The organism is Pararhodospirillum photometricum DSM 122, assembly GCF_000284415.1.
In the GTDB taxonomy this organism is placed as follows: domain Bacteria; phylum Pseudomonadota; class Alphaproteobacteria; order Rhodospirillales; family Rhodospirillaceae; genus Pararhodospirillum; species Pararhodospirillum photometricum.
The window spans coordinates 100,172-327,831 of the sequence record NC_017059.1 but is presented as its reverse complement, the minus strand read 5'-3'; the positions used below and the strand labels follow the sequence as shown (position 1 = coordinate 327,831).

213 protein-coding genes and 8 pseudogenes (2 of these 221 running past the window's edge) are annotated in these 227,660 nt (G+C 64.7%); 98 read left to right on the top strand and 123 right to left on the bottom strand.

The window, feature by feature from the left end; genetic code table 11:
- The 4 genes from RSPPHO_RS01410 to RSPPHO_RS01395 all read left to right on the top strand — a co-directional run.
- Positions 1-459, top strand: the end of a protein-coding gene (locus tag RSPPHO_RS01410) for a polyamine ABC transporter substrate-binding protein (RefSeq protein WP_041796285.1). The gene continues 645 nt to the left of window position 1, outside the view; only the last 459 of its 1,104 coding nucleotides appear in the window; its start codon lies off the left edge, out of view; its stop codon occupies positions 457-459.
- A gap of 159 nt (positions 460-618) precedes the next feature.
- Complete coding sequence (locus tag RSPPHO_RS01405) at positions 619-1,785, top strand: ABC transporter ATP-binding protein (RefSeq protein WP_014413503.1); 1,167 nt, start codon at positions 619-621, stop codon at positions 1,783-1,785.
- Positions 1,782-2,738: an ABC transporter permease subunit gene (locus RSPPHO_RS01400; RefSeq protein ID WP_242390547.1), complete on the top strand. Its 957-nt coding sequence runs from the start codon at positions 1,782-1,784 to the stop codon at positions 2,736-2,738. The genes RSPPHO_RS01405 and RSPPHO_RS01400 overlap by 4 nt, the downstream gene beginning before the upstream one ends.
- Positions 2,735-3,556 (top strand): ABC transporter permease subunit, encoded by an 822-nt coding sequence (locus RSPPHO_RS01395; RefSeq protein WP_014413501.1) that lies wholly within the window; start codon positions 2,735-2,737, stop codon positions 3,554-3,556. The genes RSPPHO_RS01400 and RSPPHO_RS01395 overlap by 4 nt, the downstream gene beginning before the upstream one ends.
- Positions 3,557-3,605: 49 nt before the next feature.
- On the opposite strand, the gene RSPPHO_RS01390 is transcribed toward RSPPHO_RS01395, so the two are convergent.
- Positions 3,606-5,675 carry a methyl-accepting chemotaxis protein gene (locus RSPPHO_RS01390; RefSeq protein ID WP_014413500.1) on the bottom strand — a complete coding sequence of 690 codons (2,070 nt, stop codon included), beginning with the start codon at positions 5,673-5,675 and terminating at the stop codon, positions 3,606-3,608.
- 141 nt (positions 5,676-5,816) lie between these two features.
- Complete coding sequence (locus RSPPHO_RS01385) at positions 5,817-6,590, bottom strand: formylglycine-generating enzyme family protein (RefSeq protein ID WP_157879039.1); 774 nt, start codon at positions 6,588-6,590, stop codon at positions 5,817-5,819.
- Between the two features lie 196 nt (positions 6,591-6,786).
- On the opposite strand from RSPPHO_RS01385, the gene RSPPHO_RS18575 reads away from it, so the two are divergent.
- Entirely contained in the window at positions 6,787-9,732 is a 2,946-nt protein-coding gene (locus RSPPHO_RS18575; protein ID WP_081581615.1) for an ATP-binding cassette domain-containing protein, read from the top strand.
- A gap of 196 nt (positions 9,733-9,928) precedes the next feature.
- On the top strand, positions 9,929-10,966 hold the full coding sequence (locus RSPPHO_RS01375) for a LacI family DNA-binding transcriptional regulator (RefSeq protein WP_014413497.1): 1,038 nt from the start codon (positions 9,929-9,931) through the stop codon (positions 10,964-10,966).
- A 59-nt stretch (positions 10,967-11,025) separates the two neighbouring features.
- Here the strand turns inward: RSPPHO_RS01375 and RSPPHO_RS01370 are convergent, their stop codons facing one another.
- The 5 genes from RSPPHO_RS01370 to tsaE are packed head-to-tail and all read right to left on the bottom strand — an operon-like array spanning position 11,026 to position 15,104.
- Entirely contained in the window at positions 11,026-11,745 is a 720-nt protein-coding gene (locus tag RSPPHO_RS01370; RefSeq protein ID WP_157879038.1) for a tetratricopeptide repeat protein, read from the bottom strand.
- Positions 11,703-12,776, bottom strand: a complete 1,074-nt coding sequence (locus RSPPHO_RS17350; RefSeq protein WP_051013545.1) for a PD-(D/E)XK nuclease family protein — start codon at positions 12,774-12,776, stop codon at positions 11,703-11,705. Before RSPPHO_RS17350 ends, RSPPHO_RS01370 begins: the two co-directional genes overlap by 43 nt.
- 58 nt (positions 12,777-12,834) lie before the next feature.
- Positions 12,835-13,587 (bottom strand): nucleotidyltransferase family protein, encoded by a 753-nt coding sequence (locus tag RSPPHO_RS01365; RefSeq protein WP_041793677.1) that lies wholly within the window; start codon positions 13,585-13,587, stop codon positions 12,835-12,837.
- Positions 13,588-13,597: 10 nt separating this feature from the next.
- Complete coding sequence (locus tag RSPPHO_RS01360) at positions 13,598-14,620, bottom strand: aminoglycoside phosphotransferase family protein (RefSeq protein ID WP_014413494.1); 1,023 nt, start codon at positions 14,618-14,620, stop codon at positions 13,598-13,600.
- A 1-nt stretch (position 14,621) separates the two neighbouring features.
- Positions 14,622-15,104, bottom strand: a complete 483-nt coding sequence (gene tsaE / locus RSPPHO_RS01355; protein ID WP_014413493.1) for a tRNA (adenosine(37)-N6)-threonylcarbamoyltransferase complex ATPase subunit type 1 TsaE — start codon at positions 15,102-15,104, stop codon at positions 14,622-14,624.
- Between the two features lie 250 nt (positions 15,105-15,354).
- Between tsaE and RSPPHO_RS01350 the strand changes: the two genes are divergently transcribed.
- Positions 15,355-16,380, top strand: coding sequence for an NAD(P)/FAD-dependent oxidoreductase (locus tag RSPPHO_RS01350; protein ID WP_041793676.1), 1,026 nt, complete (start codon positions 15,355-15,357; stop codon positions 16,378-16,380).
- Positions 16,381-16,427: 47 nt separating this feature from the next.
- Here the strand turns inward: RSPPHO_RS01350 and RSPPHO_RS22110 are convergent, their stop codons facing one another.
- From RSPPHO_RS22110 to RSPPHO_RS01320, 6 genes are all read right to left on the bottom strand, one after another.
- Entirely contained in the window at positions 16,428-17,822 is a 1,395-nt protein-coding gene (locus RSPPHO_RS22110) for a methyl-accepting chemotaxis protein (RefSeq protein ID WP_014413491.1), read from the bottom strand.
- 12 nt (positions 17,823-17,834) lie between these two features.
- Entirely contained in the window at positions 17,835-18,116 is a 282-nt protein-coding gene (locus RSPPHO_RS22105) for a cache domain-containing protein (protein WP_041793675.1), read from the bottom strand.
- Between the two features lie 367 nt (positions 18,117-18,483).
- Complete coding sequence (locus RSPPHO_RS01335) at positions 18,484-19,806, bottom strand: globin-coupled sensor protein (RefSeq protein WP_041793674.1); 1,323 nt, start codon at positions 19,804-19,806, stop codon at positions 18,484-18,486.
- A 305-nt stretch (positions 19,807-20,111) separates the two neighbouring features.
- The gene (gene ptsP / locus RSPPHO_RS01330; protein WP_014413487.1) at positions 20,112-22,379 is read right to left on the bottom strand and encodes a phosphoenolpyruvate--protein phosphotransferase; all 2,268 of its coding nucleotides are present in this window, start codon (positions 22,377-22,379) and stop codon (positions 20,112-20,114) included.
- A 27-nt stretch (positions 22,380-22,406) separates the two neighbouring features.
- A complete protein-coding gene (locus RSPPHO_RS01325) occupies positions 22,407-23,495 on the bottom strand; it encodes an NAD(P)H-dependent flavin oxidoreductase (protein ID WP_051013544.1) in 1,089 nt (362 codons plus the stop codon).
- Positions 23,496-23,523: 28 nt separating this feature from the next.
- On the bottom strand, positions 23,524-24,744 hold the full coding sequence (locus RSPPHO_RS01320; protein ID WP_014413485.1) for an aspartate kinase: 1,221 nt from the start codon (positions 24,742-24,744) through the stop codon (positions 23,524-23,526).
- 279 nt (positions 24,745-25,023) lie between these two features.
- Between RSPPHO_RS01320 and ubiG the strand changes: the two genes are divergently transcribed.
- Positions 25,024-25,767 carry a bifunctional 2-polyprenyl-6-hydroxyphenol methylase/3-demethylubiquinol 3-O-methyltransferase UbiG gene (ubiG, locus tag RSPPHO_RS01315; RefSeq protein ID WP_041793673.1) on the top strand — a complete coding sequence of 248 codons (744 nt, stop codon included), beginning with the start codon at positions 25,024-25,026 and terminating at the stop codon, positions 25,765-25,767.
- A gap of 150 nt (positions 25,768-25,917) precedes the next feature.
- Here ubiG and siaD read toward each other — a convergent pair whose 3' ends face one another.
- From siaD to siaA, 4 genes are read right to left on the bottom strand one after another with little or no spacing between them, the layout of a single operon-like run.
- The gene (gene siaD / locus RSPPHO_RS01310; protein WP_014413483.1) at positions 25,918-26,706 is read right to left on the bottom strand and encodes a biofilm regulation diguanylate cyclase SiaD; all 789 of its coding nucleotides are present in this window, start codon (positions 26,704-26,706) and stop codon (positions 25,918-25,920) included.
- Positions 26,703-27,089 (bottom strand): biofilm regulation phosphoprotein SiaC, encoded by a 387-nt coding sequence (gene siaC / locus RSPPHO_RS01305; protein ID WP_014413482.1) that lies wholly within the window; start codon positions 27,087-27,089, stop codon positions 26,703-26,705. Before siaC ends, siaD begins: the two co-directional genes overlap by 4 nt.
- Positions 27,047-27,712: a SiaB family protein kinase gene (locus RSPPHO_RS01300; protein ID WP_014413481.1), complete on the bottom strand. Its 666-nt coding sequence runs from the start codon at positions 27,710-27,712 to the stop codon at positions 27,047-27,049. The genes siaC and RSPPHO_RS01300 overlap by 43 nt, the downstream gene beginning before the upstream one ends.
- A gap of 29 nt (positions 27,713-27,741) precedes the next feature.
- A complete protein-coding gene (gene siaA / locus RSPPHO_RS01295) occupies positions 27,742-29,778 on the bottom strand; it encodes a biofilm regulation protein phosphatase SiaA (protein WP_014413480.1) in 2,037 nt (678 codons plus the stop codon).
- Positions 29,779-30,145: 367 nt separating this feature from the next.
- Here siaA and pdhA point away from each other — a divergent pair, with 367 nt between their 5' ends.
- The 4 genes and pseudogenes from pdhA to RSPPHO_RS21855 form a co-directional block, all read left to right on the top strand.
- Positions 30,146-31,135, top strand: a complete 990-nt coding sequence (gene pdhA / locus RSPPHO_RS01290; protein WP_014413479.1) for a pyruvate dehydrogenase (acetyl-transferring) E1 component subunit alpha — start codon at positions 30,146-30,148, stop codon at positions 31,133-31,135.
- The gene (locus tag RSPPHO_RS01285) at positions 31,071-32,213 is read left to right on the top strand and encodes a pyruvate dehydrogenase complex E1 component subunit beta (RefSeq protein WP_014413478.1); all 1,143 of its coding nucleotides are present in this window, start codon (positions 31,071-31,073) and stop codon (positions 32,211-32,213) included. Before pdhA ends, RSPPHO_RS01285 begins: the two co-directional genes overlap by 65 nt.
- A gap of 102 nt (positions 32,214-32,315) precedes the next feature.
- Positions 32,316-33,554, top strand: a pseudogene (locus tag RSPPHO_RS01280) (2-oxo acid dehydrogenase subunit E2); the annotation flags it as partial.
- A 113-nt stretch (positions 33,555-33,667) separates the two neighbouring features.
- Positions 33,668-33,859: pseudogene (locus tag RSPPHO_RS21855) on the top strand (IS5/IS1182 family transposase); the annotation flags it as partial.
- Between the two features lie 94 nt (positions 33,860-33,953).
- Here the strand turns inward: RSPPHO_RS21855 and RSPPHO_RS01275 are convergent.
- From RSPPHO_RS01275 to RSPPHO_RS01245, 7 genes are all read right to left on the bottom strand, one after another.
- Positions 33,954-34,469, bottom strand: a complete 516-nt coding sequence (locus tag RSPPHO_RS01275; protein ID WP_041793672.1) for a Crp/Fnr family transcriptional regulator — start codon at positions 34,467-34,469, stop codon at positions 33,954-33,956.
- A gap of 180 nt (positions 34,470-34,649) precedes the next feature.
- Positions 34,650-35,225, bottom strand: coding sequence for a protein phosphatase CheZ (locus RSPPHO_RS01270; protein ID WP_242390546.1), 576 nt, complete (start codon positions 35,223-35,225; stop codon positions 34,650-34,652).
- Positions 35,226-35,298: 73 nt separating this feature from the next.
- Positions 35,299-35,688, bottom strand: a complete 390-nt coding sequence (locus RSPPHO_RS01265) for a response regulator (protein ID WP_014413474.1) — start codon at positions 35,686-35,688, stop codon at positions 35,299-35,301.
- A gap of 177 nt (positions 35,689-35,865) precedes the next feature.
- Positions 35,866-36,618, bottom strand: coding sequence for a MotE family protein (locus RSPPHO_RS01260; protein ID WP_014413472.1), 753 nt, complete (start codon positions 36,616-36,618; stop codon positions 35,866-35,868).
- 49 nt (positions 36,619-36,667) lie between these two features.
- Complete coding sequence (locus RSPPHO_RS01255) at positions 36,668-37,321, bottom strand: DUF6468 domain-containing protein (protein ID WP_014413471.1); 654 nt, start codon at positions 37,319-37,321, stop codon at positions 36,668-36,670.
- Between the two features lie 3 nt (positions 37,322-37,324).
- The gene (fliM, locus tag RSPPHO_RS01250) at positions 37,325-38,464 is read right to left on the bottom strand and encodes a flagellar motor switch protein FliM (RefSeq protein WP_014413470.1); all 1,140 of its coding nucleotides are present in this window, start codon (positions 38,462-38,464) and stop codon (positions 37,325-37,327) included.
- A 42-nt stretch (positions 38,465-38,506) separates the two neighbouring features.
- Positions 38,507-39,103: a flagellar basal body-associated FliL family protein gene (locus tag RSPPHO_RS01245; protein WP_041796261.1), complete on the bottom strand. Its 597-nt coding sequence runs from the start codon at positions 39,101-39,103 to the stop codon at positions 38,507-38,509.
- 280 nt (positions 39,104-39,383) lie between these two features.
- On the opposite strand from RSPPHO_RS01245, the gene flgF reads away from it, so the two are divergent.
- Genes flgF through RSPPHO_RS01220 form a run of 5 tightly spaced genes read left to right on the top strand, consistent with a single transcriptional unit; the run spans position 39,384 to position 43,231 of the window.
- Positions 39,384-40,124, top strand: coding sequence for a flagellar basal-body rod protein FlgF (gene flgF / locus RSPPHO_RS01240; RefSeq protein WP_041793671.1), 741 nt, complete (start codon positions 39,384-39,386; stop codon positions 40,122-40,124).
- A gap of 37 nt (positions 40,125-40,161) precedes the next feature.
- A complete protein-coding gene (gene flgG, locus RSPPHO_RS01235; RefSeq protein WP_041793670.1) occupies positions 40,162-40,947 on the top strand; it encodes a flagellar basal-body rod protein FlgG in 786 nt (261 codons plus the stop codon).
- A gap of 31 nt (positions 40,948-40,978) precedes the next feature.
- Positions 40,979-42,088, top strand: coding sequence for a flagellar basal body P-ring formation chaperone FlgA (gene flgA, locus RSPPHO_RS01230; protein ID WP_014413466.1), 1,110 nt, complete (start codon positions 40,979-40,981; stop codon positions 42,086-42,088).
- Positions 42,089-42,112: 24 nt separating this feature from the next.
- Entirely contained in the window at positions 42,113-42,880 is a 768-nt protein-coding gene (gene flgH, locus RSPPHO_RS01225) for a flagellar basal body L-ring protein FlgH (protein ID WP_041793669.1), read from the top strand.
- Between the two features lie 12 nt (positions 42,881-42,892).
- On the top strand, positions 42,893-43,231 hold the full coding sequence (locus RSPPHO_RS01220) for a flagellar biosynthesis regulator FlaF (protein WP_014413464.1): 339 nt from the start codon (positions 42,893-42,895) through the stop codon (positions 43,229-43,231).
- A 59-nt stretch (positions 43,232-43,290) separates the two neighbouring features.
- Here RSPPHO_RS01220 and dksA read toward each other — a convergent pair whose 3' ends face one another.
- Complete coding sequence (gene dksA, locus RSPPHO_RS01215) at positions 43,291-43,707, bottom strand: RNA polymerase-binding protein DksA (RefSeq protein ID WP_041793668.1); 417 nt, start codon at positions 43,705-43,707, stop codon at positions 43,291-43,293.
- 195 nt (positions 43,708-43,902) lie between these two features.
- Positions 43,903-44,382, bottom strand: coding sequence for a flagellar assembly protein FliX (locus tag RSPPHO_RS01210; RefSeq protein WP_014413462.1), 480 nt, complete (start codon positions 44,380-44,382; stop codon positions 43,903-43,905).
- A 273-nt stretch (positions 44,383-44,655) separates the two neighbouring features.
- Here RSPPHO_RS01210 and RSPPHO_RS01205 point away from each other — a divergent pair, with 273 nt between their 5' ends.
- The 4 genes from RSPPHO_RS01205 to RSPPHO_RS01190 all read left to right on the top strand — a co-directional run bounded on the left by RSPPHO_RS01205 (position 44,656) and on the right by RSPPHO_RS01190 (position 49,762).
- Complete coding sequence (locus RSPPHO_RS01205; RefSeq protein ID WP_014413461.1) at positions 44,656-45,972, top strand: flagellar basal body P-ring protein FlgI; 1,317 nt, start codon at positions 44,656-44,658, stop codon at positions 45,970-45,972.
- A complete protein-coding gene (locus RSPPHO_RS18565) occupies positions 45,972-46,451 on the top strand; it encodes a rod-binding protein (protein ID WP_051013543.1) in 480 nt (159 codons plus the stop codon). Before RSPPHO_RS01205 ends, RSPPHO_RS18565 begins: the two co-directional genes overlap by 1 nt.
- 436 nt (positions 46,452-46,887) lie before the next feature.
- A complete protein-coding gene (locus RSPPHO_RS01195) occupies positions 46,888-47,460 on the top strand; it encodes a flagellar protein FlgN (RefSeq protein ID WP_157879036.1) in 573 nt (190 codons plus the stop codon).
- A gap of 163 nt (positions 47,461-47,623) precedes the next feature.
- The gene (locus RSPPHO_RS01190) at positions 47,624-49,762 is read left to right on the top strand and encodes a FlgK family flagellar hook-associated protein (protein WP_014413458.1); all 2,139 of its coding nucleotides are present in this window, start codon (positions 47,624-47,626) and stop codon (positions 49,760-49,762) included.
- Positions 49,763-49,827: 65 nt separating this feature from the next.
- On the opposite strand, the gene gph is transcribed toward RSPPHO_RS01190, so the two are convergent.
- Positions 49,828-50,556, bottom strand: a complete 729-nt coding sequence (gene gph / locus RSPPHO_RS01185) for a phosphoglycolate phosphatase (protein ID WP_051013985.1) — start codon at positions 50,554-50,556, stop codon at positions 49,828-49,830.
- Between the two features lie 226 nt (positions 50,557-50,782).
- On the opposite strand from gph, the gene glmU reads away from it, so the two are divergent.
- Entirely contained in the window at positions 50,783-52,117 is a 1,335-nt protein-coding gene (glmU, locus tag RSPPHO_RS01180) for a bifunctional UDP-N-acetylglucosamine diphosphorylase/glucosamine-1-phosphate N-acetyltransferase GlmU (protein ID WP_041793667.1), read from the top strand.
- Positions 52,118-52,199: 82 nt separating this feature from the next.
- Here glmU and RSPPHO_RS01175 read toward each other — a convergent pair whose 3' ends face one another.
- From RSPPHO_RS01175 to RSPPHO_RS01110, 13 genes and pseudogenes are all read right to left on the bottom strand, one after another.
- On the bottom strand, positions 52,200-52,814 hold the full coding sequence (locus tag RSPPHO_RS01175; protein WP_051013541.1) for a hypothetical protein: 615 nt from the start codon (positions 52,812-52,814) through the stop codon (positions 52,200-52,202).
- A 1,147-nt stretch (positions 52,815-53,961) separates the two neighbouring features.
- Positions 53,962-54,699 carry a tRNA (guanosine(46)-N7)-methyltransferase TrmB gene (gene trmB, locus RSPPHO_RS01165; RefSeq protein ID WP_014413454.1) on the bottom strand — a complete coding sequence of 246 codons (738 nt, stop codon included), beginning with the start codon at positions 54,697-54,699 and terminating at the stop codon, positions 53,962-53,964.
- Complete coding sequence (metK, locus tag RSPPHO_RS01160) at positions 54,692-55,861, bottom strand: methionine adenosyltransferase (RefSeq protein WP_041793666.1); 1,170 nt, start codon at positions 55,859-55,861, stop codon at positions 54,692-54,694. The genes trmB and metK overlap by 8 nt, the downstream gene beginning before the upstream one ends.
- Before the next feature lie 141 nt (positions 55,862-56,002).
- Positions 56,003-56,539, bottom strand: a complete 537-nt coding sequence (locus tag RSPPHO_RS01155; protein ID WP_051013984.1) for a helix-turn-helix domain-containing protein — start codon at positions 56,537-56,539, stop codon at positions 56,003-56,005.
- A 176-nt stretch (positions 56,540-56,715) separates the two neighbouring features.
- A complete protein-coding gene (lnt, locus tag RSPPHO_RS01150; RefSeq protein WP_014413451.1) occupies positions 56,716-58,335 on the bottom strand; it encodes an apolipoprotein N-acyltransferase in 1,620 nt (539 codons plus the stop codon).
- A 105-nt stretch (positions 58,336-58,440) separates the two neighbouring features.
- On the bottom strand, positions 58,441-59,388 hold the full coding sequence (locus tag RSPPHO_RS01145; RefSeq protein ID WP_014413450.1) for a hemolysin family protein: 948 nt from the start codon (positions 59,386-59,388) through the stop codon (positions 58,441-58,443).
- Positions 59,385-59,960, bottom strand: a complete 576-nt coding sequence (gene ybeY, locus RSPPHO_RS01140) for an rRNA maturation RNase YbeY (protein ID WP_041793665.1) — start codon at positions 59,958-59,960, stop codon at positions 59,385-59,387. Before ybeY ends, RSPPHO_RS01145 begins: the two co-directional genes overlap by 4 nt.
- Positions 59,950-60,912: a PhoH family protein gene (locus tag RSPPHO_RS01135; RefSeq protein WP_014413448.1), complete on the bottom strand. Its 963-nt coding sequence runs from the start codon at positions 60,910-60,912 to the stop codon at positions 59,950-59,952. Before RSPPHO_RS01135 ends, ybeY begins: the two co-directional genes overlap by 11 nt.
- Positions 60,909-62,226, bottom strand: a pseudogene (miaB, locus tag RSPPHO_RS01130) (tRNA (N6-isopentenyl adenosine(37)-C2)-methylthiotransferase MiaB). The gene RSPPHO_RS01135 and the pseudogene miaB overlap by 4 nt, the downstream one beginning before the upstream one ends.
- Positions 62,227-62,333: 107 nt before the next feature.
- Positions 62,334-63,134, bottom strand: coding sequence for a lysophospholipid acyltransferase family protein (locus RSPPHO_RS01125; RefSeq protein WP_014413446.1), 801 nt, complete (start codon positions 63,132-63,134; stop codon positions 62,334-62,336).
- Between the two features lie 10 nt (positions 63,135-63,144).
- Positions 63,145-63,942: a GNAT family N-acetyltransferase gene (locus RSPPHO_RS01120; protein WP_041793664.1), complete on the bottom strand. Its 798-nt coding sequence runs from the start codon at positions 63,940-63,942 to the stop codon at positions 63,145-63,147.
- 54 nt (positions 63,943-63,996) lie between these two features.
- Positions 63,997-64,413, bottom strand: coding sequence for a Fur family transcriptional regulator (locus tag RSPPHO_RS01115; RefSeq protein WP_041793663.1), 417 nt, complete (start codon positions 64,411-64,413; stop codon positions 63,997-63,999).
- A gap of 264 nt (positions 64,414-64,677) precedes the next feature.
- Positions 64,678-65,100 (bottom strand): Ros/MucR family transcriptional regulator, encoded by a 423-nt coding sequence (locus RSPPHO_RS01110; protein WP_041793662.1) that lies wholly within the window; start codon positions 65,098-65,100, stop codon positions 64,678-64,680.
- A gap of 97 nt (positions 65,101-65,197) precedes the next feature.
- Between RSPPHO_RS01110 and RSPPHO_RS01105 the strand changes: the two genes are divergently transcribed.
- Together RSPPHO_RS01105 and RSPPHO_RS01100 are read left to right on the top strand one after the other, a co-directional pair.
- Positions 65,198-65,509 (top strand): sulfurtransferase TusA family protein, encoded by a 312-nt coding sequence (locus tag RSPPHO_RS01105; RefSeq protein WP_014413442.1) that lies wholly within the window; start codon positions 65,198-65,200, stop codon positions 65,507-65,509.
- A 109-nt stretch (positions 65,510-65,618) separates the two neighbouring features.
- Positions 65,619-65,921, top strand: coding sequence for a hypothetical protein (locus RSPPHO_RS01100; RefSeq protein WP_041793661.1), 303 nt, complete (start codon positions 65,619-65,621; stop codon positions 65,919-65,921).
- Here the strand turns inward: RSPPHO_RS01100 and cbiM are convergent.
- Positions 65,903-67,375 (bottom strand): cobalt transporter CbiM, encoded by a 1,473-nt coding sequence (cbiM, locus tag RSPPHO_RS20700; RefSeq protein WP_242390545.1) that lies wholly within the window; start codon positions 67,373-67,375, stop codon positions 65,903-65,905. The genes RSPPHO_RS01100 and cbiM overlap by 19 nt on opposite strands.
- Before the next feature lie 177 nt (positions 67,376-67,552).
- Between cbiM and RSPPHO_RS01085 the strand changes: the two genes are divergently transcribed.
- The 6 genes from RSPPHO_RS01085 to RSPPHO_RS01060 all read left to right on the top strand — a co-directional run bounded on the left by RSPPHO_RS01085 (position 67,553) and on the right by RSPPHO_RS01060 (position 70,752).
- A complete protein-coding gene (locus tag RSPPHO_RS01085) occupies positions 67,553-67,933 on the top strand; it encodes a bleomycin resistance protein (RefSeq protein ID WP_041796242.1) in 381 nt (126 codons plus the stop codon).
- 179 nt (positions 67,934-68,112) lie between these two features.
- Positions 68,113-68,502, top strand: a complete 390-nt coding sequence (locus RSPPHO_RS01080; protein WP_041793659.1) for an AtpZ/AtpI family protein — start codon at positions 68,113-68,115, stop codon at positions 68,500-68,502.
- Positions 68,486-69,211, top strand: a complete 726-nt coding sequence (locus tag RSPPHO_RS01075; protein ID WP_041793658.1) for a F0F1 ATP synthase subunit A — start codon at positions 68,486-68,488, stop codon at positions 69,209-69,211. The genes RSPPHO_RS01080 and RSPPHO_RS01075 overlap by 17 nt, the downstream gene beginning before the upstream one ends.
- A 64-nt stretch (positions 69,212-69,275) precedes the next feature.
- Positions 69,276-69,503: an ATP synthase subunit C family protein gene (locus RSPPHO_RS01070; protein WP_014413438.1), complete on the top strand. Its 228-nt coding sequence runs from the start codon at positions 69,276-69,278 to the stop codon at positions 69,501-69,503.
- Between the two features lie 212 nt (positions 69,504-69,715).
- Positions 69,716-70,210: a F0F1 ATP synthase subunit B family protein gene (locus RSPPHO_RS01065; protein WP_041793657.1), complete on the top strand. Its 495-nt coding sequence runs from the start codon at positions 69,716-69,718 to the stop codon at positions 70,208-70,210.
- Positions 70,207-70,752 (top strand): F0F1 ATP synthase subunit B family protein, encoded by a 546-nt coding sequence (locus RSPPHO_RS01060; RefSeq protein WP_014413436.1) that lies wholly within the window; start codon positions 70,207-70,209, stop codon positions 70,750-70,752. Before RSPPHO_RS01065 ends, RSPPHO_RS01060 begins: the two co-directional genes overlap by 4 nt.
- Before the next feature lie 41 nt (positions 70,753-70,793).
- Here RSPPHO_RS01060 and RSPPHO_RS01055 read toward each other — a convergent pair whose 3' ends face one another.
- Positions 70,794-72,497 (bottom strand): MATE family efflux transporter, encoded by a 1,704-nt coding sequence (locus RSPPHO_RS01055; RefSeq protein WP_051013540.1) that lies wholly within the window; start codon positions 72,495-72,497, stop codon positions 70,794-70,796.
- Between the two features lie 239 nt (positions 72,498-72,736).
- Here RSPPHO_RS01055 and RSPPHO_RS01050 point away from each other — a divergent pair, with 239 nt between their 5' ends.
- Complete coding sequence (locus tag RSPPHO_RS01050) at positions 72,737-74,491, top strand: sensor domain-containing diguanylate cyclase (RefSeq protein ID WP_081581612.1); 1,755 nt, start codon at positions 72,737-72,739, stop codon at positions 74,489-74,491.
- A gap of 3 nt (positions 74,492-74,494) precedes the next feature.
- Here the strand turns inward: RSPPHO_RS01050 and RSPPHO_RS01045 are convergent, their stop codons facing one another.
- The 8 genes and pseudogenes from RSPPHO_RS01045 to RSPPHO_RS01015 form a co-directional block, all read right to left on the bottom strand.
- Positions 74,495-75,400, bottom strand: coding sequence for a hydroxymethylglutaryl-CoA lyase (locus tag RSPPHO_RS01045; protein ID WP_014413432.1), 906 nt, complete (start codon positions 75,398-75,400; stop codon positions 74,495-74,497).
- The gene (locus tag RSPPHO_RS01040; RefSeq protein WP_014413431.1) at positions 75,397-77,043 is read right to left on the bottom strand and encodes an ATP-binding protein; all 1,647 of its coding nucleotides are present in this window, start codon (positions 77,041-77,043) and stop codon (positions 75,397-75,399) included. The genes RSPPHO_RS01045 and RSPPHO_RS01040 overlap by 4 nt, the downstream gene beginning before the upstream one ends.
- A 109-nt stretch (positions 77,044-77,152) precedes the next feature.
- Positions 77,153-77,422: pseudogene (locus RSPPHO_RS21645) on the bottom strand (biotin carboxylase N-terminal domain-containing protein); the annotation flags it as partial.
- 134 nt (positions 77,423-77,556) lie between these two features.
- Positions 77,557-78,336 carry an enoyl-CoA hydratase-related protein gene (locus RSPPHO_RS01035; protein WP_014413430.1) on the bottom strand — a complete coding sequence of 260 codons (780 nt, stop codon included), beginning with the start codon at positions 78,334-78,336 and terminating at the stop codon, positions 77,557-77,559.
- Between the two features lie 13 nt (positions 78,337-78,349).
- Positions 78,350-79,957 carry a carboxyl transferase domain-containing protein gene (locus RSPPHO_RS01030; RefSeq protein WP_014413429.1) on the bottom strand — a complete coding sequence of 536 codons (1,608 nt, stop codon included), beginning with the start codon at positions 79,955-79,957 and terminating at the stop codon, positions 78,350-78,352.
- 118 nt (positions 79,958-80,075) lie between these two features.
- A complete protein-coding gene (locus RSPPHO_RS01025; protein ID WP_041793655.1) occupies positions 80,076-80,678 on the bottom strand; it encodes a 2-hydroxychromene-2-carboxylate isomerase in 603 nt (200 codons plus the stop codon).
- Positions 80,679-80,682: 4 nt separating this feature from the next.
- Complete coding sequence (locus tag RSPPHO_RS01020; RefSeq protein WP_014413427.1) at positions 80,683-81,357, bottom strand: SDR family oxidoreductase; 675 nt, start codon at positions 81,355-81,357, stop codon at positions 80,683-80,685.
- Positions 81,358-81,410: 53 nt separating this feature from the next.
- Positions 81,411-82,597, bottom strand: a pseudogene (locus tag RSPPHO_RS01015) (acetyl-CoA C-acyltransferase).
- Between the two features lie 41 nt (positions 82,598-82,638).
- Between RSPPHO_RS01015 and RSPPHO_RS01010 the strand changes: the two are divergent.
- Positions 82,639-83,232 (top strand): Gfo/Idh/MocA family protein, encoded by a 594-nt coding sequence (locus RSPPHO_RS01010; protein ID WP_014413425.1) that lies wholly within the window; start codon positions 82,639-82,641, stop codon positions 83,230-83,232.
- A 78-nt stretch (positions 83,233-83,310) separates the two neighbouring features.
- Here the strand turns inward: RSPPHO_RS01010 and lpxB are convergent, their stop codons facing one another.
- The 14 genes from lpxB to rpsB form a co-directional block, all read right to left on the bottom strand.
- Entirely contained in the window at positions 83,311-84,465 is a 1,155-nt protein-coding gene (lpxB, locus tag RSPPHO_RS01005) for a lipid-A-disaccharide synthase (protein ID WP_014413424.1), read from the bottom strand.
- Complete coding sequence (locus RSPPHO_RS01000; protein WP_041793654.1) at positions 84,462-85,316, bottom strand: LpxI family protein; 855 nt, start codon at positions 85,314-85,316, stop codon at positions 84,462-84,464. Before RSPPHO_RS01000 ends, lpxB begins: the two co-directional genes overlap by 4 nt.
- Positions 85,313-86,110 carry an acyl-ACP--UDP-N-acetylglucosamine O-acyltransferase gene (lpxA, locus tag RSPPHO_RS00995; RefSeq protein ID WP_014413422.1) on the bottom strand — a complete coding sequence of 266 codons (798 nt, stop codon included), beginning with the start codon at positions 86,108-86,110 and terminating at the stop codon, positions 85,313-85,315. The genes RSPPHO_RS01000 and lpxA overlap by 4 nt, the downstream gene beginning before the upstream one ends.
- A gap of 57 nt (positions 86,111-86,167) precedes the next feature.
- A complete protein-coding gene (fabZ, locus tag RSPPHO_RS00990; protein WP_014413421.1) occupies positions 86,168-86,659 on the bottom strand; it encodes a 3-hydroxyacyl-ACP dehydratase FabZ in 492 nt (163 codons plus the stop codon).
- Between the two features lie 200 nt (positions 86,660-86,859).
- The gene (locus RSPPHO_RS00985; RefSeq protein WP_014413420.1) at positions 86,860-87,447 is read right to left on the bottom strand and encodes an OmpH/Skp family outer membrane protein; all 588 of its coding nucleotides are present in this window, start codon (positions 87,445-87,447) and stop codon (positions 86,860-86,862) included.
- A gap of 2 nt (positions 87,448-87,449) precedes the next feature.
- Positions 87,450-89,792, bottom strand: a complete 2,343-nt coding sequence (bamA, locus tag RSPPHO_RS00980; RefSeq protein WP_041796236.1) for an outer membrane protein assembly factor BamA — start codon at positions 89,790-89,792, stop codon at positions 87,450-87,452.
- A 60-nt stretch (positions 89,793-89,852) separates the two neighbouring features.
- The gene (gene rseP / locus RSPPHO_RS00975) at positions 89,853-90,965 is read right to left on the bottom strand and encodes an RIP metalloprotease RseP (RefSeq protein WP_041793653.1); all 1,113 of its coding nucleotides are present in this window, start codon (positions 90,963-90,965) and stop codon (positions 89,853-89,855) included.
- Positions 90,966-91,061: 96 nt separating this feature from the next.
- On the bottom strand, positions 91,062-92,267 hold the full coding sequence (locus tag RSPPHO_RS00970) for a 1-deoxy-D-xylulose-5-phosphate reductoisomerase (protein ID WP_014413417.1): 1,206 nt from the start codon (positions 92,265-92,267) through the stop codon (positions 91,062-91,064).
- Positions 92,258-93,043, bottom strand: coding sequence for a phosphatidate cytidylyltransferase (locus RSPPHO_RS00965; protein ID WP_041793652.1), 786 nt, complete (start codon positions 93,041-93,043; stop codon positions 92,258-92,260). The genes RSPPHO_RS00970 and RSPPHO_RS00965 overlap by 10 nt, the downstream gene beginning before the upstream one ends.
- A gap of 61 nt (positions 93,044-93,104) precedes the next feature.
- Positions 93,105-93,839, bottom strand: coding sequence for an isoprenyl transferase (locus tag RSPPHO_RS00960; RefSeq protein WP_014413415.1), 735 nt, complete (start codon positions 93,837-93,839; stop codon positions 93,105-93,107).
- Complete coding sequence (gene frr / locus RSPPHO_RS00955) at positions 93,839-94,360, bottom strand: ribosome recycling factor (protein WP_051013983.1); 522 nt, start codon at positions 94,358-94,360, stop codon at positions 93,839-93,841. The genes RSPPHO_RS00960 and frr overlap by 1 nt, the downstream gene beginning before the upstream one ends.
- Positions 94,361-94,419: 59 nt before the next feature.
- Positions 94,420-95,151 (bottom strand): UMP kinase, encoded by a 732-nt coding sequence (pyrH, locus tag RSPPHO_RS00950; RefSeq protein WP_014413413.1) that lies wholly within the window; start codon positions 95,149-95,151, stop codon positions 94,420-94,422.
- 266 nt (positions 95,152-95,417) lie between these two features.
- Positions 95,418-96,344: a translation elongation factor Ts gene (tsf, locus tag RSPPHO_RS00945; RefSeq protein WP_041793649.1), complete on the bottom strand. Its 927-nt coding sequence runs from the start codon at positions 96,342-96,344 to the stop codon at positions 95,418-95,420.
- Between the two features lie 171 nt (positions 96,345-96,515).
- On the bottom strand, positions 96,516-97,307 hold the full coding sequence (rpsB, locus tag RSPPHO_RS00940; RefSeq protein ID WP_041793648.1) for a 30S ribosomal protein S2: 792 nt from the start codon (positions 97,305-97,307) through the stop codon (positions 96,516-96,518).
- Positions 97,308-97,504: 197 nt separating this feature from the next.
- Between rpsB and RSPPHO_RS00935 the strand changes: the two genes are divergently transcribed.
- The 8 genes from RSPPHO_RS00935 to phoB all read left to right on the top strand — a co-directional run bounded on the left by RSPPHO_RS00935 (position 97,505) and on the right by phoB (position 105,529).
- Positions 97,505-98,356, top strand: a complete 852-nt coding sequence (locus tag RSPPHO_RS00935) for a threonine/serine exporter family protein (protein ID WP_014413410.1) — start codon at positions 97,505-97,507, stop codon at positions 98,354-98,356.
- Between the two features lie 150 nt (positions 98,357-98,506).
- Positions 98,507-98,959 carry a threonine/serine exporter family protein gene (locus RSPPHO_RS00930; RefSeq protein WP_041793647.1) on the top strand — a complete coding sequence of 151 codons (453 nt, stop codon included), beginning with the start codon at positions 98,507-98,509 and terminating at the stop codon, positions 98,957-98,959.
- Between the two features lie 245 nt (positions 98,960-99,204).
- Positions 99,205-100,233, top strand: a complete 1,029-nt coding sequence (locus tag RSPPHO_RS00925) for a PstS family phosphate ABC transporter substrate-binding protein (protein ID WP_041793646.1) — start codon at positions 99,205-99,207, stop codon at positions 100,231-100,233.
- 239 nt (positions 100,234-100,472) lie between these two features.
- Positions 100,473-101,870: a phosphate ABC transporter permease subunit PstC gene (pstC, locus tag RSPPHO_RS00920; RefSeq protein WP_014413407.1), complete on the top strand. Its 1,398-nt coding sequence runs from the start codon at positions 100,473-100,475 to the stop codon at positions 101,868-101,870.
- A gap of 104 nt (positions 101,871-101,974) precedes the next feature.
- Entirely contained in the window at positions 101,975-103,255 is a 1,281-nt protein-coding gene (pstA, locus tag RSPPHO_RS00915; protein ID WP_041793645.1) for a phosphate ABC transporter permease PstA, read from the top strand.
- Positions 103,256-103,260: 5 nt separating this feature from the next.
- Complete coding sequence (gene pstB / locus RSPPHO_RS00910; protein WP_041793644.1) at positions 103,261-104,076, top strand: phosphate ABC transporter ATP-binding protein PstB; 816 nt, start codon at positions 103,261-103,263, stop codon at positions 104,074-104,076.
- A gap of 26 nt (positions 104,077-104,102) precedes the next feature.
- A complete protein-coding gene (gene phoU / locus RSPPHO_RS00905) occupies positions 104,103-104,810 on the top strand; it encodes a phosphate signaling complex protein PhoU (protein ID WP_014413404.1) in 708 nt (235 codons plus the stop codon).
- 17 nt (positions 104,811-104,827) lie between these two features.
- Positions 104,828-105,529, top strand: coding sequence for a phosphate regulon transcriptional regulator PhoB (phoB, locus tag RSPPHO_RS00900; RefSeq protein ID WP_041793643.1), 702 nt, complete (start codon positions 104,828-104,830; stop codon positions 105,527-105,529).
- Positions 105,530-105,607: 78 nt separating this feature from the next.
- On the opposite strand, the gene RSPPHO_RS00895 is transcribed toward phoB, so the two are convergent.
- From RSPPHO_RS00895 to metC, 5 genes are all read right to left on the bottom strand, one after another.
- Positions 105,608-106,123: an adenine phosphoribosyltransferase gene (locus RSPPHO_RS00895; protein ID WP_014413402.1), complete on the bottom strand. Its 516-nt coding sequence runs from the start codon at positions 106,121-106,123 to the stop codon at positions 105,608-105,610.
- Positions 106,124-106,488: 365 nt separating this feature from the next.
- Positions 106,489-107,046, bottom strand: a complete 558-nt coding sequence (locus tag RSPPHO_RS00890) for a DUF1178 family protein (RefSeq protein ID WP_041793642.1) — start codon at positions 107,044-107,046, stop codon at positions 106,489-106,491.
- A 124-nt stretch (positions 107,047-107,170) separates the two neighbouring features.
- Positions 107,171-108,310, bottom strand: a complete 1,140-nt coding sequence (locus tag RSPPHO_RS00885; RefSeq protein ID WP_242390543.1) for a CobW family GTP-binding protein — start codon at positions 108,308-108,310, stop codon at positions 107,171-107,173.
- Entirely contained in the window at positions 108,310-108,732 is a 423-nt protein-coding gene (hisI, locus tag RSPPHO_RS00880) for a phosphoribosyl-AMP cyclohydrolase (protein WP_041793641.1), read from the bottom strand. Before hisI ends, RSPPHO_RS00885 begins: the two co-directional genes overlap by 1 nt.
- Complete coding sequence (gene metC, locus RSPPHO_RS00875) at positions 108,729-109,901, bottom strand: cystathionine beta-lyase (RefSeq protein WP_014413398.1); 1,173 nt, start codon at positions 109,899-109,901, stop codon at positions 108,729-108,731. The genes hisI and metC overlap by 4 nt, the downstream gene beginning before the upstream one ends.
- Before the next feature lie 318 nt (positions 109,902-110,219).
- Between metC and RSPPHO_RS00870 the strand changes: the two genes are divergently transcribed.
- Positions 110,220-110,495: a hypothetical protein gene (locus RSPPHO_RS00870; RefSeq protein ID WP_051013539.1), complete on the top strand. Its 276-nt coding sequence runs from the start codon at positions 110,220-110,222 to the stop codon at positions 110,493-110,495.
- 59 nt (positions 110,496-110,554) lie between these two features.
- Here the strand turns inward: RSPPHO_RS00870 and sseA are convergent, their stop codons facing one another.
- Positions 110,555-111,406 carry a 3-mercaptopyruvate sulfurtransferase gene (gene sseA, locus RSPPHO_RS00865; RefSeq protein WP_014413396.1) on the bottom strand — a complete coding sequence of 284 codons (852 nt, stop codon included), beginning with the start codon at positions 111,404-111,406 and terminating at the stop codon, positions 110,555-110,557.
- Positions 111,407-111,530: 124 nt separating this feature from the next.
- Positions 111,531-112,514 (bottom strand): cysteine synthase A, encoded by a 984-nt coding sequence (locus RSPPHO_RS00860; protein ID WP_014413395.1) that lies wholly within the window; start codon positions 112,512-112,514, stop codon positions 111,531-111,533.
- A gap of 169 nt (positions 112,515-112,683) precedes the next feature.
- Between RSPPHO_RS00860 and RSPPHO_RS00855 the strand changes: the two genes are divergently transcribed.
- The 6 genes from RSPPHO_RS00855 to surE all read left to right on the top strand — a co-directional run bounded on the left by RSPPHO_RS00855 (position 112,684) and on the right by surE (position 117,624).
- The gene (locus tag RSPPHO_RS00855) at positions 112,684-113,613 is read left to right on the top strand and encodes a DUF1289 domain-containing protein (RefSeq protein ID WP_014413394.1); all 930 of its coding nucleotides are present in this window, start codon (positions 112,684-112,686) and stop codon (positions 113,611-113,613) included.
- A 137-nt stretch (positions 113,614-113,750) separates the two neighbouring features.
- Entirely contained in the window at positions 113,751-113,975 is a 225-nt protein-coding gene (locus RSPPHO_RS00850) for a twin-arginine translocase TatA/TatE family subunit (protein WP_014413393.1), read from the top strand.
- A gap of 84 nt (positions 113,976-114,059) precedes the next feature.
- A complete protein-coding gene (gene tatB, locus RSPPHO_RS00845) occupies positions 114,060-114,464 on the top strand; it encodes a Sec-independent protein translocase protein TatB (RefSeq protein WP_014413392.1) in 405 nt (134 codons plus the stop codon).
- Between the two features lie 40 nt (positions 114,465-114,504).
- Entirely contained in the window at positions 114,505-115,446 is a 942-nt protein-coding gene (gene tatC, locus RSPPHO_RS00840) for a twin-arginine translocase subunit TatC (RefSeq protein WP_014413391.1), read from the top strand.
- Positions 115,447-115,567: 121 nt separating this feature from the next.
- Positions 115,568-116,839 carry a serine--tRNA ligase gene (gene serS, locus RSPPHO_RS00835; RefSeq protein WP_041793640.1) on the top strand — a complete coding sequence of 424 codons (1,272 nt, stop codon included), beginning with the start codon at positions 115,568-115,570 and terminating at the stop codon, positions 116,837-116,839.
- A 2-nt stretch (positions 116,840-116,841) separates the two neighbouring features.
- Positions 116,842-117,624, top strand: coding sequence for a 5'/3'-nucleotidase SurE (gene surE, locus RSPPHO_RS00830; RefSeq protein WP_041793639.1), 783 nt, complete (start codon positions 116,842-116,844; stop codon positions 117,622-117,624).
- A 240-nt stretch (positions 117,625-117,864) separates the two neighbouring features.
- Here the strand turns inward: surE and RSPPHO_RS00825 are convergent, their stop codons facing one another.
- The 4 genes from RSPPHO_RS00825 to hflK form a co-directional block, all read right to left on the bottom strand.
- A complete protein-coding gene (locus RSPPHO_RS00825; protein WP_041793638.1) occupies positions 117,865-118,110 on the bottom strand; it encodes a hypothetical protein in 246 nt (81 codons plus the stop codon).
- Between the two features lie 383 nt (positions 118,111-118,493).
- Complete coding sequence (locus tag RSPPHO_RS00820) at positions 118,494-120,008, bottom strand: DegQ family serine endoprotease (protein WP_422610588.1); 1,515 nt, start codon at positions 120,006-120,008, stop codon at positions 118,494-118,496.
- 276 nt (positions 120,009-120,284) lie between these two features.
- Positions 120,285-121,172: a protease modulator HflC gene (gene hflC, locus RSPPHO_RS00815; protein ID WP_014413387.1), complete on the bottom strand. Its 888-nt coding sequence runs from the start codon at positions 121,170-121,172 to the stop codon at positions 120,285-120,287.
- A complete protein-coding gene (hflK, locus tag RSPPHO_RS00810) occupies positions 121,169-122,317 on the bottom strand; it encodes an FtsH protease activity modulator HflK (RefSeq protein ID WP_014413385.1) in 1,149 nt (382 codons plus the stop codon). Before hflK ends, hflC begins: the two co-directional genes overlap by 4 nt.
- A gap of 150 nt (positions 122,318-122,467) precedes the next feature.
- Here hflK and RSPPHO_RS00805 point away from each other — a divergent pair, with 150 nt between their 5' ends.
- The gene (locus RSPPHO_RS00805) at positions 122,468-123,550 is read left to right on the top strand and encodes an Mrp/NBP35 family ATP-binding protein (protein WP_014413384.1); all 1,083 of its coding nucleotides are present in this window, start codon (positions 122,468-122,470) and stop codon (positions 123,548-123,550) included.
- A gap of 48 nt (positions 123,551-123,598) precedes the next feature.
- Here RSPPHO_RS00805 and bchO read toward each other — a convergent pair whose 3' ends face one another.
- Positions 123,599-124,519: an alpha/beta fold hydrolase BchO gene (bchO, locus tag RSPPHO_RS00800; protein ID WP_014413383.1), complete on the bottom strand. Its 921-nt coding sequence runs from the start codon at positions 124,517-124,519 to the stop codon at positions 123,599-123,601.
- Positions 124,520-125,290, bottom strand: coding sequence for a VWA domain-containing protein (locus RSPPHO_RS00795; protein ID WP_157879034.1), 771 nt, complete (start codon positions 125,288-125,290; stop codon positions 124,520-124,522).
- A gap of 395 nt (positions 125,291-125,685) precedes the next feature.
- On the opposite strand from RSPPHO_RS00795, the gene RSPPHO_RS19560 reads away from it, so the two are divergent.
- From RSPPHO_RS19560 to RSPPHO_RS00770, 6 genes are all read left to right on the top strand, one after another.
- The gene (locus RSPPHO_RS19560) at positions 125,686-126,138 is read left to right on the top strand and encodes a hypothetical protein (protein WP_157879033.1); all 453 of its coding nucleotides are present in this window, start codon (positions 125,686-125,688) and stop codon (positions 126,136-126,138) included.
- Between the two features lie 239 nt (positions 126,139-126,377).
- Complete coding sequence (locus RSPPHO_RS00790; RefSeq protein WP_051013537.1) at positions 126,378-126,995, top strand: histidine phosphotransferase family protein; 618 nt, start codon at positions 126,378-126,380, stop codon at positions 126,993-126,995.
- A gap of 202 nt (positions 126,996-127,197) precedes the next feature.
- Complete coding sequence (locus RSPPHO_RS00785; RefSeq protein WP_041793637.1) at positions 127,198-130,017, top strand: hybrid sensor histidine kinase/response regulator; 2,820 nt, start codon at positions 127,198-127,200, stop codon at positions 130,015-130,017.
- 170 nt (positions 130,018-130,187) lie between these two features.
- On the top strand, positions 130,188-130,559 hold the full coding sequence (locus tag RSPPHO_RS00780) for a response regulator (RefSeq protein ID WP_014413379.1): 372 nt from the start codon (positions 130,188-130,190) through the stop codon (positions 130,557-130,559).
- A gap of 86 nt (positions 130,560-130,645) precedes the next feature.
- Positions 130,646-131,740 carry a protein-glutamate methylesterase/protein-glutamine glutaminase gene (locus RSPPHO_RS00775; RefSeq protein WP_157879301.1) on the top strand — a complete coding sequence of 365 codons (1,095 nt, stop codon included), beginning with the start codon at positions 130,646-130,648 and terminating at the stop codon, positions 131,738-131,740.
- A 4-nt stretch (positions 131,741-131,744) separates the two neighbouring features.
- The gene (locus RSPPHO_RS00770; protein ID WP_014413377.1) at positions 131,745-132,587 is read left to right on the top strand and encodes a CheR family methyltransferase; all 843 of its coding nucleotides are present in this window, start codon (positions 131,745-131,747) and stop codon (positions 132,585-132,587) included.
- Between the two features lie 58 nt (positions 132,588-132,645).
- Here RSPPHO_RS00770 and ctrA read toward each other — a convergent pair whose 3' ends face one another.
- Complete coding sequence (gene ctrA, locus RSPPHO_RS00765; RefSeq protein ID WP_041793636.1) at positions 132,646-133,353, bottom strand: response regulator transcription factor CtrA; 708 nt, start codon at positions 133,351-133,353, stop codon at positions 132,646-132,648.
- A 266-nt stretch (positions 133,354-133,619) separates the two neighbouring features.
- On the opposite strand from ctrA, the gene fliI reads away from it, so the two are divergent.
- The 9 genes from fliI to RSPPHO_RS00725 all read left to right on the top strand — a co-directional run bounded on the left by fliI (position 133,620) and on the right by RSPPHO_RS00725 (position 140,537).
- On the top strand, positions 133,620-134,954 hold the full coding sequence (fliI, locus tag RSPPHO_RS00760) for a flagellar protein export ATPase FliI (protein ID WP_041793635.1): 1,335 nt from the start codon (positions 133,620-133,622) through the stop codon (positions 134,952-134,954).
- Between the two features lie 22 nt (positions 134,955-134,976).
- The gene (locus tag RSPPHO_RS00755) at positions 134,977-135,414 is read left to right on the top strand and encodes a hypothetical protein (protein ID WP_014413374.1); all 438 of its coding nucleotides are present in this window, start codon (positions 134,977-134,979) and stop codon (positions 135,412-135,414) included.
- Between the two features lie 216 nt (positions 135,415-135,630).
- Entirely contained in the window at positions 135,631-136,608 is a 978-nt protein-coding gene (locus tag RSPPHO_RS00750; protein WP_041793634.1) for an HpcH/HpaI aldolase/citrate lyase family protein, read from the top strand.
- A 163-nt stretch (positions 136,609-136,771) separates the two neighbouring features.
- Positions 136,772-137,725 carry an acetyl-CoA carboxylase carboxyltransferase subunit alpha gene (locus tag RSPPHO_RS00745; protein WP_041796223.1) on the top strand — a complete coding sequence of 318 codons (954 nt, stop codon included), beginning with the start codon at positions 136,772-136,774 and terminating at the stop codon, positions 137,723-137,725.
- A gap of 1 nt (position 137,726) precedes the next feature.
- Positions 137,727-138,140, top strand: a complete 414-nt coding sequence (locus RSPPHO_RS20695) for a Crp/Fnr family transcriptional regulator (RefSeq protein ID WP_014413371.1) — start codon at positions 137,727-137,729, stop codon at positions 138,138-138,140.
- Positions 138,131-138,394, top strand: coding sequence for a Crp/Fnr family transcriptional regulator (locus RSPPHO_RS20690; RefSeq protein WP_242390542.1), 264 nt, complete (start codon positions 138,131-138,133; stop codon positions 138,392-138,394). The genes RSPPHO_RS20695 and RSPPHO_RS20690 overlap by 10 nt, the downstream gene beginning before the upstream one ends.
- A gap of 266 nt (positions 138,395-138,660) precedes the next feature.
- On the top strand, positions 138,661-138,864 hold the full coding sequence (locus RSPPHO_RS00735; protein WP_014413369.1) for a YgaP family membrane protein: 204 nt from the start codon (positions 138,661-138,663) through the stop codon (positions 138,862-138,864).
- A 165-nt stretch (positions 138,865-139,029) separates the two neighbouring features.
- A complete protein-coding gene (locus RSPPHO_RS00730) occupies positions 139,030-140,232 on the top strand; it encodes an oxygen-binding di-iron domain-containing protein (protein WP_051013536.1) in 1,203 nt (400 codons plus the stop codon).
- Positions 140,205-140,537 carry a LysR substrate-binding domain-containing protein gene (locus tag RSPPHO_RS00725; RefSeq protein ID WP_051013535.1) on the top strand — a complete coding sequence of 111 codons (333 nt, stop codon included), beginning with the start codon at positions 140,205-140,207 and terminating at the stop codon, positions 140,535-140,537. The genes RSPPHO_RS00730 and RSPPHO_RS00725 overlap by 28 nt, the downstream gene beginning before the upstream one ends.
- Positions 140,538-140,591: 54 nt before the next feature.
- On the opposite strand, the gene RSPPHO_RS00720 is transcribed toward RSPPHO_RS00725, so the two are convergent.
- Positions 140,592-141,125: a hypothetical protein gene (locus tag RSPPHO_RS00720; RefSeq protein WP_014413366.1), complete on the bottom strand. Its 534-nt coding sequence runs from the start codon at positions 141,123-141,125 to the stop codon at positions 140,592-140,594.
- A 413-nt stretch (positions 141,126-141,538) separates the two neighbouring features.
- Here RSPPHO_RS00720 and RSPPHO_RS00715 point away from each other — a divergent pair, with 413 nt between their 5' ends.
- Positions 141,539-142,249, top strand: a complete 711-nt coding sequence (locus tag RSPPHO_RS00715) for a Crp/Fnr family transcriptional regulator (protein ID WP_014413365.1) — start codon at positions 141,539-141,541, stop codon at positions 142,247-142,249.
- A 52-nt stretch (positions 142,250-142,301) separates the two neighbouring features.
- On the opposite strand, the gene folD is transcribed toward RSPPHO_RS00715, so the two are convergent.
- Positions 142,302-143,162: a bifunctional methylenetetrahydrofolate dehydrogenase/methenyltetrahydrofolate cyclohydrolase FolD gene (gene folD / locus RSPPHO_RS00710; protein ID WP_014413364.1), complete on the bottom strand. Its 861-nt coding sequence runs from the start codon at positions 143,160-143,162 to the stop codon at positions 142,302-142,304.
- Positions 143,163-143,330: 168 nt separating this feature from the next.
- Between folD and purU the strand changes: the two genes are divergently transcribed.
- The 4 genes from purU (at position 143,331) to RSPPHO_RS00690 (ending at position 147,640) form a co-directional block, all read left to right on the top strand.
- Complete coding sequence (purU, locus tag RSPPHO_RS00705; protein ID WP_014413363.1) at positions 143,331-144,224, top strand: formyltetrahydrofolate deformylase; 894 nt, start codon at positions 143,331-143,333, stop codon at positions 144,222-144,224.
- Between the two features lie 227 nt (positions 144,225-144,451).
- Positions 144,452-144,790: a P-II family nitrogen regulator gene (locus tag RSPPHO_RS00700; RefSeq protein ID WP_041793633.1), complete on the top strand. Its 339-nt coding sequence runs from the start codon at positions 144,452-144,454 to the stop codon at positions 144,788-144,790.
- Between the two features lie 16 nt (positions 144,791-144,806).
- Positions 144,807-146,204, top strand: coding sequence for an ammonium transporter (gene amt / locus RSPPHO_RS00695; protein WP_041796217.1), 1,398 nt, complete (start codon positions 144,807-144,809; stop codon positions 146,202-146,204).
- Between the two features lie 179 nt (positions 146,205-146,383).
- Positions 146,384-147,640 carry a sensor histidine kinase gene (locus RSPPHO_RS00690; RefSeq protein WP_014413360.1) on the top strand — a complete coding sequence of 419 codons (1,257 nt, stop codon included), beginning with the start codon at positions 146,384-146,386 and terminating at the stop codon, positions 147,638-147,640.
- A gap of 114 nt (positions 147,641-147,754) precedes the next feature.
- Here the strand turns inward: RSPPHO_RS00690 and RSPPHO_RS00685 are convergent, their stop codons facing one another.
- The 6 genes from RSPPHO_RS00685 to glgC all read right to left on the bottom strand — a co-directional run bounded on the left by RSPPHO_RS00685 (position 147,755) and on the right by glgC (position 153,687).
- Positions 147,755-148,276 (bottom strand): peroxiredoxin, encoded by a 522-nt coding sequence (locus RSPPHO_RS00685; protein WP_014413359.1) that lies wholly within the window; start codon positions 148,274-148,276, stop codon positions 147,755-147,757.
- A 99-nt stretch (positions 148,277-148,375) separates the two neighbouring features.
- A complete protein-coding gene (locus tag RSPPHO_RS20685) occupies positions 148,376-149,194 on the bottom strand; it encodes a hypothetical protein (RefSeq protein ID WP_242390541.1) in 819 nt (272 codons plus the stop codon).
- Positions 149,155-150,423 (bottom strand): hypothetical protein, encoded by a 1,269-nt coding sequence (locus tag RSPPHO_RS20680; protein WP_014413357.1) that lies wholly within the window; start codon positions 150,421-150,423, stop codon positions 149,155-149,157. Before RSPPHO_RS20680 ends, RSPPHO_RS20685 begins: the two co-directional genes overlap by 40 nt.
- Before the next feature lie 156 nt (positions 150,424-150,579).
- Positions 150,580-151,356 carry an ABC transporter substrate-binding protein gene (locus RSPPHO_RS00675; protein WP_014413356.1) on the bottom strand — a complete coding sequence of 259 codons (777 nt, stop codon included), beginning with the start codon at positions 151,354-151,356 and terminating at the stop codon, positions 150,580-150,582.
- A gap of 21 nt (positions 151,357-151,377) precedes the next feature.
- Entirely contained in the window at positions 151,378-152,166 is a 789-nt protein-coding gene (locus RSPPHO_RS00670) for an ABC transporter ATP-binding protein (RefSeq protein ID WP_041793632.1), read from the bottom strand.
- Positions 152,167-152,415: 249 nt separating this feature from the next.
- Complete coding sequence (glgC, locus tag RSPPHO_RS00665; RefSeq protein WP_041793631.1) at positions 152,416-153,687, bottom strand: glucose-1-phosphate adenylyltransferase; 1,272 nt, start codon at positions 153,685-153,687, stop codon at positions 152,416-152,418.
- 263 nt (positions 153,688-153,950) lie between these two features.
- Here glgC and glgA point away from each other — a divergent pair, with 263 nt between their 5' ends.
- The 3 genes from glgA (at position 153,951) to RSPPHO_RS00650 (ending at position 158,568) form a co-directional block, all read left to right on the top strand.
- Positions 153,951-155,399 carry a glycogen synthase GlgA gene (gene glgA / locus RSPPHO_RS00660; protein ID WP_041793630.1) on the top strand — a complete coding sequence of 483 codons (1,449 nt, stop codon included), beginning with the start codon at positions 153,951-153,953 and terminating at the stop codon, positions 155,397-155,399.
- A 58-nt stretch (positions 155,400-155,457) separates the two neighbouring features.
- On the top strand, positions 155,458-157,941 hold the full coding sequence (locus RSPPHO_RS00655; RefSeq protein ID WP_014413352.1) for a glycogen/starch/alpha-glucan phosphorylase: 2,484 nt from the start codon (positions 155,458-155,460) through the stop codon (positions 157,939-157,941).
- A gap of 75 nt (positions 157,942-158,016) precedes the next feature.
- On the top strand, positions 158,017-158,568 hold the full coding sequence (locus tag RSPPHO_RS00650; RefSeq protein WP_014413351.1) for an NAD(P)H nitroreductase: 552 nt from the start codon (positions 158,017-158,019) through the stop codon (positions 158,566-158,568).
- 67 nt (positions 158,569-158,635) lie between these two features.
- On the opposite strand, the gene RSPPHO_RS00645 is transcribed toward RSPPHO_RS00650, so the two are convergent.
- Positions 158,636-160,507 carry a DUF4175 family protein gene (locus tag RSPPHO_RS00645; protein ID WP_014413349.1) on the bottom strand — a complete coding sequence of 624 codons (1,872 nt, stop codon included), beginning with the start codon at positions 160,505-160,507 and terminating at the stop codon, positions 158,636-158,638.
- Positions 160,508-160,526: 19 nt separating this feature from the next.
- Here RSPPHO_RS00645 and RSPPHO_RS00640 point away from each other — a divergent pair, with 19 nt between their 5' ends.
- From RSPPHO_RS00640 to RSPPHO_RS18545, 4 genes are all read left to right on the top strand, one after another.
- Positions 160,527-161,414 (top strand): methylmalonyl-CoA mutase family protein, encoded by an 888-nt coding sequence (locus RSPPHO_RS00640; protein ID WP_339325394.1) that lies wholly within the window; start codon positions 160,527-160,529, stop codon positions 161,412-161,414.
- A 245-nt stretch (positions 161,415-161,659) separates the two neighbouring features.
- Positions 161,660-162,406, top strand: coding sequence for an SAM-dependent methyltransferase (locus RSPPHO_RS00635; RefSeq protein ID WP_014413347.1), 747 nt, complete (start codon positions 161,660-161,662; stop codon positions 162,404-162,406).
- Between the two features lie 315 nt (positions 162,407-162,721).
- Positions 162,722-164,146, top strand: a complete 1,425-nt coding sequence (locus RSPPHO_RS18550) for an AAA family ATPase (RefSeq protein ID WP_081581608.1) — start codon at positions 162,722-162,724, stop codon at positions 164,144-164,146.
- A 32-nt stretch (positions 164,147-164,178) separates the two neighbouring features.
- A complete protein-coding gene (locus RSPPHO_RS18545) occupies positions 164,179-164,790 on the top strand; it encodes an RloB family protein (RefSeq protein WP_081581607.1) in 612 nt (203 codons plus the stop codon).
- 195 nt (positions 164,791-164,985) lie between these two features.
- Here the strand turns inward: RSPPHO_RS18545 and RSPPHO_RS19555 are convergent.
- The 13 genes and pseudogenes from RSPPHO_RS19555 to RSPPHO_RS00570 form a co-directional block, all read right to left on the bottom strand.
- Positions 164,986-165,283: pseudogene (locus RSPPHO_RS19555) on the bottom strand (IS5/IS1182 family transposase); the annotation flags it as partial.
- Positions 165,284-165,441: 158 nt separating this feature from the next.
- Entirely contained in the window at positions 165,442-167,496 is a 2,055-nt protein-coding gene (locus RSPPHO_RS00625) for a phage terminase large subunit family protein (RefSeq protein ID WP_081581606.1), read from the bottom strand.
- A complete protein-coding gene (locus RSPPHO_RS00620; RefSeq protein WP_014413346.1) occupies positions 167,435-168,019 on the bottom strand; it encodes a hypothetical protein in 585 nt (194 codons plus the stop codon). The genes RSPPHO_RS00625 and RSPPHO_RS00620 overlap by 62 nt, the downstream gene beginning before the upstream one ends.
- A 14-nt stretch (positions 168,020-168,033) precedes the next feature.
- Complete coding sequence (gene nrdD, locus RSPPHO_RS18285; protein ID WP_069187534.1) at positions 168,034-168,273, bottom strand: anaerobic ribonucleoside-triphosphate reductase; 240 nt, start codon at positions 168,271-168,273, stop codon at positions 168,034-168,036.
- Between the two features lie 116 nt (positions 168,274-168,389).
- Complete coding sequence (locus RSPPHO_RS00610; protein ID WP_041793629.1) at positions 168,390-168,893, bottom strand: hypothetical protein; 504 nt, start codon at positions 168,891-168,893, stop codon at positions 168,390-168,392.
- Positions 168,894-168,903: 10 nt separating this feature from the next.
- Positions 168,904-169,374 carry a hypothetical protein gene (locus RSPPHO_RS00605; RefSeq protein WP_157879032.1) on the bottom strand — a complete coding sequence of 157 codons (471 nt, stop codon included), beginning with the start codon at positions 169,372-169,374 and terminating at the stop codon, positions 168,904-168,906.
- Positions 169,375-169,396: 22 nt separating this feature from the next.
- Complete coding sequence (locus tag RSPPHO_RS17340; protein ID WP_051013531.1) at positions 169,397-170,491, bottom strand: hypothetical protein; 1,095 nt, start codon at positions 170,489-170,491, stop codon at positions 169,397-169,399.
- Positions 170,492-170,711: 220 nt separating this feature from the next.
- The gene (locus RSPPHO_RS17335; protein WP_051013530.1) at positions 170,712-171,497 is read right to left on the bottom strand and encodes a hypothetical protein; all 786 of its coding nucleotides are present in this window, start codon (positions 171,495-171,497) and stop codon (positions 170,712-170,714) included.
- 305 nt (positions 171,498-171,802) lie between these two features.
- The gene (locus RSPPHO_RS00590) at positions 171,803-172,507 is read right to left on the bottom strand and encodes an MT-A70 family methyltransferase (protein ID WP_014413343.1); all 705 of its coding nucleotides are present in this window, start codon (positions 172,505-172,507) and stop codon (positions 171,803-171,805) included.
- Complete coding sequence (locus RSPPHO_RS00585; protein WP_041793627.1) at positions 172,504-172,695, bottom strand: hypothetical protein; 192 nt, start codon at positions 172,693-172,695, stop codon at positions 172,504-172,506. Before RSPPHO_RS00585 ends, RSPPHO_RS00590 begins: the two co-directional genes overlap by 4 nt.
- Positions 172,688-173,539, bottom strand: a complete 852-nt coding sequence (locus RSPPHO_RS00580; protein ID WP_041793626.1) for a phosphoadenosine phosphosulfate reductase domain-containing protein — start codon at positions 173,537-173,539, stop codon at positions 172,688-172,690. Before RSPPHO_RS00580 ends, RSPPHO_RS00585 begins: the two co-directional genes overlap by 8 nt.
- Positions 173,536-173,931: a VRR-NUC domain-containing protein gene (locus tag RSPPHO_RS00575; RefSeq protein WP_041793625.1), complete on the bottom strand. Its 396-nt coding sequence runs from the start codon at positions 173,929-173,931 to the stop codon at positions 173,536-173,538. The genes RSPPHO_RS00580 and RSPPHO_RS00575 overlap by 4 nt, the downstream gene beginning before the upstream one ends.
- Positions 173,932-174,015: 84 nt before the next feature.
- Entirely contained in the window at positions 174,016-174,291 is a 276-nt protein-coding gene (locus RSPPHO_RS00570; protein WP_014413340.1) for a hypothetical protein, read from the bottom strand.
- A 204-nt stretch (positions 174,292-174,495) separates the two neighbouring features.
- On the opposite strand from RSPPHO_RS00570, the gene RSPPHO_RS19550 reads away from it, so the two are divergent.
- Positions 174,496-175,014, top strand: a complete 519-nt coding sequence (locus RSPPHO_RS19550; RefSeq protein WP_162138074.1) for a hypothetical protein — start codon at positions 174,496-174,498, stop codon at positions 175,012-175,014.
- A gap of 160 nt (positions 175,015-175,174) precedes the next feature.
- Here RSPPHO_RS19550 and RSPPHO_RS00565 read toward each other — a convergent pair whose 3' ends face one another.
- Entirely contained in the window at positions 175,175-175,486 is a 312-nt protein-coding gene (locus RSPPHO_RS00565) for an addiction module antidote protein (RefSeq protein ID WP_014413339.1), read from the bottom strand.
- Positions 175,479-175,709 (bottom strand): type II toxin-antitoxin system RelE/ParE family toxin, encoded by a 231-nt coding sequence (locus tag RSPPHO_RS18540; RefSeq protein WP_081581605.1) that lies wholly within the window; start codon positions 175,707-175,709, stop codon positions 175,479-175,481. The genes RSPPHO_RS00565 and RSPPHO_RS18540 overlap by 8 nt, the downstream gene beginning before the upstream one ends.
- 547 nt (positions 175,710-176,256) lie before the next feature.
- Here RSPPHO_RS18540 and RSPPHO_RS21850 point away from each other — a divergent pair.
- From RSPPHO_RS21850 to RSPPHO_RS00530, 6 genes are all read left to right on the top strand, one after another.
- Positions 176,257-178,497 (top strand): IS5 family transposase, encoded by a 2,241-nt coding sequence (locus RSPPHO_RS21850; RefSeq protein ID WP_422610579.1) that lies wholly within the window; start codon positions 176,257-176,259, stop codon positions 178,495-178,497.
- A 65-nt stretch (positions 178,498-178,562) separates the two neighbouring features.
- A complete protein-coding gene (locus RSPPHO_RS00550) occupies positions 178,563-178,994 on the top strand; it encodes a hypothetical protein (protein WP_041793624.1) in 432 nt (143 codons plus the stop codon).
- Positions 178,991-180,289, top strand: coding sequence for an ImmA/IrrE family metallo-endopeptidase (locus RSPPHO_RS19545; protein ID WP_014413337.1), 1,299 nt, complete (start codon positions 178,991-178,993; stop codon positions 180,287-180,289). Before RSPPHO_RS00550 ends, RSPPHO_RS19545 begins: the two co-directional genes overlap by 4 nt.
- Positions 180,290-180,399: 110 nt before the next feature.
- A complete protein-coding gene (locus tag RSPPHO_RS00540) occupies positions 180,400-183,153 on the top strand; it encodes a [protein-PII] uridylyltransferase (RefSeq protein WP_014413336.1) in 2,754 nt (917 codons plus the stop codon).
- A gap of 287 nt (positions 183,154-183,440) precedes the next feature.
- Positions 183,441-184,361 (top strand): diguanylate cyclase domain-containing protein, encoded by a 921-nt coding sequence (locus RSPPHO_RS00535; RefSeq protein WP_041793623.1) that lies wholly within the window; start codon positions 183,441-183,443, stop codon positions 184,359-184,361.
- 63 nt (positions 184,362-184,424) lie between these two features.
- Positions 184,425-186,218, top strand: a complete 1,794-nt coding sequence (locus tag RSPPHO_RS00530) for a PHA/PHB synthase family protein (RefSeq protein ID WP_014413334.1) — start codon at positions 184,425-184,427, stop codon at positions 186,216-186,218.
- A 47-nt stretch (positions 186,219-186,265) separates the two neighbouring features.
- On the opposite strand, the gene RSPPHO_RS00525 is transcribed toward RSPPHO_RS00530, so the two are convergent.
- The 4 genes from RSPPHO_RS00525 to RSPPHO_RS00510 are packed head-to-tail and all read right to left on the bottom strand — an operon-like array spanning position 186,266 to position 191,134.
- On the bottom strand, positions 186,266-186,694 hold the full coding sequence (locus RSPPHO_RS00525; RefSeq protein WP_051013528.1) for a DUF2141 domain-containing protein: 429 nt from the start codon (positions 186,692-186,694) through the stop codon (positions 186,266-186,268).
- Positions 186,691-187,698: a M23 family metallopeptidase gene (locus RSPPHO_RS00520; RefSeq protein ID WP_157879030.1), complete on the bottom strand. Its 1,008-nt coding sequence runs from the start codon at positions 187,696-187,698 to the stop codon at positions 186,691-186,693. Before RSPPHO_RS00520 ends, RSPPHO_RS00525 begins: the two co-directional genes overlap by 4 nt.
- A 21-nt stretch (positions 187,699-187,719) precedes the next feature.
- Entirely contained in the window at positions 187,720-189,453 is a 1,734-nt protein-coding gene (locus RSPPHO_RS00515) for an EAL domain-containing protein (RefSeq protein WP_157879029.1), read from the bottom strand.
- A 49-nt stretch (positions 189,454-189,502) separates the two neighbouring features.
- Positions 189,503-191,134 (bottom strand): acyl-CoA synthetase, encoded by a 1,632-nt coding sequence (locus RSPPHO_RS00510; RefSeq protein WP_041793622.1) that lies wholly within the window; start codon positions 191,132-191,134, stop codon positions 189,503-189,505.
- A gap of 248 nt (positions 191,135-191,382) precedes the next feature.
- Between RSPPHO_RS00510 and RSPPHO_RS00505 the strand changes: the two genes are divergently transcribed.
- Entirely contained in the window at positions 191,383-192,522 is a 1,140-nt protein-coding gene (locus RSPPHO_RS00505; protein WP_014413329.1) for an MFS transporter, read from the top strand.
- 53 nt (positions 192,523-192,575) lie between these two features.
- On the opposite strand, the pseudogene RSPPHO_RS00500 reads toward RSPPHO_RS00505, so the two are convergent.
- Positions 192,576-193,542 (bottom strand): annotated as a pseudogene (locus tag RSPPHO_RS00500) (cache domain-containing protein).
- 289 nt (positions 193,543-193,831) lie between these two features.
- On the opposite strand from RSPPHO_RS00500, the gene RSPPHO_RS00495 reads away from it, so the two are divergent.
- Both RSPPHO_RS00495 and eat read left to right on the top strand, forming a co-directional pair.
- Positions 193,832-194,551: an ethanolamine ammonia-lyase light chain EutC gene (locus tag RSPPHO_RS00495; protein ID WP_081581603.1), complete on the top strand. Its 720-nt coding sequence runs from the start codon at positions 193,832-193,834 to the stop codon at positions 194,549-194,551.
- 91 nt (positions 194,552-194,642) lie between these two features.
- A complete protein-coding gene (eat, locus tag RSPPHO_RS00490; RefSeq protein ID WP_041793621.1) occupies positions 194,643-196,049 on the top strand; it encodes an ethanolamine permease in 1,407 nt (468 codons plus the stop codon).
- 55 nt (positions 196,050-196,104) lie between these two features.
- Here the strand turns inward: eat and RSPPHO_RS00485 are convergent, their stop codons facing one another.
- Positions 196,105-198,333, bottom strand: coding sequence for an ATP-dependent helicase (locus tag RSPPHO_RS00485; RefSeq protein WP_041793620.1), 2,229 nt, complete (start codon positions 198,331-198,333; stop codon positions 196,105-196,107).
- Positions 198,334-198,452: 119 nt separating this feature from the next.
- On the opposite strand from RSPPHO_RS00485, the gene RSPPHO_RS00480 reads away from it, so the two are divergent.
- A complete protein-coding gene (locus RSPPHO_RS00480; RefSeq protein WP_041793619.1) occupies positions 198,453-198,806 on the top strand; it encodes a HigA family addiction module antitoxin in 354 nt (117 codons plus the stop codon).
- A gap of 103 nt (positions 198,807-198,909) precedes the next feature.
- Here RSPPHO_RS00480 and RSPPHO_RS00475 read toward each other — a convergent pair whose 3' ends face one another.
- From RSPPHO_RS00475 to fabI, 4 genes are all read right to left on the bottom strand, one after another.
- A complete protein-coding gene (locus tag RSPPHO_RS00475; protein WP_041793618.1) occupies positions 198,910-199,971 on the bottom strand; it encodes a GGDEF domain-containing protein in 1,062 nt (353 codons plus the stop codon).
- Between the two features lie 182 nt (positions 199,972-200,153).
- A complete protein-coding gene (locus RSPPHO_RS00470) occupies positions 200,154-201,929 on the bottom strand; it encodes a S49 family peptidase (RefSeq protein ID WP_014413322.1) in 1,776 nt (591 codons plus the stop codon).
- Between the two features lie 68 nt (positions 201,930-201,997).
- Positions 201,998-203,101 (bottom strand): chorismate synthase, encoded by a 1,104-nt coding sequence (aroC, locus tag RSPPHO_RS00465; RefSeq protein WP_014413321.1) that lies wholly within the window; start codon positions 203,099-203,101, stop codon positions 201,998-202,000.
- A gap of 7 nt (positions 203,102-203,108) precedes the next feature.
- Entirely contained in the window at positions 203,109-203,948 is an 840-nt protein-coding gene (gene fabI / locus RSPPHO_RS00460; protein WP_041793617.1) for an enoyl-ACP reductase FabI, read from the bottom strand.
- A gap of 425 nt (positions 203,949-204,373) precedes the next feature.
- Between fabI and chlG the strand changes: the two genes are divergently transcribed.
- The 4 genes from chlG (at position 204,374) to RSPPHO_RS00440 (ending at position 208,237) form a co-directional block, all read left to right on the top strand.
- Entirely contained in the window at positions 204,374-205,252 is an 879-nt protein-coding gene (chlG, locus tag RSPPHO_RS00455; protein WP_014413319.1) for a chlorophyll synthase ChlG, read from the top strand.
- Positions 205,249-206,622, top strand: coding sequence for a BCD family MFS transporter (locus tag RSPPHO_RS00450; RefSeq protein ID WP_041793616.1), 1,374 nt, complete (start codon positions 205,249-205,251; stop codon positions 206,620-206,622). The genes chlG and RSPPHO_RS00450 overlap by 4 nt, the downstream gene beginning before the upstream one ends.
- Positions 206,619-207,902 (top strand): geranylgeranyl diphosphate reductase, encoded by a 1,284-nt coding sequence (locus RSPPHO_RS00445; protein ID WP_014413317.1) that lies wholly within the window; start codon positions 206,619-206,621, stop codon positions 207,900-207,902. Before RSPPHO_RS00450 ends, RSPPHO_RS00445 begins: the two co-directional genes overlap by 4 nt.
- A 68-nt stretch (positions 207,903-207,970) precedes the next feature.
- A complete protein-coding gene (locus RSPPHO_RS00440) occupies positions 207,971-208,237 on the top strand; it encodes a hypothetical protein (RefSeq protein ID WP_014413316.1) in 267 nt (88 codons plus the stop codon).
- A gap of 57 nt (positions 208,238-208,294) precedes the next feature.
- Here RSPPHO_RS00440 and RSPPHO_RS00435 read toward each other — a convergent pair whose 3' ends face one another.
- Positions 208,295-209,350, bottom strand: a complete 1,056-nt coding sequence (locus RSPPHO_RS00435; protein WP_041793614.1) for a DegT/DnrJ/EryC1/StrS family aminotransferase — start codon at positions 209,348-209,350, stop codon at positions 208,295-208,297.
- A 124-nt stretch (positions 209,351-209,474) separates the two neighbouring features.
- Between RSPPHO_RS00435 and RSPPHO_RS00430 the strand changes: the two genes are divergently transcribed.
- From RSPPHO_RS00430 to RSPPHO_RS00395, 8 genes are all read left to right on the top strand, one after another.
- A complete protein-coding gene (locus RSPPHO_RS00430) occupies positions 209,475-210,053 on the top strand; it encodes a GNAT family N-acetyltransferase (protein ID WP_339325405.1) in 579 nt (192 codons plus the stop codon).
- A 221-nt stretch (positions 210,054-210,274) separates the two neighbouring features.
- Positions 210,275-211,660, top strand: a complete 1,386-nt coding sequence (locus RSPPHO_RS00425; protein ID WP_041793613.1) for a hypothetical protein — start codon at positions 210,275-210,277, stop codon at positions 211,658-211,660.
- Positions 211,623-212,042 carry a flagellar hook-length control protein FliK gene (locus RSPPHO_RS00420; protein WP_041793612.1) on the top strand — a complete coding sequence of 140 codons (420 nt, stop codon included), beginning with the start codon at positions 211,623-211,625 and terminating at the stop codon, positions 212,040-212,042. Before RSPPHO_RS00425 ends, RSPPHO_RS00420 begins: the two co-directional genes overlap by 38 nt.
- Before the next feature lie 83 nt (positions 212,043-212,125).
- A complete protein-coding gene (locus RSPPHO_RS00415; protein ID WP_014413312.1) occupies positions 212,126-212,332 on the top strand; it encodes a hypothetical protein in 207 nt (68 codons plus the stop codon).
- A gap of 145 nt (positions 212,333-212,477) precedes the next feature.
- Entirely contained in the window at positions 212,478-213,788 is a 1,311-nt protein-coding gene (gene proS / locus RSPPHO_RS00410; RefSeq protein WP_014413311.1) for a proline--tRNA ligase, read from the top strand.
- 69 nt (positions 213,789-213,857) lie between these two features.
- A complete protein-coding gene (locus tag RSPPHO_RS00405; protein ID WP_014413310.1) occupies positions 213,858-214,487 on the top strand; it encodes a DJ-1/PfpI family protein in 630 nt (209 codons plus the stop codon).
- Positions 214,484-215,743 carry a lipoprotein-releasing ABC transporter permease subunit gene (locus RSPPHO_RS00400; protein ID WP_041793611.1) on the top strand — a complete coding sequence of 420 codons (1,260 nt, stop codon included), beginning with the start codon at positions 214,484-214,486 and terminating at the stop codon, positions 215,741-215,743. The genes RSPPHO_RS00405 and RSPPHO_RS00400 overlap by 4 nt, the downstream gene beginning before the upstream one ends.
- Positions 215,736-216,416, top strand: coding sequence for an ABC transporter ATP-binding protein (locus RSPPHO_RS00395; RefSeq protein WP_041793610.1), 681 nt, complete (start codon positions 215,736-215,738; stop codon positions 216,414-216,416). Before RSPPHO_RS00400 ends, RSPPHO_RS00395 begins: the two co-directional genes overlap by 8 nt.
- A 63-nt stretch (positions 216,417-216,479) precedes the next feature.
- On the opposite strand, the gene RSPPHO_RS00390 is transcribed toward RSPPHO_RS00395, so the two are convergent.
- From RSPPHO_RS00390 to puhE, 10 genes and pseudogenes are all read right to left on the bottom strand, one after another.
- A complete protein-coding gene (locus RSPPHO_RS00390) occupies positions 216,480-216,866 on the bottom strand; it encodes a response regulator (protein ID WP_041793609.1) in 387 nt (128 codons plus the stop codon).
- A 135-nt stretch (positions 216,867-217,001) separates the two neighbouring features.
- Positions 217,002-217,946, bottom strand: a complete 945-nt coding sequence (locus tag RSPPHO_RS20670) for a methyl-accepting chemotaxis protein (protein WP_157879028.1) — start codon at positions 217,944-217,946, stop codon at positions 217,002-217,004.
- Positions 217,947-218,445: 499 nt separating this feature from the next.
- Complete coding sequence (locus tag RSPPHO_RS17330; RefSeq protein ID WP_051013527.1) at positions 218,446-221,367, bottom strand: ATP-binding protein; 2,922 nt, start codon at positions 221,365-221,367, stop codon at positions 218,446-218,448.
- A gap of 241 nt (positions 221,368-221,608) precedes the next feature.
- Complete coding sequence (gene gatB, locus RSPPHO_RS00375; protein ID WP_014413304.1) at positions 221,609-223,066, bottom strand: Asp-tRNA(Asn)/Glu-tRNA(Gln) amidotransferase subunit GatB; 1,458 nt, start codon at positions 223,064-223,066, stop codon at positions 221,609-221,611.
- A 3-nt stretch (positions 223,067-223,069) separates the two neighbouring features.
- Positions 223,070-224,035, bottom strand: a pseudogene (locus RSPPHO_RS00370) (amidase family protein); the annotation flags it as partial.
- A 12-nt stretch (positions 224,036-224,047) separates the two neighbouring features.
- Complete coding sequence (locus tag RSPPHO_RS00365) at positions 224,048-224,419, bottom strand: DUF4870 family protein (RefSeq protein WP_041793607.1); 372 nt, start codon at positions 224,417-224,419, stop codon at positions 224,048-224,050.
- Positions 224,420-224,562: 143 nt separating this feature from the next.
- Entirely contained in the window at positions 224,563-225,261 is a 699-nt protein-coding gene (radC, locus tag RSPPHO_RS00360) for a RadC family protein (protein ID WP_041793606.1), read from the bottom strand.
- 97 nt (positions 225,262-225,358) lie between these two features.
- On the bottom strand, positions 225,359-226,186 hold the full coding sequence (gene map, locus RSPPHO_RS00355; protein ID WP_041793605.1) for a type I methionyl aminopeptidase: 828 nt from the start codon (positions 226,184-226,186) through the stop codon (positions 225,359-225,361).
- A gap of 50 nt (positions 226,187-226,236) precedes the next feature.
- Entirely contained in the window at positions 226,237-226,965 is a 729-nt protein-coding gene (gene sfsA / locus RSPPHO_RS00350) for a DNA/RNA nuclease SfsA (RefSeq protein WP_041793604.1), read from the bottom strand.
- Positions 226,966-226,993: 28 nt separating this feature from the next.
- A protein-coding gene (gene puhE, locus RSPPHO_RS17325; RefSeq protein ID WP_051013526.1) for a putative photosynthetic complex assembly protein PuhE crosses the window boundary here: on the bottom strand, positions 226,994-227,660 show its end. Its footprint extends 806 nt past the window's final position; 667 of the gene's 1,473 nt are visible here — the last part of the coding sequence; its start codon lies off the right edge, out of view; its stop codon occupies positions 226,994-226,996.

Genomic DNA, 227,660 nt, shown 5'->3' with positions numbered 1-227,660 from the left:
CCCTACATTCAGAAGTTCCATTCCTCCGAGATGATCAACGCCCTGGCCAACGGCGACATCTGTATGGCGTTTGGCTACTCGGGCGACCTGATGCAGGCCAAAAATCGCGCCGAGGAAGCCAAGAATGGGGTTCACATCAAGTACGTGATTCCCAAGGAAGGCACCTTGATGTGGTTTGACAGCATGGTCATTCCCGCTGATGCCMCGCACCCCGAGAACGCTCACGCCTTCATCAACTTTATCTTGAAGCCAGAAATTACCGCCGCCATCAGCAATTTCGTGATGTACCCGAACGGCAGCAAGGCGTCGCTCCCGCTCATCGACGAGGCCGTGCGCAACAACCCCGAGATCTATCCGCCCCAGGCCGTCATGGACAAGCTGTTCGTCCAGACCGCCGTGGATCCCAAGCTGGAGCGCATCCGCACTCGCGCTTGGAACAAGATCAAGACCGGGATCTAAAACGGCCCGGCCTCTGGGCAGAGGCTCCAGGACGGACGGTTCAGAAAAAGGCCGGGGGGGCTTGCCTCCCCGGACCCCTCGGAAAATTTGATGCAATAAGCAGCCGGCAGGACGGGGACGCGCCTCGCCGGCCTTCATGCCAGCAGGAGAACCGGCCCGATGCCGGAGAACACGAAACCACCGGGCGCCAAAGCGGTCAAATCCCCGCCCGATCTCCCCGGCTGCACCAAGAAACTGGGGCCGCCCATCGTTGAAATTGAGAACGTCGTCAAGAAATTCGGCGATTTCACCGCCGTGGACGGGGTGTCGCTTGATGTCTTCGAGGGCGAATTTTTGTGTCTGCTTGGGGGCTCTGGGTGCGGCAAGACGACCTTGTTGCGCATGATGGCCGGATTCGAGCAACCCACCAGCGGCCGCTTGCTCATCGACGGCAAGGACATGACCGGGGTACCGCCCTACGACCGCCCGGTCAACATGATGTTCCAGTCCTATGCCCTGTTCCCCCACATGACGGTGGAGCAAAACATCGCCTTTGGCCTGCGCCAAGATGGCATGGCGCGCAAGCAGCGCGAGGACCGGGTCAAGGAGATGCTGGCCCTGGTCGAACTGGAGCGCTTTGCCAAGCGCAAGCCCAACCAGCTTTCCGGCGGGCAGCGTCAGCGCGTGGCCCTGGCGCGGGCCTTGGCCCGACACCCGCGCGTCTTGCTGTTGGACGAACCCTTGTCGGCGCTTGACAAAAAGCTGCGCGAACGCACCCAGCTCGACTTGGTCAACATCCAAGAGCGCACCGGCATCACCTTTGTGGTGGTGACCCACGACCAGGAAGAGGCCATGACCATGGCCGATCGGGTGGCGATCATGAACCAGGGCTCGATCGTCCAGATCGACGCGCCCCAGGCCATGTACGAGTATCCCAACACCTTGTTCGTGGCCGAGTTTTTCGGCGACGTGAATATCTTCGAAGGCATTTTGGTTGATGACGAGCCCGACCACGTGGCGATTGCCTGCCCCGACCTGCCCGTGCCCATCTTTGTCGGCCACGGCATCAGCGGTCGCGAAGGCTCCACCGTGTGGGCGGCCCTCCGCCCCGAAAAGGTAACGCTCTCGACCGAAAAGCCCACTGGCCCCTCCAACTGGGCCGAGGGGGTCGTGCGCGACATCGTGTATCTTGGCTCCACCTCGACTTACATCGTGCAACTCGAAAGCGGCAAGCGGGTGCGCAGCACGGTCGCCAACCACGCTCGCGATGTGGAATGGACCATCGCCTGGGAGGATCGGGTGTTCGTGTCCTGGACCGAGCGCAGCCCGGTGGTGGTGACGTCGTGAACGCCCGGGCCCTCGACCTGCTGCGCCGGGCCCGCTGGATTGTGGACGAGCGCTTGCATCAAGGCGGGCGCCGCCTGATCCTGGCCGTGCCCTTTGGGTGGCTGCTGCTGTTCTTCTTGCTGCCCTTTGCCCTGGTGCTCAAAATCTCGTTTGCCGAGTATCGTTTGGGCATTCCGCCGTTTACCGACCTGATCACCTACACCGATCAGGCCTATGTCACGATCACGCTGGCCATCTCCAACTATATGAGTCTGCTGGAGGATCGCCAGTACCTGATCGCCTTTCTCAACTCCATCCGTATCGCCAGTATCTCGACTCTGATCACCTTGTTGATTGCCTATCCCATGGCCTACGCCATCGCCCGGGCTCCCAAGGGGCCACGGACGTTTTTGCTGTTCTTGGTGATCTTGCCGTTTTGGACCTCTTTTCTGATCCGGGTCTATGCCTGGGTGGGGTTGCTCAAGGGCAACGGCCTCGTCAACCAAGCCTTGATGGCCCTGGGCCTCATCGACCAACCCTTGCTGATTGCCGGCAGCGACTGGGGGGTGTTCATTGGCATCGTCTACTCCTACCTGCCGTTCATGATCTTGCCCTTGTACTCCACCTTGGAGAAGCTCGATCCCAGCTTGCTCGAAGCGGCCTACGATTTGGGGTGCCGGCCGTGGCAGGCCTTTGTCAAGGTCACCTTGCCGTTGTCCGCGCCGGGCATCATTGCTGGGTGTATGCTGGTGTTTATTCCGGCCGTGGGCGAGTTCGTCATTCCCGAGCTGCTCGGCGGCGCCGATACTTTCATGATTGGCCGGGTGTTGTGGAACGAGTTCTTCTTGAACCGGGACTGGCCTGTGGCGTCGGCCGTGGCCGTTGTCATGCTGATCATGCTGGTTGCTCCCATCATGATCTTCCAATATCTGCAAGCGCGCGAGGCGGCGGCTGACGCGGAGGAAAAGTCATGAGCTGGCGGCGCAATGGCTTTCTCTTCTCGGTGCTGGCGTTCGGTTTTGCCTTTCTCTATGTGCCGATTCTGCTTTTGATCATCTACTCGTTCAACGGTGGGCGGCTGGTCACGGTGTGGGCTGGGTTTTCAACCAAATGGTACGGTGCCCTGCTGCAAAATGACCAGTTGCTGGGTGCGGCCTGGATCTCGCTGCGTATCGCCGTGACCACCGCCTCGGTCGCCACCGCGCTTGGCACCCTGGCCGCCCTGGTCATGGTGCGCTTTGGCCGGTTTCGCGGCCGCACCTTGTTTTCGGGCATGCTCTCGGCCCCCCTGGTCATGCCCGAGGTGATCACCGGCCTTGCGTCCTTGTTGCTGTTCGTGTCCATGGAGCACCTGTTGGGGTGGCCCGAGGGGCGGGGGGTGACCACCATCACCATCGCCCACATCACCTTCTCCACCGCCTACGTTGCGGTGGTGATGCAAGCCCGTCTTCAGGGCATGGATCGCTCCATCGAAGAGGCGGCCATGGATCTGGGGGCGCGGCCGCTGAAGGTGTTCTTCCTCATCACCATCCCGGTGATCGCCCCGGCCCTCATGGCGGGCTGGCTGCTGTCCTTCACCTTGTCCTTGGACGACTTGGTGATCGCCAGCTTCGTTTCCGGCCCGTCGTCCTCGACCTTGCCGATGGTGGTGTTCTCATCGGTGCGGCTTGGCGTCAGTCCCGAGATCAACGCCCTCGCCACCTTGGTGGTCCTCTTGGCCACCCTGGGCATCGCCGTTGCCGGCTGGCTGCAATGGCGCCAGGAGCGCCTGACCGCCCGGGCCGATCCCTAAAAAACGAGGGGTCTGGGGAGGCAAGCCTCCCCAGCCTTCCCCTTCCGGCTCAGGACCGCAACGAGCGGGCAAAGCCCTCCACGGTCTTTTCCACATCCACCGCCGCATCCTGAATCACCTTCAGGTCCCGCGTCAGGGTGCCGATGGCCTCGCCGTCGCGCTGCGCCCCATGGGAGACGCTGGTGATCATCTCGGCCAGGGCGCCCGTGCCTTGCGAGACATCGGCCAGGGCCCGGTTGATTTCGGCGGTGGCGGCGTTTTGCTCCTCGACCGCACCGGCCACCGAGGTGGCAATGTCGGTCAGGGTGCGGATGTGGTCGGCCACCCCCTCGATATCCTGGGCGGCGCGGGCCGTGCTGCTTTGGATCAAGGCGATCTGCCGGGCAATGCGGTCGGTGGCCTGGGCCGTCTGGGTGGCGAGGCTTTTGACTTCGTGGGCCACTACGGCAAAGCCTTTGCCGGCGTCGCCAGCCCGAGCGGCCTCGATGGTCGCGTTCAAGGCCAACAGATTGGTGCTGTTGGCAATGTCGGTGATCAGGGTGACCACGTCGCCGACCTGGGTGGCTGCGTCCACGAGGCCCTGAACCCGCTCGACCGCGCCTTGGGCCTGCTCGCCGCCGACCTGGGCCGCCTGTTGGGCCCGGTGCATCTGCACGCTGATTTCGCCGACCGAGGCGGCCAGTTGCTCCATGGCCGCCGCCACCGTCTCCACATTGGTGGCCACGGTTTCGGTGGTCCGGCGGGCTTCGTCGGAGCGCTCGGCCGAGTCTTGGGCGCCGGCGCGCACGTTCTCCGAGACGTTTTCAATGCGAGAGAGGCTCTGGCGCAAGGTGCGCACCGCCGAATCAATCTCTTTCTCAAAGCGTCCGGCAATCTCCAGGATTCCCCGTTGTCGGCGTTTTTCGGCCTCTTCGTGGTCGCGCTGGCTTTGCTGTTCCAGGTCTTGCCGGGCGACGACGGCCTCGCGGAACGTGGCCACCGCGCGGGCCATGGCGCCCACTTCGTCGGTTCGCCGGAGCTCGGCGCCAATGTTGATCGAGGTGTCCCCGTCGGCAAGGCGGCGCAAGGTGGCGGTAATCGTGATCAACGGGCGAACAACAGTGTTGGACACAAAAGCCAGCGTGCCCACCGTCAAGATCAGGGCGCCCAGGCCAATCAACAACAGCGTGGTGCGCATGGCCCGCGCTTCCGCCATCACGGCGGCTTCGGGCACACTCAACACCAAGGTCCAGCTTTCCTGCGCTCCCGAGAACTTGACCGGGACCGCAACGCGGATCACCGTCTCGTTCGTGGTGCTATCGTGGCCGGTCCAGGCCTGGGGGTGGCCATCGGCGCTTTGTCGGATCAGGGCCTGGAGGTCCGTATCCTTGACCGGGGTCCCAAGAAGGCTGACCTCAGGATGCGCTACCCAGGCACCGTCGCTCGCAACAAGGCCGGCCCAGCCCACGCCATAGGGCCGAACGGCCGCCAGTTCGTGTTGAAGGCCGGCGAGGCTCAGGTCAATGGTCGTCACCCCCGTGGGCTGTCCGCCCTTGCCTTTGATCGGGGCTGCGACGGTGGCCATCAAAATGGTTTGACCACTGGACAAGGTATAGGGAAACGGCGCCGTGACCACCAGCCGGCGCTCGCGCTGGGGCAGGGCAAACCACGCATCGGCCGTGCCGTCTGTCGGGACCACCACCGGCTCGTAGACGATCTCGCCGCTGGTCGAGCGGTAGAAGTAGGGGACAAACCGTCCCGTGGCGTCGGAAAAGTCCTTGCCTTGATGCAAGGCATCGGGATCGGCGAGGCCATCGGCTGCCATGACAACCGAGCCGCCAAAAAATGTCTCATCCGTGCTTGTGGCTTCGCGCACCACGCTTGCCATGCGGGCGCGCTCAAAGCTGCCGTCCTCGATCCAGTGGTTCATGGTGGCCGCCAGAACCTCAACCACAGCAATTGCCCGGTTGACCGTGCGGCCGGCCAAGCGAGTGTCGGCCAGGGCCTCTTGTTCCAGCCGGGCCAGGGCAAGGCTGCGGGCAAAATCGGCCTGAAACGCTAAGGAGGAAAAAACAAGTAAAGACAACCCAGTTAGAACAACCAGAACAGAAGAAACAATAATTTGCAGGCGAAGGGGCATGGCAACCTCCCGGAGCCGTCTTGGGCGTCTACACGGATGCCTGGGACAAGGTGGGAAGCGGGGACGGCTCGTGGTATATCGCTATGGTCGTGGTCCAAGCATTTTAGCGAAAAATGAATGTGGCAGGAAGACTACTCTTGGTCAAGGAATTTCTCTTAAAACGCGAAATCCAACAATATAGCTCCAAACGGGGAGCGGATTTCGGGCACGCGACGCCGACTGCGACACAGCCTTGATGTGATACCACGCCCCCCCGCGGATGGTGCCGTCACGGCAAGGACCCGGCCCCGCCGGCGTTTGATGGTCCGGGGTCCAGCAGTCGGCGACCCACTCCCAAACATTGCCGTGCATGTCAAAAAACCCCCAAGGGTTGGCCGGGTAACTGGCGACCGGGGCGCTGGCATGGTCCTTCCAGGGCTCGGTGACGCAGTGCAGGCAGTTGACCCATCCCGGGCTCAGGGTGTCGCCAAACCACCAGGGCGTCGTGGTTCCGGCCCGGGCCGCGTATTCCCATTCGGCTTCCAAGGGCAGGCGGTAAACGTGGCCGGTGAGGGCACTGAGCCAGCGGGCATAGGCTTGGGCATCGGCGTGGGTCACGTTGATCATGGGCCGCGATCCGCGCCCCCAGCCGTGGTCGTCCTGGCCGCCGGGGCAGGCGCCGGCGGCCACGCAGGCCTGCCACTGGTCGAAGGTCACTTCGGTGCGGCCCAGGGCAAAGGGGCGATCCAGGGTCACCGGGTGGGCCGGGCGGGTCTCCGGGCGCGGGCCGTCCTCGCCCATCACGAAGGTGCCGGCCGGAACGGAGATCATCTCCGGGCACACCGGACAATCGCGAAACACCGGGGCCGGGGCTTGCGCCTGGGCGGTGCCGGCGACCAGTCCAAGGACCAGCAACAAGAAGCGAAGAGCAGACATGGCAGCGGCCTGGGACGAACGAGGAGCATGGGGTCCAGTCTTATCACAGAAGGCCGGGGAGGCGGACCTCCCCAGCCCCCTTCGTCCCTGGGACATCAAGGAAAGAGGGGTCCGGGGAGGCCCGCCTCCCCGGCCTTCTCTTTTCCCGCCCGCAGCGGCCCTTGCGAGCAGGCAGAGGGGCCGGTAGTCTGCGGCCATGGCACCACCGCTTCTTTCCCTGCGCGATGTCGTTCTGGGCTTCGGCGGCCGTCCCCTGTTTCGGGGAGTGGACGTCGATGTGGAACCGCTCGCCCGCCTCTCGCTCGTTGGACGCAACGGCAGCGGCAAATCCACCCTGCTCAAGGTCATGGCCGGCGAGGTCATGGCCGATGGCGGACAGGTCTTCATCCAACCCGGCATCACCACGGCCTATCTGCCGCAAGAGCCTGATCTGGGCCCCTTCGCCAGCGTGCGCGACGCCGTGGCCCAGGGCCTGCCCGGGGGCGAGCGCACCGAAGTGCACCGCGCCGATATCGTGTTGGAGGCCTTGCAGCTCGATCCCGAGCGGTCGCTGGTGGGCTTGTCGGGCGGCGAAGTGCGCCGGGCGGCCCTGGCCCGCGCCCTGGTCGGCGAGCCCGAGGTCCTGCTGCTCGACGAGCCCACCAACCATCTCGACATCCCGGCCATCGCGTGGCTGGAAGAGCGGCTTGCCGCCTATCGGGGCGCCCTGGTGCTGATCTCCCACGACCGCGCCCTCCTCTCACGCCTGACCACCGCCACCTTGTGGCTGGACCGGGGCGTGGTACGCCGGCTCGACCAGGGGTTCAGCGCCTTCGAGGGCTGGCGCGACGACGTGCTGGAAACCGAGGCCCAGGCCGCCCACAAAATGGACCGCCTGATCGCCGAGGAAACCCGCTGGTCGCGTGAGGGCATCTCGGCGCGGCGCAAGCGCAACCAAGGGCGCCTAGCCCGCCTGTATACCTTGCGCGAGGAGAGGGCCGATCAGGTGGCCGTCACCGGTCAGGTCAAGCTCAAGGCGGCGACCGGGACCGTTTCTGGCCGGCTGGTCATTGAGGCCGAGGGGGTCAGCAAGCGCTTTGGCGAGCGGGTGGTGCTCAATGGCTTTACCACCCGCATCCTGCGCGGCGACCGGGTGGGGCTGGTCGGGCCCAACGGTGCGGGCAAGTCCACCTTGCTCAAGATCCTGACCGGCGCCCTGGCGCCCGATGCCGGCACGGTGCGGCTGGGGACCAATCTCTCCACCACCTACCTCGACCAAAACCGCTCCACCCTTGATCCCACCCGCACGCTCAAGGACACCTTGTGCGACATGGGCGGCGACATGGTCTCGGTGCTCGGCAAGCCCCGCCACGTTCACAGCTATTTGCGGGATTTCCTGTTCGAGGACCGGCAGGCCCAAAGCCCCGTTGGCGCCTTGTCGGGGGGCGAGCGCAATCGCTTGCTGCTGGCCAAAGCCCTGGCCCGAGAATCCAACCTGCTGATCCTCGACGAACCGACCAACGATCTTGATGTCGAGACCCTGGATTTGCTCCAGGACCTGCTGGCTGACTTCGAGGGGACGGTTTTGCTCGTCAGCCACGACCGTGACTTTCTCGACCGTGTGGTCGGCTCGACCATTTTGTTGGACGGGCCGACGACGACGACGACGACGACGACGACGCGCGCGNGNGTGTTGGGGGGGGGAACTTTCGGGATTGTGACCCTGGCCGGACTGGCGGTGATCCAGGGGCGGCGCGTGGTGGTTGCTTGGCACGAGCGGCGTGCCCTGGAGCGTCTGACCGAAGCCTACCGTCTGCAAGATCATCTGATCGCTGCCCGTACCGAGCAGCTTTCCGCCGTCAACGCCGCCCTTCTCGAGGAGGTGGCTAAGGTTCAGGCCGTACGGCGCGAGGTTGAAGAAAGCGAAGCGCGGGTCCGGGCTGTCCTGGAGAGCAGCCAAGACGGCATCATGATGGTCCAGGAAGGCAAGATCGTTCTGGCCAACGGGCGCTTGTGCAAAATTTCCGGCTACTCCCAGCACCAACTGGTGGAGCTGCCGCCCTTTGGCCTGATTGCGCCCGAGGACCGGGGCTGGATGGCGACGTTGCACGAACGCCGGTTGCGAGGCGAGGTTGTCCCCATCTCCTATCGCTGTCATTTGCTGCACCGCGACGGTGTGACGCGGCGCTCTGTTGATGTCAGTGTGGTGGTGCGGCCCTGGGGCGGCGAGGGACCGGTCCAGGTCGTGGTCAGCTTCCGCGATGTGACGGAAAAGCTGGTGGCCGAGCGCGATCTCCAGATCGCCGGCGCGGTGTTCGATCATACCGCCGAGGGTATTATTGTCACGGGGGTGGACAATCGCATCGTGCGAGTCAACCCTGCCTTCACCGCCATCACCGGCTATAGCGCCGAAGAGGTGATCGGCCGCGATCCCCTGTTTTTACGCTCGGGCCGGCACGACAAGGGCTTTTTCGACCAGATGTGGGCCACCCTTCGGGAGACGGGCCGCTGGGAGGGCGAGGTCTGGAACCGGCGCAAGAACGGCGATATCTTCGTCGAGTGGCTGCACATCGTCGCCTTGCCCCAAGACGAGGAGAACCACGGGGGCTACGTCGCCACCTTCACGGACATCACCCGGCGCAAGGCCGCCGAGGAAGTCATCTTGCATCAGGCCACCTACGACGCCCTGACCGACCTGCCCAATCGCCGATTGTTCGATGACCGCCTTGATGTCACCTTGGCCTCGGCCCAGCGTCACGGCCGGCAGTTCGCCTTGATCTATGTCGATCTCGATCACTTCAAGGCCGTCAACGATACCCTGGGGCACGCCGCGGGCGATACCTTGCTCTCCGAGGCCGCTCGGCGCATGGTCGGCTGCGTGCGCGGGACCGACACCGTGGCGCGTCTGGGGGGCGACGAGTTTGCCGTGATCCTGACCGATCTTGATCGCTTTGATCGGGTTGATGAGGTGGCCCGACGGGTCCGCTTGGCTGTGGATCAACCGTTTTTTCTGAGCGAGGGGGAGGCCCGGGTTTCGGCCAGCCTGGGCGTTGCCCTTTATCCCAAGGACGGCCTCTCGGCCGCCGACCTGCGCCGCGCCGCCGATCGCGCCTTGTATGCGGCCAAGGCGGCCGGCCGGAATACCGAGTGCTTTGCGTCCTGACCGGGCGGTGGGGCTTTCAGGGGAAAGAAAGAGAAAGCCTAGGGAGGCGGGGCCTTCTTGGACCCCTTGATTCCTGGGGCAGGGGTCGCGCCCCTTGTAGAAAAGTATACGCCCGGAAAAATTGAGCACGCTTTTTTCTTAACAGGCATGTTAACATCCGCCCCGTGATTCCATCGAATCTTTCGGGACCTCTGCCATGACCAACAAAAAAATCCGTAACATGGAGGACTTCGCCCTGGCGACGGGCATCTCTCGCCCAACCCTCTCCAAGTATTTTAACGATCCAGCCTCGGTCCGGCATTCGACCCGAGAAAAGATTGAGCGGGCGCTGAGTGAATTCGACTACCGCCCCAACATGTTTGCCGTGAATATGAACCGGCAAAAGTCGAAAAATATCGGCATTATTGTCCCCAGCATTACTGATCCGTTCTATGCCGAGATTGTGCGCCAGATCGAGATCTTGAGCTTGCGGGAAGGGTATTGGGCTATCGTCCTCAGTTCGCACGGCGAGCAAACCCTGGAAGCCAAGGCCATCGAGACGGCGCTGTCCCTCAAACTCTCAGGCGCCATCATCGCTCCCCTGGGTCAAGCCTCGGATCGGGCTCAGATCGAAAGCCTGGGCCGGACCATGCCCTTGGTCTTTCTCGATTCCCGGATCGGCGATGCCTTGCCCTTCGTGGGCACCGACAACATCCAAAGCATTTCCCTGATGGTGGAGTACCTCTGCCGAACCGGCGAACAGCCCTGCTTCCTGGAAATGCCGCCGCTCAATTCCAACGCCGCCGGGCGCCGCGAGGCCTACGTGATGGCCATGCGCCGGCTGGGCCAGGAGCCCCGGGTGATTCCGGTTGCCTCCCACGCCTGGGATTTCGAGCAGGTGGGCTTTGAGGAAACCTGCCGCCAACTGGACGCCGGCGGCTTTCCTACCCGCACCATTTTGTGTGCCAACGATCGCTTGGCCTTTGGTGTGATGGCGGCGGCGTTCCAACGGGGCTTGCGCATTGGGCGGCGGCCCGAAGACGACGTGCGGGTGGCGGCCCACGACGACCACCCCTTGAGCCGCTACACCTGTCCGCCGCTCACCACGGTGGCCCAGGACTACTCTCAACTGGCGCGCAGTTGCCTGGATCTGCTGCTTGAAGCCATTGGCGACAGCCAGCGCTCGCTATCCCCGCGGCCTCCCGCCCCCCTTACCTTGCTGGAAACCAAACTCATCATGCGCGAGTCCGCCTAAAAGGAAGGGAGGGGTCTGGGGAGGCCTCGCCTCCCCAGCCTTTTCCTCTCTCGCAGCCCTTACTTCGGCAACGCCTCCATCCGAGCCCGGATCTGTCCGGCCAGCGAGGACTCCTTGGGCAACTGCAACAGCAACCGCGACCACAACTCGCGGGCCTTGGCGCCATCGCCCTTGTTGGCCGCCTGGAGACCAACAAAGAACAACGCCTCCTGGTCCTCGGGGCTGTCGCGCAAAATCGACGCCATGACCATGTACAGCGCTTCCGGCGGCTCGCTCTCGCCCTTAGCCTGGGACTCGGCAATCAGCGCAAACGCCATGCCACGTCGCGCTTCCATGTCCCCCGGGCGCAGGCCGAGGGCCTTGCCATAGGACTCGACGGCGTCGGCGTGCTTTTGCAAGACGCGCTGGCTGCGGGCCAGCATCATCCAGGTGTCGAAGTCGTCGGGGCTGGTCTCCAGCTTTTTCTTGAGCCCCCCCACCATCGCTTCGATCGAGGCGCGCTCGGTTTCGCCGATGTCGGTGCGCAGGCTCCCCAGGCCGCCCGCTTCCGGGCTGGCCATCGCCGGGGCCGGCATCGCGGCCGGCGCGTCCTTGGCCGGGGTCCAGCTCTCGGCCGGGAAGGCCAGCGCTGACTGCGGCGCGATGGTTTCCACGTCAACCCCGGCGTTTTTGGCCACCACACTGATCTGTTCGTCGAGCATGGCCGCCCAGGGCGCATCGGCCGGGGTGTCGGCTTTCAGATGACGCCAGATGGCCAGGGCGCCCTTGGCGTCGCCCATCTGCAAGCGCTCCAAGCCCAGGAAAAAGCGCGCCCGTGGCTCGGTGGCGTCAAGGGCCAGCACCGACAAGAACACAGCGTGTCCCCGCTCTCGCCCAGATGTCGCCACGCTTCGGTGGTGGCGGCCGGGCGCAGGGCCAGCGTTACCAACCGCGCCCGCGCGTCTTGGGCCGGCGACAGGGGGGTGGGGGGGACGAGGGGTGGGAGAAACGCCTCACACGACCCGACCTGGGCGCGGGTCAGGCCGAAGCGGTCCAAAAGGCGCTTGAGGGCCGCCTGGGGATGGGTGTCCTCCAGGGCCTCCCAACTGGCGTCGTCCAGGCTGGTGTCGAGCCCCGGCAGGATGACCAGCCCGTGCGGCAGATCGGCCACCACCTTAAGCACGTCGGCCGCCGCCGGGATCGAGCCCGTGGATCCCGCCGCGATGATCCGCCCGGCCGGCGGCCGCTCGCGCCACGCCTGGGCCTGGGCCTTGAGCCCCAGCGAACGATGCAAGGCGGGATCCACGGCGCCCCACTCTTGCAGCAGCGGGGGCCAGACATCGATCAGCAGGCCCAGGAAATCGAGCGTCACCTGCCAATGGTGGGCCAGTTCCTCCTTGACCGGGAGGGCAGCGATGGCGGCGATGTCGATTTCCTCGGTGTGGGCCTGATCCAAAAGCCGGGCCAGATCCACGGCAAGGCGCGTTGCCTGGGCCGGCGTCATGTCCTCGCCGCGCGCCAGAATCAGGCGTGTTAGCATCAGTTGCCGGGTCAGGGCGGGCAGGGGCGACGGCAGGGCCAGCGTGTCCAGGCCGGGGCCGTCCTCCTCGTCCAGGTCGCCCAAGGGGACAATGCGCGGCAACAAGGCCGCCCGCCCGGCCCGCGCCCTGAGCAAAGCCTCCCGCAAGGCGCGACACGAGCGTCGGGTGGGCAACAGCACGGTCACCCGGGGAAGGGCCAGGGGATCCGCGTCCTGCTCGCCCAGGGCCGCCAGCCCGGCGGCAAGGGTATCGAGAAAAGGCTGGCTGGCGGGGATCGAGGCGACCGGCATGGGGGGCGTTCCTGAGGTGAGAGCAGGGACGCCACTGGTCGGGCCGCAGGGCTGCCGATCAGTGCGGGGTCAACGCCGCCGCGCAGGCCGCCAGCATCTGGTCGGTGTCCTTCAACGCCTGCGGGGTGCCGACGTGGAACCATTTGCCATCGTGGGCAATGGCGCCCAGCCGGCCCTCCGACAAGGCCCGATCATACAAGACGTTGAGGGAGAAGGCTCCCTCGGGGGCATTCTCGAACAGCCTTGGATGCAAGATCTGCACGCCGGCAAAGATAAAAGGAGCCAGGAGGCCGGGCTGGCGGCGTTCAAGCCGGCCCACGGGGTCCATGGTAAAATCGCCCTGGCCCTCGTAGCCATGGGCGCTGGCCTGGGGATGGAGCAGCAACAAGGCATCCATGGTCTCGGGGTTCCAGGCCTCGGCCAGCAGGCGCAAGGTCGGCTGGGCGCCGTTGAGCCAGATCACGTCACTGTTGACCACGAAAAACGGCTGGTCGCCCAGCAAGGGCAGGGCGCGGCGCACGCCGCCGCCGGTTTCCAGGCGCTGGTCGGTTTCGTCGGAAAAGACGATGCGCGGGCTTTGGCGGCGCGAAAGATGGCAGCGCAGCAGGTCAGGGAGGTGGTGGAGGTTGACAACCACATCTTCCACGCCCGCTTCATGCAGGCGATCCAGGGCCCAGTCGATGAGTGGCTTGCCCTGGACCCGCACCAGGGGCTTGGGCACGCTATCGGTCAACGGACGCAGGCGCGACCCCAATCCGGCAGCAAGAACCATGGCGCGCGACAACGGGGCAGCAGAGGGAACAACGCTCATGCAAACATCCTCAAGCGGCCGGATGGGGGGACTGGGGGGCCACGTCGCGCTCTCCCGCCGGGGCCCCATGCCGCTCCAGCCAGGACGCCAGAGGGGCCAGGACGGGATGCGCCAGGGCTGCGTCGAGCAGGCGCCACAAGCGCGGCATGTGACTCAAATAGGTGGGTTTGCCATCGCGCCGGTCAAGGCGGGTGAAAATACCAAGGACTTTCAAATGGCGCTGCGCCGCCAACACCGCCCAACTGGCCAAGAAGGCCTGCGGGTCCAACTCGGGATGGGCCGCCAGATAACGCGCCCGTAGCTTTTGAAGGAGATCCGGGGCGATGTCGCGACGGGCATCCTCCAGAAGGCTCATGAGATCGTAGGTCACCGGCCCCCACAAGGCGTCTTGAAAGTCCAACAGCCCACAGGCCCGCACGCCCGGACGCTCCAGACGCAGCAGGTTGTCCACGTGAAAATCGCGCAGCACCAAGGTTGCCGGCACCGCGCGGGCCACGGTGGCAAGATCGGGCCACAGGGCATCGAAGGCCGCGCTGGCCGCGGGCGAGACCGGCCGGCCGAGGGCGGGCAAGGTCCACTCGACGAACAGCCGTGCCTCGGCCCGCAGGCGGGACGCGTCGTAAGGGGCGAGCCCTGACGCAGGGGTATCGAAGCGGGCGTGGAGGTCGGCCAGGGTGTCCACGGCCAGGGTATACAAGGGCTCTTCCGGCGCGCCGGCCGCCAGCAGCCGCGTGTAGGTGGCGTCGCCCAGGTCCTCCAGCAGCAAAAAGCCGGTCTCGATATCAGCAGCCAAAATGCGCGGTGCCGAGTAGCCCAGGGCGGTCAAATGCTCGGCCACGGACACGAAGGGCCGGGTGTCCTCGTGGGGCGGTGGCGCATCCATCAACACCGCCGTGTCGCCCGAGGCCAGGGTTAGGCGCTCGTAGCGGCGGAAGCTGGCGTCTCCGGCCAGCGGACGCGCCAAGGCATCCCCCCAGCCGGCCCGGGTCAACAGGGTCTGGCGGGCGGCCGCCCGGTCGGAACACAACGTCATGTCAGAAGAAATCCGTAAAAGCCGGCATCAGACGCCGGGCCCAGTCATCGCCAAACTCCAACGCCGCCAGACGCTCGTTGCCCTCTGGCGTGAGCCGGATATCCAGGCGACGGGCAGGCAGCCATGTCCCCAGCCGTTCAGGCCATTCGATCAGACTGAAGGCATCGGCAAAGGCATCGTCGATGGCGAGGGCCAGGGCATCTTCCGGGTCGTCCAGGCGGTAGAGGTCGAAGTGCCAGATCGGCGGCCGTTCGGGATCGCTGGGCTCGTAGGTTTGCACCAAGGTAAAGGTCGGGCTGGGCACGTCTTCGTCCGGCCGGGTCAAGGCCCGCACCGCGCCGCGCGCCAGGGTGGATTTGCCGGCGCCCAGGTCGCCCCAGAGTGCCAGAACATCGCCGGCTCGCGCCAGCCCCGCCAGAACGGCGCCCAGGCGAACGGTGGCATCGGCGTCCTTCAGGGGAAGGCTCAAGGTGAAGTGACTCATGATCGCACCAGAGTATCCGGGCCGCTGCCGTCTGGCAAGCAGGGGACGTATGAAAGAGGGAAGTCTGGGGAGGCTCGCCTCCCCAGACCCCTCCGATCCTGGGGCATGGCCTCGCTCGGAGCACCAGCGTCAATGTGGGGTCTGGGGAGGCGAGCCTCCCCAGACTTCCTTTTCGGCCCCGGCAGCGCGCTTGCGCCGGGCGGCGGGCTTTCGTACACCAGCGCTTTATTCTCAAAAGGGAAGCCCTTCCATGACCTCCTCCCCCTTGCGTACCGACGTGGTGGTGATCGGCGCGGGCCCGGTGGGGCTCTCGGCCGTGTTTCAGTGCGGCATGCTGCGGCTGCGCTGCCATGTGGTCGATGCCTTGGACGGCCCCGGTGGCCAGTTGACGGCGCTGTATCCAGAAAAGCCGATTTACGACATTCCCGGCTTTGCGGCGATCCCGGCAGGGGAGTTGATCGAGCGCTTGCTGGATCAGGCCCAGCCCTTTGCCCCCACCTATCACTTCTCCCAGCTTGTGACCGGTCTGGAGCGCCTGGAAGGGACGCCGGCCCTGTGGCGGGTCACCACCAACAAGGGCTTGGTGCTGGAGGCGGCGGCGGTGATCGTGGCCGCCGGCGCCGGGGCGTTTGGCCCCAACCGGCCACCGCTGGCTCACCTTGAGGCGTTTGAGGGCACCAGCGTGTTTTACTCGGTGTCGCGGCGCGAGGCGTTCCGGGGGCAGCGCGTGGTCATCGCCGGGGGCGGCGATTCGGCCGTGGACTGGGCCTTGTCGTTGAGCGAAGTGGCCGAGCGCGTCATGGTCGTGCATCGTCGGCCCAAGTTCCGCTGTGCCCCGGAAAGCGCCGCCCGGCTGGAGGCCCTGGCCGCCGAAGGGCGTCTTGACCTCGTCATTCCCTATCAGCTCAAGGCCCTGGAAGGCGCCGAGGGCCGGCTGGAGGCGGTGGTGGTTGCCGACCTCGACGACCAGGAAAAGCGGCTGGAGGCTCAGGTGCTCCTCGCCTTCTTTGGGCTGGCCACCGATCTTGGGGCCATGGCCGAGTGGGGGCTGGGCATCGAGCGCTTTGCCGTGCCGGTGACGCAGGAAACCTGTCAGACCCGCTTGCCCGGGGTCTATGCCATCGGCGACGTGGCGACCTATCCCGGCAAGCGCAAGCTGATCTTGATGGGCTTTGCCGAGGCTGCAACTGCTGCGCACAATGCGTTTGCCGACTGCCGTCCAGGGGAGGCTCTGCACTTCGAGCACTCCACGACTTCGGGGGTGCCGAGGCTTTAAAAAGAAAAGGCTGGGGAGGCGGGCCTCCCCAGACCCCTCCTTTCTTTTTAGGCGCGGACCCGGGTCAGGAAGTGGTCCACCACGCTTTTGAGGTCGTGGGCCTGTCCGGTCAGTTGGCGGGCGGCTTGCAAAACTTCGTTGGCGGCTTGTCCGGTTTCACCGGCGGCCTGACTGACATCGCCGATATTGTCGGTGACAACACCCGTGACCGACGCCGCTTGCTGCACGTTCCGGGCGATTTCGGCGGTGGCGGCGGAATGCTGTTCCATGGCGGCGGCAATGGCGGCGGCGATTTCGTTGATGTCCTCAATCCGGCCAACAATATCGGCGATCGCCATGACCGCCTCCTCCGAGGCCTTCTGGACCGCCGTGATCTGTGTGCTGATTTCCTCGGTGGCCCGTCCGGTCTGACTGGCCAGCGTCTTGACCTCGCCAGCCACCACGGCAAAGCCCTTGCCTGCGTCCCCGGCCCGAGCCGCCTCGATGGTGGCGTTGAGGGCGAGCAGGTTGGTTTGGGAGGCGATATCGTTGATCAGCCGGATCACCTCGCTGATGCGTCCCGAGCTTTCGGCCAATCCTTTCACCGTCTGGTTGGTGCGGTTGGCTTCGGCGCTGGCCCCTTGGGCAAGGCGGGTCGAGAGTTCGATTTGACGGCTGATTTCCTGAATCGACGTGGCTAGCTCTTCGGCGGCGGTGGCTGCGGTCTGCACGCTGCTCGCCGCGCAGTCGATGGCCCCGCACACCGTGGACGCCTGTTTGTTGGTCTGGTCGGCGTTGGCCGACATGCCCTGGGCGGTAAACTCCAGTTGCCCGGCGGCCGAAGAGACGGTGGTCAGGACCACCGAAACCGAGCGATCAAAGTCGGTGGCCAGGGATTCCAAAGTGCGGGCCCGGGCTTCCCGGGTGGCGCAGGCCTCGGCCTCGGCGGCGGCGAGGCGTTCGCGTTCCATGCCCATGTCGCGAAACACTTGGAGCGCGCGTCCCATAGCGCCGATTTCGTCGCGGCGCTCCGCTTCTTCCAAGGTGACAGACCACTCATTATGCGCAAGGCGTACCATCTTTTCTTTCAAGGACTCAAGAGGGCGCGTGATGCCTCGGCTAAGGATAAGAAGAAGAGAGCCTGTCATGAGAATAACGCCAAATGACAGGGCTGACATAATGCCCAGAATCTTGAAAAATGACTGGTCCAGATCGTCCCGATAGACGCCCGATATAAAAATTATCCCCCAGGGAGCAAAGCGTTGAACGTAACTGATTTTTGGCTGCGGGGTGTCTGATCCCGGCTTGTGATAGGTGTACGCCAGCGTCCCTTCCCCCAGCCGGCCCAGGGCCAGCAGCTTTTCCCCCAAGGGCTGGCCCGTTGCATCCCGCAGGCTTGCCACGCTGCTCCCAACCTTCTCGGGGGCTACGGCATTGGCCAGCCACACGCCCGTGTCGCTCATGGGTCGATCACACTACCCCGTTCCGTCGTCGTACTTCGCGCGGTTTAGGGTGTCGAGCACCAGGGTCTGGGCGTCCTGACGCGTGCGCTGGCCCTGGGCGACCTCGGCGTCCAGGCGTTCCGCCTGACTGATCATCGTGGCCACCACATCTTTGACCTTATCGATGCGTTCCTCGACCATCTGATCGCGCAGGAGAGAGGCGCTGGTGGCCCCGGTAATGAGGAGCGAGAATACCGATAGAACAAGAATAATTGTAAACTTGGTCTTGATCGTGATCTTATCCAAGAACCCCATCACGCGACATCCCTCTGCTGATCCCGATGCTTCGTTGGTTCGGCGGTCGCGCTCCAAGCGAGCAGCGCCTTGGCTGTCACGCCAAGGCCGGTAACGCCGGGCTGCCGTTCAGGGGGCAAGCTGGTCGGGGCGAGCACAACCGTCGCCAAGCGGACCCCATGTCGCGACCAGAGCTTATCCTTAAAAGTATCGGGATCTTACGAGGGGATTTTGTCGGGTGCAATAGTCTCGTAGAAGTCGTTTTAGGGGTTTTGAGCGCTGTTTTCTCGTCGGCCTAGCAAGGAAAAGAGAAGCTTGGAGAGGCTCGGCCCCCCAGGCCCCTGGTTTCCTGGGGACCGTCCGAAGGATTGAGCTTTTCCCCAGCCTGTTAGCGGCGAATCGTGCTCAAGAAGCGCTCGATTTCGTTTCTGAGGGTGGTTGTGTCGTTGGTGACGCCATCAATTTTGTTCTTCACCGCGTCGGCCGCTCCCTCGGTGTTTTCCGTCAGTCGGGAGACCGCTTTCATGCTGTTGGTTGCGTTGGTGGTGCTATGGGCGACGCTTTGCACGGTTCGCGCAATCTCCTGGGTCGCCGCGCGCTGTTCCTCAACGGCCCCGGCAATGGTCGTGGCGATGCTGCTAACGCGCTGGATGGTCGCCCCGATGCCTTGAATTGCCGCGACCGCGTCTCGGGTGGCGGTTTGGACCGCCGCGATCTGGCTGGAGATTTCATCGGTGGCTTTGGCGGTTTGGTTGGCGAGGTTTTTGACCTCTCCGGCGACCACGGCAAAGCCCTTGCCCGCTTCGCCGGCCCGGGCGGCCTCAATGGTGGCGTTGAGGGCGAGCAGGTTGGTTTGGCTGGCAATGCTGTTGATCAGCTTCAAGACCGCCCCAATGCGGTTGGCGGTGTCCACGAGACCGAGGACCATGGTGTTGGCCCGTTCAGCTTCGCCGACCGCGTCTTGGGTCATGTCGGTGGATTGGGCGACCTGCCGGCCGATTTCCTGGATCGAGGCCGCGAGTTCCTCGGTGGCGGCGGCGACAGTTTGGGCGCTGTTGCCGGCCTCGTCCACGGCGCCCAAGGCGTCGATGGAGCGGCCCACATTTTCCTGGGCGGCGTCCTTCAGGGTTTGGGCGGTGTGTTGCAGATCCTGAACCGAGTCACTGAGCCGGCGAACCACCCCGGAGACCTGCGCTTCAAAGCCCTGGGCTTCCCGGCTGAGATGGGCGGCGGCTGCCGAATTGGCGGAGTCAATATAGACTGCGTTGAAGACTTCCAGGTCGAACATCACAACCCGGGTCATGGTGGCTGCCACCTTGGCCTGACGTTCCGGGTTTTTGCGATACTGGGGGAGAATTCGCCGGTTCAGTTCGGAAAGAACAAATCCCCAAAAAACAAAATACCACATCAGGTCAAGCCCCATTCGCTGTCGGGCTCGTCCCATCTCGATCGAGTCGTTAAAATCATCATCGGTAAACTTGGCGCCAAAAATGACATTGATCCAATGATTGATCTGTTTCTTTTTGGCCTCGGCGATGTTCACGTCACGGTAAGCTTGGCGTACTTCCTCGTGTCGCATGATTTCATCGAACGCGGTGTCGATGATTCCTTCAATATGGGGTTCGACGAGCGGCCGAAGCTCGCGCAAGAGGGTTCGTGTTTCCTCGTCAATGCGCATGGCCTGAAGACGTTTCACATTGCTCAGAGCCATTCCGGTCCCTCCCTGCACGGCAGTGATGAATTTTTACACCATCATTACAAGAAATATTCTATCACTCCCGCGCCAAATTGAATAGACCCCTGTAAAACGGGAAGAGTAACTGATGAATGTTATGGGAGTGAGAGAAGAGAACGTAAAAAGGAAAAGGAATTAGTAAAAAGTGATTTTTACGATAGAGATAGCTCTTAAGGTGCAGCAGGCAAAAGGATTTTTTCCCTCAGGAATCGAGGGGTCTGGGGAAGCCCAGCCTCCCCAGCCTTTCTCTTGCAAAAACATCCAGGGCCGAACACGTCCCGTCAGTCGAGCGCCAGCCGAATATCCCGGCCAAAGTTATTGAGACGATCGCGCACCGAGGTGTGCGGCAGGTCTAAAAGTGAGAGAACATACGGCCGCAACACCCCCAGATCCACCGAGCGCAGCGCCTGTTTGACCCGGCCCACACTGGGCGCCGAGACCGACAAGGTTCTGAACCCCAGCGCGATCAAAACGGCGGCATCCAGCGGCCGCGAGGCCATCTCCCCACACAGGGACAAGGGAACCTGAGCGTCATCGCAGATCTCCACCACCCGGCGCAGCATGGACAACACCGGCGGCGACAAGGGGTCGTAGCGTCCGGCCACCCGGGGATTGCCCCGGTCGGCCGCAAAGGTGAACTGAAGCAGGTCGTTGGAGCCGATCGACACAAAGTCGAGGCGCTCGCGGACCAGGGCCGGCAATTGCCAGACCAGCGACGGGACCTCCAGCATGGTGCCGACCAGCAGGCGCTCGGGGGCCGGGGTTCCGTGGGCGGCCTCGCGCGCCAGTTCCAGGTCGAGGATGTGCCGCGCCAGCCGGAACTCGCCCACGGTGGCGATCATGGGGAACATCACCCGCAACTCGCGTCCCGCCGAGGCCCGCAACAAAGAGCGCAACTGCTGACGCAAGATGGCCGGGCGGTCGAGGGTGATGCGAGCCGAGCGCCAGCCCAGCGCCGGGTTGTCCTCGGGCTGGCTCTGCCAATAAGGCAGCAGCTTGTCGCCGCCGACATCAAGGGTGCGAAAGACCACGGGCTTGTCGCCGGCCAGTTCCAGGACCCGGCGATACAGGTGGGTTTGGCTCTCGACCGAGGGGAGGCTGGGTCTCGCCATGAACGGGATCTCGGTGCGGTACAAGCCCACCCCGTCGGCGCCGGTTTCGGCTAGGTTCTCCATGTCCATCATCAAGCCGGCGTTGATGCGCAGCGAGATGCGCTGGCCGTCGCGGGTCTCGGCCGGCAGGTCGCGCAGGCGGTGATACAACTCGCGGCGCTGGTTACGTTCGAGCACGCCCGAGAGCACCGCCTCGCGCACGTCCTCGCCCGGGCGCACGAACACCTGCCCATGCTCGGCATCGACCACCACCGGATCCAAGGGCGCGATGCGCTGGAACACCCCGGGCAGGCGGCCAATGACCGGGATATCCAGGGCCTTGGCCACGATCACCGCGTGCATGGCCGGGCTGCCTTCCTCCAAGATCACGCCGCGTAGCCGCGCGGGATCGTAGTCCAGGAGTTCAGCCGGGCCCAAGGTGCGGCAAATCAGGATCACGTGCTCGGGCAGGTCGCTTTTGGCCGCCGTGCCGCGCTCGCCGGTCAGGTGGCGCAACAGGCGATTCGCCAAGTCCTCCAGGTCGTGCAGGCGTTCGCGGATATAGGGGTCCGAGACCTGCGACAGCCGCAGGCGCATCTCGTCGTCCACCTTGCGCACGGCAGCCTCGGCCGAGAGGCCGGCGCGGACATGCTCGGAAATCCGGCTGATCCATCCCGCATCGTCGGCGAACATGCGGAAGGTTTCCAGGAGTTCCCGGGCTTCGCTGGGTCCTTTGGCGCTGGCCGCCAGCATGCTGTCCAGGCTCTCGCGCATTTCGGTCATGGCGGCGCGCAGGCGCGCCAGTTCGCTCTCCGGGTCGTCGCCCAGCAGCTTGGTGACATGGACCTCGGGCTGGTGATAGACGGCGGTGCCCAGGCCGATGCCGGGATTCAAAATGGTGCCTTCAAGGCGCAGCGGCAGCACGGCGTTGCCCACGGCCGGCCCCACCTCGTCGCGCGGGATCAGCCCCGAGCCGGCCAAAAGCTCGGCCAGGACCATGGCAACGGTTTCCAGCGCCTCTTGTTCGATGTCCTGGTAGTCGCGGGTTTCCCGGTTCTGGACCGCCAGCACGCCAATGACCCGTCCGCCGCGCACCAAGGGCACGCCCATCAGGGATTTGAAGACCTCCTCTCCCGTTTCCGGGCGGTAGGCAAAGGCCGGGTGCGCCCAGGCATCGGCCACGCGCAAGGGGCGGGCCAGCGCGGCGATCTCGCCGATCAGGCCCTCGCCCACCCGCAAGCGGGTATGGTGAACCGCGGTCTGGGTTAGGCCGCAGGTGGCAAAAAGCTCCAGAACCTCGCCGGCCCGCTGGACATAGCACGAGCAAACGTCCGTCCCCATCGCCTCGGCGATAAGGATGGTCACCCGGTCCAGGCGGTCTTGGGCACTGCCGCCGCCGGCCATGACGTCGCGCAGGCGCCCCAGCAAACGGCGCGCGTTCGGATCGCGCAGCGTCATGGCGTCAAGCTCCCCTCTCGGGGGTGATTAGAAGGAAAGCGGCGGGGGGACGCGCCGGGCCAAGGTGTTCACCGCCTGTTCGCACAGTTCCTCGATGATGTCGGCGACCGGCTGTTCGCGGGTGACAAGTCCCACGCTTTGGCCGGCCATGAGGGATCCGGTCTCGATGTCGCCCTCAATCACGGCACGGCGCAAGGCACCGGCCCAGAAGTGTTCGATCTCGAGTTGACCAGTCTTTTGGTCGATTTCGCCCGCCTGGAAGCGGTTCACCACCTGGCGCTGCATCTCGACGAAGGCCTGCGTTCCCTTGTTGACCAAGGCGCGCACCGGAATCACCGGGAAGCGCGGGTCCACCTGGGGGGTGGGCTGGGCATCGCGGGCGCTGGCGCGCAGAAAGACCTTTTTGAAGTTGGGATGCGCAATGCACTCGGTGGCGCAAACAAAGCGGGTGCCCAACTGGACCCCGGCCGCGCCCATCTCCAGGAAGGACACAATAGACTCGCCCCGCCCAATGCCGCCGGCCACGAACACCGGCACATCATGGACCTCGGGCAGGATCTCCTGGGCCAGCACGGTGGTGGAGACGGGGCCGATGTGGCCGCCGGCTTCCGTGCCCTCGATCACCAGGGCATCGGCGCCCGAGCGCACCAGCTTGCGCGCCAGCGCCAGGGCCGGGGCAAAGCACACGCAGCGCGCACCGCCCTCCTTGACCCGCCGGATCGCCGCCGCTGAGGGCAGGCCTCCGGCCAGGACAACGTGCGACACCTGATTGGCGAGGCAGACATCGATCAAGGTATCAAGCTCGGGGTGCATGGTGATCAGGTTCACCCCGAACGGCTTCTGGCCGCCGCCTTCCTCAAGGAGGGCGCGGGTCGCCTTGATCTCGGCGTCGAGGAGGGCCGGCGGCATGGAGCCGGCGGCCAGCACGCCAAAGCCACCGGCTTGGCTCAGAGCCGCGACCAGATGGCGTTCCGAGATCCACGACATGGCGCCACCCAAGACGGCGACCTCGGTCCCCAGGAAGGCGCGCCCGCGCGCCCACAACTCGTTAAGACGTGTACGCGCCCAAGCCTGGGCCAACCCCTCGTCGGGGAGCTGTTCGGTGGCGTCCTTCATGGGGAGTCTCCGCTCTGACGTCGCGGTTTCAGGCCGCGTCCAGACCATAGGCGGTATGGAGCGCCCGCACCGCCAGTTCCATGTATTCCTCGGCGATCAGGACCGAGACCTTGATCTCGCTGGTCGAGATCACCTGAATGTTGATGCCCTTCTCCGACAAGGCGGCGAACATGGTCTGAGCGACACCGGCATGGCTGCGCATGCCCACGCCGATCACCGACACCTTCACCACCGCCTTGTCGGCGATCACCTTCTGATAGTTGATGGACTCGCGATGATCTTCAAGCAATTTGAGAGCCCGGGCAAGGTCGCCGCGCGGCAGCGTGAAGGTCACGTCGGTGGACTGACCGTCGGCCGAGATGTTCTGAACGATCATATCGACGTTGATGTTGCCCTCGGCCAGGGGGCCGAAGATCCGGGCCGCGATGCCCGGGCGATCGGCGACCGCCATCAGGGTGACCTTGGCCTCGTCGCGGCTGTAGGCAATGCCGCTCACCAGTTCTTTTTCCACGATTTCGTCCTCGTCACACACCAAGGTTCCCGGAAGATCCTTAAAACTCGAGAGCACCTGGACCCGCACCCGATGCTTCATGGCCATCTCGACCGAGCGGGTCTGCAAGACCTTGGCGCCCAGGGAGGCCTGTTCCAGCATTTCCTCGTAGGTGATGCGATGGAGCTTGCGCGCCTTGGCCACGATGCGCGGATCGGTGGTATAAACCCCATCCACGTCGGTGTAGATGTCGCAGCGATCGGCCTTCAGGGCGGCGGCCAGCGCCACCGCCGAGGTGTCCGAGCCGCCCCGGCCCAAGGTGGTGATGCGGTTGTCGGTCCCCAAGCCCTGAAAGCCCGCCACCACCGCCACCTGACCTTGGGCGAGGCGCTGGCTCACCACCGAGGTGTCGATGGAAAGGATCCGCGCCTTGCCGTGGGCGTCGTCGGTGTGAATGGGGATCTGCCACCCCGTCCACGAGCGCGCGTCCACCCCCAGGGTTTGCAGCGCCATGGCCAGGAGGCCCACGGTCACCTGCTCGCCGGTGGAGACCACGGCGTCGTATTCGCGGGTATCGTACAGTTCGGCGATAGCGTCGCAAAAGCCGACGAGGCGGTTGGTTTCGCCCGACATGGCCGAGACCACCACGGCCACCTCGTTGCCGGCGTCCACCTCGGCCTTGACGCGCCGGGCGACGTTGCGGATGCGGTCGATGTCGCCGACCGACGTTCCGCCGAATTTCATGACGATGCGCGCCATGGCGTAGCGCCTTCCTTATTCTCGGTCCCGATGGTTGGGGATACGGTGTTTGGTGAGCGTGGGTTTGGTGAGCGTGTCGCGTCCGGTTGCTCCCCGGTTCCGCGCCGTGTAGTAAAGCAGCGCGTCGCCCCCCGCAAGCGGGGATACGGCCCCCCATCCTTCGGGGCCGCACAAAGGCCGGGCCGGGGCGGTCCAGCCGGGCAGGGCGGCCGTATCACTGGCTTAAGGCGGACCTCTCCAGGCGGCGAGGCCCGGTCAACGGCAATGGGAGAGACCCCGATGACGACCACGAGTCCCAGCACCGCCTTGCCGGCGGAACTGGCCAAGTTCAGCGCCATGGCCGACGCCTGGTGGGATCCCGAAGGCAAGTTCAAGCCGTTGCACAAGTTCAATCCCGTGCGCATCGCCTTCATCCGCGATCACATGGCCCAGCACTTCGGCCGATCCCTCGACGTCGAGCGTCCCTTCGAGGGCTTGCGCCTGCTTGATGTGGGCTGCGGCGGCGGCCTGCTGTGCGAGCCCCTGGCCCGCCTCGGATTCGAGGTGGTCGGCATCGACGCCGCCGAGCGCAATGTCGGCACGGCCAGCAACCACGCCCAGCGCTCCGGCGTGCCCGTGACCTACCGCGTCGCCACCCCGGAAGATCTGGCGGCCGAGGGCGCTACCTTCGATGCCGTCTTGATCATGGAAGTGGTCGAACACGTCGCCGACCTTGACCTGTTCTTCCAGTCGGTCGGTGCCTTGCTGCGCCCCGGCGGTGCCCTGGTCGGCGCCACCTTGAACCGCACCGTCAAGGCCCTGGCCCTCGCCAAGTTCGGCGCCGAATACGTTCTGCGCTGGCTGCCGCGCGGAACCCACGACTGGCGCAAGTTCCTGAAACCTAGCGAGTTCTCCGATGGCCTGCGCCGCGCCGGCGTCGAAACCCGTGACCTCGCCGGCATGACCTTCAATCCCCTCTCCGGGGAATGGAGCAAAACCACCGATGTCAGCATGAACTACCTGCTGTTCGCGGTACGGCCGTAAGGGCGGGGGGGCCTGCTTCGGTGATGCGGGGCTGCCGCCCCGGACCCCGCCTGGAGGCTGACGCCTCCAGACCTCCGCTTTCTTTTTATTAATTGGCCCTCCCGCCCCCCGGGTCGTGGGGACGGCCCGCCTCCCCAGCCTTCCCTATTTTTAGGCAAGCCCCCTGCCCGAGAGCGTGATCACCCGGTTGCGCCCTTGGTCTTTGGCCTTGTACAGGGCCGTATCGGCCCGTTTGAGGGCATCATCCAGGCTGTCGCCGGGTCGAACTTCCGTCAGGCCCACGCTTACCGTCACCCCGGGGAGGTCGCTTGGGGTCGCGGGGACCGCAACGCTCTCGCGCAACCGCTCGGCCAGGAGTAGCGCCTCGGCGAGCGGGCACGAGGGAAACAGCAGCAAGAACTCCTCCCCGCCCCAGCGCGAGCATACGTCATACTCCCGAATTTCCGACTGAAGCAGCGCCGCGGTATGAGCGAGCACTTGGTCGCCCATCGAATGCCCCCAGGTGTCGTTGATAGTCTTAAACCGATCAATGTCGGCCAGGGCGAGGCTGAACACGCTTTGATGGCGCTCGGCATAGGCCATCTCCTGTGCCAGACGGTCGCGCATGTAGCGGCGATTGGGCAGGCCGGTCAGTTCGTCATGGGTGGAGATCGTGTGGAGATGCTCGTTCAAGGACCTGAGCATCGCCTGATAATGGTCGCTGATGCGCACAATTTTTTCAATTTGGCGCACCTTGCGCTGGTAGTTTTCGGCGTAGGTCTGGCCACGGTCGCGTTCTGCGTTTTGGTAGCGGTCCGATATATGGGTGAGGCGGTCAAGAAGGCGTTGTTGTGTCTGGTAACGGTCAAAAAGCTCTTGCAGCAAGCCGCGCAGATCCTCCGGGTCGGGGTGAGCCGCCGCCAAGGCTGTGGTCACGCGCAGATCCAGGGCCTCTTTCACGATGCCTCGGCCTTGGTCACAATATCAAAGGGGAAGGTGCAATCTTCCTTGAACTCCTGGGCCAACTCGCCGACCCGTTCGTTGGCGGCGTCATAAAGCCAGCGGGCTCGCACCAAGCGCCCCTGACGCGACGCCTCCTCCAACTGGTCAAGGATGTCCATCAAGGTCCTGATCGAGCTGGTGTTGAGGTAGAGAAGCTCCAGCTCCAGGAGCAACGGACGGGAGTCGTGGGCCAAAAAGGCCTCGACCCAGTCGATAAGAGGTTGAAAAAATTCAAAAGAATTTTCGGGATAGGAATCACCGCACATGGTGATGGTCCCGGTCTCCCAGTCGGCCCGGATCAAGGGGCTGGCTTTGGTTTGGGCGATCTCAAGTGTTTCCATGAATGACCTTGTACCAGAAAAAGAGGGGCTCGCCTCCCCCCAAGGGACACCCTACAGGACAACACGCAGGGAAAAAAGGACCGGTCCTTTTCCAACGGCCGCAACGCAGCGAGCAAAGGCTGGGTTGCCTTGCGGGCCATGTCGATCAGGCCAAGGCCAGCACTTCCGTTGAGAGTCTCCCGGGGCTGGCGCAACTGGGCTTTGAAGGAGCGCTTCAGCTCTTCCTTGGTCAGGGGGGCCAGCGCGTTGATACGCTGGACAAGGGCTTCGCCATCAGGGAGGGCAACCACGTTGCCAGCGCTGATGACATAGTGTCCGGTATCATCGCGCGAGACAAACAAGCTCGCCGTTTCCAGCGCCAGATCGGGATGGTCTTGCACGTAGCGGCGGATATTTTGGGTCATTTCAATATAGACGGAAAAGACATCGGAAACCGCCGAGCTTGATTCGGCCAGTCCTTCCATGTGCCGGCGCAAGGCCGCCCCGATCTCTTCGATCAACGCGGCGGTGACCGGCCCGTTAAAACACAGCATGATGCGTTCGCGGTTGAAGATTTCGCGCAGGGCGTAAATATCCGGCGCCAGGGCGAGGGTGGGGTCCCGCAAGGGGGGCTGGTCGATCATCAGGGGATTCTCCGCTCCTGGGAAAACCGTCAGGCGCTCGACTCAAAGCGAAACGCCAAAACGGTGATATCGTCACGTTGTCCCTGGTCGCCGCGATAGGCATCCAGGGTTTGTTCCAGGCTCGCTTTTTGGAGGTCAAGCGCCAAGTCGGCATGGGTGTTCATCCACGCGCGAAAGCGGCTCGGGCCAAACCCGAACCCGTGCGCACCGCCCGCTTGGTCCAGCAGGCCATCGGTCACCAGATAGTAGGTGCGTCCGTGGACCAGCGGTAAGGTCGTGTTGGTATAGTGGCCCGGCTTGCGGTCGTTGAGGCCCCGGCGGTCGCCCGGGATTTCTCCACTTTCTCCCCCATGGCTCCACAACAAGGACAGGTGGGCCCCGGCAAAGGTCAGGGTTTGCGTGTCCAGCGCCACGAAGACCAGACCCATGTCGATGCTGGTCGCCACCCGGGCGTCGCGTTCGCTGGCGGGGAGCATGGAGCGCGCCACCGCGTCGGTACGCGCGAGCAGTCCGGCGGGATCGTCCGGGGGGCCGTCACGCAGGGCCACTTCCAAAGCCGCATGGGCAATCATGGTCATGCACGCCCCGGGAACCCCGTGCCCCGCACAATCCACGACGCCGAACAGACAGCCTCGCTGGTTGGCGCGATAGACGTAAAAATCGCCGCCCACCACATCCCGTGGTCGCCACAAGACAAAGTAAGAGCCGGGGCAGTTTTCTTCGAGCAGGCGATCGGGCAAGATCGCCCGTTGAATCAAGCTGGCGTAGCGCACGCTGTCGGTGAGCAGGCGATGCGTATCGCTCAGACGGGCATGGACTGCCATCAGTTCATGGGTGCGCTCGCTGACCAAGTGCTCCAGGTGGTCGGAGTGGGCCCGGACCTGCCGCGCCATCCCGTCAAAGGCTCGGGTCAGTTCCCCCAATTCGTCTTGGCGGGACGACAGGGGCGGAAGGTCATACTCGCCCGTGCCCACCCGACGTAAGGAACGGCTGAGGTCGGCCAGGGGCCGCAGCACCAGTCGGTCGAAGCCCAGGCCCGTGGCCAACGCCAGGGACAAAAGCAAAACCCCCGCCAGGGATCCGATAATCAGCAAGCGGCGTGGGGTCAGAACCGGGCGGTGCTGAGGATCCACCGACGCCAGGATGAGCCAGTCCAAGGAGGGCACCGCCGCCACCGCCACCATGCGCGAGAGCGTCTCTCCGCCCAGCACCGCCGTGAACACGCTGTCCGGCTTGGCATGGGCGGCGGTCATCAGGGCCTTGAGTTGCTCGCGATCTTGAGACGAAGCAAACAGGGAAAACACAGTTTTCTCGGCCCGAGCCTTGCCCGCGAGGTCGAACTCCATGCGGCTGGGGTCGGGGTGAGCCACCACGGCCCCTTGGGTGTCCACAATCATGGTGGTGACGCTTAGGTGCGAGGTCCCCAGGACCTGCTCGACAAACCGGCCCAGGCTGATTCCCGTGCCCACCACCCCCAGGGGCCGGCCCTGGGCATCGCGTACCATCACATTGATCCAGACATTGGTTACGTCGAAAGTTTTGTCGTGATCAACGTTGATCCACAGGCCATCGGGCTGGGCCAGGGTCGCAAAATACCACGCGTTGGTCGGCGCCTCCCGCTGCAGGGTATAGCCGATGGCGGGCGTCGGCGCGTGGTCGGGATCGCTATAGTAAAAGCGCCGGCTCGTCTCCGAAGCCACAAAGTAGCTTTTGGAGGCGAAGGCCCGGCGGAAGTTCTCGCCTTCCTCGAAAAAACGGGCGCGATGGTCGGGGTTTTCCTCGTCGCTCAACCAAGCCCGCAGCACCAAACTCTCGGCCAGCCGGCGCGACAAGGCCAGTTCCAGGCCAACGGTGGCTTGGGCGCGTTGCTGCGTCAAAAACGCATTTTCTCTCGCCAGGGCCACCCCGAGGTCGGTGCGGATGTCCTGGATGACAAAGTGGCTGACCACGAGGGCGAAGACGCCGCAAAGACCGGTGGCCCCAAGAACCAGGGCAATGGTTTTGGCCCGCAGCCCCCAACGCCGTAGGCCGGGGGCAGAGAGAACAGTGGCGGCGGGCTCGGTCATGGCGGGGGCTCCGTGCGGCCGAGGACAGCGTCTAGGCTAGTGTGCTGTGAGGGCCTGTTCAATGGGCAAAACCATCCGGGCTTCGGGGGGAAAGGAGAGGGAGGGAAGGCGCAGGCCCCCCAGACCCCTTGGTCTCTTGCGTCCTGCGGACGGGTCCGGGGTTTGAGGGGGGGGATTGGCGCATTGGGGGAAGAGTAAAAAATAATTCTAGAGAAGAGTTCTATCTGCGAGGTGGGGGCAAGGGGACGCTTTTGTGCGTTGCGGGACAGGCAATTAGCCAAAACTTTCTCTTGATCCTGACAAGCGGTGTCCTACCTTCCAAAAGGCACAGCCCTCTGGGCGCCATTCGACGAAGGAGTGAGACACCATGGCCGAGAGCGTCCCCCAAGGATCCGAACCAAGCGTGGACCTCACGGCCCTCTATCGCGACATGCTCCTCATCCGCCGCTTCGAGGAGAAGGCGGGTCAGCTCTATGGCATGGGCCTGATCGGCGGTTTTTGCCATCTCTATATCGGCCAGGAAGCCGTGGTGGTTGGCTTGCAGTCGCTGGCCCGGCCGGGGGATTCGGTGCTGACCAGCTATCGCGATCATGGGCACATGCTGGCCACCGGCATGGATCCGGCCGGGGTGATGGCCGAGTTGACCGGCCGCGCCGGCGGTTATTCGCGCGGCAAAGGCGGCTCCATGCACATGTTCAGCAAGCCGCGCGGCTTTTATGGCGGGCATGGCATCGTGGCCGCGCAAGTGCCGTTGGGAACCGGGCTGGCCTTTGCCCACAAATACCGGAGCGATGGCGGCGTGTGTTTTTGCTATCTGGGCGATGGCGCGGCCAACCAGGGGCAGGTGTACGAGAGCTTCAACATGGCGGCCCTGTGGGCGCTGCCCGTGGTCTATGTGATTGAAAACAATCGCTATGGCATGGGAACCTCGGTGGAGCGGGCCAGCGCCATGCGTGATCTGGCGCGGCGCGGCGAGTCCTTTGGCATTCCCGGCCTGTCCCTGGACGGCATGGATGTCCTGGCGGTGCGCGACGGCGCGGCCGAGGCGGTGGCGCGCGCCCGGGCTGGCGAGGGGCCCGTGTTGCTGGAAATGAAAACCTACCGCTATCGCGGCCACTCCATGTCCGATCCGGCCAAATACCGCAGCAAGGAAGAGGTCGAGAAGGTGCGCAGCGAACATGACCCGCTCGATGCCCTGCGCGCCCGCCTGCTGGCCGAGGGGCTGATCGACGAGGCGGGGCTGAAGGAGATGGACCGCGTCGTCAAGGCCGTGGTGGGCGAGGCCGCCGCCTTTGCCCAGTCCAGCCCCGAACCCGACCCGGCCGAGCTGTATACCGACGTGCTGGTCGAGGCCTGATCCTGGAGTGTCCCCCATCATGACCCCTCCCTCCCTTCACGCCCCGTCGCCGTCCGGCTCCCGGGGGGCGTTGACGCGCCAGAGTGTGCGCGAGGCCCTGCGCGATGCCTTGGCCGAGGAAATGCGCCGCGACGAGTCGGTTTTTTTGCTGGGCGAGGAGGTCGGCCAGTACCAAGGCGCCTATAAGGTCAGCCAGGGCCTTCTTGATGCCTTTGGCCCCAAGCGGGTCATCGACACCCCGATCACCGAGATGGGCTTTACCGGCCTTGCGGTAGGCGCTGCGTTTGCCGGGCTGCGGCCGGTGGTCGAGTTCATGACCTTCAATTTTTCCATGCAGGCCATCGACCAGATCATCAACTCGGCCGCCAAGACCCTCTACATGTCGGGCGGCCAGTTGGGCTGTCCCATCGTGTTTCGCGGGCCCAACGGGGCGGCGGCGCGGGTGGCGGCCCAGCATAGCCAGTGCTTCGCCTCGTGGTATGCCCACTGCCCCGGCCTCAAGGTGGTGGCGCCCTGGAATGCCACCGATGCCAAGGGGCTCCTCAAGGCGGCCATCCGCGATCCTAACCCCGTCGTCTTCCTGGAAAACGAGATCCTCTATGGGCAGGAGTTCGATCTGCCGGAGGATCCCGATTTGGTGTTGCCCTTGGGGCAGGCTCACGTCGAGCGGGCCGGTACGGATGTGACCGTGGTTGCCTTTTCGCGCATGGTCGGGCTGGCGCTGGAGGCGGCGCGGCTAGCGGCCGAGGCCGGGATCTCGGTCGAGGTGATCAATCTGCGCACCTTGCGGCCCCTGGATACCGCCACCCTTGTGGCTTCGGTGCGTAAGACCAATCGCTGTATCAGTGTGGAAGAGGGCTGGCCGTATGCTGGTGTTGGCGCCGAGATTGCTGCCGTCTTGATGGAGCAGGCGTTTGACTGGCTCGATGCCCCGGTGGTGCGGGTCACTGGCGAGGATGTGCCCATGCCCTATGCCGCCAACTTGGAGCGGCTGGCTTTGCCGACCCCGGAGAAAATCCTAGCGGCGGTGCGGGCCATTTGTCCGGCGTCGGCGGGGCGGCCGGAAGGGCCGTTTTAGGAGAGGAAGGTTGGGGGAGGCGGGCCTCCCCAGACCCCTCAGAAAGGGGGCGGGAGGTGTTCCGTCCCGGAAGCTGGTTCGTCGGAAGGGGGAGTAGACCCGATGCCTGTGCCGATCCTCATGCCTGCCTTGTCGCCCACCATGACGGAAGGCACCCTGGCCCGCTGGCTCAAGCAAGAGGGCGACCGCGTGGCAAGCGGCGATGTCTTGCTGGAAATCGAAACCGACAAGGCCACCATGGAGGTCGAGGCGGTGGATGAGGGCGTTCTGGCCCGCATCCTGGTGCCGGCCGGCACCCCGGGCATTGCGGTCAACCAGACCATCGCTTGGTTGTTAGAGGAGGGCGAGGATCCGGCCGTTCTGGATCGCGAGGCCGCCCCGCCCGCCAGCCCCGCACCGCCTCCCAAGGTCTTGGAGGAGCCGCCGCCCCCGCCGCCAAGCGGGCGGATTGTGGCCAGCCCCTTGGCCCGGCGCCTTGCGGCCGAGTCTCATTTGGATCTGCGCGCGGTGACGGGGAGCGGTCCCCATGGCCGGATCATCCGCCGCGACGTAGAACACGCCCTGGCCGCCCCGCGACCGGCCGAGCCGGTGGTCTCGCTGCTGCCGCCGGTCATGCCAGCGGCCGCGGCGCCGCTGCCGGCTGCGGCCGCTGGGGGCCCTTTGCCGCCGCATCGGGCCGAGCCCCACACCACCATGCGCCGGGTCATCGCTCGGCGCCTGACCGAGTCCAAGCAGACCGTGCCCCATTTCTACCTGACGGTGGACTGCGAGGTTGATGCGCTGCTGGGCCTGCGCCAGCGGCTCAACGCCCAGGCCGGGGCGCTGGGCCTAGACGGCAAGATCTCGGTCAACGACATGATCATCAAGGCGGTGGCCCAGGCCCTGCGCCGGGTGCCGGCCGCCAATGCCAGTTGGCGCGAGGACGCCATCTTGTTTTGGCAGGACGTGGACATCGCCGTTGCGGTCGCCACCCCGGGCGGCCTGATTACGCCGGTGGTTCGCCACGCCGACCACAAGGGGCTCTCCACCATCGCCGCCGAGATGCGCGATTTCGCCGCCCGCGCCCGCGAGGGGCAGTTGCGGCCCGAGGAGTATCAGGGCGGTGGTTTTTCGATTTCCAACTTGGGGATGTACGGCATCAGCCACTTCGCGGCCATTATCAACCCGCCCCAGGCCTGCTTGCTGGCGGTAGGGGCGGCCGAGGCGCGGCCGGTGGTCAAGGACGGGGCGTTGGCGGTGGCCACCGTGATGAGTTGCACCTTGTCGGTTGATCATCGCGCTGTTGATGGGGCGGTGGGGGCGGAGTTTTTGCGGGCGTTTCGGGCGCTGATTGAAACGCCTGAGCAGATACCGCCTATCGCTCGCGCAAGAACGAGGAGTTCATGGCGAAACGGGGCCTGCGCTCGAAGGTCCATTTTCGCCGGGCACCGGGCAAACCACTGTCACAGGCCCACGCTAAGGCCAACGCCGCCCGCTCCAAGGTGCGCTCGGCCGTCGAGCATGTCTTCGCGTGCCAGAAAGGGCCGATGGCCCTCTTCGTCCGCACCATCGGCATCGCCAGGGCCAAAACCAAGATCGGCATGGCCAATCTCGTCTACAACATGCGCCGCCTAGTCTGGTGGGACGGGAGAACTGCGCCCGCATGACGGCCGAAAGGCCGAAGAGGGGGCCGTAACGGCCCAAATACCACGGAATTCAGACCGAAATAGCCCCCAGTCTCAGCTCGGGCGCCCCGTTTTCCTATCCAAACCGTCCAAAAACTCGGTTCTTCGAGGTGTCCGGTCGCCCCAGCAAGGTTGCCACGGGCACACCCAAGACATCCCCCTCAACCCGGCCAATTTCCTGGGCCTGGGCGAGGCTCCCTCCGGCCTGCGCGCCAAAATAGTACTCGACATGCCGGTGGCTCCGGCGCAACGCCTCGAAGCTCACGGCCGGCAGTTGATAGAGAAGAGTATCCTCCAGGGCCGTCGTGTGCAGATAGGCCGTACCGCCCCGCAACAAGGAGCGCACGCCAAAGCACTCGCCCTCGCCCAGCCGGGCAAGAAGCTCGCCCTCAGCATCGCGGGTCTCCACCGCGCCGGCACGGACTAAACACAGAAAGCGTGCCTGATCCCCGGGGGCAAGCAACACCGTTCCCTTGCGGGCATATCGAATCTCGATACTGCGGGCTAGGTCGGCGGTCACGTCGGCGGGAAGGAGGTCAAACGGAGGAAAGCGGGCCAGAAAATCCTGAATTTCGATCAACTCGACATCCATGGCGCTGGTCCCTGACAAGCTCTGGAGCGAGCCGTTCTCGCGATTGACCAACCGACTCTGGCGTCCTCCCAGGGGCGACCTCGCCCCCCGAAGGCCCAGACACCAGCCCCGGGGAATGCGGGAAACTTGTCGCGAAAAACGGTACCGCTCTTTCCCTGAGAGCGCCGAGGCGGCCGCCTCTTAAGACCCGTTCAACAAAGCGTCGATATCGTCTTGCCCCATAGCGGCCCCTTCCCGCTGGGGTCCATTCAGAAGGGCCATGTCTTCAGGGCGATCGCCGATAGCCGCCACCCCGGCCTCCCCCGAATCCACCGCCACGGGAGGCGCCGCCGCCATCTGCAAGGGATCGACGGAAAAGGCCGTCAGCATGGCTGACACCCGTTCCTCAATGGCCTTGAGTGTCCGGACCACCTTGGTGATCCGCTGCCCTGTGATATCCTGGAAAGCGCAGGCCTCATAGATCCGGGTGGTAGCGGCGCGCAAGGCGTCGGCGTCCTCGGGATCCAAGCGGCCCGTCACCTCCTCCAGGCTCTCGACGGCGTCCATGATGTCTTCGGTGGCGGACTCGGTCGCCTGAACGATGGCGTCGAGTTCGTCGGCGGCGGTAGGAATAAACCGCTCCTGGATATCCTGGGGCCGCAAGGCCACCAGATCGCGCCGGGCGGTGTCGATGTAATCGGCCAGCGCGCGGATTTCATCGACAAGACGCAAACCGCCCAACAGGGGCGGCGCCCCCATTGATGTCGTGGATGTCATGCCTGTTTCTCCGGCTCGTGACGCCACGAGCGGCATCGTAAAAATGATCCGACCCATGGGGTCGGACCGCAGGTCAGAACTCGCCGATCACGCTTTGCATTTTTGCTTTCAAGGTCTCGGCGTTGAACGGCTTCACGATGTAGTTAGACACACCGGCTTCCTTGGCGGCGATCACGTTCTCCGACTTGGACTCGGCGGTGACCATGATAAATGGCAAGGCCTTGAGCTTGGCATCGGCCCGTACTTCTCGCAACAACTGGAGCCCGGTCATGGGTTCCATGTTCCAGTCCGAGATGACGAGTCCGTAGTCGCCATTGGCGCGCAGCATCTGCAACGCGGCGCTCCCGTCCATGGCCTCGTCGATGTTATTGAAGCCGAGCTGGCGCAGGAGATTACGAATAATGCGCAGCATCGTCTTATAGTCATCGACGATCAGGATCTTCATATTCATGTCAACGGCCATGCGTCACCCCTAACGTTCGGTTTCCGGGCACCTTTAGAAACTGGAGAGGGGGGATAAGGATCCCTCTCGACGGAAGTCCTGTGGTCTGGGCGCCGGGATCGCCCCTCCCTAGGTAGCCCAAATAATAGAGCCAGACACAGGGAGTGGAAAGGACTTTCACCCGGCGAGCCCTTCTTCTTATCCTTGCGACGGCGCAAGGCCTTCCTGCGGCATGCGCTTGCGCGCCAGTTCCGAGGTCACTTCCCGTGCCTTGGCAGGATTCATGGCGGCAAGGATGGAGGCGGAACTACGTTCCTTCATCAGCATGAAGATATCGACGATCAACGGGAGATCCATATTATCAAAAATGGCCGCCGCGTCTTTTGGCTTCATGGTTTTGTAGATATTGACCAGCATGTCGATGCGGGCTTGCTCCTGGGCGTCCTTCTCGCGCAAGAGCGTCTGAATGGACGACTCCAGGGATTTCATTTCGGCGATCTTACGATCGATACGACCCTCGGCAGCCCGCAGCATGGCCTCGCGCTGATCGAGTTCATGAGCCTGGCCTTCCAGCTGCGCGCGCCGTTCTGACAAGCGCTGCAAGAGATCGATCTCGGACTGGGTAAAGGCCGATGGATTATCCCGAGCCGAGAGGACCGGGTGGTCCTGGGGGCTGGCCGGCGGAACGGCTGCCGTTTGCATCGCCGGGGCTGAGGAACCCGACGCGGCCGGAGCCGACGGCGCCGCAGAAGACGGTGCCGCAGACGGCGCAGGCGTGGCCGGCGTGGCGGCCGGCGTCGTTGCCGCCTGAGCCAGAGCGCTCGACTGGCCAACCTCGACCGTGCGCAGACGTTCGACGCCATCCCACACGGCCCCCAGCCGCACCGAAAGCATCAGCACGGCAAGGAAAATCAAAATGGGGAGCAGACGAACCCTGGGCATCGCACGCATGGCAGACCTCCTTTTCCACCCCCTTCGACAGGCGGTGTCTCACGGATCCTCAGCGCACCGCTCTCAAGGCGCGCAGAAGCTCGCGCTCGGCTTCGGAGCGCTCATCCTCCCCAAGCCCACTCTCGGGCCCCTCCTCGTGGCCTGCCCCATCGGGTCCACCGGCCAAGGCCTGAAGACGGGGATCGGGGCGCACAGGCCGCACCCGCGGCCGCGCCTGAGCTAGACGATCGTCATGCTCCCCCCCAGCCAAAAGGTCAAGTCGATCTGTAGCCCGAAGGTCAGATCGCGGCTCGGGGCGGAGATCGTTTCGGGCATCGAGCCGCGGCTCGGGGCGCGGCGTCGAAAGCGACGCAGCCGAAGCGGGGGCCTTGCCCTCGCCACCCCGCGCCGAGCGCACCGAAGATTCAAGGCGCGCCGCCATGCCGTCAGCCCGCTCAACCATATAGGCCAGATCGTCACGCAGGGCACGGGCTTTGGCCACGCTCTCCTCCAAGGTACGCCCCGCCTCCTCGGCCGTTTTGCGCAGACGGGGGATCCCAGCCTCCGCCCGGGCGGTCGCTTCGTTGAACGTGGTGATGATGCGGGCCATTTCGTCGCGATTGCGCCGGAGATCCTTTAGCTGTCGCGAGAGCAAAATGGCATAGCCGATGAACACCGCGAGCAGAACGGTGATGACGGCATCAAGGAAAAGCTGGAGTGTCATGGCTCACGACTTGGCTCGCTGATGTTTGTTATCGACACGGATCGCGATGTTCTGGCCTTTGCGCCCCATCTTGCCGTCAAACATGGGCACATCGCCACACCGCAATTGAACCGTGGAATCGGGCGTCGCATTGAACATGATCTGCGACCCGACCCTGAGATTCAAGATGCGGTTGAGAGGCATATTGATCTCGTCGAGGATCGCTTCCATTTCCACCTCAGTGGACCACATTTCCTCGGCCAAGTGAGTTTCCCAGATGCTGTCACGGCCAAACTTTTCACCCATGAACATCTGGAGCAGCAGCTCGCGCACTGGTTCCAAGGTGGCGTAGGGAATCAGCATGTCAAGACGCCCGCCGCGATCTTCCATGTCGATGCGAAGTTTGGCGACGATGGCGGCATTGGAAGGACGCGAGATGGTGGCAAACCGGGGGTTGGTTTCCAGCCGATCGAAGCGGAAGGTTACGGGCGACAGCGGATCGAAGGCCGCTGAAAGATCGGCCAGCACCACGTGGACCAGCCGCTCCACGAGATTGCGCTCGATGGTAGTGTAGGGCCGCCCTTCAATACGCATGGCGGCTGTGCCACGCCGCCCGCCCAGCAACACGTCCACAATGGAATAAATCATGGAGGAGTCAATGGTCAGCAGACCATAGTTGTCCCACTCCTCGGCCTTGAACACCGAGAGCATGGCTGGCAGGGGAATGGAATTCAGGTAGTCTCCGAACCGGTAGGACTGGATGTTGTCCAGCGAAACCTCGACGTTGTCGCTGGTGAAGTTACGCAAGGAGGTGGACATCATGCGCACGAGCCGGTCGAACACCACCTCCAGCATGGGGAGGCGTTCGTAAGACACCAGGGCCGTGGAAATGATGGCCTGGATGCCCGATTTGTCGTTATCGCGATCGTCGCTTTCCTGAAAGCCCAGAAGGCTGTCGATTTCCTCCTGGTTCAACACACGTGTGGGCTCGCCGGGCATGCGGGGCTGGGCGGAGCCCTCCTGGGCCAGCATGGACTCCCATTCGGAGGCCCCGTCCGCGCCGGCGTCGCCGTCCTTGCCCATCATGGCTTCCCATTCCGCCATCATGGCCTGTTCGTCTTCGGGCGTGACTTCCTTTTTGGGTTCTTCGCTCGCGGGCACCATGGCGTCGGCTTCCTTTGCCTTTCGGGGCGAGGGGCGGGCCCCTTACTGAATCAGCATTTCCTTGAAGAGCACATCCTGCACCCGGGCCGGGGCGGCGGCATTATTGACGCGGATCAGGAGTTCCTCCTGGATCCGGTACATGCCAGCGGTTCCCTGAAGATCCTCCAGACGCAGCTCCCGCAAGAAGGTCACGAAGTCATCCAGAATGCGCGGCATCATCGCCTCGATCACCGGCACGTCCTCGCGCCGGGACAGTTGCAGACTGAGGCGCATCTGAAGATAGGACCGCCGGCGCCCCGAGGAGTTGAGGTCCACCACGATCTGGTCAAGATCGAAGAACACGGGCCCGCCGGCCATGGAGGCCGACGCCTGACCGGCGCCCGCAGCGCCCCCTGGAGCTCCTTCGGCCGGCGCCGCGGCCGGGGTGTGCCCCTCGGGACTTTCTGCGCTCGCGCTGTCACCACCACCCAGCAAGGGATCAAGCAAGCCGGCGAAGTAGGCGCCGGCCACGCCGCCGATCACCAGCAAGAGGGGGAGCAAGACGATGAGCAGAAGTTTCTTCTTGCCGCCTCCCTTGCCGCCACCAGACCCCTTACCTTCGCCTTCATCCATATCCTCTTCAAGATCGTCTTCGGCCATGGCTCCCTGGCCCTCCTCCTGGCTTGACCCGACGCCCGCCGAGCCCTTCAAACCCGATTATACTCTACAGGAAGCTTCCTTAAGAAGTCATGAAACAACTTGCCAGCACCGCGAGGGACAGGCACCCTCTTGCCTGGACTCTTTTGCCGCCCCGGCCCGTCCTGCTCCCCCCGGAAAGCGGCATTCGTTTGAAAAGAACGTATATTTCCGCTGTGGCACACTGTGTGCTACACTGAAATCGGTCCCCTCCCCGCCTTTCGGGAACGATGGAAACGCTTCGATGGAAAACACGTCCTACATCGCGCTTTCGCGTCAAATGGCCTTGTGGCGAAAGCTGGACACGGTGGCCAACAACTTGGCCAACATGAACACCGATGGGTTCCAAAGCGAACAGACCCTGTTTTCCCAGTATCTCATGGCAACGCGCGATAGCGAATTCCGTTTTCCAGAAAAGCTGGCCTATACGCAGGATTTCGGGTCCTTCCGCGACATGACGCCTGGTCCCCTGCGCCAGACCGACAACGCGCTCGACATCGCCATCAATGGCCCCGGTTATTTCGAAATCGAGGACAGCTCCGGCCCGCTCTACACCCGTACCGGCCAGTTCACCTTGGACAAGGACGGGATGGTGGTGACGCCCCAGGGTCAGCCGCTCTTGATGGCCAACGGCCAGCCGCTGATCGTCGCCCCTACGGAAAACACCATCACCATTGCCCGCGACGGCACGGTGTCCACCGAAAACGGCCAGGTCGGCAAAATTCGCCTGGTCACCTTCGACAACGAGCAGGCCATGACGCGGGTCGCGGGGGGGTTGTTCGACCCCTCGGGCCAAGACCCCCGCCCCGTGGAGCGGCCCGATGTTCGCCAGGGGATGGTGGAAGGCTCCAACGTTAACCCAATGTTGGAACTTACGAAGATGATTGATGTCCAGCGGGCCTACGACGCCACGACCCGCCTCCTGGAGCAGGAAAACGAGCGTCAGACCAACGCCTACGAAGTTTTGTCCGGCGCCAAGGCCTGATGGGTCTCCCCGACGCGCAAGAAGGAAGAGAAAAGCCATGCGATCCCTGAACATCGGCGCGACCGGCATGTTGGCCCAGCAGACCAACGTCGAGGTCATTTCCCATAACATCGCCAACATGAACACCACGGCGTATACCCGCCGCCGCGCCGAATTCCACGACCTGCTCTACCAAAACATGCGCCGCGTTGGGGCCGACTCCTCCGATACCGGCACGGTGGTGCCCACCGGCGTTCAGCTGGGCCTGGGTGTGAAGACCGCCGCTGTTTACCGGATTACCGAGCAAGGCAGCCTGACCAACACCCAAAACGAGCTGGATCTGGCGCTTCAGGGCAATGGCTACTTCCAGATCGAGTTGCCCACCGGCGAGACCGGCTATACCCGCGATGGTTCCTTTCAGCTTTCTCCCACCGGCGAAATCGTCACCCACGACGGCTACAAGGTGTCGGGCTTGGCGGCCATTCCGGCCGACGCCGTGGAGATTTCCGTCTCGGCCCAAGGCCAAGTCTCCTACAAGCAAGATGGCACCACGACCATGACGGCCGCCGGCCAGATTCAAACCGCGATYTTCGCCAACGAAGCCGGCCTGGAGGCGATTGGCGATAACCTGTTCAAGGAAACTGCGGCCTCGGGCGCCGCCACCACCGGCAATCCGGGCACCAACGGCCACGGCACCGTCTTGCAGGGCTTCTTGGAGACGTCCAACGTCGATGTCGTGACCGAAATCACCGATCTCATCAGCGCCCAGCGGGCCTATGAAATGAACTCCAAGGTGATCAGCACCTGCGATGAAATGCTGTCTACCCTGGGCCGGATGAAGTAAGCTGGTCCTCCCACGAAAGGAGACCCTGGCCATGTTGCCCTTTACGTCCTGCCGTGTGGGGGCTTCCCGGCGTCGTTGGGAGGCCGGCCTGCTGCTTGTCGCGCTGGGCGGTGTGGCTTTTCCGTCTTTCGCTGCGGAGGCCCCGGCTGCGGCGGTCCATGCGCCGCCCTCGCCGGAGGGCAAGGAGCGAACCGCTTCGCCCTATGGCACCCCGGCGGACGATGCCATGATCCCCATGTTGGCCGAGACGATTGCCTTGCGCCGCGCGGTCGATGTGGAGGGTCCGTTTGTCACGCTGGGCGATCTTTTCACCGGAGTGGGGGAGAAGGCCGACGTGGCCGTGGCTAGGGCGCCGCGCCCGGGCCGCTCCTCGACCCTGGACGCTCAATGGCTGTCCCAGGCGGCGCGCACCTATGGCGTAGCCTGGACGCCGCGCAGCCCGCTGGATCAGGCGGTGGTGACCCGCCCCGGGGTCACCGTCGCGCAGGATCTGATTGAACAGGCCCTTCGCCCCGTCCTGGTCAATTTGGGGGCGTCGGACAGCATGTCGATGGAGATCACCAACGCCCGCACCTCGCTGTCCGTGCCCCCGGGCGAGCCGCCGACCTTGCGGGTGCTGGAAGAAACCTATGACCCCCAAACCCGGCGCTTCACCGCCGTTTTGGAGGCGCCGGCCGGCGCGCCGGATGCCCAGCGCGTTCAAATTGCCGGACGCTTTCTGGAAACCCGGGAAGTGCCGGTGCTCATTCGGCGGATTGGCCGGGGCGAGCGCATCCGCACCGAGGACGTGGTCATGCAGCGCGTGCGGGCCGATGGCTTGCCCGCCGATGTCTTGACCGATCCGATGGATGTCGTTGGCATGGAGGTGCAAGGCGCGCCGCGCGAAGGCCATCCGTTACGCCGCGTCGATGTCTCCCGCCCCCAGATCGTGCGCAAAGGGGCCCTCGTCACCATGGAACTACGCGTCCCCGGCATGGTCCTTACCGCCCGAGGCCGCACCATGGAAGGGGGCAGCCAGGGCGAAGCCATCCGTGTGACCAATTTGGCCTCAAACCAGGTCGTGATGGCCACCGTGGCCGGGCCTGATCTGGTGGTGGTCTCCCCCGCTTCCGGCAGCCGGCCGCAAACCGCCAGCCGTTGATCGTCGTTGAAAGGACGCCCTTCCATGTCCAGCGCCCCCCTCCTCCCCACGGTCGCGCGGGCCGTCGTGATTGCCGCCGCCTTGGCCGGCGTCGCGGGCTGCAACACCATCAAGCGCCTTTCGGAGATCGGCGATTCCCCGCGGATGACCGACGTGGATAACCCGACGCTGCGCGCGGACTACAAGCCGGTCAGCATGCCCATGCCCAACCCGGTGATGGCGCAACCGAGCCCTAACAGTTTGTGGCGGCCGGGCTCGCGGGCGTTTTTTAAGGACCAGCGCGCCGGCGAGGTGGGCGATATCCTGACGGTGATCGTGGACATCGCCGACGAGCAGGCGACCTTGTCGAGCGACATTTCCCGCACCCGCGACAACTCGGAAAGCGCCGACCTCACCAACTTCCTGGGCTACGAAGGCAAGCTCTCCAAGCTGTTTCCCAACGCGGTGGACCCGGCCAACCTGACCAGTTTTGGCAGTGGCTCCGACCACTCAGGCAAGGGCGCGGTCTCGCGCTCGGAAACGGTGCGCATGCGCCTTGCTGCGGTGATTACTCAGGTTTTGCCTAATGGCAATCTGGTCCTCACGGGCAAGCAGGAGGTTCGGGTCAATGGCGAGTTACGCGAACTCAACGTCACGGGGGTGATTCGCCCCGAAGACATCCGCTCGGATAACACGATCTATTGGCACCAGATTGCCGAGGCCCGGATTTCCTATGGCGGCCGGGGCACGGTGTCCGACATGGTCGAGCCCCGCTATGGCCAGCAGATCTACGACATTCTTTTCCCGTTCTGAGGTCTGGGGATCGTGGCGGCGCTGGGATGGCATGAGCTTTTGGCCGAAGAAGGGCACGCCCTTGCGGCGGCCGCCCAACGGCTGGCCGACAGTGAAGAAAGCGACGACCTTGAAGGCGCGCTTGACCATAACCTGAGCTTGTGGGTTCGGATTCGCACCCTGATGGAACACGAAAGTGCCGTCTTGCCCACCGGCCTGCGGGCCCATCTAAGCCAACTCTGGCATTTTGTGGCGCAAAAGACGTTCGAAAAGCGCGAAGGCATCGCGCCCGATGCCTTGGAGATCCTGATCGAGACGAATCGGCAAGTCTCGCAGGCCTTGCTCGACGGGCGCGATCTGCCCCAGGGATAGGGGGACTGGAGCGGCCGCCTCCAGGCGGCCCCCCAGCGACAAGGCCCCGCGTCCTTCCCTCAGTCCTGACGGTGGGTGCGTTCGCGACGTTCGTGACGTTCCTGGGCTTCCAGGGACAAGGTGGCAATGGGGCGGGCTTCCAGGCGGCGCAACCCGATGGGCTCTCCCGTTTCCAGACAATAGCCGTAGCTGCCGTCGTCGAGCCGCCCCAGGGCGGCATCAATCTTGGAGATGAGTTTACGGGCCCGGTCGCGGGTTCGCAACTCCAAGGCTCTATTTGTCTCTGTGGTCGCGCGGTCAGCGATGTCTGGTTCCTGAATGCCGCCGTCTTGCAGACTTTCCAGGGTTTCCTCGGACTCGCGCAGCAAGTCTTCCTTCCACGCGAGCAGCTTCGCGCGAAAGTAGGCGCGTTGCCGGTCATTCATGAACGGCTCGTCGTCGGTCGGATGATAGTCCGGCGGAAGAGGAACGGCCATCCCAGACACCCCAGGCTATGGTCAATGATTAGTCGCCCGGCCCAAGCGAGACCAGAAAAGCCGGACGCGGGCGGAATATAGGGGCTGGAGCCCCGGGCCGCAAGGCTCTTCGCATGGTCAAGTCTGAGGTTTTCCAATCTGTTAGCACGGATGCCCCGGGTTTTTCCGGTCAAAGGAGTGCGCTGGGATGGGTTTTTAGCGCGTCGTGCGCGGCCTGGGATCCGATCCTGGGGCCGGGGCGTCGTCTTGGCTTAGTTTAGCAAGTTCGACTTCGGCACGCAGCTCGATCTGGTCGAGCAGGTCATCCAATGCCGGATCATCGCCCGAGATCCGCTCGGTGCGGGCAAGGGCGGCCAGGGTTTCGAGATCCTCGCGGGGAATCGTGCCGCCCAACAGGCCGAGATGCAGGGCCTCCAGACTTTCCAGGATGTCGTGCCCCCACTGGGTCAAGGCGCGGCGTTGGGCCTCGGGATCAAGGACAAGGCCGTCCACTTCCTGCAAGGCGAGCAGGCCTTCGACGCCGCCCAAGGGGGAGGAGGCCTCGACCGAGGCGGCTTCCCCCGGGCTCAAGACGGAGGTCAGGGCCCGGCCGAAGCCGCCCTTTTCCGTTTTGGTGGCTTTTTCGGTACGGCGAAGCCGCAGGCTCTCGCCCGGGCGAAGGTCACCAATGCGCATGACACGCTCCGAGGGGGGTGAAGAAACACCAGAACCGACCGAGTCGATGGTAGCGATCCATCGGCTTCAAGAGAAGACTGAATCCCTTGCCCGGTCTCGGCAGACTTTGCCTAGGCACCTGTGGTCGCCCGGCCCCCATGGGACCGCCGGGATCGCCGTCTCTCTTTCGAGCCGTCTCCTTGCCGCCTCTTTCCCCAGGGGCTGGGCGAGACCTCGCTTCCTCGGCCGTTCTTCGCGCGCCTTCCTCCCTGACGGCTCACGGTAACGTTTTTTTTGGCATGCAGTTCGCATATATTAAGGGAGAGGCCTGATGGGCCCTGCCCCTCCGTGATCGCGCCCTCGGAGGACCGCCACGACAGAGCGCGACGCCAACGGAGAGTGATCATGGTGATCTTGCCCGAACGGAAGTCTGTGCGTTTCATCGCACCGGCCGTCCCCGCCCGGGAACGGACCCGCCCGCTGACGTCGTCCCTGAGAACCTTGGTGCTGGCGGGAATCGCCGCTCTGGGGGTGCTGCTGGGCGCGTCGGCCCCCGCAGGGGCAGCCTCGCGCATCAAGGATATCGCCGACTTCGAGGGGGTGCGCGAAAACATCTTGGTGGGCTATGGCTTGGTGGTCGGCCTCAAAGGCACCGGCGACGACCTCAAAAACGCAACCTTCACCAAAGAATCCCTGATCGGCATGCTGGAGCGCCTGGGGGTGAATACCCGCGAAGGGGACCTGGACCCGGAAAACGTGGCGGCGGTCATGGTAACCGGAACCTTGCCGCCGTTTGCCCGCCAAGGCACCCGGGTTGATGTAACCATCAGTTCGTTGGGCGATGCCGAGAGCCTGATGGGCGGCGCGCTTTTGGTGACGCCGCTGATCGGCGCCGATGGCGAGGTCTATGCCGTCGCCCAGGGCCAAGTCCAGGTCGGAGGCTTCTCGGCCCGGGGCCAAGCCCAAAGCGTGACCAAGGGGGTGCCGACCAGCGGCCGCATTCCCAACGGGGCCATCGTCGAGCAGGAAGTGCCCTTCGACATGAGCCACATGGAAACCGTGAAGGTTTCCCTGCGCAACCCCGACTTTACGACGGCCCGGCGCATTGCCCAGGCCATCAATGCCTACCTGGGTGCGGAATACGCCCGCCCCCTCGATCCTGGCTCGGTTCAGGTCAAGGTCATGGGACGCTACCAGGGCAACGTGGTGGGTCTGCTCACCGATATTGAGCAGCTTCAAGTCAATCCCGACGTGATGGCCCGGGTGGTGATCGACGAATCCACCGGCACCATTGTCATTGGCGAGAATGTGCGCATTAACACGGTGGCCATCGCCCAGGGCGGCCTGACCATCCGGGTCACGGAAACGCCGCAGGTGTCCCAGCCCAACGCCCCGTTCAGCGATGCCGGGCAAACCGCTGTGGTCCCCCGCACCGACATTCAGGTCGATGAGGGCAAAGACAACAAGCTGGCCGTGGTCAACAGCGGGGTGAGCTTGCAAGACTTGGTCAACAATCTGAACGCGCTGGGCGTCGGGCCCCGGGACATGATTTCCATCTTGCAGGCTATCAAGGCCTCGGGAGCGCTCCAGGCCGAAATCGAGGTGCTGTGATGACCACCCCAAGCACGTTTGGCCCCCAGATGGCCGCTCTGGAAAAGAGCATCACCCAGCGCCTCGCCCGCCAGAAGACCGAGGCCAGTTCCTCTGACACCCCTGGATCGTCCTTCGAGACCCTGCTGGGAGGAGCCGGCGACACCACGCCGGAGACTGGGGCGGGGACTGGGACTGGGGCGGGGAGTGGGGCGGGCGCGGTGTATACCCCGGGGCGCTTGCCCTCTTCCTTGAGCGAGGAAGCCCGGGTCGAGGCGGCCCGGCGCTCGGCTGAGAATTTCGAATCGTTTTTCATCAGCCAAATGTTGCAGCCCATGTTCGCCAACCTGGGCACCGAGGCGCCGTTTGGCGGAGGCCATGCTGAATCGGTCTGGCGCTCCCTTCTTGTCGATGAATACGGCAAAATGCTCGAACGCAAGGGCGGTCTGGGCATCACCGATGCCGTGATGAAAGTCATGTTGAAAAACCAGGAGGCTTGAGGCGATGGAGTCCAAGGAAAGCGGCACGCGCCGGGCTTCCCCTTTTGCCCGGGCGGGGGCAAGGCCCCAGGCTGACCCCCCTGTGAGTGCCCCCCCTGCCGCGGCAGAACGAACGGCGGCGGCGTCGGCGCCGACAGGGCGGACGTCGTCGTTTGCCGCCCGGGCCTCCTCCCCCGGGCCGGTGGCTCCGGCGCCTTCTGCGGCCCCCTCGCCGCCGACGACGCCGACCACGGGGCGGGCGTCGCCCTTTGCCAGTCGGACCGCCCTCGCCCCCCCGGCGGAAGCGTCCGCTGGGACCGGCCCGACCCCTCCTGCCGCGCCGTCAGAGCCCCCTCCCCCGGCGGGACGGGCCTCTTCGTTCTCCGGCCGCTCCGCGCCGGTGGCGCCCCCTCCCCCGGCTGCGGCGGACCCAGCCCCTGGCGGCATGTTGGGACGCATGGGACGTCTGGTGCGCGGCGCGGCGACGGAAGCGCCGGCTCGTCCGCGCCCTTCCCGCTCGGGAGGGCCGGGCAAGCCCGAGGACGATGGCGAAGCCCCGGTGCTGCGCCAAGCCGCCGCCGCCCTGCCTGGACAGGTCGATTCCAAGGTGCTGGGCCTGCACGCGGCCATGCAGCAGCTTGTCGAGATTTTGGTGACGGAAAATAAGGCGTTGGCGAACCATGATTTTACGACAGTCCAAAGCCTGACCGAGACCAAAATAGCGCGCACGCGCCGCTATCAAGAGCTGATGGATGGCATCAAAAATAGTCCCAGAGTTCTTTTGGAGTTGAATAACGAGCAACGCGGCGTGTTGCGCACTCTGGGGGAAACGCTAGACGGCTTGGCCCGGGAAAACGCCCGCCGCCTGAAGGCAAACATTGAAGCCAGCAACCACCTCTTGCGGAGCGTGGCGGAAGCGGTACGCGATCAGCAACGCGACAATGCCCCGGCCTACTCGGCCGAGGGTATGGTGAATGGTCCGGCGGCCTCGGGACGCCAGACCTCCGTTTCGGTCAACGAGCTTCTTTAGCCCGCCGGGAAGCTAGGCCTCCAGATCTCTGCTTCTTTGTCCCTCAAGGGATGAGGGGCCGGGGGAGGAGCGCCTCCCCCGCCTTCTCGATGTTCTGCGGTCCGTCCGCCCCCCCCGGGAACGACGACCGCCCGAGACAGGAAACGACAGGAGACCGTCGCGCGTGAAGATTGGCTCCACCTTCGGCAGTGCCGTCTCGGGCCTGCAAAACGCCCGCAAGAGCCTGGAGGCCCTGACCACCGCGCTGGTCCGAACGGGAGCAACGCCGGCCCCGGCCCCCCCGCGCCCTCCCGAGCCGGGAACGCGTCGGCCGCTGGCGGCGCCCCGGGTGGTTCGCGAGCATCTGGCACGCGGATTTCGCGCTGAAACGTCCCGCCTAGCCCACGACGAGGCCCACGCCCAATACTACGAAGCTCTCGCCGAGGCCCTGGGCACCCCGGTGGACCCCGAGGGCCTCCCCCGCCGGGTCAAAGCCCTGGGCGAAGAAGCCCTGGCCTTTGCCACGACCCCGGAAGCGCCGGCCGAACCGGTCGTGGCTACAGCCCAGGGCTTGGCACAGGCGTTCAACGCCCTGGCGGAGCGTTTGGCCCAGGTGCGCCACGATGTGGATGAGGCCCTGGCCGAGGGGGTGGCCGCATTGAACGCCCACATCGGGGCCATGAGCGCCCTGAATGATCGCATTGCAGTGATGGACGCGACCGACGCTCGGCCCCGGCGGGCCCAGCGCGAGGCCTTGTTGCGACAGATTAACGACCTGATGGAAGTCGGCGCCTTCGAGCGGTCGAGCGGCGTCCTGGCTCTGTGCACGCCGCCCCAGAAAACGAGGCCGTCCACCCTCCTCCTCGACGTCTCGCCGGTGGCCTTGTCCTATCTCCCCCTCGGCGACGCCCCGGTCCATGAGACGTGGCGCGATGGAGGGGCCGGCGCCCTTCTGGCCGGCGTGATCGACATCACCGCCCAGGTCCAAGGGGGCCGCCTCGGGGCCCTTATGGACCTGCGCGACCGAGTTCTGCCCGACGTTCAGGCCGAGCTTGATGCCCTGGCGGCGCGCTTGATGGGGGTGCTCAACCCCATTCACGCCCTAGGCGTCAGCTTCCCGATCCCCACCCCGGTGGTGCGAGGGAGTGCCCGTTTCGTCGCCCCCCACCGCCAGCGCTTGGCCCTTCTGGCCGGCGACAGCGCCGTGATCTTGTGCGGGGCCGACGGGCGCGAGCGCGCCAAGATCCTCCTGTCGCAAATCCTGGGAGACACGGCCCGTCCGCTGGCCGATGTCCTGGGGGCTTTGGAGGACTGGCTGCATGGTCAAGGCCTGAGTGCCGCCCGTGTTTCCTTGGAGGACGAACGGCTGGTCATCGACCTGCACGCGCCGGACCTGACCCTGACATGGCGCGACGACGGGGGGGTCCTGGGGATCAACGATGACGGTCAACTCCACACGGGCTGGCCTCCCCATGGCGTGGACCGACTGTCCCCCGGACTGGCCCAGCTCTTTGGCCTTGGCCTCTTGTTCGACGCCCCGGTCACGGAAGAGCTGATGGACAGCACGTTGCTGCCTGCGGGATGGGCCTTGCCGCTGGCCGGCACCTTGACCTTCACCTTGGCCACCGATCCCGACCCGCCACCGCCCCGGAACGTCCGTCTCCGCCCGCAGTGGACTTTGCGCGACATTGCCAACGCCTTGAACACCGAGGACGCCGTGGCCGCAGTGGTCGAGGCGGTGGTTGTCCGCGAGGGGGCGGGCAACCGGCTGCGCCTGCGGGCCCGTGCCCCCGGGCTGCTGATCACCAGCCCGGTCCCCAAAAAGGGCAAGACAACGGTCATGGCCGTTCTTGGGGTGGCTCCCTCGCTGGCGGGCACCAGCGCCCGGTTGACCTTGGCGCCTGTGCTGGCGGCCGATCCTTCCCGGCTTGCCCGCAGCGTGCCGGAGCCCGATCCCCTGACCGGGACCCATGCCCTGGGGCCGGGGGTGCCTCCGCTGGCCTTGCGACTGGCGGCCGCCTTTAGCCAGGGCCTGAGCTTTGACCCGGCCGGGCGGTTGGGCAAGGTGCAAAAGACCCTGGCCGACTATGCGGCCTTGAGCTTGACCGAGGCCGCCAGCAACGCCCGTTTGGCGCTGGAGCGCAAAATGGATCAGGCCTTGCTGACCGACCTCCTGGACCTGCGCCTGCACAGCGAGGGGCCGCTGGATCTGGAGGGAGAAGAGGCGCAAGGCCGCGTGTGGGAGCAGTTGTATGAGACCTCGGCGGCCATCCGCTCCGTGACCTTGGATTTGATGGATATTCTGAAGAGCGCGATGCGTTGAGGAGCCGGTTGGGGTAAGAAAAGGCCGGGGAGGCGAGCCTCCCCAGACCCCTCACTCAGCCTGCCTCAGGCTCGGTCGCCGGGCGCCACTTTGGCCAGCCAGGGCATCAAGTCGTCAAATCCCTGGAAGGCCCGGTCGGCTCCCAGGGCCTCGACCGGACCTTGGCGGTAGCCATGGGCCAGCACGACCACGGGCACCCCGGCGTTGCGGGCGCACGCCACGTCGATGGCGCTATCCCCCACGAACAAGACCTCGCCCGGGGGAACATCCAGACGCTCGAGAGTCGCCAGCAAGGGCCGGGGATCGGGCTTGCGCCAGGGCAAGGTATCCCCCGCAATGACGGCGCCCAGCAGAGGGGCCAGCGCAAACGCCTCCAGCAAAGCTCGGGTGGGCCCTTCGGGCTTGTTGGTGCACAGGCCAAGGCGAACGCCCCGGCCGGCCATGTGCTGCAAGGTCTCGGCCGCCCCGGGATACAAGGTGGCCCCGGACACCGGATCGGCTCCATAGCACGCCATGAAGCGCGCGACCCGCCCCGAATGCCCGGGGTCCTCGGGGGTGCCGGATCCCACGGCGCGCGCGCCATAGGCCCGGGCGACCAACAAGCCAGCGCCCTCGCCCACCATGGCGCACACCTGAGCCTCGTCGAGCGGCGCCAAGCCCTCCTCGGCGAAGAGAGCGTTCAGAACCCTGGTCAAGCTGGGCACACTGTGCAAAAGGGTGCCATCCAGATCAAAAATCACGGCCCGAAACCGGGCCTCGTCACTGAGCGTTAGCGGGCGCAAAGAAAGCCTCACGTGATCCGGGGACGGGGGGGACAGCGGAAAAAGCAAGGCTGGGGAGGCGAGCCTCCCCAGACCCCTCCTTCCGAAAAAGGGGGCCTGGGGCGATACGAAAAACCGTGGTCGCCGGAAAGCGGCTTGGCTTGACCTTGGTTCAGTTTAATCGTTCATTTTGTCTCGCGTCCAGCCCTGTGGCACCCTCGGCCGCGTCCTCTTCCCCCTGTTCAGGACCCTCGCTCCCATGAGTCAGACTGCCGCCGTCGTCCTCGCCGCCGGTCAGGGCACCCGCATGCGTTCGTCCCTGCCCAAGGTTCTTCATCCGCTGGCCGGCCGCCCCCTGGTTGGGCATGTCCTTGATGCCCTGGCGCCGCTGGCCCCGGCGCGCACCGTGGTGGTGATTGGCCCCGGCATGGAGGCGGTCGCGCAGGCGGTGGCCCCCCACCCCACGGTGGAGCAGACCGAGCGGCTGGGCACCGCCCACGCCGTGCTCCAGGCGCGCGACGCACTGGCCGGGTTCACGGGAACCGTTTTGGTGCTGTACGGCGACACCCCCCTGGTGCCCTCGGCCACCTTGGAGCGTCTCGTCGCCGCCCAGACCGGCCCCGAGGCGCCGGCGGTGGTGGTGCTGGGCTTTCGCCCGGAGGATCCCACAGGCTATGGACGCTTGCTGGTCGGCCCCGAGGGGTTGGAAGGCATTGTGGAGGAAAAGGACGCCACCTCGGAGCAACGGGCCCTGAGATTGTGCAACTCCGGTGTCATGGCGCTGGAGGGCCGGGTTGCGTTCGAGTTGCTGGCTCAGGTGGGCAATGCCAATGCCAAAGGGGAATACTATCTCACCGATGTCGTGGCCCTGGCCCGGGCGGCGGGGCGGCGTTGCCACGTGGTGGAAAGTGCGGCCGAGGACCTGCTGGGGGTCAACAGCCGCGAGGATCTGGCGACAGCCGAACGGGTGGTGCAAGAGCGCCTGCGCCGGGCCGCCATGAGCGCTGGCGTGACCTTGAGCGCGCCCGAGACGGTGTTTTTCAGTTGGGACACCCGGCTGGGCGAGGACGTGACGGTCGGGCCGTTTGTGACCTTCGGCCCCGGCGTGACCGTGGCCTCCGGGGTCGAGATCAAAGGATTTTGTCACCTGGAAGCGTGCACCGTGGCGACCGGAGCCTTGATCGGACCCTATGCTCGACTGCGCCCTGGGGCACGAATCGCCGAGAACGCGCATATCGGCAACTTTGTTGAAATCAAAAACGCGACGGTCGAGACCGGGGCCAAGGTCAATCACTTGACCTACATTGGCGATGCCCGCATCGGCTCGCGGGCCAACATCGGCGCCGGAACCATCACCTGCAATTACGATGGCTTCTTCAAGCATCACACCGACATCGGCGCCGACGCCTTCATCGGCTCCAACTCGGCCCTGGTGGCGCCCGTCAGCGTGGGCGACGGAGCCATGGTGGGCGCAGGCTCAACCATTACAAGCGACGTTCCGGCCGGCGCCCTCGCCCTGACCCGAGCCCCGCAAGAAACCCGCGACGGCTGGGCCCGTCGCTTTGTCGAACGCATGCGCCGCCTGAAGCGCTAAAAAAAAACGACCGAGGGGTCTGGGGAGGCCGCGCCTCCCCAGCCTTTTCTGCTTTCCTGAAGCTCCCCTCCCCTGTACGGCCTCACAAAGCCACTTCCCCCGGCTTCAAAGGCCGAGACGGCACCGAATCCTCGGGGAGGTCGTAGGGAGCGTCGGCCGGCGGGGGCACCACCGAACCCTTGCGATCCTTGAAGCCCTCCATGAAGCGATTCCAGCGCTCGACATTTTCCTTGAGATGGGGGGCGGCCCCGCGCAAATCGGCCTGGGCGCGGCAGACCACGACCTCGGCGGCGCAGCGGCTTTCGCATCCGGCCTGGGCTGCTTGGTTGCCGTCGTGCCGCTCGCGACAAAGGTGCTCGCAGGCCCGTTGCGCCAAATCGCACTGCTGAGGGGACAAGGACAACGCCGAGTCGCCAGTCAGGCCGTCCAAAAACCCGCGCAACCGCTGCGCCTGATCCGAAAGGCCCAGCAAACCGCGCTCGGCCTCGCACACCCCCCGGTCGGCGGCGCAGCGAGCCGAGCAGCCGGTACGGGCTGCCTCATCCTTTTCCAGGCTTTGGCAAGCGTTGACACAGGCCAGATGGGCCGTTTTGCAGCTATCCACTCCCTGCGCCAGCCCCAGTCCCGGCAGCAAGCCGCCCCAAAGCCCCAGAGCCATGCACGCCGGAAAACGAGCCAACAGAGAAACGGAAAGCATGAGGACCTCCTGCTGACTGACACCCCTAACTATGGCCGACAATGGGCGTTGCGACCACCCCCTCCTCCTTGGGCCCTCCGGTGAAGGAGAGGAGCCTTGTCAAGACAATCGGGAAGGCTGGGGAGGCGAGGCCTCCCCAGGCCCCTCCTGTCCTGGAGCACATCCGCGGTTTTCAGCTTTCCTTCACTCGATTGCCCTGTGTGCCCCCCACGATGACCTTGCCCCCCGGCCTCGACCCCGATAATGCTGAAGATGGACCCCTGCTCTCGGCGAGGGGGTGACAGGAGTAGAGTGCGTGACATCGTCCGATTGTAGCCCGGCGCGCGATTTGGCACAAATCGGCGCGCGATTTGGCACACGTTGTGGCCCGGGCCCTGACACATAAGGTCGCAACCGCCCTGGGACGGTTGCGACCTTATGAAGAGAGTCGCCCCCCAAGGGGGGCTGGCGTAGGCCCCTACACCACAACCTGGGACTCCCGGTACCTTGCGAGGGCAGCGAGCCTCACCGCCGCCTCGGCGGTGAGGACGAGGAAAGAGGGGGAGGCGCCCCCGAAGGGGCGCGACTGAGTTAGTCGTCGCTTGCCGTCTCCTGGACGGGGGGCGTCCTCCACGTCCACGGTACCTTACAACTTTCCCGCCCCTGCAGGGGTGGCGGGACGGCCGCGTCGCGGCCGAGGTGTGGTCGTGGGGGGCATATCCCCCCCGGCTTGCCTCCACGTCCAGAACCGCCGACAGCGCCCGCGACCAAAGGCCTCGCCGAATCCGACACCGTCANCGGGTTTCGTCCAGACGCTCGGCCATCACCTGCAARGTCGGCCGGCCACTGCCCAACAGCGATACCCGGACCAAATCATAGCCCAAAGCCTCGGCGTGGGGGCCAGCAGCTTATTCAGATGCCCCATCACGATCGTCGTGTCTCCCTAGTGGATCGGTCCGACCTGTTCGTCCACGGGACCGCCTAAAACAAAAAAGGTGGGCCACCGGCCCACCCCCTGCCAGCCTGCCGGCCGTGTCAAGAAGATGTCACGCTTTTTATAGAGCACTTTTCCCCAGGGCTCAAGGAGTTCTTTCCCCCGGGACTGGGCGTCGGGAAAGCGGAAAAAGAAAGGCTGGGGAGGCGCGGCCTCCCCAGACCCCTCGACTCCTTATGGGGTCGGGCGGGGCAATCGCTGGAACACCAGATAAGCCGGCCGGCGCCCGGCGGCCAGGGCCTTGGCCTCGTAGCGCGTTTGCACCCAGTCAGCCGGCGGGTCCCGCCAGTCCCCGGGGCCGGTGGCCGTCCAGCGAAACAACGGGTGCGCCGTCGCGTGCTGAAGGGTCCAACGCACATAGCCCGCGTCGTCACTCGCCACCCGCAACTCGCCGCCGTCCTTCAAAAGAGCGGCAAACAGGTCCAGACGGGCCGGCTGAATCATCCGCCGGCGGGCGTGGCGCGTTTTGGGCCAAGGGTCGGGAAACAGCACGAACAACCGGTCCAAGCAGGCCTCCGGCAACCGCGTGAGCAAGGCTCGCACGTCCTCGGGCCACACCCGGATATTGCGGACCCCCGCCGCGTCGATCAGGGACAGGGCCTTGCCCACCCCGTACTCGAACACCTCGGCCCCGATCACCCCAACCTCGGGATGCGCCTCGGCCTGGGCCACCAAATGCTCCCCACCCCCAAAGCCGATCTCCAGCCACAGCGCTTGCCGCGGCGGCGAAAACAGCGTCTGGGGATCCAGGGTCTCGCCCTCGGCCAGCCCCGCCAAGGGCACGGTCAAGGCCGGCAGCAGCGTGTCGAAGAGTTTCTGCCGACCGGCGCGCAGGGGCTTGCCCTTGCGCCGGCCGTAGAACCGTTCATCGTCCCCGGATGACGTCCGGGGGGTTTCCGGCCTCTCAGGCACCGAAGGCCTTCTTCAGCGCATCGACCAGATCCAGGCGCTCCCACGAGAAGCCACCATCGGCTTCCGGCGCACGCCCAAAGTGGCCATAAGACGACGTCCGGGCATAGATCGGACGCGACAGCTGAAGGTGTTCGCGAATGCCACGCGGCGACAGGTCAACGACCTCACCCACCACCTTGGCCAGACGGGTTTCATCCACCCGGCCGGTGCCGTGGGTGTTGACGTAAATCGACAGCGGCTTGGACACGCCGATGGCATACGACACCTGGATCACGCACTTGTCGGCCAAGCCGGCGGCCACGATGTTCTTGGCCACATAGCGCGCGGCGTAGGCGGCCGAACGGTCCACCTTGGTCGGATCCTTGCCCGAGAACGCCCCACCGCCGTGCGGCGCGGCGCCGCCGTAGGTGTCCACAATGATCTTGCGGCCGGTCAGGCCACAGTCGCCATCCGGGCCGCCGATCACGAAGCGCCCGGTCGGGTTCACGTAGAACTCGTCCTCGGGGCACATCCAGCCCTCGGGCAGAACCTTCAGAACGTGCGGGCGCACCAGCTCCCGGACCTCGGCCTGGCTCAGAGCCTCGGCATGCTGGGTGGACACCACCACACTGGTAGCCCCCACCGGCTTGCCGTCCACGTAGCGCAGGGTGATCTGGCTCTTGGAGTCCGGCCCAAAGGCGCTCTCGCCGGCGTGGCGGGCCTCGGCCATCGACTTCAAGATCGCGTGGGCGTAGGCAATCGGGGCCGGCATCAGATGCTCGGTCTCGGTGCAGGCATACCCGAACATGATGCCCTGGTCGCCCGCGCCTTCGTCCTTGTTATCGGCCGCATCCACGCCTTGGGCGATATCCGCCGACTGGGAGTGGACGTGCGAAATGATCTCGGCATCCTTCCAGTGGAAGCCGCGCTGCTCGTAACCGATCTCTCGAATGGCGGTGCGGGCGATCTCTTTCAGGCGCTCATGGGTCAGGCTGTCGGGACCACGCACTTCACCGGCCAACACGACGAAGTTGGTCGTCGCCAGCGTCTCCAGGGCCACACGGGCCAACGGGTCCTCGGCCAGAAAGGCATCGACAATCGCATCGGAAATGCGGTCGCACACCTTGTCCGGGTGGCCTTCGGACACGGATTCGCTGGTAAAAAGGTAGTCAGACTGGGACACGCTTTCTCTCCTCCAACGCCGAATAGCGATAACGGAAGTTCCCGGGGCCGGTTTAAAGCCTCGCGGCGCGGCGCAAGGGGCTCTTGTGACATGAGAGCCCGTCACGACGCAAGAGCCGCCACAAGGCCCCGATGTCGGGGCTTATTCGGCGGCGGCCCCGCCCAGGGCGTCGTCCTCGTCGTCCCCAGTTTCAATCACACCATCGCTTACCCCGGCGTCGGCATTGGCCAGCGTCTTGGTCAGCTCGAACACCCGCTTGCGCACCGCCGGATCGGTGATGCGGTAATACGCCCGCACCAACTCCAGCGTCTCGCGCCGGGTCATCGGGTCCGCCTCGTGCACCAGTGGTTCGCTGGGCACTTGGGCGATGTTCATGGGGCTGTGCTGGACCGTGTCGTCGTCCATGTCCTCGARAAAGTAGGACATGGGCACGTCAAGCACTCGGCTGAGATCCCAAAGCCGGCTGGCCCCAATCCGGTTGGCGCCGCGCTCGTACTTCTGGACCTGCTGGAAGGTCAGCCCTAGGGCCTCTCCCAGCTTTTCCTGACTCATCCCCAAAAGGGTGCGGCGCAGTCTCACCCGCCCCCCTACATGCACATCCACGGGATTGGGTCGCCCGGAGGGAGTCCGCCCTCTGGAAGACCGTCTCAGGCCCGTTTCTTCGTCTTCGGGCTGCATGATCGCGCTCATTGCTCGGTCCTCGCTGCTTTGGCGTGATACCCACCCCCGAGACATGATGAAACCGGGCGCGGAGGCTAGCCCCCGCTCCCCGTCACCCTCCGGCGCCGGGCTCTTTATTTCAGTCTCGGGTCGAAACTGAACCACCAGTTGAAGGCTTACCATTCTCCTTAATTTTAGTCAAGCGAAACCGGGGACTTGGCCCTCTTTTCGCGACCAAGGACAATTCCAAGAGCGGCGCAAAACAACGCAAGCCCCACAGGAAATCCTTCGCCCAGGCGGCCATACAGGGGCACCTGCGACAGCGGCGGCGGAACCGAAAGATCAAGGATCCCCTCGACATCCAAGCCCAAGACCGGCGAGACCCGCCCCAGGGGGGACACAACCCCAGAGATGCCTGTGTTGGCCACCCGCACCAGACTCAAGCCCTCTTCAAGGGCGCGGAGCCGGGCGATCTGAAAGTGTTGGTAGGGCCCAGCGGAATGGCCATACCATCCATCATTGGTCAGGTTGAGCATCCACTCCGGTCGGGGGGTTCCGGGAGCCACAACCCGACCAGGAAAGATAACCTCGTAACATATCAGAGGTGAAAACGGCGGCAGCCGCCCCACGTCCAAGGTGCGCGGCCCCGGTCCCGGGGTGAAGTCGGTGCTCCCTACCGTGAGTTTCTTCAGGGGCAAAATGTCCCCCGCCGGCATGTACTCACCAAACGGCACCAAATGCGCCTTGTCGTACACCCCCATGATCCGCCCCTGGTCATCTAGAGCAAACAAGCTGTTCCAGATCTGAAGGGGCGCCTCGGCCGGCGTGCGTCGCACTGACCCGGCAATCAAGACTCCTCCGCCTGGAATGGCCGGCTGAACCGCGCGGCGCGCCCCGTCATCAAGATTGAGCGCAAACGGAACCGCCGTTTCCCCCCAAATCACCGCGTCAACGGCCTCCAGACCAGGACGCGCCGACAGGTTCACGTAGTGCCGGACATTATCCACCATCCGGGCCGCGTCCCACTTCAGCGCTTGCGGTATGGCCGGCTGCACCAAACGCGCCCGGAACATCCCCTCGTCGGTGCCGTCCCCCCCGACCAGCCGCCAGGTGCCATCCTCGGCCCAGGTGCCGTCTTCGTCCGCATAGGCCTCCAGCCGTGCCTGTCCCGCGCCCATCAGGGCGGCAAACAGCAGCACCGCCGCCGCCACCGCGCCATAGCGATAGGGCCGGGGCCCCGGATCGCCGGCCAGCGCCGGCAGCGCCAAAAGGACCATGGTCAGCAGGCTCAGGCCGGTCACCCCGACAAAGGCGCTCACCTGGATCATCGCGTCCAAGGGCATCCACACCATGCCGATCGGCGCCCACGGAAACCCGGTCAGGATCCAGCCGCGCAACGCCTCTGCGGCCGTCCACGCCCCGGCCAGCACCAAAACCCGTCCGACGCCCGGGCGCCACGCCAGCCGCGCCAGCCCCAGAGCCAGGGCCGGAAACACCGCCAAGCCCGCCGCCATTCCCAGCACGGCAAACGGCACCATCCAGCCCGTGCGCGCCGCATCCACCAGAAGAGCGGCCGAGACCCAGTGGGTCATGCCGGCAAAATGGCCAAGACCAAACAGCCAGCCCAGGCCGGCCGCGCGCCAGGGCGAGCGGGTGGCGTCGAGGCGCCAGACGAGGAGCGGTAGCGCCACGATGAGGGCGGGGAGCCCGTGCACGGGCGGCAGGGCCAAGGCCGACAGCAGGCCCAGCCCCACGGCGAGGGCGTGGGCCCGCCAGCCCCGCAAGGCGCGAACGCGATGGGCGAGGGTCAACATGGGAGGTCCGTCATGGGGGAGGGGGGGGGGAAGGATCAGGAAGGGAAGGCTGGGGAGGCGAGGGCCTCCCCAGACCCCTCGGGCCCTTGGTGAGCGGGGCGGGGGTTAGGGCTCGTCGGGGCGGGGCAGGTGGCGCAGGCGCAGGCGTCGGATCCGTCGCGGGTCGGCGTCGATAATCTCGAACTCCGGTCCGCCCTCGCGCACAATGATCTCGCCTCGCGTCGGTACCCGGCCAGCCAGACGAAACACAAGGCCGCCCAAGGTGTCGATCTCCTCGCGCTCTTCGTCGGTAAAGTGGACCCCGAAGCGCGCCTCGAAATCCTCCAGATCCAAGCGGGCGTCGGCCTCAATCGCACCGTCGTCCAGCATCACCAGATCAGGGGTTTCGTCCTCGTCGTATTCGTCCTCGATATCGCCGACAATCTGCTCGATCAGGTCCTCGATCGTCACCAGACCGTCAATACCGCCGTACTCATCCACAATCAAGGCCATGTGGGTTCGGCGCTGGCGCATCTCCAGCATCAGGTCCAGGACGCGGGCACTAGGCGACACATACAGCAGTTCCCGAGCGACTCCCTCCAGGCACTGAGGCAACTGGGCCGGGGGGCGGACCAGATCCTTGATATGGATCATTCCCAACACATTGTCCAAGGTGTCCCGAAAAACCGGCAATCGGGAGTGACCACTCTCGGCGAACAGCGCCAGGGCTTCCTCCAGCGGGGTCGCCACGTCCAGACTGATGATGTCGGCCCGCGGCACCATGATGTCTTCGACCGTGACATCACCCAACCGCAAAATGTTCGCAAACAAGAGGCGCTCATGGTCGGACAGCGGCTGGCCGCCATCGTCCCGGGCCTCGGCCAACGCCTCCAKGGTCTCCTGAACGCTGCCCTCGGCTCCTCGGGAGCGAAAAACCCCGCGCAAAAAGCCGCTTAAGCCCCCGTTGGAACGTTCCTCTGCGTCGCGTCCCGCTCCTCCAGCGTCAGACCGACGGGAAGGAGCGCTGGGAGACGGCGGGTCGTCGGCCGGCGACGACGAGGCGGACGGGCTCATGACCCAACGCCGTCCAGGGCGGCGTGGGGGTCTTGGATGCCATGCTCCGCCAGAATGGCCGTTTCCAGGCCTTCCATCTCGACTGCCTCCTCGTCTTCTTGATGATCATAGCCCAGCAGATGCAGCACACCGTGCACCGCCAGATGAAAGACATGATCGGCCACGGGGATGCCTTGGTCCAAGGCCTCGCGCAGCACGGTCTCGCGGGCGATCACAACGTCCCCCAGCAACACCACCGCGCCGGGCGGCGGCAAGGGCTCCTCGGCATCCAGCGCCGCAAACGACAAGACATTCGTTGGCGCATCCTTGTCACGCCACTCCCGGTTCAGCGCCTGGATCCGGGCATCATCGCAAAGAACCACGCTCAGGTCCAAGGGCGTGCCCTCGGCCAAGTCCAGGCCCGCTGGATCTCCCCCGAGGAGAGCCGCGCGGATCGCCCGCGTCAGCAGGACCGGCACGTCGGGAACGGCCTCACCCCAGGCTGAGTCCTCCACCTGAAGCGAAGCCGTGGCGGGGTAGGCCGGCGTGCCCACCTCCAGATCGAAAAGGGCAGGGGCGGCGTCAGCGGGCATGGCGGATCTCCAAAGAGCCGTCGCGGCGGTCATACGCGCGCACGATGCGGGTCACCAAGTCATGGCGCACCACGTCCTGGTCGGTAAACACCACCTTGCCAATCCCCGGCTCGCCATCCAGCACCTCCAGGGCATCGCGCAAGCCGGACTTGGCGCCCAGCGGCAGGTCCACCTGGGTCGCGTCGCCGGTGATCACCATGCGGCCGTTCTCCCCCAGGCGGGTGAGAAACATTTTCATCTGGGTCGGCGTGGTGTTCTGGGCTTCGTCAAGAATGACAAAGGCGTTGGCCAAGGTGCGCCCGCGCATGAACGCCAGCGGCGCCACTTCAAAGTCACCACTTTCCAAACGCCGCGCCACTTCGTCGCCGGGCAGCATGGCATGGAGCGCGTCGTACATCGGGCGCAGGTAGGGATCGACCTTGTCGCGCATGTCGCCGGGCAAAAAGCCAATCCGCTCTCCGGCCTCAACGGCCGGTCGCGACAAAATAATGCGCTCGACCCGCCGCTGCACAAACAGCGACACCGCCATGGCCACCGCCAGATAAGTTTTGCCCGTGCCCGCCGGCCCCAGACCAAACACCAGATCATGGGTGAGCATGGCTTCAAGGTAGCGGGCCTGATTGGGCGAGCGCGCCTTGATCTCGGTCTTGCGGGTGCGCACGCTGGCCACCGGCACCACCGCCTCGCCCGCCAGCCGCACCGCCGCATCAACCTCGGCCGGGCCCAACGCACTACCGCGCCCGGCCTGGGCATACAGGGCGTCCAAAACCTCCAGGGCGGTTTGCACCCGATCCGACGGCCCACTCACCGTCAGTTGGTTGCCACGCCCGGCCACCGTGATCCCCAGAACCTGCTCCAGGCGATCCAGGTTTTCGTTGCCCACACCGATCACCGCCTGCAAGGCCGCATTGTCGGCAAAGACCCGCGAGACCTGGGTGGTGCCGGCGCTCACGCCCGCCTCCGCGCCAAGACGGGATCCTCGACCTCGCCAGCCAGACTGAGCGGTCCCGCCGACACCAAACGCACCCGCACCAAGTCGCCAATCTCCAGCCCCGGATGGGTGACGTGGACCGGCTGCATCATCGGGGTGCGCCCGATCAACTGGCCGGGATGGCGCCCGCGACGATCCACCAAAACCTCCACGCTCTGGCCAACGCAGGCCTGCAACGCCGCCGCTTGGTGCACGCTCAGGCGCTCTTGCACCCGGGCCAGACGGGCCGACTTTTCCTCGTCGGCCAGTTGCCCCGGCAGGGCCGCCGCCGGTGTGCCCGGACGCGCGCTGAACTTGAAGGCATAGGAGTGCACAAAGCCCACCGCATCGATCAAGGACAAGGTGTCGAGAAGGTCGGCCTCGGTCTCGCCGGGGTGGCCCACAATGAAATCCGACGCAATCGCCAGATCGGGCCGCACCGCCTTGAAGCGCTCGATCAAGCCCAGGTAGGTCTTGCGGTCATGCCCCCGGTTCATGGCTTGCAGCACCCGGTCCGACCCCGACTGAACCGGCAGATGCACAAACGGCATCAGCACCGGATTGTCACGATGCGCGGCGATCAGATCGTCGCTCACATCACGCGGATGGCTGGTGGTGTAGCGCAGACGGGCCAGCCCCGGGATCTCGGCCAAAGCGTCAAGCAGCCGGGCCAAGGACCACGGCCGGCCGTCGGGACCCTCCCCGTGGTAGGCATTGACGTTCTGCCCCAGCACCGTGATCTCGCGCGCGCCGCTGGCCACCAGGGAACGTGCCTCCGTCAGCACCGCTGACGCCGGCCGCGAGTACTCGGCGCCTCGGGTATAGGGCACCACGCAGTACGCACAAAACTTGTCGCAGCCCTCCTGCACCGACAAAAAGGCGCTGGGACCATCGGCGGTGGGTTGGGGCAGGGCATCAAACTTCGGTTCAGGGGGAAACGAGGTGTCGATGGCCCGCCCGGCGGCCCGCTCGACCCGGGCGATCAGCTCGGGCAGGCGATGATAGGCCTGGGGCCCGACCACCACATCCACCAGGGACATGCGGGTCATCAGGGCCTCGCCCTCGGCCTGGGCCACGCAGCCGGCCACGGCAACAACCATGCGCCCGCCCTCCTCGGCCCGCGCCGCTTTCAGCGGCCGCAAGCGGCCCAGGTCGGAGAAGACCTTTTCCGCCGCCTTTTCCCGGATATGGCAGGTATTGAGAATGACCAGATCGGCGCCCTCGGGGCGGGCGATGAGATCATAGCCCCAGAGGCGCCAGGACATCGACCATGCGGCCGGCGTCGTAGACGTTCATCTGGCACCCGTAGGATTTTATAAAAAAGTTTTCTCTGTCCCACTGTCGTGCGGCTACCACCGCTCCTGTGATCACGTGTGAGGAGGCTACCACCCACCCGCCCGCTGTCAAGCCTCTGCCCGGCCACGCAGGGCTTGGCGAACCCCGGCCACCACCAGGGCCTCGCAGTGGGTGGACAGAGCCTTGCGCGAGGCAAACGCGTCGGCGCGCACCGGATCATGGAAAACCACCTCGACCGTGCCCACGCCAAACGCCAGAACCTGAAAAAGATGCGGCGCCAGATCCATGGCCCCATACCACGCATACAAGGGCCGCCATGCCCGCCCCATGGGCAGCCCATCCACCCGGGTATAGGCCAAGGACACCGGCTGCACCGTCACCGGCCGGGGGCTGCTTTCCCCCTCCAGAACCACCGCCTCCTCGGCCACCGAAAACAGGGCGCTCTTGAAGGGATAGACCCGGTTGCCGTCGTTGCTGGTGCCCTCGGGGAAAAGAATGAGCGCTTCGCCCTCGGCGAGGCGGCGCCGAATTTCGCTGCGAGCTTCGCCGGTGGCGGCGCGGCGCCGGTCAATCAGCACGGTGCGCGCCACCTTCGCCAACAGCCCGAAGCCCGGCCACGACCCAACCTCAGACTTGGCGACGAACACCCCGGGGATCAGACTGCCCAGCACTACAATGTCGAGATACGACGCATGGTTGGACACCACCATCAAGGGGCGCTCGGCCGCCAGGGCGCCCACCGCGTTGACCCGCAGGCGGATAATCCGCGCGACCACCCGCCAGTAAAAACGCCCGACCTCCCGATACCGCCAGCGGGCGATCATCAGCGCCGCGTAGGGCCCAAGAGTGATTAGGGTCCAAGCGACAAACAACACCAAGCGAGCGGTAGCGGAAACGTAGGAGAACATCGGGCTTTCCCTACAGGTCCAGATCGCGGGCCGTGCGATCGTAGTGTTTGTTGTATTTGTCGGTGATCAGGTCCGTTTTGACAATAACGCAAACATCGGTCGTGTTGAACTGATGATCAATCACCGCCCCGTCGCCAAAAAACCCGCCCAAACGCAGGTAGCCTTTAATCAGGGGCGGCAGTAGCGACATCGTGCGGCGGGCATCCAGGGCCTCGGCGGCAATGAGGTTCATCGGGCAGTAGCGCTCGGGAACCGCTCGCGGCCGCAAGGACAGCGACGCCAGATGATAGTGGTACAGATACGACAGTTGCGCCGCCAACACCGCCGGATCCGTCCCATGCAGGCTGGCACAGCCAAACATCAGGTCAATCTCGTGCCGGTGCGCATAGGCGGCAATCCCCCGCCAGAGCATCTGCATACTGGAGCGGTTGCGGTGCGACGCATCAACGCACGAGCGGCCCAGTTCCATAACATTACCGTCCATCGCCAAGATGGGCGTCAGGTCATATTCATCGGCGCTGTAAAACCGCCCGATATAGGCGGCGTGCTCCCGGCGCATCAGGCGATAGCAGCCCACCACCCGCTCCGGCCCCGTTCCTTGCGCGTGATCGATGACCAGAAGGTGGTCGGCAATCTCGTCGTAGGCATCAAAATCCTGTTTGCGCGCCGCCATTTCCGGCGTTGGCCGTGCCCCCATCTCCTCGTAGAAGACCCGATAGCGCAAGGAGAGGGCCGCTTGCACATCCTCTTCGGTCTGCGCCAGCGTCACTTCCAGCGACCCGGCGCGCAGATCCCCCAGAACACCCATCCCACACCCACTTCTTAAAACCACACCCGCGTCAAGACGGCTGCCAGACCGAGCCTAAGCTTGGTCATCCAAGGGCACGCCGTACAGCTCCAACCGGTGCCCGATCAGGCGGTACCCCAGCCGCCGGGCAATCTCCCGCTGGATCCGTTCGATTTCGTCGCTGTGGAACTCGATGACCGCACTGGAGTTGATATCGATGAGATGGTCGTGATGCTCATCGGAAACTTCCTCGTAGCGGGCCCGGCCGTCGCGGAAATCATGGCGCTCCAAGATCCCCGCCTCTTCAAACAGCCGGACGGTCCGATACACCGTGGCGATCGAGATCCGGGGGTCGATCTCGGTGGCGCGGCGGTACACCTCCTCGACATCGGGATGATCGACCGCCTCCGACAGCACCCGCGCGATCACGCGACGCTGTTCGGTCATCTTCATCCCTTTTTCCAGGCAGCGCTTTTCTATGCTCGACATCATGCGGCCCGTCCCTCGGTTCGTCGTTCGGCCCATCCTAGTGGCGGGGCGGCGTGTTGAAAAGGCATCGCGACACACATGCGCGATGCCTTTTCACCAGAGAATGAGCAGCCCCGTCTCAGGAGCCCGTCTGCGCACTGCGGTTGGGGGCGATCCCCGACACGTTCGGCCCGCGCCGCCAAGACCAACGGCTGCCCCGCGTCTTCGCGCTGGGGCAGCCCCGATGGTGCGTCAACCCTGATCGTGTCACAAAGACCGGGTCTGTGACTAGACCTCGGCTTCCCCTCGGCGGGCGCGGGTTCCCAGGCCGATCTTTTTGGCAAGCGAGCTGCGGTGGTTCGCGTAATTGGGGGCCACCATAGGATAGTCGGCCGGTAGTCCCCACTTTTCCCGGTATTCCTCGGGCGTCATGTCGTAAGCCGTCTTCAGATGGCGCTTCAACATCTTCAGCTTCTTGCCATCTTCAAGACAGATAATGTAGTCCGGCGTCACCGATTTCTTGATCGGCACAGCGGGCTGCGGCTTTTCCTCAACTTCGGGCGGCGGACCGGCAAGATTGGTCAACGCGCGATGAACGTTCCCGATCAGGTCCGGCAGATCGGAAACCGGCACCGAATTGTTGCCAACGTGCGAGGCCACGATCCGGGAGGTAAGCTCGATGATTTCTTTATCACTCAGAGGAGATGTCATCAACCGGCCTTTCAGTGTACTCGGGACTCATCGAACCATACTTCAGTGTGTCCGAAAACGGAAGCCTCTTCAACACAGCAAAAAAGGAAACTTTCCAATGGACAGCGCCGAGACCCCCTACACTGCCTTTATTGACGTCAGCTCTGAAGTATGCCCCATGACCTTCGTCAAGATCAGGCTCCGGCTTGATGCCCTCGACCCGGGCGATGTTCTGGCCGTGCGTTTGAAAGGTGATGAAACGCTGACCAATGTCTCCCACTCTGCCCAGGCCTTGGGACACACCGTTCTGCCTTTTGCCCCCGCCTCCCCCGAGTCCCTCCCCGACATCCACCACCTTTCGATCGTCGTGAACTCGAGAAATACCCGCCAAAAACGCTCTCTCCCCCCTTTTTCACCCAATACTTTTTAAGTATTCCCAGAATAAAAAGGGAGGGAGTAGAAGGGGAGGGAGCAGAAGGAGGGGAGGGCGATGGCGCGGTTCCAGCAAGGTCGGTTGCTGGAATGGTCACCGTGCGGGCATGGCCATCACCCGCGTTGACCACCACGACATGATCAACCGCCCCCTGGACCGCCACGCGAAACGCGCCATCAGCGTCGGTTTGGGTTTCAGCCAGCAAGGCGCCGTTGGGATCCGTGACCCGGACCCATGCGCCGGCCGGGACCCGTCCCTGGCCGAAGTACGCCTGCCCCACCAGGGTTTGACCCTCGACGGTGACAAACAGCTTAAGGGCGTGAGCCCCGGCCGGAAAGGGCGCCAGGGCAACGACGACGAGCAGGACCAGCCCGGCAAAACGTGCGACGGTCATGGTGTGGCTCCTTGAAGGTGCAAAAGGTCGGGCCGAACGCGCCCTACCAGGGCGACCGCCGCGGCGCTGACCAAAGCTTCCACGACCAGGACCGGGGCGTTGCCAACCAAGACCAGGGTTGCCGCCGGCCAAAAAGCCTCGCCGGCCAAGCTCAAGGCGCCGGCCACCAGGAGGGCGGACAGCAAAAGGGCGCCGGCTCCGCATAGGCCGCCCAGTCCGGCGCTCAGGCCGTGGGTCTGGGCCCAGGGCCCCAAAACTCGCCACAGCCCGCCCATGAGAACGGCCGGCACGGCCATGCTCAAGGTGTTGACGCCCAGGGCCAGGACCCCGCCAAAGCCAAAGAACACCGCTTGCAAGATCAGGCCGACCAGCACCACCGGGAAGGCAGCCCAGCCCAGGACCATGCCCAGGAGGCCGGTTAGGATCAGGTGGGCGCTAGAGGGGCCGATGGGAACGTGGATCAGGCTGGCGACGAAAAACACGGCGCCCAGCAAGGCGCAGGCGGGCAGGCGTTCGGGCGTGAGGGCGACCAGACCGCGCACGACCCCGGCCCCCGCTAGGCCTGCTGCGGGTAAGGCCACGCTTAAGGGGAGAATGCCGTCGGCAAGGTGCATCAGGGGGCTCCTCGAAGGGGGCAAGGGGACGGGAAAAAGGGAAGGCTGGGGAGGCAGGCCTCCCCAGGCCCCTTCTTTTAGCGGGGCATGTCCTGGGTGTTGACCCACAGGAGGGCGCCCAATTCGACGGGGACGTCCTTGCCGTCGGGGGTTTTTCATTGGGGTGGGGCCGTCAATCAACGCGGCGAGGCCCCACCAGCCGGCGCGCGGCAGGCCGACGCTAAAGGTGCCGTTGGCGTCGGCATGGACGACCTGGGTGGTGAAGATCTCGGCCGGGGGCTTGATCTTGCCCTCGCTGCGGTACTCGATCTCGACCGGGGCGTGGGGCACCGGCTGGCCGTTGTGCAGGACAACACCGGTGAACACCTGCCCGGCATAAAGGCCGTAAGGGCGGGTTAGGGGGCGGATTTCCACGGGGAAGCCGACCAGGGTGTCCCATCCCTCGTCGGCCCCAAAGGCATCGACCACCACCTTGGTGTAGTGGACGATCATCTTTTCCTCGGCTGGCTCCCAATAGGGGGCGGGCTCGACAAAATAAATGTAGTCGCCGGGGGTGCGCGGGGTGTGGGTCAGGCGGTAGGCCTGCTGACCGTCACTTTGGCGCTCGCTCAAGGCGGCCTTCAAGTCTTGCGTGGTGTCTCCCACCCGCACGCCCACCCGGGCCGGCTGGCCCATGGGCATGACCGGGCCATGGGCCATGGGGTGAGTGAAGGTCAGGTCCAAGGTCACCGGTCCCGGCGCGCTGCCCTCGATCACGGCGCGGTCGGGAATCAGTTCTTGGAAGTGGGCCAAGGCGGGGGCGATACCTCCCCCGAGAACGGCCAGGGCCAAGATGGCGGAACGGGCGGCGGACATGGTGGCGCGACTCCCCCCTTGTGGGTCAGGCCGTTGATCACGGCGTCGCATAATCATGCGCGTCGAGCGAGAGCCTGTCCAGGTGTCGGCGGCAGTCCGCGAGGGCCCGAGGTTGACGGAGTCGGGGGGGTGTGTTCCCCTTTACGTCATTCTCGCCGAACCCAAGAAGAGGTGGTCGTGGCGTCCAAACCCCGAGTCCTGTCGATCAGCCCTATTCTGGCCGTGCACGACGTGGCGGCGAGCGTGCGGTTCTATGTGCGCCATCTCGGCTTTGAGCGGATTTTTGTCGAGGAGGACGAGAGCTACGGGGTGGTGGCCTATGACGGCCAGTCGGTGCATTTTACCCGCGCCGAGAGCCCGGCGGCGCAGCGTCTGACCCGAACCCGGCTGGCTCTTTATATTTCGGTGCAAGGAATCGAGGGGCTGTGGCGCGCGGTGCGGGCCAATCCGCCGTCAACCCGGGTCCGGGCCCTGGAAACCACCCCCTGGGGGGGGCAGGAGTTCCAGGTTGTCGATCCTGATGGCTGCTTGCTGCGCTTTGGCGAGGAGCCGAGCTAGCCGCTTTTCGGGCCTGAGGGAGCGCCGCCGCCGCCGCAGCGACTTGACACCCCCTTGCACCCTCCGTATTTTGCCCGGGCTTTTCCGACGGATCGCCACCGGGAAGCGGGCGCGCCATGGAACGGATCGGGAGACCGGGGCCGGGCCGGGCCGCTGTGGCTTGGGGGGATGTCTACCGCATGAATGAACCGGACGTACCGGGCCCGGACGAGATCGCTGCGCGCCTGTCACAGGCTCGAGAGCGAGAAGCCGTGCGCCACGGGAAAGAGGCCGGCGACCAGGGTCCGGGGGGGCCCGCGGGTCGGGCGTCGGGTCTGGGCATTGGCATGCGCATCAGCATCGAACTGGTCACCACGGTGGCTGTTGGCGGGGCGCTGGGCTACGGGCTTGACACCTGGATCGGATCCGCGCCGATCGGCTTGGTGGTGTGCCTGTTGCTGGGAGGCGCGGCCGGCGTCTCGAATGCGTATCGTGTGGTCAAGGGGCTCGACGACGCCGTCGGCCTGGGCGCCGCGATCGCGCGCAAGGAAACAAAGGAAGGGAACAAGAGCCGTGGCCAGTCCGGTTGAACAGTTCGCCATCAAACCCCTGGTGCCCATCCATGTGGCGGGCCTCGACCTCTCCTTCACCAATTCGTCCTTGATGATGGTGGCGGCGGTCGCCCTGTCCGGTGCCTTTTTCTGGTTTGCCACCGCGCGACGCACCGTCGTTCCGGGTCGCCTCCAGAGCGTCGCCGAACTGATGTACGAATTTATCGCGAACATGATCCGCGACAATGTGGGCAAGGAGGGGATGAAGTATTTCCCCTATATCTTCACGCTGTTTGTGTTCGTGTTTCTGGGCAACATGATCGGTATGTTGCCGTACTCCTTTACCTTCACCAGCCACATCGCGGTCACGGCCGGGCTGGCGATCGCGGTCTTCGTCGTTGTGACCATTATCGGGTTTGCCCGGCACGGGACCCATTATCTGCGGATGTTTTTCCCGCACGGGGCGCCCCTGGCCACCGCACCGATCCTGATCCCGATCGAGCTGATTTCCTACCTGTCGCGTCCCTTCAGCCTCTCGGTCCGACTTTTTGCCAACATGACCGTCGGCCACATCATGCTGAAGGTTCTCGCTGGTTTTGTGGTGGCCCTGGGGATTGTCGGAGGCTTGGTGCCTTTCGCGGTGGTCTTGGGCATCACGGTGCTTGAGTTCTTCATTGCCGCGTTGCAGGCCTATGTCTTTACGATCCTGACCTGCATCTACCTCAACGACGCCATCAACATGCACTAAGTCCGGCGTCGGAGAGGCTCTCTCCACCGGTCCAACTGCCTCATTTACTTGAAAGGGAAGTTCCATGGAACCTGAAGCCGCGAAGCTGATCGGCGCTGGTCTGGCCGCCATTGGCATGATCGGGTCTGGTATCGGCGTGGGCAACATCTGGGCGAACCTGATCGCCACCGTTGGCCGCAACCCGGCCGCCAAGTCCAGCGTCGAGCTGTATGGCTGGATCGGCTTTGCGGTGACGGAAGCGATTGCGCTGTTCGCCCTGGTGGTGGCGCTGATCGTTCTGTTCGCCGCGTAAAGCGCACGGCCGCGACGGCGGATCTCCTGGACCTTTCCGATCGCCGCCTTTTTGGGGCGGCGGTCTTCGAGGTCCCGGGACCGCCGGCGGGGCGCGCGGTTCGTCGCGCGCTGGGCCACCGCTCTCTGGCCTGGGTGTCCGCCTGGGCGCCGGAGCGTCAGGCTCCGATCGATCCCTTCACGCCGCCTTGCCCGCCGCGGGAGCCTCCGAGCATGCCTCAATTTGATTTTTCGACGTTTCCGTCTCAGTTTCTCTGGCTGGCGGTCACCATCGTCCTTCTGTACGTGGTGATGTCCCGGCTGGCGATCCCCCGTCTGGCCGAGACGCTGGATCAGCGCCAGAAGATGATCGACGACGACCTGGAACAGGCCGAGCGTCTCAAGAGCCAGACCGAGGCCGCCATCGCTTCCTACGAAACCGCCCTGGCTGAGGCCCGCGCCAACGCCCAGGACGCCATTCGCACCGTGACCGAGGCCGCCACCCAGGAGGCCACCGCCCGGACCACCGAGGTCAACGCCCGTCTCGCCAGCCAGATCAAGGACGGCGAATCCCGCATTGCCAAGGCGCGGGATAACGCGCTGGCCAATGTCCGCGAGGTCGCCAGCAGCGTTGCCCAGGGCATCGTGTCGCGTCTGGCTGGCCTTAGCGTGGAAGCCAAGCGGGTTGACGGCGCCGTCGCCACCGTCCTCAAGGAGCAAGGCCGATGATCTCCGCCGCTCTCGCCGCCGAGACCGGGCACGAGGCCGCCCACGGCGCCCATCCCACCGGATTTGCCGATCCGGCCTTCTGGGTTGCCGTCGCGTTCGTGATTGTTGTCGGCTTTGTCTTCCTCAAGGCCCGGCGCAAGGTGCTCGGCATCCTGGATGCCCGCGCCGCCGAGATCAAGGCCCGCATCGACGACGCCCGGCGCCTGCGCGAAGACGCCCAGGCCATGCTGGCCGACTACCAGCGCCGCCAGCGTGACGCCCTGAAAGAGGCCGAGGACATCGTCCGCCACGCCCAGGAAGAGGCCAAGCGCCTGCGCGCCAAGGCCGAAGCCGACCTGGACGCCTCCATCAAGCGCCGCGAACAGCAGGCCATGGAGCGCATCGCCCAGGCCGAAGCCCAGGCCCTGGCCCAAGTCCGCAACACCGCCGCCGATGTTGCCATTGCCGCCGCCGGTCGCGTCATGGGCGAAGCCCTCGGCGACAAGGAGCGCAATAGCCTGATCCAGGACACCATCAAGGACCTGCCCGGCCGCCTCAACTAAGCCAACGAGGGGGCTGGGGAGGCCCGCGCCTCCCCAGCCTTCTAGTCTCCCGCCCACGGAATCGGCGCCAGCCGCTTGGCATGGCGCATCACCACCAGCGTGGTGAAACTGCGCACGTGTTCGTCTGCATGCAGCACCTCGCGCGTAAACGCCTCATAGCGCTCCATGTCGCGCGCTACGACCCGCAGCACCAAATCATGGTCGCCGGTTACATACCACGCATCAATCACCTCGGGCGCCAAGCGCAGCCGCCGCAGCGTCTCGTCAATGATCGGCCCCCGATCACGCTCCAGCGTCACCAGCACCAGCATCGATAACGGCCAGCCCTGGGTGCGCGGCGCCACCACCGCCATCTCCCGCTCAATCGCTCCCGACTCTCGCAACTGCCGCACCCGGCGATAACACGCCGGCGCCGATAACCCAATCCGCTCGGCCAGCGCCGGCATCGGCAGACGCGCATCCTCTTGCAGAGCTTCCAAAATAAGACGGTCAAACCTGTCCATCGGGGATCCTTTCGGGGAGGGGTGCTTCGCTTCGGGGTAATCGGGGCTGCCGCCCCGAACCCCGCCTGGGAGGCCGCGCAAGGCCCCAGCGCTGACCACCTGGGCGCCATCGGCAATCTGGAAAGCGCCGGCGATCATCAACAAGGTGGTGGCCAAGGGCAGCACGGCCTGGGCGGCGGGGTCGTTTTGGTCCAAGAACAGCCCGGCGATAACGCTCGGGAACAGCAGCAACAAGACCGCCGTCAGGGTCATGAAGGCAACGCCCAGGCCCAGCGCCACCCAGCCCGACCGCCCGGCCCCTGCCGCATCCCCCGCGCCGATGGCCAAACCCACCCGCACCGTCGCCGCCTGGGCCAGCCCCATGGGCACCATGAAGGTGATGGCCGCCACCTGAAGGGTGATGGCGTGGGCGGCAATGGCCTGGGCTCCGATCAGGCCGCAGAGAAAGGCCGCCGCGTTGATGCCCGTGACCTCGAAGCCCATGGTGAGGGCCATGGGGATCCCGATGCGCAGCAACTCGCGGCTATTCTTTCGGTCGATCCGCCAGAAGCGGCCGATCAGGGCATAGCGGCGCAAGTGCCGGTCCACGAGGGCATAGCCGAGCAGGGCCAGGAACAAAAAGGCGTTGGCGAGCGCCGCCGCCAGCCCGGCCCCGGTCAGGCCGAGAGCCGGGGCCCCCAGATGGCCGAAAATCAACGCCCAGCCCAAGATCGCATTGAGGACCACGGCAACGGCCGTCACCCCCAAGGGGACGCGCGGACGCTCCAAGGCGGCGAAGAAGCAGCGCAGGGTCTGAAAGGCCAGCGCCGGGAACAGCCCGAACAGCATGGCCCGCAAATAGGTTTGGGCGCCCTCGCTCAACACCGGATCTTGGCCCAGCGCGCGCAAAATCAGCCCGCTGTGCCACAGAAAAATCCCGGCGACGAGGGCAACGCCCAAACTAAGCCAAAGGCCCTGCCGTGTGATCCGACGCACCGCGCGCACCGAGTGGCGCTTGGCGCCCAGGGTCTGGGCCAGCAAAGGCTGGGTGGCCGTGACCAAGCCAACGCCAAGAACGAACACGGCCCAAAACAGGTTGAGGCCCAAGGTGCCGGCGGCCAGCGCATCCGGCCCCAAGCGGCCTAGCAGTAAGGTATCGGTGGTGCCAATGGCCACCTGGGCCACATTGGTTAAAACAAGGGGCGCGCCCAAGGCCAGCGTGGCCCGAGCCTCGGCCGCCCAGGTCCGAACGGGGGGAAGCATGATGTGTCCTTTACCTTCGTGAGCCCTATGCTACCGCTGGAACGCGAGGGCTGGGAAGGCTGTGTGACAAAGGGCATGGAGCGGGCGCCCGTCCCCTCCTGCCGAGAGCCCCCCGTCTTCTCACTCAGGGGATCTTTCGGTCCGTGACAGCTCTTTTCGATGAAGAAACGAAGAGGTATACTTCTCGCTGAAGTCGTATAGTGGGGCGTTGCCGGTCGTTCGTCGCACGAGGAGGGGCCATGGGTGAGGAAGTCCCTCGAACCGACCCGAGTGATCCGGGAGGGGAACCGTCTGTTGCTGTGAAAAAGCCTCGGATCTCTCGCCCGTGGGGGCCGGTGCTCGGAGCGGGCCTGATCCTTCTGGTGGCGGCCTGGGTCGGGGAAGCGTGGTGGCTTACCCAGACCCGCGCCCAGGAGCGCCTCCGTGACCTGATCGCGCGCGAGAGCCAGGAGGCGGCCTATGATGCCGAGATTCTCGCCGCCCAGTGTCGCGTGAGTTTCGCGCACGTTCGGACCATTCCCATGATCCTGGCCAGCAAGGAAACGGTGCTGGCGCGGCTGGCCGACTTTGGGCCCGATGTCTTACCGTCGCCGCTCGCGCCCGAGGACCGCAACCGGCTGTGGCGGGCCGACCCGGGCCTCGCCCAGTTGGCGGCCCAACTTCGGGCCCTGATCGGTCGTCGTGACATCACGGCGCGGGGCCTTTGGGTGATGAACGCGGCGGGCGATACCATCGCGATCGCGGCCCCGGTGGCTGGTGTGGATTATACGGGCGCAAATTATAGCGATCGCGCTTATTTCAAACAGGCCCGGATGGGGCAAGATGGGCAACAGTTCGCTCTGGGAAAAATCGGGAAAATTCCCGGGTTTTTCTTTACATCTCCGGTGATGCTGGGTGGACATTTTTTGGGGGCTATTGGGGCACGGGTCAATTTGGCCGATCTTGCCGAGCGTTTTGGCCCGGATACCTTTCTGACCGACATCCATGGCGTCATCATTTACGCCCATGATCCCGACCTGCGCATGAAAGTCGTGCCCGGAGCGACGGTGGAAGCGCTCTCTGCTGACGAACGGCGCGGTCGTTATCAGCAAGAAACCTTTGTTGCCGTCGATCTCCAGCGCTCGCCCAAGGAGGGCGAGGATGGGGCCTATCGGCGTTTGGGGAGCGACCTCCCTTGGATCCATGCCGAGCGCGATGGCGATCTGGTGACGGTCCATGTCTTGCGGGAACTCACCTCCGTGGCTTCCCTGCGCGACGATCAGCAGCGGTGGTTCGTTTTGTCCAGCGTGGCCGGGTTTTTTCTCCTTCTGTTCGGGGCGGCCTGTGTGCTGTATGTCCTCGAAAGTCGGCGTCATGCCCGTCATCTGGCGCAGCAGGCCTCAACCGATGTCCTGACCGGATGCGCGAACCGCCGTTATTTCCTTATCTTGCTCCAGGCCGAAGTCCAGCGTGCGTCCCGTTATCGCGAGGACTTTTGTTTGCTGGCGCTGGACCTGGATCACTTCAAACAGGTCAACGACCACTACGGCCATCAGGGGGGCGACGTGGCCTTGTGTCGGTTTGCCGCGATGACCCAAACCCTGTTGCGCACGACGGACCACGTCGGGCGGCTGGGCGGCGAGGAGTTCTCGGTGCTGCTGCCCCGGACCTCGGTTTTGGAAGCGACCCGGATCGCCGAGCGCCTGCGCCGGACCCTGGCCGCGACCCCCATGAAGGTCAACGGTGCCGAGTTTGTCGTGACCGTCAGCATCGGTGTCGCCTGCTGGGATGCCTCCCGCCAGGAAACCGCCGAGGACATGCTGATCCGCGCCGATGAAGCCCTCTATCGCGCCAAGCACAACGGTAGAAACCGGGTGGAAGTCAGCTCCTCGTCCCCGAAACGAACGCCTCCCCTGGTATCCCATGCCTCCGGGGGACACACAAGCCCCCGTGGCGTGTCAATAACCCCGAGGCCAGGGGGTCCAAGGGGGCCCCCCGGCCCCCGTTCGCCTTGATCCCTACCCAAACCGGGCCCGCGCCACCTTGGACGCCGTCGGCCGCCCTAGCACCGCGCACAAACGGGTGCCAGCCCGCGCCACCGCTTCAAGATCGACACCGGTCGCCAGCCCCAGGCCGTCCAGCATATAAAGCACGTCCTCGGTAGCAACGTTGCCCGAGGCCCCCTTGGCGTAAGGGCAGCCGCCGAGGCCAGCGACCGCGCTATCAACCACCCGCACGCCCCGATCCAACACTGCCAGAAGATTGGCCAGCGCTTGGCCATAGGTATCGTGAAAGTGGGCGGCAAGGCTGGTGACGGGCAGCGAGGCGGCGAGGGTGTCGATCAGGGCGCGGGCCTGACCCGGGGTGCCAACGCCGATGGTGTCGCCCAGCGAGATCTCGCTGGCACCCAGGGCGTGCAGGGCCTCGGCGACGCGCACCACCTGGGCCACCGGCACGGCGCCCTCGTAGGGGCAGCCCAGGACGCATGAGACATAGCCCCGGATTCGCCAGCCCAGGGCGCGGGCGGCGCTGGCGACCTCGCCCAAGCGCTCCAGGCTCTCGGCGATGGAACAGTTGATGTTGCGCTGGGAAAAGCTCTCGGAGGCCGCCGCGAACAGGGCGATGTCGTGGACGCCCTGGGCCGCTTGCGCCGCCTCCAGGCCCTTGAGGTTGGGCACCAAGACGGTGTAGCGGGTGCCGGGGTGGCGGGTAAGACCGGCCAGGACGGCATCGGTCCCGGCCATTTGCGGCACCCAGCGCGGCGAGACAAAGCTGCCCACCTCGATTTCCGGCAGGCCGGCGGCGCTTAGGGCGTCGATCAGGGCGATGCGTTCGGCCACCGGCACGGGGGTGGGCTCGTTTTGCAGGCCGTCGCGCGGGCCGACCTCGACGATGCGCACGCGGTCGGGGGGGGAGGCGGTCATCGGGCCTCCTCCAGCACCAGCAGGCGGGCGCCATCGTCCACGGCGTCGCCCACGCCAAACAGGACTTCGGCGACGGTGCCGGCCTGGGGGGCGGCGATGGTGGTTTCCATTTTCATGGCTTCGAGGACCATCAAGGGCTGGCCGCGTTCGACGCTGTCACCGACGCCGACCAGGACCTGGACCACCCGTCCCGGCATGGGGGCGACCAGCGAGCCGCCCACATCGGCATCGGCGTCGTGGGTGGGGCCGGGCAGGCCGACCACGTGCTGGCGGCCATCGGCCAGAATCACCAGATCATCGCCGAGGCGAACCACGGTGGCGCGTCGGGCGAGGCCGTCGATTTCGGCGACCAGATCGCCGGTCGCGGCGTCGGCGGCGAGATCCCCGGGGGCGGTGAGCACGCCGGACGCCGCGTGCGCCCGACCCTCGGGCAAGGTGAAGGTAAAGCCGCCATCGCGCCGATAGTGAACGCCCACCCGCACCGGAGTGCTGCCGTCGCGCAGGTCGAGGGCGTGGGCGTCGCGGTCATTGATGCGCCAGCCATCGGCCCGGTGCCAGGGCGAGGTCGGATCGCCCGAGGCGGCGCGGCGCCGGGCGGCTTGGTTCTGCTCGGTCAGGACCAGGAACAAGGCGGCCAGGACCAGGGTGTCGGCCTCCAGCGGCCGGGGCTCGGGGAACAGGGCGCCGGCGTGAGTCTCGATAAAGCCGGTCGAAAGGTCGGCGGCGGCAAAGGCCGGGTGGGCCGCCACCGCCCCCAGGAATTCCAGGTTGGTGGCCACCCCAGCCACGCGCAAGGCGGCCAAGGCGCCCTTGAGCCGTCCCAGGGCCGCCGTGCGGTCCACATCCCAAACGATCAACTTGGCCAGCAGCGGGTCGTAATGGATGCCGATGATGTCGCCTTCCTCGATGCCGCTATCGAGCCGCACATGCGGGCTGGCGGCGGGCGGGCGGACCACCCGCAGGCGACCGGTGGCGGGCGCGAAGCCGCGGGCCGGGTCCTCGGCGCAGATCCGGGCCTCGAAGGCGTGGCCCTGGGCCGAGATCCGCTCCTGGGTCAGGGGCAGGGGCAGGCCGGCGGCGACGCGCAGTTGCCATTCCACCAGATCAAGGCCGGTGATCATTTCGGTCACCGGGTGCTCGACCTGAAGGCGGGTGTTCATTTCGATGAAATAGAAAGCGTCGCCCTCGACCAGAAACTCCACCGTGCCCGCGCCGTAATAGCCGATGGCCTGGGCGGCGGCGCGGGCGGCGCTGGCCATGCGGGCGCGCAGATCAGGGGCAAGGCCGGGGGCCGGCGCTTCCTCGATGACCTTTTGGTGGCGGCGCTGCACCGAGCAATCGCGGTCGAACAGGGAGACGATTCCGCCATGGGTATCGCCGAACACCTGGACCTCGACGTGACGCGGTCGCGCCAGATATTTTTCCAGCAGCACGGCATCGTCGCCAAACGCCGCCTTGGCCTCGCGGCGGGCGGCGGCCAGGGCCGGGGCGAAGTCCTCGGCCGCTGTGACCACCCGCATGCCTTTGCCGCCGCCGCCGGCGCTGGCCTTGATCAGCACGGGAAAGCCCAGGCGGGTGGCGGCCTCGGCCAGGGCATTGTCGTCGGCCTCGGCCTCGTGGAAGCCGGGGGACCAAGGGCACACCGGCCTCGGCCATCAGGCGCTTGGAGGCGGCCTTGGAGCCCATCACTTCAATGGCGGTGACGCTGGGACCGATGAACACCAAGCCAGCCTCGGCGCAGGCCCGGGCAAAGGTCGCGTTTTCCGACAAAAAGCCATAACCCGGGTGCACGGCCTGGGCGCCGGTCAGGCGGGCGGCTTGGATCAGGCGCTCTTGCACCAGATAGCTTTCGGCGGCCGGGGCTGGGCCCAGGCGCACGGCCTCGTCGCACAGCCGGACGTGGCGGGCGTTGGCGTCGGCGTCCGAGAACACGGCCACGGTCTTGATGCCCAGGCGCTTGGCGGTACGGGCGATGCGGCAGGCGATTTCCCCGCGATTGGCGATCAGGATTTTCTCGAACATAGTCCCTCCCTGGGGATTTTTTTTCTGAGTCCCTTAACGGCATGAGGGGTTTGGGGAGGCGAGCCTCCCCAGCCTTAAGAAGGCCAAGGCTGGGGAGGCTCGCCTCCCCAGACCCCTCGTCACGAAAAAAAGGCCTAGGGGCGCCAGGCCGGGGGGCGTTTGGCCAGGAAGGCGCTGACACCCTCGCGGCCGTCGGTGCTGGCGCGGGCGTCGGCGATGCGTTGGGCGGTCTCCAGCATCAAAGCGTCGTCGCCCGGGCGGCGGCCTTCCAGGGTGTGGAGCAGGGCCTTGGAGGCGGCTTGGGCCTCGGGGCTGCCTTGGAGCAACGCGGCGATCAGGTCGGCGGCCGCGCTGTCCAGGTCGGGCACCACGGCGCTGACCAGACCCAGGGCGAGGGCGCGGGAGGCATCGAAGCGCTCGCCGGTCAAAAACAGGCGGCGGCAGGCCCGAAGGCCGATGGCGCGCGCCACATAGGGCGAGATCGCCCCGGGCACGAGGCCCAGGCGGACCTCGGAGAGGCTGAACAGGGCATCCTCGCGGGCGAGCGCGATGTCGCAGGCCGCCACCAGTCCGACCCCACCGCCAAACACCGGCCCGTGGACCAAGGCCACGGTCGGGCGGGGGCAGCGGTCGAGGGTGCGCATCAGGCGGGCCAGGGCCAAGGCGTCGGCGACGTTTTCCTCGGGGCTGTAGGCGGCCATGCGCTGCATCCAGGTAAGGTCGGCGCCCGCGCAAAAGGCGGGGCCGGCCCCGGCCAGGACAATGACCCGGGTGGTGGGATCGGCGCCCCAGCGGGTGACGGCGGCGTCGAGGGCGGCGATGACGTGCTCGTCGAAGGCGTTGCGCACCTCGGGCCGGTTGAGGGTGAGGCGGACGATGCCGCGTTCGTCAAGATGTTCTAGAACAACTGTCAAGATCCCTCCCTCCCTACATGCGGAAGATGCCGAACGACGCCTTGGGGATTGGCGCGTTGAGGGCAGCGGACAGGGAGAGACCCAGGGTCATGCGGGCCTCGGCGGGATCAATGATGCCGTCGTCCCACAGCCGGGCGCTGGCATAGTAGGGGTTGCCTTGGGTTTCGTATTGAGCGCGGATCGGGGCCTTGAAGGCGTCCTCGTCCTCGGCCGACCACGCGGTGCCCGCGGCCTCCAGGGCGTCGCGGCGCACCTGGGCCAACACGTTGGCCGCCTGCTCGCCGCCCATCACGGAAATGCGGCTGTTGGGCCACGTCCACAGGAAACGCGGGTTATAGGCGCGGCCGCACATGGCATAGTTGCCGGCGCCATAGGAGCCGCCGATGATCATGGTCAGGCGGGGCACCGGGGCGCAGGCAACGGCAGTGACCATCTTGGCGCCGTCCTTGGCGATGCCCTGGGCCTCGTACTTGCGCCCGACCATGAAGCCGCTGATGTTTTGCAAGAAGATCAGGGGAATGCCGCGCTGGGCGCACAACTGGACAAAGTGGGCGCCCTTTTGCGCGCTCTCCGAGAACAAGATGCCGTTGTTGGCCACGATGCCGACGGGATAGCCGAACAGGCGGGCAAAGCCGCACACCAAGGTGGGGCCATAGAGGGCGCGGAACTCGTCGAGGCGCGAGCCATCGACAATGCGCGCAATGATCTCGCGCACGTCATAGGGCTTGCGCGGGTCGGCGGGCAAAATGCCGTAGATCTCGCTGGGGTCGTACAGCGGCTCTTCGGGGCTGCGGACATCCAGGTCCACCCGCTTGACCCGGTTGAGCCCGGCGACTACTCGGCGCGCCAGGGCCAGGGCATGGCGGTCGTCTTGGGCATAGTGGTCGGTCACGCCGGAGATGCGGCAATGGACATCGGCGCCGCCCAGGTCCTCGGCACTCACCACCTCGCCGGTCGCCGCTTTCACCAGGGGCGGGCCGCCCAGGAAGATGGTGCCCTGGCCGCGCACGATGATGCTCTCATCGGCCATGGCTGGCACATAGGCGCCGCCGGCGGTGCAACTGCCCAGCACCACGGCAATCTGCGGGATGCCGGCGGCGCTGAGGGTGGCCTGGTTGTAGAAGATCCGACCGAAATGATCGCGGTCGGGAAAGACGTCATCCTGGCGCGGCAGAAAGGCACCGCCGGATTCCACGAGATAAACGCAAGGCAGGGCGTTCTCGCGGGCGATTTCTTGGGCGCGCAGGTGCTTTTTGACCGTGAGGGGGTAGTAGGAGCCACCCTTGACCGTGGCGTCATTGGCGACGATGACGCACTCGGTGCCCTCGATGCGGCCGATGCCGGTGATGATGCCCGCGCCCGGCACCGGGTCGTCGTAGACCTCCCAGGCGGCAAAGGGGCTGAGTTCGAGAAAGGGCGAGCCAACATCAAGCAAGGTGCGCACGCGCTCGCGTGGCAGCAACTTGCCCCGGCCGACATGGCGCTCACACGCGCGCGGCCCGCCGCCGGCCTTAACCACCCCCATGGACCGGCGCAACTCGGTCACTAGAGTGTCCATGTGGGCAGCATTCGTCTTGAAGTCACTGGACCTCGTGTTGAGGGCACTCTTGATCACACTCACCAGACAGACCTCCCCTATAAACTATTTTTTCTTTTTGTCATCACACGGGCCGTTTATTTTTATTTCAGATCGGAGGGGTCTGGGGAGGCCCGCCTCCCCAGCCTTCCTTTTTTGTTTTTTACCACCCCCCTCGCGTCAACCACCCGTCGATCATGTCCAACCGATCAGCCCCCCAAAACGGCTCGCCATCAACGAGCACATAGGGGACCCCACACACCCCATCCTTGCGGGCCCGCTCGACCTCCTCGAACAGCCGCTGCTTCCAAGGCGCGCTGGTGATCGCCGCCAAAAACGCCGCCCGCTCATGGCCCAGCCCGGCCGCGATGTCGGCCACGACCTCGGCCGCGCCGATATCGCGCTGGTCTTGGAAGTAGGCGCGAAATACGGCCAGGGCATACAAGCGGGCCGCCTCGCGGCTCTGGTCGCGGATCAGGTGAAAGCCCCGGGCCGCCGCCGCCGTGTTGAGCGGAAAGACATCGGGCAAGCGGCCGGTGAGGCCATACAGGCGAAAACAGCGCTCAACGTCGCGGCGGAAGTAGGCGCCCTTGAGCGGCTGCTCGGCCAACGGTCGGTTGCCGCTTTCTTGCATGAGCGGCCCCACCAGAATGGCCCGGCCGCGCACCTCGCGGGTGTGACGCTGGGCGATCTGGGTCAGGCGCTCGGCGGCGATCCAGCTATAGGGGCTGGTGAAGTCGAAGTAGAAGGTCAGGGGCTCGGGCATGGCCTCACCAAGGAACGTTGGCGCCGGTATAGGCAAGGAAGCGTCCGCTGTCGGCCGGGGTCAGGCCGTCGATCACCCGGCGCAGGCCGGTGACGGACTCCGGGGCGTCGATCATGCCGTTGGGGCCGCCCATGTCGGTGCGCACCCAACCCGGGTGCAGGGCGGCAACGGTGATGCCATCGGCGCGCAGGTCGAGGCTCAGGCTCTTGACCACGGCATTCAAGGCGGCCTTGGACGAGCGGTAAATATACTCGCCGCCCGAGGTGTTCTCGGTCATCGAGGCCATGAGCGAGGAGACGTAAACGGCCTTGGCCCCCGGCGCCAGGCGCAGGTTGGGCAACAAGGCCTCGGTCAGTTTGAGGGGCGCGATGGTATTGACCCGGAAGGTGTGCTCCCAGGCCGCGATATCCACCTCGGTCAAGGCTTGCGCCCCGCCGTAGACGCCGGCATTGCACACCAGAAGGTCGAGGGGACGGCCCTCCAGGCGCGAAGCAAACACCGGAATGGCGCCCGGTTCGGCGACATCCAGGGCCAGTTCCTCGACGCCCAGCGCCCCCAGGGCGTCGGCGCCGATGGGATCACGGCAGGTGGCAATGACATCCCAGCCGGCGGCCTTGTACTGCCGCGCGAATTCCAGGCCGAGGCCCCGGTTGGCGCCGGTGATGAGAACGGTGGGCATCGAATCCTCCTCAAGGTTCTTGCGTTGGGGGACCGCCAGGGGGGCCTAGGGGGTTAGACGCGCTCCACGGCCAAGGCAGTGGCCTCGCCGCCGCCAATGCACAGGCTCGCCACCCCCCGCCGCGTTCCCTGGCGGGCGAGCGCGTTGAGCAAGGTCACCACGATGCGCACGCCCGAGGCGCCGATCGGATGGCCCAGCGCACACGCGCCGCCCAGACTGTTGACCCGTTCGGGATCCAGGTCCAGATCCCTCAGGGCCGCCAGGGTGACAACGGCGAAGGCTTCGTTGATTTCCCAGGCCTCGACCGCGTTCGTGGTCCATCCCGTCCTGTCCAAAAGGCGACGGCAGGCCCCGGCCGGGGCGGTGGTGAACCACTGGGGCTCTTGGGCAAAGGCGGCATGGCCGTGCACGATCGCCTGGATCGGCCAGCCCTCGGCCTGGGCTACCGAGGCTCGCGTTAGCAGCAAGGCGGCGGCGCCATCGGAAATCGAGGAACTGTTGGCCGCCGTCACCGTGCCATCAGCGCGAAACGCCGGCTTGAGGGTGGGAATGCGCGCCGGATCGGCCTTGGCCGGCATTTCGTCCTGGCTCACGCTCACCGCGCCACCCTTGGCCGGCACCGACACCGCGACGATTTCGGGGGCGAAAGCGTCGGCGGCCTGGGCAGCCTGGGCCCGGGTCAAAGAGCGCACGGCCCAGGCGTCTTGCTGGGCGCGGTCGAAGCCATAGGCCTGGGCGGTGTCCTCGGCAAAGGTGCCCATCAGGCGGCCGCGGTCGTAGGCATCTTCCAGGCCATCCAGAAACATGTGGTCACTGACCGTGCCGTGGCCCAGGCGATAGCCGCTGCGCGCCCGGTCCAGGAGGTAGGGCGCATTGGACATGCTCTCCATGCCGCCGGCCACCACCACCCGAGCCACCCCGGCTTGGAGGGCATTGACGGCAAGAATGGTCGCCTCCATGGCCGAGCCGCACATCTTGTTGATGGTGGTGCAGGGCACCGACCACGGCAGCCCCGCCGCATGGGCCGCCTGACGGGCCGGCGCCTGCCCCCAGGCCGGCCGGCAGAACACAGCCCATCAGCACACTGTCCACCTGGGCGGCGGCGCCGGGTGCGGCGTCTAGCACCGCCTTGATCGCCACGCCCCCCCAGCGCCGGGGCCCGTAGACCCGACAAAAGACCCTGGAACGCCCCCATGGGCGTGCGACGGGCGGAAACGATCACGATGGGGTCTTGAGACATGGGGGATTCCCTCCTTGGTGGGTGGTGGGAGGGGGCGCGGTTTGGAAAACGCCGGCACCCAAATCGCCCCGCTGGTGACCTTGTTCGGCCCCGTGCGCCGCGTCACCGCGCTGGCCACCCACCGCGCCGACGCCCAGGCCGCCCCGGACCTGTCCTTCGGCCTGCTGGAGTTCGACGACGGCGTCGTCGCCCGCCTGACCACGGCCACCACCGGCCCGGTCAACCGCTCCTTGCGCCTTGTCGGCACCGAGGGCTCGGCCAGCTTGGCCGACGTGTGGGATTTCCCGGCCCAGGCCAGCTTGAGCCCGGCGGGCTGCTCGGGCGCGCGCGGCCTCTTGCGCAAGGTGGAAGGGCTGGTCCAGGGCTGGGCCCCGGGCATCGGCCTCGGCCCGCGCCTGATCTCGGCCAAGCCCTCGACCATGGTGCGCTTGAAGGGCGGCGGCCCGCGCTTCGACTTCGCGCGTGGCATCTCGGCCCTGGTGGACGCGGTGCGCGGCGGCCCTAACCGGGTCCCGGCTTCGCTGGGCCTGCATATCTTGGAAGTGTCCTGGGCCCTGCAAGCCGCCCCGGGCAGCGCGACGCAGACCATCACCACCCAGCCCGAGCGCCCGGCCCTTTACGACTGGGCCAAATAACCCGAGGGGTCTGGGGAGGCCGCGCCTCCCCAGCCTTTTTTTAAGGGAAGGCTGGGGAGGCTCGCCTCCCCAGACCCCTCATATCTTTGCAAGAATCTGGCGGGCCGCGATGACCGAGGGTTTGTCGTCGCCGCCGTGCAGCAAGGCCACCGCCTCTTTCAGCCCGGCGCGTTGTTGAGCGCGGACGGTTTCATCATCCATCAGGCCTTGCAGTGTTTTCTCTAACCTCTTGGCCGTACACGCTTCTTGGAGCAGCTCAGGCACCACCAAGCGGTCGAGCAGAATATTGATCATGTTCACAAAACGCCGCCCGGGCAGCAAAACCCGGCGGAACAGGAAGGCCGAGGCGGGATTGACCTTGTAGGCCACGAGGTGGGGCACTCCGGCTAAGGCCAGTTCCAGGCTGATGGTGCCCGAGGCGGCCAAGGCGGCGCGGGCGGCAGCAAAGGCATCGGCCTTTTCCTCCCCGCCCACCACGCACACCGGCACCGGCCAGTCGCGGGTCTCGGCCTCCAACTTGGCGCGCAGATGGGCCAAGGTCGGGATCACCACCTGCAAGTCGGGCCGTCCCGGCGCCAGGGCCCGCACCACCTCGGCAAATACCGGAACCAACCGGCGCAACTCGCCTTTGCGGCTGCCGGGCAGCACCAGCAAGATCGGAGCGTCCTCGGCCAAGCCATGGCGCCGACGAAACGCCGACGCATCGCCCCGGTCCAGACCGGCCTCAATCACCGCATGACCCACATGGGAGGCCTGCCCGCCGTGGGGGGTGAACAAGGCTGGCTCGAACGGCCACAAGCACAACAGGTGCTCGACCCGCGTCGCCACTGCCTTGGCGCGCCCGGCCTTCCAGATCCAGACCATGGGGGCCACGTAATGGATCCGCTGCGTGGCCACGCCCTGGTCGCGCAGGGCCGCCTGCACCCGGCCGGTAAAGCCCCAGGAGTCGATGGTCACCACCGCCGCCGGCGCCTGGGCCTTGATGTCGGCCACGGTTTCCTTGAGGCGCCGCATCAGGCGGACAGTGGCCGGCAAGACCTCGAGAAAGCCCATGATCGCCAATTCCCCCATGGGGATCAGGCTATCCAGGCCCTCGGCGGCCATTTGCTCGCCGCCAATGCCGGCGAAGCGGACCTCCCCTTGGGTTTCGGTCTTGAGGGCGCGCATCAAATGGGCCCCCAACTGATCGCCGGAGGGCTCGCCGGCGATGAGGTAAATCAGGGGAGCGGTCATGGGAGCATCTCCACATCGGCGGGAGTGAGGCCAACCAGGAACAGGCCCAGGGCATCGGCCCGGGCACGGACCGCCTCGGGATCAATCAGCAAGGTAGCCCCGGCCTCGACGCCGACGCCCCGCAATCCGGCCGCCCGCGCGTTGTCGAGGGTCCGGGGCCCCACGGCCGGCAGATCCACGCGACGGTCTTGTTGCGGCTTGCAGGCCTTGACCAAGACGCCGCCCCCCCCTTCACGGGCCAGACCGGCGCAGCGCTCCAACATGGCATCGGTGCCCTCGATGGCCTCCAGAGCCAAGGTCAGCCCCTGTTGGACCACCGCCCCCTGCCCCACGTCCATGGCGCCGATGGCGCGGGCCAAGCGAAAGGCATGGCGCAGGTCGCGCCAGCCCTGTTCATCGGGTTCAATGCACCCCAAAACGCCGGCCCCGGCCACCTCGCCGCCAATGACACTGTGCGGTGCCTCCACGACAAAGCCGTGGTGCTCCAACTCACGCACGATGGCTCGCAACAGGGAATCGTCACCCAGAGCCTGGGCTCCGACCCGGGCCAGAAAGGCGGCGGTCCGCCAATCGGGCCACAAGGACATCAAGGAGGTCAGACTCGGGCGACGCACCCAGCCAGCCATACACAGATGATGAATCTCCCGCGCCAGAAGACGCTCCGCCGCCTCGCCGGCCCGTCCCAGCCGGGTCCACACTTGGGGAATTTCGGCGGGCCACTGGGCCGGATCGGCTTGACCTTCCAGGCCGACCACCAGGAACGGGCGTCCCTGGGCTTGGCAGGCCCGCATCACGCGATGCGGCAGGTCGCCGCCACCGGCAATGATGGCAAGAGGCGGCCCCGCAGTCATGCGAGGTCGGGATCCTCGGGGCGGCACAGCCCGCGCGAGGAGTCGGCCTGCACGAACGCCAGCACCTCGGCCACGATCGCCGAGTCAGGATACTGCTGGGCCACCAAGGGAAGCTGTTCGGCCACGGCGCTCCCGGAAAACAGCAGCTTGGCCGCCCCCCGCAAGGCATGCATCTCGTCGCGGGCATAGCCCCGGCGCCGCAGCCCGACGATATTAAGACCGGCGAGATGAGCACGGTTGCCGATCACCGAGCCAAAGGGGATAACATCCGCCTCCACCCCGGTGACACCACCAACCATGGCCAGCTTGCCGATGCGCACGAACTGGTGAACAGCGGCGCCGCCCCCCAACACAGCCCAATCACCAATGTGCACGTGACCGCCCAACAGCACATTGTTGGCGATAATCACCTCATCACCAATGTGGCAATCATGGGCCACGTGCACGCCGACCATGAACAGGCCCCCGTTGCCGACACGGGTGATCATTCCCCCGCCCTCGGTCCCGGGGTTCATGGTGACGTGCTCACGGATGACGTTCCGCTCGCCAATCTCCAAGGTTGAAGGCTCGCCCCGGTATTTGAGATCCTGCGGCGGGCTGCCAAGACTGGCAAAGGGAAACACGGTGGTCCCGGCACCGATCCGGGTGCGTCCACTGACCGCCACATGGCTCACCAAGGTCACGCCCTCGCCCAAGACGACATCGGGACCGACGGTGCAAAACGGCCCGATGGTGACCGACTCGGCGAGGGTGGCGCGGGGATCGACCACGGCGGTGGCGTGAACGCTGGGCATGCGAAGTCCTTATGACCAAAAACGAGCTGACTCAAAAAAGGCGACGCAGGCTGGAGCCTACCTCTCCTCGTCGGCGATCATGGCGGCGAAGGTCGCCTCGGCTACGATCACGTCGTTGACGCAGGCCTCGCCCTGGAACTTCCAGACAGCGCCCCGATTACGAATTTTGGTCACGTTGAGATGGAGCTGATCCCCCGGAACGACCGGGCGACGGAAGCGGGCATTCTCGACGATCATGAAATAGACGAGCTTGCCCTGAGCCGAGACCCCCAAGGCATCAACCACCAGCACGCCGGCGGTCTGGGCCATGGCCTCAACGATGAGAACCCCGGGCATGACCGGTCGGCCGGGGAAGTGCCCCTGAAAGAACGGCTCGTTGATGCTGACGTTTTTAATACCGGTTCCGCTGGTGCCGTGCACCACGTTGATCACCCGGTCAACCAGCAAGAAGGGATAGCGGTGGGGGATCATGTCCATGATCCGACCGATATCAATGGTTGTCTCGCCGGATCCAACGTCCTGTGCGTCAGCCTGCGCCACTTCTGTCATCCGTTAGGGTCCTCATCAGCGGGTTCGCGCCCCGATCGCGTCCGGTCTGCCATGTCAGAGGGAGAGGCCCCGGAAGCCGGGAGGCGACGCCCCCTGCCATGCGCAGGGTGTGCGCCGCCTTTGTTACGGATCCGCCCTGCGACGTCAACCGTCTGTGGATCAGTCTTCAGGTCTTCCGGGCCCCGAACGAGCGGGAAAGCTTATTTGCCGTCCTGGGACGGGGCCGGCAGTTGCTCCGGGTTGGGGAAGGTCACCTTGGGCAGGTTGGTATCCACCCGCTTCAGGACCTCGTCGGTCATGTTCATGCGGGGATCGAACAACAACACCTGGGTCTTGTAGAGGACCAGATTGACGCTGCGTTCGCTCGCTACCTGATCCGACACGCGAATGACCATGTCCTGGATCTCGCCCAGGGACTGGGCCATGGCGCGGTCGAGATTCTGGCGCAAGGTGGTGAAGCGGACCTGGAAGGCGCCGACTTTCTTTTCAAAGTCCTGGCGCTTTTTCTTGAAGGACTCGCTGCCCTGGTCGGTTTCCCGCGCCAAAGCGGCCTGGGCGTCATGGAGTGCCTTTTCCTCTTTCTGCGCCTGGGCCTGATAGGTGGCCAGATACTTGTCGCGCTCGGCACGAGCCTGCTTAGCCGCGGCCGAGTCGGCGAGAATTTTCTGCACGTCGATCACGCCGACCGTGGAGTTGGGAAAGTCCTCGGCCAGGGCGGCGCCCATCGGGAGGGAAACAAACAACAGAGCCGCGCAAGCCAGCCGCCGCGCGCCTTTCAGGGATCCCATCGTCAGAACCTCGATCCAAAGGAAATCCGAAGCAGTTCGGTTTCATCAAACGACTTTTTGACCACGGGGAAACCCACATCGATGGCGATGGGGCCCACGGGCGAGACCCACGTCACGCCGCCGCCAAAGGACAGGCGGGGCGACGTTGAGGCATCAATCAACGAAGAGTCGAAATCATCCGGTCGGCCAATCATGCCGAAATCAGAAAACAGACGCCCCGACAACCCAAGATCATCGGGTAGCCCCAGGGGCACGCCGATCTCGACCGTGCCGGTACTGACCCAGTTGCCGCCGAGGGCATCGTCGGTGCTGCTATCGCGAGGACTGGCGCCGGCCGCGGCAAAGCCACGCAGATTGGATCCGCCCAGATTGTAGCGCTGGTTGATGTTAACATCCTTACCTAACCCAACAATATACCCGGCCTGCCCGCGCACCGAGAGGGACCACGCCGGATTCCAGTCGAGCCAGTCGCCAAGTGGCGCGTAGTACCCTGCCTTGAGGTCGGAGCGCACGAAATATTCCGTGCCCCCCAAACCGGCGATATCGTTGCCCAACGAAACGAAGTAGCCGTCCTTGGGGTTCAGCTTGCTATCACGCTTGTCGTAGGTCAGCGTGTGTCCGACCAGGGAGACCACCGTGTTGTCGGGCTGGTTGCGAATATAGACGGACGCATCATCATCGACGTCGATGATGTCCGTATACTCGGCGTTATAGCGGAAGGAGTGAGACCAGCTCTCGTTGTAGTTATACCCCAGTCGCAATGCCGTGCCGATGGAGCGATAATCGTAGGAACTTTCGTCCGTCAGATCGCGCTCCAAAGCATACACATCGACCCCCGCCTTGAGGCGCCGGTCCAGGAAGTAAGGCTCGGTAAAGCTGATATCCACCTGGCTGCGACGCTGGGCCCAGGAGACGGAGGCCTTCAGATCCTGGCCTCGTCCCAGGAAGTTGCGCTCACGCACGCCCACTTCGACCAAGGCGCCAACCGAGCTGGACCAGCCCACGCCAAAGGAGACTTCGCCCGTGGATTTTTCCGCCACGTTGATTTTGACCACGGTTCGATCCGCCGCGGTGGGCGACGGCTCGTTGGTGACATCCACCTTCTCGAAATACCCGAGATCTTGGATGTTTTGGCGCGAGCGCCGCAGCTTGGCCGTATTGAAGGCGTCTCCTTCGGCCAAGGACACCTCGCGTCGGATCACTTCGTCGTGGGTGCGCATATTGCCGTTGATGTCGATCCGCTCGACAAATACCCGCGGGCCCTCGTCGATCTGGAACGTCATGCCGATGGTCCGAGCCTCGGGATCGCGTTCCACGCGGGGGCGGACATCAACGAACGCGTAGCCCAGGGTTCCCACCTTATCGGTGAGTTTTTGAACGGTCTTTTCCACCTTGTCGGCGTTGTACCAATCTCCGGCCTTGAGATCGAGTTCGGCGCGCAGGACCTCGGGGTTCAGGGCTTCCAAGGTGGTCTCGACATTGATCTGACCAAAGCGGTAGCGCTCGCCTTCCGACACGGTAAAGGTCAGAAAGAAGCTCTCCTTGTCCGGCGACAACTCGGCCACGGCCGACTTGACCTCAAAGTCGGCATAACCATGCTTCAGGTAATAGCGGCGCAGCAACTCGCGGTCATAATTCAGGCGGTCGGGATCATAGGAGTCGGTCGAGGACAAGAAGCGATACCACGCAGACTCGGAAGTCTCGACCACCTCGCGCAGGTCAGCGTCGCTGTACTTCTGGTTCCCGATAAAGGCAATGCGCTTCACCGTGGTGGAAGGGCCTTCGTTAATCTCGAAGACGAGGTCAACCCGGTTTTGCTCTTGCTGGATGATCTTCGGCTCGACCGACACGGCATAGCGGCCGGAGCGGCGGTAAAGCTCAAGAATACGCTGAACGTCTTCCTGGACCTTCACCCGGGTATAAACAACGCGCGGGCGCAACTGGATTTCTTTTTCCAGGGCGTCTTGTTCGATCCGCCGGTTCCCCTCGAAGGCGATCCGGTTAATGATAGGATTTTCCACCACCTTGACCGTCAAAACGCCGGCGTCCTGATTCATGGTCACATCAGAGAACAGACCGGTTTCGAACAACTCCTTCAAGGAGCGGTCCGCCTTGGCCGGGTCGTAAGGCTCGCCCTCATGGAGGCTGAGATAGGTGCGCACCGTTTCGGATTCGATGCGCTGCGTGCCTTCAATCACAATACGCTGCACGACGACACCGCTGACACCGCCCGTGGGCGCGGCGGCTCTTGTCTGCGCCAGCGCCGCCTCGGGCCCCAGGGCCACCGCTCCGCCCAGCGCAAGGACTCCCAACCACCCGGTGATTCTTGTCACGGCGTCCCCCATGATCTGTTTTTCGGCCTCCCGCACGTTTCCCCGGGCCGGCTTACGCGAAACAAACGGACCTTACCCCCACAAGCCCTTCAGCCCCAAGTCATTCCAGGTGGCAAAGAGCATGAGGGCCACGACCAGCGCCAACCCGACCTTAAGCCCCATTTCTTGAATCCGCTCGGTCAGGGGACGCCCCCGTAAGGCCTCTATGGTGTAAAACATCAGGTGTCCGCCGTCGAGCATGGGAATGGGAAAAAGATTGATGAGACCGAGGTTGGCGGAGAGCAAGGCAATAAAGACGATCAGATCGGCGACACCACGCTCGGCGGCCTGTCCTGAGAACAAGGCAATCCGAATCGGCCCTCCCAGCTCGCTGGCGGAGCGAAAGCCGCTGATCATCTGTCCGACATAGGTCAAGGTGTCGGCGGAGAGGGTCCACGTCTGGGCGACTCCCTGCTCCAGGGCTTGCACCGGACCCAGACGGTGCACGTCACCGGGGGAGAGTTTAATCTGGATCCCCAACTGCGCCATTTTGACCGTGTTGCCCAGGCCGTCGTCGTTGTCCACGAAACGGGGCTGAACCTCGACCCGCAGGGGCTGGCCATCGCGCACCAAGCCCACCTGCATGACTTTCCCATCGGACAGGGCGACCCGGCGCTGCACGTCTTGGAACCGCTCCACGGTCTTGCCGTTCAGGGCAACGATGCGATCGCCGACCTTGAGACCAGCCGCCTCAGCCGCGCTCCCTGCCAACACCGCATCAATCACCGGAACCGAGCGCGTCTGGCCATGAATCATGAAGAGGCCGGCAAAGACCAAAATGGCAAAAGCAAAGTTGGCAAGCGGCCCCGCCGCCACAATGGCCGCGCGCTGCCCGACCCGCTTGTGATGAAAGCACACCGCCTTTTCCTCAGGCGTCATGGCCTCTAGATCGACCTCGGCGCTGCCGCTACTTTCGTCCGCATCGCCAAAAAAGCGGACATACCCCCCCACAGGCAGCAAACTCAAGCGCCAGCGCGTCCCGTGCCGGTCGGTGTACCCCAGCAGCTCTGGCCCCATGCCGATGGAAAAAACCTCCACCCGCACACCGTTCCAGCGCGCGACCAGAAAGTGTCCCAGCTCATGCACGAACACCACGACGGTGAGGACGAGAAGAAACGCAAGGACAGTGTGGAAAATTTCGGGCATGGCTCTCGTTTCAGCCCCCCCGGGGGGCGCGCCAGAACAGGCGGACAAAAAGAGGAGCCCCCGGGCTGGGGACCCCTCCCTCATGTAAGAAGGTTTTTAGGCAGCCGCCAGACGCTCGGCATGCCCCGCCGCCAGACGTCGAGCCTCGGCATCGACCGCAAGAACGGCCTCAAGCGCCGACACCGCTTGGTTGCCCAAGGGCCCGGCCATGACCGCGTTCATGGTAGTCTCCACCACCGCCGGAATATCGAGGAAGCCGATTTGCCGCCCCAGGAAGGCCGCCACGGCCACCTCGTTGGCCGCATTCATGGCCGTCGGCGCGACCCCGCCGCGCGCCAGGGCCTCGCGCACGATGCGCAGCGCCGGGAAGCGCTCAGGATCGGGATCGCGGAAATCCAACCGAGCCTGGGCGGCCAGATCCAGGCGCGGCACCGGGGCGTTCATCCGGTCGGGCCATGCAAGGCAAAACGCAATGGGTGTGCGCATGTCGGGCGAGCCCAACTGAGCCAGTACCGAGCCGTCCACGTAGGCCACCGCCGAGTGAATCACCGATTGTGGATGGACAAGAATGCGGATCCGATCGCCCGGCAGGCCAAAAAGATGATACGCCTCAATGAATTCCAGGCCTTTGTTAAACATAGACGCGGAATCGACACTGATCTTGGCGCCCATCGACCAGTTGGGATGGGCGACAGCCTGCTCCGGGGTCGCCAGGGCCATGGCCTCGCGCGACCAGTCACGGAACGGCCCGCCCGACGCGGTCAAGATCAGATGATCAATGCGCTCAGGCCGATCAAAATCAAAGACCTGGAAGATGGCGTTGTGTTCCGAATCTACCGGCAGCAAGGTGGTGCCATGGCGCTTGACCTCGCGCATGAACAGGTCGCCCGCACACACCAAACACTCTTTGTTAGCCAGGGCCACGGTGCGTCCTTGAGCGACGGCGGCCAGGGTGGGCGCCAGACCGGCAGCGCCAACGATGGCGGCCATGGTCCAGTCGGCTGGGCGTGCGGCCGCTTCAACCACCGCCTCGGGTCCGGCAGCAGCCTCGATACCACTGCCGGCCAAGGCGGCCTTCAGCGCCCCATACGCCTTGGGATCGGCCACCACGGCCACCTCGGCGCCCAGGTCGCGGGCCTGAGCCGCCAGGGCCTCGGCATTGGCATTGGCGGTGAGCGCCACCACCCGATAGCGGTCCCGGTTGCGCGACACGAGGTCGATGGTGCTCTTGCCGATGGACCCGGTCGATCCCAGAATCGTGAGACGCCTGGGTGCGCCGGTCGCCGCCTCGTTTACTGCCATAGGGTTACTCCCCCCTCCAACAACGCCACGATCAAGGCCACCAGCGGAGCCGCCGCCAGCAGGCCATCCATCCGGTCGAGCACGCCGCCATGTCCGGGAATGATCTGGCTGGAGTCCTTGACGTTGAAGCGACGCTTCACAAAGGACTCGAAGAGGTCACCGGCCTGGGAGATCACCGCCAGCCCGGGCCCCAGCACCAGCACCCACAGGGGCGCGTCGATACCGGTCACGAACAACAACACACCCCCGGCCAAAAACGCCGAGGCCACGCCGCCCAGCAAGCCCGACCACGTCTTGCGCGGGCTGATGGCGGGCGCAAGAAGGGGGCCGCCCAGGGTACGCCCGGCGGCATAGGCGCCGCTTGTCGGTGGCCCAAACCACGGCCAGACAGCCAAAACAGGGTTTCCCAGCCGCCTAGCGGCGCGCAGCCACACCAGCGAGAGCAAGGTCACCCCCAGATACACAAGGCCGGTTAGGGTCCAAGCGCGCACGGTCCCGGCGGTGCGATCGAGCCACGCGATCACGGCAGCCGCCACGGCCAAAAGTCCGATCGCTGCCCCCGGTGCCTCGCTGGCCAGCAGGCCCACCAAAGCGAGGGCGACGGCCATCACCCAGCCCGACGGGCCGAAGCGCCCATGGCACAACCGCGCCCATTCCCAGCCCATCAAGGCGCCGCCCAGCGCCCCTAAAAAGCCAAACCACGGCGACCCCGCATAGGCCGCCAGAAGAAAGGGGGGCGCTAGGGCAAGCGCGGACAGCACACGGGTCTTGAGCACGCGGGACTCCCTTGGGATAAGGCTCGCGCGCCGCGCACCGACGCGCCCGAAACGAGCGGGCTCACAGCCCGCCAAAACGCCGCTCGCGGTTTTGGAAATCTTCAACCGCGGCGGCGAGTTCCTTGCCGTTGAAATCAGGCCAGAGCACGGGCGAGAAAATCAACTCGGCATAGGCCATTTGCCAAAGCAAAAAGTTGCTCACCCGCTGCTCGCCGCTGGTGCGGATCAAGACATCGGGGTCAGGCAGGTCGTGGGTCAGCAAGGCGCCCGAAACCGTGGCTTCGTCGATGGCCTCGGGATCAAGACGCCCTTGCGCCACGGCACGGGCCAGGGTGCGAACCGTGTCCACCATTTCCTGGCGCGCCCCATAATTGAGGGCCAAGGTCAGGTGCAGACCGGTATTGGCGCTGGTCCGGGCTTCGGCATCCCCCAGCAAGGCTTGAAGATCAGGGGAAAAGCGATCGCGCCGCCCGATAATCCGCAATCTCACATTATTCTTCTCAAGATTGCGAACTTCGTTGTTCAGATAGAGCCGCAACAGGCCTAGGAGATCCCCCACCTCACCTTGCGGCCGCTTCCAGTTTTCCGAGGAAAAGCCGAAGAGCGTCAGATGGGTGACACCCAAGCCGGGCGATGCCTCCACAACCGAGCGCACCGCCTCGGCTCCCTGGCGATGGCCCGCGGTCCGAGGCAACCCCCGGGCACGGGCCCACCGACCGTTGCCATCCATGATGATGGCGACATGAAAAGGGGAAGCCGTCCCATCGGTGGGAGCAAGGAGGGGATCCATTGTCATCAGACCTGCATGATCTCCTGTTCCTTCGCTGCCAAGGCTTCATCAAGGCGCTTGATAGCATCGTCGGTCATGGTCTGGATCTCGCCCGAGAGCTTCTTATGCTCATCTTGGCTGATCACGTTGTCTTTTTCCATCTTCTTGAGATGGTCCATGCCATCGCGGCGCACGTTGCGCACGGCCACGCGGGCCTGCTCGGCGTACTTGCCGGCGATCTTGCTCAGTTCGACGCGGCGCTCCTCGTTGAGGGGCGGAATCGGCACCCGGATGGTTTGACCATCGGTCGCGGGATTAAGCCCGAGGCCAGCGTCGCGAATGGCCTTGTCCACGGCCTTGACCATGGTGCGGTCCCAGACCTGAACGGTGATCAGGCGGGGCTCGGGCACACTGACCGCAGCCACCTGATTGAGGGGGGTGGCTTGGCCATAGGCCTCAACCATCACCGGGTCAAGCAGGCTGGTCGAGGCGCGCCCGGTGCGCAAACCCGCGAATTCCTTCTTCAAAACGTCGAGAGCCCCCTCCATGCGGTGCTTCAGATCGGCCTTGAGGGAAGCGGGTTGGGCAGCATCAGCGGACACGGCACTCACTCCTGATCACGATCACAAAGGATTTCGGTAAAGCGACCCCGCCGCGACAGCACTTCGCCCAGGGCCCCCGGACTGTGCAGCGAGAAAACGACAATCGGAATGTTATTGTCTCGCGCCAAGGCAATGGCGGAAGTATCCATCACCCGCAGGTCCCGGGTCAGGACCTCGGTGAAGGTCAGGCTCTCGAAGCGCTGGGCGGTAGGATCCTTGTTGGGATCGGCGCTGTAAACGCCATCCACCTGGGTCGCCTTCAAAAGCGCATCACAGTTCATCTCGACGGCCCGCAAGGCAGCGGCGGTGTCGGTGGTGAAGAAGGGATTGCCGGTGCCGGCGGCGAAGATCACCACCCGGCCCTTTTCCATATGACGAATGGCGCGCCGACGGATGTAGGGCTCGCACACCATGGACATGGGAATGGCCGACTGCACCCGGGTCTGCACGCCTTTCTTCTCCAGAGCATTCTGGATAGCCAGGGCGTTCATGACCGTGGCCAGCATGCCCATGTAGTCGGCGCTGGTGCGGTCCATGCCCTTGGCCGCGGTGGAAACGCCCCGAAAAATGTTGCCGCCGCCCACCACTAGGCACACCTGAATGCCCCGCGCGTGAACCTCGCGGATTTCCTCGGCCACTCGCTCGACCATCTCCAGGTCCAGGCCGAACTCGCGATCGCCCAGCAGGCCCTCGCCGGACAGCTTCACCAGTACTCTGCGGTAGTATTCCGTGCCCACAACGCGGCCCTTTCTGTAATCCTTGGCAAAGGCCCGCTCTGCGGTCGGCTCCAGCCCGGGGCCACCGATCGCGCGGGTCCTTGGGAGAGACGCCCGGGGATGGATCCCCGGAGGATCTCGTGTCCGGTGATCCGCGCGCTGCCGGGCGGATCATAGGGGAGAGGCTGGATCAGGCCAACCCCGTTTTGACCCCACCGCTTTTGACAACGGCCGCCGGAACGGTGTCCGGCGGCCATGTCATCAGGCGCACAACGGGAAAACGACGCTTAACGCGCGAGCTGCGCCGCCACTTCCGCCGCGAAGTCGGTGACTTCCTTTTCGATCCCCTCGCCCAGCTGGTAGCGCACGAAACCAGCCAGGGTCACGGGAGCGCCCAGCTCCTTGCCAGCCTTCTCGAGAACCTGGGAGATGCGGGTCTCGCCGTCGATGACGAAGACCTGCTCGGTCAGGACCACTTCCTCGTAGAACTTGCGCAGGCGGCCTTCGACCATCTTTTCGATGATGTTCTCGGGCTTGCCGGAGGCGCGGGCCTGCTCGGACAGCACGGCGCGCTCACGCTCGACGGCGGTGGAGTCCACCTCGGCAACCGTAGCATACTGCGGGTTGGCGGCGGCCACGTGCATGGCGATCTGACGGCCGATCTCATCGAGCTTGGCCGGATCAGCGGCCGAGGACAGGGCCACCAGCACGCCAATCTTGCCCAGGCCCGGACGCACGGCGGTGTGCATGTAAGCCGACACCACGCCTTGCTCGACCGTCAAGGCGGCGGTACGGCGCAGGTTCATGTTTTCGCCGATGGTGGCGATCAGGTGGGTGATCTGCTCGGTGACGGTGCGGTCGGTGCCAGGCACGTTGGTCTGGGCCAGGGCCTCGACGTTGCTGCCGGTGGTAAGGGCGAGTCCGGCCAGGGTTTCGACAAAGCCCTGGAAGATTTCGTTGCGCGCGACAAAATCGGTCTCGGCATTCATCTCGACGACGGCACCCGTGGTGCCCTCGACCTTCACGCCGACCAGACCCTCGGAGGCGGTGCGGCCGGCCTTCTTGGCGGCGGCGGCCAAGCCCTTCTTGCGCAGCCAGTCGATGGCCGCTTCCATGTCGCCGTTGGTCTCGGCCAGCGCCTTCTTGCAATCCATCATGCCGGCGCCGGTCTTTTCGCGCAGGCCCTTGACCAGGGCGGCAGTGATCTCAGCCATGGGAGTCCTCTTTTTGACGATGGTCGTTTGTGCGTGCGGGGAGCGCATCGCCGCCGTCCGGGCCGTGGCTCCGGCCGGCGCCTCAAAAAGAGGGCGGCGCTCGCAGCGCCGCCCGTTCAGGATGTCTAACCCAATCGGCTCGCCTTCGGGCCGGTGGGAGAAAAAGGCGTCTTAGGCCTGGAACTCGCCGTCCTCGGCGCCCTGATCGGCGGCGACCAGGGTTTCGGCGGGCAGGGCCTCGGCCTCGCCCACGTCATAGCCCCGGGCGCCGAGCTGGGCCTGGATGCCGTCCAGAATGGCACCGCTCATCAGCTCGCAGTAGGTCTGGATGGCGCGGATGGCGTCGTCGTTGCCCGGGATCGGGTAGGCGATGCCATCGGGATCGGAGTTGGAGTCGATCACCGCGACCACCGGCATGCCGAGCTTGTTGGCCTCGCTCACCGCCAAGCTTTCCTTAACGGTGTCGATGATGAACAGCATGTCGGGCAGACCGCCCATGTCCTTGATCCCACCCAGCGCCAGCTCCAGCTTGGCGCGCTCGCGGTCAAGATTCAGCTGCTCCTTCTTGGTCAGACCCTGAAGGTCACCCGCGGCGAAGCGCTCTTCCAGATCGCGCAGACGCTTGATCGAGTGGGAGATGGTCTTCCAGTTGGTGAGCATGCCGCCCAGCCAGCGGTGGTTCACATAGTACTGGCCGCAGCGCCGGGCGTGCTCGGCGACCACGTCCTGGGCTTGGCGCTTGGTGCCGACGAAAAGAATACGCCCGCCAGCCGCCGCCACATCGCGCACCGCCTGCATCGAGCGGTACAGCAAGGGCACGGTCTGCTGCAAATCAATGATATGAACGTTGTCGCGCTGGCCATACAGGTAGGGCGCCATCTTGGGGTTCCAGCGGCGCGTGTTGTGGCCAAAGTGACAGCCGGCCTCGATGAGCTGGCGCATCGTGAAAGTGGGCAGAGCCATGACCGAAACTTTCCTGTTTTCCGGTTTATCCTCCGCGGGGGATTGGTCGGACAAGGTCCAGACACCGGATCGGCCGTGAGGCCGCGACTCCCCGCGTGCGTGATGGGCGGCTCTTTACCCCGCTCGCCGACCTTTGGCAAGAGGCTCTTACCGCCTTACATCCTCGCCGCCGGACTTTTTGACAGGAGACTAAAGACATGACCGCCAGCCTTGACCCCACCGCGCCCTCTTCCTTGGGGCCCGACCCGCTGGCTCCCGATCTTGGTGTGATGGCCCACCGGCGCTTGGAAGCCATCGGCCTCGTGGCTCTGCGCCTGGGCCAGTTGCTCATGGAAAGTGGCGCGCGCTCGGGCATCGTCGATACGGCGACCACCAGCCTCGCCCGTGCCCTTGGCGCCGCCGACGCCGAGGCCCGGGCCGGCTACGCCTCCTTGACCCTGACGGTCCGCCATGGCGTCAACTCGATTACCCGCATGGTCGGCGTCGGTCCCCACGGGGTCAATCATCGCTTGGAGCACGCCCTGCGCTCCCTCGTGCGCCGGGTGATGGATGCCCCCGCGCCACCGGAAACGGTCCAGATCGAGATCGAACGCCTAGCCCGCGAGACCCCCCGCCATCCCCGACTCCTCACCGCCTCGGCCGTCGGACTCGCATGTGCCGCCTTTGCCCACCTGCTGGGCGCCGATCCCCTGGGCGTGGCCGCCGTGGCCCCGGTGGCCGCCCTCGCCCAAGGTCTTCGCGTCGGCTTGCATCACCGCAAGGTCAACACGTTTCTGATTGCCTTCTTCATCGCCTTCGGCAGCGCGGCCGGCGCCGGCGCCTTGGCCCGACTCCTGGAGAGCACGAGCGTCGGCATCGCCATGGTGGCCGCGACCTTGCTGTTGGTGCCCGGCGTGCCCGCCCTCAACGCCTTGGGCGACATCCTGGAGGGCCACCCCACCTTGGGCACGGCCCGTCTGGTCGCGGTACTCACCCATCTCATCTTTCTTAGCATCGGCTTGTGGACAGCGAGTCTGGTGGTCGGCTTGCCCTTGGTGCCCGGAGCCTGATCCTGTGACGCAGCCCATCGCCAGACCCTCCTTTTTCTATTGATGAACCAAAGAAAGCGGGAGGCCGCAACATCACCCCAGGCGGGACCCGGGCCAGCAGCCCCACGCTCCCAACGCCAGCCCCCTCGCTCCCCAAMGGAAAACTCCACGATGAGCGCACTCTTGCTGAAGATTCTGGCCGGCGCGGTGGGCGCTGCCGGGTTTGGTCTGTTGTTTAACATCAGCCTGCGCGCTTTGCCCTGGGCGGCGGCGATCGGTGCCTTGGCGCTGTTGGTGCGCTCGCTCGGCTTGCTTCAAGGCTGGCCCCTGGAGGCCGCCTCCTTTGCCGCCGCACTCGCCGTGGGCGCCACGGTGCAAGCCCTGCACGCCCAAACCGGCATGGTGCGAAGCGCCCTGGCCGTCGCCGGCTGCATCCCCTTGGTGCCCGGCGGCATTGCGGCCCAAGCCATCTTGGGCTTGTTCGCCCTGACCACCTTGCCCCCCTCCCCCGAGATTGTCGCCGAGGTCGGCCAAGCCTGTGTGCGGGTGCTGTTCACGTTTGGAGCCATCGGCATCGGCGTGTCACTTCCCTTACAACTCTTTCGCCGCCGCCTTGATTTATGAGCCCGGTGTCTTTCAGAACGACTCGAAACTGAAGAGATCCAAAGGGTTAGACATCACCGGTGCGCCTCTTCCCAGATCGGGTTGTCACAGAACATTCATCTGCCTGTCACAAACGTGTTGCCGATCCTGACTACAGTCCGCCTCACCCCGGCGGACCAAGACCCGCTGGACACAGCCCCTTGCGGGCATCCCCCCAAGGTCATGTGACCCCTGGGTCATTTGGCAAAGGCCAATTGGAGGCAAAAGTGATCAGGAAGACCCTCGCTCTGGCGGCCGTTGCGGCCATCACCATGGCTGGCGCCGCCGAGGCCCGCGATCAGATCCGCATTGTCGGCTCGTCCACGGTGTTTCCGTTCTCGACGACGGTGGCCGAAAACTTCGGCAAGACCACGAACTTCAAGACCCCGGTCATTGAATCCACGGGCACCGGCGGCGGGCTGAAGCTGTTTTGCGCCGGCGTGGGCGTGGAGCACCCGGACATCACCAATGCCTCGCGACGCATCAAGACCTCCGAGGTCGAGACCTGCGCCAAAAACGGTGTGACCGAGATCACCGAAGTCAAGATCGGCTTCGACGGTATCGTGCTGGCCAACGCCAAGACGGCGCCGCTCTTTGACGTGAACAAGAAAACCCTGTTCCTGGCGTTGGCCAAGGAAGTTCCGGTGGACGGCAAGTGGACGGCCAACCCCTACACCAAGTGGAGCGAGATCGATCCGAAGCTTCCGGCGGTGGAAATCGAGGTTCTGGGACCGCCGCCGACCTCGGGCACCCGCGACGCCTTCGTTGAGCTGGTGATGGAAGCGGGCTGCGAGACCTTGCCGGAGTGCAAGGAGTTGAAGAAGACCGACGAAGCCGCCTTCAAGAAGGTGTTCGCCTCGGTGCGCGAAGACGGCCGCTACATTGAGGCCGGCGAAAACGACAACCTGATCGTTCAGAAGCTGGAGAGCAACACCAAGGCTCTGGGCATCTTCGGGTACTCCTTCCTGGAGCAGAACGCCGACAAGATCCAGGGCTCGCGGGTGGATGCGGTTGATCCGACCTTCGAAAACATCTCTTCTGGCAAGTATGGCGTGTCGCGTTCGCTGTACTTCTACGTGAAGAAGGCCCACGTCGGCACCATCCCCGGCATTCAGGAATTCGTGAGCGCCTTCACCAGCGACACCGCCTGGGGCCCCGAGGGCTACTTGGCTGACAAGGGCCTGATCCCGCTGCCCGACGCCGAGCGCGTCGAGACCGCCAAGAAGGCCCAGGCGCTCGCCCCGCTGGCCCTCTAAAACTCTGACAACACCGGCCCTGTTTCCCGGAAAAAAGCCGGGAAACAGGGTGTTGTCCTTATCCCCGGGTTAGGCGCGTTTTTCCGGGAACGGCGTGTAAAATCTGTTGTGGGTGGGTGTTGTTTCTGGTCAATAGCGGCCAGACAATAACCATCCCCCCGCCCCGAGCCGCCCCGCGCGCGGCGGTTTTTGGTGACATGGTTGCCCTTTCCTTCTCCGTTCGGACGGCGTGAGACGCGATGAACACCCTGCTGCTGATCCTGACCGTGGCCGCGCTTGCGACCATGTCCCATGTTTTTGGATCCCGGCTGGCACTGCGCAAGGCGGGACCCCATCCCGTGGTGCTGCATTCGCTCCCGGGATACCATGGCCTGTACGTGGCCCTTTGGTGCGGCCTGCCCGCCCTGGCCCTGATCGTGCTTTGGCTGGTGATTGAACCCCTTGTCGTTCATGAGCTGGTGCTTTCGACCCTGCCGCCATCGTTGGTCAACGATCCCTCGGGCCAGCCCCTGGATCCGGCGCGGGTCCGCCTGCTGATGAACGATATTGCCAACGTGGCCGCCGGCAACATCTCCTCGTCAAGTGATCCCGCCGTGGTCGAGGCCGGCCACTATCGCGCGAGCCTGGAGACCATCGCTTATTGGTCCATGGCTGTTTTAGTGGTGTCGTTGGCCCTGGCCGGGGCCGCCTGGGGGCTGCGAGCCATCACGCCGTCGCTGCGCGCGCGCAACGCGGTGGAAAAGGTGGTGCGGGTCTTCATGATCACCTGCTCGACGGTGGCCATCCTGACCACCATCGGCATCGTGTTGTCCCTGGTGTTCGAGAGCTACCGCTTTTTCCTCAAGGTTCCGGTCACCGACTTCCTGTTCGGCCTTGAGTGGAGCCCGCAGATGGCGATGCGCGCCGATCAGGTGGGCTCGTCGGGGGCGTTTGGCGCGGTGCCCTTGTTTGTCGGCACGGCGGTGATTGGCGCCATTTCGCTCCTGGTCGCGGTACCGGTGGGCCTGTTCTCGGCCATTTACATGTCGGAATACGCCGCGCCCAAGTTCCGGGCCTGGGCCAAGCCGGCCCTGGAAATTCTGGCGGGCATCCCCACCGTGGTCTACGGCTTTTTTGCTGCCCTGACCATGGCGCCGGCCATCCGCTCGTTTGGTGAGAGCGTGGGTCTGTCGGTGTCGTCCGAAAGCGCCCTGGCCGCCGGTGTGGTCATGGGCATCATGATCATTCCTTTTGTCTCGTCGCTGTCCGACGACGTGATTTCCGCCGTGCCCCAGGCGATGCGCGAGGGGTCGCTCGGCCTCGGCGCCACCAAGAGCGAAACGATCCGCCGGGTGGTGATCCCGGCCGCCCTGCCCGGCATTGTGGGCGGCGTGCTGCTGGCCGCGTCGCGGGCCATTGGCGAGACCATGATTGTGGTGATGGCCGCTGGCCTAGCCGCCAACCTGACCGCCAATCCCTTCGAGGCCGTGACCACCGTGACGGTGCAGATCGTGACCTTGCTGGTGGGCGACCAGGAGTTTGACAGTCCCAAGACCCTGGCGGCCTTTGCCCTAGGCCTCGTGCTGTTCTTCATCACCCTGATCCTCAATGTTGTGGCCTTGCACGTCGTGCGCAAGTACCGCGAACAGTACGACTGATCCCGTCCGCCCCGGCCTCCGGCGCACAGGAGGTCAAGCTGTTGCCGCGAACGCTTTGCGGGCGCCTGGATCACGCGAGTCCAGCGCCACCACGAGGAAGACCGATGGCCCAAAACACCACCGAAATCGTCCGGGCAGGACTGGCCCGGCGCTATGCCCAGGAAAGACGTTTTCGCGCCTGCGGCCTGGGCGCCATCCTGATGGCCCTGGTCATGCTGATGACCTTGTTCGTGACCATTTTTTCGGAAGGCTTCAGTGCCTTCTGGACCACGGAAATGGAACTGGAGGTCACCCTCTATCCCCAAGACATTGATCCGCAGGGGACCCGGGACTTCCAGGCGATTTCCAACGCCAACTATCGCAAGCTGATCACGCAGGCGATGGGCGACCTGTTCCCCGATGTCACCGGCCGTCAGGAAAAGCGTGAATTGATGGCCATGATCTCGGAAGGGGCGACCTACCGGGTGCGTGAAATGGTCCTCGACTCCCCGACCCTGATTGGCGATCGCATCACCATGCGCATTCCGGTGTCAGCCGACATCGACATGCTGGCCAAGGGCCGGATCAAGACCGATGTTCAGGAGAGCAACCGCCGGGTCAGCGATAACCAGATCGCATGGTTCGAGCGGCTCAAGAGCCGGGGCCTGATCCATTCTGCGTTCAACTCCACTTTGTTCAGCGCCGCCGACAGCCGCCAGCCCGAGTTGGCCGGCATCTGGGGCGCCCTGGTGGGGTCGTTCTACACCCTGGTGGTCACCCTGACCCTGTCGTTTCCCATTGGGGTGGCGGCGGCCGTCTACCTGGAAGAATACGCGCCACGCAACTGGTTCACCGACCTGATCGAGGTGAATATCAACAACCTCGCGGCCGTGCCGTCGATTGTATTCGGTCTGTTGGGTCTGGCCGTTTACATTAATATGTTCGGGCTTCCACGCTCGGCGCCTCTGGTGGGCGGTCTGGTGCTCACCTTGATGACCTTGCCCATCATCATCATTGCCAGCCGCGCCGCCCTCAAGTCGGTGCCGCCGTCGATCCGCGAGGCGGCCCTGGGCGTGGGCGCCTCGAAGATGCAAATGATCATTCACCACGTGCTGCCGCTGGCCATGCCGGGCATGCTGACGGGCACGATCATCGGTATGGCCCACGCCTTGGGCGAAACGGCGCCGTTGCTGATGATTGGCATGGTGGCGTTCGTGGCCGATGTGCCGACGAGTCCACTGACCCCGTCCACCGTGTTGCCCGTGCAGATCTTCCTGTGGGCCGACAGCCCCGAGCGCGCCTTTGTTGAACGAACCTCGGCGGCGATCATCGTGCTGCTGGGCTTCTTGATCCTGATGAATGCCGGCGCGGTGATCCTGCGCAAGAAGTTTGAAAAGAAGTGGTAAGCCCCATGACCGACCAGAAAGAAGTCTTCACCGGTACCGCTGGCCAGCCCCGCATCAGCGATCGCGACGTCAAGGTCTCGGTCACCGACGCCAACGTGTATTATGGCGAAAAGCACGCCATCAAGAGCGTGAGCCTTGACATCGCGGCGCGTGAGGTGACCTCGTTCATCGGCCCGTCCGGCTGTGGCAAGTCCACCTTCTTGCGCTGCTTGAACAGAATGAACGACACCATTGATATCTGTCGGGTTTCCGGCGATATCCGCCTCGATCAGGAGGATGTCTACGACAAGAAGGTGGACGTGGTGGAACTGCGGGCCCGGGTGGGCATGGTGTTCCAAAAGCCCAACCCCTTCCCTAAGTCGATCTACGAAAACGTGTCCTATGGCCCGCGCATCCACGGGATTGCCCGCACCAAGGCAGAGATGGACGAAATCGTTCAGTCGTCGCTAGAACGCGCCGGCCTGTGGGAAGAGGTGAAGGACCGCCTGGAATCACCGGGCACCGGCCTGTCGGGTGGCCAGCAACAACGCTTGTGCATTGCCCGGGCCATTGCCGTGTCGCCCGAGGTGATCTTGATGGACGAACCGTGCTCGGCCCTCGACCCCATCGCCACGGCCAAAGTCGAGGAACTGATCGACGAACTGCGCTCCAATTACACCATCGTCATCGTGACCCACTCGATGCAGCAGGCGGCGCGGGTGTCGCAGCGCACCGCCTTTTTCCATCTCGGGCGCCTGATTGAATGCGGGGATACAGAGGTGATTTTCACCAACCCGCAGCATAATCTGACACAGGGCTATATTACCGGCCGCTTCGGTTAAGTCCTACCCGCTCCGGGGAGACAAAAATGAACGCCGAGCACACCGTGCGATCCTTTGATGAGGATCTGAAGACTCTGGTGAAGGCCGTTCTGCGCATGGGCGGACTGGCGGAGGCCCAATTGGCCAACGCCGTTCAGGCCCTGGTGCGGCGCGACAGCGACTTGGCCGGCCAAGTGGTCGCCGCCGATGCCCGCATTGATGCCCTGGAGCAGGAAATCAACGACCATGCCGTGCGCTTACTGGCCTTGCGCCAGCCCATGGCGGCGGATCTGCGGGCCATCATTGGGGCGCTCAAGATCTCGGGGGATCTGGAGCGCATTGGCGACTATGCCTCGAATGTGGGCAAGCGGGTTCTGGTGCTTAACCAGCTCCCGCCGGCCCGCCCCGTGGCTTCGATCCCCGGCATGTCCCGGCTGGTGCGCGACATTCTCAACGACACCTTGGATGCCTACGGAACCCAGGACCTGCATAAAGCCGTTGAAGCCTGGTCCCGGGACGAGGAGGTGGACCATCTATACACGGCCCTGTTCCGTGAGCTGGTAAGCTGTATGATGGAAGACGCCCGCAACATCTCAGCCTGCTCACACCTTCTTTTTGTGGCCAAGAACATCGAGCGCATTGGCGACCACACCACCAATGTCGCCGAAAACATCCATTTTCTCGTGTCCGGCACTCCCTTGCGCGCGGCCCGCCCCAAGGGGGGAGGGATCGGAGACACGGGGGACCGCCTCTAGGGTATCGTGAGTTGAGCATGAAACCACAAGTGATGATCGTCGAGGACGAGGCCTCCCTGGTGACCCTCTTGCGCTACAATCTGGAAAAGGAGGGGTATCGCGTCGTCGAGGCCATGGATGGCGAGGAAGCCTTGACCATGGTCGCCGAGGATCAGCCGGACATGATGATCCTCGACTGGATGCTGCCGGTGATGTCGGGCATTGAGGTGTGCCGCCAATTGCGCCGCAAGCCTCGGACCCGCGATCTGCCGGTGTTGATGCTGACGGCGCGTGGCGAGGAGGCAGACCGGATTCGTGGCCTCAATACAGGGGCCGATGACTATATGTCCAAGCCGTTCTCGATGCCCGAGCTGCTGGCACGGGTGAAGGCCTTGTTACGCCGCTCGCAGCCCACCAACAGCAAGGGGAGCCTGATCTACGCGGATCTGGTCATGGACTTGGGCGCACACCGCGTCACCCGAGGCGGTCGGTCCATTCACCTGGGGCCGACTGAATTTCGGCTGTTGCAGTTTTTGATGCAAAACGCCGGAGCGGTATTTTCGCGCGAGGAACTCCTGAACGCCGTCTGGGGCCCCGATATCTATGTCGAGCCCCGCACCGTCGATGTTCATATTCGCCGCTTGCGCAAGGCGCTGAATGGCGAGAGCGATGGTGACTTGATCCGCACGGTGCGCGCGGCCGGCTACGCCTTGGACGCCGACACCACAGCGGCTCGTTAAAGCCCCGTCTTTTGGTCGTCAAGGGATCCGAGAGGAGAGAGGGCTGAGGAGGTTCGCCTCCCCAGCCCTCTCATGCCGTTAAGAGTCGTAGGCGATCAGGCTGTCCACCGGGATCGCCGTGCGCTCACGGCCCTTCAGGAAGGTCAGTTCGATCAAGCAGGCGGCGCCCACCACGTTGGCGCCGACCTTGGTCAACAGGTCGGCGGCGGCGTTGAGGGTCCCCCCCGTGGCCAGCAGGTCATCCAAGATCACCACGCGCTGGCCGGGCTCGATCGCTCCTTCCTGGATTTCGACCGTATCGGTACCGTATTCCAGGGCATACTCGTGACGCACGGTCTTGCCGGGCAGCTTGCCCTTTTTACGCACCATGACGAAGCCCAGACCGAGCTTGAGGGCCAAGGGCGCCGCGACCAGGAAACCCCGGGACTCGATACCGGCCAGCACGTCGGGCGCGCGGGGCGCGACGGCCTTGGCGATACGGCCCATGGCCACCTGCCAGGCATCGGGATGGGCAAGCAGGGTGGAAATATCGTAAAAGAGAATTCCCGGCTTGGGAAAATCAGGCACTTCGCGGATATGATCCTTGAGATTCATCGCTGACTCCGGTGTCGGTCAAACAGGGGAAAGCCTTCGGGCGCGGAGGGTACAAGGCCCAGGCAACGGGTGAAAGCCGGAAAGTCCCTTCGCCTCTTGAGAAAACTCTTCCTTCCCCGACATGGACCCCACCCCCCTCTGACCGAGCCCGGGGGCCGCCCGGCGCCGACGAAAGAGAGAAAATGCCCCCACGTTTATCGCGTTATGCTTATTAATTGGCCCTCCCGCCCCCCTCTTTGAAAGCACGCTTTTCAAAAGAGGGGGGCGGGAGGGCCATGAACAGAAGAAAAAAGGGGGTCTGGGGCATCGCCCCAGGCGGGGATCGGGGCGGCAGCCCCGTATCACCCGAGGCGAACACCCCCGTCTTAGTTCTCGACCCGCCGGGTCCAGGGGAGGAGGGCGACGTTGATTCCTTCTTCGTGGAGGGCCTTGGCGTCTTCCAAGGTGGCGCTGCCGTGGATGGGGCGTTCGTCGGCTTCGCCGTAATGGATGAGGCGGGCTTCTTCGGCGAACCGCTCGCCGACATCTTCGCAGGTTTCCTCGACGTGGCGGCGGAGTTCGCGCAGGGCCTCGGCGACTGGGCTAGGCGGGAGGACGGGGGCTGTCGCCGCCGGTGTCGGTGTTGGTACCGCTGCGGGAGGGGGGGCGGGGAGGGGGGCCGGAGGAGCGGGCGTGGCCTCTGCCCCGTTTTGCGCTGCCGCCGCGAGGGCGCGTCCCAGCAAGGACAAGGTTTCGGCGCGGCGGGCGTCCTTGCCCCGGCCTGATACCACGCTGGGGGCCATCAGTGCCTTGGCGACCTGGGAGGAGCCACAAAACGGGCAAGGGACCTCGGCGGCCGCCAATTGGGCATCGCAGGTTGCGCTGTCGCGAAACCAGACCTCGAAATCGTGCTCATTGGTGCAAACCAGGGTATAGCGGATCATGCCCCCTGTCCTCGTGGGCTGGGGCCGGGACTTCCCGACCCCCAAAGATTGAAGGTAGACGGTTCTGCTCAGGGGCGCCAGGGCCAAACCGGCACGGGCGCTGCCCTTTTTGAGGAGAAAAGCGTCAGCTCAGAATTTCGCTTTCGAAGGTGGCGGCAAGCAGACCGGCCACGCTGTCGCGCGTCAAGTCGCGGGTGATGAAGACCAGACGCGAGCGCTTTGGTTCTCCTTCCGGCCAAGCGGGCAGGGCCAGCGGCGGGTGGAAAATATGCTGGACGCCATGCACGGCGATCGGTTTGTCCTGGCCTTGGATGTCCAAGATCCCTTTCACCCGCAACAGCCCTTCGCCCTTGCTGGCGATGAGCATGTCCATGGCCATGACGAAGGCATCCCAGGGCAGGGGTTTGTCATAGGTCAGGACAAAGGCACCGATGTGATCGTCGTGGCGGTTGCGATCGTGCCTGTGATGCTCGTCGTGTTCGTGGTGATCATGGGGGTGATCGTGATGATGGTCATGGTCATGGTTGTGATCATGATGGTGATGATGGCCATGGTGGTGATGCCGGTGGGCGGGGTCGTCGCCGCGCTCGGCCTCGTAGGCTTCCTCGCGCAACCAGCGCGCCACATCGGCGGTTTTGCCATCCAGGCTGAACAGGCCGCAGTCGAGCAGCAGGTCGTAGTCCAGGGCCCCGTGCTGGGCGATCAGAATCGGGGCGGCCGGATTCAGGGCGCGCAGGCGTTCGGTCAGGGCGTCTTGATCCTGGGGATCGACGAGATCGGTCTTGGTCAGCACCAAGCGATCGGCCACCGCCACCTGCTTGACCGCCTCGGGCTGCTGGTCAAGCTGCCGCGCGGCCAAACAGGCATCGACCACCGTGATGACCCCGTCCAGGCGATAGTGCGCGCTGATCAGGGGATCGGTCATCAAGGTGTGCAAGATGGGCGCGGGGTCGGCAAGGCCGGTGGTTTCGATCACCAGCCGCTGGAACTCAGGCACCTCGCCCTTGACCCGCTTCAAGAACAACTCGCGCAGGGCCGTTACCATGTCGCCGCGCACGGTGCAGCACAGGCAGCCGGCGTTAAGCAGCACGATTTCCTCGGAGGCACGCCGGACCAGCAGATGGTCAAGGCCCACCTCGCCGAATTCGTTGACGATCACCGCCGTGTCGCGCAGGCCGGGGTGGGCCAGCAGGCCGTTCAGCAAGGTCGTTTKGCCCGCGCCGAGAAAGCCGGTCAGCACGGTGACGGGAAGAAAGGCAGTCATCAATGACCTCCGCCGGGGCCGTAAAGGAGTTCGGGATCGACCAGGGGGGCCATGATCTCGCTCAGGCTCCCCGTGGCATCAACCGCGCGATAGAAACACGAGCGCCGGCCGGTATGGCAAGCGGCGCCGTCTTGGTCCACCAGGAGCAGCACGGTATCGCCGTCGCAGTCCAAGCGCACGTCCACCACGCGCTGGCGCTGGCCCGAAGTTTCACCCTTGCGCCAGGGCTTGCCCCGCGAGCGCGACCAGTAGCACGCTTGGCCGGTGCTCAGGGTTTCAGCCAGGGTCTCGCGGGTCATCCAGGCCATCATCAACACCTCGCCCGTGTCGTGCTGCTGGGCGATGGCGGGCACCAGGCCGTTGGCGTCGAAGCGCACCTGGGCCCACACGACGGCGTCTTTGGGGATCTCAGGGGCGGTCATGCGGGCTCCCGGGTCAGGCGGTCGAGGCCGGCGCGCAGGTCGGCGATCAGGTCTTCGGGGTCTTCCAGTCCCACATGCAAGCGCAAGGAGGGCCCCTCCCAGGTCCACGGGCGGGCGCTGCGTGGAATGTTGCCCGTGGTGGCCAGGATCAGGCTTTCGAAGCCGCCCCAGGAGAAGCCCATGGCGAAGTGGGTCATGCCATCAAGCATGGCCGTCACCTGCGCCTTGCTGGCCGGGTTCAGCAGGACCCCGAACAGGCCCGAAGCGCCGGTGAAATCACGAGCCCACAGGGCATGCCCCGGGTCGTCGGGCAGGGCCGGGTACAGCACGCGGGCTACTTCCGGCTGGTCCTGGAGCCAGCGGGCGACGGCGAGGGCGTTGCGCTGATGGCGCTCCAGGCGGGCCGACAGGCTGCGCAGGCCGCGCATGCCCAGGAAGGCTTCCTCCGATCCGGTGGAGTAGCCAAACATCACCAGGGTTTCCTTCAGGCGCTCGTAAAGCGTGCGGTCGTTGAGCGTAATGGTGCCCAGCAAGGCGTCGGAGTGACCGACCACATACTTGGTCGCGGCCTGGATCGACAGGTCCACGCCCTTGGTGAAGGGGGCGAAGAACAGGGGCGAGGCCCAGGTGTTGTCAAGGGCCACCAAGGCTCCGGTCCGGTGCGCCGCCTCGGCGATCGCCGGGATGTCCTGGACCTCGAAGGTCAGGGACCCCGGCGATTCGCAAAACACCAGCTTGGTCGCCGGAGTCATCAGGGCGGCAATGCCGGCGCCGATCAGGGGGTCGTAGTAGGTGGTCTCAATCCCCATGCGGGTGAGCGCCGAGTCGCAGAACTTTCGCGTGGGTCCGTAGACGCTGTCCACCATCAAAAGGTGATCGCCGGGACGTAAAATCGTCAGTAGGGTGGCCGCGATGGCTCCCATGCCCGAGGGAACGGCCACGCCGAAGCGGGCGCCCTCCACGGCGGCCACCGCCTCTTCGAGGGCCAGGGTGGTGGGGGTGCCATAGCGACCATAGTAGGGAAGATCGTAGCAGGAGGCGTGTCGTCGCCCCATTTCCGCCACGGTCGGAAACGTTACGGTTGAAGCTCGAAACACCGGCGTGTTGACCATGCCGTCAAAACGCTCCGGGTGACGCCCGGCGTGGGTGACGAGGGTATCCTTTTTCATGGGGCCTCGGATCTTGGACAGGACTGCATCGGGGGGAAGAGTGGGCTTTTTCCCGCCAGGGGGCTACCCCCCGCGCAGGGACGGCGCTAAAAAAGCAGTCGCTACTGTAGAATTAAGCGGTAGCCAGAGCCCAGAGGATGGGATATTGTGCACTGCAATATAGCTCCCCCGGCGCCAAGCCGGTCCCGCCATCCAGCGGGGGGTCGCGGCGGTGTACGGTGCGTGTCGCAGCGCGCCGCCGCTAGGGCAGGGGACACCGTGTGCGAGGAAGCGTCCGGAGATCTGGTCCCCGGGTTCCGACACGAGGAGATACCAGTCATGCCGATCATGCCCACGTCGTATCACGCGTTTAATCTGTTTACCCTGACCATGGAAACCCGCTTCGGGTCCACATGGCGGGCCGACATGGCCGCCCCGGCGGTCATCGCGCTGGCCGAGGAAATCGCCCGTGGCTTTGGCGGTCGGGCCCAGTCCAGTCGCGATGGTCACACCGTCTGGCGCTTCCCCGACAGATCGCTCGCCCGCACCAGCGCCGAGGGGTTGGTCCAAGACGAAAGCAGCGCCGCCGACTCCTGGCACCGCGCCGCATCCTGAGCATCGCCTCAACGGCTCCCCCTTCCCCGAGGAGGGACGGGAGGAGGGGCAAGACGTTGTCAGGGCTGAACGGGCAACCCGGCATCCCGGCTCCACTCGAACCAGGAGCCGTCGTACACCGCCACGTCCTTTTTGCCGACCAGCCACGCCCCCAAGGCGAGGACGCAGGCCGTCACCCCCGTGCCGCACGAGGCGATCAGGGGCCGGGTCAGATCCACACCCGCCTCGGTAAAGACGGCGCGCAGGACCTCGGGCGGTGCAAAGCCGCCATGGGGACCCGTCATCAAAAGAGTGTGGGGAAGGTTGAGGCTGCCCGGAATGTGGCCCCCGCGCGGGCTGTTCCAGGGCTCGGGCACGAGCGCCTGAAACCGCTCCTGTGAGCGGGCATCAACAATCTGTTCCTGGGCGCTTCGGCTGGCCGCCAACACCTGCCGCACGTCGCGCACCAAGGTGTGGTCCAGCCGGGCCGTGAACGGCCGTTCGCTCGGGCTGACCGGGCGGTCGTCCACCGGCAGGCCCAGGGCTTGCCAAGCCTCGAGGCCGCCGTCGAGCACCGACACTTCGTGGTGGCCAAACAGGCGGAACATCCACCACACCCGCGCCGCCGCCAAGGCACCACCCGAGCGGTCGTAGATCACCAGATGTTGGCCATTGCCCAGGCCCAGCGCGCGGCAGGCCTTGGCGAAGATTTCTGGCGAGGGGGCCGTGTGCGGTTTGGGGGCTGCCGGCGCTGCCACTTGATCGATATCGAAAAACACCGCCCCCGGGAGATGTGCCGCCTCGTACTCGGCCCGGCACATCCGGCCACTGGTGGGCATGGCCCAGCTCGCGTCGATGAGTCGGACATCGGGCGCGCTCAGGTGGGCATGCAGCCACGCGGGGCTGACCAGGGCGGGCACGGCTTGGGGCATGAGCGGATCCTTTCGCGCTCTCGAGCGGGACCCGAGAACTAGTAGCTCTCAAGCCAGAACGATTACAACAAGAAAAAGGGAAGACTGGGCAGGCGCGGCCTCCCCAGACCCCTCGGTCTCTTCCTCAGGCCAGCCAGGGCGGTGTTGGCAGATGGCGCGACCGCAAAAATTCCGGGTTGTAAAGCTTGCTTTGATAGCGCTGTGCGCCGTCGGCCAGCACCGTGACCACCCGCGCCCCGGGGGGCAGGTCGGCTGCCACCCGCATGGCCGCCGCCACGTTGATCCCGGACGAGCCGCCGAGCATCAGGCCGTCATGGCGGGCTAGGTTGAACAGCACCGAGAGCGCCTCGGCATCGCTGATGCGCACGGCATCGTCAATCGGCGCGTCCTTCAGGTTTTCCGTCACCCGTCCCTGGCCGATGCCCTCGGTGATCGAGGTGCCCTCAGCGGCCAGCCGACCTTCCTTGACCCAGGTGTACAAGGCCGAGCCGTGGGGGTCGGCGAGCACGATGCGGGTGGCCGGGTTGGCCGCTTTCAGGGCCAGCGCCACCCCGGCCAGGGTGCCGCCGGTCCCGACCGCGCAGGTGAAGGCCGCGACCTGTCCCTCGGTTTGGGCCAGGATCTCAGCCCCCGTGGTGCGTCGGTGTCCCTCGCGGTTGGCAAGGTTGTCGAACTGGTTGACCCACAAGCCCCCCAGCGCCTCGGCCACGGCGCGGGCTTGGTGGACATAGTTGCCCGGGTTGCTGTAGGGCACCGCCGGCACCAAGCGCAGGTCCGCCCCAGCTAGCCGCAGGGCGTCCTTTTTCTCCTGGCTCTGGGTCTCGGGCATGACGATCACCACCGGGGATCCCAAGGCGTTGCCGACCAGGGCCAGGCCGATCCCGGTGTTGCCCGCCGTCCCTTCCACCAAAACCCCGCCCGGCTTCAAGCGCCCCTGGGCTCGGGCGTCCTCGACCATCGCCAACGCCGCCCGGTCCTTGATCGATCCCCCAGGGTTGAGGAACTCGGCCTTGCCCAGGATCTCGCGCCCCGTTTGGGCCGAGGGCCAGGGCAGCCGGATCAAGGGGGTATGGCCGATCGTGCCTTGAAAACCGTTGCGGATGTCCATGAGGCGAGTCTTTCAGGATCAAAGGGGCAGGGGTGAATGGTTTAATGCCTATGGAAATAGTAGATTGATCAATGAGGCGGGACAAGCCTCTTTTCAAATTGCCCCGGCCGGTGCCATACCAAACCTCTGAGGGTCTCACCTGTTTGAACCCTGGTCGGGAGGTCTGCCGATGACGGACGTCATGCCTTCGCCGTGTGTCGGGATTTGCGAAATGAGCCCGGAGGGCAGCCATTGCCTGGGCTGCGCGCGCACGGTGGACGAAATCCGAGATTGGTCCACGTCCTCTTCCGACGCCAAGCGCGCCGTTTTTCAGGCCTTGGTCGAGCGACGCCAAACCTTGGGCGTGGGCGCACCGGTTCTGGGCCACTCCTGGGCCTTTCTCGATCGGGTGATCTTGGGGTCGCTCGACGACGCCAAGGCGGCCTGGGCGATTGGCGTGCCGGGTGCCTGTGCCACCTTTTGCCCCGGCGACGGCACCTTGGTCACCGCCCGCTTGTGGGAGTACGGCGGCGATGCCATTGGGGGCCATGGGGGCGCTCGGGTGGTGCTTGATCACGGCGCCAAAAAGATCAAGGCGTTGGGCGAGGTCGATCCCGAAACCGGCGTGGTGCGGCGCCTTGATTTGTGCCTGTCCGTCCAGACCGGGGTGATGTCGCAGCGCCGGGTCCTGACCGAGATCGGTTTGGATACCGAGGCCTTGCGCGTGGGCGATCGGCGCGGCGTGCTGTTTGATCTGGGGCTGGGGGTGGCTCACATCGACATCTGCGCCCGGGTCGATAACGATGACCTGCTCGCCTTGTTGCGTCAGGAGGCCGGCAAATCGATTCTTGACCCCGACTCTCCCGTGCTCGCCGCCCTCGATGCCGCCCAGGCGCATCGGGTGGCCCTGACCCGGCTGGGCCGGATTGAGGCCTGGGGAGCGCCGGACCCCACTCTCGTGGCCGGGGGGCCCTGCGCGGGCACCCGCCTGATCGTCGATCCCGCGGCCCTGAGGGCGGCGCCTGGGACTGGGGATCCTCGCTCCTCCCTGGTACCTCGCTCCTTGTTCCCCTTGATCTCCCTGTTTCCCGATCCCGCGCGGCGGTTGGGACTGGCGTGAAGGCTGGGCTCGCAACGGCAACGTTCATCGGCCTGTCATCGGGCAATCGTTGCGGGGGGCGGGAAATCCTGCGATGATCCTCCCCCTGGAACGGAAAGGGCCCGCTTGACGTCACGGGTCCGGTAAGGGGAGGACACATGGGGACCTTTAGCATTTGGCACTGGATCATTGTTTTGATCGTCGTGCTCTTGTTGTTCGGCGCGGGCAAGATTCCCCGGTTGATGGGCGACGTGGCCAAGGGTGTGAAAGCCTTCAAGAAGGGCTTGCAAGACGAGGACACCTCGGCCGAGGCGACCCGTCCCGCCGATCCGGCCCCCGGCGCCCAGCCGTCCTTGCGCAAGGATGAGCCGCCGCGCTCCTAATCCGGCCGGCTCAGGCGGTCTTGACCAAGACGCCAGAACAAGGTGGCCCCCTTGGGGGCCGCCGTTTGTTGAGGACAGCATTCCATGTTCGACATCGGCTGGTCGGAGCTGGCGTTGATCGCCGTCCTGGCCCTGATCATCATCGGGCCCAAGGACCTCCCCGTGGTTTTGCGAACCCTGGGCCGCTGGGTTCGGCGGCTGCGCCACATGGGCGCCGAAATGCAGCGCCACATGGATGACATCATGCGCGAAACCGGGGCCGACGAGGTGCGCGAGCACATGCGAGCGGTGTCGCCGGCGGCCCTGACCCGCAAGCTTGATGAAACCATTGATCCCGATGGCTCCCTGGCGGAAACCTTCCGGCAGAGCCCGGCCGACCTCCTGCGTCCGCCGCCCTCTGCCACGCCGCCCGCGTCCGAAGCCCCGGCGGCCGCCAGTCCCGGGGTGTCCTTGACCAAGGTGCCCGGCGGGGAGACCCGCTCGCCCTGACCCGCACCCTGATCCGCCCCTTGATGCAAACGAGAAACGCATGGCTGCGGCGACTCCCTCGCGTCCCGAGGACGACGACCTTGATGGTCTCAACGACAAGACCATGCCGCTGCTCGATCATTTGATCGAGCTGCGCACCCGGCTCTTGTGGTCGGTTTTGTTCTATATCGTGGCGTTTTTTGTGTGTTTTGCCGTCGCCCAGAATATCTATGACATCTTGGTCCAGCCTCTGGCCCGGATCATGGAGCATACCGGCGGCTCCAAGCGCATGATTTACACCGCGCTGACCGAGGCCTTCTTTACCTATGTCAAGGTCGGGGCTTTCGGGGCCATGGTGCTGTCTTTTCCCCTGATTGGCAGCCAGGTTTGGTTCTTCATCGCCCCAGGCTTGTACCGTCACGAAAAGTTGGCGTTTTTGCCCTTTTTGGTGGTCAGTCCCCTGTTGTTTGCGCTTGGCGCGGCCATGGTTTATTATTTGGTCATGCCGATGGCCTGGGAATTTCTGTTGGGATTCCAAACCACCCGCGAGCAAACCGTCTTGCCCATCGAGCTGGAAGCCAAGGTCGGGGAATACCTGGATCTGGTGATGAAGCTCATGTTGGCTTTTGGGCTTTGCTTCCAGATGCCGGTCGGGCTCACCCTGATGGCTCGGGTCGGCTTGGTGCGGTCCAAGACCCTCGCCGCTGGGCGGCGCTATGCCATCATCTTGGTGTTCATCGCCGCTGCCGTGGTCACGCCGCCCGACGTGTTGAGCCAGGTGATGCTGGCCCTGCCCATGCTGGTCTTGTACGAGATTTCCATCATTGCCGCGCGCTTCGTCGAGCCCAAGGACGAGGACGACGAGGACCCGGACGACCACGGGGCTGTGGTGCGGGCCGAGGCTCCCCCACCGGCGCCGGCGGGGTTGGCGCTCCCCGATCCCGCCGTTCCCCTGCGGATCCAGGACGGGTTGGTGGATGAAACCGACTGGAACCAGCGCTGAAGCCTGATGGTGTCGGGGAGGCAACGAGGGGGCCTGGGGAGGCCCCGCCTCCCCAGCCGTGCCTTTTTCCTGCCTCGCTTGATGACTGTCGCCGTTGTTTTGCCTGCAAGGATTTTTGATCATGCATGACTTGAAAGTCATTCGCGATACCCCCGCCGCCTTCGATGCCGCTCTCGCCCGGCGGGGCATTGCGCCGGTGGCCGACGCCCTGCTGGCCCTGGACCAGCAGCGCCGCGCCGCCCAGACCGCCCTTAACGACATGCAGGCGCGGCGCAACGAAGTGTCGCGGGCCATCGGCGACATCCGCAAGGCCGGCGGCACCGCCGAGGCCGAGACCCAGGAAGTGGCCGCTCTGAAAGCGCGGATGAGCGAGACCGAGGACGAGGTGCGACGCCTGGGCGAGGCTCTCGACCAGCAGCTTCTTACCTTGCCCAACCGGGTGGACGACACCGTGCCCGACGGGTCCGACGAGACGGCTAATGTCGAGGTGCGGCGCTGGGGCACGCCCCGGGCCTTTGACTTTGCCGTGCGCGACCACGTGGACCTGGGCCAAGGGCTCGACGGCATGGATTTTGAGGCGGCGGCCCGCCTGTCCGGGGCACGCTTTGTTGTGCTCAAGGGCGCCTTGGCCCGGCTGGAGCGGGCGCTTGCCCAATACATGCTCGACCTGCATATCACCGAGCATGCCTATACCGAGGTTCAGACCCCGGCCCTGGTCCGCGAACCGGCCCTACTGGGCACCGGCCAACTGCCCAAGTTTGCCGAGGATCTGTTCCGGCTGGAGCAAGGCTACTACCTGATCCCAACCGCCGAGGTCACCTTGACCAATCTGGTCAACGGCCAGATCCTGCCGCTGTCGGCCTTGCCGCTGCGCATGACCGCCCTTACCCAGTGCTTCCGCGCCGAGGCCGGGGCCGCCGGGCGCGATACCCGGGGCATGATCCGCCAGCACCAGTTCGAGAAGGTCGAAATGGTCTCCATCGTCGCGCCCGAGGACTCGGATGCGGAACTGGAGCGCATGACCGGGTGCGCCGAGGCGGTGTTGCAGGGCCTGGGTCTGCCCTATCGGGTGGTGGCCCTGTGTTCCGGGGACATCGGCTTTTCGGCGCGCAAGACCTATGACCTGGAAGTCTGGCTGCCGGCCCAGGGCTGCTATCGCGAGATTTCGTCGTGCTCCAACACCGGCGATTTCCAGGCCCGGCGTATGAATGCCCGCTTCAAGGTCGAGGGCGAGAAGGGCACCCGGTTTGTCCACACCCTCAATGGCTCCGGGTTGGCCGTGGGCCGCACCTTGGTCGCGGTGCTCGAAAACTATCAGAACGCCGATGGCTCGGTGAGCGTGCCTCCGGTTTTGCGGCCCTATATGGGTGGTCTGGAACGGATCGGGAGCTGACCATGGCTTTCGCCCCTCTTACCGACTTGTCGGCGGCGCGGATCCTGGTCAGCAACGACGACGGCGTGGACGCCGAGGGCTTGGCCCTGCTGGCCGAGGTCGCTCGCACGTTGTCCGAGGATGTCTGGGTCGTGGCTCCCGAGCGCGAGCGCAGCGGGGCGGCCCATGCCCTGACCTTGCACGAGCCCCTGCGGGTGCAGCAGCGCGACGCCCGGACCTTCGCGGTCAGTGGCACTCCCACCGACTGTGTTTTGGTGGCGGTCAATCATCTGATGAAGGACAAGGCCCCCGATCTGGTGCTCTCGGGCGTCAACCGGGGCGCCAACCTGGGCGAAGATGTCCATTATTCTGGCACGGTGGCCGCTGCCTTGGAGGGCACGTTGCTCGGCTTGCGCGCCATCGCGCTGTCTCAGGTCATCGAGGGGGCGTTGGCCGATCCCTATGCCGTGGCGCGAGCCCGGGCTGGCGCTCTCATCCGCCAAGCCTGTGCCCGACCCTGGGGGCGCAACGTTCTGCTTAACATCAACTTTCCGGCTTGCGCCCCCGAGGCGGTGACCGGGGTTGAACTGACCCGTCAGGGCAAGCGTAAGATCGGCGATGACATTCAGGAGCGCTTCGATCCCCGGGGCCGCTCCTATCTTTGGATCGGTCCCCAGCGTAGCGAGGACCGCTTTGCGGCGGGTACCGATTTGGAGGCCTCGTGTCGCGGGGCGATCACGGTAACGCCGATCGGCATCGACATGACCGATGTGCCGACCTTGGCGGCGTTGGCCGGCGGCGTGTAGGGGGGAGGGGGGGAGGGGCTGCTTCCCCAAACCCCTCGATCCTTTCACGTTTCCGAAACCGTCTTGCGCCTTAATTGACCGAAGAGCCGACGTTTCCCCCCGTCCCGGGGCGCACGCGGACAGGGAGAGGGAAGGCCATGGAGTCCTTACGGGAACGGGGGGGAGGGCCCCCTTGAGCACCACGACGACGACCACGCGCAAAAATCCGTCTGCTCATGGAGCTAAGGCATCATGGGGTGTTCAACACCCCTGGTAGGATTCCCCCCGAACCTCCGAGCGATTGGACAAGGCCAACAGTTCTAGGTTGTCGGTGGCCGGCTCGTACAACGAAAGTTCGAGGCTCACGGTGATCCCGGGGGCACTGGGCGAGACGTAATGCTGGAAGCGCAGCAGCCTCGGGGTCAGCACCAGGGTCTCGGCCGGTGCGCTGGCGGCCTCGCCGACCAAAACCCCGGCAAACGGCCCGACAGCGCGCAGGAAGCCCACGAGATCGCGGGTCAGACGCGGCGCCGAGGGGTTCGTCCCAAAAAGCGTAGGGCGTGGACCACACGCTTTCGCCGCCGGGGGAGGAGAGCAAGGCGGTACCGGTCAAGGCGCCTTCGGCTTGCATCGGCGTGACCACCACGGTGTGGGGATCGGTGGTGGCGTCGGAGGCACGCGGCGGAATCAGGGGGGGCAGGCGGTGGAAGGTCTCCCGGGGCACGACCGGCGCGGCCGGCTGTGGGGCCGTCTCGGCCACGGGGGCGCAGGCGGTGGCCAGCAGGGCGCCGCCAAGGGCTAGGGCGAGGAACGCGCGGTGAGGTTTCATGGATCGGTCCTTGCTCAAGGCTGGGGAGGCACGGCCTCCCCAGACCCCTCGTTTTGTTTGATTACTTGCCGCCGCCCAGGCGCACCGGGACGAAGGTTCGGGTGCCGCGCAGATCGACGAGCAGCAAGGCGGTCTTGCGGCCTTCCTTGCGGGCGGCGGCCACGGCGCGCACCACGTCATCGGGGCCGGCGACCTCGGTCTGGTTGACCTTGACGATCAGGGCGCCCGGCTCCAGGCCCTTTTTCATGGCGTCGCTGTCGTCGGTCACGGCAGTGATAACCACGCCGGTGGCGTCGGCTTCGTAGCCGAATTCGGAGCGGGCTCGGTCATCCAGGGGAGCCACCGACAATCCCAGGGCCTCGACGGCGACGCCTCCCGAGTCGTCAGCGCGCTGGGGGGCGTTATCGGCAAGCAGGCCATCGGCCTCGGCCTTTTCCAGTTCGGCGATCTCCATCTTGACCGCCTTCTCCTTGCCATCGCGCCACAAAGTGACGTCGGCTCGCTTGCCGATGTCCGTCTCGGCGACCAGCCGGGGCAAGGCGCGCATGTCGGGCACGTCGTGGCCATCGAAGCGCACGATGACGTCGCCCACCTTAAGACCGGCCTTTTCCGCCGGCCCGCCCGGGGTGACCGCCGCCACCAGGGCGCCGCGCGCCTTGTCGAGCTTGAGGCCCTCGGCGATTTCGTCGCTCACCGACTGGATGCGCACGCCAATCCAGCCGCGCCGGGTGCGGCCGTACTGCTTGAGATCGGCAACCACCTGCTTGGCGAGGCTCGACGGCACGGCAAAGCCGATGCCCACCGACCCGCCCGACGGGCTAAAAATGGCGGTGTTGATGCAGATCACTTCGCCCTTGATGTTGAACAGCGGTCCGCCCGAGTTGCCCTTGTTGATGGCGGCATCGGTCTGAATGAAGCTGTCGTAGGGGCCGGCATTGATGTCGCGCGTCTTGGCGCTGATGATGCCGGCCGTCACCGAGCCGCCGAGGCCAAAGGGATTGCCGATGGCCATCACCCAGTCGCCGACGCGCGCGGCGTCGGCATCGCCCCAGGCCACGGCCGTGAGGGGCTGCTTGGTCTCGACCTTGAGCAGGGCAACGTCGGTTTTTTCGTCAAAGCCCACCACCTTGGCGGTCAGGGCGGTGTTGTCTTGAAGAATGACCGTGATCTCGTCGGCGTCCTTGATCACGTGGTTATTGGTGACGATGTAGCCCTCGGGGTCGATGATAAAACCCGATCCCAGCGAGGTGGCCCGCCGCGGCTTGGCCTTGCCGTTGGGCTGGGCCGGGCCGCCCGGCGCGCCGTGGCGATCGAAGAAGTCCTTGAAAAAGTCCTCGAACGGCGACCCCGGGGGAAACTGCGGCATCTCGGGGCCGCGGTTGTTGATGGTCTGGGTGGTCGAAATGTTGACCACCGCGGGCTGCAAGGCTTCCGCAAGGTCGGCGAAACTCTCGGGCACATCGCGCGCCGTCGCGCCGCCCGGGGTTCCGAGCAAGGCCACCCCCATCAGCGCCGCCGCCAGAACGACACGCAGCCTCCCCAGGCCCGAGGCCCAGGCCGGATTGAACAGGAACACTCTCACGGGTCGGTCTCCTTCTTCCCCCGTCCCTCGTTGCTGTGAGCATCGGCGACCCCAAGGGGTCCACCCAAGGGAGGAAGACTTGTGGATGATGGTGGCGAAAATGGGGAGCCCCGTCAGGACGGGTCCAAGACGACGAGCGCCCAGGGCAATCGGGAGAACGGGACTCCTGGCCGGCGAGGGAAAAAGGACAGGCTGGGGAGGCTTACCTCCCCAGACCCCTCCCTTTCCTGGGGCATACCTCACGCGAAGGGCCAGCGTGACCGTGGGTCTTTAGCGGGCTTCGCGTGCCGCCGGTTCCGCGCCGGCACCGAAAAAGCGGAAGAAGTCGCCCTCGGGCGACAAGACCATGGTGGTCGAGCCATCCCCCAGGGCCTTCTTGTAGGCCTGCAAGGAGCGATAGAAGTCGAAGAAGGCCGGGTCGGCACCGAAGGCGTCGGCGTAGAGGGTCACGGCCTGGGCGTCGCCCTCACCGCGCAGTTCCTGGGCCCGCTTCTGCGCCTCGGCCAGCAAGACGACCTTTTCGCGATCGGCGCGCGCGCGGATCTGCTGGGCCATTTCCTGACCCTGGGCCCGAAATTCGCGGGCCTCACGCTCGCGCTCGGAGCGAATGCGGGCAAAAATGGCCTGGCTGGTTTCCTCGGGCAGGTCGGCGCGGCGGATGCGCATGTCGGTGACGGCGATCCCCAGTTCCTTGGCCTCGCGGTCCACGGCCTGCTTCATCTCCTGCATGAGACGGCCGCGTTCGGGCGAAAGCAAGGTCGCGAGGCTCGCGTTGCCGAGCACCCGGCGCAGGGCCGAAATCACGATGTCCGAGAGCCGCGACGCGGCCTGGAACTCGTTGTTGACGGCCTGATAGAAGCGCAAGGGATCGCTGATGCGATAGCGCAGGTAGGTATCAACGACCAAGCGCTTCTGGTCGGCCAGAATGACCTGTTCAGCCGGCGGGTTCAGTTCGAGCACCCGGCGGTCGTAGAACACCACGTTCTGGATGACCGGAATCTTGAGGTGCAGACCCGGCGTCTGGATGGTGCGCACAAACTGGCCAAACTGGAACACCACGGCCTGTTGCGACTGGGCCACGACGAACAAGGCGTTGTAGAGCCCCAAAAGGACGACGCCGGCGAGGACGGCCAAGGCGATCAGGAGAGACTTTTTCATCGGTTGCCTCCGGGAGCGGGGGCCTTGGTGGCGCCTTGTTGCGCCTGGAGCTGGGGCAGCGGCAAATAGGGGATGACCCCGGCGCTGGCCTTATCAACCAACACCTTGTTGGCGCCGGCCAGAACCTCTTCCATGGTTTCCAGGTACAAGCGCCGCGTCGTCACCTCGCGGTCGGCCTTGTAGGCCTGATACACGGCGGTGAAGCGGGACGCGTCACCCTGGGCGCGGTTGACGATCTCTTCCTTGTAGGCTTCCGCCTCCTGGAGCAGACGCTCGGCCTGGCCCCGGGCCTCGGGGATGATGGCGTTGCGATAGGCATCGGCCTCGTTGCTCAAGCGCTCGCGGTCGGCGCGGGCGCGCTGAACGTCGTTGAAGGCATCGACCACCTGGGAGGGCGGGTCCACCTTCAGCAACTGGACGCGGCGCACCTGAATGCCGGCCTTGTACTCGTCAAGCAGGGCCTGGAGCAGTTCCTTGGTCCGATCCTCGATACTCTGGCGGCCCTCGGTCAGGGCGACCTGAATGCGGGTCTGGCCGATAACCTCGCGCATGGCACTCTCGGCGGCCCACCCCACGGCGCCGGCCGGATCGCGCAGGTTGAACAAGTAGGCGCCGGCATCCTTGATCACCCACACCACCGAGAAGTCGATGTCGATGATGTTCTCATCGCCGGTGAGCATCAGGCTTTCTTCCAAGACGTCGCGGGGCACGGTGCGCCCCCGGCCGTCGCCCTGCCCGCGAAAGCCCAATTCAACACGGTTTTCCCGCGTTACCTTGGGCAACAGCACGGTTTCGATGGGATAGGGCAAGTGGTAGTGCAGTCCGGGCGGCGTGGTGTGGGTGAACTCGCCAAAGCGCAGAACCACGCCCTGTTCGTCGGTGCTGACCCGGTAAAAGCCCGTGAGCAGCCACAGGCCCAGACCAAGCATCAAAACCAGGGCCAGGGACTTGCCCCCCAAGCCGCCACCGCCTGGAAGAAGGCGGCGCAAGCGATCTTGCCCCCGGCGCAGCACATCCTCCAGATCGGGAGGCTGGGAGCCGGGCCCGCCGCCGCCAAAGCCGCGGCCGTTGCCGCTGCCCCAGGGCCCGCCGCCGCCACCGCTGCCGCCGCCCCAGGGTCCTCCCCCCTGCTGGTTCCATCCCATTGAAGTGCGTTCCTTTCCCGTTTAAAGCATCCTACGGACCCAAGGGCCCCTGGGGCTTATAGGCCAGCCATACGACAAGGCCAAGCACGCGCCCGCGCCCGGGGCCTCGATTGTCCCCCATATCGTTTCTCTGACAGGGGCTTTCAACAAATGCTGTCACGCGACGCCCTTCTTGACGCCCTGGCCCGGGTCGCTCCCGCGAGCGCCCCCGGGCAAAACGTGGTCAGCCTGGGCTGGGTCGAAGGCTTGGCTTGGCGCGCAGAAAACGGCCAGATGACGGTGAATGTCTCGCTGGGCGTGCCCCCCGACCTCGGCCCCTCCCTGGAGCCGTTGTGCCGTGAGGCCGAGGCGGCCCTGGCGGCCGTGCCCGGCGTGGATCGTGCCCGGGTCGTCCTGACCGCCCAGCGCCCGCCCGCAGCCCCCGCGCCGACGACGCCTCGAGGCCCCATCGCCCTGCCCGGCATCCGCCGGATCGTGGGCGTCGCCTCGGGCAAGGGCGGTGTGGGCAAATCCACCACCGCCGTCAACCTCGCCATCGCGTTGCGCGACCTGGGGCTGTCGGTGGCCATGCTGGATGCCGATATCTATGGCCCCTCCCTGCCCCGCCTGCTGGGGGTGGCCGGGACACGGCCCGCGTCCGGGAGCGGGCGGCTCAAGCCGGTGGTCGCCCATGACCTCAGCGTGATGTCCATCGGCTTTCTGGTGCCCGAGGAGGATCCGGTGGTCTGGCGCGGCCCCATGGTGGCTGGCGCCCTTGAACAGCTGTTGCGCGACGTAGACTGGGGCGAGCATGACGTGTTGGTGATCGACATGCCGCCCGGCACCGGCGATGCCCACCTGACCTTGTGCCAAAAAGTCGCCCTGGATGGTGTGGCCATCGTGTCTACCCCCCAAGACATCGCCCTGCTCGACGCCCGCAAGGGGCTCGCCATGTTCCAGAAAATGGGGGTGCGGGTGCTCGGGTTCATCGAGAACATGAGCTACTACCTGTGCCCGGCCTGCGGCCATCGCGACGACATCTTCAGCACCGGCGGCGCCCGGCGCGCGGCGGCCGACCTGGGCACGCCCTTTCTAGGCGCCCTGCCCCTTGACATCCAGGTGCGCGAAGGGGCCGATGCCGGGATTCCGGTGGGGGTCAGTGCGCCGACCGGCCCGCACGCCCACGCGTATGCCGAGATCGCCCGGCAGATCTGGGCGGCGCTGAACGGCGAGGACGGGGCACGGGCGGACTGAACAAAAAAAAGGAAGGCTGGGGAGGCGGGGCCTCCCCAGACCCCTCCTTCACATTAAGGGATCCCCAGCCTTCCCTTTTTCGCCCAAAAGCCCCAAGCGGCGACCTTCGGCCAAGATCAAATCAATCGTTTCCTGCGGGCGTTCCTCGTGCGCCAAGTGGCCAACCCCCTTGAGCAGCAGGGCGCGTGCGCCGGACACCAGCTTGGCCACCCGCTCGGCCTGCGCGGGGGCGACGGCCTGATCGCGCTCGGCGGCGACCAGCAGCAGGGGAACGGTGAGGCGCGGCAGGTCACGGTTGAGGCCGGTGAGGTCCCAGCCCGCCATCATGCCCAGCGCCCCCCCGACGTGGCTGGGGGCACGAAACAAGCGCTTGTAATAGGCCAAGCCCTCCGGGGTCAGGGAGGAGCCGGTGTTTTCAATCACCTGCTCGGTCCGCGCCCCCCCGCCCGCCGTCCACGCCGCCATCCAGGGGACGAAGGGGTTGGCGAACAACACCTTGGCCATGGACGAGAACACCTGCCCAGCAGCGCCGCCATAAGGCTTGAGCGCGCCGTTGAGGCTGATCACCCCCTGGGGCCGCACGGCGCCATCAAGCACCATGCGCAAGGCCACCGCCGCTCCGGCCGAGTGGCCAACGATCAGGGCGGGCGAGACATCAAGCACGCGCAGCAGTCCCGCCACGGCCTGCGCCATGCCGGGCAGGCTGAGGCGATACAGCGGCAGGGAATCGGTGAAGGCATGCCCCGGCAAGTCGGGGATCACCAGGGAAAAATGCTGCGAGAGGGCGGGCACGAGGTCTCGCCACGAATGGGTCGAGGCCCCGGTCCCGTGCAGCAGCAGCAAGGACGGCCCGTGGCCGGTCCGCTGGACATGCCAGCGCAGCCCGGCCGCCGTGACGAACGAACTCGTCGCGCGATGGGGCCACTCCCGCCCGTCCCGAGCCCAGTCCAATCGCCGTCTTGCTGTCATTTAGCTTCTCCCGCTGCCCGCCCGGCGCGGTGGTCCGCCGCCAGAGTCCCCGGCCACGCTGCGCGCCGCTACCGATATGGTCCCGGCATCGGCGTAGGGCAACGGCAGATAGCGCGCATCCATCTCCAAGGCGACCTGACGCGCCTTTTCGTCGGGACGCGGCGCCATGTCGATCATGAGGGCGGTAAAGCCGGCGGCGCGCACCTGACGCGCCTCCTTCAAGGCCTCCTCATGGGCCTGGGCACGCCCGCCCAGACCATTGCGGCACACATTGGCCCGACCATCGGTCAAGAACACCAAGACCGGGGTCTCGCCGTGATGCGCCACCGACTCGGCGACCATCTTGGCCAGCTCGATCCCCGCCGCCAGCGGCGTTCCGCCGCCGCCCGGCAAGCCGGCCAGCCCCCGCTTGGCCCGGACCAGGGAGCGGGTGGGCGGCAGCAGCAGCTCGGCCCCCTTGCCCCGGAACGACACCAAGGCCACCTGATCGCGCCGCACGTAGCAATCGGCCAGCAGCAGTTCAACAGCGCCCTTGGCCTCGGCCAAGCGGTGCATGGCCGCCGATCCCGAGGCATCGACGACAAAGATGGTCGCGGTCGGGGTCCGCTTGCGATAGCGGGTAAAGCGGAAGTCCTCGGCCCGCACCAAAACCGGCGGCAAGGTGCGTCCCGCCGCCGCGGCCGCCGCTTCCAGCGATTGGCGCCGCACGCGCTGCCAGGGCGCGGCGGTGCGCAAGGTGGCAATCAGGTTGAGACGCGCCCCGGGCTTCATCGGCCCGCCACGCACGCCAATGGGCCGGCCCCGTCCGGCGGTGGGAGCATTGGCGCCCGCCTTGCCTGCCCGGCTGGTGCGCCGACGCGTGCCCTTATAAAGATGCCGGTGCTCGCATCGCCCCTGTGGATTTGGGGCGACTTGCCGCTCGCGTCGCCAACGATGTGATGACAACGGCGTCGGGGCCAGAGGAGTGGCCGATAGCCCTCAAGCTGGCCCTGAGGGCCCTTGAGCGCGACCTGCGCACGATTCCGGCCGTAGACACTAATAGCTCAACCAAACGTTCGGCTTAAGGCTGGTTGCGCTATCTATCGCAAATGGTATAGTTAATATTTTTATTAGAAGTTACCATGGAACTGCAACACTTCTTTAAGTCGCGAATGCGGAGGCGCCCCATGAAATCGTCGTTTGTTTTGGTAGTGCTCTTAACTCTATCTGCCTGCACACATTTGAATCGGGCTCCAGTCCAGCCTTTGGCTGAGACTAATATAGCGCAGCAGAAGGATGAAGTTGCAGAGTCATCAATTGATCTTGTAAGGACTATGTCGTCATATGTTGGTACATACCTTAAAAACAATAGCGATAAAAAAATAATATCTGACGCTATTGATAGAGTTAGAAGAGACATGAAAGATCCTGAAAGTGTAAAATTCAAAGATGTTAGCATCGTTGGATTTGAAGATGGCAAGGTTGTGTGTGGAAAATATAATGCAAAAAATTCGTACGGAGCATACGTAGGCTATAATAAATTTGTATCAGATGGTGTTATTGTATCGTTTTACGAGAATAAAATCTCCGACGTCCAAAATTCCATAAACGCTGGCATTATTGCTGCTTGCGGCCACTAGGTAGGTCGTTGCCGGTACGAGGGTGGCTGCGCCAAAACCCATGCCACCCTCGGCCATTCCCTCTCGCTTCGTGTGCCAAATCACCTGCTAATTACGATCAGAGCCGATCAATCTGTGCCAAACCGCCCTTCGGGGCCATTTCAGTCTAACGTCCCGTTTTATCTCACCATTTCCCGCCTAATCCCACCTCCCCACCTTTGCCAAACCGATCACCTCCCCACACCGATCCTTCCCAGCCCGTGTTGATCGGGCTTGACCAAGCCCTGATGCTCTGCACCCGGCTGTGCCATGACTTGGCCGGTCCGATCGGGGCGGTGGCCACGGGGGCGGAATTGTTGGCGGAGGAAACCAACGAGGGCGTTTTGGATGCCGAGGCCCTGGCCTTGCTGTCCGACAGTGCCCACGCCGCCAGCCTGCGCCTGCGAATCTTGCGCATGGCCACCGGAGTTGCTCGCGGCCGCCAGCCCGCCTTGAGCGAGGCCCTCCCGACCCTCAACGCCCTGCTGGCCCTGGGCAAGCGCCGATTGGCCACCCAACCCGGCTTGCACGATCCGGGCCCGGTGGGCGTGCGCTTGCTGGTGCTGGCCCTGCTCACCGCCGCCGATGGCTGGCCCCAGGTCCCCGTGCTGACCTTGGAACAGCGCGACACCGGCTTTGTCATCGACAGCGGCGGCGAGACGGTGTTGCCCCCGGCATGGCGAGATGCCCTCACCGGCACGACCGACACCTTGGAACCCAGAACCAGTCTGGCCTGGCTGGCCGGAACCCTGGCTCGGCTCGCCACCGCCCAGATCCGCGTCGCGCCTGCCGGAACTGCCCTGATTGTGGACCTCCCCCAAGGGATGCCAACCCCCTAAGGAGAGGATGTCCCGAGAAAAGGCCTCGTCCTCGCAAAGGAAGCACTTTCGTCGGGGATTGGCCCTTTTATAGAGGGCGGTGAACTGGTAGAGATATAGGGGTGACACTCCCTTCTCCCGGAGCCGATACCGGGCCGGCGGCTTCTTTCTTGAGAAACCCCGGGGAAGCGCGAGACGCCCGGGCATCCCAAGGAGGTCCTTGATGGACGATTTGCTCAGTGAGTTTCTGACCGAAACCTCCGAAAGCCTTGCCACGCTGGACGTGGAACTGGTCAATCTGGAGCGCAATCCCAACGATCGGGACATCCTGTCCAACATTTTCCGTCTCGTCCATACCATCAAGGGGACGTGCGGCTTCTTGGGGTTGCCGCGCCTTGAGAGCTTGGCCCACGCGGGCGAAAATGTTCTGGGCAAGTTCCGTGACGGAGAGTTGGATGTCACCCCCGAGGCGGTGACGGTGATCTTGCGCACCATCGACCGCATCAAGGAAATCCTGTCCCACCTGGAAACGGCGGAAACCGAGCCCGAAGGCGATGACAAGGATCTGAAGACCGTCCTCAACGCCTTCGCCGACGGGAAAAAACCCGCCGCCGCCCCGCCCCCGCCCCCGCCGCCCCGCCCCGCCCCCAGCGCCCCCGCCAGCAGCGTGGGCACAAGCCCGCAGGGCTACCCGGTGGCGGCCGAACTGTTGGCCGAGGTGCAAAATGCCGTGGCCCAGGGCAAGCGCGCCGCCAGCGATGCCGAAATCGCGGCCGAGTTGGCCCGTGAACGCGCCGCCGAAGAGGCCGTGGCCTCGGGCGAGGAGCCAGCCAAAACCGCCCTTAGCCCCGCCCCCCAGGCCAAGCCGCCGGCACCAGCCCCGGCCCCCAAACCCCCCGCCCGCGCCGCCGAGGACCAGCCCGCTATGGGCGGCGGTGCCGAGGTCAAGGAAAGTTCCATCGCGGCGCAGTCGATCCGCGTCAACGTCGAGTTGCTCGAAAACCTGATGACCCTGGTCTCGGAACTGGTGCTGACGCGCAACCAGCTCCTCCAGATGGTTCGAGGCACCGATGACTCCGTATTTGCCGCGCCCTTGCAGCGCCTGTCCCACATCACCACCGATCTGCAAGAAGGGGTAATGAAGACCCGCATGCAGCCCATCGGCAATGCCTGGGCCAAGCTGCCGCGGATTGTGCGCGACCTTTCCGTTGAAATGCGCAAAAAAATAGACCTTCAGATGTATGGTGCCGACACAGAGCTGGACCGTCAGGTGCTGGAGCTGATCAAGGATCCGCTCACCCACATGGTGCGCAACTCGGCCGACCACGGCCTGGAGTTCCCCGACGAGCGTCTGGCGTCGGGCAAGCCGGAAACCGGCATCATCAAGCTGAACGCCTACCACGAAGGGGGCCACATCATCATCGAGATCAGCGACGATGGGCGCGGTCTCAATATCGACAAGATCCGCTCCAAGGCGCTGGCCAATGGGTTGGCCACCGAAGCGGATCTGGAATCCATGTCTGACCAGCAAGTGGCGCAGTTCATTTTCCGCGCCGGTCTCTCGACCGCCGACAAGGTCACGGCCGTGTCGGGCCGGGGCGTGGGCATGGACGTGGTGAAGACCAACATCGAGAAGATCGGGGGCACGGTCGAACTGAAGACGTGGCCGGGCCGGGGCTCGACGTTTGTCATCAAGATTCCGCTGACCCTGGCCATTGTGTCGGCCCTGATCGTCGAGGCCTCCAGCGAGCGCTTTGCCATTCCGCAGATTTCGGTGCTGGAACTGGTTCGGGTCACCAACGATTCGGATACCACCATCGAGCGGATCAACAGCGCCCCGGTGCTGCGCCTGCGCGACCGCCTGATGCCGCTGGTGTCGCTCTCTGCCTTGCTGCGCCTTGACGAAGACGAGGAGGAGCGGCACGCGGACAGCCCGGAAGGTCGCTCCGAGACCTTTATCGTGGTCAGTCAGGTGGGCACGTATACCTTTGGCATCATCGTGGACCGGGTGTTTGACACCGAGGAAATCGTGGTCAAGCCGGTGGCCCCGATTTTGCGCCACGTGTCGATGTTCTCGGGCAACACCATCCTGGGCGATGGCAGCGTGATCATGATCCTCGATCCCAATGGCATCGCCAGTGCGACCGGCGAGGTCACCATGGGCACGACGGGCGCGACCGAGAGCCAGCAGGCTGTGGGCCGCTCGGCCGAGGATCGTACCTCGCTTCTGGTGTTCCGTGCTGGCAGCAACGACCTGAAGGCCGTGCCGCTGGCCCTGGTGGCGCGCTTGGAGGAGATCGAGGTCGAAAAGGTTGAACGGTCTTTTGGCAAGCCGGTGGTGCAATATCGCGGTCAATTGATGCCCTTGGTCGGCATTGGCGAAGCTTTGACCTTGCGCGAAGAAGGCCGCCAGCCGATTTTGGTGTTCAGCGACCGCGACCGGTCCATGGGATTGGTGGTTGATGAAATTGTTGATATCGTCGAAGACCACCTCAAAGTAGAGCTGCGCGCGGATCTGCGGGGCGTGGTGGGCACGGCGGTGGTCAATGGCAAGGCAACCGATATCATCGACACCGGATACTATCTGACCCAGGCCTTTGGCGACTGGTTCGGCGGCAACCCGGTGGACTCTTATGGCGAGCCGGGTGGCGTGCGACGTATTCTGATTGTTGATGACAGCGCCTTCTTCCTCAACCTGATGGCGCCCATGCTCTCGGTGCATGGCTACGACGTGACGGCGGTGGATGGGCCTGAGAAGGCCCTGGCCCTGCGCGAGCGGGGCATGACCTTCGATGCGATTATCAGCGACATCGAAATGCCCGGCATGAACGGCTTCCAGTTTGCGGAATCCGTGCGGGCCGATCCGCGCTGGGGCGACGTGCCGCTGGTCGCCCTGTCGAGTCATGCGACAGAACGGGATCTGATCCGCGGCCGCGAAGCCGGGTTTGACGACTACGTGGCCAAGTTTGACCGCGAGAGCCTGTTGGAGGTGCTATCCCAACTGGTGGGCGGTGAACCGGTTCCCGTTGATCTGGACGCCTGATCCGGTCGTTCTCCCGCTAGGGGAACCTCCGGGACAACGAGGGTGGAAGACTCGACAGGGAGTTTGGGGGGCGCTCTTGGGGAGCGCTCTCCGGGTCCACGAGTCCTCGTGCAACAACGAGTCCTCGGTCAAGAGGACGCAAGGCAAGGGCAAGGGCACAAGGGGTACCCATGAAATCCTGTCTGATCGTCGACGACTCCAAAGTCATCCGCATGGTGGCCAAGAAAATTCTCCAGGAGCTCCAGTTTGAAACACTGGAGGCCGAGGATGGCCATGTTGCCCTGGAGCTTTGCAAACGGAAACTGCCGACAGCCGTGCTTCTTGACTGGAACATGCCGGTGATGAATGGCATGGAATTCATGCGGGAAATGCGCGCGCTGCCGGGAGGAAAGGACGTGATCGTGGTGTTTTGCACCACAGAAAACGACATCAGCCACATCCAAGAAGCGATGGAGGCCGGCGCCGACGAGTACATCATGAAGCCTTTCGACAGTGAAATCTTGCAGGCCAAGTTCCAGCAAGTTGGACTGATCGAAGAATAAGAGTTCAGGAAGGACGTCAGCGCGTGGCGATTTCACCCGTTAACACCCCCTCCACGGGAGCGTCGCAAGGCGGTCCCCTCCGTGTGATGGTGGTCGATGACTCGGCTGTCGTGCGGGGGCTGATCACCCGCATGTTGGAAGAGGACACCTCCATCCAGGTGGTGTGTTCGGTCGGCAACGGACAGATGGCGCTTCAGGCCCTGGACCGGCACGATATTGATGTGGCCATCTTGGACATTGAAATGCCGGTTATGGACGGGCTGACCGCCCTGCCGCTGTTGTTGCGCAAGAGCGCGGGCCTCAAGGTGATCATGGCCTCGACCCTGACCTTGAAGAATGCCGAGGTCAGCCTGAAAGCGATGGAAATGGGGGCCTCGGAGTATCTGGCAAAGCCCTCGACCTCGCGGGAACTCTCCTCGGCCACAGCTTTTCGCCACGAGTTGATCGGAAAAGTGAAAGGCCTGGGCAGCGCCCGCCGCCGCGAAGTGGGGCAAGCCGCCCCAACGGCGCGGGCGCTGGGACAAGAGCGAGCTGCCGTTCCCCTGCATCCGCTGAAGGGGCCGGCGCGGCCCATTACCTTGCGCCAGCCCTCTTCCGAGCGCCCTGACGTGATTGCCATTGGCAGTTCGACCGGGGGGCCGCAAGCGCTGTTCACAGTGTTTGGCGAGTTGCGCAAAAACGGCTGGCCGAAGCAGCCCATTTTGGTGACCCAGCACATGCCGGCCACGTTTACAACCATTCTGGCCGGCCATGTCGAGCGAATTTCCGGCGTGCCAACCCAAGAGGGGAAGGACGGCGAGCCAATTCGCGGCGGACACATCTACATTGCTCCGGGTGATTACCACATGGTGGTGGAGACCCGGGGGACGGAGCGGATCTTGCGCCTCAACCAGGATCCGCCGGAAAGCTTCTGCCGTCCTGCCGTCGATCCTTTGTTTCGCTCTGTGGCCCGGGCCTATGGGCGCCGTGCCCTGGCCGTGGTGTTGACGGGCATGGGGGCCGACGGATCAAAGGGGAGCGTGGTCATCGCCGATGCGGGCGGGACCGTGGTGGCTCAGGACGAGGCGTCGAGCGTCGTCTGGGGAATGCCCGGGGCCACGGCGCAGTCTGGATCGTGCGCTGCTGTTCTTCCCTTAAACGAAATCGCCGCCTATCTCCTCCGCACCGCGAACAAGCGCTGATGGCATGAAACCGGAAGATTTCGACTATATCTCAAAGATGCTGAAGGACAAGTCGGGGCTCGTCCTGACCCGCGACAAGTCCTATCTGCTGGAAAGTCGTCTGATGCCGCTGGCGCGCAAGCGCGGATTCAAAGGCCTCGACGACCTCATCGGGCAACTTCGCCGGCGCGACTTGGCGCTGGAGAAGGAAATTACCGAGGCGATGACCACCAACGAATCCTTCTTTTTCCGGGATTCGAAGCCGTTCGACCAGTTCCGGCAGGTTGTTTTACCCAACCTGATCAAGACACGGGCGTCGCGTCGATCGTTTCGCATTTGGTGCGCCGCCGCGTCGAGTGGACAGGAACCTTATTCGCTCGGAATGATCCTCAAGGAGGAATCAGCCCGGCTTGCGGGGTGGCGCCACGAGATCGTGGGGACCGACTTGTCCACCGAGATCTTGCGCAAGGCTCGGGCCGGGCTTTATTCGCAGTTCGAGGTACAGCGGGGCATGCCCATGCAACTCCTCGTGAAGTACTTCAAGAAAAAGGATGACATGTGGGAGATCGATCCCGCCATCCGCGCCATGGTCCAGTTCAAGGAATGGAACCTTCTTGAAGATCTGCGACCACTTGGCCAGTTTGACGTGGTCTACTGTCGTAACGTGCTGATCTACTTCGACCAACCGACCAAGGCTCACGTTCTTGAGGCCATTTCAAAGCAGATGACCGATGACGGTGTGTTGTATCTGGGCGGGGCGGAAACCGTTTTGGGGGTCTCCTCGGCTTTTAAGCCGATCCCGGGGCAGCGAGGGGTCTATGCTGTTGCCCGCCCGCATGAGATGAAGTCGTTGGGCGAGGGAGGGTAAAAGACAAGGCTGGGGAGGCAAGCCTCCCCAGACCCTTTGGCACCGGAAGGAGGGGGGGTTAGCCGAGCGCGACTTGCGGGGCCGACAGGTCGTCGGGATCGCGCAGGACGTAACCGCGTCCCCAAACGGTTTCGATGTAGTTGGCGCCGCCGGTGGCCTGGGCGAGCTTTTTGCGCAGCTTACAAATGAAGACGTCGATGATCTTGAGCTCCGGCTCGTCCATCCCGCCATACAGATGATTGAGGAACTGCTCCTTGGTGAGGGTGGAGCCCTTGCGCAGGGTCAGCAGTTCGAGAATCCCGTATTCCTTGCCGGTCAGGTGGATGGGCTCATGATCGACGCAGGCGGTTCGGGCATCCAGGTTGACCTCCAGGCGACCGATGCGCACGACCGATTGGGCATGGCCCATGGAGCGCCGCACGATGGCCTGGAGCCGGGCCACGAGTTCCGACTTGTCGAAAGGCTTGGTCAGGTAGTCGTCGGCACCGACGCCGAGCCCTTTGACCTTGCGTTCGCTTTCGGTCAGGCCCGAGAGGATGAGAACAGGGGTGGCGATCCGCGACGCGCGCAGATGACGAATGAGGTCCAGACCATCCATGTCGGGCAGCATCAGATCAACGATCATGATATCGTAATCGTAGATCTTGCCGATCTCCAGACCGTCCTCGCCGGAATCGGTTGTATCGACCACCCAGCCCTCGCGTTTGAGCACGAGTTCGATGCTTTTGGCCGTCGCGGCGTCATCTTCAACTACCAGGACACGCATCTTTCCCTCCACCGCCACGGAAGTAGAGCCGACGCGCCGGGGGCGCGGGCCCGTCTTAAGCTTCCTTAACGGTACGGGGTTTCGGCTAATCATGCAAGAGCCAATCGGAAAAGCTTGTTTTTTATCTGTTGATTGAGCCTTGTTCTTACAGTGGCGCCGCAACTTCTGTAACGCCCCTCTCCGGGCGATTTGCCGGAAGAATCCGCCTTTCATCGGGGGTTAACCCCCGCGGCCCACACTGGGGCCGCAACCAGGAAAGGACGACGATGAGCACCGCCTTGTTCAACAACATCGTCAACGATCTCAATCAGATTCCCGACCGCCGCGTGTATGGCCGGGTTTTGGGCGTGCAAGGGTTGGTGGTGGAGATCGGCGGCGTCCAGACGAGTCTGTCGGTGGGCGATCGGTGCTGGATCCACGGGCGCGACGGCCGCCGAGTCGCCAGCGAGGTGGTGGGCTTTCGCACCGGCCGCGCCTTGCTGCTGCCGTTCAGCGGCCTTGATGGGGTGGGCCTGGGGTGCCGCGTCGAGATCGGTGAGGAGCGCCCGACCTTGCGCCCAACGATCCAATGGCTGGGCCGGGTCATCAACGCCATGGCCGAGCCGGTGGACGGCGGCGGCCCCTTGCCGGCTGGGGACGTGGCGGTGCCGATTCGCAATACGCCCCCCGCCGCCCATTCCCGGCGCCGGGTGGGGGGCAAGCTGGACCTGGGGGTGCGGGCGGTCAACACCTTCCTGACCTGCTGCCGGGGCCAGCGCATGGGCATCTTTGCCGGCTCCGGCGTGGGCAAGAGCTCCATTCTGTCGATGTTCGTGCGCAACACCACCGCCGATGTCATCGTTTGTGGGCTGGTCGGCGAGCGTGGACGCGAGGCGCGCGAGTTTATTGAGGACGATTTGGGGGAAGAAGGACTGGCCCGCAGCGTCACCGTGGTGGCCACCAGTGACGAGAGCCCCCTGATGCGCCGGCAGTGCGCCTATGTGACCCTGGCCGTGGCCGAGTATTTCCGCGACCTTGGCCTTGACGTGCTGTGCCTGATGGACAGCGTGACGCGCTTTGCCATGGCCCAACGCGAGATCAGCCTGTCGGCGGGCGAGCCGCCGGCCTCCAAGGGCTACACGCCATCGGTCTTTGCCGAGCTGCCCCGGTTGCTGGAGCGGGCCGGTCCGGGCTGCGAGGGCTCGGGCACCATCACCGGCTTGTTTACCGTGCTGGTGGAGGGTGACGACCACAACGAACCGATTTCCGACGCTGTGCGCGGCATCTTGGATGGTCACATTGTTCTGGAGCGCTCCATTGCCGAGCGCGGCCGCTATCCGGCGATCAATATCTTGCGCTCCGTGTCGCGAACCATGCCGGGCTGCAACACGCCCGAGGAAAATGCCCTGGTCGCCGAGGCGCGACGCTTGATGTCCACCTACGAGGACATGGCCGAGCTGATTCGGCTGGGGGCGTATAAGGCGGGGTCGGATCCTTTGGTGGACTTGGCCATTGCCCATCACCAACCGCTCGAGACCTTTCTGACCCAGGGAAAGCGCGAGGGAACGGATCTGAGCACGGGCTACGAGTTGCTCCGGGCTGCCCTGGCGCCCCAGCGCTAAACCCTGGCGGTGAGACGGGGCCATGGGGAAAGATCTTCATACATTGATCCGGTTGCGCAAGTTCGAGGTGGACGAGCGTCGGCGCGACCTTGGGGTTTTGTTGCAGCGCCAGGCGGCTCTGGAGGCGGAGGGGCGGGCCCTTGACGCCGAGTTTGCCCGCGAGGTGAGTTTTGCCCAGCAGAACCCGGCCTTTGGCCTGACCCTTGGCGCCTATGTCAGCCACTTTCGCTGGCGCAAGGATGATCTCCTGGAGCGCGAGCACCAGTTGGACGAGGACATCCTGGAAGCGCGCGAAGCCTTGGCTGAGGCTTATCGCACCCTCAAAACCATCGAGGTGACCCAGGAAAACCGGGAAAACCGGGAGCGCCAGGAACGCGAGCACAAGGATCAGTTGTTCCTTGATGAGGTGGCACAAGACCGGTATCGCCGCCGCAGCCATGAGGGGGATCCCCTTGCTTGAGCAAGGCTGGGGAGGCGGGCCTCCCCAGACCCCACATTGCCTGGGAAAACCACGATTGAGGTACTTCCCCAGGAATGGAGGGGTCTGGGGAGGCTCGCCTCCCCAGCCTTCCCTTTTTTGTGCACTTGCAAAAAGCCCCTGCGCCCCGGCATTGTCCCAAGAGAGGCCCCCGTCCGCCAAGGAGGGGCCAGACACGAAAAAAGGGTGGAACAGGACATGAGCTTTACCCTCGTCACGCCGGCGCCAGCGCGCCTTAACCGATCGGAACAGGCGGTTCCCGGCTCCAACACCAAGTTCCTGCAAAAGGCCGCGACTGGCGACGCCGACGTGGTGTTCCTGGACCTGGAAGATGCGGTGGCGCCCTCGGAGAAGGAAGCGGCGCGGCGCAACATCATCACCGCCCTCAATGAGTATGACTGGTCGAGCAAGACGGTTTCGCTGCGCATCAACGGCCTCGACACCCATTACATGTACCGGGACATCATCGAGGTCCTGGAAGGCGCCCCGGGCAAACTTGATCTGATCATGATCCCCAAGGTCGGCACCGCCGCCGATGTGTATGCGGTGGACATGCTGGTGACGCAAGTTGAGGCCGCCACCGGGGTGTCGAAGCGGATTGGCTTTGAGCTGATCATTGAAACAGCGCTCGGCATGGCCAACATCGACGCCATCGCCGCCGCCAGCCCGCGCAACGAATCGCTGCATTTTGGTGTGGCCGACTACGCCGCCTCAACCAAGGCGCGCACCACCTCCATTGGCGGCCCCAACGCCGACTACGGCGTGCTGACCGACGTTCTGGCCGATGGCAGCCGGGCCTATCACTGGGGTGACATGTGGCACTATGCCATTGCCCGGATGGTGGTGGCGGCGCGGGCCCATGGCCTGCGGGCGATTGACGGGCCGTTTGGCGACATCAAGGATGGCGAGGGCTACAAGGCCCAGGCGCGCCGGGCCGCCGTACTGGGCTGCGAGGGCAAGTGGGCCATTCACCCCAGCCAAACCACCCTGGCCAACGAGGTGTTCACACCGTCCGAAGCCGAGGTGGCGCAGGCCCAGGCGATTTTGGACGCCATGACCCAGGCCAAGGCCGAGGGCAAGGGCGCGGTGACCCTGAATGGCCGCCTGATCGACATTGCCTCGATCAAGCAGGCGGAGGTGCTGGTGGACATGGCGCGTCAGATCCACGGACACTAACGGCGAGACGGGCCAAACGGGGGGGGCGCCGCCTCATCCGAGGGACCGGAAGGCCCCTCCCCTCCCCGGCCTTCTCTTTTCCGGTCGATGGGGCCTTCGCTTGGCCGCCCTGCTGTGCTACGCAGAGCGCTTGCCCCACCGTTTCAGCCGCACGTGGATCGCCATGCACTTTCTGGACTTCGAGAAGCCGATCGCCGAACTTGAAGGGAAGATCGAGGAGTTGCGCCACCTCTCCGACGCCGACGGCATGAATATTGCCGAGGAAGTCGCCCGGCTGCAACAAAAGGTTGAGAAGCAACTCAAGGCCGTCTACGCCAAACTCAGTCCCTGGCAAAAGACCCAGGTCGCCCGCCATCCCGACCGCCCCCATGCCCTGGACTACCTGAAAATCCTGTTCACCGACGTCACGCCGCTGGCCGGCGACCGGGTGTTTGGCGAGGATCGGGCCATTGTCGGCGGTCTTGCCCGCTTTCGCGGCCAGCCGGTGGTGATCTTGGGTCAGGAGAAGGGCCACGACACGGAAACCCGCCTGCGCCACAACTTCGGCATGGCCATGCCCGAAGGCTATCGCAAAGCGCAGCGCCTGATGGAACTGGCCGACACCTTTAATTTGCCGGTCTTGACGCTCGTGGATACGGCAGGCGCCTATCCCGGCGTGGCCGCCGAGGAACGGGGGCAGGCCGAGGCCATTGCCCGCTCGATCCAGGTGGGCTTGAACCTCAAGGTGCCGGTGATCAGCTGCGTCATCGGCGAAGGGGGCTCGGGGGGCGCCATCGCCATTGCCACGGGCAACGTGGTGATGATGCTGGAGCATTCCATTTATTCGGTGATTTCGCCCGAAGGGTGCGCCTCGATCTTGTGGCGCAGCGGCGATCAGGCGCAGCAGGCGGCCGAGGCTTTGCGCCTGACGGCCCAGGATCTGTTGGATTTCAAGGTGATCGACGAGGTGATCCCTGAGCCGCTCGGCGGGGCGCATCGCGACCGCGAGGCTACCTTCACCCAGGTCGGCGACGCCTTCGAGCGCCACCTGCGCGAGTTGAACGGCCTGGAGGGCGGCATTTTGCGGGCCCGACGCCGCGAGAAGTTCCTGCGCATGGGCCGCGAAGGCTTGGCCTGAGATGGCGCGCGCGGACCAGGACAGGGTGCTGGCGGCGTTTCCCGCGCTGGCCGCCCTGCCCTTGTCCGAGCGCGAGCCCCTGATCCGGGGGCTGGAGCGGGTCAGCCTGCCGGCCGGACGCGGGGTGTTCCGCGAGGGCGATGCCTGCCGTGCCTTTGTGCTGGTGCTGGACGGGACGATCAAGGTCAACAAGACCTCCGACTCGGGGCGCGAGATCGTCTTGTACCGGGTTGAGCCGGGCCAGACCTGCGTTTTGACCACGGCCTGCCTGATGACCGGCACCCCTTACGGCGCCGAGGGGGTGTGCGAAAGCGCCGTGGAGGCGGCGACGCTGGGAGTTTCGACCTTTCAGGCCCTCCTCAACGACTCGCCGGGCTTCCGGCGCTTTGTTTTTCCGCCTATGGCGTGCGCCTGACCGACCTTCTGCTGCTGATCGAGGAAGTGGCGTTCGGCCGGGTGGATGTACGCTTGGCGCAAACCCTGCTCGGGCGCAGCCAGGACGGCCGCTGGCAGGGCACCCACCAAGAGCTGGCCACCGAACTGGGCACGGCGCGCGAGGTGGTGAGCCGGCAACTCAAGGATTTTGAACGCCGGGGTTGGGTGAGTCTGGGACGCGGCTGCGTCACCGTTTTGTCGCCGGACGCCCTGGCCACCTTGCGCCGCCCTTAAAAGGCTGGGGAGGCGGGCCTCCCCAAACCCCTCCGATCCTGGGGCTTCCCTCACCACGAGGGGTCTGGGGAGGCCCGGCCTCCCCAGCCTTCCCTCTCTTTTTCCGGTTCCCCCCGGACAGCCAACGTTTTAAGGTCGGATCGTCTCCAATCCTCTCGCGTTGGTGATCTTGTCACCGACACGCAGCGGTTTTTGGGGCTATAGGGCTATGCGCGTTTTGCACCGCCGACGCCTCGGCGGTCCCCTTGTCCAAGGAGAGTTGAGCCATGCTGAAGTACACCAAGAACGTCGGTGGGATTGATCGTCCGATCCGCGCCATTGTGGGTGTTGCCCTGCTCCTGATGGCCGTGACCGGCACCATCGGCGTGTGGGGCTACATTGGGATAATCCCCCTGCTGACCGCCATTTTCAGCTTCTGCCCCGCCTACACCTTCCTGGGCAAGAACACCTGCGGCTGCGCCAAGGACTAAGGTCCGTCCCCCCCTTGGGCCTTGTGCCATCGCGCGGGCCCGAGGGACCTGGGGAGGCCACGCCCCCCAGCTTTCCCTCTTTTCCCTTGTGCCAACGCCGCGTGAGCCCGCTATGCTTCCTCTCCAAAAGGAGAGGATCGGGGACCGGCCCCGCACGAGGATCGTATGTATGACCTGAGCGCCATTACCGAACACGACGCCTGGAATGCCATCGAGATCGCCCCGGGCCTTTGGTGGGTGGGCCACTATCTGCCGGGCGATCCTTTTCAGTGCCATGTGTATCTGCTGGACCATGGCGACCAGTCGGTCTTGTTCGATCCCGGATCAGCCCTGACCTTCCGGCACACCCTGCGCAAGATCGAGCAGGTCCTGCCGTTCGACCGGATCCGCTATTTTGTGTGCCACCATCAAGACCCCGACATCACCGGAGCACTCCCGTTGGTGGACCAGTTGGTGTGCCGGCCGGATGCGGTGGTGGTCACCCATTGGCGGGCCGAGGCCTTGTTGCGCCACTATGGTTTGGCTCTGCCGTTTTGGCGGGTTGATGACCATGGCTGGCGTCTCGACCTGGGCGGTCGGATACTACGCTTTGTGTTTACCCCCTATGCCCATTTCCCGGGGGCCTTCGTTTCTTTTGACGAGGCCACCGGCACCTTGCTGTCAAGCGACCTGTTCRGCGGTTTCACCGAGGGTTTTTCCCTTGTCGCGCGGGACGAAAGCTATTTCGAGGCCCTGCGGCCTTTCCATGAACACTACATCCCCAGCCGGGACGTGCTGCAAAACGCCCTGAATGCCGTGCGGGAACTGCCGTTGCAGGCCATCGCCCCCCAGCACGGTTCCATTCTACCCGAACCCCTGATCGGCCCCCTGATCGAGCGCATGATGTCTTTGGAGTGCGGCCTGTTCCTGCTGGCCCGCGACAACAGCGATGTTCAACAGTTGATGACGATCAACAGGGCTCTGCACGACATGTCGGCGGCCATGATGCAAACTCGGGATTTTCCCGACATTGCACAGGCGCTGTTGGAGATCATGCGCCGCGTGTTGCCGGCCGAGCGTCTGGATTTCTACCTGCGCCTGCCCGATGGCGCCTTGCTGCTGCTGACCCGCGAGGACCACTACCGTGGACGCCCCTTAGAAATCTTGCCGCTGGCCCTGGCCCCCCTGATGGAGGGGAGCGCGCCGCTCGTGGTGTTCCGCCTCCTGCCCGAGGGCTTGGGCGACGATCGACCGGTGCTCGCCTTGCCGCTGACGGCGTCGCCGCATCCGCTGGTCAGCACGGTGATCATCCCTGGGCACGGCGGCGTGCGGTGGCGCTGGCCGAGATCCAAGATCAGCCCATGGTGTGGCGAACCGGAGGCTCAGTAACCCGGCGCGTGTTCGAGCGGGCGCTGGCCGAACGGGGGATTACGGTGCAGGTGGTGATGGAGATCAACACCCGCGAGGCCACCCGCGAGGCCGTCGCGGCTGGGTTTGGCCTGGGGGTGATTGCCGAGAACGAACTGGGCGGGGACGAGCGCTTGGTGATGCTGCCCTTTGGCGATGCCGACCTGCGCATGACCTTGTATGCGGTTTGTCTGCGCGAGCGCCGTCGCTTGCCGACCGTGCGGGCCTTTATGGCCGTGGCGCAGGAGGACGGCCCCGAGGCCAAGGGGCCGAACCCGGCCGGGTGACGCCCCCGGGAGCGCCAGCGTGGCATGCTGGCCGGCGGCCCCGGAGGCACACAATCAAGGATTACAATTGATGTTGGGAGCGCCGTTCAGGGTCGAAGCCACACCCGCCATCATCATCCCGGTGAAGATCGGGGTCAGTTGGGTTTCGGTGCTGACGAGGCCGGACATGGTCGCCCCCGCCGCCGACGGGCTGCCGCTGGTCGAGGCGCACTTCCACACGGTGGACCCATTGGGACCGGTTGTCTTGTTCATGGAGGCCACGTTGTAACAGTTACCGCCCGGCAAGGTAAATTGGCCCATGCCAGACTTCCAGGAGCCACCGGCGCCTTTACCATAGTAGTTGTTGGCGGCGACGACGATGGAGCCCGATGTATTCGTGAGGCTGTTGCCCACATTGGTCACGATCACCCCCACTTCCGTCGAGGCCTGATCACTGAGGACCAGCGTTCCCGAACTGTTGAGGCAGAAGGCGAAATTTTGGGCCGGCAGCGATGTGAGTTTAACCTGCCCGCTCGCCGCCTGGGCAACACCGAGACCGGTCAAAAGGGCGAGAGCAGAGCAACCCACGGCAAGAACCAGCGCTTTCATGGGGGATCTCCTTGTGTTGAATCCAACACAACGGGTATAGCTCGATTCTCGAGTATCTTCATTGGTTTTATTCTCTTTTTAAGAGAGTAGTGTCCATTGAGATTGTATGAATTCGCAAAAAACAATCATGGATAATGCGCTCAATGGAGGTTTCATCTCAAATATAAATCGCTAAGGTAAGGAAGTTGACGTGGGAAACCCCGGGCTCGCCAGGAAATATTCTCAATACGAGTAGAATTACAACGAAACACGTGTTCCCCTTGGCCGCTTCCTGCGGCGGGAGGAGGGGGGCGGACCGGGGGGCGAGGCCGGCGTCCCGCTAAATTCTTGCAAGGGATGTCGATCGATGGCGCAATACGCAGCAACACGCTGAGGCACCCTACAAAAAGGAACCCTACCGAAAGGAGGTTCGGATGACGGCGGGGAAGGGGTGGGAGGAAGGGAGCAGGGTTCTGGAGTGCGATCCCCTGCTGGCCACACTTCCTGAGCCCTCGCGCAAGGCTGTGCTCGCCCTGGGGCGGTTTCAGACGATCCGGGCGGGCAAGGTGCTGCTGCATTTCGGCGAGCCGAGCGACGGGCTTTATTGCATTGTGTCGGGCCAGTTCCGCATGACCATGCTCGATGCCAACGGCACCGAGGTGCTGGCGTCCATGGGCCTCTCCGGGACCTGGGTGGGCGGGGCCACGGTGGTGGACAACAGTGTGACCTTGATTGCCACGACCGCCGTGCTGGACAGCGAGGTGTTTTTTATTCCCGTTCAGCCGTTACAGCGCCTTATGCACCAGGACCCGGAGATTGCCTTGTTCCTGGCGCGCATGGCGTTGTTCTATTTGCGCATCAGCCTGCGCCGGGTTTTGGATGGCGCCACCTTGACCTCCAAGGCCATGCTGGCGCGCATGCTCCTCTATTTCTACACGCATGCCCAAAGCACGGGGCAGCCCGAGCCCGAGGTGGTCCATCTATCGCAGGAGGATTTGGCCACCATGAGCGGCGTGTCGCGGCGTACCGCCAGCCGGATTTTGCAGGCGATGCGCCGCGCCGGCAGTATCGAGATTGATTATCACCAGATCCGTATCGTGTGTCCCGACCGTCTTGGTGAGGATGCCCGCGATCGGGCCCGGTGAGGCGGGCGAAGACTGGGGAGGCTGACCTCCCCAGACCCCTTGGGCCCTGGGGCTAGGCCCGGGCGGCGAGGCAGGCTTCCAAGGTGTTGTCGAGCAGGCAGGCGATGGTCATGGGGCCAACGCCGCCCGGCACCGGGGTGATGGCGCTGGCGACACGGCGCGCCGCCTCGAAATCGACATCGCCGACCAGCCGGCCCTTGGCTTCGCCGGGGGCGGGGTCGAGTCGGTTGATGCCCACATCAATGACCACGGCGCCCGGCTTGAGCCAGTCGGCCTTGACAAAATGGGGGCGGCCGACCGCCGCCACCACGATGTCGGCGCGTCGGCACACGGCCGGCAGATCCTTGGTGCGCGAATGGGCAATGGTCACGGTGGCGTTGGCGCCCAGTAGCAGCATGGCCATGGGCTTACCGACAATGGCCGAGCGGCCGATGACCAGGGCCTCGCGTCCCGACAGGTCGCCCAGGTGATCCTTCAAGAGCATGAGGCAGCCGCGCGGGGTGCAGGGTACCGGGGCGGGCTGGCCCAAGGCGAGGCGGCCGACGTTGACCGGATGGAAGCCGTCCACGTCCTTGGCCGGGTCGATGGCCAGGATCACCGCGTCTTCGTCGAGGCCAGCCGGCAGCGGCAGTTGCACCAAAATGCCGTGGATGGCCGGATCGCCGTTGAGGGCCTGGATCAGGGCCAGCAACTCGGCTTGCGAGGTGGTGGCCGGCAGGCGATGGACCACCGAGTGAAAGCCGGCGGCTCGGGCCTCGCGCTCCTTGGATCCCACATAAACTTGGCTGGCCGGGTCCTCGCCGACCAGGACCACCGCCAGCCCCGGCGTTACGCCGAGGGCCTGGGCTCGCTCGGCGACCCGGGCGCGCACGCCGGCCGCGAAGGCCTTGCCATCAATGAGGTGAGCCGTCATGGCCTGATTTCCTCGCGCTGGTTGAAAAAAGGGGGAAGAGCATTCCCCGACGTCGATCGCGGCGGACCGGCCGGGCGTCTCCTGGTGGGGACCTTGGTATCCACCCTGGACGAACTAGGATCAAGCGGGTAAACAGCGGACCTTCCTAACCAGAAGGACCGGCCCGCCATGTCGCGTAGCCCCAAGCCTCTTCCGCCCGGAGACCCTCGTGACTCCCTGATCCTGACCATCACCTGTCCCGACGGATTCGGCATCACGGCCGCCGTCAGCGGGTTTCTTTACAGCCAGGGAGCCTTCACGACCGAGGCGGCGTATTACAGCGATCCCGACACGGGACGCTTTTTCATGCGCACCGTGTTTCGCGCGGACACGCCCGGCCTGCCCTCGGCCAATGCCCTTCGCGAGTGCTTCGCGCCGCTGGCCGAGCGCTATGGCATGCAGTGGGAATTGATCTCGGCCCGCGACCGGCCGCGGGTGGTGATTGCGGTGTCGCGTTTTGGCCACTGCCTCAACGACTTGGTGCATCGCTGGCGCTCCAACCAATTGCACGTGGACATCCCGGCCATTGTCTCGAACCATCCCGACATGGCTCAGATCGCCGAGTGGCATGGCATCCCGTATCACCACCTGCCGGTGACGACCGACACCAAGGAGAGCCAGGAGCGGGCCTTCCTCAAGATCATCGAGGACACCCGGGCCGATGTGGTGGTCTTGGCGCGCTACATGCAAATTCTGTCCAAGGAGGCCAGTCACCTCCTGTCGGGCCGCTGCATCAACATTCACCATTCCTTCTTGCCCAGCTTCAAGGGGGCCAAGCCCTATCATCAGGCCCACGCCCGCGGCGTGAAGATCATTGGTGCCACGGCCCACTACGTGACCGATGATCTCGATGAAGGGCCGATCATCGAGCAGGAAGTGACGCGGGTGGATCACAAGAACAGCGTTGACGATCTGGTCTCGGCCGGGCGCGACCTGGAAACCGTGGTACTGGCCCGCGCGGTGCGTTGGCATGTCGAGCGCCGGATCATGATCAATGGCACCAAGACTGTGATCTTCCGCTAAAAGAGCGACACCGCTCTTTGGGAGGGAGGGGTCTGGGGAGGCCCCGCCTCCCTGGCCGGCCTTTTTTCGCCGTCACGGCCGGGCGGCCCCTCTTCCCTCTTTCCCGTGAACCGGCATATGGTTGGGCGCCCCTTGGACCCCCTGGGTTCTGGCACGGGGGCAGGGTCGGGCCATGCCCTTCGGGGCAAGGCTGCGTTTCCAACCAGGAATCAATGGGGGAGCCACGCATGAAACTGATCATGGCGATCATCAAGCCCTTCAAGCTGGACGAAGTCCGCGAGGCTCTGGCCGCCCTGGATGTCCAGGGGTTGACCGTGTCCGAGGTCAAGGGCTTCGGGCGGCAGAAGGGCCAGACAGAAATCTACCGAGGGGCCGAGTATCAGGTAAACTTCCTGCCCAAGGTCAAGATCGAGGTTGCCGTGCGCGACGAGGTGGTGGATCGGGCGATCGAAGCCATCACCACGGCGGCTGGCACCGGCAAGATCGGCGATGGCAAGATCTTTGTCTCGTCGCTGGAACAGGCCGTGCGTATTCGTACCGGCGAAACCGGCACCGATGCCCTTTGACAACGAGCCCCTTCTCATGAGTTTTTCCCAGCATCCCCTTCGCGGCCTTGGGCTCGCCGTCCTTGTGGTCGGCGTGGCCCTGCCGGCGCTAGCCCAAGATCCCGGGCTGGCTTCCCCCGACACGGGAGTGCCCTCGACGTTGGAGGCCACCGCCGCCGCCGAGGCCAGCGTGGCGCTCGACGCCTTCAAGAATGACGTCGCCTATATCCTCAACTCGTTTTCCTTTTTGATCCATGGCGCCTTGGTGATGTGGATGGGTGCCGGCTTCGCCATGTTGGAAGGCGGGCTGGTGCGCTCCAAGAACACCGCCATGCAGATGTTGAAAAACATCATCGCCTACTCGGTGGCCGGTCTCATGTATTATGTGATCGGTTATAACCTGATGTACGTGGGCGTGGACGGCGGCTGGATTGGCACGCTGTCTTTCTTGCACGATCCCTCGCCCAGCCCCGACGTGGCCCAGGGCTATGCGGTGATGAGCGACTGGTTCTTCCAGATGGTGTTTGTGGCCACCGCCGCCTCCATCGTCTCGGGGGCCCTGGCCGAGCGCCTGCGCTTGTGGCCCTTCTTGCTGTTTAGCGTGATTTTGACCGGCCTCATCTACCCCATTCAAGGGGCGTGGCAGTGGGGGCACGGCTGGCTGTATCAGGCGGGCTTCTCGGATTTTGCCGGCTCCACCTTGGTGCACTCGGTGGGCGGCTGGGCGGCGCTGACGGGCGCCTTGGTGCTGGGCGCGCGTCGCGGCAAGTACAGCGCCGATGGCCGGGTCAATCCCCTGCCCGGCGCCAATCTGGCCTTGGCGACCTTGGGCATGTTCATGCTGTGGCTAGGCTGGTTCGGGTTTAACGGCGGCTCCTACCTGTCGATGGGCTCGCCCGATGCGATTACCGGCATCGCCAACATTTACGTCAACACCAACCTCGCCGCTGCGGCCGGCGTGGTCGCCGCCATTGTCATGACCCAGGTTCTTTACGGCAAGGTGGACCTGACCATGACCTTGAACGGGGCGCTGGCGGGGCTGGTGGCGATCACGGCCGAACCCTTGATGCCCTCGCCGTTGCTGGCCATTGGCATTGGCGCCGTGGGCGGCATGCTGGTGGTGCTGGTCGTGCCCTTGCTGGACCGCCTGCGTATCGACGACGTGGTCGGGGCCATTCCCGTCCATCTCGTGTGTGGCATCTGGGGGACGTTGGCGGTGCCCTTGTCCAACCCCAAGACCAGTTTTCTGGTCCAGCTTTTGGGGGTGGCGAGCATTGGTGCTTTTGTCCTGGTGACCACGTTTGTCGTGTGGGTGCTCTTGAAGTTTACCGTTGGTCTGCGCTGCTCCGAAGAGGAGGAAAACATCGGACTCGACAAGTCCGAGTTGGGCCTGGAGGCCTATCCCGAATTCGGCCCTGGCCACAAAAGCTTGTAAGGATCTTGTCAAGCTTTCCAACGGCGGGACGCTGGTCGTCCCGCCGCTTTTTTTTGACAAAAACCTACGAAATCTGTCAGGGCGTCTCCCTTTCTTTCGGGAGACCTCGGGCAGGCGTTGCCAGAGGCAGCGGCCGGGTGCACACTTCACGAGCGCTCTTTTCAGCCTAGGGACCTTCGATGCGCCCCCTTGATCCTTCGGATGACCTTCTCGTGTTCAGCGAGGAAGCCCCGCCCCCCGTCGTTATGACCGAGGCGGCCCCGTGGGAAATTCTGGTGGCCGATGACGATCCCGAAGTCCACGCCATCACCCGGGCCGTTCTCGGCAAGGTGCGGTTCAAGGACCGGGGCCTGCGCTTGTTGTTTGCCACCTCGGAGGCCGAGGTGCGCCACCTGCTGCCCCAGCATCCCGACTTGGCGGTGGTCCTGCTCGACGTGGTGATGGAGACCGAGGACGCCGGCCTGCGGCTGGTGCGCCATCTGCGCGAGGACCTGGGCAATCGGCGCGTGCGCATTATTTTGCGCACGGGCCAGCCGGGCCAAGCCCCCGAGCGCGATGTGATCGTCGCCTACGACATCAACGACTACAAGGCCAAGACCGAACTCACCGCCCAAAAACTGTTCACCATCATCATTGCCGCCCTGCGGGCCTACGACGACCTGCGCGCCCTGGAGGAAAGTCACGCCCGTTTGAGCGAAGTCAACACGGCCCTGGAACAGCGGGTGGCCGAGCGCACCGCCGCTTTGGTGCGCTCCAACGCCGAGTTGGAGAGCTTTGCCTATGGCATCTCCCACGACCTGCAAGAACCCTTGCGGATGGTGCGCAGCTACCTGCAACTGATCGAGCGGCGCCTGGGCAGTCAGCTGGACGGAGAAACCGCGGCCTATATCGGCTTTGCCCTGGATGGCGCGGCGCGCATGTCCACCATGATCAACGACCTTCTCGACTATGCCCGCCTGACCACCCGGCCGGCCACCCGCCAGGGCTTGGCCTTGGAGGCGGTGTTGCATCGGGCTCTGGCGCCGCTGGCTCTGGTGGTGGCGGAAAATCAGGCCACGGTGGTGTTACCGGCTACCGAGGCGCGGGTCGAGGGGGACGAGGGGCAACTGGCCCGCTTGTTTCAGAACTTGTTGAGCAATGCCTTGAAGCACCGGCATCCCGAGCGCGCGCCGGTGGTGGGTGTCACAGTCACGTCCCTAGCCGATCGGGGGATCTGGCGGGTGAGTGTGTGTGACAACGGACCTGGGATTCCGCCGGCCGCCCGGGAGAGCGTGTTTGATCTCTTTCATCGGCTGGACGGGACCCGCAGCACGGGGTCGGGGGTGGGCTTGGCCTTGTGTCGGCGCATTGTCGATTTGCACGGGGGGCGGCTGTGGGTGGAGTCCACCGTGGGCAAGGGGGCGTCGTTTCACGTCGATCTGCCGGCCGTGCCGTAGAGCAAAAAAAAGGCTGGGGAGGCTTGCCTCCCCAGACCCCACAGTCCCGCTGACCCTTCGCCCCAGGATCGGAGGGGTCTGGGGAGGCCCGCCTCCCCAGCCTGCTTCTTCCGATTACTGCTGGCCCTTCAGCCAGCTCAACATGGTATCGGCGTCCGAGACCTCAAAGGGGTCGGTGGGGCAGTTGTCGTCCTGGCCCGGCTCGACAAACATCTTCTTGACCTCGCCGTTGACCACGTACATCGAATAGCGCCAGGAGCGCATGCCGAAGCCCAGGTTGGACTTGTCCACCAGCATGCCCATCTTGCGCGAGAACTCGCCGTTGCCGTCGGGCAGCAGGAACACCTTGTCGGCGCCCTGGGCCTTGCCCCACTGGTACATCACGAACGCATCGTTGACCGACAGACAGATCACCTGATCAACACCCAGGGCGCGGAACTCGTCGTGCAGCGCCTCGTAGCGGGGCAGATGGCTGGTCGAGCAGGTCGGGGTGAAGGCGCCGGGCAGGGCGAACACAACGACCTTCTTGTTGGAGAAGATCTCGGCGGTGGTGAGATCCTTCCATTCGAAGGGATTGGGGCCGCCCAGAGCTTCGTTGCGCACGCGGGTCTTGAAGGTCGTGTTGGGGACGAACATGGAGCCCTCCTGTGGTTGGTTCGTGGGGGGGATCCTAACGTTCCAGGGGAAGGAGGGCTAATTGAATGTTCCGGTTATTTTGATCGGGTCAGACGATGGTCAGTCGCTCCGTCCCTCGCGGAACCACGCGAGCGCCAGCCCCCCCAAGATCAACACCAGCGCCAGCGGCGTGTCGAGCACCGGGCTCAAGGTCACCCCGGACACCACATGGCGGCCATTGGCCACCACCCCCACCCAGCCGGGGCCGCGTGCTGGCTGTCCCGGGGCCACCCGGTGGAAGGCGGGCAAGCCCTCCTGGGCCCAGGTGACACTGCCGCCGGTGTCGCGGGCTAGGGGGGCCAGCAGGGCGTCGGTCGGGGTCAGGCGGGTGGTCTCCAGGGGATTGGGCTGTCCGGCCACGGCCAGCGCCCGGCCGCCATCCGGGGTTTCAACGCGGTAGACCCCGGGCCAGGGCGCCGAGACGCGCGCCTCGGCACTGCCGGGCCCGGTGGCGGTCAGGGGGACGGTTCGCTCCTGGCCATCGGGGCCGAGGACCCGCGCGGTCGTGGGCAGGCTGCCCATGGTGCGCCGGGTGAGGAGAAGCTGGCCGTCGTCGAGGCGGGCGCGCACCGCATCTTCCTCCAGGTCGGGTTCTTTCATCAGCCAGTGGGCGAGGCGGCGCAGAAGCTCGCCTTGCGGCCCGCCGCCCTCCCAACCCTTGGCCCACAGCCAGATGGTGTCGCTGGTCAACAGCGCTACGCGACCCTTGTTGACCTGGGAGAGAACCAGCAAGGGCAGGGCGTCGCGGCCGGTCATCAGGACGCGGCCGCTGGGCGGGGACATTTCCACTTGGCGCAGCCAGGGGCCCCAAGGCGCGTCGGCCCCGGGCAGGGCGCTGGTCACGGGATGGCGCTGGCCTTCGGCGGTGAGGGTGGGCAAAAAGGGCTGGCTCTGGACTCGGCCGGTGGGCTGGGCCGGCAGGATCCGGGCCAACGGACTGGCGGCCAGACTATCGGGCTGGGTGTACTCGGGGCCGACACTGAGCAGCACGGCCCCCCCTGTTCAACGGCGGCCGCCACGTTGTCCAGGTAGCTGTCGGGCAGCAGGCCCCAGCGCACAAAGCGATCAAAGATGATCAGGTCGAAGTCGCCCAGCTTTTCCTCGAACAACTCGCGAATGGGAAAGGCAATGAGCGCCAGATCGGCCAAGGGGGTGAGGTCCTCCTTCATCGGCGGGCGCAAGATGGTGAAGTGGACAAGATCCACCGCCGGGTCGGCCTTGAGCAGATTGCGCCACACCCGCTCGCCGGCGTGCGGCTGGCCCGACACCAGCAAGACCCGCAGCCGGTCGCGCACCCCATTGATCCCAAGGGCGATCTTATTGTTGACCGCCGCCACCTCGCCGGGGACCACCGGGGTGGACAGCTCGATCACATTGGGCCCCGCCGTCTCCAGGACCAGGGAGAGGGGGGTTGGCGTGTTGGCGGGCACCAAGTGGGTGTCGCCGGGGGCTCCGTTATGGCTGACGCTCACCGGGACCGGGGTTCCCGGGGCCAGGGCCGGGTCCTCGACCGTCACGGTCACGGGCAGCGGCTTGCCCACCAGTCCAAAGCGCGGGGTCTCGGCCAGCATCAGCAAGCGGTCGCGCCCGCCCTTGGGACCGGTCAGCACGACATGGACCGGGGCGCCGGGTGTCGGCGCGCCGTGGACGTCGTGGACTTGACCATCGGTCACGAGAACAACGCCGGCCCGCCGCTCGCGCGGCACGTCGGCCAGGGCTTCGTCCACGGCGCTCATCAGGCGGGTGCCCAGGGGACCGCCCTCGCTCACGCGGACCAAGCGGGTCTCCAGGCCGGGCAGGGGGGCTAGGGCCTGACGGGCACGGGCGGCCACGGCTTCGGCCTCGGGGCCACGGCCGGTGAGGGTTTGGGAGGGCGATACATCCAGCGCCACCAGTGCCACGTCGGGCAGGGGGCTGCGGGTTTCCGTCACCCACTGGGGATTGAGAAGGGCGAGGACCAGGGCCGCCAGCGCGACAAGCCGCGTGCCGGCGCCACGCGCGCGACGCACGAGACCAACCAGCCCCACCGCCAGGGCCACGCCGGCCAGGGACCACGCCAGTGGCGAAGGCAGCAGGGGCGCCAGGGCGAGGCCGGTCAAGGTGTTCATGGATGTGATCCCGTTGCGCCGTCAGGCGAGGCAAAGCCCCAGGGAACGAGGGGTCTGGGGAGGCCAGCCTCCCCAGCCGTCTCTTTCTCTTGTGCCCGATGCCACGCCCGGCACCACCCGAGGGCTCCGGGGCATGCCCCCCGGGGCGGGGGAGAGCTACTCGCGCGCCAGCAAGCTGAAGGGGAAGTAGCGGGCGTTGATCTCGGCATAGGTGCCGTTGGCGATGATCGCGGCCAGGGCCTTGTTCAAAGACGCGGCCAAGGCGGTGTCGCCGGGGCGCAGGGCAATACCGACCTTGTCGTCCTTGATCACCGACTCGCCCTTCAGCTCATAGCCGGTAGCGGCCGGGGACTTGAGCCAGTCGTAGGTGGGGTAGGTGTCGTTGAGCATCAGGTCAAGACGCCCGGAGGTCAGGTCGAGGTAGGCTTCCTCGGCGGTGTCGTAGAGCTTGACCGAAACAGCATCGCCCAGGTGCTCTTCCAGCCACTTGGCCGAGACGGTGGCGCGCTGGGCGCCCACGGTCAGGCCCTTGAGGCCGTCCTTGGTCAGGGTAAAAGTGCGATCCTTGGGGCCGACGAAGTGGAACTGATTGAAATAGTAGGGATCGGAGAAGAGAACGCTTTTCTGACGCTCCTCGGTGATCGACATGGAGGCGATGATGGCATCGAACTTCTTGGCCAGCAAGCCGGGGATCAGGCCGTCCCAGTCTTGAACCACCAACTCGCACTCGGCCTTCATCTCGGCGCACAGGGCCTTGGCGATATCGACATCGAAGCCATGGGGCTTGCCTTTGTCATCGACCGCGTTGAACGGCGGGAAGGCGCCCTCGGTGGCGAAGCGCAGGGTCTCGGCATGGGCCGGCGGCCCCATCAGCGCGCCCGCGCCGAGCAGGAGCGCGGTGGTCAGGGCAACGGCGGCTTTTCTCAAGGTCATCGCGGTCTTCTCCTTTGGGTCTCAGGCCCCGCCGACCAAGTGCTTGGCCAGGAACTGGCGAGCCCGCTCGGTTTTGGGGTGGTGGAAAATCTCGCTGGGGGGGCCCTGCTCCTCGATCCGCCCCTGGTGCAGGAAAATGATCTCGCTGGCGACGTCGCGGGCGAAGCCCATCTCGTGGGTCACGATGAGCATGGTCCGGCCTTCCTCGGCCAAGGCCCGGATCACGCCCAGCACCTCGGAGACCAGTTCGGGGTCAAGGGCGCTGGTCGGCTCGTCGAATAAGATGACTTCGGGATCCATGGCCAGGGCTCGGGCAATGGCCGCGCGCTGCTGCTGCCCGCCCGACAGGTGGGAGGGATAGCTGTCGCGCTTGTGGGCAATGCCGACCTTTTCCAGCAAGGCCAGCCCCTTGTCGCGGGCCTCGGCCCGGGCGACGCCCTTCACGTGGACCGGCGCCTCGATCACGTTGTCGAGGACGGTGAGGTGGGGCCACAGATTAAAACTTTGGAACACAAAGCCGATGCGCGCGCGAAAGGCGGCAAGCTGGCGGGCATTGCGGGCACTCAGGCCACCGCCTTGGCGGCTTTGCACCAAGTCCAGGGCCTCGCCCCGCAAGCGGATGGCGCCCTGGTCGGGGTGTTCCAGGAGATTAAGGCAGCGTAAGAACGTGCTTTTCCCCGAGCCCGACGAGCCCAAAATGGCGATGACGTCGCCATCGCGGGCCGAAAGGGAAATGCCCCGCAGGACCTCCAGGCGCCCAAAAGACTTATGGATGTCGTCAACCTGCAACGCGACGGCGGTGGCGGTCATCCGGCGAGAACCCCCTTGCTGCATCGGCGGGCCATCCGACCTGTGCCGCCGGAAGCCCCGTGGGCCGTCCCGGGGAACCGCTCTCCGGGCGGCGGGGCGCTGTCCCTGGTGGGAGCCGCCCCGCTTTCGACCCTAGCCATCCGCGCGGGCCGCTGGCAAGCACCTCGTGGGGCGTCTGCCCTGGAAAGCGGCACCACGGGACGGGGGCAGCGCGTCGGTTCGCTTGCCGCGCGCCAATCCCCCGGGGTTTTACAACCGAGCCAGATGCTCGGGGGTGATCAAGGTGATCCCGGTCTCGGAGACCAAGAAGCGCTTGGCGTCCTCTTCGGGATCCTCGCCGACCACGAGGCCCTCGGGAATGCGGCAGCCCGTGCCCACGATGCACTTGGTCAGGCGAGCATGACGGCCGATGTCGCTCATCGGCAACACGACGGTGTCGATCACCTCGCTGTAGGAATTCACCCGCACGTCGTTGAACAGCAAGGAGCCGCTGACCTTGCCGCCCGACACGATGCAGCCGGCCGAGAGCATGCTGTCCACCGCCATGCCGCGCCGTTCGTCGGTGTCGAAGACGAACTTGGCCGGCGGGCGCTGCATCTGATAGGTCCAGATCGGCCAGTCGGTATCATAAAGGTCGAGGGCCGGGGTCACGCTGACCAGATCAATGTTGGCCGCCCAATAGGCATCCAGCGTGCCCACGTCGCGCCAGTAAGGCTCGCGCCGGCCGACCGAATACACACAAGACTGGGTGAAGCGGTGCGCCTTGATGCGGGCCCGGCCCACTTGCGACGGGATGATGTCGCGCCCGAAGTCGTGCTGGCTGTCAGCTTCCTCGGCGTCGATGCGCAAGATCTCGTAAAGGTAATCCGCGTTGAAAACGTAAATGCCCATCGAGGCAAAGGTGCGGTCGGGGTGGCCCGGGATGCTGGGCGGATTGGCGGGCTTTTCCAAGAAGCCGACGATCATGTCGTCGGCATCTACATCAACGCAGCCAAAGCCCGTGGCGTCGGCGCGTGGCACGTCCACGCAGGCCACCGAGCAGTCGGCGCCCGAGGCAATGTGCTGGGCGATCAGCTTGGAATAGTCCTGCTTATAAATGTGATCGCCGGCCAGGATCAGGACATAGCGCGGATCATGGGCCCGGATCAGCTCCAGGTTCTGGTGCACCGCGTCCGCCGTGCCCTGGTACCAGGTTTCTTTGATGGTCTGCTGCTGCGCCGGCCACAGCTCGACGAACTCGCCGATCTCCGCCTTCAAGAAGCCCCAGCCGCGCTGGATGTGGTGAATCAAGGTGTGCGCCCGGTACTGGGTCAGCACGCACATGCGCCGGATTCCCGAGTTCATGCAGTTCGACAGCGGGAAATCAATGATCCGGTACTTCCCGCCGAACGGCACGGCCGGCTTGGACTCGCGATTGGTCAGGTCATGCAACCGTGAGCCACGCCCCCCCGCCAGCACCAGGGCGAGGGTCTCGCGTAGCGCCCGGTTGATGTCGAGGTGGTAATCCGTGATCTCATCCATAGGGTCGGCTCCTTCGTGGCGTCGGGAGGGCGCGGTGAGTGGTTCCCCTTTATAAGAGGTGCAGGGAAGAAGGGCGACGCGCAAATCACCGAAGTGAGATGTTTCGACTCAGATCGTAAACCCTCCCCTCGATGCCGGTTTTTTGCCGGGCAGCCGGGGGGGCGGGGCGAATGGCGCTTGTCTCGGGCCGGGATTCTTGGCACCACAGGCGCCGGATGCGGAAGGCCCAACTCGTGCCTTCCGAAAAAGGGATCGGGACGCGCATGAACGTTTTGTTTGTGACCTCGGAAGCCTTTCCGTTGGTCAAGACCGGGGGCCTTGGCGATGTGGCCGGAGCCTTGCCGGTGGCTCTTCGCGCGCAGGGGATTGACGCGCGCCTTCTGCTGCCCGCCTACCCTGACGCCATGGCCAAGGCCCGTCTGAGCGGGCGCTCGGTGGCGCTGGGCAACCCCCTGGGGGTGGGGGAGGCCCGCCTGCTCGAAGGCGAAATGCCCGATTCCGGCTGCCCCTTGTGGCTGCTCGACTGCCCGCCCATGTTCGAGCGCTCGGGCAACCCCTACATGATCTATCCGGGCTACGACTGGCCCGATAATTTCCGCCGCTTTGCCCTGCTCTCCAAGGTCGCGGCCATGATGGGCGGGACCGGAGGCCTCATGCAGTGGCGGCCCGACGTGCTGCACTGCCATGACTGGCAAACCGGTTTCGTTCCCGCCTACCTCAAGGCCTGGGGCGCCCGCCACCCCCCGGTGCTCTTCACCATCCACAATCTCCACTACATGGGCCTGTTCGGCACCGAGATTTTGGATCTGATCGGCCTGCCCCACTGGATGCGCGGCATCGACGGTGTGGAGCATCACGGCTTGGTCTCGGCTCTCAAGGCCGGCTTGCAGTATGCCCAGGCCATCAGCACCGTAAGCCCGACCTACGCCGATGAAATCCGCTCCCCCGAGGGCGGGATGGGCCTCGATGGCTTGCTGCGTCTGCGCGGCGACGCCGTGTCGGGGATTTTGAACGGCATTGATGCCGGGATCTGGGACCCGGTCCACGACCCCTGTCTTGCCGCCCCGATTGATGCCGCCAACCCCGATCCGGGCAAGACCGCCAACAAGATCGCGCTGCAACGCCGGATGGGCCTCGACCCCGACCCCAGCCGCCCGGTGTTCGGCCTTGTCAGCCGCATGGTTGAGCAAAAGGGCATCGATCTCATCTTGAGTGCCATTCCCCGCATGGTGCAAGGCGGGGTCTTTCTGGCCATTCTGGGCTCGGGCGACCGGCATTTTGAATATGAGCTTAACCGCGCCGCCGCCGCCCATCCCGGCCACGTGGCTATTCATGTGGGCTATGACGAAGCTTTGTCCCATATGATCCAGGCCGCCAGCGATTTTCTGCTCGTGCCTTCGCGCTTCGAGCCTTGCGGCCTGACCCAGCTTTATGCCCTGCGCTACGGCTCCATTCCCGTGGTCCGGCGCACCGGGGGGCTGGCGGACTCGGTGGTGCACATCGACCATGACCCCGAGGGGACCGGCATCGTTTTCGACCATCCCTTCTCTGACGCCCTGGAATGGGCCATCGGCCGGGCGCTTGCCCTTTATGACGACAAGCCCGCCTTGGAGGCTGTGCGAAAGCGAGGGATGGCCCGGGATTTTAGTTGGAATCGTTCTGCGAAAGAGTACGTTCGTCTTTACGAACGCCTAACCGCCTTCCAGCCGTAACCGGGGCGGGGGAAAGCGGGTCAAGAGTCAAGACGACGGGTAGAAAAGGGGGTACGGAATGCACGCGCCAGACTCAAGCTTCAACGATCTCGACGATGGAATCGACTTCTCCGATGTTCAGCAGATCAAACGGGGACTGATCGCCTCCATGGTCCGGGTTGTTGGTTTCGACCCGGACTCTGCAGGCCCCCACGACTGGTTCCTGGCCCTGGCCTCCTTGTTGCGCGGCCACCTGAGCGAACAGGGGATGCACACCTCGCGCAGCCAGTACGGGAAAGACGTCAAACGCGTCTACTACCTCTCCATGGAGTTCCTGACCGGGCGGCGGCTGATGAAGCATCTGCTCGACCTTGGCATCGAGCCCCAGGTCCGCGCCGCTTTGACGGCTCTTGGGCAAAATCTCGATGTGGTGGCCGAGCAAGAGAGCGATGCCGCCCTGGGCAACGGCGGTCTTGGGCGCTTGGCCGCTTGTTTYCTCGATTCCATGGCGACCCATGCCTACCCCGGCTATGGCTATGGCATCCGCTACGAGTTTGGCATGTTCTCCCAGACCATTGAGAACGGCCAGCAGGTGGAGCACCCGGAGAGCTGGCTGCAAAATGGCTCACCTTGGGAAATCGTGCGGCATAACCTCAATTATACCGTACGCTTTGGCGGGCGCATCGTGTGCTTCCGCGACGAGCAAGGCCACGAAAGCTGTCGCTGGGTCGATACCGACGACGTGATTGCCGAGGCCTACGACCTCAAGGAAACTGGCTTTGGCGGCAGCATCGCCGTCAATCTCCGGCTGTGGTCGGCGCGCTCCACCCAGGATTTTGACCTGCGCTACTTCAACGAGGGCAACTATATCGAGGCGGTGAAGGAAAAGACCGTCAGCGAAACCCTCTCGAAGGTGCTGTATCCCATGGATACCACCTTGATGGGGCAGGAACTGCGCTTGAAGCAGGAATACTTCTTCGTTTCGGCCTCCTTGCAAGACATCCTGGCGCGCTTCCTCAAGGTTCACAAGAATCCCCGCCTTTTCCCCGAAAAGACCGCCATCCAGCTCAACGACACCCATCCCGCCCTGGCGGTGCCCGAGTTGATGCGCCTGCTCATGGACCACTGCGGCCTCAACTGGGAAGACGCCTGGGACATCACCCGCAATTCCTTTGCCTACACCAACCACACCTTGCTGCCCGAGGCCCTGGAGACGTGGCCCCTGGATCTCATGGAAACGCTGCTGCCGCGTCACATGGAGATCATCTACCGCATCAACCACTATTTCCTGCAAGACGTCCGCCGGACCTACCCCGGCGATGGCGACAAAGTGCGCCGCATGTCCATCATCGATGACGCCACCCGTCGCGTGCGCATGGCCCATCTTGCGGTCGTTGGCAGTGCTCGGGTCAACGGCGTGGCCGCCTTGCATACCCACCTGCTGCGCGAGCGCGTCTTCCCCGATTTCGACCGGATGTATGAGGGCAAGTTCGTCAATGTGACCAACGGCATCACCCAACGCCGCTGGCTGTTGCAGTCCAACCCGCCGCTCGCCGCCTTGGTCAGCGAGGCCGTCGGGCCCCAGTGGATCCGCGATCTCGACCGCCTGCGCGACCTGGAGGCCCTGGCCGACGACACCGCCTTCCAGGATCGTTTCCTTGCCATCAAGCGTCAGGCCAAGGTCCGCGCCGCTGCCTTGATCGAAGAGCGCTGCGGCCTGTGCGTGGCGCCCGAGACCCTGTTCGACATTCAGATCAAGCGCATCCACGAGTACAAGCGCCAGCTTCTCAACATCTTGCAGGTTATCGCCCGCTATAACCGCCTGCGTTCGGCCAACGCCCCCGACCTGCTGCCGCGCACGGTGATCTTTGGCGGTAAGGCGGCGCCCGGCTACTTCATGGCCAAAAAGATCATCCGCCTCATCAACGACGTGGCCGAGATCATCAACCATGACCCGTTGGTTCGGGGTCGTTTGCGGGTTGTGTTTGTGCCAAATTACAACGTGTCTACCGCCGAGATTCTGATCCCGGCCTGCGACCTCTCGGAGCAGATTTCTACCGCCGGCACCGAGGCCTCGGGCACCGGGAACATGAAATTTGCCCTCAACGGCGCCTTGACCATCGGCACCCTCGATGGCGCCAACATCGAAATCCGCGAGGAAGTGGGCGGCGACAACATCTTCATTTTCGGCCAAACCGCCGAGGAAGTCGCCCACACCAAGGCCAACGGCTACAATCCGTGGGATTGGGTCAACGCCGACGAGGAACTGCGCCGGGTCATCGACATGATTCGCGACGGCTTCTTCAACATGGAGCAGCCCGACCGCTACCATCCGCTGATCAACGCCGTGCTCAACCAGGGCGACCCCTTCCTGGTCATGGCCGACTTCCGCAGCTATGTCGAGGCCCAGGCCGCCGTCGATGCCTTGTACCTGGACCAGCGGACCTGGGCCCGCAAGGCCATCCTCAATGTAGCCCGCATGGGCAAGTTCTCCTCGGATCGGGCGATTCATACCTATGCCCGGGACATCTGGGGGGTTGGGTCGATGGTCGCTGATGCCTAGGAGGCGTGAGGAAAGGTTTTAAGGCTGGGGAGGCGCGGGCCTCCCCAGACCCCTCGTTTCCTTGGGAAAAACAAAATGGACGCCCTGACTTTACTCCTGGAGCGTCGCTCCTGCGCCGCTCTCACCGCCCCGGCCCCCGAGGGCGCGGCTCTCACCACCCTCTTGAAAGCCGCCCTGCGGGTTCCCGACCACAAGCGTTTGCGGCCCTATGAGTTCTTGATCGCCTCCGGCGAGGGGCTCGATCGTCTGGGGGCTCTGTTCGCGCGCGCGGCTCAAGCGGCCGGGCAAGACGAGGCCAAGGTCGAGCGCGCCGCCCGGTTGCCCCATCGTGCCCCTTTGGTCGTCGTGGTCGTCGCCCGTTCGCGTCCCAGTGACGGCGTGACGCCCTTCGACCAGCAGTTGACCGCCGGCTGCGCCGTCATGGCCATGCAGATGGCCGCCCAAGCCCTGGGGTTTGGCGGGATCTGGCGCTCGGGCTGGCTGATGGACGATCCTACGGTCGCCGAGGGGTTGGGGCTGGGGGAAGGCGACCGCATCGTCGGCTTCCTGTACCTGGGCACCCCCGTCCAAGCCCCCACCACCGCCTTGCCCGACGTCGATCCCAACGGGTTCGTTCGGACCTTGTAGGGGGAGGGTGTTCTTTGGAGGGGGGGGTGACGCGGGGCTGCCGCCCCTCCAAAGAACACCCTCCCCTCTAAAAGCGCGGAATGAGCCGGTCGATGTAGGCTTTTTCCGGGGCCGAGCGCTGGGGGTCGTTGGCGCGGCGGCGGAGTTCTTCGAGGATATCGCGGGCGCGGCGGGCTTCCGAGCGGTCGGGCATGCCCACGGTGTCGGTCCCCGGRCCCAGGCCGCCGGTTTCGCGGCCCAGTGGGTCAAGGCCGGGGCCGCGCTGGCCCATGCGCGGCATCAGGGGCAGTCCCAAGGCCCGGCGCATTTGGCTGCGGGCTTGGGCTTGGCCCTCGCTCAACCGGTCCAGGGCGATCCGCTGATCTTCCTGCGCCGCGGCGAGGGCGCCGGCTTTGAGGCGCGCGACTGCCTCGCCCATGGCCAGGGCCGCCTCCCCCAGGGCGGGCGGCACGTGGTCGGTTTTTTCCGCGATATCGCGCAGGATCTGTTCCAAACGCCCTTGCACGTCTTGTTGGCGCTGGGCCAGGGGGCGGCTTTGACCCTCGGGCCGGGGGGGCGCTTTGGCCGACGGGAGGGACAGACGATCGCCCCGCCGCAGTTCGCCCAGGCGGGCGTCGAGGCCTTGGGTGCCCGGGGGGTCGATCTGAGGCTGGTGTGTTTGCTCGGCCCGGAAGGTCTCGTCGAGCAAGGCGGCTTGGTCGCGGCGCAGGGCGTCCAGGGCCCGGGTCTGCTCCAGGGTCTGGCGCAAGGTTTGGAGGGCTTCCGGGGTCAGGTGTTGGGGATGAAGCGCCGCCAACGCATCGCTCAGGTGCTCCAGGAGGGTTCGGGTGGCGTCCCGCGCGCCCAGGCGGTTCATGTCCTGGAGATCGCGCAGGAGCTGGTCGAGATCCATCGCCTCGTCGTCTTGCCCCAGGTCTCGGTGCAAGAGGCCCTCGGGGTCCAGGGCCTGCAAGGAGCGCTGTAGGTCGGCCAGGGCTTGGTTCAGGGCCTCGCGGGCGTCGCGGATCAAGCGGTCGAGGTCGTCTTGGCCCAAGGTGCCGTTCAGGGCTTCTTGGACCCGTTCGCGCAGGGCTTCGAGATCGGCCACCACCCGGGCGTCGTCGCCCTCTTCCACCCGCACGGCGGCGTCCCACAGCAAATCGCGCACCCGTTCGACATCGGCCCCTCGGCCATGGCCGGCGAGGTGCGAGCGCGCCACGCGCAGGGCCAGATAGACGGATAAGGTGTGGTCAAACGCTTCCGGTCGGGCGGTCAGCGAGTCGAGGCGACTGATCACGCCGGGCAGGGCCCCGGGGTCCTCGGTCAACCGCTCGCGCTCGCTGATCAGGGCCCGGGCGACCGGGTGGCGGAACACGCGGCGCGGCAAGGTCACGCTCACCGATTCCCCCTGGGCCCGTTGGCCCAGCGCATCAACGGCCCACGGTGTTAGACGCACCTCGCGTCCGGCCCAGCGATGGGCGGTCAGATCGGGGGCGGCGCGGCTGATCACGTCGCGGGTCTGGGCGTCGGGGGGAGGAAAATCTTGGGTCAGCGCCCCCTCGGGATCACTGCGCCGCGGCGTCAGCGGGCGGAGATCCACACCCAGACTGACCACCCCATGGTCGTCGCGCGCCGCCAGGACAAGAACCAACCGCCCGCGCGGGTCGCTTCCCGGCGCTGCGGCAAAGCGCACGCTGGGGGGATCATCGGGCAGCATCTCCAACGGGCGGTGCAGAAGGGTTTGGCCATCCGCCCGCACACTCAGCACGCCATCGCTTTTCACCACCATGCTGGCGCGCAGGGAATGGGGATCCAGGACCTCCATGCCCTGGTCCTCGCCGCCCACGGCCAAGCGGGCGCTCTCGGCCCGGCCATGGACCAGGGCCAGCACAACGGTTCCCTTGGCGACCCGGAGCGGGGTGGTGTCATCCTCTCCGGCGTCGGGGCGACTGGTCTCCAAGGTCAGGGGGGGCAGGCCGGTGTACTCGGGGGGGGTCAGCCAGACCCGGGCGATGGGCCGGCCCTACTCGGCCCGCCTCGCCGCCATCGAAAGCGGCGAGCAGATCGTGGTCGGCGTCAACAAGTTCACCGAAGCCGCCCCCAGCCCCCTCACCGCCGGCGACGGCGCCATCATGACCGTCGATCCGGCCGTGGAACGCGACCAGATCGCCTCCCTCGTCGCCTGGCGCCAAAGCCGCGACGCCGCTAAGGTCGCCGAGACCCTCGCCGCCCTGCGCCGTGCCGCCGCCGACGGCAGCAACATCATGGAACCCACCATCGCCTGCGCCCACGCCGGCGTCACCACCGGCGAGTGGTCCCAGACTCTGCGCGACGTCTTCGGCGAATTCCGCGCCCCCACCGGCGTCTCCACCGCCGCCCGCGCCGGCAGCGTCCCCGCCCGTCTCGGCGAAGTCCGCACCCGCGTCGAAGCCCTCTCCGAGCGCCTGGGCCGCCGCGTCAAGATCCTCGTCGGCAAGCCCGGCCTCGATGGCCACTCCAACGGCGCCGAACAAATCGCCGTGCGCGCCCGCGACGCCGGCATGGAAGTGGTCTACGAAGGCATCCGCCTGACCCCGGCCCAGATCGTCAACGCCGCCCTGGAAGAAAGCGTCCACATCGTCGGTCTTTCCATCCTGTCGGGATCCCATGTTCCCCTCGTGACCGACATCCTCCAGCGCATGCGCGCCGCCGGGCTGGACGCTGTTCCCGTCATTGTTGGCGGGATCATTCCGCCTGAGGACGAAAAGATCCTGGTTGCTGAGGGGGTGACCAAGGTTTACACGCCGAAAGACTACGACATCACGACCATCATGAATGACTTGGTGGCGATTGTTGCGGCGAGTGAAGGGGTTTCCGAAGCGGCGTAAGGGGAAGAGGAAGAGGAAGAGGAAGGGGAAGAGGAAGGGGAAGGGAAGGGGAAGGGAAGGGGAAGGGAAGGGGAAGGGAAGGGGAAGGGAAGGCAAGGGGGGCCGGGGGCCCCCGTTCGGAACCCCCGGTCGGTTGGGGTGGAGCGGTTGGGGGGGCGGGGTAGTCTGGCTTAAGGCGGTGTCATCGCCTGTCCTGTCGGTGCAGGGCTCGACTGTTTTTTCCTGAGACAAGGATCGTTGAGATCGTGGACATCCCGCGGATTTTCACCCTCAGTGAAAGCGCTCACCGCATTCACAACCCCATCACTCCCGACAAGCTGGCTACCCTTGGCGCGGCCTTGCGTCTCGACGTCGGCGCCCGGGTTCTCGATCTCGGCAGCGGCTCCGGGGAGATGCTCTGTACCTGGGCCCGCGATCACGGTATCGTCGGCACCGGGATCGACCTGAGTCCGCTCTTCACCGAGCAAGCCAAGCGTCGGGCCCTCGACCTCGGCGTCGCCGATCGTGTCGAGTTTCTTCATGGCGACGCCGCTGGTTACGTCTCCGACGAAAAGGTCGCCCTGGCCGCTTGTGTCGGAGCCACCTGGATCGGGGGAGGCGTCGCCGGGACCCTGGGGCTTTTGGCCCAGAGTCTGCGCCCCGGTGGTCTTCCCCTCATCGGTGAACCCTACTGGCGCCAGCTCCCTCCGACGGAACACATCGCCCAGGGCTGTCTCGCCTCCGCCATCGCCGACTTCCTCCCGCTGCCCGCTCTGCTCGCCTCTTTCCAAGATCAGGGCTACGACGTCGTCGAAATGGTTCTGGCCGACCAAGACGGTTGGGATCGCTACGAAGCCGCCAAATGGCTGACCCTGCGTCGCTGGCTTGACTCCCATCCCGACGACCCCTTTGCCCCCGACGTGCGCACCCACCTCACCGCCGAACCCATCCGCTACGCCACCTATACCCGGGACTACCTGGGCTGGGGCGTCTTCGCCCTCGTGGCACGCTGACCCGGGGGGGCGGGAAAGGGGGGAAGAAGAAGGGAAAGGCCAAGGGGGCCGGGGGCCCCCTTGGAACCCCCGTTGGTTGGGGTGAGCGTGAAGCGCTGTGTCTCGGCCGTCGGAGACACGACGCTGGTGTCGGCGGCGCGCCAAAGCAACACGCTCGTCACCGACGCGGCTGTAGCAGATGGCGCTCGGCTGCGCGAGGGGCTGATCGATCCGGCCAATAGTTCACTTGGCAGCGGTACCGCGTCTACTTCATGCGCAAGGTATTGGTTCACTTGCCCATCCTCAGCCTCGTCAACGCATTCATCTGGAAAATGAATGTCAACGCGCTTAGAGCGACAGACCGGTCTGCAATTGTTGACGAGGAAGAGATACAAGGATATCATTTTCGACGGCTTTTTCGCGAAAAATCCGCATAAAGAGCTGCTTAATGCGCTTCTGCGCAGGAAAGGCCTTCGTATGCTGCTTACATTCAGTGTTTCCAACTACAAGTCGATATGGGGCAAGCAAACCCTTTCAATGGTTGGCTCCAACACAAAAGGAGCACACGCACCGGCAGATGTTTCTGCGCCAGGATTAACAAATGGGGTCCTGCCGTGTGCGATCATCTATGGTCCGAACGCATCTGGGAAGACCAATCTCCTGGACGCTCTTGTCCGAATGCGGGACTCGATCTTTTTGGTACATCCAACAAGGGAAAAATCATTAAGACGGAAGCCTTTTGACTTAAATAAAATGGCAAAACAGGCTCCAACAGAATTCGAAATTGTCTTTTTGGAGGGCGGTATTAGATATGATTACGGATTTAGCTATGATGACGACAAAATTATATCAGAATATCTATTTTCGTATCCGAAGGAGCGGAGAAGAAAGATATTTGATAGAAGAGAAGGTTCTATTGAATTTGGAGCTTTAATGCGAGGTTCAAAGAAAACTCTGGGGAGTTTTTTGCGCCCAAACGTTCTTTTCATGTCGATCGCTGCTCATGTCGATCATCCGGAGCTAAAACCCGTTGTTGAGTTTTTTAAAAACATCATTGCCCTTAGCGACATCACCGTACACTCCGGCCTTTTAAACATAACATTCAAAGACAATGAAATCGATCATCGCTCAATTGCTTTTCTAAAGGCAATTGGGACAGGAATTTGCGATTACAAGCAAGTAACGTCAGAGATTCCTGAGAAACAAAGGAATATGATAGCAGATGTGATAAAGGTTGTATCTTCATACGCCAACGATGAATCAGAGATCGACGCGCCTGCCGTTGACGACAGGGAGTATGAAATTCAACTAGGTCATGTCGATTACGATGGTGATCTTGTATATTTTCCTAGTGATGCAGAAAGCGCTGGGACACGACGCCTCCTCATCATGATGAACTATATTTTTTCTTCCCTGGATAAGGGGTGTATTATGGTTGTTGATGAAATTGATGCAAGTCTACATACTCATGCGGTCAAATCTATAGTTAAGCTATTCCTTGATCACACTTACAACCGCGGCAATGCCCAGTTGATCGCGACAACCCACGACACAAACCTACTGGACCCGAACGTCTTACGCCGCGACGAGATTTGGTTCTCCCAAAAGGACAGGAGCGGTTCATCATCTTATTATTCTCTTGTCGAGATTAACAGTAGAAAAGATGAAGGGTTTGAGCGACAATACCTACAAGGTCGCTATGGAGCGGTGCCGCCTAGCTCAAGTTTTGTTGAGCGCTACATCAAGAACATTGAAGAATAAAACTCACGAAAATTCTTATGAAGATTTAATTGATGAAAAAAATAACTCGCTTAGTAGGAGTAATAAATAAAAAAAGAAAGATCTATATATTTTCTGAAGGAAGAAATACAGAGCCTCTGTATTTTGAGGCCTACGCTCACCACGTAGGGGACGTCGCTGTAGAGGTAATTTGCATAGCTGCGGCTGGGGTGCCTCTCACAATCGCGAGGCATGCCCAGGAGAAAATTAAATATATTTCTACAAAAAAATATAAAAAAGAGTTTGGGGATTCCGACGTGGTTTGGGTTGTTTTTGACCGAGACGAACACCCAAATATTAGCGAAGCCCTTCAAATGTGTGCCCAAAATAATATCTATGTAGGATACTCTAATCCTTGCTTTGAGTTGTGGCTAATTTTACACTTTAAAGATTTTGATGCTGGAGACGATCGATTTGGGATACAGAAAAAATGCGAAAGCATATGTCCTGGGTATAAATCCAGCTCTCACAAAGTACCGGAGCTGTCCACATTGCTTCCAAAGGTTGAGGATGCCGAAAGACGCGCAGAAGCGATGGAGGCTAGGCGCCGCGAGGACGGCGCTGAGTCACCCCGTACCTCAGTATATCTGCTAACGCGCCACATCCGCAATATAGACCCCCTGTAATATTTTGACATCGCCCAAGGCAGTTTGGCGAACAAAAAAATTATAAAAACACCTGTTCGAGGCAAAGCTTTGAGTATAAATTTAAACTTTTCCTCTCTAATTAAAAATATCCACAAGCGGGCCCCTTCAGCCCTCATTGCCTATTGCCTTGTCTTCTCAGCTTAATCGCTCCAAAAGTCCCGTCCGCTAAGTTCCCTATGAGTTCCGCAGCCTTGCGATTCTGAGCAGCATGAGGCGGATTACGGTGAGGCGCAAGAAGGCTAGGGGCATCCGGGACAGGTTATCAAAATCCTTGGCGAGGCGGCGGTGTCGGCCGAGCTGGCCGAATGTGCATTCCACGACCTAACGTTTGGGCAGTACCTCGAAGCCTTTGCGGTGTCAGAGCTGACGAACTTCAGGTACCATGCCCCCAGTGCTTGCATTGATGCAGCTGTAGCAGCCCCCAGATAACCAGATCGCCGAAAACCCGCTTTACGAATGGAAATAGCCGCCGGTGGCTTATTCCTGCCTCCGGGGCTACGATGTGCGGGGCGCTTATGGTGAGTGTATAATAGAACATATAATGAATATCGAGCCATCGGAGGCTCTGCCATGTCCGATTTCCCGCGCTCTGTATTGGAGTTCCAACCGCACTTTCCGAATACTCCCCCCCTAACAAACCGAGGGTCTGGGAGGCCGCGCCTCCCACGTGTCGATGCGCACGACAGGAGCGTCTACCGCTCCGACCTTCACGGCCTCGCGATCCAGATCCAGGCGGTGCTGCATAATCAATCCCCACAGCGCGGCGTAGGCGTAGACTCGGCAGTCCAGGGCCTCATGGGCCATGCCCTGCTTCGGCACCCACACCCGGCGCGACCTCCCCCCGTCCCTCTTGAGGGCAAGTCGCTCGCTGGTCAGTTGGGTGAAGTACCCGGCGTCCCGTTCAGCCGGGAAGTGCATGTACCCCGGCCCGGGCGCCTCAATGCTCAGGCAGTCCGAAATTCGGTCTTTGGCTGCGTTTGTGCCGATGATGACCGGCTTGTTGTCTTTCGATCTCTTTTTCGCCACCCGAGACGTGGGCCACACCGGGGAGCGCAGGCCGCTGGTCTCCGACGCGCCCTTGATCGCCCAGATCCGCCGCGTCAGCTTGCCCCGGCAAAAGCGATACACATCCTGGGTGTGGTGCCCACCCGAGTCGATGCACGCCGCCGCAATCACAAACGGGCGACCATCCGCTCGCAGCCATGTGCGAGACAGGAGGGCATCAAGGCGGCTCCAGACTTCGGGCTGCCCCGGGTCTCCCTCCAAAACCTCGTAGTGGACAGACCACGACTCTTCCCCCCGCCCCCAGCCGACGACTTCGATCTCCAGGCGGTTGTCTTGCGTGTCCACCCCGGCAGTCAGCGCCGCCACGCCTGCCGGCACATCACCGGGCCAGACTTCTCGGCGCTCCATCAGGGCATGGGGCTTGATGTCGCGCCCAACCCTGGGCCGGTAGGGCAACCCCAATTGGGTGTTCCACCACGCCTGTTTCTTTTCGTCGCTGTCCTTCGCCGCAAGCCACTTGGCCGCGATGTCCTGGGGGCGATCCTTCTGCCAGGGGCTGTACAGCTTGCTGGCCTGGAAGCCCGCGTGCTCGTTGTCCAAGCCCCAGGCTCCGCAAATTGGGCAGCGCGCCCGGTAGACAGCCCACCGATCGCCTTCCCACCAGTCCCAGATAGCGCTTACGGGGTCCGCACCCCCGTCCCGCCACGCCCAGGCGTAGTCATCAAGCGGGCTATGCCGGTGCCCGCAACACTCAAAGGGCCGCGTCTGGTGCCAGCGGGTCGTCGTCAGGGCATTGAGGCGATCACCTTCCGACCACACCGACCCGCAGGCCTCGCAACAGATCCGGGCTGTCTTTGGCCTGTGGTCGCCGGTTTCACTTTTCTCCCACTCGACATGTTTAAAAAAATCAAGGAACTGCCGATGCCCACAGTGAGGGCAGACCACCGAGGCCCGGCGCTGGTCGCTCTCCGCATATTTTGCCGCAATCCGGCTCTCATCCTCGACCGTGGGAGAGCAAGCCCGGATCGACAACCAGTTGACGCCGAAAGTGGCCGTGCGCTCCTCGCCCAAGGCGATGGGGTCGCCCTCCCGAGTAACTGGGTACTTGTCCACCTCGTCGAACAGCGTCACACGCACCGGCCGACGAGCTAGGTTGTCCGGCGATCCCGCACCAACCAGGGCCAGGAACCCACCGGGAAACGCCTTGTACAACAGCGTCTCTTCCGCCGAGCGAGTTTTCCCAGTGCCCACCAACCCCCGAAGGACGGGCGTGGCCTTGACCATGGGCGTGATTCGCTCTTTGGAAAACTGCTCGGCCGCCTCGTCCTTCGGCTGGACCAGTAAAATTGGGCACGGGTCTAAATGAGCAAAGTAGCCAAAGGTGTTCTCAAGTAAGGCCGTCTTCATGAGCTGGGTGCAACACATCACAGTAACGACATGCACTCCCGGCTCCGTCACGGCCAGCATTGGCCCTCGCGCCACTTCCACGGTGCTGGTGCGCCACCGGCCCGAGGTGCTACCCGCCTCCTTTGCCAGTCGCCGGTATCGGTCAGCCCATTCGGGGACGCTGATCCGCGGAGGAGGCGTCCAGCCTTTGCGAGCCGCCAGGGTCAGGCGGTCAGCCTTCGGGGTGGAAGTCCGCTTCCGGCTCCCCGAGGTCACTGAGGTGGGCGTGGACATGAGCCGTCAGGACCTCGGTCACTTTATCGGCCTCGACGCCAAGGGACGCTCCAACAAGGGGGGCCACGCGAGACGGCCAGTTGAGCCAAGCATCCCTGGCGGCGCGGGACGCCTCAAAAAACAGTCGCTCGGCTACCTCAACCTCAACCAAGGCGCCGGCCTGTTGCCGGACAGCCAGGAGGTTTTTCACCGCCAGGGCGTTCTCCTTGACACGCTCGGCCTCGGCTAGGGTCGCAAAGTCGCCGGCCAGGACCCTCTCGATGAAGGCGTCGGCCTGCCGCTCCAGGTCGTCAAGATCAGGCTCGACCGCCCTGGTAACATGAGGCGAAGCGTTACCAGGGGTAACGGGGGCGGTAACATCCTTGAACCTCCCCAGTCGGCGCTCGGCGAGGGCTTTGTCAGACGCCTCAATGTCAACCTGACCCTCGCTAACCGCCAGATATCCCGCCGTTTTCCAGAGGGTGACGGTCTTTCTGGACACCCCGTGCAGCCGGGCAAACTCAGCCTGCGAGACGCGCCGCATGTGTTACCCTGCTTTCACAACCTATGGCTGGTCCCGAGACGCGATGGACCCATGCCCAACCGCCCGTCACGCCCCCTCAGGGACCCCGGCAAAACCAAATCTTTGCAAAACGCAACGCTTTCGCAAAAGTTGACGCGCTCCGCAAACTCCCCACGCTTCCCGACGTTGAACGACGACACAGGCCGGTGATAACCCATGACCCGCGTCCACACCTCGCAGGGCTGGCGCTCGGCGTCGTCGATCAACTCGCCCATGGCAACCTCCCAGAACGCGAAAACCCCGCACGACCACGGGGCCGGCGGGGTGACGCAGTAACGCTATCTTGCCTTGGCATAGGGCCATAAAATGTAAAGTCCGTAAAGAGAAACCGTCACGCTGCCCTCGAAATCATTCCACGCGCCTGCACAGTCACCGCCAACGCGGCCAATGCCCGCGCTCGGGAGGCATAAATCGTTGGACGAGAGACGGGCTTGCCGTCCCGGCGGTCGGTGGTTTTGCGCGCGATCACCCACACGGGCACGCCAGCCGCCATCAGGAATGCCCGTCGTGCATCGGCTGGCTTTTTGATCGACCTCGCCACCTCAAACAGCGCGTCCATCCGGCTGATAGCCTCGCGTGTCGGCGGTCCCGGGCGCGTCTTCATCCCCTCCCAGCCTCCAGCCGCCACCGCATTGGCCCACCGCTCGGCCTGGGTTCGCACGACCTCGGGCCACTGGCAGCGCTCACACGACAGCAGCCACGCGCGTTCCTGGTCAGGCAGGCGGCGCAGGGTATCGGCCGCCTCGACAAGCAGCTCCCACACCGCCGCCTCGGGGGTGGGGTCGATGACGCCAGCGTCGCGGGCCAGGGTCAGTCCGTGGGCGATCAGGTCCATGATGTTTCCTTCAAGCGGTGCGCGCAGTCAGGCCAGCCGCGTGGCACTCGGCCAGGACAGCAGCGCGTTGGGCATGCAGGTCGTCGTCGGTCAGGGGTTCGCGCGGCGGGCGGTTGACCGCTCCGGCGACAAGGGCGGCCACGGACCGCGCCTTGGCGGGGCTGGGTCGAGCCGCAGGAGGCGGCTCGCGCTCGGCTTTGAACAGGGCGTAGTCAGCTTGCACCTTGACGCGGCGGCGTAGGGCAAGCTCGTCGCTCACCAAGGCCACCACCTCGGCGGGGCGGGGCGGGAATCGCAGTGTTGTGCGCGCCCTTTTCCCGGCCAGGGCCAGGAGGTCAGGAGGGAGCGCCTCCAGAGCCTCCGCCATGGCGTCGGCGTAGGCCTTGGGGACCACCCCGGGCGGGCTTCCTAGGGCCGCCCCGATCTTTGCCGCCTCCAGGATGGCCGCGCCCTTGCCGGCTGGCACCAGGGACTCGCTCACCTCGGTCAACACCGCCCTGACCTCAGAGGCCGGCAGAGGCGGCGGCTCCTCCGGCCTCCACCGAGAGACCGACAGCCAATTCGCGGTAGGCTGCCATGAGGTCCTGTTGGCGAGCGTCTGCGGGTGATTGACGGGGGCGATGTGGTTCATGGCTGGGCTCCTGGAGGCGGCGCATAGTTTCGAGGATTCTTGGGGTTAGATAGGCAAGGGAGACAGGTGGGCCGCTGCCTTTCGCGGCACGGCGCGCTCCGATCTCACCGGCGACGACCCGAACCGTGTCCGGGTCAGCTCCGGCCGCGAGCCAGCCGCGCGCCTCCCGAAGTTCATCCCCTCCTGGGGGGGTGGCTGTCGGGCACCCCCCATCGGCGAGCCCCTTCAGGGCCGCCTTGATCAGGGCGACGGCTTGCTTGGTTTCAGCGGGGTCTGGTGTGGCCCGGTCGGCGTCGGCGGGGCGGCCGAGCCAGGACTTCGGGGACTTCGGGGCCTCCAGGGGGACGTCTCCAGGAGCCGGCGCCCCAGCAGCAGCAGCACCCGAGGCCGCCTCGCGCGCGCACGCGGTGTTGTGGGATTCCTGCTGCTGCTTACACCCTTCTCTTATCTCCTCTTCTCTTCTCTCCTCTTCTCTAGGAGGCGTTACATGCGTTACATCGCGTTCCATCGCGTTACACGGCGTTTCATCTGCCCGGTAACGCGTTTCGTCGTCCGGCGTAACATTTGCGTAAGTATCTGGTTTTTCTTTATTTTCTTGGTTTGCACCCGCAGCGCGCTTCCGCTCCCGGTACCGGCGCACCCGCTCGGTCGATCCGGCCGGGGCCGCTTTGGTGCCGCCCTGGCGCCGCTCCCACGACCGCACCGCGTCCCCATCCAGGACCTTGCCTTGCATGGCTGTAACGCATGTAACGACCGTTTCCGTTTCAAGGTCGAGCGTAACGGCGACCTCTTCGGCGTCGAAGCTGGCGATCGACCCGCGCTCATCGGCGGCCGATGCGTGCTCAAGAATGCAGGCCCAGGTGGCGATCACGACATGGACCGGCTGTCCGCACCGCTTGGCGACGACCCGGAATTTGGGATCGGAGGTGGCGCCGTGATGCCACCTGAACCAATGCATTTCCTGCATCAGACGCGCCCCCTCTCACCAAAGTACTTGCAAGCCGGCGTGCCCCCAGGGCAGCCGCCCGTCGCGCCAGACTTCATGGCCATGGCCTTCGTGCAGCGCGGCCCAGATCGGAGCGGGCCGGCCTTGTCCTCGGGAGCCCAGTGGCAGCACTGCCGGCAAAGCCGACCTGCTGGCCCGCTCCCGGGGAAGAAGGCGAAGAGGGTGGAGGGGGCGCGGGCCATCAGATAGCGTGCCTCCGCACATCCACCACCCGGCCCACGGCAACGCACGAGGTGCGGGCGCCACTCCAGGCGTGAGCCATGAGCCGATCAACCGAAGTGAACGAGCCATTCTTGCCGGGGCGCACGGCCAGCAGGACGTCATCGTCCTTAAGCGCGTCGTCCGTGGCATCGAAGATCACCACCCCATCTTCCAGCACCAGCAACCCCATCCCGGGACGCACCTGGGCGCCGGTCAGGGCCGGGGTGTTCGGAGGGAGGGGAAGTTCGGCTTGGGCGGGACCAGAGGCGGCGAGGTCGGCGATGCCCAGGTCATCCCAAAGCCCGATCCGCTTGGCGAGGGCTTGGGCCGCGCTGGCACCCAGGGTCTTCCGGCATGCCTCGACCTGGAGCCGCTTTTCGCGGACGGACAAGGGGCGGGAAGGCTTCGAGGGGGACGATGTGGCCAACGTACCTTGCCGCCACGCCATGAAGACCTCGATCACCTCGCGCCGGATCGCCGCCGCCGAAGGGGTCTTGCTGAACATGCAGACCAGGAGGGCCTGGGCTTCGTTAAGCCGGTATTCCTCAAACTCCTGACCGCGTGACTTGCCGTGCCGCACGGCGAGTGCGCCGTAGCCCTCCAACTCTTCGCGGTTCCGCTCGATCAGTTCGCGAATGACCCGGGGACGCTCATACCCCAGCCGCTCGGCAACCCTCAGGTCGAGGATGCGCGGCTCGTCGGCAGAAGTGTCGATATCGGAAAGGGAAAGCACGGACACACGGGTGGCGTTGGGAGAATCAGCCATGTCACAGCCCTCTTTCAGGCGTTGCTGAACGCCAGCAGAGGGGCTTTCCACGGCCGCCCTGGTGGCGGGAGCGTTGGAAATCCGGAAAGAGACGGACCCCCCTTCTTCCCCTTGCGGGTTTTGTATCCGGGGGCGCCCCGCCATAGGGGCACTGTGCGCCGGACAGACTCCGGGCACAAAAAAGACCGCGTGGCTTACGGGGCGGTTTCCGCTCTTTCCGGAGCATCCATCCCCGTCGCTTTCCACGGCTTCGGGGGCTCCAAGGAGCAACATCGCCCCAACAAGGTCGTTGGTCAAGGGTGTAGTCATTGGGCGACCTCCAGCGTCGGGAAGCGGCCATACTCATCGCCCCACCCCACAACACCCGGGACCGGGGTTCGGGCAAAAGCCTCGAAAATCCCTTTGCCTGGGTGAGCTTTGAGGATGTCGAGGATCGCCTGATCGGGCTTGCGGGAATGCTCTCGCACGGGCCCTCGAATAAGGCTTCCGGGCCGCGCACCGGGGGGCGGGCACACCTTGATGCCCCGGGCACCAATCACCAGCAACTCGGGGTCCTGCACCGCCTCGACCAAGCGCTCATGCTGACCACGCGCCCAATACCCGGGGCCGAGGCGCCCTTCCTTGACCCAGACGCGCGCCGACTTGCGCGCAAGGCCCCAGGCGACAAGGCAGGCGTCGGCCAGTTCGGCGTGGGGCTCTGTCGTCCACAGGTAAACGACAGCATTGCGGGCCAGGATTTGCGGGACCGGCAGCGACAGGATTTCGTCGGCCCGCATCGTCTTGTAGTGCTTGGACGGGCTTTTGTTCTGCCCGGCTGGGGTGTGGGTGTCGAAATGCCAAGGCGGGTCGATCACCGCCACATCGAACCCGCCCTCGGGGACAAGCGCTAGCCAAGCGGCCAGGATCGTGGGATCCGGAGTGTGGATGGCCCCGGCCTCGCGCAGGCCGGCAAGGCCAGAGCCCCGGTAAACGGCAAGAGCGGCGGCGTTAGTCCAAGGACGCGCCATCATCCACGCTCCCGCAGGTGGTCCGTTGCGTCTCCCTTGAGCGCATCGGCCACCAAGGCATCAAGGTAATCGCGAGCCGCATCCACCTCTTGCAGGCTGACCTGCTCGGTGTGGTAGGCGCCGATGATGCGGGCGTAGGTGTCGGCCGCGCGGGCGACGGGGCAGTTGTGGCAGGGGGTGACGTCAGTCATGACAACCCCCAAGGTCGGCGCTGCAAAACAGGCGCTCGTCGTTTAGTGCCAAATCGCCCTGACGCGACACAAAATCGAGCAGCCCAGCCCACGGCCGACCGGGCGCAAAAGTCGCCCCGACCCTGGCTTCGATATCCGCCCACCACCGCGCTCGCCCGGGGTATTCCCGGCACAGCGCGGCCAACGTGCGCTCGGACTTCATAAAACAGCCGTCGCAATTTCCGAGTGGGGTTTTGCCGTTGGCGTCGGGGAGCCTCAACCCAAACGCCTGCCCCCCCCACCACGCCAGCACGTCGCGCCGCGTCGCGCCGGCGCCTACCAGTGGGTAATGGGCAGTCCAGGGCTGCCTGTCGTCGTCGGCGCGCACCCGGCGCGCTTCGTCCGCCCTGATCCCCAGGACGCTGGTCCATCGGCCGTAGCCCCGCCAGACCATCCAATCCTTGGCGGGTCGCTGCTTTAGCTCGGTCGAGCAAAACCGCGCCACGCGATTTGGTAAATACTGCCTCTTGGCGATCAGATCCAAAAACGGCTCGCCGTTCGTGCTGGCCGGGCGGTTGGTCCCAGGCCCGACCACGCGGAACCGCTCTTCGGTGTCGTATTCCACCCAGGTGATCTTGACCCCCCAACGCCGACCGCATTCCTCAACAAATTCAAGAGTTTCCGGCATTTCCCGGCCGGTGTTCTGAAAGAGGACGTGAGTGTCTGGCGGCAAAGCCCCGCCGTGCGCGTCCAGGATGTGCCGGAGCATGTACCCGGACGTGCGGCCGCCCGAAAACTGCACCGCCACCGGGCCGGGGGSCAGGCGGTAGGGGGACGGGGTGATGATGGCGGGTGCGGTGCTCATGTCGCGAATCCCCCCTGCGCCCGAGCCGCCACCGGCGCCCCTTGCCTCCGCAGAAACTCCAGCACCGCCTCCAGGCTGTCGGCCACGGTCGCCGGGAAGCCGGAGGCCTGGCACCAGTTGAGCCAAACGAGTTGCGCGGGGCTCAGGCTGCGCAAGGGGCGGGCCTGCCCCGTCACCTTTCCGGGGGCTTTCAGTTCGATCAGCGCGACGCGGCCGGGCGCCCAAAAGACGAGCAGGTCCGAAACGCCGGCCAGCACTCCGGCCCTTCTCATGCGCGCCGCTTCGAGCACGCCGCGCTTCCCGCCGTTCGGCACGGCCACGACGCGCAGGTCAGGGCAGAGCCGCAGGGTGTTGACGACGGAAATCTGGAGGGCGTCTTCGGGGTGTTTCATTGCAAATCCCCTCCGCGGAATATTGAAAAAATCAAAATGACCTGAGCGACAAGTACCGCCGCCCACTTTGCAATAAGTGTCGCCTCATCCATCGTCGCTCACCTTGAGCGCAGCGAGCGCCGCCTTTCGCGCCTCGATCGGTCCGACGCTCTTGCTCATGATTGTGCAGGTGCGCTGCGCCTCATACTGAAGGCCGCAGCCCACCCGCCGCTGGACCAGAGCAACAAAACCGAGGCGCGACAGGCCCAGGGCCACATCTTTGACGACTTGGCAGGCCCGACGGTCGTCGGCGCGGATGTAAACCACGGTCTCGCCGGGTGCGGCGTTGCGCACGGCACGGACGAGGCCGGCTGGGGTCATGGCGGGGCGCTTCTGCGCCCAACAGAAGGGTATCAGGACCCGATTTACTATCTTAGCAACATCCAGATTGACAGCAACTTATTCTTAGATTCATTGGATCTTGCGATTTACCACCTTCAGGGCGGCAATCAATGCAATTCGAACAACGTAATTCCCTTTATAAAATATCTATCAGAAAAAGGCGCTAGAGGACCTAAGCTTTTAGTGGCAAAATTCATTGATAGCAATATCAACCGTATAAATTACCCAATTGGAGACAGAAGAAGACTTCCCGGCGCAGAAAACGTAGCTGTTACATACTGCATTCATAAGCCAAATTACTATACTGAAGCAATAAAAGAAATCAGAAAAAATTTTGAAAATCAATTTCAAATCACACCGGACGGCATTACGATGCCTGCATCCGCAAATACAGAAATAGAATATGACGGTACCTATGCGTTCTTAAATAGTGTTATTGGATTCCTGCACATGATGAATTCTATATCATATTCAATACATGGAGAAAAATCAAAATCTGAAGAAGAAAATAAAATTGCATGCCAATACATAAAATCAAAAACCGGCATAAGTTCAAGTAGCGCATTTCACAAGATATATCATTCTTTTGGATTTTATATATTGGAGGACGCTTTGAGAAAGCAAAAAATATCTTGCCCAGATTGGAAAGAAGATAACGGGCTTTCTGCAAAAATAACAATAAATACATCGAAAAACTTGTAGGTCGAAAATTTTTGAATGCCCACCTGGAGTATTGTTAAATCCGATGGGTCAATTGCGAGTCCATGCCTCCCAGGCGACTTCTTGGGGGCTTTCGGGGCGGCCTTTTTTACGGGACGTGATGAGGAAGCTTCGCTCCGGCCTTGATGAAAGGCCCCGGCGATCATTTTGCTGCGTGGGCATCCTGAGGAACGAACACCATGCGCAGACCCAATGCGTGAGCAACCTTCAGGACGGTTCCGAGAGTTGGGTTGCTGTCTCCCGACAGAGCCTTGTCTAGCCCCTGCCGGCTCATTCCCACGTCGCGTGCAAGCTGACTCATGTTTCGGGCGCGCGCCACAACCCCAAGGGCGCGAGCGATGCAGACGGGGTCGTCCTCGGCTTCTTCCATAACCGCTTCCAGATATCCGGCGATATCTTCCTCGGTCTTGAGATAGTTGGCGGAATCATAGTGGTTAAAGGTGACATCATTCATGACCGAGATCCTTCCAACGGGCCGCGAGGCGTTGTGCCTGTTCGATGTCTTTCGGCTGCGACGATTTGTCGCCACCACAGAGAAGGACCCCCAAGACAGGGCCATGTTGCATGAAATAGACCCGGTACCCGGGGCCATGGTTGATCCGCATTTCAGAAACACCAGCCCCGACAAGCTTCACGTCTCCCGGATTGCTGCGCGCCAACCAATCAACCCGGATCATGCCCCGAGGAGCGGTGCAATAGATTATCCCGCGCGCGGCGGACGATTATCGTCGATCTTTGGTCGGGTTTGGTTGCGACCATCAACCGAACCAAGAATCAGACCGATGACAATGATGAGCCTTCGCAGGCTGCTGGAAAAGAGCGAGCCACCCTGACCAAACCGCCCCCCCTTGCCGGAGATCAAACGGCGAAACCGTTGGCCTACCACTCACTGAGACACAATCTGAAGGGGCAGAATAGAAACCAGCATAAACCCAACAGTCGAGCGCAAGGTGAACGCGCCGCCGGAGTTAAAGCTGCCAGTCTTTATCAGGGAAATGGCGGGCCGCGCCCGACGATGATGAGCACTACGTCTACGCTATAGCCCTCTAATGCCGCACTGCGCCCATTTCAATTGCCACGACTATCGCGTCACTGGCCTTGGAGAAGCCGCTCATCTGATAGGACCTCCAAGTTTTCCATGGTCACGAGAGGACACCTCGAAAAACCCTGGCTCTGAGCGGTGTCTGCTGATTCAATAAGCCCCAGGCCGTGTTGGAGGGAACGATGGGTCGGCAGCCTGGGTTCTTCGATCTTGAAGAGCGGTATGCGGAGTTGTCGAAGGCGGGCGACCCGCTGGAGAAGCTGCTGAGGGTGGTGAGCTTCGAGGCGTTCCGCTACCGGCTGGACAAGGCGTTGAACCGCAGCGACCGAGCCCGGGGCGGCCGTCCGCCCCATGACGCGGTTTTGATGTTTAAGATCCTGGTGCTTCAGGCGCTGTACAACCTGTCCGACGATCAGGCGGAGTTCATGATCAACGACCGCCTGACGTTCAAACGCTTTCTCGGCCTAGGGCTGGCGGACAAGGCGCCGGACGCCAAGACGATCTGGCTGTTCCGCGAGACGCTGACCGAGGCCAACGCGATCGAGAAGCTGTTCGCGGTGTTCGACGCCAAGCTGAAGGAAGGCGGCTATCTGGCGATGTCGGGGCAGATCATCGACGCCACCATTGTGGCGGCGCCGCGTCAGCGCAACGACGACGACGAGAAGCAGGCGATCCGCGAAGGGCGCATCCCTGACGGCTGGGAAGAGACCCCGCACAAGCTGGCCCAGAAGGACAGGGATGCTCGCTGGACCCTGAAAAGGGCCAGAGCGAAGACGCCGAAGGCGGAAGGCGCCAAGGGCGTCGAGATCGCCATCCCGATATTCGGTTACAAGAACCACATCTCGACCGACCGGCGCCACGGCTTCATCCGGCGCTGGGCGGTGTCCTCGGCCGCCGAGCACGACAGCCGCCGCTTCCGCGAGGTGCTCGACAGCGGCAACACTGGTGCCGACGTCTGGGCAGATACCGCCTATCGCTCGCGCAAGAACGAGGAGGGCCTGCCGGACGTGGGGTGGGCCACCTTGCCGCGCAGCGCCTTGACGGTGGTCCCGGTGGCCGAGATGTTGCGCCCGTCCCTCGGGGCGGTCCCCGGGGTCCGCGACCATCTCCACGATAACGGCGGCCCCCCTCGGGACGATCGCCCCCCGGAGCCTCGCGGCCGCTGGGATCCCCACGACGACACCCCCGGCCCGCACGGCCCCGGTTTGGGACCCGGGCCTGGCGGTGGCGGGGGGCCGCCCTGGTGGCACGGCCCGGACGGTCCACCGCCCCCCTTGACCGCTCTGCCCGGCGGGTTTCACCGGGGCTTGATGCCGCCCTGGGCCGACCCCGGACCGGACGACCTGAAAACGGCGGTCCGTCTGGCCGTGCTCCCGCTGCCGGGGCACACCGTTTTGGTGGTCGGCCGTGACCTGGAGTCGGTCGCCTTCTTGCGCGAACGGTTGCGGCGGGTGCTGCGCGCCGGCCTCTTGGGCATGGTGGCCCTGGGCTTGATCGGTGGCGTGGCCATGAGCCGGCGGGTCTCGCGGCGGCTGGAGGCCATCAACCGCACCAGTCGCGACATCATGGCTGGGGATCTGTCGCGCCGGGTGCCGGCCGGGCGCGGCGCCCACGGCGACGACTTCGACCAACTGGCCGCCAACCTCAACGCCATGCTGGCCCGCATCGAAACCCTGATGGCCGGGGTCCGTCATGTGTCCGACACCATCGCCCATGACCTGCGCACGCCGCTTGCCCGTTTGCGTAACCGCCTGGAGAGCCTGCGCGACCACGCCCAGGCCGCCACCGATCGCGACGGCCTGGGGGCCGCGCTGGCCGAGGTCGATGGTCTGCTCGCCACCTTCAATGCCCTGCTGCGCATCGCCCAGGTCGAGAGCGGCGGGCGGCGCATGACGTTTGCGCCCGTCGATCTGGTGCCGCTGCTGGCCGACGTGGCCGAACTGTACGAGGCGGTGGCCGCCGAGCGTACCGTGAGCCTCGAGACGACCCTAAGCGGCCCGGCCGTGGTGGATGGCGATCGCGACTTGCTGTTTCAGGCATTTGCCAACCTGTGTGACAACGCGGTCAAGTATTCGCCGGAAGGCGGGCGGGTGCGTTTGAGCCTGCGGTCCGAGCGTGGCCGCGTGGAGGTGTGCCTGGAAGACCAGGGGCCCGGCATTCCGGCCGCCGAGCGCCAGCGGGTGTTCGAGCGCTTCGCGCGCCTCGACGAAGCCCGCGCCACCCCAGGCAATGGCCTGGGCCTGACCATGGTCGCCGCTGTGGTCGAGGCACATGCCGGGCGCATCGTGTTGGAGGAAGCGGACGGGGGCGGGCTCTTGGTGCGGGTTGAGCTGCCGGCGCCTCAGGCGGGGCGGGGGGCGAGGGGGCAGGGTAAAGAGGAAGGCCGGGGAGGCGCGGCCTCCCCGGACCCCTCGTTGCTTTAAAAATTGCCGATGAATGCGACTGGGTGCTATCCTTTTTAGCGGAGATTGTCGTTAAGAAGTGTGGAATGGTGAAACGGCAGGGCAACAACCCCAAGCGCCGGATTGTCTCCGAGGGTGCTGTATCCTCTGACGAACTTCGCCGCGTTTTGGGTGAGGCTCGCTATGGCGGGAGTGCACTGCATAAGAGGCGGCCCGGCGATTATAAATTGAAGCCGGCGGTCAATCCACGACCGAACAAGAGTGTCTGCGATGATCTCCGATCCGTGTTGTTGCGAGAAGCCCAAGGCCTGCTGAAAGAAGGGATCCGGCGCGGTTTGGTCAGCGCTTTCGAGACCGGAGGCTTCCCCAAATATGTTTGGGCCGTGGATGCTCACAATGAGCCGTATGAAGCGAAGGTGGGTGAGGACGAAAAGACCTATCATGGCTATCGTCTCAGTGAAGAGAACGAGCCCGACATGCGCGACTTGGTTCTGAGCGAATGGAATAAGCGGCCATGACCTCCCTCGACTTTCACGTGGAGCCGGAGCGCCTCACCGAAGGGGCAGCGGAGGAACGCGCCACGTTTGGTTTGCTCAAGATCATGGCCCATGGTCGATCCTTGACCGAGGGATTTGATGCCTATCTCGATGGGTCGCGGGAGGGGCCGCTTGTCTCGGCATACCCTTTGGCCGAATGGCTTGTCTGGAACTGGTGGCGTCTCAAGGGCGAGCCGCCTCCGTCGAGGCCCTCCCGGTCCTGGCGCTTCGCGCACTGCCTCAGCACCATCGGCGAAGGGTACGTTTGGCCCAATCTGACCATTTATTCTGATGGGTTTCGGGTCGTCCTTGATTCCCAGCGATCGGGAAACAATCAGGCGGTGTTTCGTTATTTCGGTGCGCGACCGGTTCTGGCAGCCTGGACGGATCTCGAGGAGGCGATGGAGCGGTTCGCTGGTGATGTCCTCTCCCGGCTGGAGGCTGCGCAGATCCGAGCAAGCAATCTCCATGCCCTCTGGGATGATCTGCAAGCCGAGCGAGCCGACCCCGAGCTCAGGCGCTATCGGGAACTGGAAGCTCGGCTGGGCTTCGATCCCGGCGAGGCGGACGAGGCCATGCTCCAGGCTCGGCTTGCCGAGGCCCGTCTTCTGGGAGAGGAAGCGATGGGCGAACTAGCCTCCCTGGCTGCCCACAACTCATCGGACGTCTCCCGCATGATGGCGGCCGCTGATCTGCGAGAGATGGCCAAGAATGACGGACAAGCCATGGCGGCGTGCCCGGAGACGGCCCTTGCCGATGATTTGCGCTGGGGAATGGTGCCGGCCCATGAGATTGGGGTCCGCGTGGCTCGGCAGGTCCGCGCGTCCTTCGCCAACCGGCAGATCAGCGATCAAGCCCTGGCAGATCTTGCTGGAACGTCTTCAGCCATCCTGAAGGAGAAGCAGGTCCGCGGCCCGTTGTCCTTTGCCTTGGTCGATGAGGGCGGGCAGGCCCTGGCCGTCTTGAGCGGCAAACGCACCGATAACCGCCGCTTCGAACTGGCCCGTTTGATCGGCGATCGCCTCATGCGGCCTCGTGGGGCTCTGTTCCCAGCCACCGCCGCGCGCAGCTACCGGCAAAAGGCCCAGCGCGCCTTTGCAGCGGAGTTCCTGGCCCCAATTGAAGCCGTCACGGACATGGCCAGCAATGATTTTTCCGAAGAACGTCAACAAGAAATCGCCGAGTACTTTCGCGTCTCTTTCAAGGTTATCAATAGCTTGCTCAAAAACAACCACGTGATCGACCGTGATTTCGATGATTTTCAGGAGATTGCCTAATCCAAGCCCCCAGACCCCTCCTTCCTTCCTCCGGGACAAGGACGGACGGAGGCGGTATAAAATGGGTGACTTAGGACAAAACTTGGTGCCTTCGGGACCAAAGGGGCCTCATGCCACGCACCCGCATTCGCCAACCCCGCGCCCTGATCGACCGCAAGGCGCTGACCATCATCTTGGAAGACATGGCGGCGGCCGTGCCCGACAACCGGGACCGTCGCAATCGCCTGATGTCTTTGCTGCGTAAGGCGTTGGCCGATGGCCGGGCCGAGGTGCGGCGGCGCTTCCTCAAGGAAAAAGGCACGGGCGCGGCCGCGTTCGCCGAAAACAGCTATCTGATGGATCAGATCATCCGGCTGTTGTTCGACTTTGCCACGACCTACATCTACCCGCGCGCCAATCGCACGGCTGGCGAGCAGATGAGTGTGCTGGCGGTGGGCGGTTATGGGCGCGGCGAGATGTCGCCCCAGTCCGACATCGATTTGCTGTTCTTGCTGCCCTACAAGTCCACGCCGCTGCATGAGCAAGTCGTCGAGTTCATGTTGTATGTGTTGTGGGACTTGGGGCTCAAGGTGGGCCATGCCACCCGTTCGGTAGACGAGTGTATTCGGCAGGCCCGGGCCGATACGACCATTTGCACCGCCTTGCTCGAGACCCGTTTCTTGTGGGGCAACCGCGAGCTTCCCTTGGGCCTGCGCGACAAGTTTCAAACCAGCGTGGTGGCCGGGTCCGGGGCTGACTTTATTGAGGCCAAGCTGGCCGAGCGCGACGAGCGCCACGCCCGCATGGGGGACAGCCGTTACGTCCTGGAGCCCAACATCAAGGACGGCAAGGGCGGCCTGCGCGACTTGCACACCTTGTTGTGGATCGCCCGCTTTATTTATGGCGTGAGCGAAATGTCGGAACTGGTGGCGCGTGGGGTGCTGACCTCGGAGGCGGCCAGCAAGTTCATGCGCGCGCGTAACTTTTTGTGGACCGTGCGCTGTCACCTGCACTACCTGACCAACCGCCCGGAAGAGCGCCTGACCTTCGACATCCAGCCCGAGATCGCCCAGCGCATGGGCTATGCCGATCGCAATGGCGTGCGGGGCGTCGAGCGCTTCATGAAGCACTATTTCTTGATGGCCAAGACGGTGGGCGATCTCACGCGCATCTTCTGTGCTGTGTTGGAGAACCAGCAAAAGCGCCGGCCCGGTCTGTCCATGACCTCCCTGCTGGCCCGCAAGCGCCACCTCAACGGCTTTCGCATCGACAGCGGGCGCATCGCCGCCGTGGGTCCCGATGCCTTCCAGAAGGAACCGCTGGCTCTCATGCGCTTGTTCAAGGTGGCGCATGAGCAGGGCATGGACATTCATCCCGATACCTTGCGGCTGGTGACCGAGTCCTTACCCCTGGTCAAGGGCTTGCGCAGCGATCCGGCGGCCAATACTTTGTTCCTTGACATCCTTTGTTCCAAGCGCGACCCGGAAATTTCGTTGCGGCAGATGAGCGAAGCCGGCTTCCTCGGGCGTTTCTTGCCCGATTTTGCCCGGGTGACCGCCCAGATGCAGTTTGACATGTACCATGTGTACACCACCGACGAGCACACCATCCGGGCCATCGGCCTCTTGCATCGCCTGGAAGACGGGAGCATTCGCGACCTCATGCCCTCGGCGGCCCGCGAACTGCGCAAGGTCTTGTCGCGCCGGGCGCTGTATGTGGCGGTGTTGTTGCACGATATCGCCAAGGGGCGGGGCGGGGATCACTCGGAACTGGGCGCCGAGATCGCCCTACGGCTGGGGCCCCGGCTCGGCCTCAGCGACGAGGAAACGGAAACCGTCTCCTGGCTGGTACGCCATCATCTCCTGATGTCGCGCACCGCCTTTAAGCGCGATGTCGATGACCTCAAGACCATTCTCGATTTCACCGATGTCGTGCAGTCGGTGGAGCGGTTGCGCCTGCTGCTGGCCCTGACCACCGTTGATATTCTGGCCGTTGGCCCGGCGGTCTGGAACAACTGGAAGTCTTCCTTGCTGCGCGAGCTTTACATGCGCTCCGAGGACCTGTTGACCGGCGGCTTCCAGGCCGAGGCCCGCGACAAGCGCGTTGCTGATCGCCGTGAGCAACTGTCGCTCGCTCTGACCGATTGGCCCGAGGCCGAGCGGGCCGCGTATCTCGAACGCCATTATCCCGCCTACTGGCTGACCTTCGACGGCCTCACCCACATTCGCCACGCCCGCGTCATTGAGCGCGCTCGGGCGGCCGGCGAGGCGGTGGCGGTTGAGGTGATTCCCGACAGCCACCGCTCGGTGTCCGATGTGATCATCTACACCGACGACCACCCGGGCCTGTTCTCCAAGATTGCCGGCGCCATGGCCCTGGCCGGCGTCACCATCATGGATGCGCGCATCACCACCATGGTCGATGGCATGGCGCTTGATACCTTCACCATTCAGACCCTTGACGGCCGGCCGATTGCCGAGCCCGAGCGCATCGAGCGGCTGGCGCGCACGGTGCGCGGGGTTCTGACCGGGACGATAGCCCTGGCCCGTGCCCTCCAGGAGCAGGCGCCCCGGTTGCCCGAGCGCGCTCACGCCCTGACCGTGCCGCCCCGGGTTTTGATTGATAACCAAGCCTCCAAGACCCACACCGTGATCGAGGTCAACGGGCGCGACCGTCCGGGGTTTTTGCACGCCGTCACCCAGGCCCTGACTCGGGTTGGCATCCAGATTTCGTCGGCCCGCATCAGCACCTACGGCGAGCGGGTGGTGGACGTGTTTTATGTCAAGGATGTGTTTGGCATGAAGGTGGTCCATAAAACCAAACTGGCCCAGATCCGCGAGGCTCTGGAGGCCGCGATCACCGAGGCCCGCCCCCGTGCCGCCTGAGCGCGGGGCTGGCGCTAGATTGGGGCGATGGGGCCAGCCCCTCGACGCCTCTCCCTAAAAAAATCAAGGAAATCCAAAGGGCCCAAGGCGTTGTGCGGGTCTGGGCGGCGCTTGGGGGCTCGGGGGGAGGGCTCTGGCGCCTACCCAGAGCCATCGTAATCAAGCGGCTAACGCTGTGAAAGATAATGTCCCCTCTCGGTTGGGTCCCTTGTCCACATGGAGTATATCTGATACACCCAAAAGGGTTTAAGGAGAAGCGCCGCCGTTGGAGGAGGAAGGAGGTCGCCATGGAAAGCTGCCTTGCGACACGCCAGAGGATCCTGATCGTGGACGATGAACGGACCAACCGGATGGTGCTCGCCGATTTGTTGAGCGAAGACTATGATATTCTTCTCGCGCGCGATGGGGAGCAAGCCTTGGCGCGTCTGGGCGATCCGCAGACCCCCGACCTGATTTTGCTCGACGTGATGATGCCGGGGCTGGATGGCTACGAGGTGTTGCGCCGGCTCAAGGAGGATGGGCGCACGCGGGAGATTCCCGTGGTGTTCGTGACAGGATTGAACGACGAGGAGCACGAGGAAAAGGGGCTCACCCTGGGGGCTACCGACTATGTGAGCAAACCCTTTCATCCCGCCGTGGTGCGGGCGCGGGTGCGCAATCACCTGGACCTCGCGCACCGGCGCAAGGTTCTGGAAGAGTCGGCCTATCTGGATCCCTTGACCCGCCTTGCCAACCGTCGTTGCTTTGATCACACCGTGGAGGGGGAATGGCGGCGTTCCTTGCGGCGTGCCCAGCCGGTGTCCCTGATTTTCGCCGACGTGGATTTTTTTAAGGAATATAACGACCACTATGGGCACGGGGCCGGCGACGAGGCCTTGCGTATCGTCGGGCAGGCCTTGGCGGGCTGCGTTCATCGCCCCCACGATCTGATCGCGCGCTACGGCGGCGAGGAGTTTATTGTCTTGTTGCCCGAGACCCCGTCCGACGCTGGACGGGCCATTGCCGAGACCATGCGCGCGCGGGTGGCGGCGCAAGGCGTGACCCACCGACGCTCGGGGGTCGCCCCGGTACTCACCATCAGCCTGGGAGGGTACACGGTTGTCCCCAGTTTGGAGGGGAGCCCCCGGCAAGCCGTGGCGGTGGCCGATGCGGGGTTGTATCAGGCCAAACATCAGGGGCGCAACCGCGTCGTCTGGACGGAGGGCTGAGGGTCTCCTAAGCTGGCCTGTCGCGTTTGACGCGCACCAAAAAAGCCTGCCGAGGAGACGTCCATGCCCCCCGTGCCACCCGACAAGCCCCCCCCTCGTCCCGACACCACTTTTGTTGACCTTTGGCAAACGTGGTTGGACTGGGCGGAAAAAAGTCAAAAAATGTGGGCCGCCAGCCTCCAGGTCCCCCTGGCCCAGCCCGAAATCCAGGTTCCCGACCGCGACGCCATGGCCGAGAGCTTTCAGGATCTGGCACGTCGGGTGATGGACAACCCCACCCCTTTCCTGGACGCCCAGGCGACCTTGTGGCGGGACTATGTGACCTTGTGCGAGCGCTCGGCGGCGCGGCTGCGCGGCAGCGAGGCGCTCCCGGTCGTCACCCCCGAAGCCAGCGACCGTCGCTTCAAGGACGAGGTGTGGCGCGACGATCCCCTCTTCGACCACCTCAAGCAAAGCTACCTGATGACAGCGCGGGCCGTGCTCGCGGCAGTGCGCAAGGTGGAGGGCGTGGACGAGCGCTCCCGCCAGCGCATGGAATTCTACACCCGCCTCGTGCTCGATGCCCTGGCTCCCACCAACTACCTTGCCACCAATCCCGAGGCGCGCCGTGCCTTCTTGGAAAGCAACGGCCGATCGCTGGTCCAAGGCATGGAAAACCTGCTGCGCGATCTGGAGCGCGGCGGCGGGGGCAGTGTGCGCGTGGCGATGACCGACGAGGCGGCCTTCGAGGTGGGGCGGACCCTGGCCGTGACCCCGGGCAAGGTGGTCTATCAAAACGACCTGATCCAGTTGATTCAGTACAGCCCCACCACCGAGACCGTGGCCCAGCGGCCGCTGCTGGTGGTGCCACCCTGGATCAACAAGTTTTACATCATGGACCTCACCCCGAAAAACTCCTTCATCCGCTACATGGTGGAGCAGGGGTTGACCGTGTTTGTCGTCTCCTGGGTCAATCCGGGGCCAGAACTGGGGCATAAGGATTTTGGCGACTACATGAACGAGGGGCCGCTGGCCGCCATGGAGGCCATCGCGTCCCTCACCGGGGAACGGGACCTGACCTTGATGGGCTATTGCATCGGCGGCACGTTGTGCGCGGCGACCTTGGCCTATTTGGCGGCGCGGGGCGACGAGCGGGTGAAGGCCGTCACCTTCTTGACCACCATGGTCGATTTTTCCGAGCCCGGCGAACTGGGGGTGTTCATCGAGCCTCACCTTCTCGACAAGCTCGACGCGGTGATGGAGCGCAACGGGACCCTGGATGGCCGTTACATGGCCAATGCCTTCAACCTGCTGCGGGACAATGAGCTGATTTGGTCATTCCACATCAATAACTATCTGCTGGGTAAGGATCCGCCCGCTTTTGATTTGTTGTATTGGAACGCCGATTCAACCCGCATGCCCGCCATGATGCATACGTATTACTTGCGCCGGATGTACGAACGCAACGAACTGGTCCAGCCGGGCGCCCTCACCTTGTTGGGAACCCCCATTGATTTGCGGCGGATCCGAACCCCGGCCTATCTCCTGTCCACCCGCGAGGACCACATCGCGCCCTGGAAAAGCACCTTCAAGGCCACGGCCCTCTATAGCGGGCCGGTGCGCTTTGTGCTGGCCGGTAGCGGTCATATCGCCGGGGTCATCAATCCCCCGGGGCGGCCCAAGTATGGCCACTGGACCAACACGCGCAAGGTCCGCGATCCCGACACGTGGTTGGCTGGAGCCAAGGAAAACGAGGGCTCGTGGTGGCCCGACTGGCGGGCTTGGCTGGCCAAGCACGCTGGCTCCGCCGTGCCGGCGCGCGATCCGGGGGCGGGGCTGGAGGACGCGCCTGGGTCTTATGTCAAGAAACGCTTGTAACGGAGGAAGGCTGGGGAGGCGAGCCTCCCCAGACCCCTCGTTCCTGCTCACGGCGGCGCCGAGGTGGGGTAGCGCATCTTGACCGTCACAACGCCCCCTTCCTTGGGCAGGAGAAACCGGGCGCTGTCCCAGGTCGGCCGGGGTACGTCCTTGCCGCTGAAGCCATAGCCTTCCAACGGGACCAGCCCGAACAGGCGATCCATTTCGCCGTTTTGGTTTTCGTCGTGGTGGATCAGCACCGCCACCCAGCCCGGGGGCACATCGTGCAAGACACCGCGCACGGTGGGGCCGTTTGCGGTCAGGGACAGACCGCCCACGCTGCCTGCCGGTTCGGCGAAGTTCTCCGGGCCCCGGAACAGGCCAACCTTCAAGGGGCCGGGCCCCGGGTGCACGCCGGTTAAAACCACTTCAAGATCAGCGGCGCGGGCCGCACCGCAGGCCAGCATCAAGGCCAGCACCCCCAGGCAAAGTCTCACCGGACGGTCCCTTGTACGCTGCGCGACGCAATGATGCCCTGGCCGGGGCGCTCGACGGTAAGCGTGCCGGTATAAACGCCGCTCGGCCAGGGGGCGGGGCCGCGCTTTTGCCCGGCCAAGCCAAACCACTGGGCCCAGCCCTGCTGATCAAACGGCACCACCGAGGTGACAAAGGGCTGACCCGCCGGGTCGGTGATGGCCAGGGTCACCCGGTCGTTTTTTTGCACGGCGATCAAGTCCACGTACAGCACCAGGATCGGGGCCGTGGCCGACACGGTATTGTCGGCAAACCGGCCGGCGCGCACGCCCACCCGCTCGGGCTGTTCGCCGGCGAAGCCCAGGTTATAGGCAATGGTGGGTTCGTAGGGCAGGGGGGCTTGCCACAAGGGCGCGGGCGCGACGGCACATCCCGCGGCGGCGGGATGTCCGGTGAAGGGGTCGATGACCTCCTGGTGATGGCGGACCTCAAAGTGCAGATGGGGGTGTTCGGTTTCACCGGACAGACCGATGAGTCCCAAGGCGGCACCCTCGGGAACCGACTGCCCGGCCTGGACCTGGATCGAGCCCTTGGCCATATGGCAATAGATCGAGGTCCAGCCGTCCCCATGGTCGAGAACCACGGCATTGCCGCATTCCCGGTCCTTGACCGAGGGAGCCCCCGGGGTCAGGACGCTGATATCGTCCATGCCATCGCGTGCAGCGACCACAAGGCCCGCAGCAGCGGCGACCACCACGCCCAGCCGTCCCGGCGCCACGGAGCCCAGACCGATGTCGGTGCCCTTATGCCCATTCGTGGCCACGGGACCACACCGATGATCGCGGGCCCCGGGGCCGGGGTCGTCGTCCACGCTGTTGACGATATGGCAGGTCTCGCCCACCACGCAGTCCACGGGCAGGTGCAAGGACGGCGGGGCAGCCAGCGCCACGCCGGGCCCCAGGCCCAGCAGCAGCGCCATGACAAAGGGACCGCGCCGTCCAGCGGGTCCCCAGGGAAGATCGGGCATGACGAACTCCAAAAAGGGGCGTCAGGACGAGGGGAAGAAGGGGGTAAAAGCCTCCACCGGTCGCCGCCGTTCCTGCTTGGGGAACAGCTCGGCTCCCGGCAGCGGCGAGAACGTCTTGAGTGTGGGGGAGGGCCGGCCGAAGAGGAAGCCCTGAACGTAATCGCAACCACACGCCCGGACAAACTGAAGGGACTGGGGGCTGTCGATCATTTCGGCGATGGTGCGCACACTGAGGCGTCGGCACAGCTCGGTCAAGGCGCTGAGGAAGGCTTTGCCCTTGGTGCCGTTCATGGCATTGCGCACGGCCGAGCCATCAATTTTCACCACATCGACGTCAAGGGCGCTCAAGTACTGGAAGCTGGCGGCGCCGGCGCCAAAATCATCGAGACACACCTGATAGCGCATGGCCCGCAGGGCCTGGATGAACTGATTGGCGCCCTTGAGGTCGGTCATGCGCGACGATTCGGTGATCTCGAACAACAAGCGGCCTCGCGTCCAGGGATGGGCCTGGAGCATCTCGAACAAGCCCTGGACATAGGAATCCACGCCGATCGAGTAGCCCGACACGTTGACGGCGATATGGGCGCCCTCGGTTTCGTTGCCGTGCTCGGCCAGCCACTCGATGACTTTATAGGCCATGGCCAGATCGAATTCGTGGATCAGGCCCGTCTCCTCGGCAAAGGTGATCAGACGGAAGGGCGAGGCATCGGGCGCCGCCGGGTCAAAGCGGACCAGGGCCTCGTAATGATGGATGATCCCGCTGGTCGTCCCGATGATGGGTTGCAAGGCCACGAAGAATTTTCTCTCGGCAACCATGCGGCGGAAATCGTTGACCTGATCGGTGGCCTTGGCAACCAACTCGGTGAGGTTGGAGGGCAGGTCACGCAGCGAGGCCCCGGCGCCATTTTGTTCCTGGAGGTGGTTCATGGCGTAAACCAGACCCCGCACCAGATCCTCTTCGCTGAGGGCGCCGGTCTGGTCGAGATCAACCGAGGCCGATTCGACGTCGATTCCTCGTCCCTCGGGATCGTGGCGCGACGCCAAGGTCCGCAGGCGTTCTTCCAAGGCGGCGATGTCGAGGCCCTTGTCGTGCAGCAGGCCGTAGCGGCTTTCCGAGATCTGGGTGGCGCCCTCGCTGTCCACTGCTGCGGCGCGCAAGGAGTCGCCGACCGAGCGCATCAGGCCATTGGCATCGGCCTCGGTCATGCGTTCCCGCAGGGCCTCGAAGCCCTTCAAGTCGAGCCACGTGACGCCAACATCGCGTCCGGCCTCGGCCAGGGAGCGGGCCCGCCGTCCCGCCATCTCGCCGAACGCCTCGGGGGTGAGCAGGCCCGAGCGTTCGTCGTGGGTTTCCTTTTCGGCCGCCTGGGGCGGCGTGGCCGGACGGCGCTTGAGGGCCATGTAAATCTGGCCGTCCAGGCCATAGGCCGCCACTTCCATCGGCAAGGGCAAGCCCTTGGGACGGATCAGGTGGACCCGTTCGCCATCAATCCGGCCGTGGCTCAAAGCTTGGTTGAGACAGCGCCCGATGACCTCTGCGTCGTCCTCCTCGAACAAGGTGGCAACCGGAGTGCCCGCCAGGGCGGCGGACCCCCGCCCGAGAAAAGCCTTGAACGGCCCCGCAGCAAACTGGATGGCGCCGTTGGCGTCCAGGTTTAACAAAAGGTCGGCCCAGCAAAAAGCCAAGGCCGCATAACGGTCGCGATCACCACGCGGCGCGGCCGGACGGGAGGCGTCATGTCCCGATGGCGTCATCGTGTCTTCCTCTTCCTCTCCCGCCGGCCGCTTGTTGTTTGTTGGCGCCTCAGGAAATTTGCTCCCGGGCTTGACGGCGCAGGATAAACTTTTGAATCTTACCGGTGGACGTCTTGGGCAGGGGCCCAAAGATAATCTCCCGGGGGCACTTATAATGGGCCAGGGCTTCCCGGCAGAACGCGATCAGCTCGGCTTCGGTCACCGTGGCGCCGTCGCGCAGTTCGATGTAAGCCCGCGGGGTTTCGCCCCACTTTTCGTCGGGCTTGGCAACGACCGCGGCGGAGACAACGTCAGGGTGTCGGTGAAGGGCACTCTCAACTTCAATAGAGGATATATTCTCTCCTCCTGAAATAATGATGTCCTTCGACCGATCTTTGAGCTGAATGTACCCGTCTGGATGCAAGACGCCAAGATCCCCGGTATGAAACCACCCGCCCCGAAACGATTCCGTGGTCGCTTCCGGGTTCTTAAGGTAGCCCTTCATGGTGATATTCCCGCGGAAGAAGACCTCTCCCATGGTCTCGCCATCGGCCGGGGCGGGTTCCAAGGTCTCGGGGTCGGCCACCATCAGGCCATCTTGGGCGACATACCGCACGCCCTGGCGTGCTTTGAGGCGGGCTTGCTCGTCGATCGGCAGGTCGTTCCACTCGTCCTTCCAGAAACACACCGTCGAAGGACCATAGGTTTCGGTCAGGCCGTAGACGTGGGTGACCAGAAAGCCTTCGCGCTGCATCCGTTCGAGCACCACGGCCGGGGGCGGGGCGGCGGCGGTCATGACGTTGACGGTATGATCGAAGGTGCGGCGGTCTTGCACGCTGGCGTTGATCAAAAAGCCCAAAACGATCGGCGCGCCACAGAAATGGGTGACCTTTTCCTCGGCAATCGCCTTGAAAATAGTGGCCGCGCTAACCCGGCGCAGGCACACATTGGTTCCGATCACCGCCGCCATGGTCCAGGGGAAGCACCAGCCGTTGCAGTGGAACATCGGCAGCGTCCACAGGTACACAGCGCCTTGCGGCATGCCCCAGGTGATGATGTTGGACAAGGCGTTGAGGGCCGCCCCGCGATGGTGATACACCACGCCCTTGGGGTTGCCGGTGGTGCCCGAGGTGTAGTTGAGCGCGATCGCGTCCCACTCGTCGTCGGGCCAGCGCCCGCTGTAGGTCGGATCTCCGCTTGCCAGGAAGCTCTCGTAGTCGGTCTGGCCCAGGCGCTCGCCCGCCCCCGTGTATTCGCTGTCCACGATGTCGATCACCGTGAGCGGGCGCTCGACCAGCGGCAGGGCTTCGCGGAGGGTGGCCGAGAACTCGGTGTCGGTCAGGAGGACTCGCGCTTCCCCGTGGTTGAGGATAAACGCGATCTCCTCGGCGTTCAGGCGCACGTTGAGGGCATTGAGCACCGCGCCGGTCATGGGGACGCCAAAATGGGCCTCGTAGAGTTCGGGGGTGTTGGCCCCCATCACCGCGACCGTGTCGCCGACCCCGACCCCCAGCCCGGCCAGCGCCGAGCCCAGCCGCCGCGCCCGCTCCCGCGTCTCGGCCCAGGTATACCGGCGCGCCCCATGCACCACCGCCAGCCGGGTGGGATAGGTTTGGGCCGCGCGGTCAAGATACCCCAGAGGCGTTAGGGGGACGTAGTTGGCCGGGGTACGCTCCAGTCCGGTCTGATACGGCGAGGACATGAGTGGTGAACTCCCCTGTTCGATGAGTTGGTGGGCGCAAAGCGCAATACCAGTGGTAGCGTGTCCATCCGGTTTGATCAATAATTCCTCCAGAAGAGGGAAGGGGACGGCAAGACGGCAAGGCTGGGGAGGCGAGGCCTCCCCAGACCCCTCGATTCCCGAGGCCCCTCCCGGGGACGCAGGGGTCTGGGGAGGCCCCGCCTCCCCAGCCTTGCCCTTACTGCCCCTCGGACCCAGGGAACCCCCGCGTGCCGCCCCCTTCCGTTCGTCTTTCCTGCCACTACGCCGCACTGTTCGGCGTCGTCGGCACCACCTTGCCCTATTGGTCCCTGTGGCTGCATGACCGGGGCCTGGAGCCCGTCGCCATCGGCCTCATTACCGGAGCCACCGTGTGGGGCAAACTGCTGGTCAACCCGCTGGCCGGTCTGGCCGCCGACGCGCTGGGGCGACCGCGATGGGTCATGGCTGTCCTCGCCCTGGGCAGCCTCACCTTGTATGCCGGCATCTCTTGGGTCGAGGGCGTTGTCGGGTTGCTCCTGATGTCCCTGGGCGCCGCCGGGTTGTGTGCCGCCCTCATGCCGCTCTCCGAGACCCTGACCCTGGCCCAGGCCCGAGCCGGAACCCTCGACTATGGCCGGGTTCGGCTGTGGGGCTCGCTGGCCTTTATCGTCGTCTCGTTTGCCCTGGGGCCGGTCCTCGATCGGGTGGGAAGCGAGCCGGTGCCCTGGATCATTCTGGGCTTCCTGGCGCTGGTGCTGGTGGGGCTGCCCAGCCTGCCCAGCGGCCCCAGGCACCCCCGCCCGGCGCCGGGGGTGTGGCGCCATCACCTGCTGGCGCCGCGTTTTTTGCTGTTCTTGCTGGCCTCGGGGCTGATCCAGGCCGGTCACGCCACCTATTACACCTTCGCCACGCTGCACTGGCGGGCGGCCGGGCTCGACGGGGCTTTTATCGGCTTCCTGTGGGCCGAAGGGGTGGCGGCGGAGGTGGCGTTGTTTTTTCTGGGCCGGCGGATGGTGGCCCGGCTGGGGCCGCTTGGCCTCTTGGGGTTGGGGGCCGGGGCCGGGGTGCTGCGCTGGACGCTGAGCGCCTTTTCCACCGAGCCCATGGTCTTGATGGGGGCCCAGGTATTGCACGCCGGGACCTTTGCCTGTGCCCACCTCGGCGCCATGCACTTCCTGAGCCAAACGGTGCCGCCCGCCCTGGCCAACCGGGCCCAAGCCTTGTATTCGACGTTGTGTCAGGGGGTATTGATGGGGGCCGCCATGTCGATGGCCGGGCCGGTGTATCAGGCCTGGGGCGGGCGGGCCTTTCTGCTTGATGCCGGGTGGTGCGCGCTGGGGGGGCTGTGCGTGGCTGGAGTGGCCTGGGGGCAGCGGCGGGGGCGATAAGGAAGGCTGGGGAGGCGGGCCTCCCCAGACCCCTCGGGCTTGGTGGACGGGGGTTACAAGGTTTTTTGCATCACGCAACCGTACCAGCCGAGGCCTTTGTAGGTTTCATAGCCCGGGGTGCGGTGAAAGCCGATGACGGTGCCGTCGCTCAGGGTGTAGTGGCCGGCGTCCTGGCCGTTGGTCTTGAGGTCCACCCGTTCTTGCAGCACGCCGCGATCGTCGGAGGCGGCGAGGACCCGGCCCTTGGCGTCGAGCAGCAGGGCACGGGATGTGACTTCGTCGGAATCTTCCAGGCGCACGCCCTCGACGATGGAGCGGGCTTGGGGGCCCCCAGTCAAAGTGAATCCCCAGCACGCCCAGGACCTTGCCCCGGGCTTCGCCCCCTTCGCGGATGGCGGCGGCGTAGGTGGCCACGGGCTGGTTGTTCAAGGCCTCGTTGCGGGCGATGTCGGCAACGGCAAAATCGTCGCCCGAGGCGGTGGCCAGGGCCTCCTGAAACCAGCCCTCGCGGGCGACCGAGCGGCCCTGGACCCGATACCGGTCGGGGCGGCCATTGGCCACCACCGTACCCGCAGTGTCGCAGATCCACAGATCCAGATACACCGTATAGGAGGACAGGATCACCCCAAGTCGGTGGCTGGCATGGGAACAGGTCGCCGAGCTGGGGTGGGCGAGGCAGTCTACCACCGCCGAATCAGTGGCCCACCAGCGCACGTCGCAACTGCGTTCGTACAGATTGCGATCGATCAGTTCAACGGCGTTCAGGGCCAGATCGACGAGACGCTGGCCCCGAACATGGCGGCCGATGCGCTCCAGCCGTTCGACTTTGCCGGCCATTTCGGATTGGAGGTGGTCCACGATCTCGGCGATTTCACGCGAGACTTCCTTGACCTCGCCGGCCACCACGGCAAAGCCGCGCCCGCTGTCGCCGGCCCGGGCACTTTCGATCAAGGCATTGAGGGCCAAGATTCGGGTGCGTCCCATCACGGCCTGGATTTCGGCGATTTTTGCCGCCGTCATTTCCCGAACGTCGGCGGTCAGGGCGATAATCTGTTCCGGGTTTGCCGACTCGTCGGTCTCACCTGCCGTGGCTTTGGCGCCGGACACGTCTTTGGCAAGGGAGAGCGCCGTCTCTTCATGTCCGACCCATGCAACCTGCTTCATCTCTTAAGACTTCCCCTTGCCCAGTGGCCCAGGCGCAATCGTTTTGGTGGAGAAACGAGAGATCACCGCCCCTATTCGGTGACTTTCACCAAACCGTAGTCCAAGCCCCGACGTCCCGCAACCGGGTTCGACGTCACAAGGTACCGTGAAAAAGGGGGGAAGGAGCCGTCGCCCTGCCAGGAACAGGAGGGTCCGGGAGGCGTCGGCCTCCCCGCCTTTCACGCCTCAAACGGCCGTTGCACGACGCAGCCGTACCACCCGCCTGGAAGCCGCCCTGCCCCAGGGGCCGGTCCTGCGGGTGCATAGCCAAGCCCCCGACCGCGCTACCTACCTGCGCCGCCCTGATCTGGGCCGTCGCTTGGACCCAGCTAGCCTTGAAACCTTGCCCACCGGGACCTGTGACCTCGCCTTGGTGATTGGCGATGGCCTCTCGGCTGGCGCGGTGCAGACCTGGGCTGCTCCCACGGTGCACGCCATTTTGGCCCGCCTGGGCTCGTGGTCGGTGGCGCCTTTGGTGCTCGCCGCCCAGGCCCGGGTGGCCCTCGGCGATCCGATCGGCGAGCGCTTGGGAGCGCGGCTGGTGGCGATCTTGATTGGTGAGCGCCCTGGCCTGTCGGTCGCCACGTCGCTCGGCATTTACCTGACCTATTCCCCAGTCACCGGTCGGCGCGATGCCGAGCGCAACTGCATTTCCAACATCCACGCCGATGGTCTGAGCCCGGAGGCTGCCGCCGACAAGCTGGCGTGGCTGGCTACTGAGGCTTTGCGGCGGGGGCTGACCGGTGTGGCGTTGAAGGAGGAGGCGGGGGCGGTTTTGCCGGGGGCTTCGGGGGTGTTGGGGGAAGGGGTGACGGGGAGGGAATAAGGCTGGGGAGGCGGGGCCTCCCCAGGCCCCTCCATTCCTTTTTTGGATTTGATCGAATGTTGGGTTTCTTTGGAAAAGGATGGTTAATGTCATGGCAGACGCTTCTAAACCCGCGCTTTCGCGCAGTCTTTCCGGCCTTCACTTGTGGGGGATTGCTGTTGGGCTTGTGATCTCTGGGGAGTATTTTGGCTGGTCCTATGGCTGGGCTGCGGCGGGGACGCTGGGGTTCTTGGTGACCACCGTCTTGATTGCGGCGATGTACACCACCTTTATTTTCAGCTTCACCGAGCTGACCACCGCCATTCCCCACGCCGGAGGTCCCTTCGCCTACGCTTATCGCGCCTTTGGCCCGCTGGGCGGCTTCGTGGCTGGTTTTGCCACCTTAATTGAATTCGTGTTTGCGCCGCCGGCCATCTCCTTGGCCATTGGTGCCTATCTCAACGTTCAGTTCCCGGCGCTCGATCCCAAGCTGGCGGCGGTAGGGGCCTACGTGGTGTTCATGGGGCTCAACATTGCCGGCGTGACCATTGCCGCGACCTTTGAGCTGTTCATCACCGTGCTCGCCATTTTCGAGCTGCTGGTGTTCATGGGCGTGGTGGCGCCGGGCTTCTCGTGGGCCAATTTTGTGGCCAACGGCTGGAGCGGGGAAAATGCCTTCAGCCTGGGCAGCGTGTCCGGGATCTTTGCGGCCATTCCCTTTGCCATCTGGTTCTTCCTGGCCATCGAGGGCGCCGCCATGGCCGCCGAGGAAACCCGCAACCCCACCCGCACCGTCCCCACCGCCTACATCGCCGGCATCTTAACCCTGGTTCTCCTGGCCTTCGGCACCATGATCATGGCGGGCGGGACCGGCGACTGGCGCTTGCTGTCCAACGTCAATGACCCCCTGCCCCAGGCCATGAAGATCGTGGTTGGCGAAAACTCGGGCTGGCTGCACATGCTGGTCTGGATCGGCCTGTTTGGTCTGATCGCCTCGTTCCACGGCATCATCATGGGCTATTCGCGCCAGATCTTCGCCCTGGCCCGCGCCGGCTTCCTGCCGCCGGCCTTTGCCACCATCAACCCCAAAACCCGCACCCCGGTGAAGGCGATCTTGGCCGGTGGCGTGGTCGGCATCGCTGCGATTTTCTCCGATAGCTTGATTGAGATCGGCGGCCTGCCGCTGACCGCGAACATCGTCACCATGTCGGTGTTTGGGGCGATCGTGATGTACATCATGTCGATGGCCGCGCTCTTTAAGCTGCGCGTCAGCGAGCCCACCTTGGCGCGCCCGTTTGCCGCCCCCTTCTACCCGGTGTTCCCGGCCATCGCCTTGGGCATGGCGGTGGCCGCTTTGGTAACGATGATCTACTTTAACTGGCTGGTATTCTGCTTGTTCTGCGGGCTGTTCGCTGTCGGCTTCTTGTTCTATCGCTTCACCGCCGACCTGCGTGACAACGCCGAGGAGGACGCCCTCTTGGAGACCGCCCAGATCGAAGCGCGGACCTTGGCCGACTAAGCCGACGCTTTAGGGAAGGCTGGGGAGGCGGGCCTCCCCAGACCCCTCGGGTCCTTTAGCCCATGGCTTTGACGAAGCTGGCCATCACCTTACGCACCGCGCCGCCCTCAAACACGATTTCCAGGCGGTCGCCGGCCACGTCGAGCACATCGCCCACGCCGAAGCTGTCGTGCACCACCCGCTGGCCCACCTGGAAAGTCGCCGCCTCGCGCCGGGACGACCGCCCCCAGCCGGGGCTTTGCTGCACCCGTCCCCAACCACCCGGCGCGTCCATATGGCCCTGGGCGCCCGAGCCATACACCCCGCTGGCACTTTCGCGCTCGACGGTTTCGGGGGGCAGTTCGTCCAAAAAGCGGGATGGCAGGCAGGACCGCCAGTCGGCGAACACCCGGCGGCTCGCGGCAAAGCTGATGTAAACCCGCCGCCGGGCCCGGGTCAGGCCCACGTAAGCCAGCCGCCGCTCCTCCTCCAGGCCCTCGGCACCGCTCTCTTCCAAGGCGCGGCGATGGGGAAAGATGTCCTCTTCCCAGCCGGGAAGAAACACGGTGTCGAACTCCAAGCCCTTGGCGGCGTGCAAAGTCATCAGCGTCACCGCCTGCTCGCCGGCCCGGGCCTCGTTGTCCATCACCAAGCTGACATGCTCCAAGAAGCCCTCCAGGGTGTCGAATTCCTTCAGGGCCCCGACCAGTTCCTTCAGGTTTTCCACCCGGCCTTCGGCATCCGGGGCACGGTCCTTGCGCCACATGTCGACGTAGCCGCTTTCGTCGAGAATCGTGGCGCACAAGCTGGAAGGATCCAGGCCATCGCCGAGCGCCCGCCAGCGCGACAGGTCCGCGAGAAAAGCCCGCAGCTTGTTGCGCGCCGCCGCCCGCACTTCATCGGTCTCGATCACGCGCCGCGCCGCTTCTTGCAGGCTGATCCGCTCCAGGCGGGCCACCCGGTTGAGGATTTGCAGCGTCGCCTCGCCCAGACCGCGCCGGGGCACGTTGACCACCCGCTCGAAGGCCAAGCTATCGTCGGGTTGGACGGCAAGGCGCAGGTAGGCCACGGCGTCCCGGATTTCCTGGCGCTCATAAAAACGAGGCCCGCCGATCACCCGATACGGCGTGCCGGTCACGATCAGGCGCTCTTCAAACTCGCGGGTCTGGAAACCAACCCGCACCAAGATCGCCATGCCGCCCAGGGCATCGCCGGCCCGCTGGCGTGCCTCGATCTCGTCTACGACGCGCCGAGCCTCCTCGGCGCCATCCCACACGCCCCAGACCTTGATCGGCGGCCCCAGCTCCTGCGTATCTAGGCCGCTGCGCAACTCCTTGCCGAGGCGCCCCTGGTTATGGCGGATCAAGCCCGAGGCCGCCGCCAAGATCGTAGAGGTCGAGCGATAGTTGCTCTCCAGGCGAACCAAGGTCGCCCCCGGGAAATCCTCCTCAAAGCGCAAGATGTTGCCCACAGCAGCGCCGCGCCAGGAATAAATGGACTGGTCGTCATCGCCAACACAGCACAAGTTACCATGGGCCCGCGCCAGCAAACGCAGCCAAAGATACTGGGCGACATTGGTGTCCTGGTACTCATCCACCAGAATATAGCGAAATTGCCCGCTGACCTCGGCCAAAACCTGGGGATTGCGGGTCAATAGGGTGAGGCAGTGCAGCAACAGATCGCCAAAGTCGGCGGCGTTCACCACCATCAAGCGGTCCTGATACTGGCGATAGAGGTCGAGCAGGCGCCCCTCGGCAAAGGAACGGCTCGGATCGTCGGCCGGCACCGCCTCGGGCAGCCAGCCCCGGTCCTTCCAACGCTGGAGGAGACTCAAGGCGACCTGGGGCTGCCAGCGCTTAAGGTCGAGCCGCTCGGCGTCCATGATCTGCTTCAAGAGCCGCTGCTGGTCGTCGCTATCCAAGATGGTAAAGCCCGGGCGCAGCCCCACCAAGGCCCCGTGGCGACGCAGCAAGCGCACTCCCAGGGAGTGAAAGGTCCCCAACCACACCTGCTCGGCGTCGGGACCAATCAAGGACGTGGCGCGCTCGCGCATTTCCCGGGCCGCTTTGTTGGTAAAGGTCACGGCCAACACCTGCCAGGGCCGCACGCGGCAGGTGGCGAGGATATAAGCCAGCCGGGTGGTGAGCACGCGGGTTTTACCGGTGCCGGCCCCCGAGAGCACCAGGACGGGACCCTCAGTGGCAGTCACAGCCTCGCGCTGTTCAGGATTGAGCGTCTCAAGCCATGCGGGCGCCGCCACCGGGGCGGGAGACGACGGCTCGTCCAGGGGAAACGGATCGTCCATGGTTCTGGTCTTCACTCATAGGGACGCGAAAAACGTGGCGCTGGGGCGCGGGCTCAACGTCCGGGGTTGCGTCGTGGTCCGGGTAGGGTATCTTGCGGCGGACATCAAGGAGCCAGGGCATGGCCACGTCCGACGCCAGACCACCGCATCCGGGGCAGACCCTTCACCGCTTGTTCATGGACCCCAACGGCCTGAGCGTCAACCGATTGGCCCGCGCGCTTGGGGTGCCCGCCAATCGCATCAGCGCCATCATGGCCGGGCAGCGCCCCATGACCGCCGATACCGCCTTGCGCTTGGCCCGCCTGTTCGGGACTTCGGCCCTCTATTGGATGAACCTGCAAGCCCGCTACGATCTGGCGATGGCCGAGCAGGTCCTGGGCCCGGACCTAGAAGAGCGCGTGCGGCCGTTGAGCGAACGCCCGGCCGCGTCTTTTGAAGACACACCGCCCGAGGAGTTGTCTAGCGACGCTTGAGAAAGGGAAAGGCTGGGGAGGCTCGCCTCCCCAGACCCTAAGAGAGTACCCAAGGACGGGAGGGGCCTGGGGAGGCAAGCCTCCCCAGCCTTCCTTTTTCCCCTCAAGGCGCCAAGCGCCGACGCGGCAGACCAGCCTCATCCTCAAAGCACACCACACAATTGCGCCCCTGGGCCTTGGCGGCATAAAGAGCCTCGTCGGCCCGGCGAATGAAATCGGCGGCCGCCTCGCCCAGAATGTACTGGCTCACCCCAGCCGACAGGGTAATCCCCCCTAAATCCTGACCGGTGCGCCGATTGGTGACATGACGGGAGGCCACGTGGCGGCGAATGCGCTCGGCCACCACCACCGCCTCGCTCCCCGGAGTGTCGGGCAGCAACACGGCAAACTCCTCGCCGCCGTAGCGCGCTGTGATAGCCTCACCCTCCAGGCTATCTTGAATCATGCTGGCCACCAGACGCAACACCTGATCGCCCATCTGGTGCCCATAACAATCGTTAAATGTCTTGAAGTGGTCGATATCGAGCATCATCAAGCTCAATCCACGCGTGGCCTCGGCGGTGGCGCGCTGGGTCAGGTCGCGCACCCCGGCATCGAAGACCTTGCGGTTGCCAAGGCCGGTGAGACCATCGGTCAGGGCCTCGCGGCGCACCCGCTCCAGTTCCTCGCGCAGTTGGCGGACCTCGGCCGACGAACGGGTCAACTCCTCCCCCAAGGTCCGGTTGATGTCGAGCATGGCCCGGGTTTCATCCAGGGCCGCCGAGACCAACACCTCCACCATGCCGGAATCGGTCTCCAGCAAGCGACGCCCAAAGGTTTCCAAGGCATCGCCGTAGGCTTCGGTGCCCTGGTGGGCGGCAAGAAACAAGGAGCGCATCTGAGCCAAGGTCAGGTCGAGACGGCGCGTGGCGACCAACATGCCCTCGGCCTCATGCCGGCTGGTAAAAAAGCGCTCGAACAAGTCATCATTCACCGCTTCGGTGAAGACAACCTTGTTCTCCAGGAGGGACTGCACACGCCGGCTTAAATCAGGAAACTTTTCCGAGAAAAAACCATACCAGATGGCAAAATTCCGAGGATGAGAGGGGATGCCGAGACGGCGCATACAAGACAGCGCCTCCTGGGCCACCTTGTCGGCGTGTTCAAGCGTCTCGAGATAGTCCATCGCATCCTTTCTCCTTTTAGCCATACACACCCTACGCCTTTTGTCCGGGGGGTGAGAAGAGGGAGAAAACGGCCCGGAGCGATTCCAGTCCCAAGGATGCCTGGAAATCCCTTCCAGATGGTCAAGAGACGATACAAAAAGGCTCGAGGGACCCGGGGAGGCTCGGCCTCCCCGGCCTTTCCTCATTCAATCAGCAGCGGCGGGAGCGCCAGGGGAGCACGAACACCCTCAACGCCCTCCAGCAAGGGGACCACGGTGGCCACCCCACGCATCAGGGCCGCCACCGCGTGGGCCCCCTCAAAGTGAGAGGCCGCACGCAGCAGCCAGGGCAAGTCCTCGCCCGTGCCGCCGCGCACGATGTCCAAGGGCGTGGTCGGGTCGAGACCAGCGGCACTGCGCACGGCGGCCAGCGCCTGCGCCACGCCGCCCAGGTCATCGACCAGCCCCTGGGTGCGAGCATCGGCGCCGATCCACACCCGCCCCTGCGCCGCCGCTTCGAGGGCCACCGGAGACAAGGAGCGGGCCCGCGCCGCCTTGGCGGTGAAGTCGGCGTAAATGGCATCCAGTACGGCGCCCAGGCGCGCCCGGCCCGCTTCATCAAAGGGCTCGGTCGGCGAGAACAGACCGGCATTGCGCCCGGCCGACACCCCATCCCAGGTCACACCCAGATCGGCGCTGGCCTTGCCAAACGTCACCTTGCCGGCCAGCACCCCAATGGACCCGGTCAGGGTTCCCGGCTGGGCCACGATCCGGTTGGCCCCCATGGCGATGAAATATCCCCCCGAGGCCGCCATGTCGCCCAAGGAGGCAATGATGGGCATGCCCCGGTCGCGGGCCCGAGCGATGGCCCGCCACACCACGTCGGAGCCGACATAGGAGCCACCGGGGCTGTTGAGACGCAACACAATGCCCACGGCCTTGGGGTCTTGCACCGCCTTATCGATGGCAGCGGCCAGGGCGCGCCCGTCGATTTCCTGATCATCGAACGGCCCCTGGCGCCCATCGCCCAGGACCACCGGCCCGCTGGCGCTGAGATAGATCACCCGGCGCGCTTCCTTGTCGGGAGTGCGGCGGGCAAGATCGGCGGCGTAGCGGGCGAGCGGCACCCTCTGAGTGGTCCCGGCGGCCTGGGTGATGGCCGTTTCCACCTCGTCGGCATACCCCAGGCGATCGACGAGGCCAGCCTCCTTGGCTTCCTGGGCCAGCAAGGGAGCGCGGTCGATCAGGGCGCGCACCTGCGCCGGGGCCAAGGAGCGATCGGCGGCCACGCCCTGGACCACCTGCCCCATCCAGCCCTCGACCACGGCACTCAGGGCCACGCGGCCGGGCTCGGAGAGGGCGGGATCGGTCAGCGCGCTCGCCGCGGTCTTGAAGCTCTTGCGGGTTTCAAACTGGGCCTCAAGACCTAGGCGATCGAGAAGGGCCCGGGCGAAGGGCTGGCGCACGGCAAAGCCAGTCGCTGCCACCAAACCGGAGGGCTGCAACCAGACCTGATCGAACGCCGAGGCCACGTAATAGGGCACGGTCCCGCCGCCGAACTCGCCCAGGGTTTCGGCGAACACCAAGGCGGGCTTGCCCGACGCCCGGAAGGCACGCACGGCATCGCGCACCTCCTGCGCCTGGGCCATGCCCAGCCCGGCTTCCCCCACATGCACCAAGACACCGCGCACGGCGGGATCGGTGGCCGCCTGGGTCAAGGCTTGGCTCACGGCCAACAACGAGGGACGCGGCCGCTCGCCCAAAAGCCCGGCCATCAGAGCCTGGGACGGATCGTCTCCCCCGGTTTCAGGGAAGGCACCATCAATGGCCAGGGTCAGCACCATGCTCTCGGGGAGGGGCTCGGCCTGCCGGCCCAGTGAGGACAAGGCCAGAAGCCCCACCCCCGCCAGACCCACGGCCAAAACGCCCAAGGTCGCGAACAGGGCAATGAGGGCCTTGCCAAAAAAACGCATGATCATCTTCCCTTGTCAGGTGAAGAAGGGGGACGGCCACCCAAAGCTCCCCCCCCGAAACCGGGGCCAAGCCCTCACCGGGGCAACGCGCGGGCGCCGCACTGGCCCCGAAAACGCAACAGATGGTCGAGGAGACACACCGACACCATGGCCTCGGCCACCGGCACCGCGCGGATCCCCACACAAGGGTCGTGACGCCCCTTGGTGACCACCTCAACGGGCTGCCCCGCCGTATCGACACTATGGCGCGGGATCAACAGGGAACTGGTGGGCTTGACCGCCAACCGGGCCACCACGGGCTGCCCGCTGGAGATTCCTCCCAGAATGCCGCCCGCGTTGTTGGAGCAAAAGCGCACGCCGCCCTGACCGTCGGGCTCCATCTCGTCGGCGTTTTGTTCGCCACGCAGGCGGGCACTGGCGAAGCCGGCACCGATCTCGACCCCCTTGACGGCATTGATGCTCATCAAGGCCTTGGCCAGATCGGCGTCGAGGCGGTCATAGACGGGCTCGCCGAGACCGGCCGGCACGCCGAGAGCCTCGACTTCGATCACCGCGCCAACACTGGAGCCGTCCTTGCGCACGCCATCCAGCAGCGTCTCCCACTGGGGAACGATGGCGGCATCAGGCGCAAAGAAGGGGTTGCGCACGGTTTCGCCCCAGTCCCAGCGAGCGCGGTCGATGGCCACGCCGCCCATTTCCACGAGGGCACCGCGCACCAGGAAGCCGGTACCCAGGAGATGGCGCAAGACTTGCTCGGCCAGAGCCCCGGCCGCCACGCGGGCCGCCGTCTCGCGCGCACTGGAACGCCCACCACCCCGGGGGTCGCGCAGGCCGTACTTTTGCCAATAGGTGTAGTCGGCGTGGCCGGGGCGAAAGCGCTGGGCGATGGCGGCGTAGTCATGCGAGCGCTGATCGGTGTTGCGGATCAAGAAGGCGATGGGCGTGCCCGTGGTCAGGCCTTCATAGACCCCGGAGAGGATCTCGACCGCATCGTCCTCGCGGCGCTGGGTGGTAAAGCGCGACTGCCCCGGCTTGCGCCGGTCGAGCGCGCGTTGGATCGCCGCGACGTCGAGGGGCACGCCGGGGGGCGTCCCTTCAACGACGCAGCCCAGCGCCGGCCCATGGCTTTCGCCGAAGCTCGTGAACCGGAACAAGGTCCCGAAGCTGTCCCCGGCCATGCCCGCCTCAGCCCTTGCGGATAGAATCGAGAAGGTCGGCCACCTCGGAAACGCTCTCCATGTTGAGCATGCCCACGGTGTGATAGCCGCTGTCCACGTGGTGGACCTCGCCGGTCACGCCGCGCGACAGGTCGGAGAGCAGGTAGAGGCCGGAGCCGCCCACGTCCTCGATGGAGACATTGCGCTGGAGCGGGCTGTTGAACTCGTTCCACTTGAGGATATAGCGGAAGTCGCCGATGCCCATGGCGGCCAGGGTCTTGATCGGGCCGGCCGAGATGGCGTTGACCCGAATGCCCCGCGCGCCCAGGTCAGCGGCCAGATAACGCACGCTGGCCTCCAGCGCCGCCTTGGCCACGCCCATCACATTATAATGCGGCATGACGCGCTCGGCGCCGTAATAGGTCAGGGTGATCATCGAACCGCCGTCATTCATCAAGGCGCTGGCCCGCTTGGCCACGTCGGTGAAGGAGAACACCGAGATGTCCATGGTCTGCAAGAAGTTCTCGCGGGTGGTATCTTTGTAGTGTCCCTTGAGCTGCTCCTTGTCGGAGAAGGCCACCGAGTGCACCACGAAGTCGAGCGACCCCCAGGTGTCCTTCAAGGTCTGGAAAGTCGCATCCATGTCGGCATCGCGGGTCACGTCGCAGGGCATCAGGAGCGTGCCGTCGCCCAAGGTGTCGATCAGCGGCTTGATGCGCTTGAGCAAGGCATCGCCCTGATAGGTGAAGGCCAACTGGGCCCCATGATCATGGGCGGCCTTGGCGATGCCCCAGGCGATGGACCGGTCATTGGCAAGACCAAGAACGAGGCCCTTCTTTCCCTCGAGAAGCTTGGTGGGCATCGGCATGGGGCATCCCTCTCTTCTGCGTTTGGTCTGGTGGCGTCTGGTCTGGTGGTGGGACGGACCTGGGGGGAGGACACGCAAAACGAGATAGAGTCTCGCGCGCGCCCAACCATAGGCCGGGCCCGGAAGGGCGCATCCTACACCAACTCGTCGCGGGGGCAAAAGTTTCCCGCCCCCCTTTTTCAGGGGGAGGGGGGCTTCTGGCCAGGGAAACAAAAACAGACAGGCTGGGGAGGCGGGGCCTCCCCAGACCCCTCGTTCCCGCTGGCCCTTCGCCCCAGGATTGGAGGGGTCTGGGGAGGCCCCGCCTCCCCAGCCTTCCCTTTTTTTCCAGTCCCTCTCCCCTCGCGCCGACACCTTGACAAGCCCCCCGCGCCTCCCCAGCGGGTCGCGTTGACAAGGCCAGGGCAGGGCCTTACCGTGCCGCCATGATGCGCTCTAAACTCGCCCCCTACGTCGAACTGCTCAAGCCGATCACATGGTTTCCCCCCATGTGGGCCTACGCGTGCGGCGTGGTCTCGTCCGGCTTGCCACACCCGGAACGCTGGATACTCATCCCGGCGGGCATCTTGCTCGCCGGTCCCCTGGTCTGCGGGACCAGCCAGATCGTCAACGACTGGTTTGACCGCCACGTGGACGCGCTCAACGAACCCCATCGCCCGATCCCCTCGGGCCGGGTGCCGGGACGACGCGCGCTCTACTATGGCATCGGCTGGACCGTCCTCTCCTTGGTGGTCGCGGCCCTGCTCGGCTCCTGGGTGCTGATCGCCGCCGCCGTGGGCCTCGCGCTCGCCTGGGCCTACAGCGCCCCCCCCCTCCGGCTCAAGGGGAATGGCTGGTGGGGCAACGCCGCGTGCGGCCTGTGCTACGAGGGCTTGGCGTGGTTCACCGGCGCCGCCGTCATGACCGGCGCCCTGCCCGACTGGAAAATCATTCTGGTTGCCTTCCTCTACAGCGCCGGCGCCCACGGGATCATGACCTTGAACGATTTCAAGTCGGTCGAGGGTGATCTTAAGATGGGGGTGCGCTCGCTGCCGGCCCAGCTCGGCGTGGAGAAGGCGGGTCAACTGGCCTGCATCGTCATGGCCGTACCGCAAGCGATCGTCATTCTCCTCCTAATGGCCTGGGACAAGCCGGTCCACGCGGGCATCATTACCGTGTCGCTCCTGGTGCAAGGCGCCTTGATGGTCCGCCTCCTGCGCCGGCCCAAGGACCTCGCGCCTTGGTACAACCAAACCGGTATTACCCTTTATGTGCTGGGCATGATGGTGGCGGCGGCGGCCATGCCCTCCCTGGTCGCCCCATGACGACGGCGCGGGGCGGGCTGGGCTGGCTGGGCATCTTGCGGCTCGGACTGGTCCAAACAGCCCTGGGGGCGGTGGTGGTTCTTTCCACCTCCACCCTCAACCGCGTCATGGTCGTGGAGCACCACATGCTGGCCGTGCTCCCCGGCGCCCTCGTAACCTTCCACCACGCCCTGCAATTCCTGCGGCCCCGCTGGGGCTATGGCTCCGACATGGGCGGTCGGCGAACCCCTTGGATCATTGGCGGCATGGCCGTCCTCGGCCTGGGCGGCGCCCTGGCCGCCGTCGCCACCGCCTGGATGGGCACGGATCCCCTGCCGGCCATCGCGCTCGCTGTTCTTGGCTTCTTGCTCATCGGCGTGGGCGTGGGTGCCGCCGGCACCTGCCTTCTGGCCTTTCTCGCCACCCGGGTTGTTCCTGAGCGCCGCGCCGCTTCGGCGACCATCGTCTGGATGATGATGATCGCGGGCTTTGCCGTTACCGCCGGCAGTGCCGGCCATTTCCTCGACCCCTACTCGGGCGAGCGCCTGATCCTGGTGTGCACCAGCGTGTCGGTGTTGGCCGTAATCGTCACCGTGCTGGCCTTGTTCGGGGTCGAGCGCAATACCGCCCCAGTCCAGGACCCTACGGCCCTCGACGACACCGCCCCGGCCAAGGTCTCGTTCCGCGAGGCGCTGCCTCAGGTTTGGGGCGAGAAGAACACCCGGGGCTTCGCCGTCTTCGTCTTTATCTCCATGCTGGCCTACAGCGCCCAGGATCTAATCTTGGAGCCGTTCGGCGGCCATGTGTTCAACATGACGGCGGGCGAGACCACACGCTTGGCCGGCATGCAGCATTCCGGGGTGTTCGCCGGCATGCTGCTGGTTGGACTGGCGGGCAGTCTGCTGCGGCGCACCATCTTCGGCTCTTTGCGCCTGTGGACTCTGATCGGCTGCCTCACCTCGACGGTCGCCTTTGTCGGGCTGGTGGCGGCGGGCTTCCTGGCACCGGAGTGGCCGTTCCGGGCCTGGGTGTTTTTCCTGGGCTTTGCCACCGGAATCTATGCGGTGGCGGCCATCGGCTCGATGATGACCTTCGCCAGCCAGGGCCAAGCCGGCCGCGAGGGCATGCGTATGGGCGTGTGGGGCGCGGCGCAGGCCGTGGCCATGGGCCTGGGCGGTTTCCTCGGGACCGCCGCCGTTGATGCCACGCGCGCCTTGGTCGGCGCTCCCACGCCAGCCTATCAGGCGGTTTTCGCGGCCGAAGCCGTTTTGTTCCTGGTCTCGGCCGTCCTGGCCCTGCGGCTGGGCGCCAAGGGATCGGCCTCTCCCGTCGCCGCCGTGCGCGGGAAAGACACCGGCACCGTTGTGATCGAAACCGGAAAACAGGCATGACCGAACGCTCTTCCTGCTCGTGCAACGGCGCGTGCGCGCCTGAGCCCGCTCCCTCCGCCTCTCCTTCGACTTCGCCGTGTGCCTGCACCTGTGGTGGAGGTTGCGGCGGCACTGTTGACGTGGTTGTGGTCGGCGGCGGGCCGGCCGGAGCCACGGCAGCCCGCGATCTGGCCCTGGCCGGATTTGCGGTGGTGTTGCTCGATCGCGAAGGGCGAATCAAGCCGTGCGGCGGCGCCATCCCTCCCCGGGCGATGCGCGATTTCGACATTCCCGAGGCGGTCCTGTGCGCCAAGGTCCACGGGGCTCGCATGGTGGCGCCCTCGGGCCGGGTGGTCTTAATGCCCATCGGCGAGGGCTATGTCGGCATGGTCGATCGCCAGACCTTCGATCCCTGGCTGCGCGAGCGGGCGGCCACGGCCGGTGCCCGGCGGGTGGCCGGCACCTTCCGCGCCCTAGAGCGCGAGGACGATGGTACCGCCGTGGTCGTCTATCGAGCCAAGGACGCGGCCGAGGACGCCCCGGAGCAACGCCTGCGCACCCGGGCGGTCATCGGGGCGGACGGTGCCCTCTCGTTGGTGGCCCGCGCCGCCCTGCCCGACGAGACCCTGCCCACGGTGGCGGCCTATCACGAGATCGTCCGCACGCCGGCCGGCTTCGACGCCAGTGTCTGCGATGTGTGGTATCAGGGCCGGATCTCGCCCGACTTCTACGGCTGGGTGTTCCCGCACGGCGACACCATCAGCGTGGGGGTCGGCACCGAGGTCAAGGGCTTCTCGCTGCGCGACGCGACCCGTTTGCTGCGAGACGCCGTGGGGCTCTCCGAAGTCGAGACCCTCCGCTCTGAGGGCGCCCCCATTCCCCTGCGGCCACGCAAGCGCTGGGACAATGGCCGCGATGTGCTGCTGGCCGGCGATGCCGCCGGGGTGGTGGCGCCGTCGTCGGGCGAGGGGATTTACTACGCCTTGGAAAGCGGACGGCAGGCGGCCCGCGCCGTGGAGCGGTTTCTCAAGAGCGGCAACCCAGCGTGTCTTGGTGAGGCCCGACGGCGCTTCTTGTGGGATCACGGCCTCGTGTTCTGGATCCTCGAGATGATGCAACGCTTCTGGTACGTGTCCGACGAGCGCCGCGAGCGGTTCGTCGCCCTGTGCGCCGACCCCACCATCCAACGCATGACCTGGGATGCCTACATGAACAAGCGGCTGTCTTGGCGCGACCCGGTGGCCCTGACCCGAATCTTTTTCAAAAACATTGCCCATCTCCTGGGACTGGTCCGAGTCTGAGCCACGACCGTAGGGAGAGGCAAGAAGAGCCCGGCCTCTCTCGTCTTGGTCCTTGAAGGAGATCCCGCATGAGTGCGCTGTTCACATCGGGCGTGGTGATTGATTTCATCCTCCTGCTGATGGTGGTGGAAGGATGGGTTTTGGTCCTGCTCCATCGGCGCAGCGGCGGCGGCTTGCCCCCCCTGGGGATCGTGACCTTGCTGTTGCCCGGCGCCTTGCTGCTGGCGGCTGTCAGAGCGGCCCTAGTTGGGGCGCCCTGGATCCTGGTCGCTTTTATCCTGCTGCTGTCTTTCGTGGCCCACATCGCCGACGTCCTCAACCGCTGGCGCAGCTAAAAAAACGAGGGGTCTGGGGAGGCCCGCCTCCCCAGCCTTGTTCTTTCCTTGCCCTTTTTAAGCCCGCACCGCCGAGGCAATCGCGGCAATCACCGCCCGCTGATGCTCGGCCGGCAACTGGGGATAAACCGGCACGGCAATCCCTTGCTGAACCGCCTGGGCGGCGACCGGCATCAACGGATCGGCAACCGTCCCGAACGGCCAGAGCGCCTCCTCGCCCAAACCAAGGGCGGCCAGGGCAGCGCGCACGGGCTGGGGATCGGCGACGCGAATCACGTAGCGGCAATACGCATGGGTGGCCGAGGATCGCTCGGTTGGAATGACCACCCCCAAGGGCCCCAGCGCGGTGTCGTAGCGCAGGGCGATGGACTGACGGCGCAAGATGGCCCCGTCCACCCCGCGCAGTTGGGCCCGCAACACGGCAGCTTGCAGCGAATCCATGGGGCAATCCAACAACGTGTCGCGCACGGTGCGCAGGGCTCCCCCCCCCTCGGCTTGGGCGCAGGTGACGAGCCCGGCGCGCCCGAGCGCGGCCAGGGTCCGCTCCGGCCCGAAGCAAAACGCGGCGCTCACCCCGACGCATCCGACCCGACGGCCTCCCTGGGCGGCGCCGAGGGCCTCGGTGCAGTCTTCAACCAGGGCGACACGGTGAGCATCGCACAACGCCTTGAGGGCCGGCAAATCGGCGGGATGACCATCGCGGTGGGTGACCAGGACGGCCTGGACGGACTCCCTGGCCAGGATGTCTTCCAAGGCGGCGGGGGCCAGGGTCAAGGTGGCACGCTCGACATCGGCCCGCACGGGCTGGGCCCCCAGCCGGGTCAGGGCCACGAGAGAAGCGCCGCTGGCCAAGGCATCGACCACCACCCGATCGCCGCTGCGAACCCCGGCGACCTGCAAGGCCACCATGACCGCATCGGTCCCGCTGGACACGCCCACGGCGGCGCCCACCCCCAGCCAGCGGGCAAAAGCCCCTTCAAAAGCATCAACTTCCGGCCCCAACACGGTCAGGCCCGACTCCAGGACGCGGGTCATCGCCTGACGAACGTCGCCCTTGCATTCGTTCAAGGAGGCAAGGCGGTCGGACAGCTTGACGCAGAGGTTTTGGCTCACGGACTCTGTTCCTCGGAGTATGATCAATTCGGTGGGCGAAGCTATGCCCAGCGCCCCGCCGGGGTAAAGAGGAACCTTCCCGCCCTCTTAACCCTCAGTTGAAATGGATCTGACTTTATGACGCATACCGAAGACCCCCCGGACGGCGCCCCCCCCCTCACCAAACGTCTGGTCAGATGACCGCACCCTCGACCCAGGAGCCCGCCCTCCCCAGGGGCCGCTGACAGGACGCCCGGGCCGCCTGACCGATATGCCTTTTTTGCTGCGTCAGGAGGAACGCCCAGAAGTTGTATCCCTCGTCCCTTCCTGGCCCAAGGATCGCCACTGGAGAGCGATGAGCGATCCTGATCACCAGTATATCCTGTTTCAAGACGCTGAGGAAAGAGTGGTGGGCTACGTGGTTTTGGGAGGGCTGACCAACGGCGACGGCTGCCTTGAATTGGTGCGCATGGTGGCCGCCCCCCCTGGGTTTGGCACGGGTACCGCGATGGCGCGCGCGGTCCTGGCCCACGCCTTTGGGCCGCTGGGCGCCCATCGGGTGGGATTGTCCTTGTTTTCCGACAACGCCTGCGCCCGGCGCCTGTTCGCCAACGTCGGCTTTGTCCTGGAAGGAAAACTGCGCGATGCGGTGCGCGGCCCGCGGGGATACCGATCGTTGACCTTGATGGGGATGCTTCGGCGCGATTATCAGAGCGGCTTCTAAGGATGCCGGGCAGAAATTGCCGCCCGGCCGGCAGGAAGACCCATTCCGCTCCCTCGCCTCCCTCTGGGTCCCTTGCTCGCCCCCCGAGTCCCGCCCTTCTCTCCTCTTGTTCAACCCCCCCTGATTTTGGCACGATGCTTGCTAAATAGTTTTGCGTCCGGTCGCAAACGGTGCACGACGACCCGTCTGCTCCCCCGGACGAAGCAACGGAGGAAATCCCCATGGACATCAAGACGGCCCTCGTCGGTTCCCTCAACAGCTCCTCTGTCGGGGCGGATGGCACGTCCAGTTCCTCCAAAACCTCTGCGAGCGAACAATTTCTTAAAATGCTGCGCGAACAGGTCACACCGGTTCAGGGAGAGACCGTCCCGACCGAGGTCTCCCGCACCTTGATTCGCGGGGTTGACTCCAAAGAGACCACCGCCCTCACGCCGTCTCGTGACAAAACCGCCGAAGCGACGGATGACGCGGCCCGCGCCGCCGAAACACCGGACGCCGACGAAACCGAGCCCGAGACCGACACCGCCGAGACCGACACCCGTGTCGATGATCCGCCTTCCTCGGCCGAGCCCCCCTCTTCCCTCGCGGCCACTCCCCCGACCCTGGTCACGTCCTCCCTTCCGCTTGCCGCCACCGTATCCTCCCCTGGGGAGGCCAGCAGCATGCCTCTTGGCACCACGCCCCTGTCCGCCCTGGGGGCCAGCCCAAGCTCCGCGGCAACGACGGCACCAGGTTCGGTATCCCAGCCCCAGCCGACCTCGGAAACGGCGGCTGCCGACGTGGCCCAGACCCAGGCCCAGTCCTCGACCCTCGCGCCCCTTTCCCCGGCAACGTCCGCAGCTCAGGCCCTGACCGCCTCGGCCACGGAAGGAAGCGCCCCCGTCGCTCCCACCACCAAAACTCAGGCGAGCCCCCTCCCCCCGAAAGCCGACGTGTCGGAAACCGTGCGAAATCAGGCCGCCCAACTCGCCCGGACGGTGGACGGCGAGACCACCGTCGAGGTCAAGGTCCAGACCGCCCAGGCCACCGATTCCCGCCCCTCGCCATCCACCACCGCCTCGGCTCTGCCGCTTGAAACCCCGCGCGCCCTTGAAACCAATGGCAATGCAGGCTTCCAAGGAGGCCAGACCCCGGGCGGACAAACAGGCCAAGGGGGGCAAGGAGGACAAACGGGATCCTCCAACAGTTCCTCTCTGCCTTCCTCCAGCACCTCCCCCCTGCCCGACTCATCGTTTACCACCCAATGGCTGTCGCAAGCTGGCGCCTCCCTCGACGGACCCGACGCCGGCTTCCTGACGCCTGCGCAGGCCCAAGCCGCTGCCGTCTCCTCTACCGCCGTCTCCCCTGCACCATCCGGGACAAGCTCTTCCCAGGGCACCGTGTCCGGGGGCTCCCCTCTCCCTCTCCACCTCGTCCTCCCTCCCCGGATCGACGACACCGCAGACCACCAGCCCCGCCCTTGGAACCGCCGTGCAGGCCCCCAGTGGGCAGGCCGTGGCCAGTGGGCCGCAAGCCACAACCCAAACCAGCGCCGCCGCCCGCCCGCCCAGCCCCGAGGCCCAACGCCTCATGGATCAGGTGAAGGTCAACATCAGCAAGGCTCTTGATCGGGGCATGGATCAGGTCTCGGTCCAGTTGACCCCCAAAACCCTGGGTCGAATCGACGTCAAGATGGACATTGGCTCGGGCGGCGAGGTCCAGGTCAGTGTTCTTGCCGATAACCAGCAGACCCTGGATTTGCTGCGAAGCGACCAGCGCGGCCTGGAGCGCGCCTTGCAAGAGGCCGGTCTGAAAGCCGATAGCGGATCCATCGATTTTGGCCTGCGGGGCGGCTCCGGTCAGGAAAATCTCAACCAGGATGGGGCATCTTCCGGTCTGGGACAGGCCTCGCGCGGCACTGACACCAGCGAGACCGAGACCCTGCTGGGCGACGATCCTTTACGAGCTGCCCAGGCGGCGGCTCGGGGCGGCGTGGACATTCGGGTCTAGGTCCGCCTGAGTTTCCTTCGGGTCCCCTTCGGGGGACCTCTTTCGCGCAAGGCCACGCCCCGGACGGTATAAGGAGCGGATCCATGTCACTTTACGGCGCGCTGTTTCCGGAAACAGTGGAGACCCAGTCCCTGACCCCTGTCTCCCCCCGGATCGAAGGATATGGCCTTGCGGCCGATCTTGCGAGCTTGGTGGCCCTTCAGCGCGCCTCGGCGGCCGGCACCTTGGTCCTGGGCGCGGCCGATACACTGCTGGAGGCCTTGGCTGGTCTCACGCCCCCCCAGCCTTGAGGCCAAAGCCCCGATCAGGAAAAGGCCGGCCCCGTCCCCCGATTGCCCTGTGTCCCCGGGCCGGGCCTCTCTCGACCTCGGACCGGTTCCGAGCTAAAGTGCCCCGGGATGTCAAGCCCCGGGTATCGTTGGAGAGAAGGACGTCATGCGCCTGTCCCGTTATTTTTTGCCGACCCTGAAGGAAACGCCCTCCGAGGCCGAGATCGTCTCGCACCGTTTGATGCTGCGGGCTGGACTGATCCGTCAGCACGCCTCGGGCATTTACAGCTGGCTGCCCTTGGGGTTGCGGGTTCTGCGGGCCATTGAGCAGGTGGTGCGCGAGGAGCAGGACGCCGCCGGCGCCCAGGAAATCCTCATGCCCACCATTCAGTCGGCGGAGCTGTGGCGCGAGAGCGGCCGCTATGACGACTATGGTAAGGAAATGCTGCGCATCGTCGATCGCCACGAGCGCGACATGCTCTATGGTCCCACCCACGAAGAGGTGGTCACCGACATTTTCCGCAAGAACATCAAGAGCTACAAGGATCTGCCCAAGAACCTCTACCAGATCCACTGGAAGTTCCGCGACGAGGTGCGTCCGCGCTTTGGCGTGATGCGTGGTCGCGAGTTCCTGATGAAGGACGCCTATTCCTTCGATCTCGACGCCGAGGCGGCGCGGCGGGCCTATTACCGCATGTTCGTTGCCTACCTGCGCACCTTCCGCCGCCTGGGTCTCAAGGCCATCCCCATGGCCGCCGACACCGGCCCGATCGGTGGCAAGTTGAGCCACGAGTTCATCATTCTGGCCGACACCGGCGAAAGCGCCGTGTTCTGCCATCGTGCCTTGCTCGACAAGGACGTGCCGGCCAACGTCGATTATGACGGCGCCCTGGAGCCCATCTTCGACGAGTGGACCAGCCTCTACGCCGCCACCGACGAAAAGCACGGCCCCGACCACGGCGTGCCCGAGGGCGAATTGATCAGCGCTCGTGGCATTGAGGTGGGCCACATCTTTTCCTTCGGTACCAAGTACTCGACGCCCATGGGCGCCACAGTCACGGCTCAAGATGGCTCGACCGTGCCGGTCTACATGGGCTCTTACGGCATTGGCGTGTCGCGTCTGGTGGGCGCCATCATTGAGGCCAGCCACGACGATGCCGGCATCATTTGGCCCGACAGCGTGGCGCCCTTCCAGGTGGGCCTCATCAACCTGAAGGTTGGGGATGCCGAGACCGATGCGGTGGTGGCCGATCTTGAGGCCCGTCTGCGCGCCGCTGGGGTGTCGGTGTTGTTCGACGATACCGACGACCGTCCCGGCGCCAAGTTCGCCACCATGGACCTGATCGGCCTGCCCTGGCAGGTCATCGTCGGGCCCAAGGGCGTGGCGCGCGGGGTTGTCGAGTTGAAGCGCCGCGCCACCGGCGAGCGCGAGGAGTTGTCGGTCGAGAGCGCGTTGGCTCGCCTGTCGGGGCGCTAACGCCTCGCAAGAAGAGAAGGCTGGGGAGGCGGACCTCCCCAGACCCCTCATCCCTATGGGACCAAGAACATGGACGTGGTCATCCTGGTGTACGACGGTCTGACACCGCTCGAAGCGATTGGGCCGTTTGATATTCTGGGCAAACTGCCCAAGGCGCGGGTGCGGGTGGTCGGGCTGGAGTCTGGCCTTGTTCATTCGCGCGGGGGCACGTTAGGGCTGCGGGCCTCCGCTGCCCTGGAGGATGTGCACAGTGCCGAGATCCTGGTGGTGCCCGGCGGCGCGGCAGCCGACAATCTGGCCCACGATCCCACCTTGGGGGCGTGGCTGCGCCGCGTGGTGCCCACGGCTCGGGCGGTGCTCGGGGTTTCCACCGGCTCCTTGATTCTGGCCGGGGCCGGGCTGTTGCAGGGCGTGGAAGCCACCACCCACTGGCGGGCGCTGGATCTGCTGGCCGGGTTTGGCGCAAAAGTGGTGCGGCGGCGGATCGTGACCAGCGGCACCCTCACCACCACGGTGGGGGCGGCGGCCGGCATGGACGCGGCGCTGGCGATCGCCGATCAGGTGGCCGGGCGCGACGTGGCCCTGGCCATTGCCCAGTTGCTGGGTTACGACCCCGAGCCGGCCCTCGCGCCCGGGGATCTGTTCAAGGCGCCGGACGCCCGCCTCCATTTGGCGCGTACCGGACTGGAGCATCCATGATTTTCAACAGCTTTGAACGCCTGATGGCGGGGCGTTACTTGCGGGCGCGTCGCAAGGAGGGCTTCGTCTCGGTGATCGCCGGCTTTTCCCTGGCCGGAATTGCCTTGGGGGTCGCGACCTTGATCATCGTCATGGCCGTGATGAATGGGTTTCGCGAAGATCTGATGTCGCGCATCTTTGGCTTGAATGGGCATCTCAGCGTGTTCGGGCCGACCGAGGTGCTGACCGACTACGACCGACTGACCCAGGCCGTGCGCACCGTGCCGGGTGTGGAGACCGTCACCCCGACCGTCGAGGGACAGGTGATGCTCTCGGCCAACGGCGTGTCATTGGGCGGACTGGTGCGAGGTGCGAGGTCTGAGGACCTGAAAGCGCGGCACGTGTTGTCGCGAGCGCTGGTCGCCGGGTCGCTGGATGATCTGGAGGGGCAAGACGCCATCATGATTGGCAGCCGGCTGGCCAGCCGCTTCAATCTGGTGGTGGGTGACAAGCTGACCTTGATTTCGCCCCGTGGCAAGATCACCGCCTTCGGCTCGGTGCCGTCGATTCGGGCTTACACGGTACGGGCGATTTTTTCGGTGGGGATGAGCGAATACGATAGCAGCTTTGTCTTTTTGCCGCTGGAAGCCGCTCAAACCTACTTCCAGGTTCCTGCCAACGGGGTTCACCATCTCGAGGTGGAAGTCAGCGAGCCTGAGCGGGTCGGGGCCGTTACCCAGGCCCTGGTCGAGCTGGGCGCCAAGCAGGGCCTTTCCTTGCGGCTGCGCGACTGGCGCGAAACGAACGCCACGTTCTTTAACGCGCTTCAGGTCGAGCGCAACGTGATGTTCCTGATCCTGACGCTGATCATCTTGGTGGCCGCCTTCAACATCATCAGTGGACTGATCATGCTGGTGAAGGACAAAGGGCGGGATATTGCGATCTTGCGCACCATGGGGGCGTCGCGCGGAGCGATCATGCGGATCTTTTTCCTGGCCGGGGCTAGTGTCGGGACCCTGGGAACGGGGATCGGTCTCCTTCTGGGGGTCTTGTTCTGCGAAAACATCGAGGCCATCCGTCAGGGGCTGCAAAGCCTTCTGGGGGTCGAGCTATTTAGCGCCGAGGTCTATTTCCTGGCGACCATGCCGGCGCGCATGGAGGGACACGAGGTGATGCAGGTGGTGGGCTTGGCCCTCGGCCTGTCTTTTGCCGCCACTCTTTATCCCGCGTGGCGTGCCGCGCGGACCGATCCCGTGGAGGCCCTGCGTCATGAGTGAGTTCGCCTTGCGTCTTGAGGACGTGCGCCGAGAGTTCTCGCAGGGGCGGGAAACCCTGGTGGTCCTTGATGGCGCCGATCTGTCGGTCCGTCCCGGCGAGATCGTCGCCCTGGTCGGGCCGTCGGGGGCGGGCAAGTCCACCTTGCTGCACCTGTGCGGTCTGCTGGAGCGGCCGTCATCGGGGCGGGTCATCGTGGGGGGCGTCGATTGCTCGACCCTGGCCGACGACCGTCGCACCCGTCTGCGGCGCGAACATCTGGGCTTTGTGTACCAGTACCACCACCTCCTGCCCGAGTTTTCCGCTCTGGAGAACGTGGTGATCCCTCAGATGATCGCCGGGGTTAGGCGCAAGGCCGCCGCCGAGCGGGCCCTGAGTTTGCTGGGCGCTCTGGGGTTGGCCGAGCGGGTCGCCCACCGCCCGGGCCAGCTTTCGGGCGGCGAACAGCAGCGTGTCGCCATCGCCCGCGCCCTGGCCAACCGCCCCGCGCTCTTGCTGGCCGATGAGCCCACCGGGAACCTGGATCCCCACACCGCCGAGCGCGTGTTTGCCGCTTTGCTGGAGCGGGTGCGCGGCGAAGGGCTGGCGGCGCTGGTCGCCACCCATAACCCGGATCTGGCCCGGCGCATGGACCGCTGCGTGACTTTGCGTGAGGGGAAGATCGTGACGCTGTAGGGGGCCGCTTGTCTCGGGAACGCGGGGCGCGTGCGGCGGCCCCGTGTCCCCTGAGGCAGCAACCTACGGAATAATCTGGCGAATGGCGCTTTGAAGCTTGATCAGGGTAAAGGGCTTTCGTAGGAGCAGAGTAACGCCGGCCTCCCGGATCATGTCTTCTGTCAATTCTTCGCCGGCCGACGTCACAAGAACCAACGGAATGGTCCGGTCGATGCCCTTTTCGCCCTGGCGAATGCGACGGGCGCACTCAAGGCCATCAAGGCCTTCCATCTTCCAATCCAAAATAACGAGATCTGTTTTGCGGCCCGACGCTAAAGCCGAGAGAACCTCGGCGCCGTCGATGGTTTTAACGATCTCCCAGGGGCCGCTCCATTCCAAGGCTTTGGCAATAAGCTCTCGCAAAATGGAATTGTCCTCAGCAATGATGGCGCGTCTCGTTCTCTCCGCCATACTCCCCTCCCATCGGTCCATCCGTGACACGTTACGAGACCATGACAAGAGGTGCGACAGCCTCTTCTTGGATCCGTTTATGGTCACATCAAGGTTTCAAAGGCCAGGATCAAGTCCGTTTGACCGCAGGGCATGCTAAAAAAGCTCAACCGTCGTGTTGGTTTCGCTTTGATTGTTTGAGTTGAGTTTGGTGAGGGCCTGCTTGACCATGGCGTCGATCCGGCGCCGATAAAGGGCGTTCACCGCCTCAAGGCTGGTGTGGGACGGATTGGCCATTTCAACAATGGTCGTCTCGATCCCCTGGGAAATCTCAAGAAAACAGGCTGATAAGCCCTCAAGACGGCATTTGACCACGTCTTGGAACTGGATGGAGCCGATCATTTTGAGGATGGGCTCGGACAGGCGTTCGTTCTCCTGAGAGACCTTGGTCAAGGTATCGCTTTGATGGCTGATGAGGATCTGGAGGTTTTGCGTCAGTTCATTGACCGCTTCCGAGATGACGGCAAACCCCTCTTCCTCTTTGGACACGCGGTCGCTCACGATAGACTTCAGGCTTGTGCTGATCACGTGCTCAAGATCGTTGATTCCGTCGCCGATGGCCTTGGCGGCCTGATCGGATTGCTGCGAGAGAGCGCGTACCTCTCCGGCAACAACCGCAAAGCCCTTGCCTGATTCTCCCGCGCGCACCGCTTCGATCATGGCATTGAGGGCGAGCATCCGAGTCTGATGGGCGATGTTGCGGACTGCGTCAACGGCCGAGGCGAGAACCGAGGCAACCCGGCTCACTTCCTCAATGCGCGACTGAGCGGAAAGCATATCTTGCTGGCGTTCCCGGGCAAATTCATCAATCAAGGTATGGCTTCTGGAAAGTTGCGCTTCAGTTCTGTCAATAATGTCAGCGACCCTGTCGCGGGAGCCGGTGTCGGCAATATAGTTCAGGAGGCGCCTCAATCCATTTTCAACTTCACCAAGGTCATTCATTAGGGTGATGGCATTCCCTTCTGTCGCCTTGATGACTTCGGTTGTTTCTTTTTGCATGGTTACGGCAAAGTCGCCGAAATACTTGATTTTCTCTGCCAAGCAGACGCCGCACTGGAAGGCGTCATACGATGCAGGGGGGGGCGAAGACGAGGAAAGGGGCGGGGGCGGGGCGTTCTGTAGGGGGCGGGGCGGCTGAGGGGAGCGGGTGTCCCATAAAATCAGGGGGAGCAATCCCAGGACGACCAGGAGACCGCGAAGGGCTAGGCCCATCCCCTCGGGCAAGGGGGGGGAGGCTCCACAGAAGGCCCTCAGCCACGGGGAGGGCCGCGAGCACGAGGAAAACAACCAACCTCTTCCGAAAAAACGGGCTGCCTTGTGTCATCAACACCTCCGGGCCCTCAGGACGATGATCCCTCCCGAGAGGACCACTCCCGTCGCCCGGGCTTTCGCCCTCCCCCTGGCTCCAGGAGTGGGTGGATGTCGCAGCGAAGCGAGATTTAGGATCATGGTCGTACATTGTATAAGGTATGTCCAGATGGTTTTACGCGTCAAACGACCGCAAAGAAGTCTGTATGGACCTCATCTCTCCTTGACGCGGTCACGCTGTCGTTGTCGGCGAAGCCTGGGAAGCGGCGAGGGCAAGGGCGGGGTCAAGGGTTGCTAAAAGGCGTGTGAGAGCGTTTTCAAAGGGATCGGCAAGGGATCGGCATCCTTCAAGGTTGTCGCCTCGGGCCACGCGCTCCAACGCCACCACGGCGTCGTGGATTGAGGTGGCGCCGAGCGTGGCCGAAACGCCCTTTAACGAGTGGGCCAAGTCGTAGATGGCTTGGGTATCCCCGAGCAGCAAGTACCCTCGGAACAGGTCGATGGTGTCTTGGTTTTGTTCGATGAATTGGGTCAGCGCGCTGAGATAGAGCTTCCGCATGCCCGACATGTGGCGAAGGCCAGCCCGGACATCCAATCCGTCAATCGCGCCAAGGAAGTGGATCTCCGCGTGATGATCGACCAAGACGTCGTGTAAGCCTTGCTGCTCGACCGCCCCCTCGCCAGTCACCCATTTTAGCAGAACAGTATAGAGGTCGGCCGGGTCAAAAGGCTTGCCGACGAAGTCATTCATCGAAGCATCCAGGCACTCTTCCTGCTGGCTTCGCAGAGCATTTGCCGTCATGGCAATAATAGGGAGATCAGAAAAACGCGGATCCTTGCGCAGAAGGCGTGTGGCGGTCAATCCATCCATCCGGGGCATTTGCACATCCATTAAGATAGCCTCGTAGCTGTTCTGCGTTGCCTTTTCTACGCATTCAACCCCGTCGTGCGCCACATCAACCCGGGCGCCCACGGCTTCCAACAAGCCCACGGCCACCAATTCGTTGGTCGGATTATCTTCCACCAGCAAGACCCGTGTTCCCTTCAGGAGAGCGACGTCCACCGGGGGGGCCGCCGGAGGGCCATGGTCTGGAAGGGATCCTTCACCGAGCCTTCCATCGGCGCTCAACACCTTGACCGAAAACCAAAAAGTGCTGCCTTGTCCTGGCGTGCTGTTGACGCCGACCGCTCCTCCCATCAGTGTGGCGAGTTGCTTGCAAATGGCCAGCCCGAGACCCGTGCCTCCAAAACTTTGGAAAACCGTGTAATCGGCCTGTTCAAAAGGCTGAAAGAGCTTGTCTTGTTTGTCTTCGGGAATGCCAGGGCCTGTATCGGTAACGGATATTTTTATCAGGCACTCCGGGGGAGTGGGGCTCTCGGCCTCAATGCTGATCGAAATGATGCCATTCTCGGTGAACTTCACAGCGTTGCTCAGGTAGTTCGTGAGTATTTGAGTCATCCGCAGTGGATCCCCGACCACAAGGGACGGGGTGGTGGGTGAACGTGTCACCGTCACGGCAATCCCGCGTTCATCCATCTTGGGTCGGAAAGGTGCCAACGCCTCTTCGAGTAAGAGGTCAAGCTCAAAGACAACCGCCTCAATCGTCAGCTTGCCAGCCTGGAGCTTGGAGATGTCGAGAATGTCATTGAGGATAAGGAGGAGCTTGCTGGCGGAAGACACCGAGATCTCGAGCTGTTTACGAACAGTGGAAGGCAAGTCTCCGAGCAACACAAGGTGTAGCATCCCAATGATGCCATTCATGGGAGTGCGGATCTCATGGCTCATGTTGGCCAGGAACTCGCTCTTGACGCGGGACGCTTCGTCGGCGCGTAACTCGGACTCTTTGAGGCGGGTGATATCGACGTGGGTGCCGATGATCCGGGTTGCCCGCCGCCGGGCATCGCGTGTTACAACGCGGCCGCGGCGCAAGATCCACTTCCAGCTCCCATCCTTGGCCCGCATGCGCAGTTCCTGGGAGAACTCGCTCACGTTCCGTTCAATGCAGTTTTTATTGAGGGTCTGGAAGGTGTCGCGGTCATCGGGATGAATCAGGGTGAGCATCACCGCTTGATCCATGATGTCGTCCGCCTCGTCATACCCCAGCATGCGGTAGGCGTTGGGGCTACAGTAGTTTTTTCCTGACTCCGAACTCCAGTCCCAGACTCCGTCATTGGCGGCCAACATGGCGAGTTGGAAACGTTCCTCCATGCTGGAGAGTGCCTGATGGGCCTCCTGATGCCGCGCCTGCCAGTTGCGATAATAGGAAACCGCCCAGAAAATACTAATTATAAAAAAGAATAAACTAAGAACAACGGTGATGTTGGTTTGCTGTCGCCATGTGTTGAGATAATGATCATCGGCAATCCCGACATTAACGTAGTAAGGATAATTGCTAATGCGTGAAAAATAGACGGCCCGCGCTGTTCCATCCCAGGTCGTTCCGCTGTGGTATCCACCCTCCCGGGCGCCGGAGCCGATGATGGCTTGCAACTCGGGCGATATAGTTTTGTTTCCTCGAAACTTGTCTCCAGGATCGGGGTGGCGGACAATAATCGCCATGTCCTGGTCGCGGATGCTGATGCCTCCTTTGGGGCCAACATCAATCGTTTCCAAAAACTCTTTGATTCGGGCCAGGGAAATGGCCGAGCTGACCACCCCAAGAAGATGATCGTCGGCACAATAAACACGACGCGCCATATAGACGGAAGGATGGCCTGTCGTTCGGCTCAGATGAGGCCCGCCAAAAACCGTCTCGCCGGTCTCGCTGGCCAGGGCGCGTATAAAATAATCCCGATCGGAAACATTGACAGAATTAGTGGCGTCAACGTCTGTGCCATAGAGAATGCTGCCGGAAGGATCAATAAAGCGAAAAGAATCGATGTAGCTATAACGACTCTTTATTATTTCAATATAGCTTTTTATCCGAAAAATGCTAACGCCATGTTCATCGCATTTTCCCGCAATGCTATCGGCAAGAGCCGTGAGCATGACCTCATTGAGCGTCAGGCTGTCGCTCATTGATTTTTCAACGGTTTTGGCGATGTTTTTGACGTCGGTGTCAGCCTGCTGGCTATAGAGCGTGTAGCTCCGCCAGATTGTTGTGGTTGCACCGGAAAACACGAAGAGATTGGCCAAGGCCACGGCAATGACCAAGCGACGGAGTGGCCCTCCCCCCATGGTCCTGGCGAAGAGAAGCCTCTTCATATGCCCCGATCCCTCTGATCGCATGGGTCCTGTCTGGACTGGGGCGCGGACGCGTCGCCCCCCTCGGATATGGCCCAACGACGAGGGAGAGTCAATAACGAGGATGTAACCTTAAGGCCAGGATGGGGCCCCTTTCTTCAAGCCGAGGGGGTCTGGGGAGGCAAGCCTCCCCAGCCTTCCCTGTTGCGCCTCACCCGAGCAGGCGGCCTTTCAGGATATCATTGACCAGCGCCGGATTGGCCTTGCCGCCCGTCGTCTTCATGACCTGACCCACGAACCAGCCCAGCAGCTTGTCCTTGCCGCCCCGCACCTCGTTGGCCTTGTCGGGGTTGGCGGCAATCACCGCATCCACCGCCGCTTCAATGGCGCTGGTGTCGGTCACCTGCGTGAGGCCCCGTTCCTCGACGATCTGCCCCGGGGCGCTGCCGGTTTCCATCATGATCTCGAACACATCCTTGGCGATGCGTCCGTTGATCACCTCGTCGCGCAGCAGGTCGAGCAATTCCCCCAGGTGAGCCGCCGACACCGGGCTGTCCGCCACCGCGCGACCGGCCTTGGCCAGGGCGCCAAACAGGTTGTTGATCACCCAATTAGCCGCCAGCTTGCCATCGCGCCCCGTGGCCACCGCCTCGAAGAAGTCGGCGTTGTCGCGGTCCACGACCAAGACGCTGGCATCGTAGGGGGTGAGGCCGTAGTCGGCGATAAAGCGTTCCTTCTTGTCGTCGGGTAGCTCGGGCAGGGTGTCGCGGACCCGATTGACGAAGTCGTCGTCAAACTCCAGGGGCAACAGGTCGGGGTCGGGGAAATAGCGGTAGTCGTGGGCGTGCTCCTTGGAGCGCATGGAGCGGGTTTCGCCCTTGGCCGGATCGAACAGGCGGGTTTCCTGCTTCACCTCGTCGCCACTTTCCCAGACCATCACCTGACGGCGCGCTTCCGTCTCGATGGCCTGCATGACAAAGCGTACCGAGTTGACGTTCTTGACCTCGCAGCGGGTTCGCAAGGCTGTTTCGCCCTCGCGGCGCACCGAGACGTTGACGTCGGCGCGCATGGAGCCTTCCTCCATGTTGCCGTCGCAGGTCCCGAGGTAGCGCAAGATCGAGCGCAGCTTGCGCAGATAGGCCCCGGCTTCCTCGGGCTCGCGCATGTCGGGGCGCGAGACGATCTCCATCAGGGCCACGCCGGCCCGGTTGAGGTCGATCAGGCTGCGAGTCGGGTGCTGATCGTGCATCGACTTGCCGGCGTCTTGCTCCAGGTGCAGACGCTCGATGCCGACGGTGCGTGACGACCCATCGGGCATGTCGAGGACCAAACGCCCCTCGCCGACGATGGGCTGCTCGTACTGGCTGATCTGGTAGCCCTGGGGCAGGTCGGCGTAGAAGTAGTTCTTGCGAGCAAAAATCGAGTGCTTGTTGATCTTGGCGCGCAGGGCCAAGCCGGTGCGCACCGCCTGCTCGACGCAATAGCCATTGATGACCGGCAGCATGCCGGGCAAGGCGGCATCCACCAGCGAGACCTGGGTGTTGGGCTCGGCGCCAAAGCGGGTCGAGGCGCCGGAGAACAGTTTGGACTGGCTGACGACCTGGGCATGAACTTCCAGGCCGATCACCACTTCCCAAAAGCCCGTGCTTCCTTCAATGCGATAGACCATGGCTCAACCCTCCGTCTTGGCGGCAAGAAAAGCGGGCCGGGCCGTGAAGGCCGCCGCCTGCTCCATCACCAGACCGGCATTGAGCACGGTTTCCTCGTCGAAATGCCGCCCGATCAGCTGCAAGCCCACGGGCAGGCCCTCGGCCGACAGCCCCACCGGCAACGACAGGCCGGGCAGACCGGCCAGCGAGGTGGGCACGGTGAAAACGTCGTTGAGGTACATGGTAATGGGATCGTCGATGGTTTCGTTGAGCCCAAAGGCCGGGGTGGGCGTGGTCGGGGTCAGCAGAAGATCCACGTGCTCGAACGCCTTCTTGAAATCCTCGGCAATCAGGGCGCGCACCTGCTGGGCTTTCAAGTAGTAGGCATCGTAGTACCCGGCCGAGAGGGCGTAGGTGCCAATCAAGATACGCCGGCGCACCTCGGCGCCAAAGCCGGCGGCGCGGGTCTTGCAGTACATGTCATCGAGCGAGGTGCCCTCGACCCGCACGCCAAAGCGCACGCCATCATAGCGCGCCAGATTGGACGAAGCCTCGGCCGGCGCCACGATGTAGTAGGTTGCCAGTGCATACTTGGTGTGGGGCAGGCTGACTTCGACCACCTCGGCACCGGCCTCGCGCAGCCACTGGGCGCCACGATCCCACAACGCCGCCATCTGGGGATCCAGGCCATCCGGGCGGTATTCCCGGGGCAGACCAATCTTGAGGCCCCGGATGTCGCCACTGAGGGCCGCCTCGAAGTTGGGGACCTCGACCGGGGCGCTGGTCGAGTCCTTGGGGTCATGGCCGGCCATGGCGCGCAGCATGATGGCCGCGTCGCGCACGGTGCGGGTCATGGGGCCGGCTTGGTCCAGCGAGCTGGCAAACGCCACGATGCCCCAGCGCGAGCAGCGGCCGTAGGTGGGCTTCAGGCCAACAATGCCGCAAAACGCGGCGGGCTGGCGAATGGAGCCGCCCGTATCGTCCCCAGACCCCTCCCTCACTTACCACAAATAGGTGTGTGGGTTGGGGTGCGCTTTGCGCTCGTTGGCCAGCCCAAAGCCGCGCACGCAGCGCACGATCACCCAAGGAATCGCCAACAACATGATCAGTTCCCCAATCATCAGGAACTGAGTGGCAAAGCCGACCACAACGATGGCCAGACCCAACCAAAAGGTGCGGATCTGGTAGATGAAGTGGGAACGGGCCATGCCCTGGGTATCGCGCACCATGATATGCGCGATAATCGYCCCGATGATGGGGGGCACCACCATGAAAACCGGCAGCATAAGCCCGTAAACGATCTGCACCAGCTTGCGATCCCCCTCGGGATTGCTCTGCGGCGCCGGCGCGGCGGACGATGTCTCGACATCCATGAAAGGTGTTTCCCCTCCAGCCAAAGGACGAGCCCTGTGCCCGTCCCGAGGCCGCACTATGCCAGCCTCGGGGCGCGCTGACCACTCACCAGGAGAGGAGAGGCCAAGAGGGAGGCCCGCTTCCCCAACCGCCTCTTTTCCCCCTAAAACAACCCCTGGGCCCGGAAGGAAACATGCCCTCCGCGCGCGATCACAAGATGGTCATGCAAAGCAATCCCCACCGCGCGCAGGCCGTCGCGCACCTGCAAGGTCATGTCCTGGTCGGCCGCCGAGGGCGTCGGGTCGCCGGAGGGATGGTTGTGCACCAAGATCACCGCCGCCGCGTGCAGTTCCAAGGCCCGGCGCACCACCTCGCGCGGGTAGATCGGCGCGTGATTGATGGTCCCTTGCTGCTGCATCTCGTCGGCAATCAGCCGATTGCGGGAATCGAGAAAAAGCAACCGGACCTGCTCGGTGCGTTGCCCATCCAGTCGAGCGTGGCAGTATTCCAAAACACGATCCCAGGACCCCAGCACCGGTTGGTTCATCACCTGCCCTTGCAGCAGACGCACCGCCGCCACCTGCACCGTCTTGAGCGCCGCCACCGCCGCGTCGCCCACGCCGTCAGTCCGGCGCAGATCCTCCGGTGTGGCATTGATCACCTCGGCAAACGTGCCAAAGCGCGCCAACAGCTTCTTGGCCAGCGGCTTCACGTCGGTGCGGGAATGGGCCAGAAACAGCAGGAGTTCGAGCAACTCGTAATCAGGAAGACTCTCGGGGGCCGCTAAAAAACGCTCGCGCAATCGGCCTCGATGGCCCACATACAGCGGCTTCTCTACGCCGCCCTGCCCGGCCTCGGCCACCCCCGATGCGGTCGCCGGCTCCCCCGCGGGAAGCTCCCCCGCCCCGCCGCGTCCGCCCCCGGCGGCGCCAGGGGACGGAGGGTATCCTCGCCGGCGGTCATGGCGTGGCGGTGCCCGCCCCATCATAGGGCGGGCAATGCCAGCCGCGCGGCGACAGGGTGAAAATCTCGCACCCATCCTCGGTAATGCCAATGGAATGTTCAAACTGCGCCGACAAGGACTTGTCGCGCGTCACAGCGGTCCAGCCATCCGCCAGAATCTTGGTTTCGTGGCGGCCTGCGTTGATCATCGGCTCAATGGTGAAGATCATGCCCGGACGCAGCACCGTGCCCTGGCCGGGCCGCCCAAAATGCATGACATTGGGCGGCTGATGAAACTCCCGCCCCACACCGTGGCCACAGAAATCCCGCACCACCGAATAGCGCAGCGACTCGGCATAGGTCTGGATCACGTGGCCGATGTCGCCCAAGGTGGCGCCGGGCTTGGCCGCCTTGATGCCGCGCATCAGGCACTCGTAGGTCGCCTCCACCAAGCGCTTGGCCTTCACGCGGGGTTCGCCCACGTGATACATGCGGCTGGAGTCCCCGTACCACCCGTCCACGATCGGCGTGACGTCGATATTCAAGATGTCGCCGTCTTGCAACACCTTGTCCGGGGCCGGAATGCCGTGACACACGACATGATTGACCGACGTGCAAATATGTCGAGGATAGCCTCGATACCCCAGCGGCGCACACACCCCGCCCCGATCGGCAATATAGGTCGCGCACAGCCGATCCAGGGCGTCGGTCGAGACCCCAGGCTGAATGTATGGAGTGATAAAATCCAGGGTTTCGGCGGCCAGACGTCCGGCCCGGCGCATGCCCTCGAAAGCCTCCGGCCCATGAAGGATAATTCCCTGGGCTCGATGTGCCGCACTGGTCATACGGAAAGAACCTCGCTCCTTGAACTCATGAAACGGACCCTTCCCAGAGGTTAAGACGACAAGGAAGGCCGGACAAGGGAGAGTGTCCGGTTTACACGGATTCCTTGCTGGGAATCCACGTCGCACCCAAGACACACCACCTCGACGCCCGCAGCCCGGGCTTGATCGAAAGCTCGGCCATACGCCGGATCAATTTCGTCGGCAACGCGCACCCGATCACCATCGGTCCGTTGCACCACATACACCAACACGGCCCGGGCCCCTTCGCGCACCATGGTCGCGAGGTCGGCCACGTGCTTGGCACCGCGTGCGGTCACCGCATCAGGAAAGGCCACGACCCCCTCGGGAGCATCCCCGGCCTTCATGGTCACGTTCTTGATCTCAACGTAGCACGCAGGGCGGTGGTCGTCTTCCAGCAAAAGATCAATACGCGAGCGTCCGGCATAGGGAACCTCGCGGCGCACGCGGCTATAGCCAGCCAACGCCGGGATCTGCCCGGCCGCAAGGGCCTCGGCCACCACCCGATTGGGGGTGGCCGTATTCACTCCCACGCGCGCTTGTCCCAGTTCAATGATTTCCCAGGTCCACGCCAAGGCTCGGCCGGGCGTGCGGGCCGGCGACAGCCAGACCCGCGCCCCTTCCTCGCACACCGTGCGCATGGATCCCGAATTGGCCACATGCGCGATCACGCTTTGGCCGTCGTCGAGCACCACATCGGCCAAAAAACGCTTATAGCGTCGAACCAAGCGGCCCGGCACCAAGGGGTCGGGAAAGATCACCGGAGCTCTTCCCCGTCCCCGAGCTGCCTCACCACGTGATTTCAAACACGCAGGCCTGGGCCCCCATGGCCCCGCACGCCGTTTCCACCACCGTGCTGGTGGGGCTGACCAAAGCCCGGAACAGTCCCTCGAAGGTCGCCGTGTAGTAGGCGCAGGCCGGCGCGTCGGCCCGAATGGAGCGGCACAGCGGCGAGCCCTGGATGCGAATCCGAACCGGGGTCCCGGCCTCGAAGGAGAAATGCCCGCTGCCGGCAAAGGTCCAGGCGTGCCGGCCAATGGCCCCCAACAAGGTTCGCGCCGCCAAGGCGGGCGGCAGGCGCTTGAGCACAAAGGCAATGGGCTTGGGAATGCGGTTGGCCAGCAGATACTCGGCCGTGGTTTGCCCGGCGCGGCGCGAAATACGCTCGCAAAGCTGAGGGTCCAAAACTTCGCGCAAGGCGTGGTGCAGGCCTGTCACTTCCTGCTCGGGGATCATGTGGTCGGGCAGACTCTGGAGGTAGCGCCCCAGATCCGCGGCGGCAAAAACACGCTCCAGATCTCCCGGCCCGCCCAGCTCGCGCAAGGCCCGCACCACCTGGATGACCGCATTGGGCCCAATACGCGCCCCCAGGGCGGCAACAGTCGAAGAAGACGGGGAAACCGCGGTTGACTCCATGGGCATTTGTCCTCGTCGGGTTTCTAAAGCTCCCCCGTCG

Coding starts and splice junctions, on each gene's coding strand:
- RSPPHO_RS01405 (WP_014413503.1), top strand. CDS start 619: ATGCCGGAGAACACGAAACCACCGGGCGCCAAAGCGGTCAAATCCCCG.
- RSPPHO_RS01395 (WP_014413501.1), top strand. CDS start 2,735: ATGAGCTGGCGGCGCAATGGCTTTCTCTTCTCGGTGCTGGCGTTCGGT.
- RSPPHO_RS01390 (WP_014413500.1), bottom strand. CDS start 5,675: ATGCCCCTTCGCCTGCAAATTATTGTTTCTTCTGTTCTGGTTGTTCTA.
- RSPPHO_RS01385 (WP_157879039.1), bottom strand. CDS start 6,590: ATGTCTGCTCTTCGCTTCTTGTTGCTGGTCCTTGGACTGGTCGCCGGC.
- RSPPHO_RS01375 (WP_014413497.1), top strand. CDS start 9,929: ATGACCAACAAAAAAATCCGTAACATGGAGGACTTCGCCCTGGCGACG.
- RSPPHO_RS01370 (WP_157879038.1), bottom strand. CDS start 11,745: ATGGGCGACGCCAAGGGCGCCCTGGCCATCTGGCGTCATCTGAAAGCC.
- RSPPHO_RS17350 (WP_051013545.1), bottom strand. CDS start 12,776: ATGCCGGTCGCCTCGATCCCCGCCAGCCAGCCTTTTCTCGATACCCTT.
- RSPPHO_RS01365 (WP_041793677.1), bottom strand. CDS start 13,587: ATGAGCGTTGTTCCCTCTGCTGCCCCGTTGTCGCGCGCCATGGTTCTT.
- RSPPHO_RS01360 (WP_014413494.1), bottom strand. CDS start 14,620: ATGACGTTGTGTTCCGACCGGGCGGCCGCCCGCCAGACCCTGTTGACC.
- tsaE (WP_014413493.1), bottom strand. CDS start 15,104: ATGAGTCACTTCACCTTGAGCCTTCCCCTGAAGGACGCCGATGCCACC.
- RSPPHO_RS01350 (WP_041793676.1), top strand. CDS start 15,355: ATGACCTCCTCCCCCTTGCGTACCGACGTGGTGGTGATCGGCGCGGGC.
- RSPPHO_RS22110 (WP_014413491.1), bottom strand. CDS start 17,822: ATGAGCGACACGGGCGTGTGGCTGGCCAATGCCGTAGCCCCCGAGAAG.
- RSPPHO_RS22105 (WP_041793675.1), bottom strand. CDS start 18,116: ATGGGGTTCTTGGATAAGATCACGATCAAGACCAAGTTTACAATTATT.
- RSPPHO_RS01335 (WP_041793674.1), bottom strand. CDS start 19,806: ATGGCTCTGAGCAATGTGAAACGTCTTCAGGCCATGCGCATTGACGAG.
- ptsP (WP_014413487.1), bottom strand. CDS start 22,379: ATGACGCTGCGCGATCCGAACGCGCGCCGTTTGCTGGGGCGCCTGCGC.
- RSPPHO_RS01325 (WP_051013544.1), bottom strand. CDS start 23,495: ATGAAGGACGCCACCGAACAGCTCCCCGACGAGGGGTTGGCCCAGGCT.
- RSPPHO_RS01320 (WP_014413485.1), bottom strand. CDS start 24,744: ATGGCGCGCATCGTCATGAAATTCGGCGGAACGTCGGTCGGCGACATC.
- ubiG (WP_041793673.1), top strand. CDS start 25,024: ATGACGACCACGAGTCCCAGCACCGCCTTGCCGGCGGAACTGGCCAAG.
- siaC (WP_014413482.1), bottom strand. CDS start 27,089: ATGGAAACACTTGAGATCGCCCAAACCAAAGCCAGCCCCTTGATCCGG.
- RSPPHO_RS01300 (WP_014413481.1), bottom strand. CDS start 27,712: ATGATCGACCAGCCCCCCTTGCGGGACCCCACCCTCGCCCTGGCGCCG.
- siaA (WP_014413480.1), bottom strand. CDS start 29,778: ATGACCGAGCCCGCCGCCACTGTTCTCTCTGCCCCCGGCCTACGGCGT.
- pdhA (WP_014413479.1), top strand. CDS start 30,146: ATGGCCGAGAGCGTCCCCCAAGGATCCGAACCAAGCGTGGACCTCACG.
- RSPPHO_RS01275 (WP_041793672.1), bottom strand. CDS start 34,469: ATGGATGTCGAGTTGATCGAAATTCAGGATTTTCTGGCCCGCTTTCCT.
- RSPPHO_RS01270 (WP_242390546.1), bottom strand. CDS start 35,225: ATGACATCCACGACATCAATGGGGGCGCCGCCCCTGTTGGGCGGTTTG.
- RSPPHO_RS01265 (WP_014413474.1), bottom strand. CDS start 35,688: ATGGCCGTTGACATGAATATGAAGATCCTGATCGTCGATGACTATAAG.
- RSPPHO_RS01260 (WP_014413472.1), bottom strand. CDS start 36,618: ATGCGTGCGATGCCCAGGGTTCGTCTGCTCCCCATTTTGATTTTCCTT.
- RSPPHO_RS01255 (WP_014413471.1), bottom strand. CDS start 37,321: ATGACACTCCAGCTTTTCCTTGATGCCGTCATCACCGTTCTGCTCGCG.
- fliM (WP_014413470.1), bottom strand. CDS start 38,464: ATGGTGCCCGCGAGCGAAGAACCCAAAAAGGAAGTCACGCCCGAAGAC.
- RSPPHO_RS01245 (WP_041796261.1), bottom strand. CDS start 39,103: ATGGCCGAAGACGATCTTGAAGAGGATATGGATGAAGGCGAAGGTAAG.
- flgF (WP_041793671.1), top strand. CDS start 39,384: ATGGAAAACACGTCCTACATCGCGCTTTCGCGTCAAATGGCCTTGTGG.
- flgA (WP_014413466.1), top strand. CDS start 40,979: ATGTTGCCCTTTACGTCCTGCCGTGTGGGGGCTTCCCGGCGTCGTTGG.
- flgH (WP_041793669.1), top strand. CDS start 42,113: ATGTCCAGCGCCCCCCTCCTCCCCACGGTCGCGCGGGCCGTCGTGATT.
- dksA (WP_041793668.1), bottom strand. CDS start 43,707: ATGGCCGTTCCTCTTCCGCCGGACTATCATCCGACCGACGACGAGCCG.
- RSPPHO_RS01210 (WP_014413462.1), bottom strand. CDS start 44,382: ATGCGCATTGGTGACCTTCGCCCGGGCGAGAGCCTGCGGCTTCGCCGT.
- RSPPHO_RS18565 (WP_051013543.1), top strand. CDS start 45,972: ATGACCACCCCAAGCACGTTTGGCCCCCAGATGGCCGCTCTGGAAAAG.
- RSPPHO_RS01195 (WP_157879036.1), top strand. CDS start 46,888: ATGGGACGTCTGGTGCGCGGCGCGGCGACGGAAGCGCCGGCTCGTCCG.
- glmU (WP_041793667.1), top strand. CDS start 50,783: ATGAGTCAGACTGCCGCCGTCGTCCTCGCCGCCGGTCAGGGCACCCGC.
- RSPPHO_RS01175 (WP_051013541.1), bottom strand. CDS start 52,814: ATGCTTTCCGTTTCTCTGTTGGCTCGTTTTCCGGCGTGCATGGCTCTG.
- lnt (WP_014413451.1), bottom strand. CDS start 58,335: ATGTTGACCCTCGCCCATCGCGTTCGCGCCTTGCGGGGCTGGCGGGCC.
- ybeY (WP_041793665.1), bottom strand. CDS start 59,960: ATGCCCGCTGACGCCGCCCCTGCCCTTTTCGATCTGGAGGTGGGCACG.
- RSPPHO_RS01125 (WP_014413446.1), bottom strand. CDS start 63,134: ATGTTCTCCTACGTTTCCGCTACCGCTCGCTTGGTGTTGTTTGTCGCT.
- RSPPHO_RS01120 (WP_041793664.1), bottom strand. CDS start 63,942: ATGGGTGTTCTGGGGGATCTGCGCGCCGGGTCGCTGGAAGTGACGCTG.
- RSPPHO_RS01115 (WP_041793663.1), bottom strand. CDS start 64,413: ATGATGTCGAGCATAGAAAAGCGCTGCCTGGAAAAAGGGATGAAGATG.
- RSPPHO_RS01110 (WP_041793662.1), bottom strand. CDS start 65,100: ATGACATCTCCTCTGAGTGATAAAGAAATCATCGAGCTTACCTCCCGG.
- RSPPHO_RS01105 (WP_014413442.1), top strand. CDS start 65,198: ATGGACAGCGCCGAGACCCCCTACACTGCCTTTATTGACGTCAGCTCT.
- RSPPHO_RS01100 (WP_041793661.1), top strand. CDS start 65,619: ATGGCCATCACCCGCGTTGACCACCACGACATGATCAACCGCCCCCTG.
- cbiM (WP_242390545.1), bottom strand. CDS start 67,375: ATGTCCGCCGCCCGTTCCGCCATCTTGGCCCTGGCCGTTCTCGGGGGA.
- RSPPHO_RS01080 (WP_041793659.1), top strand. CDS start 68,113: ATGAATGAACCGGACGTACCGGGCCCGGACGAGATCGCTGCGCGCCTG.
- RSPPHO_RS01070 (WP_014413438.1), top strand. CDS start 69,276: ATGGAACCTGAAGCCGCGAAGCTGATCGGCGCTGGTCTGGCCGCCATT.
- RSPPHO_RS01065 (WP_041793657.1), top strand. CDS start 69,716: ATGCCTCAATTTGATTTTTCGACGTTTCCGTCTCAGTTTCTCTGGCTG.
- RSPPHO_RS01060 (WP_014413436.1), top strand. CDS start 70,207: ATGATCTCCGCCGCTCTCGCCGCCGAGACCGGGCACGAGGCCGCCCAC.
- RSPPHO_RS01055 (WP_051013540.1), bottom strand. CDS start 72,497: ATGCTTCCCCCCGTTCGGACCTGGGCGGCCGAGGCTCGGGCCACGCTG.
- RSPPHO_RS01050 (WP_081581612.1), top strand. CDS start 72,737: ATGGGTGAGGAAGTCCCTCGAACCGACCCGAGTGATCCGGGAGGGGAA.
- RSPPHO_RS01045 (WP_014413432.1), bottom strand. CDS start 75,400: ATGACCGCCTCCCCCCCCGACCGCGTGCGCATCGTCGAGGTCGGCCCG.
- RSPPHO_RS01025 (WP_041793655.1), bottom strand. CDS start 80,678: ATGCCCGAGCCCCTGACCTTCTACTTCGACTTCACCAGCCCCTATAGC.
- RSPPHO_RS01020 (WP_014413427.1), bottom strand. CDS start 81,357: ATGCCCACCGTTCTCATCACCGGCGCCAACCGGGGCCTCGGCCTGGAA.
- lpxB (WP_014413424.1), bottom strand. CDS start 84,465: ATGACCGCTCCCCTGATTTACCTCATCGCCGGCGAGCCCTCCGGCGAT.
- RSPPHO_RS01000 (WP_041793654.1), bottom strand. CDS start 85,316: ATGACTGCGGGGCCGCCTCTTGCCATCATTGCCGGTGGCGGCGACCTG.
- lpxA (WP_014413422.1), bottom strand. CDS start 86,110: ATGCCCAGCGTTCACGCCACCGCCGTGGTCGATCCCCGCGCCACCCTC.
- fabZ (WP_014413421.1), bottom strand. CDS start 86,659: ATGACAGAAGTGGCGCAGGCTGACGCACAGGACGTTGGATCCGGCGAG.
- RSPPHO_RS00985 (WP_014413420.1), bottom strand. CDS start 87,447: ATGGGATCCCTGAAAGGCGCGCGGCGGCTGGCTTGCGCGGCTCTGTTG.
- bamA (WP_041796236.1), bottom strand. CDS start 89,792: ATGGGGGACGCCGTGACAAGAATCACCGGGTGGTTGGGAGTCCTTGCG.
- rseP (WP_041793653.1), bottom strand. CDS start 90,965: ATGCCCGAAATTTTCCACACTGTCCTTGCGTTTCTTCTCGTCCTCACC.
- RSPPHO_RS00970 (WP_014413417.1), bottom strand. CDS start 92,267: ATGGCAGTAAACGAGGCGGCGACCGGCGCACCCAGGCGTCTCACGATT.
- RSPPHO_RS00960 (WP_014413415.1), bottom strand. CDS start 93,839: ATGACAATGGATCCCCTCCTTGCTCCCACCGATGGGACGGCTTCCCCT.
- frr (WP_051013983.1), bottom strand. CDS start 94,360: ATGGAGGGGGCTCTCGACGTTTTGAAGAAGGAATTCGCGGGTTTGCGC.
- tsf (WP_041793649.1), bottom strand. CDS start 96,344: ATGGCTGAGATCACTGCCGCCCTGGTCAAGGGCCTGCGCGAAAAGACC.
- rpsB (WP_041793648.1), bottom strand. CDS start 97,307: ATGGCTCTGCCCACTTTCACGATGCGCCAGCTCATCGAGGCCGGCTGT.
- RSPPHO_RS00935 (WP_014413410.1), top strand. CDS start 97,505: ATGACCGCCAGCCTTGACCCCACCGCGCCCTCTTCCTTGGGGCCCGAC.
- RSPPHO_RS00930 (WP_041793647.1), top strand. CDS start 98,507: ATGAGCGCACTCTTGCTGAAGATTCTGGCCGGCGCGGTGGGCGCTGCC.
- pstC (WP_014413407.1), top strand. CDS start 100,473: ATGAACACCCTGCTGCTGATCCTGACCGTGGCCGCGCTTGCGACCATG.
- pstA (WP_041793645.1), top strand. CDS start 101,975: ATGGCCCAAAACACCACCGAAATCGTCCGGGCAGGACTGGCCCGGCGC.
- pstB (WP_041793644.1), top strand. CDS start 103,261: ATGACCGACCAGAAAGAAGTCTTCACCGGTACCGCTGGCCAGCCCCGC.
- phoU (WP_014413404.1), top strand. CDS start 104,103: ATGAACGCCGAGCACACCGTGCGATCCTTTGATGAGGATCTGAAGACT.
- phoB (WP_041793643.1), top strand. CDS start 104,828: ATGAAACCACAAGTGATGATCGTCGAGGACGAGGCCTCCCTGGTGACC.
- RSPPHO_RS00895 (WP_014413402.1), bottom strand. CDS start 106,123: ATGAATCTCAAGGATCATATCCGCGAAGTGCCTGATTTTCCCAAGCCG.
- RSPPHO_RS00890 (WP_041793642.1), bottom strand. CDS start 107,046: ATGATCCGCTATACCCTGGTTTGCACCAATGAGCACGATTTCGAGGTC.
- hisI (WP_041793641.1), bottom strand. CDS start 108,732: ATGACCGCCCCTGAGATCCCCAAAGACGCCGTCGTGTGGGCCCAGGTG.
- metC (WP_014413398.1), bottom strand. CDS start 109,901: ATGAAAAAGGATACCCTCGTCACCCACGCCGGGCGTCACCCGGAGCGT.
- RSPPHO_RS00870 (WP_051013539.1), top strand. CDS start 110,220: ATGCCGATCATGCCCACGTCGTATCACGCGTTTAATCTGTTTACCCTG.
- sseA (WP_014413396.1), bottom strand. CDS start 111,406: ATGCCCCAAGCCGTGCCCGCCCTGGTCAGCCCCGCGTGGCTGCATGCC.
- RSPPHO_RS00860 (WP_014413395.1), bottom strand. CDS start 112,514: ATGGACATCCGCAACGGTTTTCAAGGCACGATCGGCCATACCCCCTTG.
- RSPPHO_RS00855 (WP_014413394.1), top strand. CDS start 112,684: ATGACGGACGTCATGCCTTCGCCGTGTGTCGGGATTTGCGAAATGAGC.
- RSPPHO_RS00850 (WP_014413393.1), top strand. CDS start 113,751: ATGGGGACCTTTAGCATTTGGCACTGGATCATTGTTTTGATCGTCGTG.
- tatB (WP_014413392.1), top strand. CDS start 114,060: ATGTTCGACATCGGCTGGTCGGAGCTGGCGTTGATCGCCGTCCTGGCC.
- tatC (WP_014413391.1), top strand. CDS start 114,505: ATGGCTGCGGCGACTCCCTCGCGTCCCGAGGACGACGACCTTGATGGT.
- serS (WP_041793640.1), top strand. CDS start 115,568: ATGCATGACTTGAAAGTCATTCGCGATACCCCCGCCGCCTTCGATGCC.
- surE (WP_041793639.1), top strand. CDS start 116,842: ATGGCTTTCGCCCCTCTTACCGACTTGTCGGCGGCGCGGATCCTGGTC.
- hflC (WP_014413387.1), bottom strand. CDS start 121,172: ATGAAAAAGTCTCTCCTGATCGCCTTGGCCGTCCTCGCCGGCGTCGTC.
- hflK (WP_014413385.1), bottom strand. CDS start 122,317: ATGGGATGGAACCAGCAGGGGGGAGGACCCTGGGGCGGCGGCAGCGGT.
- RSPPHO_RS00805 (WP_014413384.1), top strand. CDS start 122,468: ATGCTGTCACGCGACGCCCTTCTTGACGCCCTGGCCCGGGTCGCTCCC.
- bchO (WP_014413383.1), bottom strand. CDS start 124,519: ATGACAGCAAGACGGCGATTGGACTGGGCTCGGGACGGGCGGGAGTGG.
- RSPPHO_RS00795 (WP_157879034.1), bottom strand. CDS start 125,290: ATGAAGCCCGGGGCGCGTCTCAACCTGATTGCCACCTTGCGCACCGCC.
- RSPPHO_RS19560 (WP_157879033.1), top strand. CDS start 125,686: ATGAAATCGTCGTTTGTTTTGGTAGTGCTCTTAACTCTATCTGCCTGC.
- RSPPHO_RS00785 (WP_041793637.1), top strand. CDS start 127,198: ATGGACGATTTGCTCAGTGAGTTTCTGACCGAAACCTCCGAAAGCCTT.
- RSPPHO_RS00780 (WP_014413379.1), top strand. CDS start 130,188: ATGAAATCCTGTCTGATCGTCGACGACTCCAAAGTCATCCGCATGGTG.
- RSPPHO_RS00775 (WP_157879301.1), top strand. CDS start 130,646: ATGGTGGTCGATGACTCGGCTGTCGTGCGGGGGCTGATCACCCGCATG.
- RSPPHO_RS00770 (WP_014413377.1), top strand. CDS start 131,745: ATGAAACCGGAAGATTTCGACTATATCTCAAAGATGCTGAAGGACAAG.
- ctrA (WP_041793636.1), bottom strand. CDS start 133,353: ATGCGTGTCCTGGTAGTTGAAGATGACGCCGCGACGGCCAAAAGCATC.
- fliI (WP_041793635.1), top strand. CDS start 133,620: ATGAGCACCGCCTTGTTCAACAACATCGTCAACGATCTCAATCAGATT.
- RSPPHO_RS00755 (WP_014413374.1), top strand. CDS start 134,977: ATGGGGAAAGATCTTCATACATTGATCCGGTTGCGCAAGTTCGAGGTG.
- RSPPHO_RS00750 (WP_041793634.1), top strand. CDS start 135,631: ATGAGCTTTACCCTCGTCACGCCGGCGCCAGCGCGCCTTAACCGATCG.
- RSPPHO_RS00745 (WP_041796223.1), top strand. CDS start 136,772: ATGCACTTTCTGGACTTCGAGAAGCCGATCGCCGAACTTGAAGGGAAG.
- RSPPHO_RS20695 (WP_014413371.1), top strand. CDS start 137,727: ATGGCGCGCGCGGACCAGGACAGGGTGCTGGCGGCGTTTCCCGCGCTG.
- RSPPHO_RS00735 (WP_014413369.1), top strand. CDS start 138,661: ATGCTGAAGTACACCAAGAACGTCGGTGGGATTGATCGTCCGATCCGC.
- RSPPHO_RS00725 (WP_051013535.1), top strand. CDS start 140,205: ATGGTGTGGCGAACCGGAGGCTCAGTAACCCGGCGCGTGTTCGAGCGG.
- RSPPHO_RS00720 (WP_014413366.1), bottom strand. CDS start 141,125: ATGAAAGCGCTGGTTCTTGCCGTGGGTTGCTCTGCTCTCGCCCTTTTG.
- RSPPHO_RS00715 (WP_014413365.1), top strand. CDS start 141,539: ATGACGGCGGGGAAGGGGTGGGAGGAAGGGAGCAGGGTTCTGGAGTGC.
- folD (WP_014413364.1), bottom strand. CDS start 143,162: ATGACGGCTCACCTCATTGATGGCAAGGCCTTCGCGGCCGGCGTGCGC.
- purU (WP_014413363.1), top strand. CDS start 143,331: ATGTCGCGTAGCCCCAAGCCTCTTCCGCCCGGAGACCCTCGTGACTCC.
- RSPPHO_RS00700 (WP_041793633.1), top strand. CDS start 144,452: ATGAAACTGATCATGGCGATCATCAAGCCCTTCAAGCTGGACGAAGTC.
- amt (WP_041796217.1), top strand. CDS start 144,807: ATGAGTTTTTCCCAGCATCCCCTTCGCGGCCTTGGGCTCGCCGTCCTT.
- RSPPHO_RS00690 (WP_014413360.1), top strand. CDS start 146,384: ATGCGCCCCCTTGATCCTTCGGATGACCTTCTCGTGTTCAGCGAGGAA.
- RSPPHO_RS00685 (WP_014413359.1), bottom strand. CDS start 148,276: ATGTTCGTCCCCAACACGACCTTCAAGACCCGCGTGCGCAACGAAGCT.
- RSPPHO_RS20680 (WP_014413357.1), bottom strand. CDS start 150,423: ATGAACACCTTGACCGGCCTCGCCCTGGCGCCCCTGCTGCCTTCGCCA.
- RSPPHO_RS00675 (WP_014413356.1), bottom strand. CDS start 151,356: ATGACCTTGAGAAAAGCCGCCGTTGCCCTGACCACCGCGCTCCTGCTC.
- RSPPHO_RS00670 (WP_041793632.1), bottom strand. CDS start 152,166: ATGACCGCCACCGCCGTCGCGTTGCAGGTTGACGACATCCATAAGTCT.
- glgC (WP_041793631.1), bottom strand. CDS start 153,687: ATGGATGAGATCACGGATTACCACCTCGACATCAACCGGGCGCTACGC.
- glgA (WP_041793630.1), top strand. CDS start 153,951: ATGAACGTTTTGTTTGTGACCTCGGAAGCCTTTCCGTTGGTCAAGACC.
- RSPPHO_RS00650 (WP_014413351.1), top strand. CDS start 158,017: ATGGACGCCCTGACTTTACTCCTGGAGCGTCGCTCCTGCGCCGCTCTC.
- RSPPHO_RS18550 (WP_081581608.1), top strand. CDS start 162,722: ATGTCAACGCGCTTAGAGCGACAGACCGGTCTGCAATTGTTGACGAGG.
- RSPPHO_RS18545 (WP_081581607.1), top strand. CDS start 164,179: ATGAAAAAAATAACTCGCTTAGTAGGAGTAATAAATAAAAAAAGAAAG.
- RSPPHO_RS00625 (WP_081581606.1), bottom strand. CDS start 167,496: ATGTCCACGCCCACCTCAGTGACCTCGGGGAGCCGGAAGCGGACTTCC.
- RSPPHO_RS00620 (WP_014413346.1), bottom strand. CDS start 168,019: ATGCGGCGCGTCTCGCAGGCTGAGTTTGCCCGGCTGCACGGGGTGTCC.
- nrdD (WP_069187534.1), bottom strand. CDS start 168,273: ATGGGCGAGTTGATCGACGACGCCGAGCGCCAGCCCTGCGAGGTGTGG.
- RSPPHO_RS00610 (WP_041793629.1), bottom strand. CDS start 168,893: ATGGACCTGATCGCCCACGGACTGACCCTGGCCCGCGACGCTGGCGTC.
- RSPPHO_RS17340 (WP_051013531.1), bottom strand. CDS start 170,491: ATGCAGGAAATGCATTGGTTCAGGTGGCATCACGGCGCCACCTCCGAT.
- RSPPHO_RS17335 (WP_051013530.1), bottom strand. CDS start 171,497: ATGGCTGATTCTCCCAACGCCACCCGTGTGTCCGTGCTTTCCCTTTCC.
- RSPPHO_RS00590 (WP_014413343.1), bottom strand. CDS start 172,507: ATGATGGCGCGTCCTTGGACTAACGCCGCCGCTCTTGCCGTTTACCGG.
- RSPPHO_RS00585 (WP_041793627.1), bottom strand. CDS start 172,695: ATGACTGACGTCACCCCCTGCCACAACTGCCCCGTCGCCCGCGCGGCC.
- RSPPHO_RS00575 (WP_041793625.1), bottom strand. CDS start 173,931: ATGAAACACCCCGAAGACGCCCTCCAGATTTCCGTCGTCAACACCCTG.
- RSPPHO_RS00570 (WP_014413340.1), bottom strand. CDS start 174,291: ATGACCCCAGCCGGCCTCGTCCGTGCCGTGCGCAACGCCGCACCCGGC.
- RSPPHO_RS00565 (WP_014413339.1), bottom strand. CDS start 175,486: ATGAATGATGTCACCTTTAACCACTATGATTCCGCCAACTATCTCAAG.
- RSPPHO_RS18540 (WP_081581605.1), bottom strand. CDS start 175,709: ATGATCCGGGTTGATTGGTTGGCGCGCAGCAATCCGGGAGACGTGAAG.
- RSPPHO_RS21850 (WP_422610579.1), top strand. CDS start 176,257: ATGGGTCGGCAGCCTGGGTTCTTCGATCTTGAAGAGCGGTATGCGGAG.
- RSPPHO_RS00550 (WP_041793624.1), top strand. CDS start 178,563: ATGGTGAAACGGCAGGGCAACAACCCCAAGCGCCGGATTGTCTCCGAG.
- RSPPHO_RS19545 (WP_014413337.1), top strand. CDS start 178,991: ATGACCTCCCTCGACTTTCACGTGGAGCCGGAGCGCCTCACCGAAGGG.
- RSPPHO_RS00540 (WP_014413336.1), top strand. CDS start 180,400: ATGCCACGCACCCGCATTCGCCAACCCCGCGCCCTGATCGACCGCAAG.
- RSPPHO_RS00535 (WP_041793623.1), top strand. CDS start 183,441: ATGGAAAGCTGCCTTGCGACACGCCAGAGGATCCTGATCGTGGACGAT.
- RSPPHO_RS00530 (WP_014413334.1), top strand. CDS start 184,425: ATGCCCCCCGTGCCACCCGACAAGCCCCCCCCTCGTCCCGACACCACT.
- RSPPHO_RS00520 (WP_157879030.1), bottom strand. CDS start 187,698: ATGCCCGATCTTCCCTGGGGACCCGCTGGACGGCGCGGTCCCTTTGTC.
- RSPPHO_RS00515 (WP_157879029.1), bottom strand. CDS start 189,453: ATGACGCCATCGGGACATGACGCCTCCCGTCCGGCCGCGCCGCGTGGT.
- RSPPHO_RS00510 (WP_041793622.1), bottom strand. CDS start 191,134: ATGTCCTCGCCGTATCAGACCGGACTGGAGCGTACCCCGGCCAACTAC.
- eat (WP_041793621.1), top strand. CDS start 194,643: ATGGCAGACGCTTCTAAACCCGCGCTTTCGCGCAGTCTTTCCGGCCTT.
- RSPPHO_RS00485 (WP_041793620.1), bottom strand. CDS start 198,333: ATGGACGATCCGTTTCCCCTGGACGAGCCGTCGTCTCCCGCCCCGGTG.
- RSPPHO_RS00480 (WP_041793619.1), top strand. CDS start 198,453: ATGGCCACGTCCGACGCCAGACCACCGCATCCGGGGCAGACCCTTCAC.
- RSPPHO_RS00475 (WP_041793618.1), bottom strand. CDS start 199,971: ATGGACTATCTCGAGACGCTTGAACACGCCGACAAGGTGGCCCAGGAG.
- RSPPHO_RS00470 (WP_014413322.1), bottom strand. CDS start 201,929: ATGATCATGCGTTTTTTTGGCAAGGCCCTCATTGCCCTGTTCGCGACC.
- aroC (WP_014413321.1), bottom strand. CDS start 203,101: ATGGCCGGGGACAGCTTCGGGACCTTGTTCCGGTTCACGAGCTTCGGC.
- fabI (WP_041793617.1), bottom strand. CDS start 203,948: ATGCCGATGCCCACCAAGCTTCTCGAGGGAAAGAAGGGCCTCGTTCTT.
- chlG (WP_014413319.1), top strand. CDS start 204,374: ATGATGCGCTCTAAACTCGCCCCCTACGTCGAACTGCTCAAGCCGATC.
- RSPPHO_RS00450 (WP_041793616.1), top strand. CDS start 205,249: ATGACGACGGCGCGGGGCGGGCTGGGCTGGCTGGGCATCTTGCGGCTC.
- RSPPHO_RS00445 (WP_014413317.1), top strand. CDS start 206,619: ATGACCGAACGCTCTTCCTGCTCGTGCAACGGCGCGTGCGCGCCTGAG.
- RSPPHO_RS00440 (WP_014413316.1), top strand. CDS start 207,971: ATGAGTGCGCTGTTCACATCGGGCGTGGTGATTGATTTCATCCTCCTG.
- RSPPHO_RS00425 (WP_041793613.1), top strand. CDS start 210,275: ATGGACATCAAGACGGCCCTCGTCGGTTCCCTCAACAGCTCCTCTGTC.
- RSPPHO_RS00420 (WP_041793612.1), top strand. CDS start 211,623: ATGGATCAGGTGAAGGTCAACATCAGCAAGGCTCTTGATCGGGGCATG.
- RSPPHO_RS00415 (WP_014413312.1), top strand. CDS start 212,126: ATGTCACTTTACGGCGCGCTGTTTCCGGAAACAGTGGAGACCCAGTCC.
- proS (WP_014413311.1), top strand. CDS start 212,478: ATGCGCCTGTCCCGTTATTTTTTGCCGACCCTGAAGGAAACGCCCTCC.
- RSPPHO_RS00405 (WP_014413310.1), top strand. CDS start 213,858: ATGGACGTGGTCATCCTGGTGTACGACGGTCTGACACCGCTCGAAGCG.
- RSPPHO_RS00400 (WP_041793611.1), top strand. CDS start 214,484: ATGATTTTCAACAGCTTTGAACGCCTGATGGCGGGGCGTTACTTGCGG.
- RSPPHO_RS00395 (WP_041793610.1), top strand. CDS start 215,736: ATGAGTGAGTTCGCCTTGCGTCTTGAGGACGTGCGCCGAGAGTTCTCG.
- RSPPHO_RS00390 (WP_041793609.1), bottom strand. CDS start 216,866: ATGGCGGAGAGAACGAGACGCGCCATCATTGCTGAGGACAATTCCATT.
- gatB (WP_014413304.1), bottom strand. CDS start 223,066: ATGGTCTATCGCATTGAAGGAAGCACGGGCTTTTGGGAAGTGGTGATC.
- map (WP_041793605.1), bottom strand. CDS start 226,186: ATGACCAGTGCGGCACATCGAGCCCAGGGAATTATCCTTCATGGGCCG.